Annotated in this window: 195 protein-coding genes and 1 tRNA gene (2 of these 196 cut by a window edge); 106 read left to right on the top strand and 90 right to left on the bottom strand. The window is 41.2% G+C overall.

What is annotated here, in order from left to right:
• The 12 genes from AC2CZC_RS19390 to AC2CZC_RS19335 all read left to right on the top strand — a co-directional run.
• A protein-coding gene (locus tag AC2CZC_RS19390; RefSeq protein ID WP_211035894.1) for a CRTAC1 family protein crosses the window boundary here: on the top strand, nt 1-1,290 show its 3' portion. It extends 426 nt beyond the left edge of the window; the window shows 1,290 of its 1,716 coding nt (coding positions 427-1,716); its start codon lies off the left edge, out of view; the stop codon is at nt 1,288-1,290.
• Nucleotides 1,291-1,959 carry a DUF6445 family protein gene (locus tag AC2CZC_RS19385; RefSeq protein WP_211035891.1) on the top strand — a complete coding sequence of 223 codons (669 nt, stop codon included), beginning with the start codon at nt 1,291-1,293 and terminating at the stop codon, nt 1,957-1,959.
• Between the two features lie 10 nt (nt 1,960-1,969).
• Nucleotides 1,970-3,490 (top strand): tryptophan halogenase family protein, encoded by a 1,521-nt coding sequence (locus AC2CZC_RS19380; protein WP_484583063.1) that lies wholly within the window; start codon nt 1,970-1,972, stop codon nt 3,488-3,490.
• A gap of 244 nt (nt 3,491-3,734) precedes the next feature.
• On the top strand, nt 3,735-4,445 hold the full coding sequence (locus tag AC2CZC_RS19375; protein ID WP_211035887.1) for a SapC family protein: 711 nt from the start codon (nt 3,735-3,737) through the stop codon (nt 4,443-4,445).
• A gap of 230 nt (nt 4,446-4,675) precedes the next feature.
• The gene (locus tag AC2CZC_RS19370) at nt 4,676-5,671 is read left to right on the top strand and encodes an isoaspartyl peptidase/L-asparaginase family protein (RefSeq protein WP_484584905.1); all 996 of its coding nucleotides are present in this window, start codon (nt 4,676-4,678) and stop codon (nt 5,669-5,671) included.
• Between the two features lie 87 nt (nt 5,672-5,758).
• A complete protein-coding gene (locus tag AC2CZC_RS19365) occupies nt 5,759-6,187 on the top strand; it encodes a CBS domain-containing protein (RefSeq protein WP_211035883.1) in 429 nt (142 codons plus the stop codon).
• Nucleotides 6,188-6,266: 79 nt separating this feature from the next.
• Complete coding sequence (gene hrpA, locus AC2CZC_RS19360; protein ID WP_484583062.1) at nt 6,267-10,148, top strand: ATP-dependent RNA helicase HrpA; 3,882 nt, start codon at nt 6,267-6,269, stop codon at nt 10,146-10,148.
• An 85-nt stretch (nt 10,149-10,233) separates the two neighbouring features.
• The gene (locus AC2CZC_RS19355) at nt 10,234-10,617 is read left to right on the top strand and encodes a response regulator (RefSeq protein ID WP_036977231.1); all 384 of its coding nucleotides are present in this window, start codon (nt 10,234-10,236) and stop codon (nt 10,615-10,617) included.
• Nucleotides 10,618-10,626: 9 nt separating this feature from the next.
• A complete protein-coding gene (locus AC2CZC_RS19350) occupies nt 10,627-10,923 on the top strand; it encodes a PilZ domain-containing protein (RefSeq protein WP_484583061.1) in 297 nt (98 codons plus the stop codon).
• A gap of 208 nt (nt 10,924-11,131) precedes the next feature.
• Nucleotides 11,132-12,634, top strand: a complete 1,503-nt coding sequence (locus AC2CZC_RS19345) for an ATP-binding protein (RefSeq protein WP_484583060.1) — start codon at nt 11,132-11,134, stop codon at nt 12,632-12,634.
• An 89-nt stretch (nt 12,635-12,723) separates the two neighbouring features.
• On the top strand, nt 12,724-13,395 hold the full coding sequence (locus tag AC2CZC_RS19340) for a response regulator (RefSeq protein ID WP_484583059.1): 672 nt from the start codon (nt 12,724-12,726) through the stop codon (nt 13,393-13,395).
• The gene (locus AC2CZC_RS19335) at nt 13,396-14,238 is read left to right on the top strand and encodes a kinase (RefSeq protein ID WP_484583058.1); all 843 of its coding nucleotides are present in this window, start codon (nt 13,396-13,398) and stop codon (nt 14,236-14,238) included.
• A 76-nt stretch (nt 14,239-14,314) separates the two neighbouring features.
• Here the strand turns inward: AC2CZC_RS19335 and AC2CZC_RS19330 are convergent, their stop codons facing one another.
• The 9 genes from AC2CZC_RS19330 to AC2CZC_RS19290 all read right to left on the bottom strand — a co-directional run bounded on the left by AC2CZC_RS19330 (nt 14,315) and on the right by AC2CZC_RS19290 (nt 23,430).
• A complete protein-coding gene (locus tag AC2CZC_RS19330; protein WP_484583057.1) occupies nt 14,315-15,181 on the bottom strand; it encodes a Tim44 domain-containing protein in 867 nt (288 codons plus the stop codon).
• A 110-nt stretch (nt 15,182-15,291) separates the two neighbouring features.
• On the bottom strand, nt 15,292-16,020 hold the full coding sequence (locus AC2CZC_RS19325; protein ID WP_484583056.1) for a DUF3379 family protein: 729 nt from the start codon (nt 16,018-16,020) through the stop codon (nt 15,292-15,294).
• Nucleotides 16,020-16,535, bottom strand: a complete 516-nt coding sequence (locus AC2CZC_RS19320; protein WP_039609088.1) for a sigma-70 family RNA polymerase sigma factor — start codon at nt 16,533-16,535, stop codon at nt 16,020-16,022. Before AC2CZC_RS19320 ends, AC2CZC_RS19325 begins: the two co-directional genes overlap by 1 nt.
• A gap of 51 nt (nt 16,536-16,586) precedes the next feature.
• Nucleotides 16,587-18,233: a BatD family protein gene (locus tag AC2CZC_RS19315; protein WP_484583055.1), complete on the bottom strand. Its 1,647-nt coding sequence runs from the start codon at nt 18,231-18,233 to the stop codon at nt 16,587-16,589.
• Nucleotides 18,227-20,095 (bottom strand): vWA domain-containing protein, encoded by a 1,869-nt coding sequence (locus AC2CZC_RS19310; protein ID WP_484583054.1) that lies wholly within the window; start codon nt 20,093-20,095, stop codon nt 18,227-18,229. The genes AC2CZC_RS19315 and AC2CZC_RS19310 overlap by 7 nt, the downstream gene beginning before the upstream one ends.
• 1 nt (nt 20,096) lies before the next feature.
• On the bottom strand, nt 20,097-21,083 hold the full coding sequence (locus tag AC2CZC_RS19305; RefSeq protein ID WP_484583053.1) for a vWA domain-containing protein: 987 nt from the start codon (nt 21,081-21,083) through the stop codon (nt 20,097-20,099).
• Nucleotides 21,076-21,510, bottom strand: coding sequence for a DUF4381 domain-containing protein (locus tag AC2CZC_RS19300; RefSeq protein WP_484583052.1), 435 nt, complete (start codon nt 21,508-21,510; stop codon nt 21,076-21,078). The genes AC2CZC_RS19305 and AC2CZC_RS19300 overlap by 8 nt, the downstream gene beginning before the upstream one ends.
• A gap of 5 nt (nt 21,511-21,515) precedes the next feature.
• The gene (locus tag AC2CZC_RS19295) at nt 21,516-22,457 is read right to left on the bottom strand and encodes a DUF58 domain-containing protein (RefSeq protein WP_484583051.1); all 942 of its coding nucleotides are present in this window, start codon (nt 22,455-22,457) and stop codon (nt 21,516-21,518) included.
• A gap of 16 nt (nt 22,458-22,473) precedes the next feature.
• The gene (locus AC2CZC_RS19290) at nt 22,474-23,430 is read right to left on the bottom strand and encodes an AAA family ATPase (protein WP_484583050.1); all 957 of its coding nucleotides are present in this window, start codon (nt 23,428-23,430) and stop codon (nt 22,474-22,476) included.
• Nucleotides 23,431-23,722: 292 nt separating this feature from the next.
• Between AC2CZC_RS19290 and fadI the strand changes: the two genes are divergently transcribed.
• The 5 genes from fadI (at nt 23,723) to AC2CZC_RS19265 (ending at nt 28,502) form a co-directional block, all read left to right on the top strand.
• A complete protein-coding gene (fadI, locus tag AC2CZC_RS19285; protein ID WP_484583049.1) occupies nt 23,723-25,033 on the top strand; it encodes an acetyl-CoA C-acyltransferase FadI in 1,311 nt (436 codons plus the stop codon).
• Nucleotides 25,034-27,136, top strand: coding sequence for a fatty acid oxidation complex subunit alpha FadJ (fadJ, locus tag AC2CZC_RS19280; protein ID WP_484583048.1), 2,103 nt, complete (start codon nt 25,034-25,036; stop codon nt 27,134-27,136). It abuts the gene before it with no gap.
• 301 nt (nt 27,137-27,437) lie between these two features.
• Nucleotides 27,438-27,836, top strand: a complete 399-nt coding sequence (locus tag AC2CZC_RS19275; RefSeq protein ID WP_484583047.1) for a hypothetical protein — start codon at nt 27,438-27,440, stop codon at nt 27,834-27,836.
• Nucleotides 27,837-27,981: 145 nt separating this feature from the next.
• A complete protein-coding gene (locus tag AC2CZC_RS19270; protein ID WP_484583046.1) occupies nt 27,982-28,197 on the top strand; it encodes a hypothetical protein in 216 nt (71 codons plus the stop codon).
• A 74-nt stretch (nt 28,198-28,271) separates the two neighbouring features.
• The gene (locus tag AC2CZC_RS19265; RefSeq protein WP_484583045.1) at nt 28,272-28,502 is read left to right on the top strand and encodes a hypothetical protein; all 231 of its coding nucleotides are present in this window, start codon (nt 28,272-28,274) and stop codon (nt 28,500-28,502) included.
• Nucleotides 28,503-28,563: 61 nt separating this feature from the next.
• Here AC2CZC_RS19265 and AC2CZC_RS19260 read toward each other — a convergent pair whose 3' ends face one another.
• The gene (locus tag AC2CZC_RS19260; protein WP_484583044.1) at nt 28,564-30,405 is read right to left on the bottom strand and encodes a S8 family serine peptidase; all 1,842 of its coding nucleotides are present in this window, start codon (nt 30,403-30,405) and stop codon (nt 28,564-28,566) included.
• A 334-nt stretch (nt 30,406-30,739) separates the two neighbouring features.
• Here AC2CZC_RS19260 and AC2CZC_RS19255 point away from each other — a divergent pair, with 334 nt between their 5' ends.
• From AC2CZC_RS19255 to AC2CZC_RS19230, 6 genes are all read left to right on the top strand, one after another.
• On the top strand, nt 30,740-32,131 hold the full coding sequence (locus AC2CZC_RS19255) for a TolC family protein (RefSeq protein WP_484583043.1): 1,392 nt from the start codon (nt 30,740-30,742) through the stop codon (nt 32,129-32,131).
• Nucleotides 32,118-33,440 (top strand): efflux RND transporter periplasmic adaptor subunit, encoded by a 1,323-nt coding sequence (locus AC2CZC_RS19250; RefSeq protein ID WP_484583042.1) that lies wholly within the window; start codon nt 32,118-32,120, stop codon nt 33,438-33,440. Before AC2CZC_RS19255 ends, AC2CZC_RS19250 begins: the two co-directional genes overlap by 14 nt.
• A complete protein-coding gene (locus AC2CZC_RS19245; RefSeq protein WP_484583041.1) occupies nt 33,437-36,547 on the top strand; it encodes an efflux RND transporter permease subunit in 3,111 nt (1,036 codons plus the stop codon). Before AC2CZC_RS19250 ends, AC2CZC_RS19245 begins: the two co-directional genes overlap by 4 nt.
• A gap of 158 nt (nt 36,548-36,705) precedes the next feature.
• Nucleotides 36,706-37,260 carry an elongation factor P hydroxylase gene (locus AC2CZC_RS19240; RefSeq protein ID WP_484583040.1) on the top strand — a complete coding sequence of 185 codons (555 nt, stop codon included), beginning with the start codon at nt 36,706-36,708 and terminating at the stop codon, nt 37,258-37,260.
• On the top strand, nt 37,250-38,371 hold the full coding sequence (locus AC2CZC_RS19235) for an ATP-NAD kinase family protein (protein WP_484583039.1): 1,122 nt from the start codon (nt 37,250-37,252) through the stop codon (nt 38,369-38,371). Before AC2CZC_RS19240 ends, AC2CZC_RS19235 begins: the two co-directional genes overlap by 11 nt.
• A 13-nt stretch (nt 38,372-38,384) precedes the next feature.
• Nucleotides 38,385-38,663, top strand: a complete 279-nt coding sequence (locus AC2CZC_RS19230; protein WP_063363102.1) for a YfcL family protein — start codon at nt 38,385-38,387, stop codon at nt 38,661-38,663.
• A 52-nt stretch (nt 38,664-38,715) separates the two neighbouring features.
• On the opposite strand, the gene AC2CZC_RS19225 is transcribed toward AC2CZC_RS19230, so the two are convergent.
• Together AC2CZC_RS19225 and AC2CZC_RS19220 are read right to left on the bottom strand one after the other, a co-directional pair.
• Entirely contained in the window at nt 38,716-39,891 is a 1,176-nt protein-coding gene (locus AC2CZC_RS19225; protein WP_484584904.1) for an NRAMP family divalent metal transporter, read from the bottom strand.
• Nucleotides 39,892-40,024: 133 nt separating this feature from the next.
• The gene (locus AC2CZC_RS19220) at nt 40,025-40,909 is read right to left on the bottom strand and encodes a LysR substrate-binding domain-containing protein (RefSeq protein ID WP_484583038.1); all 885 of its coding nucleotides are present in this window, start codon (nt 40,907-40,909) and stop codon (nt 40,025-40,027) included.
• Nucleotides 40,910-41,033: 124 nt separating this feature from the next.
• On the opposite strand from AC2CZC_RS19220, the gene AC2CZC_RS19215 reads away from it, so the two are divergent.
• From AC2CZC_RS19215 to AC2CZC_RS19200, 4 genes are all read left to right on the top strand, one after another.
• Nucleotides 41,034-42,002 (top strand): aldo/keto reductase, encoded by a 969-nt coding sequence (locus AC2CZC_RS19215; RefSeq protein ID WP_484583037.1) that lies wholly within the window; start codon nt 41,034-41,036, stop codon nt 42,000-42,002.
• Nucleotides 42,003-42,040: 38 nt separating this feature from the next.
• Nucleotides 42,041-42,529 (top strand): phosphatase domain-containing putative toxin, encoded by a 489-nt coding sequence (locus tag AC2CZC_RS19210; RefSeq protein WP_063363105.1) that lies wholly within the window; start codon nt 42,041-42,043, stop codon nt 42,527-42,529.
• A gap of 415 nt (nt 42,530-42,944) precedes the next feature.
• On the top strand, nt 42,945-43,997 hold the full coding sequence (locus tag AC2CZC_RS19205; protein ID WP_484583036.1) for a hypothetical protein: 1,053 nt from the start codon (nt 42,945-42,947) through the stop codon (nt 43,995-43,997).
• Nucleotides 43,998-44,249: 252 nt separating this feature from the next.
• Nucleotides 44,250-44,633 carry a nuclear transport factor 2 family protein gene (locus tag AC2CZC_RS19200; RefSeq protein ID WP_484583035.1) on the top strand — a complete coding sequence of 128 codons (384 nt, stop codon included), beginning with the start codon at nt 44,250-44,252 and terminating at the stop codon, nt 44,631-44,633.
• A gap of 78 nt (nt 44,634-44,711) precedes the next feature.
• On the opposite strand, the gene AC2CZC_RS19195 is transcribed toward AC2CZC_RS19200, so the two are convergent.
• Nucleotides 44,712-46,718 (bottom strand): spermidine synthase, encoded by a 2,007-nt coding sequence (locus tag AC2CZC_RS19195; protein ID WP_484583034.1) that lies wholly within the window; start codon nt 46,716-46,718, stop codon nt 44,712-44,714.
• A gap of 135 nt (nt 46,719-46,853) precedes the next feature.
• On the opposite strand from AC2CZC_RS19195, the gene AC2CZC_RS19190 reads away from it, so the two are divergent.
• Nucleotides 46,854-48,848: a winged helix-turn-helix domain-containing protein gene (locus AC2CZC_RS19190; protein WP_484583033.1), complete on the top strand. Its 1,995-nt coding sequence runs from the start codon at nt 46,854-46,856 to the stop codon at nt 48,846-48,848.
• Nucleotides 48,849-48,903: 55 nt separating this feature from the next.
• On the opposite strand, the gene AC2CZC_RS19185 is transcribed toward AC2CZC_RS19190, so the two are convergent.
• Complete coding sequence (locus AC2CZC_RS19185) at nt 48,904-49,782, bottom strand: TolB family protein (RefSeq protein WP_484583032.1); 879 nt, start codon at nt 49,780-49,782, stop codon at nt 48,904-48,906.
• Between the two features lie 563 nt (nt 49,783-50,345).
• On the opposite strand from AC2CZC_RS19185, the gene AC2CZC_RS19180 reads away from it, so the two are divergent.
• Entirely contained in the window at nt 50,346-51,656 is a 1,311-nt protein-coding gene (locus AC2CZC_RS19180; RefSeq protein ID WP_484583031.1) for a cysteine hydrolase family protein, read from the top strand.
• Nucleotides 51,657-51,798: 142 nt separating this feature from the next.
• On the opposite strand, the gene AC2CZC_RS19175 is transcribed toward AC2CZC_RS19180, so the two are convergent.
• Nucleotides 51,799-52,998: a helix-turn-helix domain-containing protein gene (locus tag AC2CZC_RS19175; RefSeq protein WP_484583030.1), complete on the bottom strand. Its 1,200-nt coding sequence runs from the start codon at nt 52,996-52,998 to the stop codon at nt 51,799-51,801.
• A gap of 154 nt (nt 52,999-53,152) precedes the next feature.
• On the opposite strand from AC2CZC_RS19175, the gene AC2CZC_RS19170 reads away from it, so the two are divergent.
• The 3 genes from AC2CZC_RS19170 to AC2CZC_RS19160 all read left to right on the top strand — a co-directional run bounded on the left by AC2CZC_RS19170 (nt 53,153) and on the right by AC2CZC_RS19160 (nt 55,711).
• Nucleotides 53,153-53,587 (top strand): DUF6326 family protein, encoded by a 435-nt coding sequence (locus tag AC2CZC_RS19170; protein WP_484583029.1) that lies wholly within the window; start codon nt 53,153-53,155, stop codon nt 53,585-53,587.
• A 71-nt stretch (nt 53,588-53,658) separates the two neighbouring features.
• Nucleotides 53,659-55,059 carry an FG-GAP repeat domain-containing protein gene (locus AC2CZC_RS19165; RefSeq protein ID WP_484583028.1) on the top strand — a complete coding sequence of 467 codons (1,401 nt, stop codon included), beginning with the start codon at nt 53,659-53,661 and terminating at the stop codon, nt 55,057-55,059.
• Between the two features lie 316 nt (nt 55,060-55,375).
• Entirely contained in the window at nt 55,376-55,711 is a 336-nt protein-coding gene (locus AC2CZC_RS19160) for a hypothetical protein (protein ID WP_063363113.1), read from the top strand.
• 371 nt (nt 55,712-56,082) lie between these two features.
• On the opposite strand, the gene AC2CZC_RS19155 is transcribed toward AC2CZC_RS19160, so the two are convergent.
• From AC2CZC_RS19155 to AC2CZC_RS19140, 4 genes are all read right to left on the bottom strand, one after another.
• Nucleotides 56,083-57,369 carry a Xaa-Pro dipeptidase gene (locus AC2CZC_RS19155; RefSeq protein ID WP_484583027.1) on the bottom strand — a complete coding sequence of 429 codons (1,287 nt, stop codon included), beginning with the start codon at nt 57,367-57,369 and terminating at the stop codon, nt 56,083-56,085.
• A gap of 169 nt (nt 57,370-57,538) precedes the next feature.
• Nucleotides 57,539-58,846 (bottom strand): hypothetical protein, encoded by a 1,308-nt coding sequence (locus AC2CZC_RS19150; protein ID WP_484583026.1) that lies wholly within the window; start codon nt 58,844-58,846, stop codon nt 57,539-57,541.
• Nucleotides 58,843-59,088 carry a response regulator gene (locus AC2CZC_RS19145; protein WP_484583025.1) on the bottom strand — a complete coding sequence of 82 codons (246 nt, stop codon included), beginning with the start codon at nt 59,086-59,088 and terminating at the stop codon, nt 58,843-58,845. Before AC2CZC_RS19145 ends, AC2CZC_RS19150 begins: the two co-directional genes overlap by 4 nt.
• 240 nt (nt 59,089-59,328) lie before the next feature.
• On the bottom strand, nt 59,329-60,171 hold the full coding sequence (locus tag AC2CZC_RS19140) for an HDOD domain-containing protein (protein ID WP_484583024.1): 843 nt from the start codon (nt 60,169-60,171) through the stop codon (nt 59,329-59,331).
• Nucleotides 60,172-60,383: 212 nt separating this feature from the next.
• On the opposite strand from AC2CZC_RS19140, the gene AC2CZC_RS19135 reads away from it, so the two are divergent.
• Nucleotides 60,384-61,937, top strand: a complete 1,554-nt coding sequence (locus AC2CZC_RS19135; RefSeq protein ID WP_063363117.1) for an AbgT family transporter — start codon at nt 60,384-60,386, stop codon at nt 61,935-61,937.
• 53 nt (nt 61,938-61,990) lie between these two features.
• Here the strand turns inward: AC2CZC_RS19135 and cmoB are convergent, their stop codons facing one another.
• Together cmoB and cmoA are read right to left on the bottom strand one after the other, a co-directional pair.
• Nucleotides 61,991-62,959: a tRNA 5-methoxyuridine(34)/uridine 5-oxyacetic acid(34) synthase CmoB gene (gene cmoB / locus AC2CZC_RS19130; RefSeq protein WP_484583023.1), complete on the bottom strand. Its 969-nt coding sequence runs from the start codon at nt 62,957-62,959 to the stop codon at nt 61,991-61,993.
• Between the two features lie 10 nt (nt 62,960-62,969).
• Nucleotides 62,970-63,695, bottom strand: a complete 726-nt coding sequence (gene cmoA, locus AC2CZC_RS19125; RefSeq protein ID WP_484584903.1) for a carboxy-S-adenosyl-L-methionine synthase CmoA — start codon at nt 63,693-63,695, stop codon at nt 62,970-62,972.
• 117 nt (nt 63,696-63,812) lie between these two features.
• On the opposite strand from cmoA, the gene AC2CZC_RS19120 reads away from it, so the two are divergent.
• Nucleotides 63,813-64,502, top strand: a complete 690-nt coding sequence (locus tag AC2CZC_RS19120; protein ID WP_484583022.1) for a DUF3334 family protein — start codon at nt 63,813-63,815, stop codon at nt 64,500-64,502.
• Between the two features lie 48 nt (nt 64,503-64,550).
• Here AC2CZC_RS19120 and AC2CZC_RS19115 read toward each other — a convergent pair whose 3' ends face one another.
• Complete coding sequence (locus tag AC2CZC_RS19115; RefSeq protein ID WP_484583021.1) at nt 64,551-68,321, bottom strand: response regulator; 3,771 nt, start codon at nt 68,319-68,321, stop codon at nt 64,551-64,553.
• A gap of 107 nt (nt 68,322-68,428) precedes the next feature.
• Here AC2CZC_RS19115 and AC2CZC_RS19110 point away from each other — a divergent pair, with 107 nt between their 5' ends.
• The 8 genes from AC2CZC_RS19110 to AC2CZC_RS19075 all read left to right on the top strand — a co-directional run bounded on the left by AC2CZC_RS19110 (nt 68,429) and on the right by AC2CZC_RS19075 (nt 77,466).
• Nucleotides 68,429-69,538, top strand: coding sequence for a response regulator (locus AC2CZC_RS19110; protein WP_484583020.1), 1,110 nt, complete (start codon nt 68,429-68,431; stop codon nt 69,536-69,538).
• 179 nt (nt 69,539-69,717) lie between these two features.
• A complete protein-coding gene (locus tag AC2CZC_RS19105) occupies nt 69,718-70,560 on the top strand; it encodes an isopenicillin N synthase family dioxygenase (protein ID WP_039609055.1) in 843 nt (280 codons plus the stop codon).
• A gap of 247 nt (nt 70,561-70,807) precedes the next feature.
• Nucleotides 70,808-71,719 carry an N-acetylglucosamine kinase gene (gene nagK, locus AC2CZC_RS19100; protein WP_237136337.1) on the top strand — a complete coding sequence of 304 codons (912 nt, stop codon included), beginning with the start codon at nt 70,808-70,810 and terminating at the stop codon, nt 71,717-71,719.
• Nucleotides 71,716-72,840: an N-acetylglucosamine-6-phosphate deacetylase gene (gene nagA / locus AC2CZC_RS19095; RefSeq protein WP_484583019.1), complete on the top strand. Its 1,125-nt coding sequence runs from the start codon at nt 71,716-71,718 to the stop codon at nt 72,838-72,840. Before nagK ends, nagA begins: the two co-directional genes overlap by 4 nt.
• 67 nt (nt 72,841-72,907) lie before the next feature.
• On the top strand, nt 72,908-74,035 hold the full coding sequence (gene nagX, locus AC2CZC_RS19090) for a transmembrane glucosamine N-acetyltransferase NagX (RefSeq protein WP_484583018.1): 1,128 nt from the start codon (nt 72,908-72,910) through the stop codon (nt 74,033-74,035).
• 253 nt (nt 74,036-74,288) lie between these two features.
• Nucleotides 74,289-75,083, top strand: coding sequence for a glucosamine-6-phosphate deaminase (gene nagB / locus AC2CZC_RS19085; RefSeq protein ID WP_484583017.1), 795 nt, complete (start codon nt 74,289-74,291; stop codon nt 75,081-75,083).
• A 256-nt stretch (nt 75,084-75,339) separates the two neighbouring features.
• Nucleotides 75,340-76,293, top strand: coding sequence for an NAD(+) diphosphatase (nudC, locus tag AC2CZC_RS19080; RefSeq protein ID WP_484583016.1), 954 nt, complete (start codon nt 75,340-75,342; stop codon nt 76,291-76,293).
• Between the two features lie 3 nt (nt 76,294-76,296).
• Nucleotides 76,297-77,466: a cystathionine beta-lyase gene (locus tag AC2CZC_RS19075; protein ID WP_063363128.1), complete on the top strand. Its 1,170-nt coding sequence runs from the start codon at nt 76,297-76,299 to the stop codon at nt 77,464-77,466.
• Nucleotides 77,467-77,507: 41 nt separating this feature from the next.
• Here AC2CZC_RS19075 and sbcB read toward each other — a convergent pair whose 3' ends face one another.
• Entirely contained in the window at nt 77,508-78,977 is a 1,470-nt protein-coding gene (gene sbcB, locus AC2CZC_RS19070) for an exodeoxyribonuclease I (RefSeq protein WP_484583015.1), read from the bottom strand.
• Between the two features lie 606 nt (nt 78,978-79,583).
• Between sbcB and AC2CZC_RS19065 the strand changes: the two genes are divergently transcribed.
• From AC2CZC_RS19065 to AC2CZC_RS19050, 4 genes are all read left to right on the top strand, one after another.
• Nucleotides 79,584-80,354: a hypothetical protein gene (locus AC2CZC_RS19065; protein WP_484583014.1), complete on the top strand. Its 771-nt coding sequence runs from the start codon at nt 79,584-79,586 to the stop codon at nt 80,352-80,354.
• Between the two features lie 40 nt (nt 80,355-80,394).
• The gene (locus tag AC2CZC_RS19060; RefSeq protein WP_484583013.1) at nt 80,395-80,865 is read left to right on the top strand and encodes a hypothetical protein; all 471 of its coding nucleotides are present in this window, start codon (nt 80,395-80,397) and stop codon (nt 80,863-80,865) included.
• 77 nt (nt 80,866-80,942) lie between these two features.
• The gene (locus tag AC2CZC_RS19055; RefSeq protein WP_484583012.1) at nt 80,943-81,527 is read left to right on the top strand and encodes a hypothetical protein; all 585 of its coding nucleotides are present in this window, start codon (nt 80,943-80,945) and stop codon (nt 81,525-81,527) included.
• A gap of 255 nt (nt 81,528-81,782) precedes the next feature.
• Entirely contained in the window at nt 81,783-82,391 is a 609-nt protein-coding gene (locus AC2CZC_RS19050; RefSeq protein ID WP_484583011.1) for an Nmad2 family putative nucleotide modification protein, read from the top strand.
• A gap of 292 nt (nt 82,392-82,683) precedes the next feature.
• Here the strand turns inward: AC2CZC_RS19050 and AC2CZC_RS19045 are convergent, their stop codons facing one another.
• The 11 genes from AC2CZC_RS19045 to AC2CZC_RS18995 form a co-directional block, all read right to left on the bottom strand.
• A complete protein-coding gene (locus tag AC2CZC_RS19045; RefSeq protein WP_484583010.1) occupies nt 82,684-83,136 on the bottom strand; it encodes a DUF2799 domain-containing protein in 453 nt (150 codons plus the stop codon).
• 11 nt (nt 83,137-83,147) lie between these two features.
• Nucleotides 83,148-84,506 (bottom strand): tetratricopeptide repeat protein, encoded by a 1,359-nt coding sequence (locus tag AC2CZC_RS19040; RefSeq protein ID WP_484583009.1) that lies wholly within the window; start codon nt 84,504-84,506, stop codon nt 83,148-83,150.
• Between the two features lie 4 nt (nt 84,507-84,510).
• On the bottom strand, nt 84,511-85,167 hold the full coding sequence (locus AC2CZC_RS19035; protein WP_484583008.1) for a hypothetical protein: 657 nt from the start codon (nt 85,165-85,167) through the stop codon (nt 84,511-84,513).
• Nucleotides 85,167-85,577 carry an ExbD/TolR family protein gene (locus AC2CZC_RS19030; protein WP_063363132.1) on the bottom strand — a complete coding sequence of 137 codons (411 nt, stop codon included), beginning with the start codon at nt 85,575-85,577 and terminating at the stop codon, nt 85,167-85,169. The genes AC2CZC_RS19035 and AC2CZC_RS19030 overlap by 1 nt, the downstream gene beginning before the upstream one ends.
• Nucleotides 85,574-85,957, bottom strand: coding sequence for a MotA/TolQ/ExbB proton channel family protein (locus tag AC2CZC_RS19025; RefSeq protein ID WP_063363133.1), 384 nt, complete (start codon nt 85,955-85,957; stop codon nt 85,574-85,576). Before AC2CZC_RS19025 ends, AC2CZC_RS19030 begins: the two co-directional genes overlap by 4 nt.
• A complete protein-coding gene (locus AC2CZC_RS19020; RefSeq protein WP_484583007.1) occupies nt 85,950-87,248 on the bottom strand; it encodes a MotA/TolQ/ExbB proton channel family protein in 1,299 nt (432 codons plus the stop codon). Before AC2CZC_RS19020 ends, AC2CZC_RS19025 begins: the two co-directional genes overlap by 8 nt.
• Entirely contained in the window at nt 87,245-88,048 is an 804-nt protein-coding gene (locus AC2CZC_RS19015; protein WP_484583006.1) for a DUF3450 family protein, read from the bottom strand. Before AC2CZC_RS19015 ends, AC2CZC_RS19020 begins: the two co-directional genes overlap by 4 nt.
• 1,050 nt (nt 88,049-89,098) lie before the next feature.
• On the bottom strand, nt 89,099-89,557 hold the full coding sequence (locus AC2CZC_RS19010) for a DUF2799 domain-containing protein (RefSeq protein ID WP_484583005.1): 459 nt from the start codon (nt 89,555-89,557) through the stop codon (nt 89,099-89,101).
• A gap of 178 nt (nt 89,558-89,735) precedes the next feature.
• Entirely contained in the window at nt 89,736-90,098 is a 363-nt protein-coding gene (locus tag AC2CZC_RS19005; RefSeq protein ID WP_484583004.1) for a hypothetical protein, read from the bottom strand.
• A 319-nt stretch (nt 90,099-90,417) separates the two neighbouring features.
• On the bottom strand, nt 90,418-92,952 hold the full coding sequence (locus AC2CZC_RS19000) for a TonB-dependent receptor plug domain-containing protein (protein WP_484583003.1): 2,535 nt from the start codon (nt 92,950-92,952) through the stop codon (nt 90,418-90,420).
• 122 nt (nt 92,953-93,074) lie between these two features.
• Entirely contained in the window at nt 93,075-93,995 is a 921-nt protein-coding gene (locus AC2CZC_RS18995; RefSeq protein WP_484583002.1) for a LysR family transcriptional regulator, read from the bottom strand.
• A gap of 96 nt (nt 93,996-94,091) precedes the next feature.
• On the opposite strand from AC2CZC_RS18995, the gene AC2CZC_RS18990 reads away from it, so the two are divergent.
• On the top strand, nt 94,092-94,460 hold the full coding sequence (locus AC2CZC_RS18990; protein WP_484583001.1) for a cupin domain-containing protein: 369 nt from the start codon (nt 94,092-94,094) through the stop codon (nt 94,458-94,460).
• Between the two features lie 184 nt (nt 94,461-94,644).
• Entirely contained in the window at nt 94,645-96,669 is a 2,025-nt protein-coding gene (locus AC2CZC_RS18985; protein ID WP_484583000.1) for a methyl-accepting chemotaxis protein, read from the top strand.
• 96 nt (nt 96,670-96,765) lie between these two features.
• Here AC2CZC_RS18985 and AC2CZC_RS18980 read toward each other — a convergent pair whose 3' ends face one another.
• The 7 genes from AC2CZC_RS18980 to AC2CZC_RS18950 form a co-directional block, all read right to left on the bottom strand.
• Entirely contained in the window at nt 96,766-98,835 is a 2,070-nt protein-coding gene (locus AC2CZC_RS18980; RefSeq protein ID WP_484582999.1) for a YcaO-like family protein, read from the bottom strand.
• Nucleotides 98,832-99,968 carry an amidohydrolase family protein gene (locus AC2CZC_RS18975; protein WP_484582998.1) on the bottom strand — a complete coding sequence of 379 codons (1,137 nt, stop codon included), beginning with the start codon at nt 99,966-99,968 and terminating at the stop codon, nt 98,832-98,834. The genes AC2CZC_RS18980 and AC2CZC_RS18975 overlap by 4 nt, the downstream gene beginning before the upstream one ends.
• Before the next feature lie 45 nt (nt 99,969-100,013).
• Entirely contained in the window at nt 100,014-100,877 is an 864-nt protein-coding gene (locus tag AC2CZC_RS18970) for a BMA_0021/BMA_0022 family TOMM bacteriocin (protein WP_484582997.1), read from the bottom strand.
• Between the two features lie 26 nt (nt 100,878-100,903).
• Nucleotides 100,904-104,809 (bottom strand): TOMM system kinase/cyclase fusion protein, encoded by a 3,906-nt coding sequence (locus tag AC2CZC_RS18965; RefSeq protein WP_484582996.1) that lies wholly within the window; start codon nt 104,807-104,809, stop codon nt 100,904-100,906.
• A gap of 595 nt (nt 104,810-105,404) precedes the next feature.
• Nucleotides 105,405-105,941 carry a hypothetical protein gene (locus AC2CZC_RS18960; protein ID WP_484582995.1) on the bottom strand — a complete coding sequence of 179 codons (537 nt, stop codon included), beginning with the start codon at nt 105,939-105,941 and terminating at the stop codon, nt 105,405-105,407.
• A 196-nt stretch (nt 105,942-106,137) separates the two neighbouring features.
• Nucleotides 106,138-106,923, bottom strand: coding sequence for a nucleoside-binding protein (locus tag AC2CZC_RS18955; protein WP_484582994.1), 786 nt, complete (start codon nt 106,921-106,923; stop codon nt 106,138-106,140).
• Between the two features lie 87 nt (nt 106,924-107,010).
• Nucleotides 107,011-108,324: a Na+/H+ antiporter NhaC family protein gene (locus AC2CZC_RS18950; RefSeq protein WP_484582993.1), complete on the bottom strand. Its 1,314-nt coding sequence runs from the start codon at nt 108,322-108,324 to the stop codon at nt 107,011-107,013.
• 348 nt (nt 108,325-108,672) lie between these two features.
• Here AC2CZC_RS18950 and dapB point away from each other — a divergent pair, with 348 nt between their 5' ends.
• From dapB to ccoG, 6 genes are all read left to right on the top strand, one after another.
• On the top strand, nt 108,673-109,473 hold the full coding sequence (dapB, locus tag AC2CZC_RS18945; protein ID WP_484582992.1) for a 4-hydroxy-tetrahydrodipicolinate reductase: 801 nt from the start codon (nt 108,673-108,675) through the stop codon (nt 109,471-109,473).
• Nucleotides 109,474-109,682: 209 nt separating this feature from the next.
• Entirely contained in the window at nt 109,683-110,819 is a 1,137-nt protein-coding gene (carA, locus tag AC2CZC_RS18940; RefSeq protein WP_039609524.1) for a glutamine-hydrolyzing carbamoyl-phosphate synthase small subunit, read from the top strand.
• Between the two features lie 18 nt (nt 110,820-110,837).
• Nucleotides 110,838-114,056, top strand: coding sequence for a carbamoyl-phosphate synthase large subunit (carB, locus tag AC2CZC_RS18935; protein WP_484582991.1), 3,219 nt, complete (start codon nt 110,838-110,840; stop codon nt 114,054-114,056).
• Between the two features lie 46 nt (nt 114,057-114,102).
• A complete protein-coding gene (greA, locus tag AC2CZC_RS18930) occupies nt 114,103-114,579 on the top strand; it encodes a transcription elongation factor GreA (RefSeq protein WP_039609029.1) in 477 nt (158 codons plus the stop codon).
• Nucleotides 114,580-114,745: 166 nt separating this feature from the next.
• Nucleotides 114,746-116,185, top strand: a complete 1,440-nt coding sequence (locus AC2CZC_RS18925; protein ID WP_484584902.1) for a sigma-54 interaction domain-containing protein — start codon at nt 114,746-114,748, stop codon at nt 116,183-116,185.
• Between the two features lie 138 nt (nt 116,186-116,323).
• Nucleotides 116,324-117,706: a cytochrome c oxidase accessory protein CcoG gene (gene ccoG, locus AC2CZC_RS18920; RefSeq protein ID WP_484582990.1), complete on the top strand. Its 1,383-nt coding sequence runs from the start codon at nt 116,324-116,326 to the stop codon at nt 117,704-117,706.
• 449 nt (nt 117,707-118,155) lie between these two features.
• Here the strand turns inward: ccoG and uspE are convergent, their stop codons facing one another.
• The 10 genes from uspE to ccoN form a co-directional block, all read right to left on the bottom strand.
• Nucleotides 118,156-119,079 carry a universal stress protein UspE gene (uspE, locus tag AC2CZC_RS18915; RefSeq protein WP_063359919.1) on the bottom strand — a complete coding sequence of 308 codons (924 nt, stop codon included), beginning with the start codon at nt 119,077-119,079 and terminating at the stop codon, nt 118,156-118,158.
• 95 nt (nt 119,080-119,174) lie between these two features.
• Nucleotides 119,175-119,903 carry an FNR family transcription factor gene (locus AC2CZC_RS18910; RefSeq protein ID WP_063359918.1) on the bottom strand — a complete coding sequence of 243 codons (729 nt, stop codon included), beginning with the start codon at nt 119,901-119,903 and terminating at the stop codon, nt 119,175-119,177.
• A gap of 186 nt (nt 119,904-120,089) precedes the next feature.
• Nucleotides 120,090-120,761 carry a sulfite exporter TauE/SafE family protein gene (locus AC2CZC_RS18905; RefSeq protein ID WP_484582989.1) on the bottom strand — a complete coding sequence of 224 codons (672 nt, stop codon included), beginning with the start codon at nt 120,759-120,761 and terminating at the stop codon, nt 120,090-120,092.
• The gene (ccoS, locus tag AC2CZC_RS18900) at nt 120,748-120,921 is read right to left on the bottom strand and encodes a cbb3-type cytochrome oxidase assembly protein CcoS (protein ID WP_063359916.1); all 174 of its coding nucleotides are present in this window, start codon (nt 120,919-120,921) and stop codon (nt 120,748-120,750) included. The genes AC2CZC_RS18905 and ccoS overlap by 14 nt, the downstream gene beginning before the upstream one ends.
• A complete protein-coding gene (locus AC2CZC_RS18895) occupies nt 120,918-123,290 on the bottom strand; it encodes a heavy metal translocating P-type ATPase (RefSeq protein WP_484582988.1) in 2,373 nt (790 codons plus the stop codon). Before AC2CZC_RS18895 ends, ccoS begins: the two co-directional genes overlap by 4 nt.
• Before the next feature lie 5 nt (nt 123,291-123,295).
• Complete coding sequence (locus AC2CZC_RS18890; protein WP_484582987.1) at nt 123,296-123,787, bottom strand: FixH family protein; 492 nt, start codon at nt 123,785-123,787, stop codon at nt 123,296-123,298.
• A gap of 126 nt (nt 123,788-123,913) precedes the next feature.
• The gene (gene ccoP / locus AC2CZC_RS18885) at nt 123,914-124,879 is read right to left on the bottom strand and encodes a cytochrome-c oxidase, cbb3-type subunit III (protein WP_484582986.1); all 966 of its coding nucleotides are present in this window, start codon (nt 124,877-124,879) and stop codon (nt 123,914-123,916) included.
• Nucleotides 124,876-125,061 (bottom strand): cbb3-type cytochrome oxidase subunit 3, encoded by a 186-nt coding sequence (locus tag AC2CZC_RS18880; RefSeq protein ID WP_046355371.1) that lies wholly within the window; start codon nt 125,059-125,061, stop codon nt 124,876-124,878. Before AC2CZC_RS18880 ends, ccoP begins: the two co-directional genes overlap by 4 nt.
• Before the next feature lie 6 nt (nt 125,062-125,067).
• Entirely contained in the window at nt 125,068-125,688 is a 621-nt protein-coding gene (ccoO, locus tag AC2CZC_RS18875) for a cytochrome-c oxidase, cbb3-type subunit II (RefSeq protein ID WP_237136372.1), read from the bottom strand.
• 12 nt (nt 125,689-125,700) lie between these two features.
• Nucleotides 125,701-127,134 (bottom strand): cytochrome-c oxidase, cbb3-type subunit I, encoded by a 1,434-nt coding sequence (ccoN, locus tag AC2CZC_RS18870; RefSeq protein WP_023401643.1) that lies wholly within the window; start codon nt 127,132-127,134, stop codon nt 125,701-125,703.
• Between the two features lie 613 nt (nt 127,135-127,747).
• Here ccoN and AC2CZC_RS18865 point away from each other — a divergent pair.
• The 7 genes from AC2CZC_RS18865 to AC2CZC_RS18835 all read left to right on the top strand — a co-directional run bounded on the left by AC2CZC_RS18865 (nt 127,748) and on the right by AC2CZC_RS18835 (nt 136,272).
• A complete protein-coding gene (locus AC2CZC_RS18865) occupies nt 127,748-127,918 on the top strand; it encodes a hypothetical protein (RefSeq protein ID WP_484582985.1) in 171 nt (56 codons plus the stop codon).
• Between the two features lie 380 nt (nt 127,919-128,298).
• On the top strand, nt 128,299-131,364 hold the full coding sequence (locus AC2CZC_RS18860; RefSeq protein ID WP_484582984.1) for a hypothetical protein: 3,066 nt from the start codon (nt 128,299-128,301) through the stop codon (nt 131,362-131,364).
• Between the two features lie 55 nt (nt 131,365-131,419).
• Nucleotides 131,420-132,496, top strand: coding sequence for a hypothetical protein (locus AC2CZC_RS18855; protein WP_484582983.1), 1,077 nt, complete (start codon nt 131,420-131,422; stop codon nt 132,494-132,496).
• A gap of 10 nt (nt 132,497-132,506) precedes the next feature.
• Nucleotides 132,507-134,396: a hypothetical protein gene (locus tag AC2CZC_RS18850; protein WP_484582982.1), complete on the top strand. Its 1,890-nt coding sequence runs from the start codon at nt 132,507-132,509 to the stop codon at nt 134,394-134,396.
• 59 nt (nt 134,397-134,455) lie between these two features.
• Nucleotides 134,456-134,932: a transcription elongation factor GreAB gene (locus AC2CZC_RS18845; RefSeq protein WP_484582981.1), complete on the top strand. Its 477-nt coding sequence runs from the start codon at nt 134,456-134,458 to the stop codon at nt 134,930-134,932.
• Nucleotides 134,933-135,068: 136 nt separating this feature from the next.
• Nucleotides 135,069-135,311, top strand: coding sequence for a hypothetical protein (locus AC2CZC_RS18840; RefSeq protein ID WP_063359906.1), 243 nt, complete (start codon nt 135,069-135,071; stop codon nt 135,309-135,311).
• Nucleotides 135,312-135,672: 361 nt separating this feature from the next.
• Nucleotides 135,673-136,272 carry a class I SAM-dependent methyltransferase gene (locus tag AC2CZC_RS18835; protein WP_484582980.1) on the top strand — a complete coding sequence of 200 codons (600 nt, stop codon included), beginning with the start codon at nt 135,673-135,675 and terminating at the stop codon, nt 136,270-136,272.
• Here AC2CZC_RS18835 and AC2CZC_RS18830 read toward each other — a convergent pair.
• The gene (locus AC2CZC_RS18830; RefSeq protein ID WP_484582979.1) at nt 136,261-137,250 is read right to left on the bottom strand and encodes a GlxA family transcriptional regulator; all 990 of its coding nucleotides are present in this window, start codon (nt 137,248-137,250) and stop codon (nt 136,261-136,263) included. The two genes, AC2CZC_RS18835 and AC2CZC_RS18830, sit on opposite strands and share 12 nt — an antisense overlap.
• Nucleotides 137,251-137,370: 120 nt before the next feature.
• Here AC2CZC_RS18830 and AC2CZC_RS18825 point away from each other — a divergent pair, with 120 nt between their 5' ends.
• Nucleotides 137,371-139,272, top strand: a complete 1,902-nt coding sequence (locus AC2CZC_RS18825) for a beta-ketoacyl synthase (protein ID WP_484582978.1) — start codon at nt 137,371-137,373, stop codon at nt 139,270-139,272.
• Nucleotides 139,273-139,322: 50 nt separating this feature from the next.
• Here the strand turns inward: AC2CZC_RS18825 and fghA are convergent, their stop codons facing one another.
• Both fghA and AC2CZC_RS18815 read right to left on the bottom strand, forming a co-directional pair.
• The gene (gene fghA, locus AC2CZC_RS18820) at nt 139,323-140,168 is read right to left on the bottom strand and encodes an S-formylglutathione hydrolase (RefSeq protein WP_484582977.1); all 846 of its coding nucleotides are present in this window, start codon (nt 140,166-140,168) and stop codon (nt 139,323-139,325) included.
• Nucleotides 140,169-140,246: 78 nt separating this feature from the next.
• Nucleotides 140,247-141,368 carry an S-(hydroxymethyl)glutathione dehydrogenase/class III alcohol dehydrogenase gene (locus AC2CZC_RS18815; protein WP_063359901.1) on the bottom strand — a complete coding sequence of 374 codons (1,122 nt, stop codon included), beginning with the start codon at nt 141,366-141,368 and terminating at the stop codon, nt 140,247-140,249.
• A 99-nt stretch (nt 141,369-141,467) separates the two neighbouring features.
• Here AC2CZC_RS18815 and AC2CZC_RS18810 point away from each other — a divergent pair, with 99 nt between their 5' ends.
• Nucleotides 141,468-142,343, top strand: a complete 876-nt coding sequence (locus AC2CZC_RS18810; RefSeq protein ID WP_484582976.1) for a LysR family transcriptional regulator — start codon at nt 141,468-141,470, stop codon at nt 142,341-142,343.
• Here AC2CZC_RS18810 and AC2CZC_RS18805 read toward each other — a convergent pair.
• Nucleotides 142,340-144,010, bottom strand: a complete 1,671-nt coding sequence (locus AC2CZC_RS18805; protein WP_484582975.1) for a SulP family inorganic anion transporter — start codon at nt 144,008-144,010, stop codon at nt 142,340-142,342. The two genes, AC2CZC_RS18810 and AC2CZC_RS18805, sit on opposite strands and share 4 nt — an antisense overlap.
• Before the next feature lie 157 nt (nt 144,011-144,167).
• Between AC2CZC_RS18805 and AC2CZC_RS18800 the strand changes: the two genes are divergently transcribed.
• From AC2CZC_RS18800 to AC2CZC_RS18790, 3 genes are read left to right on the top strand one after another with little or no spacing between them, the layout of a single operon-like run.
• Nucleotides 144,168-145,370: a lipoprotein-releasing ABC transporter permease subunit gene (locus tag AC2CZC_RS18800; RefSeq protein ID WP_063359898.1), complete on the top strand. Its 1,203-nt coding sequence runs from the start codon at nt 144,168-144,170 to the stop codon at nt 145,368-145,370.
• Nucleotides 145,363-146,070, top strand: a complete 708-nt coding sequence (gene lolD, locus AC2CZC_RS18795; RefSeq protein WP_484582974.1) for a lipoprotein-releasing ABC transporter ATP-binding protein LolD — start codon at nt 145,363-145,365, stop codon at nt 146,068-146,070. The genes AC2CZC_RS18800 and lolD overlap by 8 nt, the downstream gene beginning before the upstream one ends.
• Nucleotides 146,063-147,292 (top strand): lipoprotein-releasing ABC transporter permease subunit, encoded by a 1,230-nt coding sequence (locus AC2CZC_RS18790; RefSeq protein ID WP_484582973.1) that lies wholly within the window; start codon nt 146,063-146,065, stop codon nt 147,290-147,292. The genes lolD and AC2CZC_RS18790 overlap by 8 nt, the downstream gene beginning before the upstream one ends.
• 16 nt (nt 147,293-147,308) lie before the next feature.
• Here AC2CZC_RS18790 and AC2CZC_RS18785 read toward each other — a convergent pair whose 3' ends face one another.
• From AC2CZC_RS18785 to AC2CZC_RS18740, 10 genes are read right to left on the bottom strand one after another with little or no spacing between them, the layout of a single operon-like run.
• Nucleotides 147,309-148,934, bottom strand: a complete 1,626-nt coding sequence (locus AC2CZC_RS18785; RefSeq protein ID WP_484582972.1) for an EAL domain-containing protein — start codon at nt 148,932-148,934, stop codon at nt 147,309-147,311.
• A gap of 2 nt (nt 148,935-148,936) precedes the next feature.
• Nucleotides 148,937-150,010: a protein-glutamate methylesterase/protein-glutamine glutaminase gene (locus AC2CZC_RS18780; protein ID WP_484582971.1), complete on the bottom strand. Its 1,074-nt coding sequence runs from the start codon at nt 150,008-150,010 to the stop codon at nt 148,937-148,939.
• Nucleotides 150,007-150,810 (bottom strand): CheR family methyltransferase, encoded by an 804-nt coding sequence (locus AC2CZC_RS18775; protein ID WP_237136391.1) that lies wholly within the window; start codon nt 150,808-150,810, stop codon nt 150,007-150,009. Before AC2CZC_RS18775 ends, AC2CZC_RS18780 begins: the two co-directional genes overlap by 4 nt.
• A 9-nt stretch (nt 150,811-150,819) precedes the next feature.
• Nucleotides 150,820-151,365: a chemotaxis protein CheW gene (locus AC2CZC_RS18770; RefSeq protein ID WP_063359892.1), complete on the bottom strand. Its 546-nt coding sequence runs from the start codon at nt 151,363-151,365 to the stop codon at nt 150,820-150,822.
• Nucleotides 151,358-151,948 (bottom strand): chemotaxis protein CheW, encoded by a 591-nt coding sequence (locus tag AC2CZC_RS18765; RefSeq protein ID WP_484582970.1) that lies wholly within the window; start codon nt 151,946-151,948, stop codon nt 151,358-151,360. Before AC2CZC_RS18765 ends, AC2CZC_RS18770 begins: the two co-directional genes overlap by 8 nt.
• A gap of 5 nt (nt 151,949-151,953) precedes the next feature.
• Nucleotides 151,954-153,936: a methyl-accepting chemotaxis protein gene (locus tag AC2CZC_RS18760; protein ID WP_484582969.1), complete on the bottom strand. Its 1,983-nt coding sequence runs from the start codon at nt 153,934-153,936 to the stop codon at nt 151,954-151,956.
• A gap of 18 nt (nt 153,937-153,954) precedes the next feature.
• The gene (locus AC2CZC_RS18755) at nt 153,955-156,069 is read right to left on the bottom strand and encodes a chemotaxis protein CheA (RefSeq protein ID WP_484582968.1); all 2,115 of its coding nucleotides are present in this window, start codon (nt 156,067-156,069) and stop codon (nt 153,955-153,957) included.
• A gap of 9 nt (nt 156,070-156,078) precedes the next feature.
• Nucleotides 156,079-156,354 (bottom strand): STAS domain-containing protein, encoded by a 276-nt coding sequence (locus AC2CZC_RS18750; RefSeq protein ID WP_063359889.1) that lies wholly within the window; start codon nt 156,352-156,354, stop codon nt 156,079-156,081.
• A gap of 9 nt (nt 156,355-156,363) precedes the next feature.
• Entirely contained in the window at nt 156,364-156,732 is a 369-nt protein-coding gene (locus tag AC2CZC_RS18745) for a response regulator (RefSeq protein ID WP_039608997.1), read from the bottom strand.
• Nucleotides 156,733-156,739: 7 nt separating this feature from the next.
• Nucleotides 156,740-157,408 (bottom strand): methyl-accepting chemotaxis protein, encoded by a 669-nt coding sequence (locus AC2CZC_RS18740; protein ID WP_484584901.1) that lies wholly within the window; start codon nt 157,406-157,408, stop codon nt 156,740-156,742.
• A gap of 638 nt (nt 157,409-158,046) precedes the next feature.
• Here AC2CZC_RS18740 and AC2CZC_RS18735 point away from each other — a divergent pair.
• The gene (locus AC2CZC_RS18735; RefSeq protein WP_484582967.1) at nt 158,047-158,460 is read left to right on the top strand and encodes a DUF4826 family protein; all 414 of its coding nucleotides are present in this window, start codon (nt 158,047-158,049) and stop codon (nt 158,458-158,460) included.
• Here the strand turns inward: AC2CZC_RS18735 and AC2CZC_RS18730 are convergent.
• The 8 genes from AC2CZC_RS18730 to cspD form a co-directional block, all read right to left on the bottom strand.
• Nucleotides 158,444-158,902: a GNAT family N-acetyltransferase gene (locus AC2CZC_RS18730; RefSeq protein ID WP_484582966.1), complete on the bottom strand. Its 459-nt coding sequence runs from the start codon at nt 158,900-158,902 to the stop codon at nt 158,444-158,446. The genes AC2CZC_RS18735 and AC2CZC_RS18730 overlap by 17 nt on opposite strands.
• 129 nt (nt 158,903-159,031) lie before the next feature.
• A complete protein-coding gene (locus AC2CZC_RS18725; RefSeq protein WP_484582965.1) occupies nt 159,032-160,186 on the bottom strand; it encodes a JmjC domain-containing protein in 1,155 nt (384 codons plus the stop codon).
• Nucleotides 160,187-160,261: 75 nt separating this feature from the next.
• The gene (gene purB / locus AC2CZC_RS18720; RefSeq protein ID WP_039608992.1) at nt 160,262-161,632 is read right to left on the bottom strand and encodes an adenylosuccinate lyase; all 1,371 of its coding nucleotides are present in this window, start codon (nt 161,630-161,632) and stop codon (nt 160,262-160,264) included.
• Between the two features lie 37 nt (nt 161,633-161,669).
• Nucleotides 161,670-162,272 carry a high frequency lysogenization protein HflD gene (gene hflD / locus AC2CZC_RS18715; protein WP_484582964.1) on the bottom strand — a complete coding sequence of 201 codons (603 nt, stop codon included), beginning with the start codon at nt 162,270-162,272 and terminating at the stop codon, nt 161,670-161,672.
• Nucleotides 162,272-163,372: a tRNA 2-thiouridine(34) synthase MnmA gene (gene mnmA / locus AC2CZC_RS18710; protein ID WP_484582963.1), complete on the bottom strand. Its 1,101-nt coding sequence runs from the start codon at nt 163,370-163,372 to the stop codon at nt 162,272-162,274. Before mnmA ends, hflD begins: the two co-directional genes overlap by 1 nt.
• A 79-nt stretch (nt 163,373-163,451) precedes the next feature.
• Nucleotides 163,452-164,105: a pseudouridine synthase gene (locus AC2CZC_RS18705; RefSeq protein ID WP_484582962.1), complete on the bottom strand. Its 654-nt coding sequence runs from the start codon at nt 164,103-164,105 to the stop codon at nt 163,452-163,454.
• A 111-nt stretch (nt 164,106-164,216) separates the two neighbouring features.
• A complete protein-coding gene (locus AC2CZC_RS18700; protein ID WP_484582961.1) occupies nt 164,217-166,439 on the bottom strand; it encodes an NADP-dependent isocitrate dehydrogenase in 2,223 nt (740 codons plus the stop codon).
• 349 nt (nt 166,440-166,788) lie between these two features.
• A complete protein-coding gene (gene cspD / locus AC2CZC_RS18695; protein ID WP_023401678.1) occupies nt 166,789-167,007 on the bottom strand; it encodes a cold shock domain-containing protein CspD in 219 nt (72 codons plus the stop codon).
• Between the two features lie 201 nt (nt 167,008-167,208).
• On the opposite strand from cspD, the gene clpS reads away from it, so the two are divergent.
• Together clpS and clpA are read left to right on the top strand one after the other, a co-directional pair.
• Nucleotides 167,209-167,526 carry an ATP-dependent Clp protease adapter ClpS gene (gene clpS / locus AC2CZC_RS18690; protein WP_063359880.1) on the top strand — a complete coding sequence of 106 codons (318 nt, stop codon included), beginning with the start codon at nt 167,209-167,211 and terminating at the stop codon, nt 167,524-167,526.
• Between the two features lie 28 nt (nt 167,527-167,554).
• Nucleotides 167,555-169,819 (top strand): ATP-dependent Clp protease ATP-binding subunit ClpA, encoded by a 2,265-nt coding sequence (gene clpA / locus AC2CZC_RS18685; protein ID WP_063359879.1) that lies wholly within the window; start codon nt 167,555-167,557, stop codon nt 169,817-169,819.
• A 134-nt stretch (nt 169,820-169,953) separates the two neighbouring features.
• On the opposite strand, the gene infA is transcribed toward clpA, so the two are convergent.
• From infA to trxB, 4 genes are all read right to left on the bottom strand, one after another.
• Nucleotides 169,954-170,172: a translation initiation factor IF-1 gene (infA, locus tag AC2CZC_RS18680; RefSeq protein ID WP_010560183.1), complete on the bottom strand. Its 219-nt coding sequence runs from the start codon at nt 170,170-170,172 to the stop codon at nt 169,954-169,956.
• An 89-nt stretch (nt 170,173-170,261) separates the two neighbouring features.
• On the bottom strand, nt 170,262-170,966 hold the full coding sequence (locus AC2CZC_RS18675; protein ID WP_284019096.1) for an arginyltransferase: 705 nt from the start codon (nt 170,964-170,966) through the stop codon (nt 170,262-170,264).
• A complete protein-coding gene (gene aat, locus AC2CZC_RS18670; protein WP_484582960.1) occupies nt 170,959-171,675 on the bottom strand; it encodes a leucyl/phenylalanyl-tRNA--protein transferase in 717 nt (238 codons plus the stop codon). Before aat ends, AC2CZC_RS18675 begins: the two co-directional genes overlap by 8 nt.
• A gap of 92 nt (nt 171,676-171,767) precedes the next feature.
• Nucleotides 171,768-172,718, bottom strand: coding sequence for a thioredoxin-disulfide reductase (trxB, locus tag AC2CZC_RS18665; protein ID WP_039608983.1), 951 nt, complete (start codon nt 172,716-172,718; stop codon nt 171,768-171,770).
• Nucleotides 172,719-172,973: 255 nt separating this feature from the next.
• On the opposite strand from trxB, the gene pssA reads away from it, so the two are divergent.
• Complete coding sequence (gene pssA, locus AC2CZC_RS18660) at nt 172,974-174,299, top strand: CDP-diacylglycerol--serine O-phosphatidyltransferase (RefSeq protein WP_484582959.1); 1,326 nt, start codon at nt 172,974-172,976, stop codon at nt 174,297-174,299.
• A gap of 225 nt (nt 174,300-174,524) precedes the next feature.
• Here pssA and AC2CZC_RS18655 read toward each other — a convergent pair whose 3' ends face one another.
• Nucleotides 174,525-175,499, bottom strand: a complete 975-nt coding sequence (locus tag AC2CZC_RS18655) for an AraC family transcriptional regulator (protein WP_484582958.1) — start codon at nt 175,497-175,499, stop codon at nt 174,525-174,527.
• Between the two features lie 134 nt (nt 175,500-175,633).
• Here AC2CZC_RS18655 and AC2CZC_RS18650 point away from each other — a divergent pair, with 134 nt between their 5' ends.
• The 7 genes from AC2CZC_RS18650 (at nt 175,634) to AC2CZC_RS18620 (ending at nt 182,060) form a co-directional block, all read left to right on the top strand.
• Nucleotides 175,634-176,104 (top strand): hypothetical protein, encoded by a 471-nt coding sequence (locus AC2CZC_RS18650; RefSeq protein WP_484582957.1) that lies wholly within the window; start codon nt 175,634-175,636, stop codon nt 176,102-176,104.
• Nucleotides 176,105-176,608: 504 nt separating this feature from the next.
• On the top strand, nt 176,609-177,073 hold the full coding sequence (locus AC2CZC_RS18645; protein ID WP_484582956.1) for a DUF417 family protein: 465 nt from the start codon (nt 176,609-176,611) through the stop codon (nt 177,071-177,073).
• A 100-nt stretch (nt 177,074-177,173) separates the two neighbouring features.
• Nucleotides 177,174-178,241: a DUF4331 family protein gene (locus tag AC2CZC_RS18640; RefSeq protein ID WP_484582955.1), complete on the top strand. Its 1,068-nt coding sequence runs from the start codon at nt 177,174-177,176 to the stop codon at nt 178,239-178,241.
• 42 nt (nt 178,242-178,283) lie between these two features.
• A complete protein-coding gene (locus tag AC2CZC_RS18635; RefSeq protein WP_484582954.1) occupies nt 178,284-178,520 on the top strand; it encodes a hypothetical protein in 237 nt (78 codons plus the stop codon).
• Nucleotides 178,521-178,876: 356 nt separating this feature from the next.
• Nucleotides 178,877-180,151, top strand: a complete 1,275-nt coding sequence (gene egtB, locus AC2CZC_RS18630) for an ergothioneine biosynthesis protein EgtB (RefSeq protein WP_484582953.1) — start codon at nt 178,877-178,879, stop codon at nt 180,149-180,151.
• Nucleotides 180,148-181,146 carry an L-histidine N(alpha)-methyltransferase gene (locus AC2CZC_RS18625; protein ID WP_484582952.1) on the top strand — a complete coding sequence of 333 codons (999 nt, stop codon included), beginning with the start codon at nt 180,148-180,150 and terminating at the stop codon, nt 181,144-181,146. Before egtB ends, AC2CZC_RS18625 begins: the two co-directional genes overlap by 4 nt.
• A 122-nt stretch (nt 181,147-181,268) precedes the next feature.
• Entirely contained in the window at nt 181,269-182,060 is a 792-nt protein-coding gene (locus AC2CZC_RS18620; protein WP_484582951.1) for a PhzF family phenazine biosynthesis protein, read from the top strand.
• 85 nt (nt 182,061-182,145) lie between these two features.
• Here the strand turns inward: AC2CZC_RS18620 and nrdA are convergent, their stop codons facing one another.
• From nrdA to ubiG, 3 genes are all read right to left on the bottom strand, one after another.
• Nucleotides 182,146-184,431 (bottom strand): class 1a ribonucleoside-diphosphate reductase subunit alpha, encoded by a 2,286-nt coding sequence (gene nrdA, locus AC2CZC_RS18615; protein ID WP_284019107.1) that lies wholly within the window; start codon nt 184,429-184,431, stop codon nt 182,146-182,148.
• Between the two features lie 333 nt (nt 184,432-184,764).
• Entirely contained in the window at nt 184,765-185,412 is a 648-nt protein-coding gene (locus AC2CZC_RS18610; protein ID WP_484582950.1) for an HAD family hydrolase, read from the bottom strand.
• Nucleotides 185,409-186,119: a bifunctional 2-polyprenyl-6-hydroxyphenol methylase/3-demethylubiquinol 3-O-methyltransferase UbiG gene (gene ubiG / locus AC2CZC_RS18605; protein WP_063359867.1), complete on the bottom strand. Its 711-nt coding sequence runs from the start codon at nt 186,117-186,119 to the stop codon at nt 185,409-185,411. The genes AC2CZC_RS18610 and ubiG overlap by 4 nt, the downstream gene beginning before the upstream one ends.
• Before the next feature lie 181 nt (nt 186,120-186,300).
• On the opposite strand from ubiG, the gene gyrA reads away from it, so the two are divergent.
• The 13 genes from gyrA (at nt 186,301) to AC2CZC_RS18540 (ending at nt 201,331) form a co-directional block, all read left to right on the top strand.
• Nucleotides 186,301-188,976: a DNA topoisomerase (ATP-hydrolyzing) subunit A gene (gyrA, locus tag AC2CZC_RS18600; protein WP_284019109.1), complete on the top strand. Its 2,676-nt coding sequence runs from the start codon at nt 186,301-186,303 to the stop codon at nt 188,974-188,976.
• Between the two features lie 189 nt (nt 188,977-189,165).
• Nucleotides 189,166-190,248: a 3-phosphoserine/phosphohydroxythreonine transaminase gene (serC, locus tag AC2CZC_RS18595; protein ID WP_484582949.1), complete on the top strand. Its 1,083-nt coding sequence runs from the start codon at nt 189,166-189,168 to the stop codon at nt 190,246-190,248.
• Nucleotides 190,248-191,528, top strand: coding sequence for a 3-phosphoshikimate 1-carboxyvinyltransferase (gene aroA, locus AC2CZC_RS18590; protein WP_484582948.1), 1,281 nt, complete (start codon nt 190,248-190,250; stop codon nt 191,526-191,528). The genes serC and aroA overlap by 1 nt, the downstream gene beginning before the upstream one ends.
• A gap of 157 nt (nt 191,529-191,685) precedes the next feature.
• The gene (gene cmk, locus AC2CZC_RS18585; RefSeq protein ID WP_484582947.1) at nt 191,686-192,393 is read left to right on the top strand and encodes a (d)CMP kinase; all 708 of its coding nucleotides are present in this window, start codon (nt 191,686-191,688) and stop codon (nt 192,391-192,393) included.
• A gap of 95 nt (nt 192,394-192,488) precedes the next feature.
• A complete protein-coding gene (rpsA, locus tag AC2CZC_RS18580; RefSeq protein ID WP_484582946.1) occupies nt 192,489-194,156 on the top strand; it encodes a 30S ribosomal protein S1 in 1,668 nt (555 codons plus the stop codon).
• Nucleotides 194,157-194,216: 60 nt separating this feature from the next.
• Entirely contained in the window at nt 194,217-194,507 is a 291-nt protein-coding gene (gene ihfB / locus AC2CZC_RS18575) for an integration host factor subunit beta (protein WP_023401704.1), read from the top strand.
• A gap of 60 nt (nt 194,508-194,567) precedes the next feature.
• Nucleotides 194,568-194,792 carry a LapA family protein gene (locus tag AC2CZC_RS18570; protein WP_231098034.1) on the top strand — a complete coding sequence of 75 codons (225 nt, stop codon included), beginning with the start codon at nt 194,568-194,570 and terminating at the stop codon, nt 194,790-194,792.
• Entirely contained in the window at nt 194,789-195,925 is a 1,137-nt protein-coding gene (locus AC2CZC_RS18565; RefSeq protein ID WP_484582945.1) for a lipopolysaccharide assembly protein LapB, read from the top strand. The genes AC2CZC_RS18570 and AC2CZC_RS18565 overlap by 4 nt, the downstream gene beginning before the upstream one ends.
• Before the next feature lie 39 nt (nt 195,926-195,964).
• Nucleotides 195,965-196,669 (top strand): orotidine-5'-phosphate decarboxylase, encoded by a 705-nt coding sequence (pyrF, locus tag AC2CZC_RS18560; RefSeq protein ID WP_063359859.1) that lies wholly within the window; start codon nt 195,965-195,967, stop codon nt 196,667-196,669.
• A 159-nt stretch (nt 196,670-196,828) separates the two neighbouring features.
• The gene (locus AC2CZC_RS18555; protein ID WP_484582944.1) at nt 196,829-198,166 is read left to right on the top strand and encodes a DASH family cryptochrome; all 1,338 of its coding nucleotides are present in this window, start codon (nt 196,829-196,831) and stop codon (nt 198,164-198,166) included.
• Nucleotides 198,156-199,604, top strand: coding sequence for a cryptochrome/deoxyribodipyrimidine photo-lyase family protein (locus AC2CZC_RS18550; protein WP_484582943.1), 1,449 nt, complete (start codon nt 198,156-198,158; stop codon nt 199,602-199,604). Before AC2CZC_RS18555 ends, AC2CZC_RS18550 begins: the two co-directional genes overlap by 11 nt.
• 5 nt (nt 199,605-199,609) lie before the next feature.
• Nucleotides 199,610-199,756, top strand: a complete 147-nt coding sequence (locus AC2CZC_RS18545; protein ID WP_484582942.1) for a DUF2256 domain-containing protein — start codon at nt 199,610-199,612, stop codon at nt 199,754-199,756.
• A 3-nt stretch (nt 199,757-199,759) separates the two neighbouring features.
• Nucleotides 199,760-201,331 carry a cryptochrome/photolyase family protein gene (locus AC2CZC_RS18540; RefSeq protein ID WP_484582941.1) on the top strand — a complete coding sequence of 524 codons (1,572 nt, stop codon included), beginning with the start codon at nt 199,760-199,762 and terminating at the stop codon, nt 201,329-201,331.
• Here AC2CZC_RS18540 and AC2CZC_RS18535 read toward each other — a convergent pair whose 3' ends face one another.
• The 3 genes from AC2CZC_RS18535 to AC2CZC_RS18525 all read right to left on the bottom strand — a co-directional run bounded on the left by AC2CZC_RS18535 (nt 201,332) and on the right by AC2CZC_RS18525 (nt 206,766).
• Nucleotides 201,332-202,528: a hypothetical protein gene (locus AC2CZC_RS18535; protein WP_484582940.1), complete on the bottom strand. Its 1,197-nt coding sequence runs from the start codon at nt 202,526-202,528 to the stop codon at nt 201,332-201,334.
• Nucleotides 202,529-202,613: 85 nt separating this feature from the next.
• On the bottom strand, nt 202,614-204,224 hold the full coding sequence (locus AC2CZC_RS18530) for a trypsin-like serine protease (RefSeq protein WP_484582939.1): 1,611 nt from the start codon (nt 204,222-204,224) through the stop codon (nt 202,614-202,616).
• A gap of 247 nt (nt 204,225-204,471) precedes the next feature.
• Nucleotides 204,472-206,766, bottom strand: coding sequence for a TonB-dependent siderophore receptor (locus AC2CZC_RS18525; RefSeq protein WP_484582938.1), 2,295 nt, complete (start codon nt 206,764-206,766; stop codon nt 204,472-204,474).
• A gap of 449 nt (nt 206,767-207,215) precedes the next feature.
• Here AC2CZC_RS18525 and AC2CZC_RS18520 point away from each other — a divergent pair, with 449 nt between their 5' ends.
• From AC2CZC_RS18520 to bamJ, 4 genes are all read left to right on the top strand, one after another.
• A complete protein-coding gene (locus AC2CZC_RS18520; RefSeq protein ID WP_484582937.1) occupies nt 207,216-207,587 on the top strand; it encodes a hypothetical protein in 372 nt (123 codons plus the stop codon).
• 82 nt (nt 207,588-207,669) lie between these two features.
• Nucleotides 207,670-207,760: transfer RNA gene (locus AC2CZC_RS18515), tRNA-Ser, on the top strand.
• Nucleotides 207,761-207,810: 50 nt separating this feature from the next.
• Nucleotides 207,811-208,179, top strand: a complete 369-nt coding sequence (locus AC2CZC_RS18510) for a hypothetical protein (protein ID WP_063359851.1) — start codon at nt 207,811-207,813, stop codon at nt 208,177-208,179.
• 102 nt (nt 208,180-208,281) lie between these two features.
• Entirely contained in the window at nt 208,282-208,899 is a 618-nt protein-coding gene (gene bamJ, locus AC2CZC_RS18505) for a BamJ family beta-barrel-assembly machinery protein (RefSeq protein WP_063359850.1), read from the top strand.
• A gap of 52 nt (nt 208,900-208,951) precedes the next feature.
• Here the strand turns inward: bamJ and AC2CZC_RS18500 are convergent, their stop codons facing one another.
• The gene (locus tag AC2CZC_RS18500) at nt 208,952-211,369 is read right to left on the bottom strand and encodes a methyl-accepting chemotaxis protein (RefSeq protein ID WP_484582936.1); all 2,418 of its coding nucleotides are present in this window, start codon (nt 211,367-211,369) and stop codon (nt 208,952-208,954) included.
• Nucleotides 211,370-211,558: 189 nt separating this feature from the next.
• Between AC2CZC_RS18500 and AC2CZC_RS18495 the strand changes: the two genes are divergently transcribed.
• From AC2CZC_RS18495 to AC2CZC_RS18485, 3 genes are read left to right on the top strand one after another with little or no spacing between them, the layout of a single operon-like run.
• Nucleotides 211,559-212,551: a cytochrome-c peroxidase gene (locus tag AC2CZC_RS18495; protein WP_484582935.1), complete on the top strand. Its 993-nt coding sequence runs from the start codon at nt 211,559-211,561 to the stop codon at nt 212,549-212,551.
• Between the two features lie 9 nt (nt 212,552-212,560).
• Nucleotides 212,561-213,169 carry a cupredoxin domain-containing protein gene (locus AC2CZC_RS18490; RefSeq protein WP_484582934.1) on the top strand — a complete coding sequence of 203 codons (609 nt, stop codon included), beginning with the start codon at nt 212,561-212,563 and terminating at the stop codon, nt 213,167-213,169.
• 9 nt (nt 213,170-213,178) lie between these two features.
• The gene (locus AC2CZC_RS18485; RefSeq protein WP_484582933.1) at nt 213,179-213,766 is read left to right on the top strand and encodes a cytochrome P460 family protein; all 588 of its coding nucleotides are present in this window, start codon (nt 213,179-213,181) and stop codon (nt 213,764-213,766) included.
• Between the two features lie 41 nt (nt 213,767-213,807).
• On the opposite strand, the gene AC2CZC_RS18480 is transcribed toward AC2CZC_RS18485, so the two are convergent.
• Nucleotides 213,808-215,331: a flavin monoamine oxidase family protein gene (locus AC2CZC_RS18480; protein WP_484582932.1), complete on the bottom strand. Its 1,524-nt coding sequence runs from the start codon at nt 215,329-215,331 to the stop codon at nt 213,808-213,810.
• A 206-nt stretch (nt 215,332-215,537) separates the two neighbouring features.
• Here AC2CZC_RS18480 and AC2CZC_RS18475 point away from each other — a divergent pair, with 206 nt between their 5' ends.
• Both AC2CZC_RS18475 and AC2CZC_RS18470 read left to right on the top strand, forming a co-directional pair.
• Nucleotides 215,538-215,960 (top strand): globin family protein, encoded by a 423-nt coding sequence (locus AC2CZC_RS18475; protein ID WP_484582931.1) that lies wholly within the window; start codon nt 215,538-215,540, stop codon nt 215,958-215,960.
• Nucleotides 215,961-216,135: 175 nt separating this feature from the next.
• Nucleotides 216,136-217,353: a glycoside hydrolase family 18 protein gene (locus tag AC2CZC_RS18470; RefSeq protein ID WP_484582930.1), complete on the top strand. Its 1,218-nt coding sequence runs from the start codon at nt 216,136-216,138 to the stop codon at nt 217,351-217,353.
• 282 nt (nt 217,354-217,635) lie between these two features.
• On the opposite strand, the gene asnS is transcribed toward AC2CZC_RS18470, so the two are convergent.
• On the bottom strand, nt 217,636-219,033 hold the full coding sequence (gene asnS / locus AC2CZC_RS18465) for an asparagine--tRNA ligase (protein ID WP_484582929.1): 1,398 nt from the start codon (nt 219,031-219,033) through the stop codon (nt 217,636-217,638).
• A 344-nt stretch (nt 219,034-219,377) separates the two neighbouring features.
• Here asnS and AC2CZC_RS18460 point away from each other — a divergent pair, with 344 nt between their 5' ends.
• Nucleotides 219,378-219,812 (top strand): AAA family ATPase, encoded by a 435-nt coding sequence (locus AC2CZC_RS18460; RefSeq protein WP_046355305.1) that lies wholly within the window; start codon nt 219,378-219,380, stop codon nt 219,810-219,812.
• A 32-nt stretch (nt 219,813-219,844) separates the two neighbouring features.
• Here the strand turns inward: AC2CZC_RS18460 and AC2CZC_RS18455 are convergent, their stop codons facing one another.
• Nucleotides 219,845-221,182: a KamA family radical SAM protein gene (locus AC2CZC_RS18455; RefSeq protein WP_046355304.1), complete on the bottom strand. Its 1,338-nt coding sequence runs from the start codon at nt 221,180-221,182 to the stop codon at nt 219,845-219,847.
• 213 nt (nt 221,183-221,395) lie between these two features.
• Complete coding sequence (gene bioA / locus AC2CZC_RS18450) at nt 221,396-222,685, bottom strand: adenosylmethionine--8-amino-7-oxononanoate transaminase (protein WP_484582928.1); 1,290 nt, start codon at nt 222,683-222,685, stop codon at nt 221,396-221,398.
• A 113-nt stretch (nt 222,686-222,798) separates the two neighbouring features.
• Between bioA and bioB the strand changes: the two genes are divergently transcribed.
• From bioB to AC2CZC_RS18420, 6 genes are all read left to right on the top strand, one after another.
• A complete protein-coding gene (gene bioB, locus AC2CZC_RS18445) occupies nt 222,799-223,842 on the top strand; it encodes a biotin synthase BioB (RefSeq protein WP_039608952.1) in 1,044 nt (347 codons plus the stop codon).
• A complete protein-coding gene (locus AC2CZC_RS18440; protein ID WP_484582927.1) occupies nt 223,843-224,976 on the top strand; it encodes an aminotransferase class I/II-fold pyridoxal phosphate-dependent enzyme in 1,134 nt (377 codons plus the stop codon).
• Nucleotides 224,973-225,725 (top strand): methyltransferase domain-containing protein, encoded by a 753-nt coding sequence (locus AC2CZC_RS18435; protein ID WP_484582926.1) that lies wholly within the window; start codon nt 224,973-224,975, stop codon nt 225,723-225,725. The genes AC2CZC_RS18440 and AC2CZC_RS18435 overlap by 4 nt, the downstream gene beginning before the upstream one ends.
• Nucleotides 225,725-226,402 (top strand): dethiobiotin synthase, encoded by a 678-nt coding sequence (bioD, locus tag AC2CZC_RS18430; protein ID WP_023401731.1) that lies wholly within the window; start codon nt 225,725-225,727, stop codon nt 226,400-226,402. The genes AC2CZC_RS18435 and bioD overlap by 1 nt, the downstream gene beginning before the upstream one ends.
• 503 nt (nt 226,403-226,905) lie before the next feature.
• Complete coding sequence (locus tag AC2CZC_RS18425) at nt 226,906-228,768, top strand: S8 family serine peptidase (protein ID WP_484582925.1); 1,863 nt, start codon at nt 226,906-226,908, stop codon at nt 228,766-228,768.
• A gap of 98 nt (nt 228,769-228,866) precedes the next feature.
• The gene (locus AC2CZC_RS18420) at nt 228,867-229,754 is read left to right on the top strand and encodes an NAD-dependent epimerase/dehydratase family protein (RefSeq protein WP_484582924.1); all 888 of its coding nucleotides are present in this window, start codon (nt 228,867-228,869) and stop codon (nt 229,752-229,754) included.
• Between the two features lie 53 nt (nt 229,755-229,807).
• On the opposite strand, the gene AC2CZC_RS18415 is transcribed toward AC2CZC_RS18420, so the two are convergent.
• On the bottom strand, nt 229,808-230,686 hold the 3' portion of the coding sequence (locus AC2CZC_RS18415; protein ID WP_484582923.1) for a DUF2339 domain-containing protein. 1,770 nt of this gene lie beyond the right edge of the window; 879 of the gene's 2,649 nt are visible here — the last part of the coding sequence; its start codon lies off the right edge, out of view — the gene reads right to left on this strand; the stop codon is at nt 229,808-229,810.

The following is a 230,686-nucleotide window of genomic DNA, read 5'->3' as shown; positions in this document are numbered from 1 at the left end:
TTTATTGATCTGTTTGTGGGCGGCGTCAGTGGTCAAGCACCAAGGTTACTGAAAAATGTCAATGGACAAAAGTTTGAAGATATTACGCAGCAGGTAGGGTTCACAGTTTCAAAAGGTAACACCGTATCAGCTTCATTTGCTGATTTAGATGGTGACTCTGATTTGGATATTATCCTTAGCCATTGGGGAGAAGCAATTGTAGACGGTGTTAGTACAGAGCATATCTGGATCAATGGTATTGATGATGGCACTTTAACGTTTACTGACAAAAGCCTGGAATATGGTTTAAACAAAATTTATCAAGATCAAGTTAATGGTCTTGATAGCTCCTATAAAAATGTAGCTAAGCTATCTACTGATACCTCCTTTACACCACTTGTAGTGGATATTGATCAAGATAACGATCAAGATATTTTGATGGTTTCTGATTTTGGCGGCACTAAAGTGTTGATTCAAAACAATGGCAAGCTTACAAATATGTCCGATAGTAACATTAACGATCAAAGTGGAATGGGCTCTGCTTTATTTGACGTTGATTTTGATGGCGATTTAGATTGGTTTGTAACGAGTATCTTCCGTAAAAAAAGAGACGATCATCAACCTAACTTTAGCTTGGATTGGCACGGCAACAAGTTCTATGTTAACGATGGCAGCGGCCAATTTGTTGATAATGCCGCAGAGCTTGGTGTAGAAAATGGTGGTTGGGCATGGGCAACATGTTTTGCTGATTTTAATCATGACGGTAATATAGATATCTTCCAATCAAACGGTTGGGGTGTTGAAGATAAGACTTTTAATCAATATCTAACGGATAATTACAAGCTTTATTTAGGCTCAAGCTCTGGTAAGTATCAGGAGCATGCTTTTAAATCACGTATTACGAGTATTAAAGAGGAAGGTGAAAACTGGCAAGGACGTGGGGTAGTTTGTAACGACTTAGATGGTGATGGTGATATAGACATTCTAGTATCTAGAAACCAACAGTCTATGCAGTATTTTGAAAACCAGTTACAGTCTAACAATCAGTACCTGAAAGTACGTTTACGTCAAAGTGGCCTGAATCGCTTTGCACTTGGCTCAACAGTTTTGGTGGAGTTTGAATCAGGAAAAGTACAATCAAGATTTTTATCTGGTAATTCGCACTATGTTTCTCAATCCGCGCCAATTGCCCATATTACTGTCCCAACTGACGATAATATTAAATCAGTTACGGTTAAGTGGCCTGATAATTCGTTGGAAACTGTGACAGACTTTTCATTGAATAAGATTAACTATGTGGAGAAAGACTAGATGAAAGCGGAGGTTGAGTACATAGGTGACTCTCGGCAACCTGTTGTGATCATTGATGAATTTTTGAATGATTATGATGACGTGCTTACGCAGGGATACGGCGATGGTTTTGCACAAGAGCGGGGAGAGACCAATTTTTATCCCGGTAATCGGAAGCTTGTGTCTCAACCTTTGCTCGATAGTGTATGTGATAAATTAAAACCGATTATCGCGGAAACTTTCGGGTTAAATGTTAATTATCCTGAATGGCAGGAAGGGTATTTTGCTTATGTCAACAAACCTGCTGAGGCGCTGTTGCCATTGCAAAAAGTGCCTCATTTTGACAGTGTTTGTAAAAGGCAGATCGCTGCGATTTTGTATTTATGCGAACCTGATTTAGGTGGTACTGGTTTTTATAAACATGTTGAAACAGGGCTTGAACTTGTTGAAGAGGGAGAGGTAAAACGTTATCAACAGTCGGTGTTAAAACAATTGGAACAGTATCAATTTGATGGATATTGTGTCGGGAGCAATGAATGTTTTACACAGATCCATAAGGTTGATGCAAAGCCAAATAGACTTGTCCTTTATCGTTCTGCACTATTGCACAGTGGGATTATTACAGAAAAAAACTTTGATAAGGCATATGGCAAAAAACGACTAACTATGACGGTTTTCATGTATTTTTAGAGTGGTTGAAATGAATAACAAGATTAAAAAAGTGGTTATCGCAGGTGGTGGTACAAGTGGCTGGATAACCGCAAATTATCTAAGCCAATTAGTAGAGCAAGTTGAAATTGTACTCGTTGAATCTGAAGAAATTGGCATTATTGGTGTCGGTGAAGGGACATTTCCAACGATTAGAAGAACGATGCAGGCGTTTGGGGTTGATGAGCAAGATCTCGTTAATCACTGTGAGGCAACTTTTAAGCAGGCTATAAAGTTTGTAAATTGGATGCAGCCGCATTCAGAGAAAGAAGATAATTTTTATTACCACCTTTTTGATGTTCCTAGAAAAGCCCCAAACTTGGATTTGTCAATTGAATGGTTGAAGAGCCATGATGGTGGAAAGTTTGCGCCGTCGGTGAGTGCACAAGCCAGAAATTGTGACCTGCGCTTAAGTCCTCGTTATCCAACAGACCGTCAGTATGAAAGTGAGCATAATTATGCCTACCACCTAGATGCAAAGAAAATGGCGGTTTTTTTAGCGAAAAAGGCGCAAGAAAAAGGTATACAACGAATTGAAGGCAAAATTGTCTTCGTATCTCAGAATGCACAGGGAGATATTAGCGCGTTGCACCTTGAAAGTGGTCAGAAAATTGAGGGAGATTTGTTTGTTGACTGCACAGGCTTTAAAGCGCTACTCATTGGCGAAACACTTAATGTTCCTTTTGAAAGTAAGGCCGACAATTTATTTGTTGATCACGCACTCACTATTCAAATACCCTACGAAAATGAGCAGCAAGATATAGAGTCTGCAACGCTTACAACTGCACAAACGGCTGGTTGGATTTGGGATATTGGTTTGCAGTCTCGTAGAGGCGTTGGTTATGTCTACTCTTCAAAACATATTAGCCATGAGGCTGCCAAAAAAGAGTTATGTACTTACCTAGGAAAAGATACGTCAGCAGAGCTTGATTGTAGATTAGTGAAAATGAATGTTGGGTATCGCAGCGAGTTTTGGCATAAAAACTGTGTTTCAATCGGTTTAGCACAAGGTTTCTTAGAGCCCTTGGAGTCTACTGCGATAGTTATGATTGAGGCAGCAGCTCATTACTTGTTAGAGAAATTCCCTCATGATCAAAAGTCTATGGCTGTTTCTGCACAAAGGTTTAACGATAGTTTTAAACAACGATGGGACAGTATTGTTGATTTTGTAAAGCTACACTATGTACTATCAGATAGAGAAGAGCCTTTTTGGGTTGATAACCGTGAAGAGCAGGGGATCCCCACCTCGCTTCAAGAAAAGTTAGCAGTTTGGAAATATCATCCACCATCAGAATATGACTTTTCAATAAACGATGTATTTGCTGCAGACAGCTATTCGTATATTCTCTACGGCATGGGGTACGAAACAGAGACACCGATCAATCGTTTATCTGCTCGCCCGGAAAAAGACATTGAGTCGTTTAAATCCTTCCTTTATGGGCTATCTAAAGATCTACCATCTCATCGTTCATATATTAATAGTGTTAAGCAATATGGGATACAAAAACTATAGCAAGCAGTAATTCTGTTATTGCTTTGTATTTATGTAAATTAGTGTAGATTAATACCGCCAGCATTCTATGGTGGCGGTAAATAATTCTTTTAAATTATAAATAGGTTGAAATTCGCCCAACTCCCCTTATCTATGTGTTTAGAGGCTTTTACAATAGTAAATATTTAGCTTCCAATTTGTCTCGAAAACCGATAGCCTTAGGGCCACAAAAAGTAATAATTTCGAATTTGAATGGAGTAGTATTATGGCGGAGCAACAAGTGCAGCCTTTACACAACGAGAAGCATGCCAACCTTAAAGTACAAAACGGCATCAATGTTGAATTTCTTAAGTCTCAGCACCTAATCCCAGTTGTTGCACATGAGTTTGCTCGTGTTGCGACTGAATTCCCAATGGCGTTTGTTAAAAATACTGAATCAGGTCAGTTCCAAGCTGTTGCATTATTTGGTCTTGAGCCAGGTGAGAACCTATATGTTAAAGACGGTAAGTGGCAGGCAGGTTTTGCACCTTTAGCAGCTGCTCGTTACCCGTTTGGTCTTGTTAAGCACCCTGAAGAAGATCAATTTGGCATCGTTATCGACGAAGCAAGCCCGTTAGTAGGCGAAGAAACTGGTAACGCGCTATTTGCTGACGGTAAAGAAACAGAATACCTTCAAGCACGCAAAGAAGCGTTGGTAAACTACGTTGAATTTGCACGTGTAACTGAAGTGTTCACTCAGTTCCTTGCTGAAAAAGAGCTTTTAGTTCAACAGACACTTACAGTAGAAATCGCGGGTGAGAAAAAAGACATCAATGGTATCTACCTTGTTGATGAGCGTAAGCTTAATGAATTAAGCGACGAGGATTACTTAGAGCTTCGTAAGCGTGGCTACCTAGCACCAATCTTTGCTTTCCTTACGTCAACTCACCAAGTTGCGCGTCTAGCTCGTCTTAAAGCACAATCACAAGAAGCATAATTAATATTATCTTTAAGTGAAAAAAGCGCCCTTGGGCGCTTTTTTGTTTTTGAAATCCTAGTATTACAACTTCGCATTTTATATTTGCAATTCTGTTTTTGTACTTAGGCGCATATTGTTGCACAAATGCAGTCTTAAGTTTATCTTGCCAGGTTAAGTAACAAATAAATCATAAATAAAAACAGGAACTCAGGATGCGCAAGTTAATAATGCTTAGCTCTGCATTTGTAATGCTCACCACTTTGCAAGTGTCTGCTTCAGAAATCAACAAATCACCTATTGCTATCGCTATCCATGGTGGCGCTGGCACAATTGAAAAAAGTCGTTTTACACCAGAGCAAGAAAAAGCGTATCGCGCAAAGCTTCTAGAGGCGGTAGAAGCGGGCTACAAGGTACTTGATAAAGGTGGTGATAGTCTTGATGCAATTGCTATTGCGATTAATATTTTAGAGGACTCTCCTTTTTTTAATGCAGGTAAAGGCGCTGTCTATACCTATGAAGGCCATCATGAACTAGATGCCTCAATCATGGATGGGAGAGACCGTCAAGCTGGCGCCGTATCGGGGGTTAAACACGTAAAAAACCCGATTAATCTCGCCCGAGAGGTGATGGAAAACTCGGTACACGTTATGCTCAGCGGAGAAGGCGCAGAAAAGTTTGCAAAGCAGCAGGGTCTAGAACTTGTAAAGTCTGAATATTTTAATACTTCACATAGGTATGAGGCATTGTTGCGAGCAAAAGAAAAGCTCAAGCAAAAAGAAAGCGGTACCAAAGATTATCAAGCGTTGCACCAAACGCTTCCTGAACAATACAAAATGGGCACTGTGGGTGCAGTTGCGTTGGATAAGCATGGTAACCTAGCAGCAGGCACCTCGACTGGCGGTATGACTGCAAAACGTTATGGTAGGGTAGGTGACTCACCAATCATAGGTGCTGGTACTTTCGCGGACAATAGTTCATGTGCTATTTCTGCAACAGGGCATGGTGAGTATTTTATTCGATATAATGTTGCTGCCGATATTTGTGCACGCGTTGCTTATCAAAATAAATCCATAAACCAGGCAGGTAAAGAAGTGATTTTCGGCCCTATGTATAAAGCGGGTGGAACGGGTGGTGTGATCATCGTCGATACCAAAGGCAATATCAGCATGCCATTCAATACAAAGGGTATGTATAGAGCGAGCAAATCAAATTCAACGCAAACCTATGTAAAGATTTTTAAATAGCCTCTTCAATTGTTGATTCTTAGGCAAATTTTTCAGTGCCAGCTACTATTATAAAAGTAGCTGGCATTTTATTTGGGGGAATAAACAATGCAATCAGTTAAAGTAGCAGATTATTTTAATCACAGACCAGTAACGTTTAGTTCAAATATGCGTATTGAAATGGCGGTTGAAAAGCTTTTACAAAGTGGTCAATCAGGCGGTCCAGTTTTAGATGACAACCAAAAAGTCATTGGGTTTTTATCTGAGCAAGATTGTATTAAAAAGATGCTGGAAGCAACATATCAAAATGAGTCTCACAGTATTGTCTCTGATGTTATGAATAAGCAACCTGTATGCGTAAGTCCCGATGACAGTATTTTGCAAATTGCCGATAGGATGTCTAACGACAAACCTAAATTGTATCCGGTTTGTGACGAAGATGGCCGACTAGTCGGGGTAATTACCAGAGCACATGTTTTACTCGCTTTTGATAAACATTTGCACGATACCTACGAATCAGGCAACAGATTTGTTTAAAAACTTGTTTTTACTTGGGTAGATTACTCAGGTTTTGATAAACTACGCGACGATTTTGGAATTTTCAAGGTGTCGTGTAGTGGACTTAAAGTCGTTGTATTCAGATATCCCTTTTTGTTTAAAGAAGGATCAGTTTTTATTTAAAAAACGTCTGCAAGGCGTAAAAAAAATAGCCGACGAAAAGAAGCAACAAAAAGTGTTTGCTCAAATCGGCGAGTCCATTACCCGAAGCCAGCAGTTGAAAACGCAACGTCAAGAAGGTTTACCACAGGTAACCTACCCTGAAGCTTTACCTGTAAGCCAGAAAAAAGAAGATATCAAGCAAGCGATTGCCGAAAACCAAGTGGTTATCGTAGCAGGTGAAACAGGGTCAGGTAAAACCACTCAGCTACCAAAAATTTGTCTTGAGCTTGGCCGAGGTATTGATGGTTATATAGGCCACACCCAGCCTCGTCGATTAGCCGCAAGAAGTGTTGCGAATCGAATTGCTGAAGAAGTGGGTTGTGAGCTAGGTGAGGAAGTTGGTTTTAAAATTCGCTTTAGCGACCAAGTTTCTGATAAAAGCTATGTAAAGTTGATGACTGACGGTATTTTACTGGCTGAAATTCAACAAGATCGATTTTTAAATCAATACGACACCATCATCATTGATGAAGCCCATGAGCGTAGTCTTAATATTGACTTTATTTTAGGCTATTTGAAAAACTTACTACCCAAGCGCCCAGATCTTAAAGTTATTATCACCTCAGCAACCATTGATCCTGAGCGTTTCTCACAGCATTTCAATGATGCGCCAATCATTGAAGTGTCAGGTAGAACTTACCCTGTAGAAGTGCGTTATCGTCCTGTTATCGATGTATCAGGCGAAGAGAGCGAAGCCGAGAATGACCAGCTACAAGGTATATTTGACGCAGTTGATGAACTGTGTGATGCAGGCCCGGGCGATATTCTTATTTTCATGAATGGCGAGCGAGAAATTCGTGATACGGCTGATGCGCTGTCAAAACGCAACTTGAAGGGCGTTGAGATTTTACCGCTGTTTGCACGCCTCTCTAATGCTGAACAAAACCGAATTTTTTCGCCCCATAGTCATCGTCGCATTGTACTTGCCACGAATGTTGCTGAAACATCCCTAACAGTGCCAGGTATCCGATACGTCATAGACCCTGGTACGGCGCGTATAAGCCGTTATAGCTATCGAACAAAAGTTCAGCGCCTGCCAATTGAAGCGGTTTCTCAGGCAAGTGCAAATCAACGAATGGGCCGATGTGGCCGAGTTGCTGCGGGTATTTGTATTCGCCTTTATTCTGAAGATGACTTTTTAGGGCGACCAGAATTTACAGATCCTGAAATTCTTAGAACTAATCTCGCATCCGTTATTTTACAGATGCTTGCACTTGGCCTTGGTGATATTGCTAAGTTTCCATTTGTACAGGCGCCAGATAGTCGAAATATCAAAGATGGTATGGCGCTTCTGGAAGAGCTTGGCGCGGTAAAAGCAGCATCACGTCGAGAAAACGCCAAGTTGACTCAAGCTGGTAGAAAGCTAAGTCGTTTACCCATTGATCCTCGCTTAGCAAAAATGGTGATGGCATCAGCAGAGCAAGGTGCGTTAAATGAAGTCATCGTCATTGCTGCAGCGTTGTCTATCCAAGATCCAAGAGAACGACCTCAAGAGAAACGCGGCGCGGCAGATGAAAAGCATGGCCGATTCGACGACCCTAACTCTGATTTCATGGCATTTTTGAATTTATGGCAATATCTAGAAGAACAGCAAGAAGCGCTATCACGAAGTCAATTCAGAAAGCAGTGCCAAAAAGACTTCTTAGCTTATATGCGGATCCGTGAGTGGCAAGACATTGTATATCAGCTTAAGACTGTGTGCGATGAAATGGATTTTAAAGGCTCTGGCAACGAAGCGGGCTTTGATGCTATCCATCAATCTTTACTGAGCGGTATGCTTAGCCATATTGGTATGAAAGATGAAAAACAGCACTATAAAGGCGCGCGCAATAGTCTGTTCCACATTTTTCCAGGATCAGCATTATTTAAGAAAAGCCCTAAGTGGTTGATGTCAGCGGAGCTGGTAGAAACGAGTAAGTTGTATGCACGCATTAATGCCAAAATTGATTTAGCTTGGGTTGCGCCTCTCGCGCAGCACCTTGTGAAGCGCAGCTATAGCGAGCCTCATTGGGAGAAAAAGCAGGGTGCAATTATCGCCTTTGAACAACAAACGCTCTACGGGTTGACCATAGTTTCGAAAAAGCGCACCGTTTACAGCCAAATTGACCCTGTTATTAGTCGAGAGCTATTCATTAAAGAGGCGCTTATTGGTCAGCAGCTTGGTCAAAAAGCTCAGTTTTTAGAATATAACCAATCACTTGTTGAAGAGATCCAATCATTAGAAAACAAAGCTAGACGTCGAGATATCTTGGTAGACGAACAAACTATGTTTGAGTTTTACGATGAGCGGATCCCAAGTGATGTAAATAATCGAGCTGCATTTAATCAGTGGTTTAAAAAGCACAGTGATAAACGCGTTTTGCATATGAGCAGAGAGTCCTTAATGCAACATGATGCTGATAAGGTAACTGCTTTTGATTACCCAGATATTTGGCAACAGGGAAATTTAACACTGCCACTGAATTACCACTTTGAACCAGGAAAAGCCGTTGATGGTGTGACCGTTAATATTCCTTTGGCATTGCTTAATCAGGTTCAAAACGAAGGCTTTGATTGGCATATTCCAGCGCTTAGGCATGAGTTAATCTGTGCATTAATTAAGAGCTTGCCAAAGACTTTGCGAAGAAACTTTGTGCCTGCGCCTAATTATGCGGATGCGGTACTGGCTTCAATTGAGCCTTTACAAGGGTCTTTACTCGAGTCATTGGCGACAAGATTATTGCGCATGACCGGCGTCAAAGTGATTGACACTGATTGGGAGCTTAGCTCGCTGGAAAACCATTTGAAGATGCAATTTGAAGTGGTCGATGATTCGGGCAAAGTGATTGCACATGGCTTTGATTTAGAGGCGTTGAAAGAAAAGCTACAAGGCAAGGTGTCACAAACACTTTCTAAAGTTGCAGAAAAGGGCATTGAACAAGAGGGTTTGTCCGAGTGGGTATTTGGGGAGTTACCAAAAGAATATACCAAGACCCAAGGTGGCTATGAGATTAAGGCATTCCCTGCATTAGTGGATAAAAAAGATAGTACTTCAATCTCGTTATTCGACCACCCTGACAAAGCTGCTCAAGCGCACCAATTAGGCTTGCGTAGGCTTATTCTGCTTAACATTCCTTCACCAGTAAAATATTTGCAGCAGCATTTACCAAATAAGGCTAAATTGGGACTGTACTTTAATCCCTTTGGCAAAATTCATGACTTAATCTCAGACTGCACAGCAGCTGGCGTAGATAGCCTATTAAAGCAGTTTGATACGATTAGAGATGAATCTGAGTTTGAGCGTGCTAAAGAGCATATTCGCGGTGAGCTTGGCGATAAAGTAGTGGAAATTGCATCGCAAGTGGAACAAGTATTGAGTATCGCGCACAGCGTCAATAAACGCATGAAAGGCCGTGTTGATTTGACCATGATCACTGCACATGGCGATATTAAATCTCAGCTAGAGTCGCTTATCTTTAGAGGGTTTGTGAGTGATCATGGTGCTGACAAAATCGCTGATCTCTTGCGCTATTTGAAAGCCATTGAAAAGCGTTTAGAAAAGTTACCTGTTGACCCTAACCGAGATCGCTTATGCGTACTAGAGTTAGATAAAGTATCAGACTTGTACAGTCAAAAGTGCAATAAGGTACCAAAAGGAATGCCTGTACCAAAAGAGCTTGTGCATATTTTTTGGATGATACAGGAACTAAGAGTGTCTTTATTTGCTCAAACCTTAGGTACACCTTATCCAATTTCGGCTAAGCGCGTGATGAATGCATTAAATGAATTGGATTTATAGGAATTGACTTGCAATTTGCTTTGAGCCAATTACCTTAATAAGAGGATTTAAATTTTTGGATTGTGATAAGGAAGCGACATTGACTATGTCCACGCAGCAAAGACGGAGTAGAACACCGCATGTGTTAGTTGTTGATGATGAGTATTTTAACTACGAAATGTTGTCGATGGCTTTGTCAGATGCGTTTAAATTCAGTTATGCAGAATCTGGGATCAGCTGCTTATCAAATGCAATTGCGGATCCCCCAGACGTGATTTTGCTTGATGTTTGTATGCCTGGCTTAGATGGGTATGACACTTGCCGCATGCTGAAAAATACACCCGAAACCAAAGATATTCCGGTTATGATGGTCTCAGGTTTGGAATCTGAGCAAGAGAAACAAGCAGGGTATGAAGCGGGTTGTGATGAATATGTCGTAAAACCATTTGCCATGCAATCGCTTTTGGAAAAAATAAAAAATATGGTCTAGGAGCTCACTATGATCCATGAAGATAAACGTCGTTTTATGCGCATGATGGTCAATGCGCAAGCTGAGTTAACGGTAAGCCAATCTGGGGAAAAGCATCTTGGTACATGCCTAGATTTAAGCGCTACTGGTTTGTCCGTAGAGATTGAACATCCATTGGAAGTCGGTGAGTTGGTGACAGTGTTTATCAATAGTAAAAGCACAACGATCCCGCCTTTTAATGCCAGTGCTAAAGTCGTTCGGAGCAGCAGTAATGAAGATGCACCAGATAGTTACGTCGTTGGTTTAGAAATCGTTCAATTTAATTAGTTGCTAAAATCATATACGAAGGCGAGATTTCGCCTTCGTATCTCTAACTTCCACTGTTTTTGCACATTCATATCCGATACTACTTGTAGTAAATTAGAAACAAGCCTTTTTTATACATAAAACGTAGAGCCTGCATTGATATCGGTGCAATATGTTGGGCGGCGGATACAGAGTATTTGCTTGTATCTTTGGTTTTTATGGAGTTTAAATGAAGTTAACCCTAAGAAGAAAGTTACTTGTGATCTTGCTTTCGGTCAATGCAGTGCTTATTTCAGCAGTCTACTATGCGAACCAACTGGCGTTTGAAAAGAGCTTTAAAGAGTACTTACAAAATAGTAGCCGCGCAAAACTGGTCACCTTACTTCCTACCATTCGTGAAAACTTTGTTCAATATGGCGATCAGTGGATGACGAGAAAGTATCCGCATTGGACTCGATTAGTTGGTGAGTATCATGGTCGCTCTCAAACTGAAATTGATGACATGGTAAAGCGCCCAAGGCGCGGCCCTCCAAGACATCACCGTTCTGAAAGCGAAGCATCAGATGATAAAGCATTTTCCCCAGAGAAACGGATGGGAAGGGAAGAGCGCCCTCCAAGACATATGCGGGGGGCTCAATCTCGCCTTGTACTTAAATCGGCATCTGGTGAGCTGCTCAAAGGCCGAAAAGACAGTAAAAATACCACACTATGGGTTGAAGTGTATGAAAATGCAGATAACTCTGGAAAACTGCTAGGGTCTATTGGCTTGGAAAATGGCTTAGAGATAAGTAACTCTTTGGATTCTTTATTTGCTAGTCGGCAGCAACATTGGTTTTTAGGGATTGCGATCATAGCGATGATAGTGAGTAGCTTGCTTGCAATCCCATTTAGTCGTTTCCTTGTTGCACCTGTTTTATCTCTTAGAGCGGCGGCTAAAAAAATTGCGGCGGGCAATTATGAACCACCTTTTAACTCTTTCAGTAAGGATGAGCTTGGGTTGCTCGCTAATGACCTAAACACATTGGCTAAAACGTTGGATGAAAATCAACACTCACGGCAGCAATGGATAGCAGATATATCCCATGAATTACGTACACCTATTGCGGTATTTAAAGCTGAGCTTGAAGGCATGATTGATGGCATTATTGAGTCTGATGAAGCGCAGCTAAACTCGCTCTATGACGAAATCAATCGGTTAACCAAGCTCGTTGATGATCTGCATCAGCTCTCTATGTCTGACAGAGGATCATTGAGTTACAACATGGCAGAGTGTGATATTAATGAAGTGATAGGCCATACGTTCGATTCACATTTGGCTACACTTAAAAATAAGCATTTTGAATGGCAGATAGTTGGTGAGTCACAATGTATACTCAACTGTGATGAGGCGAGACTTTCACAGCTTTTCAGCAACTTTATGCAAAATACACTGCGTTATACTGATTCAAGTGAAGCGCAGCCAGGACAAATAAGGGTGGTAATCGAGCAGGCAAAAGATACGGTACTGATCCGTTGGCAAGATAGTAGCCCCGGTGTTGAACCTGAGTTGCTACCTATGTTGTTTGATAGGTTGTATCGAGTCGATAAAGCGAGAGACCGAGCATCCGGTGGCTCTGGTCTTGGCTTGGCAATTTGTGCCAGTATAGTACAAGCACATAATGGCTCCATTATTGCCACTCATAGTAAACTAGGTGGGGTAAGTGTTGATGTGACACTGCCGATAATTAAATAATCTATAAAAATTATAGATATAGACACACTTCTTAAAATAAGTAAGATCTTTAATACGAGAGCGCAAAGAAGAACAAATAGGGTATTTAAATGGTTAATAAGAAAGTTCTGATCATTGAAGATGAAGAAAAACTGGCGGTTATTCTAGGTAAATATCTAGCGCAAGCCGGTTATGAGTTTGACATCGTAATGGACGGTGCTGACGCACTTTCTAGAGTCCGTACCTTTACCCCTGATATTATTTTGTTGGATCTCATGTTACCGTCGGTGGATGGTATCGAAATTTGTACTCAAGTACGCAGAGATTCTGAAGTGCCAATAATTATGACAACCGCTAAGGTTGAGGAAATAGACCGTTTATTGGGATTAGAGGTGGGTGCCGATGATTATGTGTGCAAACCATACAGCCCAAAAGAAGTGGTTGCACGTGTAAAGGCAATTTTAAGACGCACTAACAATACTGCACCAATACAAACAGGTTTGGTGCTTGAAGAAGAAACCTTGTTTGTGAATTATAATGGTATGAGAACTGACTTGACGCATGTTGAGTTTATGCTGTTACAAACCATGTTTAAGCACCCAGGTCGCGTTTATAATCGTGCAAGGCTCATGGATTCAATCTACGATGACGATCGTGTAGTAAGTGATAGAACGATTGATAGCCACGTTAAAAAAATAAGGAAAAAACTGCAAGATATCGCGCCCGATTGTGAGTTTATTCATTCGATCTATGGCGTCGGTTATAAATTTGAAGTCATGTAAATGCAAGTTTTAACCGATTGGCAACGGCAGTTTTGTGAAGCACATAAGCTGCCAAAGCAGTATATTAACGGATGCGAAAAAGCGTTAGCTTGGCTTAAGCGCTCAATCGCAAATCAATCAAAACCAATATGTATAGCTGTGAGTGGCTGTCAGGGCAGTGGAAAGTCAACACTGTCTGCGTATTTTGTTGCTTATTTAAAAAGCCAAGGGAAGTTGGCTGAGTCCGTTTCTATTGATGATTTCTATCACAGTACAGCCAAACGCCAAGTGCTTGCGAGTCGGTATTCACCGTTGTTTCTAACACGGGGAGCACCTGGTACGCACGATATCCAACGTGCCATAGATGTCATCAACGATTTTAAGCAATCTAAACCTTTTGTTTTGCCGCGTTTTGATAAAGCAACTGATGAACCATACCCAGAATGTAGCTGGACGTCAGTTACTTCCGCGCTTGATGTTTTGGTATTTGAGGGGTGGTGTTTAGGTTTGTCACCTCAGCCTCTAAATTTATTGAAAAGTAGCTGTAACCAATTTGAGTCTCAACGTGATGCAGAACGCTTGTATCGCTCGCAAGTAAATGATTTTTTGTCTAAAGATTATCAAATACTTTTTTCGTTATTTGATAGCTTGGTATTTTTGAACGGACAAAGCTTTGAATACGTATATCAGTGGCGCTTGGAACAAGAGCAAAAAATGATTGCGACTAGAGGAAACGGCATGAATGAGCAGCAAGTCTATGAGTTTATTCAGTCATATCAGAGACTAACAGAGTGGGGTATTGAAACCTTGCCAACAACATGCGATTTAGAGCTGATATTAGACAAGGACAGGCGCTTTTCTTAAAGCCAGAACGTGTTATTCAAAACGGGTCACATGATACAAAAAAAGGCTCTTTCGAGCCTCTTTTCATCTGCTAAATTTAGCTTTCAATTAAGTCTTCTACACCAACGATCAACCAAGGTGCATCGCCCTGTGTTTTACGCTCTAAGTGCCAAACTTCATGAATTGGTTCTTCTTGCATGTCACCTTGGTCACGATACTTACCACGGAACATAACACTGATTTCCCACTTATCTGCACCTACGTCAGCACGAGCAAGCTCAGCGTCAACAAACATAACTTCAGTAGCGACGTCACCTTGTTGCTCACGCTCTTGACGGAACTCTTCTACAAGCTCTGGGCTTAGGTATTCAGCCATTGTCGTGTAGTCTCTGTTGTTCCACGCTGTCTGGATCGTTTGATAATGTGAACGTGCACCTTGTAGGAAGCCATTTACATCAAAATCACGAGGCAAGTTAAATGGAACTTCTTGCTGTGCACCAAATCCACCTGCTGTTTGATTCGCTTGAAACTGTTGAGGTTGAGAGAAAGGTTGATTTTGCTGTGGCTGCTGCTGAGCAAAGTTAGGCGCACCAGCCATTTGCGGCTGCTGCCTTTTGCGCATAAAGCCCATGATTACTTTGAACAGGACAAATGCTGCAATGGCGAAAAGGATCATTTCAAGGAATTGGAAGCCCTCAAAATCATCACCCATCATTGCTGCTATTAGACCGCCAGCTAAAAGGCCACCTAGTACGCCAGCCATAATGCCTTTTTTGCTCGACTTTTTCTTTGCGCCTTGCTGTGCAGCCAGTGATTTAGTATCCACTTGCTTTTTTTGTTGCACAGTAGAAGTTTGATGTGTTTTACCTTTTTTCTTGCCGCCAAACTTTTTACGCGCTTCAGCGTCAAAAGCAGTAGCAAACAACATTGAAACGATAGTCAATAAAACAAAAAATTGTTTCATGGTTTTCCTCTAAGTTTAAATACTGTGTGACATTCTAATGAAATTAAAAAAGAAATTGAACTGAAATAGGGTGGTTATAGGAACAAATAGGGCGCTTGTCGCGCCCCATTTTATAGCCATTGTAAGGAGTTGTTGACTTCGCCTTGATATTTATCAAGTGGAGTGCCTAATTTTGCAACCAAAATGGTGTCTGCATTGGCGCCTTTATTAATGGAGCCACTGAAGCGGCTGTCACTAAACTGGGTATCACCTTGACGATAGTCATTTTTGTCGCTTGGAACAATAAATACTGTCATAGGGCCGTGATCTGATTGAAAGATCAAGTGCAAACTGCGTTGGCCTTTAAAGTTGCAAAATGTTGCATAAGTCACTTTGCCAGGCAGTGATTCAAGCTTACCGCCAAGCATAGCAAGTTTCTCATTGACTACTTGTAGATTCACTTCTTTGCTGAGTGTTAACGCGCTCTCTTCGTAATATACGTGTTCAAGTGCATGTTCTCCAGCATATAAAGGCGCATGGACAGCGGTGCTAAAGTAAACCATCACAGCCAGTGCAAGAGATGCCGCTGACGCAATGGGTATGGTAAAGCGCTTGTACCACGCTAGACTCACGACATTGTCGGCGGAGTGCGTCTTAGGTTCTTGCTCATCCATATTAGCAAGTAATTTGGCTTGCAAGCCCTCAGGTACCGGAACCTTTAACGCATCACCTAACATATCATCAAAATCTTGCACTTCGTCAACCAAACGTTTTTTAGCTGGGTCTTGCTTAGCTTCGTTCATAAGTTGCTCATCGCTCGGATCGGCGAACAGGCGACGGCGAAATTCTAAATCATCCATCAGTTTGATGCCCCCTTTGCTGATTCATTCACGTTAGTTAGTGCCTCTTTTAGCTGATTTCTCGCTCTATACAGTCGGGTCATGACTGTATTTTTGTTTAACTCTAAAATCTCTGCGATTTCATCCCCAGAGCACCCCATGACAACTTGAAGCAAAAGGGGCTCTCTATATTCAGAAGCCAACTGATTAATTTGTCTTTGGACAACAGTTTGCTCCATTTCATCATCTAATGCTGTGCTTTTGGTATCAACTAAGGTGTCGTTTTCAACATCCGCATAGTCAAATTGCTTTCTCTCAAAGCGACGGGCGTTTTCTCGTCGCAATATGGTTAGTAACCAAGATTTGGCGGCTTTTTCATCCTGTAGTGCATCTAAAGAACGCCATGCACGTAAAAATGTTTCCTGAACCAAATCTTCTGCAATAGTTGGGTCTTGGCATAACCAGTAAGCAAAGCGATATAACTCTGTATGGTAAACCTGAACCAAAGATTCGTAACGTTTTTGTTTTTGGGTCATGCTAACTAGACCTTGCCTTCAGCAATATTATTTCGTTTTTCGCCATATTTTTTAGTAAAGCGACTCTAGGCTATTCTTAGCGCCTGATTTTGAACGCTTTTTAATTTTACATATTTGATTATATAGCGTTACGAGATCGACCTGTTGTTTATTTGCACTATAAAGGGATGCTTGCAATTTTGCAATTTCTTCCCCAATTTCGGGTGATTGCTGGCTTAACCACGATTTAAGCGTTTGCTGATGAGTAAGCTCTAGATAGTCACGCAATAGCGAGTAGAATTGGTTTGCGTCATTGCTCTTAGCAGCTTTTCCCAATTGCTTGAGTTTTGCTTGTGCATCAATATTTATGTTAGGTTGATTACCCACTTGCGGGCTTTGTGCTGATACAGTCGGTTTTCTAAGTAGTAACACAGCCAATGTAATCAACCATAGTAAATAACCTAAACCGATAATAAGCCAATCAATCCAAGACTTTTCAGCATCTTTGTAAATGATGGTCGGCTCAACGCTAGCTTGCGGCAGTGCTGATTGGGTTTGCGTATCAACTTGTGGCAAAGTCACAGGCTGTTGAGGTTGATTAGGATCTGCAATCACTTCAATTGTTCTCGCTGGTAGAGTGGCATATTGAATGCGATTTATCACCGTATTAAACCAAGGTAATTTAACTTCTGGTAGAGTATAAGTGCCCGGTTTTTGTGGCAGAAGCGCATATGATGCAACCATTTGTGAAATGACTCGACCATCACGGGCCATTTGGTTACGATCGGTTTCATCAGGGTAAATTCTAAACCCATCTACGCTCGGCACTTCAATATCAGGCATTTGCTCTTTAGTAATGCCCAAAGCGGTTAAGGTAAACGTACGTGTGATCGGCGCACCGACAACGACTTGCGCATCCGCTGGTTGCCATTCTTCAGCCAAGTTAACTAATTCGCTCGGTAACCATGCGCCACGGTAATTGTCAGGAATTGGTTTTACTTCAACATTAATGGAGTCACCAACCGCGCTGACAGCCATTCTTCGATAACCTTCTCTAACTTGACCATTGAAAATCGGCCCTTCAATTTTAAAGTTACCACTTTTTTGAGGCTGTACAAGGTAATTTCTTGTGATCACTCGATAGCGGCGGCCATCAAGAACTTCGTAATTTTCTTCTTGCTGTCCCATTGGCGTAATCGAGCCATCATTCATTGTTGGCGGTGTCATTTGCGCGTCGAGCAAATCTTTACCAATGAAAAGCTTAACGGTATATAGCGCAGCTTGTTGCACATACAAAGATTCTAGGTTGAGTTCAGTGGTAACAAACACATCTTTTTGTTGATTGTCATCCGCTTCTCTTGCAACAACACGCAGAGTAATGGGTTGACTCTTTACACCAGATACTTCAAATGCAGGAATGGTAAACTCTCCAGCGCTTCGAGACATCACCTGCATTTGCCAGCTTGTAGCACTGCTCATGCTGCCATTAACAATGTGTGTGCGAGAGCTGGTACTCACAGGGCCTGTAATGAAGCTTCGTGCCATGGCGCTTGTATCAGGCATCTGACCCGACACTTTACCATCTGCTTCTATAGTTAAAGTAAAATATTCTCCAACTAACACGGGGTTTTTATCGACACTGGCTGTCAGTCTGTCTATAGCCAAAGCAGGCAGCGCGACAGCGAATAAAATAAAATAAACAGCAAATCGCATTACCATGATTTTTCAGCTCCTACTGGTTGTCTTTGTTGTTGTCTTTGTCTTGATTCCAAAAGCATTTTGTTCTTCAGCAAAATAGCGGGGTCATCAGGTACTCGGCGCAGTAGCTGATTGAGTTGCTGCGCTTTTTCTTTCTCTTCTGGTGTTAATTCCTTCATTTCACTTGGTAGCATTTGTTCCGATTGCTCACCTTCTTTTGGCTCACTCTGTTGTGCTTGCTGCGGGCGTGCTTGGGGTTGCTCTTCTGTTTTTTCGCTTTCTTCACCTGTTTGTTTATCTGCTAATTCAGGCTTATTTTGACTGTCTGATTGCTCACTACTTTGAGATTGCTCTGACTGTTCGCTATTTTCTTGCTCAGATTCATTTCCTTGTCCGTCTTGCGATTGGTTCTGTTGATCGTTTTGTTCACCAGATTGTTGCTCTTGATTTTCGCTTTCACCTTGCTGCTGATCGTTTTGTTGCTCAGAAGACTGCTCTTGCTGCTGATTGTTTTGATCTTGGTTTTGTTGTGATTGCTGATCTTTCATTTGCTCAAGCAGTTCTTTGTTCTCTTGTGCTTGCGATAATGACGGATCTAGTTGCAACGCTTGATCATAAGCTTGCATAGCGTCATCAAGTTTACCTAAATGGGCGAGGGCGTTACCAAGGTTATATTGACCTATGGCCGTATTTGCATTTTCTAAAGTCTTTGCAGCTTGCTCATATTGACCTTGTTTATATTGAGCAGCCCCACGTAACGTCGCATCTTGTGCGGTACTTGCTTGATCAAAGTTTTCTTTTTGATAAGCAGAGAGCGCATTTTGGTCGGTATTTTTGAACCAAGATTGCCAATCTGCTGCATAACTGGGTTGGCTTGGTAAATAGGCAACAACGCAAATTACCAGCGCAACGGCATTATTACGAAATGCCAATAGCGCAAGAGGAATAATTGCAAATAACAAATATTTTCCCGCATCGACGCGCCAAAGGGTTTCATTTGGCTCATTGGGCGTTTCAATATCTTGCGTATGATTTATTGCAAAGGTTTCTATATCTGAGTTATCCGGTGAGTAAGTGGCATATCGTCCGCCTAAGCGCTGTGCAAGTGAACGTAATCTATCGACATAAAGCTTAGGAACGACGATTTGCCCGTATCTATCTTTTAAAAAGCCGCCTTCTGGAATACTAATCGGTGCACCTTGTGCTGTGCCAACACCGTAAACATGAAGGGTATAACCTGAGCCGCTGAGCATATCATGTATATCTTGTGCATCTTCCAACTCGACTTCATCAGTGATTAAAATGATTTCGCCTGATGGATAACCTGCTTGTGCTAGTAAGGTTTTTGCTTGGTCAATACCGGCTAGTACGTTAGCGCCTTTGCCCGGCATAATCGCTGGGCTAATACTTGGTACAAGGTTTTCTAGCGTATTTATATCGCTTGTGAGTGGGGAGATAATAAAGGCATCTTGTGCATAGGCAACCAATGCGGTGTCACCTTCACGAAACTGTTGCAACATGTCTAAGGTTTTAAATCTAGCCTGAGTCAATCTGTTAGGTGCAATATCCGTCGAATACATAGAGTAGGACATATCCATAACGATGACTCTAGCTTGTTTGGCCGAGAAAACCGGTACGCTTTGCTTTTCAATGCTTGGTCCCGCTGCAGCGAACACCCCTAGGAATAAAATTAGACTGGTTAGCCACGTTGAGTGACTGGTTTTACTTTGATTGCCTTCAGTTAAAACCACTTTCGCAAGATGCGGTGCAATTAATTGAGACTGTTTATGGCCTGCTTTTTTGTACCATTGCAATAAACTGATGATTGCCCAAGGTACCAGTAGCCAAAGTAGCTCTGGTCGGATAAATTGAAATTCGGTCATCTTAATTATCTCGCCTCCATTGTGTTGCAAAGCGAATAAGCAGTACTAAAGCCCACAGAGCAATTGCGGCCAATAGGGGAATATAAAACAATGCGATTTTAGGACGAAATGTTTCATCCTCTGCAGAAATAGGCTCTAGGTTATCAAGTTCAGAGTAAATTTGTTGTAAGCCTTGCACATCTTTTGCTCTAAAGTATCGACCACCTGTCTTTGTGGCAATATGTGTCAGTGTTTGCTCATCAATGCTTGCCCCTGACATACTGCCCATTGAGAAAAAGCCCATGTTTCTGCGACCGTCAGAGCCAACACCAATGGTATATACTTTTATTCCTTCTTCTCTGGCTAAGATCAACGCCTCTTCAGGTTGTAAATTACCAGCGGTATTTTGACCGTCGGTAAGTAAAATGAGGATACGATTACTTTCTTCTTTTTGATTGAAACGCTTAACAGCAAGACCCAACGCATCACCGATTGCCGTTGCTCTGCCTACCAAGCCAATTTGTGACTCTTGCAGCATTTGGCTTACGGTATTGATGTCTTTGGTCAAAGGCGTTTGTAAAAAAGCGGTGTCGGCAAATAATATCAAGCCAAGTCTGTCGCCTTGTCGTTGTTCTATAAAATCACCCAATACAGCTTTCACGACAGATAACCTATCGATATAACGGCCATTGTACTCCATATCTTCTTCAGCCATAGAGTGAGAAAGGTCGACGGCCAGCATGATATCTCTGCCTTCACTGGGTAATGTGATTGGGTCATCTAACCAAGTTGGGTTGCTCAACGCGGTGACTAAAAGCAGCCAGACCAGCATTTCAAGCCAATTTTTTTTACGAGAGTACGATTGCGCCTGTGTGCTGATACCGCCCAATGATGCATAACTAGGCATACGGATTTTCTGTTGGGACTGCACTGCAACAGGTTTTATTTTTGAGATTATCCAGGGTAATAGGAGCAGTAAGAAAGCCAGCGGCCACTCAAATTCAAACATCTAAGCGCTCCTTGATTTTAAAAGTTCTAATTGCCATCAGGAGCTTTTCGCTTTGTTCATTGTTGTTATCAGATTGATATAATGAGGCAATATCTTGTTCATTGAACTGCGCTTTTGATAGCGTATTTAAAGTATTACACCAATTTGTGCTGGTTTGTGATGCGACGGTTGTACCGTAATAATGTTTTGCTAATCTTTTGACAAGACCGTGCAAAGCAAGCGCGTCTTGTTTATGTGTTTCACTGAGCTGTATTGCTTCTCGTTTAGCTGCACCATAGCGCCAATTTTTATATAACCAAACAGTCAATGCGACCAGACAAAGCGTTGAAGCAATGATCAGCGCCCACATTGGCAAAGATAAAGGCCACCAACTCACTTGCTCTGGCGGTATTACATCATGAAGGGCATCTAAAGGGGATTGATTCATTATTGTCACCTAGAGAGCTGTGTTTCTAAGGGGGTATCAGCAGAAAAGTTGAGCATGGTCATGCCAGAACGCTGTAAGCGCTTTAATCGTCTGTTAAACACTTGCTGGGCGCGTTTGGCAAACTTGTCTCTAAATTGCTTGTCGCTCAGTGGCAGTGTCCAAGCACTGTGCGTACCTTGGATTTCGACTGTTTCGCTGTAAGCTGGTAAGGTATGCTCGAATGGATCACTGACTTGGCATCCAATTAACTCACAGTGTCTACTTATCCCTTCAAGTAAGGAAAAGCTTTCTTCATCTAGCTCAGAAAAGTCAGAAATAAGGTAAATTAAACTGCCCGGCTTTGCGAGATGTTTGAGGCGCTTTAAATTGTCGTTAAATCGACTGTCGCTTTGTTTGTCACGACTAATTAGGCTGGTGTTATGTACATCACATAATTGATGACAAAATGCCAAGACGCCTTTGTCCCTCGCCGTTGGTTTGAGCTCATGATGACTGTGCTCTGAAAATACCACGCCACCAAGCCTATCGCCACGCTGCGATGCTGACCATGCAACAAGTGCACTTAAATGCGCGGCTTGCACAGATTTGAGCAGCAATTGGCTGCCAAATAACATGCTATTGGACAAGTCTGTAAATAAAAAGACTGGGCGTTCTTTCTCTTCTTGATAAAGTTTTGTGTGCGCTTCACCCGTACGTGCCGTTACGCGCCAATCTATTGCGCGGATATCGTCACCATATTGGTATTGACGCACTTCGGCAAATTCCATGCCTCGCCCTTTGTGAGGTGCGAGGTATTGTCCAGCTTGTGCACTGCGAATTTGACCTTTTGGTTTTAAGTCGAGAAGGCGGGCCTTACTTCTGTAATAGAGCAACTCTTTCAGCCCGAGTTCGACGCCATTGCTGTGGCAATTTGCAAACCAGTTTTTAATATCAATATTTGCTTTCATAGCGGAAAACTACACTTTAAGGAACTGGTACTAACTCAAGGATGCGGCTAATTACCTGATCTTTTGTAATACCATCTGCTTGTGCTTCGTAGCTTAAAATAATGCGATGTCTGAGTACATCATGTAACACTGCTTGTATATCATCAGGCGTGACAAAATCACGTTCTTGCAGCCAAGCGTGGGCACGAGCACATTTATCAAGCGCAATGGTTGCACGTGGACTTGCACCCAGTTCAATCCAAGTACCAAGTTCAGCATCTAAGTTTGCCGCTTCACGGGTTGCAATAATAAGTTGTACTAAGTATTGCTCAAGCGGTTCAGCTAGATGTAACTCAAGTACCTTCTTTCTTGCTTCGAATAAAGTTTGCTGACTGATTGGGTTAAATTTAACGGTTTCAGTACTGAGTGCCTCACCACGAGTTAAACGTAAAATCTCTAACTCAGTTTGCGCTTTTGGGTAGTCAATATTGAGGTGCAGCAAAAAACGGTCTAATTGTGCTTCAGGGAGCGGATAAGTCCCTTCTTGCTCGAGCGGGTTTTGGGTCGCCATAACCATAAATAGTTCAGGTAATGGATAAGTCGTTTTACCTACGGTGACTTGTCTTTCTGCCATCGCCTCTAATAACGCTGACTGAACTTTAGCGGGCGCTCGGTTGATTTCATCTGCCAGTACTAGGTTATGGAATAATGGACCTTTTTCAAATACAAACTCGCTGGTTTGCTGTCTGTAAATATCGGTACCGGTAATGTCAGCAGGTAATAAGTCAGGGGTAAACTGAACACGTTGGAAACTGCCTTCAATGCCTTTAGCAAGTGCGTTTACAGCACGTGTTTTTGCCAGCCCCGGAGGGCCTTCTACCAGTAGGTGGCCATCAGCTAAAATCGCGATTAAAAGGGCTTCAGTTAGGTCTGGTTGACCAATAATTTGGGTATCTAAGTATTTTTTTAATTCAGTAAACTCATTAACTGCCATGCTTGTTTGTCCTTGTTATGACAAATTTGTTGCTTATTTATATGGATTGAAACAGAAAACTCAAGCTTTTGAGGTGTAATTTCACACTTTTCTTAGACTCTTTTTTTTCGTTTAGTTCCATATTTTTAATATATTTTTCAGATGCTTTTTGATTTGTTTAAAATTCACGCTAAGTTTAATTTGCGCTGTGATTTTTACAGACAATTTCCATTTTTCTATTGGCAGAATGGATTCGGTTGTTTAGAATCGAGTTAAAATAACAGGTCAGACCTGTCAGCGGGAGAGCAAATTCATGTCTGGACAAAACATTCTAAAAACAATAAACGGAGACCGTATTGCCATCGTCAGTGGCCTGCGTACTCCTTTCGCAAAACAAGCAACTGCTTATCATCATGTGCCTGCGCTTGATCTGGGTAAAGCCGTGGTCAATGAAATGCTGGAACGACTTAACATCGACAAAAAAGAAATTGACCAGCTCGTCTTTGGCCAAGTGGTGCAAATGCCTGAAGCGCCAAATATCGCCCGTGAAATTGTATTGGGTACAGGTATGCCGGTGTCGGTAGATGCTTATTCTGTATCTCGTGCCTGTGCGACGAGTTTTCAGGCTGTGGCGAATGTCGCGGAGTCCATTATCGCGGGCCACAGTGCAGTAGGTATTGCTGGAGGTGCCGACTCTTCATCTGTCCTTCCTATTGGTGTCAGTAAAAAGCTTGCGGGCAGTCTAGTTGACCTTAATAAAGCAAGAACCTTAGGCCAGCGCCTGAAAATCTTCTCTAAATTACGTTTAAAAGATTTACTACCAGTACCGCCAGCTGTTGCAGAGTATTCTACAGGCCTTTCAATGGGGGATACAGCAGAGCAAATGGCAAAAACACACGGTATCAGTCGTGAAGAACAAGATGCATTAGCACATCGTTCACATTCTTTAGCTGCTAAAGCTTGGGATGAAGGGCTTCTTTTGCCAGAAGTGATGACTGCGCATGTTGAACCATACAAACAATTCATTGATAGAGACAATAATATTCGTGCTAACTCAACCCTTGAAGGGTATGCAAAGCTGCGTCCAGTATTTGATAGAAAACATGGCTCAGTGACTGCTGCTAACGCAACACCACTGACAGATGGCGCGGCTGCGGTACTGATGATGAGCGAGAGTAAAGCAAAAGCACTTGGTTACGAAATTCTTGGCTATGTGCGCTCTTACGCTTTCTCTGCAATTAGTGTACATGAAGACATGCTAATGGGTCCTGCGCATTCAACGCCTTTAGCATTGGACAGAGCGGGTATTGAATTAAAAGATCTAGATTTAATTGAAATGCATGAAGCGTTTGCTGCACAAGCGCTGGCTAATGTGAAGATGTTTGCATCAGACAAGTTTGCGCAAGAGAAACTGGGCCGCAGTAAAGCCATTGGTGAAATTGATATGAATAAATTCAATGTTAATGGTGGATCACTTGCTTATGGGCATCCATTTGCAGCAACGGGTGCCAGACTAATCACACAAAGTTTAAATGAATTAAAACGCCGAGGTGGTGGGCTTGCATTAACAACAGCATGTGCGGCTGGTGGCTTAGGTGCGGCTTTTGTATTGGAGAGTGCATAAATGTCAGTATTTAATTATGAATTAAATAGTCACAAAGTTGCTTTGGTCACAATTGATGTACCTGGCGAGAAGATGAACACTTTGCGTGATTCTTTTGCGGACGAGTTGCTGGAAATTCTCGATCAAGGTAAAAAAGATGATGTCACAGGCATGGTCTTTGTGAGCGGTAAAGCGGACAACTTTATTGCCGGTGCAGATATCAAGATGCTTGATAATGCGAATACGCGAGAAGACGCACTTAGGCTTTCTGAAATGTGTCAGCAGGCATTTTTCAAAATGAAATCCTTACCATTCCCAACGGTAGCTGCGATTCATGGTGCGGCTCTGGGTGGCGGGCTAGAGTTTGCTCTGGCATGTGATTACCGAGTTTGTAGCAGCGATGATAAAACCAAACTTGGTTTACCTGAAGTACAGCTAGGTCTATTACCGGGCGGTGGCGGCACACAAAGGCTGCCTAAATTGGTTGGTATCCAAAAAGCGCTTGAATGGATGTTAACAGGCAAGCAGGTTAGGGCGAAGCAAGCGGCTAAAGCGGGCTTGGTTGATGAAAGTGTGCCGCAAAGTATTTTAATGGAAGTGGCAGTTAAACTGGCCCGTAAAGGCAAGCCTAAAGCGCGTAAGCCAAAACTAGATAAGCTAAGTCAGCTGTTGGAATCAAACCCGTTTGGTCGCAACATCATTTTCAAAAAAGCGCAAGAAAATGTAGAGAAGAAAACGGCGGGTCATTACCCGGCTCCACTTGCCATTATCAAGGCTGTTCGGGCGTCTGTAGAGCTTGATGAACTAAAAGCATACAAAACGGAAGCCGAAGGGTTTGCTGATTTGGTGATGACAGAGGTCTCGCGTTCATTGCGTGGTATTTTCTTCGCAACAACAGAGATGAAAAAAGAGTGGCAAAGTGATGATGCCGCCAAAATCGAGCGAGCGGCTGTGCTTGGTGGTGGTTTAATGGGCGCGGGGATCACGCATGTGAGTGCAGCCAAAGCAGGCGTGAGAGTGCGTATTAAAGACGTTGCGCATCAAGGCATCAGCAATGCACTTAACTATAGCTATAAGATCCTATCGAAAAAGCAAAAGCGCCGCATTTTATCCAAAGCGCAAATGCAATCTACGATGAACAGTATCACAGGCACAACGGATTACAGTGGTTTTGAACATATTGATATTGTGATTGAAGCGGTGTTTGAAGATCTTGCTTTAAAACAAGGTATGGTGGCTGATATCGAACGTGAATGTGCTGAGTCGACAATTTTTGCCAGTAATACTTCTTCATTACCGATTGCACAAATTGCTGAAAATGCAGCACGCCCTCAAAATGTTATTGGTTTACATTACTTCTCTCCGGTAGAGAAAATGCCGCTGGTGGAAATCATTCCTCACGAAGGTACATCGGAAGAGACCATTGCAAAAACAGTTAATTTTGCGCGCAAGCAAGGTAAAACCCCCATTGTTGTAAAAGACAAAGCCGGATTTTATGTAAACAGAATTTTGGCCCCGTATGTGAACGAAGCTGCAAACCTTCTACTCGCAGGTGAGCCGATTGAAAAAATAGATCAAGCATTGGTTGAGTTTGGCTTCCCTGTCGGTCCGCTTGCGTTGCTTGACGAAGTTGGGATTGATATAGGTTCTAAGATTGCGCCTATTCTTGAAAAAGAGCTAGGAGCGCGCTTTAAGGCGCCTAATGCATTCGAGCGCTTGATTGAAAATAAGCGTCTTGGCAGAAAAACCGGCCGTGGTTTTTATACCTATGAAGGTAAAAAAGGCAAAAAGGTGGATGAGTCTGTTTATGATTTACTTGGGATCACCCAAGCACCTCGTTTAAATAAGCAAGAAATTGCCAACCGCTGTGTCTCGCAAATGCTTAATGAAGCATCACGTTGTTTAGATGAAGGCATTATTGCTTCAGCAAGAGATGGTGATATTGGGGCTATCTTCGGGATCGGTTTCCCGCCTTTCTTGGGCGGTCCGTTTAGCTATATGGATAAACGCGGTATTAACAAGGTGTGTTCAGAGCTATCTACTTATGCAACCGAAAATGATGTTTTCACTCCTTCAGAACCGTTAAAAGCAAAAGCTGAAGCGGGTGAAGCTTACTATAGTTAATCTTTTATTAGGGGAAAACGCGAAAACATTCGTGTTTTCCTAATTTTTTAACCTACCTGAACCCTTTCTGAATATTAATATTTTATTAAATGTGAAAAAGTCTTCCCGTTAACTTGTTATTTACCGTTGTTTAACTTTTGTATTTCTGGCTTGAGTGTCATTAAAAAGTATTTTAAATCAATTTGTTACAAATTTAAGTGCCATTTTAATTCGCCTTTTAGGTTGAATATTAATCATTGGTGCGGTGTTTTTATTTGTATTATTTTTACACAGGTTTATTTGTGTTGATAAAGGAATAAAAATGAAAAAATTAAATTTGTTAATGGTGTTTGTTCTTTTGTTTAGTACGTTTTATGCGGCGGCTGCTGATAAATATTACACTGCATATGGTTCGAATAGAGCTCAAGCAGAAAGTTATATTTATAGTTACGCACAGAGAAATAACTATACAGTAACCAGTATGTATTGCGTACACCAGAGCATGCAACCACCTTGGAAGTGCACTGGTGCTTTGAGTAAAAAGCCTGTTGGTCAATTAGTAACTGCTTCAGCATATGGTGGCAGCGAAGCAAGTGCCACTACAAACGTTATCCGCGCTTGGAGAGAGGCGGCTAACTCCTCAAGCACACCAACGAGTGTCCAATGTCAAAGAGTTGGTCTGGGCTCTGTATGGCAATGCACGGCACGTGGTTATGCATGATCACCAATGTATATCTTCAGATTAAGAGTATTTAACATCTAAATATTACCTCTTTTACTGAACTCTTAAGTGTTTTTTCAAAAGTTAGTAGTGATTTACCTAACTTAAATAACTATCTAAAGCAATAATTTTATTAAGGAAAAATATGAATAATTTCAATAAAGTCTTGGCGATGGCTGCGCTATTAGGGTCTTCTTATGCTGTAGCTGATCAAACATATACTGCTTATGGTTACTCTAAAGGTCAGGCGCAGGCATATATTGGCTATTATGCTCAGTGGAAAAAGTTAACTGTTGTAAGCATGAGTTGTTATCAAAGAACAATGCAACCTACGTGGCGTTGTGACGCGGTACTTCGTTAAAAGAGGGCAGTGTATTTTTAAACTTTACGGGCTGTTTACAAAAAGTCTAAAATTAATATAAAAAGGAATTAATTGTGAAAGTGTTTTCTAAAATATTATGTGTAGCTATGTTATGCGGCACTTTCAGTGCAGCTGCGGCTGAGCTGGTAACAACGCAAGCATATGGCCCTTATAAATCATGGGCAACTGCGGATGCTGTTGCGCAGTGGAAAAAAATTACCAAATCTTCTAGGAACCCTGGAGTTCGTTGTATCCAAATGGACGTCGGCCCTGGGTGGTTATGTTATGCATCAGGGTATGCATAAGTTATATACTGTGTAATGGTAAATTTAAAAAAAGAGCTACTTATGTAGCTCTCTTTTTGGATTAATGACCGTAGAACGTGATGCTCCAGCCAGTCAGCTGACCTGGTTTAGTGTTGTTAGCCTGAACTTTGTCACTGCGCTGTGGCGTAACTGTCAGTGAGTTTTCAACAAACTTACCTGTGCCAAGGTCATATACTCGCTCAGACCATGCATCTTTGGCATTAGTATCGATAATACGAAGTTTCCAATCGCCTTTCGCTGATTCACCATAGAAATGGTTTGAAAGAATAACGTTACCGTTGAACTTATTACCTTCAATATCAGTACCCGCAGTTAAAATAACGCTGCGTGTATTGCTTGGAGAGATAAGCTCAATTGATAAATCGCCTAGGCGGTCATGTTCTAAGTCTAGGTGTACTCTTACACCTTCTACAGTTAGGTTTTCTGTTTGAGTATGAACAGACTCGGTACCAGAGAAATCACCATCGTAAATGAATGCATCAGCAGCAACTGGTACATCGTACGATTTGATTTGTAAGTCGCCAAGGATAGGACCTGTTAGCAATGCTTTTTCAACCGCAGCATCAACATTTACTAGACCAAAACCATAATCATAATGGAATGCGTGACCTGCGCCGTTAACCTGCCAGCTAGGAATAGCTTCGTAGTCACCAATCATACGTGGTTTTGCATCTGCATCTACTTTTGTAGCAGTTGTGATCATCAGGTGTCTAACATCACGCCATGAAAGCTGGTGGTTCGCTGACATAATAAGGGCAACTGCGCCAGAAAGTGCAGGGGCTGCAGCAGAAGTACCATTCATATTGAACGCATACATTGGGTTTTCACACTGTGCTTCTGTTGCATCAGTACACCATTTTGGTAGCGCTGTCGTTACAGTTGCAGGACTGTAACGACCCCACTCACCAGCTGGTGCGGTAAGTAATACTGCTGAGCCACCAGTAGAGTATGCAGCAAGGTTACCTTTAGCATTTAATGCTGAAACAGTTAGGTTCCAGAAATTTGCGTTAGTTGGATCTGCAATAGAAGCATCATATGCAGGAAGTGCATAACCATTAGGGTAGATAAGGGTAAGAAGGCCATTGTCTCTATCTAACCAGCGGCCGCCAATGAAATGACTATTACCTGCTGATTTAACCGCCATGGCACCACGACCACCGTGACTTTCAGTCACTGCTTTTTTCGTTACATTATCGATGTTATCGAAGAAACCACGATAATTGCCATAAATGCTAGCATCAGAGAATGAGTAACCAATACTTTGGTTGATAACGCGTGCATCTGTATGCTTGTTCATAGGTGCAACAGCACCATCCATATCCATCACGGCGCGGATAGCAACATCACGACCTACGTAATTGCTTTCATTACCAATTAAATTAGCACCAGTTAATGTTGCAGCAGGAGCAACACCACGACCACCTTGACCATTATATGCAGCAGCGGCAGCAATACCAGCTACTTTAGTACCGTGGTCGTCAATTGTTAAACGACCTCTAGAGAAGTACTGATAAATATACGGGTCAGGGTTAAGCACATCGCCTTGTGCCATATTTGGTGCAAGGTCAGGGTGGTAAGTAGCAAGGCCATCATCAATAACAGCAATGTTGATACCTTGGCCTAAAATACCACGGCGATGCGTGAAATCGAGGTTTAAGTCAATACCAGCTACGCCCGGAGTGATAGCACCAGCATGTTGACCATTGTTCTGTAAATGCCACTGATGTACAACAAGTGGGTCACCACCAGCTAATTGATATGTATATTCCCACACATGCTTTGATGGATCATACTCTTGAGCACTATTATCGAATGTTTGAGCGTTTGCTTGACCTAGTGCTAGTAATAAACCAGCAGTCACAATATTTAATTTATTATTCATTATTTTTTCCGCTTTATTTGGGTGTTCCCTTAATCAAACGGTAAACATCATAAAAAATAACAATCAAACCTAATTTTTTTACTTTTTTTATATTTTTTCATATCAATTACTCTATGGAATAAACCAAATAGGGTCGGTAAAACTTTATTTGGCCTGCTCAGTCTCTTCATTCTATAAGACATGTTGCGAAGAAAAGAAACTGATCTTTATGCGTTTTAAGCCTGTATTAATGACTAGTTTGGAATGTAAGTCTATGTAAAGTTTATTGTGGCGTTGCAAACCTGCACAGTAAACTAAAATAGTAATCTAGAGTAGAGCCGATAGGAATATAATAATGTGGCTAAAAACCTCGCTTGTAGCAGTCTTGCCAGCGCTGTTACTAGGCTGTCAATCGACAAATCAAATTGATAACGACTACCTCTCAAACGTTCAGTCCCCAGAGTCATGGCAATACACACATACTACAGGTGAAGTAAGTATGAATTGGTTGCAGCAGCTTACCGACTCGCAAGTACACGGCTTAGTTTCAATAGCATTAGAAAACAACTTAAATTTGCAACGCAAATCAATGGATGTCAAAGCTGCACAGCAGCAGCTTATCATCAGTGGCAGTGCGTTGTGGCCAACATTATCAGCTGAAATGGACAATAGCCGGCGCAGATCAACATCAGAACAGTATTCTACAAACCATTCTTTGGTGCTGAAGGTTAATTATGAATTGGACTTATGGGGCAAATTAAGCGATGAAGCGCGTCAAGCCAATCTGAATGTGATGGCGAGCATGGCAGAGTACAAGCAGCAAACTTATGAGTTAGTTGCAGACGTGGTTGTAAGCTGGTTTGCTGTAATTGAGGGTAAAACGCAAAAAATTTTATTGGAACGACGTTTGGAAGTAGTAGCGCAAAACCTCGATATTATTGAGTCAGGCTACAAGCAAGGCCTCAATAGTGCTTTAGATGTGTATCTTGCTCGGACTGAGTTGAGTAATGAGCAAGCTAAGTTGGCCCAACAAGAGACACTTGTAACGACCACAATACGTACGCTTGAGCGGTTAGTTGGAGAGTATCCCAGCGGCTTACTGGCGGTTAATGCGCAATTGCCATTACTTGAGTCAACAATTTCTCTCGGGGTGCCCTCGACGCTTCTTACAAGGAAACCTGCACTTATGGCTAGCTGGTATCAGTTATTGGCGCAAGACGCGGCATTGGCTTATGCCCATAAACAGCGCTTTCCAAGTATTAACATCAGTGCCAGTTATGGTCCTGGTGGTGAGCAATTTTCGGATGCGTTCTCATTTTCTGCCGCTGGTTGGTCTCTCATATCAGGCATATCAGCACCACTTTTCAACGCTGGAAATCTCGCTGCGAAAGAAGAGCTAGCAAGAATTGAGTTAAAGTCTAAAGAATTGATGTACTTAAACAGTCTTCAAGATGCTTTTGCAGCCGTAGAAAACGGTATAAGCAAAGAAGCATCTTTGAGGATACGATATGAAGAAACGCTGGTAGCTCAGAAAAATGCGCAATTAGCAGAGCAGTTGTCGTTTGAGCAGTATCAAAAAGGTTTAGTCAGTTACACCACAGTACTTGATGCTCAAAAACGGTCATTTGACGCACAAAGCAGCCTTATTTCAATAAAAAACGAGTTGATTAAAAATCGTGTAGAACTCCATCTTGCACTTGGTGGTGATTTTCAACAGACAGAGGAAGTAAGCAATGACATTAGCTAAGCGATTGATTTTACCTGCAGCGATATTTGCGGTGTCTGTTTTATTGGTGATATTGATTTCGTCCAATCCTCCTCAATCTGCAAGGGGGAAGGGAAAGCCGCAGGCGAAAATGGTGGTCGACTATGTAGAGCTTGAAGCTATGCCAATTACCATGGAAATAGAGAGCTATGGACTGGTTCAGCCTAGGACACAGAGCATGCTGGTGGCACAGGTTTCTGGGGAAATAAGCTTTGTCAGTGACAATTTTAGAGATGGTGGTTTTTTTGAAAAGGGTGAAGTACTACTGCAAATTGATGAAAGGGATTATGTAGCAGAAGTGCAGGTTGCTAAAGCGACACTCTTAAACGCCGAACAAGGTTTACTCGAAGAGCAGGCCAGAGGTAAGCAAGCCCTTGTTGATTGGAGGCGCTTGGGGGATGGTAGTGAAGCCAGTGATCTGGTACTTAGAAAGCCACAATTAGCGGCGCAACAAGCAAATGTATTGTCTGCAAAAGCAAAGTTGGCAAAAGCTGAACTAGCACTTGAACGAACTCGTTTGGTCGCGCCTTTTGACGGGCGTATATTGAGTAAAAAAGTCGACTTAGGACAAGTGGTATCGACTAACAGCCAGCTTGCACAAATATACGCAACAGACTATGTAGAAATTAGATTACCGATAAACAACCGAGATTTGGCATTTATACGTTTACCAGAGCACTTTAGGGACGGAGAAATCAATGCACCTACACCCGATGTTCATTTACGCTCTGATTTAGTGAAAGAGCAAAGTTGGCAGGGCAAAATTGTACGAACTGAAGGCGCTATTAGCGAACTATCTCAACAATTGTACGTGGTTGCACAAATAGATGACCCCTTCTCAGTGAAACAGAAAAGCGACTTTGCAATAAAAATAGGCCAGTACGTCACAGCGAAAATTTCAGGTAGAACTCTGACGAATGCGATAACAATCCCAAGTAGTGCAATCTACCAAGGCAGTTATGTGTATGTACTAGATGAGCAGGACCTACTCATGCGAAGGGATATTTCAATTGCTTGGCAAAATGATGATCTTGCTATTATCGAGTCGGGTGTCGCAGTAGGTATGCGCTTAGTTACAACACCATTAGGGCAAGTAAGCTCAGGAACACAGGTGGCGTTAAACAAAAAGCCGTCACAAGACACTGAGCTTTCTCACTCTGAGGAATCCCAGTGGCAGCAACTATCTGACAAACAAAAAAGTAAGTTAAAAAAAATAGCAGCAGAGCGGGGCGTGACGGTTGAGCAAGTGCTAGCAGAGCGAGCGCAAAAAACACAGGAGACAGGGATATGATCGCTTGGTTTACGCGCAATCCTGTTGCTGCAAACTTATTGATGCTATCAATTTTGTTTGGTGGCTTATTTTCTATGTCGACCAAGATCCCACTAGAGGTATTTCCTTCTTTTGAGCTTGATGTGGTCAGTATCAACATGTCATTACGTGGTGCAACGCCTGAAGATGTTGAACAGGGAATTGCTATCCGTATAGAAGAGGCTGTGCAAGACCTTGAAGGGGTAAAGCAAATCTCAAGTCGTTCATCGGAAGGATCTGCGAATGTGCGCGTTGAAGTCGATAGTGGGTATGACCCAAGAGAGATGTTGGCAGATATAAAAAGCCGAGTAGATGCGATAAATACATTCCCTTCGGATGCGGAAAAGCCTGTAATTTCTTTAGCTGAGCGAAGACGAGATGTGATCACAGTCACTGTTGCTGGAAGTTACTCAGAGAAAGAAACCCGTGAATTCGCAGAGCAAGTTAGAGATGACTTATTACGTATAAACGGCGTAACCCAAGTAGAACTAGATGGTGTTCGAGATTACGAGATTGCCATTGAGCTGAGCCAAGACAAACTCAGGCAATACGACCTGACAATTAAGCAGGTAGCGAATTTAATTGGACAGTCTAGTGCTGATATTTCAGCTGGCAATCTCAAATCATCTAGTGGGGACATCCTGCTGCGATCTAAAGGTCAAGCTTATCGTAAAGACGAGTTTGCAGGGATCCCGATAAAAACCAATTCGGATGGTTCAGTGGTGTACCTATCAGATATCGCGACGATTATTGATGGCTTTGAAGAAACGCCGGTGAGAACGCGTTTTAATGGCAAGCAAGCCGCTTTCATTGAGGTATATCGCATTGGCCAGCAAAGTGCAATTGACGTTGCTGATAAGGTTAAAGCGTATATTGAACAGCGTCAGGATGCTTTGCCCAAAGGCTATGAACTCAGTTATTGGGATGACGATTCTGTAATCGTAAAAAACCGTATCTCAACGCTGACTTCAAATGCCCTGCAAGGTGGTATTTTAGTATTGGCATTGCTGACCTTGTTTTTACGTCCGGCTATCGCATTTTGGGTGTTTATTGGCATTCCGGTCTCTTTTATGGGGGCGTTCTTGGCCATGCCACTATTTGGCGTAAGCCTTAACATCATGAGCTTGTTTGGCTTTATTTTGGTGTTAGGCATAGTGGTCGATGACGCCATTGTAACTGGCGAGAACATTTATACGCACTTAAATAGCGCTGAATCAGGAGAGGAAGCTGCCATTAAAGGCACGCAAGAGGTTGCTACCCCCGTAACCTTTGGGATTCTAACCACTGTGGCTGCTTTCTTGCCATTAGCCTTTATCGATGGGGTACGTGGTGCTATTTTTGCGCAAATCCCCGCCGTCGTGATACCTGTTTTATTGATGTCATTAATAGAGTCAAAGTTCGTATTACCTGCTCACTTAAAGCATCTAAAACCCAGAAAAGCAGCACAGCAGCCAGGTCGTTTTAGCCGTTTTCAGCAGCGTTTTGCCGATGGTTTTGAACGTGCGATTTTAAAATACTATCAGCCCGCATTAAAAGTCGCTATTTCTCATAAAGCGGCTACGTTGAGCGCGTTTGCAGGTGTTTTTATTATCATTTTGACTTTGATCACCAGTGGCTGGACTAAGTTTATTTTTTTCCCGCGCATTCCAAGTGAAACAGTAAGAGCTAACTTAACGCTGCCAACGGGGACACCTTTTGAGGTGACCGCCAAATATATTGATTTGATGTCTGATAAGGCACAGGTTTTAAAAGATAAGTATGTAGATCCAAGTACTGGTGAGAGCGTGATCACCCATATTTTAGCGACAACGGGTGGACGAGGCGGTGCGTCTAATTCTGGGCGCGTGCGATTTGAGATAACACCGCCTGAAACTCGCTCCTTAAGCGTCGACTCTCGTCAGCTAGTCAGAGAGTGGCGAGGCCTTATCGGTACGATTCCTGGAGCAGAAAGCTTAACATTTAGAGCTGAAATAGGTCGCTCTAGTGACCCAATTGACGTGCAATTAACAGGTACTTCTTTGGTGGTGCTAAAAGAAGCGGCTCAACAAGTGAAAGCGAACTTAGCCACATTTCCGACCGTATTTGATATCACGGACAGTTTAAGTGATGGCAAAGAAGAGCTACAAATTGAGTTAACTTCACAAGGCAAAGCGCTAGGCCTAACTCGCACAGACGTATCAAGTCAGATCCGCAGCGCATTTTTTGGTGCGCAAGTACAAAGGATCCAAAGAGGTCGTGATGATGTTCGAGTGATGGTGCGTTTGCCCTTGAATGAGCGCAGCAACTTAGCAACGTTAAATACCTTGCTGATCACGACTCAAAATCAAGGTGCGGTGCCGCTGAATCATGTCGCAACGTTAACTCCAGGGCAAAGCCCATCAAGCATTTACCGTATAGATAGATATAGAACGGTGAACATAACAGCCGACATTGATAAAGAAAATACCAATATGACTGTTCTACAAGAAGAGTTAAAGTTTTATCTAGACCAACTTGTGGCGCAATATCCGGGTGTCACGCATTCACTTGAAGGGGAGGCTAAAGAGCAACGGGAGTCTTTTGGCTCTCTGGCATGGGCGTTGCTGTTTGTGTTTTTCATTATTTATGCGTTGTTAGCTATTCCGTTTAAATCATATGTTCAACCCTTAATTGTGATGAGTGTGATCCCATTTGGTTTGATTGGCTCAGTGATTGGTCACTGGATCATGTCTATGGAGTTGACCATTATGAGCTTACTAGGCATGTTGGCGCTAATTGGTGTGGTTGTGAATGATTCGTTAGTACTTGTTGATTACATTAATAAGCAACGCGTCAAAGGCGCTGCGTTAATGCAAGCTGTGCTCAGTGCCGGAGCTGCCAGATTCAGACCTGTGATGCTCACCAGTATCACCACATTTTTTGGTTTGATGCCCTTATTGTTTGAGCAGCAAACTCAAGCACAGTTTTTGATCCCCATGGCGGTTTCATTGGGCTTTGGAATTATTTTTGCCACTTTGATCACGCTTATTCTGGTGCCGGTGAATTATTTATTGGTAGAAAAGCTTCAAACGTTTGCCCGCAGTTTTGGATTGAAAAGTGTGAACTCATAACCGTATAGACATGACACTTAAATCATTAAGTGTCATGTCTTTGTGTTTTATAGAGGGCTTAGCAGAATACTCGTGGGATTCGTTGTCATATTTTTTACTTTCATATCAAAAGTCCGTACAATCAGCGCCCATTGAATGACCGCGCTTTATTGGCGTTTATGCACCAAATATCTGACCTAAAAAATATATTCGATACACAATTTGCAGACTCTCATAATACCCGTTTAGTGAAAGGGGGTGATGAGCCTATTTATCTGCCTGCCAACGACACGTGTTCACATCATCAAGTGGTTTTTGCTCATGGCTTTTATGCCAGTGCTTTGCATGAAATAGCGCATTGGCTGGTTGCGGGTGAGGCACGTCGGTTATTAGAGGATTACGGCTACTGGTATTGCCCTGATGGTCGAGATACAGCTCAGCAGGCCGAGTTTGAAAAGGTTGAAGTCAAACCTCAAGCAATAGAATGGGCACTCAGTGTCGCTGCAGGTTTCGATTTTAATGTATCGGTAGATAATTTAAATGGTGAGCAAACATGCCGTTTTAGTTTTCAAAAACGGGTTTATCAGCAAGTGATGATGTTGTTAGAAGGTGGCTTTAATAAACGTACAGAGCAACTATTAAAGGCCATATCTGCTTTTTATCAGACAACATGGCCATTACAAAAAGAACAGTTTTCTTGGGATTGCCCACAGGAGTTAGAAGATGTCATTTAAACTTGGTTTAATTGTTAACCCTGTTGCAGGGTTAGGGGGTTCCGTTGCCCTCAAGGGGAGCGATGGTGCTGATACAGCGCAAAAAGCTTTGTCGCTCGGTGCTGAGCCTAAATCAAATAATCGCACAAAGTTGGCACTTGAACAGCTTTTACCATTTAAAGACGGTATTCAAATATATACAGTTTCTGGAGAAATGGGTGAGCGCATTTCCAATGAGCTTGGCTTCGACACTCATGTTGTATTTAATGTCAGTGAAAATACCGCTGCACAAGATACCGAAATCGCGGCGCAAAAACTCATAGAGCAGGGCGTTGACCTTATTTTGTTTGCCGGAGGCGATGGCACCGCGAGAAATATTTGCACTGTAGTTGATGATAAAGCGCCTGTGCTGGGTGTACCAGCTGGGTGTAAAATTCACAGTGGTGTGTATGCCATTACTCCAAAAGCCGCTGGTCGCGTTGTAGAAATGCTCATAAAAGGAGAGCTTGTCACGCTTTCTGAAGCGGATGTGATGGATATTGATGAAGTGGCATTCAGAGAGGGGACTGTTAAAGCAAAGCGCTACGGTGAAATGCAAGTTCCCAGTGAAGTTCGCTATGTGCAAAGCGTAAAAAACGGTGGTAAAGAAAGTGATGAGCTAGTGCTGGCTGATATTGCGGCGTTTGTGATCTCAGAAATGGATGAAGACGTGCGTTATATCATGGGCTCTGGATCAACTGTAGAGGCGGTGATGGAAGAGCTGGGTTTAGACAATACCCTACTTGGTGTAGACCTGATCCAAGATCATGAATTGCTAGGGCAGGATTTAACCGCAGCGCAATTACTTGAGCTCACCCAAGACCAGCCGACAAAGCTAGTTATTACGCTTATCGGTGGGCAAGGCCATATTTTTGGCCGAGGCAATCAGCAACTTAGCCCAGAGCTCATTAGAAGAATTGGAAAAGAAAATATTGTAGTCGTTGCGACAAAACGCAAACTTCAAGCATTAAATGGTCGTCCGTTAATTGCAGACACCGGCGACCAAGCACTTGATGATGAATTGAGTGGATATATTAAAGTCGTCACAGGGTATAATGACCATGTGATGTATGCCGTTGGGCATCAAGATTAAATGAGGAGACGGAATGTCATTTGAAACCTATGTAGAGGCTGCACAGCAGTTTTTTGATGAATTAGTCGATCGTGCAGATGATGATGAACTGTTTGCTGGTGGATATTTACGTGGTCATTTTGATTTAGCTGTGGGCTATGCACAAGTTGAAGAGCTTGAATTGCAGCCTGAAGAGCTGAACACGAAAATTGAAGAAAGTCTAGTAAAGGCTTACCGCAATGGTGAGTTAACAGATGAAGACAAAGAGCACGTTGTTAGCATTTGGGAGCAGGTAAAAGCACTTGCAGCCTAATGTGTGATCACTCATGACTCACTGTCATGAGTGACTTTCCCGCCATGGCTGGTTATAAAAACCAGCGCCATACGATAAATAATAAAGAAAACGACACAAGGTATATTAGACCTAGTACAGCAAAGACTTTGACAGCCTTTGGCTGTGAGTCGTATATATCACCCCGTATCAAAGACAAATTAAGCCAAGCGAAAAATGGGGTAGTTAAAAACGACATCGTCATGGCAAACATTAACATGTCTTTTAAATTTCCCTTGAAGAACAAAATGACTATCATGCCAAGTGCTGATTGTATAGCAATGACCACGGACAGACTGTATTTTTTGTTGTGTGGTTTGATGATTTTTAATGATTCATCTAACGTTCTTGCGTAGCCATCTAACACAGTGAGTGTTGTGCCAAACATACACAGAAAAGCGACGACAGCAATCAACCAACGGGACCATTCCCCTATGGTAAGGGCGTACATATCAATGAGTTGTTTTGAGAATGCGACACCTGCCAATTCAATTTTTTGTTCCTGGCCGTATTGCAGTAATACGCCGAGCGCAAAAAACATCAAAGCCAGTATTAATGTCATGGCATAACCTAAATTGAAATCAAATAAGCTTTGCTGCTTGGTCAGTTTACTGTTTCTTAGTTTGCTTTTAAGCCATAAAGAATTTATCGCTGAAATTTCAATAGGGGCTGGCATCCACCCCATTAAAGCAACCATAAAGCCGAGTAAGGCCAATTCGTATGGTGAAGGCGCAACCTGTGGAGCAGGGTGTGCAGGCCCATTGGCGAGCGTAACGACAAGGGCGGCAGTTGTTGCGACACAAAGCAAAGCCATAATGACTTTACTCGCGCTATCTAACACCTTGTAATGCCCAAAAATGAGGATCCCAAGGCATACAAACAGTAACCCAAAGCTCAGTGTCGTGAGGGCCAAGTCGCCCGGTAAAATATATTGGAGTAAAGCAGCTGTAAGGAGCAAGACTCCCGCCGTGTTAACCACAGCCGCGAGTAAATTGATGATAAAAAACAAATAGAATAGCGATGGGTTTTTATCTTTATAGCCTTGCACCAGACTTTGCTTACTGTGCAAAGTGTATTCAACACCAAAACGGAAAAATGGGTATTTTAGAACGTTGACTATCACAATAAGCCATAATAGCTGCCAGCCAAATAGGGCGCCAGCCTGTGTTGCAGCCACTAAATGCGACCCCCCAACGGCAGCGGTGGCCATTAATATGCCAGGCCCGAGCGCCTTAGATTTTGAAATTATGCCTGATAACACGTTGTTTCCTTGTTTTTGTTTGCTATGTTAGCGCGTGTAAAAAATTATCCAAGTGAAAACTTTGTAAGTACGGTTGTTTGTTTTACTGAGCAAATGACTCTGTCTTGAAATACAATTTCACAAATTGAATAAATGTTTTTAGCTTGTGTGATGGCAATGTACTTTGGGGGTAGAAAAGATACATGCCATTGCTTTTTCGCTCAGTATATTCATCGAGTACGGTGCTCAATAAACCAGCATTCAATTCTGTATTGATAAAGTAGTCGGCAATTCGAATTAAACCGGAGCCTTGCAATGCATATTGTTTGGCTAAGTTGTTGTCATTGCTAGATAGCCAGCCGGAGACAGTGACTTTTTCGCTATTAAAGGGCCAACAGGACTGTCCATTAACAACAATACATTCATGGTTAACTAAATCTCTCGGGGTATTGATATTCTGATGCGTTGTTATGTACTGCTGTGAAGCAACGATAATATGTTGGTAATCAAATAATTTCGCTGCCACCATATCGAGTGGTGGAGTGGTTGTTGCTCTAAATGCTAAGTCATAATCTTTGGTATTTAAATTGTGTGTTGTGTAGCTGGCATCAATATCAAACTCGACATTTGGGTGCTGTTTTTTAAATTCAGCACAAAGGGTTGGCAGATATACTTGAGCAAACATACGTGGCGCGGTTAGCCTTATAATGCCCTCAACCTTCTCATTGTTGATGTTACGCTCTAAATTAAATAGCTGGGTTCGAATGGCTTTTCCTTGCTCGAATACTTGCACACCGTACTGGGTTAACTTTACATTGCGAGTCGTTCTGATAAGTAAAGGGGTATTCAATACTTGCTCAAAGCGTTTAATTTTTTCAGATAACTGCCCCTTAGAAATCCCAAGCGCTTTAGCGGCCTTAGTGTAATTAAGTTCTTCAGCGAGCTTTACGAAAAGCATCAATAATTCAATTCGTTTGTGTTCATTCACAGAGTTGAGTCCAGAATTTATTGTTTGGTATTTTGAACGCAGAGTTCTAAATTAAACTGTTTTATTCAATATAAAGAACAATATCATATAGCCATCTATATATTTCGACTAGCTGGAATAAAGTATGAAAAAAATCTTACCAATTCAAAAGTATTTTCCAACCGTGGGCCCAATCGCGTATGGGTGTATGGGGCTTGGTGGTCAGGGGCCACACTTAACAAGTGCAGATGTCATGCAGGCACATAGCGTGATTGATTGTGCGTTAGAGTCTAATATCTGTTTTTTTGACCATGCCGATATTTATCGTGATGGTCGTGCGGAGCAAGTGTTTGGCAAAGTGCTCTCAGAAAGGCCTGAATTAAGAACGAATATGGTGATTCAATCAAAGTGTGGTATTCGTAAAAAAAATGATGAGCAAGTTGGTCGATATGACTTTTCGAGCGAGTGGGTGAAACACTCTGTAGATGGGATATTGTCGCGCTTGAACATCGAATACCTTGATGTACTTATGCTACATCGCCCAGATCCACTTATGCAGCTTGATGAATTGGCAGAGCAAATTTCTCATCTTAAAAGACAAGGAAAAATCAATCATATTGCTGTATCGAATATGAACTTGCATCAAATGTCTTTCTTACAAAGCGCTTTAGATATGCCCATAATTTCGAACCAGATTGAGATGAGTTTGGCAAAGCTTGATTGGCTGAATGATGGGGTAATGGTAGGTAGTCAGGGTAATCACTTAGTTGACTTTGTAAGTGGTACTTTAGAGTACTGTCAACAGCATGAAATCCAATTGCAAGCATGGGGTAGCATGGCAAAAGGGCAATTTTCTGAACAAGGGTTATACTCAGATGAGCTAAGAGTACGAAAAACCTCACAATTAGTTAAAAAACTAGCGCACAAATATCATGTGAGTGTTGAGGCCATCGTGCTGGCATTTGTATTACGCCATCCAGCTAAGGTTCAGCCAGTGATTGGTACAACCCAAGAGATACGGATTAAAAATGCGGTAGAGGCGATAGATGTTTGTCTTGAGAGAGAAGATTGGTACAACCTATATGTCTCCTCAAGAGGGAACCCTCTACCCTAAAGAAGATACAGTGAAATCATAGAGTAAGGGGTATAACTATGACAACGCACCCATTTGATAAGTTACAGACAGAGTCAGGATACACATTCTTTTTGACGCCCTGCCCAGGGACCAAAGGTGTCGCGTTATTTTCAAGTTTAAAGCAGCTTAAAGAAGCGAATGTCGCAGGCGTGATCACTTTAATGAGTGATGAAGAACTGATACAAAGCGGCGTTACTGGTTTGGAAGCTGGGTGCGCAAGTGTTGAGTTATTTTGGTGGCAATTCCCTATCTCGGACGATGGTATACCTACAGAAGTATTTAAGCGGCGTTGGCACAAGCACCTACAACACATATTGCATGTCATTACGCAGGGGAAAACGGTTGCTGTGCACAGCAAGGGAGGCTCGGGCCGAACGTGCTTGATGATAGGGTTGCTATTGTTGGCACTTGGCCATACCAAAGCACAATCAAGGCAATTAGTCTCGAGGGTGTGGCCAAACGCATTGAATAACCCTCATCAATCTCAGTTTTTTGAGTGCTTCTAATCCTCTTTTTGTATTAGATGGATTTTTCCATCTAATACTTCCTAATTCGCTAAAGAACGTAATTTCTTTCTTTAACTAAATATGTTTTTTAGTATCCTTCTGTTTTTAATAAAGATTCTTTATATTTCGACGGTTTTTCAATAACTTTTATAAGTGTAAATCTTTCACTCTGGTCGTATCAGTTGTTTATTTATATGAATTTTAAGAGTTTATTCCAACTTTAAAGGTTTTTTGTTCCTTTTATGAGCTAATACCAAAAGCTCATTTTTCGCACGTTTACTAGAGCTTTTGTTTAGATATTGGTAATAATAAGTGCAACTTTTGACATGGTCACTAGCTTTAAATAGGTACTTTAGTACTGGTTTTACAGGGATGCTTGCTTATGACAGCTCGATACACACCACTGGAGTGTTTTATGCAACTATTTGAAACTGATACAACTCGCTTTACTAACGGTGCTCGCCCATTGGCTGCCTATGTACTATTCACCTTGCTGCTTTTGTTGCTCACCCTGTTAAGTTTCCCAAGTAAAGCCATGGTTGTGATGTCAGGGGAGTTAGATAAGCATTTAAAGTCTTATAACTATGGAACAAAGGCGGACAACAAATGGGTTCAACCAAGCCATGAATATCAGCAAAATTTTCACGTTTTATTTGAGGCTTTTCATCAGCAAAATTGGTTATTAGCTAGCGACTTAGCTGATGAATTAGACTATCAAGTTATCCAATTTAATGATGTCGATACAGACAAAACCTACTTTTTATTGCAAGAGAAGTATCAATTACCAAGTGAAAGGTTCATCGGTGGCGGAACTTATGTGTTAAATACCTCTGGTACTAATGCCGTATTACAAGCGCCGCACCCAAAAAGAGATTCGTTTACAGGCACACAGGCAATAGACGCATTTTTATATACGCAGACAAAGTTACTTATGTTAGCAGGTACGCGACGTGACAGCAGCCATGAAGTGAGTGAGTGCACAGGCACGAATTATTCAGCCAGTGATGTTGCGCATCAAACAGAGTCATTATTTCAAGTAGTACATGAATATATGAGTGACTTTGACCAAGCAACCATATTTATTCAATATCATGGTTTTGGTAAAACAACGCGTGCAAAACTTCAAGCGCAATGCGACACTGACAATGATCTGATGCTCAATTTGAGCGAAACGGTGCGCTATTCAACGAACCCTCAAGAGCACAGCATCCTGCACTCAATACGACGCAGTGTAGAAAGCGAAGGTGTTATCAAGGCTTGTGTATATGGCAATGACACAAGAAGTTTGGGTGGTACTTGGAATGTACAAGGGCGTCATAGCAATGACTCAGTAGACAGTTGCCATAAAAGCGCAGATGCATCTTCTAAGCGTTTTATTCATCTTGAACAAAGCTATGGGGTTAGGAAATATCACAGGGCTGCAATGCAAAGGCACCTCAAAGACGCACTAGACGAATATTTTCAGTAATCAATCTCCCACCTCAGTAAACCAAGTTGCTAAAGAAAGTTGTCGCTCTTTAGCAACTTTTATGATCTAAAATGGTCTTTTACAGCCTTTAATATATCCAGTTTAAAGTGCGATTGAAATAGCCAAAAAACACACATCATGCATCTCTAATTAGTGAAGACAGTCTCTTGCTGTATCCATCCTTTGCTTTTTATATTCTTTGATGTAGCTTAGTATTTGTTCAATAAAATAAAAGTGTATAAGGAAGTAAAAATGCCAGAGAGCGAAAAATTAGCACTTATTAATCAATATATTGAAAGTTATAATGCGTTTAATATTGAGCGTATGTTGTCGTTATTTGATGAGAGCATTGTGTTTGAAAATGAGGCTAATGGCGAAGTGAATGTCAGAGCTGAAGGAAAGCAAGAGTTTGAAAATCTAGCTAAAGAGTCTGCAAAATTGTTTAGTCAAAGAAAGCAAACAGTAACAGATTTTATTGTGAACGACACGATTGCCCAAATAAATATTGACTATTTAGGTGTGCTTGCTGTTGAGTTACCTAATGGTATGAAGGTAGGAGATGAGCTTACGATACAAGGCAAATCTTACTTTGAATTTAAAAATGAAAAAATTAGCTATATTAAAGATATAAGCTAAGTACAAAGATACAAACACGACTTGTGTAGCCAAGTAAAATATCGACTACACAAGGCAATATTGAAATAAAATGTAAGCTTATAACTTGATATAGGGTAATAAGCTATGCTTTTCATCTGTCCATTGTGCGGTTGATTGGTTGGTAAATGCATATCTATCTACGAGCGTGGATACTGGCATTGAGCGCAGGAATTCTTCATTGCTTGTCATGATGACCCATTTTGATCCCAAATGAGAATTTTCATCTCCTTGGTAATCAAAAAGCAATAGTGACTTATCAAAACGTAAACTTTGGCTTGCCATGATGGGCATGAGATCAATATGGTTGTTGGAGATATGCATGACTAATACACCGTTATTGTGCATTCTTTGCCAATATAGCTCAAATGCTTCAACAGTGAGTAAATGTGTGGGAATAACATCACTGGTAAATGCATCAATAACAATCGCATCTTGTTGAAAGGTGCTTTGGGAAATCTCTTTAGCAACCAATTGTCTGCCATCACCTATTTTCACGTTGATACTGGCTAAACTATTATCTAGATAGCTGAAGTACTTTTTAGCAACGTCGAAAACAGCCGGATTTAATTCATAGAAAGTTATCGTATCATGCTTTTTGCCATACTGTGCAAGTACACCCGCACCTAAGCCAATAATCCCGATGTTTATTGGCCCATTTACTTGTAAAGCCTCAATTGCTTTAGCAACACCTGTACTTTGGTGGTAATAGCCTTTACCTGAACTTATATCATTCATAAGTTCGTAACCGTGAATTGTTGTTCCATCTATAAGGCGGCGTTCAACAGTATTATTAATTGTAATGTCTTTAACTGTTAGCATGCCATAGAAGTTCCTTTCGGTTATTACGTTAAGGTTTGTATATGCATTATTTAATAGTACGAAACCACAAACAATTGACATGAATATACTCATATATCCGAGCTTTATGTATTTAGATACAGAGCTTTGAGTGCATAGGTATATATGTGAAGAAAAAATTGCGATGAGGGTAAGAGGGTATTCTATAGGCAGGTTAAAGGTTGCAGGTGCTATAACTGAACTTGTTAAACTGCCAAGTACACTGCCAAAGGCAATACAAACATAGAATGATGTCATTGAATTCTGGTCAGGGGCAATTCGTCTTAGTTCTCTGTGGCAGCTAAATGTACAAACAAATAATATCAGTGAAAACATGCTGAACTGAGCAACAGCATTAAATTTACTTCCTAAAAAATACATTAAGATGCCCGCTAAAGTCGCAAATATTAAAGCTGAGTAGGAATAAAAACTACGATTTTTCACAGGAAGCGAAAAAGCAAAGATAAAGGTGATTAAGTAAATCGCTAAAGGCACAACCCAAGTTAAAGGCATTGGCGGAATGTTAACGTTAATCATAAAAGTGCTAGAGCTTAAAAGTAGCGAGCTCAGCGCAGCCAGAGTGATACATCTTAGGTGGCTATTGAAAGCAACCGAAGTAGGCTTTATTAAGTTTTCCCATTTTTTTTGCGACATTTTTTGTATGAGCAATATAACAAGCGAGAAGAATAAAGCGACTAATGCGAGTAAAGCTAAAAACCATAACTCTTTGAGTGTGGTGAGCTCAAAGTAAATTTCAAATATAAAGGGAAATGTAAGCAGGGCGACAAGGGAGCCAAAATTAGAGATTGCGTACCAGTGGTAAGGTACAGGGCTGTTGTTCATTAAACAATACCACTTTTGTAACAGCACAGATGTGGTGCTTAACATGATAAAAATAGGGCCGATTTGAGCGGCAAGAGATACTACTACTGACCAAGTAGGTGGCAGCATATCGAGAATGTTTTTTTCAACGTTTGTATATGTAGCAGCCGCAGCTAGAGTTAACAGGGTGAGATGTAATGCAATTTGCGATTGTAGCCGCAAATGACGGATCAAGTGAATGTATAAGTATCCCAATAGAACGCACGTCTGAAAGAAAAATAGGCTAGCTGACCAAATAGATGCCCCGCCGCCAAATTGAGATAATTGTTCTTTAGATAAAATAGGTTGGATTTGAAATAGTAAAAATGCACTAAGTAAAATTATGAAGGTAAAGAGTACTGCCATTATTCATTCTTATTTTTTATTGAGTGAGAGGGCAGCGTGCATTAAATCGTTTTATCGATGCTATATAATCTAGCTAGAGATTGTCTTAAGAAAAGCTTAGTATATGAATTATAAGCTTATTTAGGAGTTGTTAAGTTGAAGTTCGAAATAGGGAGTTATCACGTAGATGTTAAACGGTGTCAAATTACAGGTTTTGGCGCTGTAACCAACATTGAACCGAAAGTGATGGAAGTATTGGTTTACCTGTATTCCCATAAAGGGGAGGTGGTAAGTCAGGAAGAGATTTTTAATGCAGTATGGCCTAAAGCAATATTTAACCCAAGCTCCGTTCAACGTTGTATTGCCATACTTAGAAAGGCATTTGATGACGATGCCAAGCAGCAATCACTGTTAATTACTCACCCGAAAAGAGGCTACTGCTTGGAAGTTCCAAGCTCAAAGTCAAACGCGTATAAATTTGTGTTGGTGGCGGGAACCGCTTTTTTCATAATTGCAGCGATGTTTATTGCTCTCTTTTTAAATCATTTTTCTCATAAAAATGACTTTTCTAATTTGTTGCCTATCAGCAGTAGTTCAGGGAATGAGTTCGCTTTTATGACGTCACCGAATGACTTATATATTGCGTTTATCCGAAATGAGCAAAACACGAAACATATTTGGATCAAACAACTTGATACAGGAATGGAAAAGCGTATTTCACACCAGTCGGCAGATTACTTAAGTTTGGGTTGGAGCCCAAATGGTAATGGACTGGTTTTTGCTGTAAGAGAGCAGGCTGGCACGTCGTTGCAATTTGCCACATTGGATTTGATTTCAATGGTACCACTTGAGCAAGAGGAAGCGTATCGCACCACAGATTATGTGATCTCAAGCCATAGATTAGACTGGGCCACTGATAATACGGTTTACTTTACTGAAAAGCACCGGGAAAGTAGTGATACGCAGCTGGTTTCATATAACCTAATTACAAAGAAAAAGCATGTTTTACACCAATCAAAACAAACTGACTGGCTTTTAATGCAATCATTATCCCCTGATGAAGCCTTTATAGCATTAGGTTTTGAAGCGGGTCAAAATAGGTACCGAGTTGACTTACTCGACTTAAATAGTGGACAGCTGAAAACGCTTGTCACGATTGAAGATGGATTAAGTGGGCTAAGCTGGCATCCGGATAAAAAAAGCATACTGATGAGTAAGCGAAATGAAATACTCTCAGTTGATCTACAAGGCCGAGTTTCTAAATTACCGTTTAAAAACTATCAAATTGTGCGAGACGCAAGCTACTCGAATAGCGGTGAAGAGATTTTTATGGAGCTTGTGAAGGTAGATGTCGATATTTTAAGTGCAGAGCGAGAAAACATTAAGAACTTAAAACCCTTAGTTAATTCCTCCTCAGTGGACTTTCTGCCTGTATTCTCGCCAGACCCATCTGTGTTTGCATTTGAATCACATCGTTTTGGCCAAAAGCAACTTTTTATATATGAGCAGGGTCAAGAGCGGCTACTATTTAAAAACTCTGACAATGTTGAGCTGTTTGGTATTGCGTGGTCAACAGATGGCAAATCCGTCTTTACAGCTAGTAAAGATACAATATTCCGCATAGATGTTGCGTCAAATAAAATGGAAGCGATCCCACATACGCACAATTCTTTCTACCTTCGCGAAGCATATCACCATAGTGATGCTTTATTGGTATCTTACCGTTCACCTGATGGATCAGGGTTTCACGCTGCAAAATTCGATTTAAAAACGGGTGAGTTGCAAGAGTTCGAAGCAAAAGGTGAGAGGTTGTCCTGCTATTCAATGGGGTTGGATGAGTCGGATAATATTTACTTTTCAAATGCATCAGAAGTATTTAAGCGCAGCGACACTGGCGAAATTGAACGTATTTGGCACTCACAAACACAAGGGGTTATTGGTGTGACGACGGAGTCGAACACGCTTTTTGTCACTTTGGAGCAGGATAACCACTATAAACTGGTAGAACGTGATTTATTGTCTGGTAAGACAAATGCCACATGGATTGGCAATAAAGATGGCAAAATGCTTATCAATGCTGCACATGACTACTCACAGTTTTTATATCTCACTGAGCCAACGCGTCAAAAACAATTAGCTCGGTTGAGATAAAGACATATGGCTGCAGCTGGCTGCGGCCAAAGTGTGTTTTCAGGCTTTAATTATCTCAATGGTTATTAACCTTCGGCCTAAGTGTTTCAATAAATTCTGAATCTACCCAATAGATGTCACCATTTCCCGTGCTCGTCGTTCTATTGAAAAAGAAGTATTTACCATCTGGAGACATATAACCGCCAGCTTCACCAACGGCTGTATTCACCGTCGGTCCTAAATTAAGCGCTTTACCCCAATTTCCATCAGGCTTACGAAAACTGATATAAAGGTCAGTATCCCCAAAGCCTCCGTTTCTTTCTCCATCCCAAATAATATAGCTGTCATCAGGTGCTATAAATGGATGTGCATTCCATTTGCCGGTATTAATATGTGCAGGTAATGGTTTTGGCGCTTGCCTAACACCATTTTTTACCTCAGAGATCCTCAGTAAATCATCATTTTTATAATCATCGAGGATATAGGTACCTGAAGACGATGAAGATAAACGCATAATGCCCCAATCCTTGTTATCGAACATTGGACCTACGCTTCTGATTTGTGACCAGCCTGAGTCTGTTCTACCAATGTACTTATTACCAAGATGTAAGGTATTACCATCTGGCGAGAGAGTGGGGCGGCCAACTCTTGGCGCTAATGTGGAACCATACCAGTAATTGTCTTTTTGCTTGTACGTCATTGTCCACCACTTGTTAGTATTGGCATCCATTCGCGTAAAATAGAGCTCCTTCAAATCTGGCGTAAAGGAAATAGTGTACTCTCGGTCTTTTGGTGTGCTCAATAACCCAGGCGCAAAGACTTTGGCTGTTTTCCCAGGTGGTGTTTGTCCTAAGTAAGGGCCATACAATCCAGTGTCGACCTCCTTAGCTCCAACTGAGCTGCTGTTAATAACAGCGCTTGTGGCAATCAAAAAGCAGTACATTGGTTTTATCATGTGTTCTCCGGTATTTGGTCGTATTAATTTCGCTTCAATAAGGAGACTTTACCTGAGCTGGCTTTAATCTCTTGAAGTTAGCGTGACTTTTGATTGATGTTTGGATTAAATAAAAGTAAGTATAACTTTCAAAAAGTTGTACTTTTTATCGAGAAGCTTTAACTAGTCGTAGGTGGTTAAACCTTGCTAAGAAGAAATACAGCTTTTAATAAAGAAATGGTTTATCCCCAGTATTTGAAAATAGACTACTCAAATATCGGCTTTTTAACTGTTCATGGTATCTCTACTATTATCTTTTAAATTTATTACAGTGTGGTTGAAAGTATCCTTTAATCAGTACTATCACAAGGTTAAATGCAACATAGTGTGACATTACCCGCACTCATTTCAACACGATATCACTTAACCTTTAAAAATTTTGCAATGCCACAGTTATAAGTGCAGATGAAATAATCGCTTGATATATCCTCGCTTGACTTTGTTAACAAAACGTTTAAGTATCGATGTTTGTTTAAAATTTAACCGTTAACTTGCTTTAAAAAGGATAATTAAATAGGTGATTTATGAAAAAGTCTTTATTAATACTTTCATTGGCGCTTGGACTGTCCGCTTGTAACATTGATGACAGGCTGCAATTAGCTCATGAAACAAAAAAGAGTGAATATGTTCATTTGAACGCCCAAAATACGGGGTTGCTCATCATTGATGCTCAAAAAGGGTATGTGATGGATAGTGACGACTTTTGGGTCAAGGTCTTCTATCCAGAGTTGGAAATACCGGCGCAAAATGTCGACCCTCAATTACATTCTAGCATTGACCGTATTGCACAACTGGCGCAAAAAGCCAATGATTTAAATATGCCAACTGCGATTACGTATGAAGCATTCGAAACCGATACAGGTTTGGATTATACGCCCTACATAACGCGCATTGAGCAAGTGCTTGACGAAAATACTCAAAGCTATTTTAAGCAAACGTTTAACTCTACATTAGAAGCTGATATTCATGCAGCAATGCAAGCGTGGTCAGATGCCGGCATTTCCCGAGTGGTAGTTGCTGGTGCTGAAACTGATGTGTGTGTTATGCAAACCGTTTTAGGACTTAAGAAAATGGGTTTTGATGTCTACTTGGCGAGTGACGCGACGTTCTCGACAGAAATTTATGAGCGACCTACTTTTAAGCGTTTGCAGCAAGCAGGGGTTAAGTTGGCAAAGGCCAGCGAAATTATGGAGTCGATGGAGTCTAAAGACAAATTGATCTATAGCCCACGCTACGCAGTTGGTAAACGAGGTGAATTATATCAAGGTGATCGTCATAAAATGGCAATGATCAATTTTAATATGGATGACGCAAGCTTGAGTAAGGCAGAGCACGACAACAAGCCTGCAACAGAGCCTAGGTTCACATTTTTAGGACTAGAGCAGGAGTTTTTGTTTAGCTACATGCCGAGTTTTCACGTGAATAAAAAAGGGAAGCCCTACACATCCAAATATCGCAAAAATGCCAATGTTGTGAGCTATAAAAATATTGACCCTGTGATTGCTGACATTAAAGCGTCTGGCAAAACGCAGGCAGTGATTTCTGGCGTGGTCTCTCAGTTAGGCTTGTATGACGCGGTCTATAAATTAATTGCAGCAGATATTACCCCAATTATTCTCGAAGATGCGTTACTGGGATCTGATGTAGACCCAATTCACTATTTAGATTACATCTATCAATTAGGCGCGGTGCCAAGCACACAAAAGTCGCATGGATATGAGATGTATGTCGAGATACAACTCGGGGACTTTACTGAAGAAGAAATCGCTGCTTACTATGAAATGATAGCACTGAATGAAGCTGTGATCCCTGAGGTATACCCGCGTTTGCGTTAAGTTTTTTATGTTCTATTGAGCGTAAAAGTGCAGCTCGTAATTGAAATTAATTAGTGTCGTGTAACGCGATGCTAATTAATTTATATAGCGCATTAAAAGCCTGCGTACACTATAAACTAAAGTCTTTCCTCGACGTGGTTTTTTAACTATTCACTTGCTCCTTACGGTACTCGCTTGGGGTTTGCCCTGTTACTTGTTTAAATGCTTTATAAAAAGAGGATCGCGCGTTAAAGCCAACATCTAAAGCAATATCGAGCACAGTGCTGCGATTTGCCAATATTTGAGGTTTGGCTGCTTCAATACGCCATTGATTCACAAAATCAAAAAAGCTCATGGATAGCGTTTCATTCAATGTCTGTGATATGTAGTTTGGCGAAATATTGAGGTGCTTAGACAGCTGTTGTAGTGATAAATTTGAGTCTAAATAGAGCTTGTCTTGCTCCATTGCTGAATTGATCTTTGTTGCAATCCGCTCCGACTGTGTTTTATCTAACGCCGAGCGTTGATATTTTTTGGCTACAATGGGTTGGTCATCTGTGTTATTACTGTCTGAGCTGTTGCTATGAACAATGGAAACGCCTTTCGTATCACCACTATTCAACGCAGCTAACGCGGGCTTTTGTTGCAGGCCAAAGTGGCTCATGCACCATATTAGCAGCAAAGATAGAAGCATCTCTGTATTGCCATTAAATAAGGCTTGGTCGAACAAACTCGAAGAAAAAACGGTTACCAAGGAGCATAGCCACACACTTACTGAAATTAAAAGCAGCCAATTCATCCAGTTAAGCTCTTTTTTATCGTGATTTGAAAAAACGTCTTTGAGTTTTTTGCGGTATTGATTCAGTCGCCGCACAATTTTTATCAAGGTATAGACACATTGAGCTAACCAAAGCAGCATCATGATTAAAAGCCCTATGAATAAGGTACTGACAAAGGGGCTGTTTATTTCTTCGTCATGGATGAAAACGGCGGTATGAACATCGCTTGGCAAAAATAAGATCATGCCAGAAATCAGTAAAGCGGGGAGTGCCAAGATGTATCTATAAAGCTGTTTTTTATGAAACTGCCAAGGTATATCGGCTGTCAGCCCCTCGACATAACACCATAATGACGGACAAAGCAAAAAAAGGGCAGGGAACGCAATGGCTGTGTACACAGCATAGTATTCAGGTAGTAAAGAGGAGGTCACAGAGTTTAACGCCAAAATACCACTGGCGAATAAAAACAATGCCAGAGGCCAGTTTAGTGCACTTTTCACTGCACGTGATAAAAGAATCGGCACACTGATGCAAACTTGCCCAACAATCATCATCGTTAGAATAATTTCGATAGGGTTAGCCAAATTCTGTTCCTTTTATTGCATGTCCTTGGGTGACTTTAATTTAAAAAAGTGTCCGCTCTTATAGTCTCGGACGACCTAACTATTTATAAGTTATATCGTTTAGTTTCGTCAACCACCCAATAGCATGGGCTTAATTTAAAACAGCGGAGCTAATATGAATACGACAAAGGATATTTCCTTGCCTTTTGAGGATTACCAAATAAACGTTAAGTTGAAAATCTCAGCACTTTGGATTGCAGTGATGTTTTGCTATGTCTACGGTGATTATATTGAAGTGTTTGTACCAGGTGTTATGTCTGAGGCCTTGCTCGTCAGCGCAGATAGGAAGGGCATTCAATATGAGTTCTTTGCCGTCGCGCTGCTCATGTCCATACCAAGTGTCATGATTTTTCTAACATTGGCACTCAAACCTAATTTCAATCGAAAATTAAATATCATCATTCCTGGTTTGTTTATTGTGTTGCTAGTGTCACTTAATTTAGAAACCGGGTGGGGCTTTTATTTATACCTCACGGGGCTCGAAATTTTATTGTCTTTGATGACAATCCGATATGCATGGAAATGGCCAAAGGCAGAAGTCATGGGCTAAGTGTAACCGTGATACCAAATCTAATCTAACAATTACAGAATAATAGCACGTATTTTTAATGGACTTCTAATATGAAAAAATTACTCACTTTAGCTGTATTTAGCAGTTTAACTTACGCAGGCGACTCAATTGATTTACAACACAAAGCCGATGACAGACTTATTATATCAGATACTGATTCTGCCTTTGTCGCCGGTAATGGTGATTCTGCTTTTTTACAAAAAATAGACCTTAAGACTCAACAAGTCACTTTATTAGCGCTACCCGAAAAGCCGATTATCTATAGTATTGGCAAACTTAAAAGCCATCAAGGGACGCAAGCATTTGTGTTAACTGAGCAGGGCATTTTTCACGTTAATGACACTGAAGCACGTAAGCTGATAGATATTGACTCTGTATTTAAATCTGAGGCTTTTTCGCAATTTAAACATCAAGCATTTACGCTAGATGCGAATGGTGATGGCTTGACTGACTTTTATTTACCGGGCATTGAAAAACAGCATGTTTACATCCAACAGAAATCAGGCAAATTTTCCCAAACATCACTGCCTTTGCGTGCCAAAACAGTGACGCACACGACCGAGAAAAATTTGACCATCAGTCACACATTGCCTCAATTTCCAATATTGGCTGATGTGAATGGGGATGGTATCGATGACTTGATGTTCTATGAGCAAAAAAGGGTTCAGTATTTTACATCGACAGACCATGGTCCTAGCGCTAAAGGACAAATACTCGTTAAGTTCGATGAGAGCAACAAACAGCGTATCGAGAAACTAAGTGACTTTAATAATGATGGCTATCCTGACATCCATACGATAGAAAGCCTGTCAGAGGATACTGGAAAAGAAAAGGACTTGGATAGTGAAAGTGTTCATCGGATCTTTTTTTCACAGCAGACAAGCAGCGGGTTGGTTTTTAAAGATAACCCTGATATTGAGTTGACGTTAGAAGAAACGAGCGGGATCGCTAATATTAGTGATTTCGATGGGGACGGGCTAGATGATCTGGCAGTGATCTCTTTTGATATTGGTTTTATGGATATACTTTCAATCGCCAGTGCTGCGATGGACAATAAAGAAGTGGTGCTCGATAGCTCAATTAGCATCTTTAAAGGAAAAAACGACAACCAATTTGCAAAAAAAGCGGCGGCAAAGAAAAGCTTTGAAATCGCAATGTATATGAACGAATCAAGTAGCGATGCAGGTAAGGGCATTATTTTTAAAGACTTCAACGGTGATGGCTTAACTGATTTATTAATAAGAGCAGACACCAATGAACTTAAAGTTTATTTTGGTGATGCCAAAAGAGGGTTATCGCGCAGAGCAAAGCGTATAAAGCGTGCTTTGCCAGCATCTTCAACAGATATTTATAGTCATGATATCAATCTTGATGGTAGAGAAGAAATTGTATTGAAGGTAAACGACAAAAAAGCAGGTTTTAGGTTAGATACGATTTTACTTGCCAAGTAGGGGGGGCATAGTGATTAACTGCCTGCTATTGATTTTACAAAAAGGTTGTCGGGCAGTTTTTTATAGTAATGGCGGTTTGTTGAAATGATTTTTATCTTATTGATTATAATGGTTATATTTTTTAATCAATAGAGATTTATAAGCATGTAGTTGAATTTGTCTTAGATAAATTTACAGGAAAAATCAACTTGTTTTGATTTAACTGTTTACATACGTTGGATATGAAATAAAATTAGCACCCTTAGTGGGTAACTCAGCACTTGTGCTGTGAGAAACCTGTGATGTTGCGTTAATTTACGGTTGAACAAGCAGAAATATGATCAAATTTATTGAAACCACGCCTTGGTGGTTCTTAATACTTCTTTATGTCACAACATTGACCCTTGGAACCTTAATCGGGGCCCCTCTGGTGATCCAAGCTTATGATTTGCCTAATCCAGTTGAAGTAACTCGACTGTTTGTATTAGTACCGTTAATCAAAGTACACTATTTACTCCCTTTACTATTGGCGGTTACTTTTGGCTTGAAGTTTGTTAAGAGCAAAGGTCAGAAACCACTCACGCTATCATTTATTATCGCAAGTATTATTCTTGTGCCTGTTGTATTTTATGGCTTACAACTTTCTGATATTTATTTGTACGCAGAAGCTTAAGAAATCATTTTAGCTCTTCACGCAAGCATAAATGTTTGCTGTGCTTATGTTGTAGACACTGTGCCTTAAGCGTGCAGTGTCATATCTGATATGAGTGCTTGAATTTAATTAAATGGCTTTTCGGCAAAAAGAAATCAATCTTCACGGCAAAAAGAAATGTTATTCGTAAGTCTTCAAGCCACTATGTCACTATTTTGTAAGGAAAGGTTCTCACTGGATCTTCATTCATGGGATACAGCAAAGATTATCTTTACAGTGAATGAAAATTAGCGCTAGATCTGAGAATTAGAGGCCCCATCGGGGATTAATAAAGCGGTTAGGGCGGATAGATACTTGCTGATATCTATCCTAAGTGCCTAAAGGTTCAATACTTATTTTGATAAGCGCTTATCCACTTCAACTTTGCCATCTTTTATAACTAAAGTGACATTTTCCATTACTTGGATATCATCCAGTGGGTTACCTGGGACGGCCACAATGTCCGCAAGTTTACCAGGCTCTAAAGAACCAAGATGTTCCTGTAATTTAAGTAGGGTTGCCGAGTTGATAGTAGCTGCTTGTAACGCTTGCAGCTCGGTCATGCCAAATTGGACCATGCGACTAAATTGCTTAGCGTTATCTCCGTGTGGGTAAATACCGCCATCTGAACCAAAAACCATATTAACGCCTGCTTTGACTGCTTTAGTAAAACTATCACGCTGAATTGAACCAACTTTGCGCTCTTTTTGCAGGCTTTCTTCTGGTATACCTGCTTTTGCACCTTCTCCCAATATGTACTCAGTTGTGTATATATCCATAGAGAAGTAAGTACCATGTTTTAGTGCAAGCTGTATTGCCTCATCATCTAAAAAACTGACATGCTCTACAGAGTCAACGCCTGCTCGGATCGCCGATTTGATCCCATTCGTACCATGAGCATGTGCTGCGACTGTCAGCCCTCGCATATGCACTTCATTCACAAGCGCTTCCATTTCTTCAAACGAGTATTGCTGAGCGCCTACTTTGGTACCTGTTGACATAACACCGCCTGTTGCGCAGAACTTGATAACATCAACACCATATTTCACATTTTCACGTACTTTATGTCGAACTGCCCATGGCCCATCTGCGACTCCTTCGGAGACAACTTTGTGCTCATGAGTAAATGCATTAATATCACAATGCCCTCCTGTAATACCTATCGCGGGCCCTGATGCAAAGACTCGAGGCCCCGGGATGTCTCCATCATAAATGGCATCACGGATAGCAAGATCTGCATAGCCAGACGCGCCTAAGTTTCTAACAGATGTAAAACCTGCTTCTAGCGTACGCTTTGCGTTTATCGCCCCTGTAATCGCCGAGCGAGGAACAGTTCGTCGCAGCCTTTCATAACCGTGCACGGATGCATCACCTGTAAGGTGAACGTGCATATCAAATAATCCGGGCACCAATGTATGGCCTTTTAAATTAATGACTTTGGCATCTGAGCTGACGGTCTCTTTGGGAGTATGCTGGGTGACTGAAATAATGGCTTTATCTTCAACGACAATCGTTGCAGGGGTAATGAGTTGTCCCGATTTCACATCAAGTGCTGCGTCCGCTTTGAGTATCAGGGTGTTTGCGAACACGTTACTAGTGGAAAAAATGAAAGCTGAAGCTAGGAGTGTTTTATTGAACATGTTTTCTTCTTATGATTATTTTTTTCAAAAATAGTCTAGGCAGGCTAGCAGAACCCTCGCAAGTATTTTACGACTGAGTGCACAATTTACCTGATGAATTTATAGGCAAGTAAAATGTAAAAAGCTTTTTGTAACAGGGTGTTAATGAGAAAGCAGACTTTACTAGTTATTAGCTTACAACTGTTTGCCTTAGTTTAGTTTGCTGTAAATAATGAATGTAGTCTTGCTCTTTTAAACCCGCCTCACGACTTGAGCGCAATAATAAGTCATTCAGCGCTTGGTCATTAATACCACTTCTTAGCGCTTTACTGCACATTTTTATGGTGTCTTTATATTCACCCGAATCAAACAGCCGAGAGGCAAATTGCATATAAGCTTCCTGTTGCTCCGATTCCTCTTGGTAAATTTTAGCAAAGACTTCTCTGTGCATTAAGCCTGCTAACACATAGTGGCTATTTCTATGTTGCTTGCCAAGTGCTCTATGGGCGTTAAATAGCATTTCTCTAGCGTGATCCATATCCTTTACGAGGAAGAATAAGTAAGCAACGAGTGTCGCCGCACTTGGATCATCTAATACACTATGGCTAAGTTGCAAAAGCTTTGCGCTGGCATCAGCCTCTTTGCCCTCTAGTAACATCATCATGATCAACAGCAAATTAAATTCATCAGAGCAGTATTTTTGCATGTTTGATGCATGTCGTGTAATGGCCGTTTTCAAATCAGTTTGAATTGATTTCAGTATTTTAGGTTCAATTGCTTCTTTATTGTCTAATGTTTCTAAGCAACGAATTTTAATCGATAAGGCCGATAGTAAAGTAGACAGAGCAGGATCTTCACTGTAAGCACGCTCTTTGCGCCTAATTAAATTATCTATGGCGTCATGTTCTTTGCAAACATGCAAAACCATCAGGCTTAGCCGGAACATACTAAGTGACATATCTTCAATAGGAAATGCCAGCACTTGAGCTGTCGCAAGGTCTCGGTTATCTGTCTGAAATGCAATGTATATTTGCCAATAAAAAACACGAACAGGGTAATCTTGTCGTGTTTGCGGCTCTGATAAAAAGCCTTTACAGGCTTCAAAATCTTTTAGCTCATAGTTGACATGAAACAGTGACCATTTAGCCCATTGGATGTTACGCTCAGCCAAAGGTAAAAGCAGCTTTTTTGCTAATGAATAGTGCCCGAGTTTAAGTAGTAAGTTGACAAGTAATTGATTTCGCGCTTTTTTTAAATAATTTGGATACTCTTGATTACGTAATTCTTTGAGTTTTAATAATGCATTTTTGAATTTTTTTGCCCTGATGAATTGGTAAGCAAGTTTAAACTCTTTAACTTGAAGCGTATGTTCTTTCAAAATGTTCGCGAGATCTTGTGGAGTATAAGGTACTTCCAGCAGTTGGTTACTATGAAATGGATACTCACAAGCGTAGTCAAATGCACTTTGCCTTTTTGCCATATACACAAGTCTGGTCATGGGTGGCAATGTTTCGTTGTACACGAGCTCGCTGACAAATCATAAAGGTTTTTTATGGTATCAACTTGGTTATCTAAAAATACAATATCATAAATATTTTGCTTAGCTGAACGCTCAAAAGCACTACCAGAGCGGTAAGATCGAACATGAGACACACCTTGCTTGTTTAGCAAAGCTTCTAAAAATCTAATGTTGTCGCTGTTATCGTCGACTATTGCAATTTTTAGGTCTGAATACTGCACGCTTTTTCCTTTTATCAGCCGTCGGAGATATAACCGATGCTGAAAAAAACACCTATCTTGTAGTTAAATTTGGAACTCGCTATTCTAATCGTTTTAAACTCATAATCATAGCGTTAAATGCACTTTCATTTACATTTATTTAAAGTTTGGCTGTTGGGGGATAAAACAGGTGGTTTTTGGTTTGGGCTTTGGCATGTATGTGTCAAAAATTAGCACGCAACATGCCAAACGCATTGGCAATTAATTGAATATTTCTTCTACGTCATCTTTTATGTCTTGATACGCGTCTTCATCTAGCTCTAAAACATGAAGCACATCTGTTTTTATATATGCCCAGTCTGGTACTGAAACAAAACGTTTATTTACTTGCACCAAGTGCTCTGCCATTTTTAGCGTTGCCATGGTGCATACGTGCTCTATGTCGTGGTTTTCTTTAAAAAACTCCATATCATGGTGTCTGAGTATGAGCTTGCAGATGGGCTTGGGCAGGTTCCAGCTATTGGCAAGAAAATACCCAATGGTTGCGTGATTGGTACTATATATAGCTTCTTCTTGTTCTACCAGTAACATATCATAGTTGCTATTCGCGCAAGAAAGTACATTGGCATAGTCATCAAATTTTAATGCCATAGCAGGGATGCCTGCATCGTGAAATAGCCCGAGCATATGCAAACTTTCTAATGGAATTTTCACTGGAATTTTGCGGCCAATGATCATTGCAACTTCAGATATCTCGTTTGCGGTGTCCCAAAATCTCTCCAAGCTTATACAGCACCGAGATTGATCAAATGCTTGCTTTAGTAAAAAGCCTGTAACAAGGTGAGTTACACTGTTTAAACCGAGAAACATAACAGCTTGTCTAATATCAGTGATTGTCCGTGAAAAACCATATGATGAGGAGTTAATCACTTTTAATACGGCCGCAGAAGTCGCCACGTCTGTGGCAATGAGATCCGCAATTTGGCCAAGCTCTGGCTCGCTTGATTGTAGAAGTTCATGTAAGTGAGTAAGTAATTCTGGTTTCGGTGGAAGGGAAAAACCTTTTTCTACATCATTAAGAATAACATTATCTATTTCTATCATAGTTCTTCCATCTCGATGCTAAACATCAAATTTGGGTAATTGCACTGACGTTAGATGAGTATAGTAGTACCTGCTAAATTTTGTGCTGATAGGATTAAATTTGTATTTTTTGCCTGTAAAGTAATCAACTAGTTGGTAATTCAGGGACGTTTTATTGCTTTCATTCGCTTTGTTAAGTTAAGGTTAGATAATTTTACTGTTTGGGAATAATTATGAGTCAATCACCAGAAGCGGCAGCGCCGAGTGGGGCAGTTGCACGTTTTCTTAACGGGATCGAACGTGTGGGGAATAAACTCCCTGATCCTGCTATTATTTTCTTGTCAGCGATGCTGCTGATATGGTTCCTTTCTTGGATTTTTTCAAGCACGACTTTTGATGCGATAGACCCGCGTACTGGTGAAGCTATCGTTGTTCATAACTTACTAAGTGGTGATTCACTCGCCAGTTTCTTAGCCAATATGGTTAAGACGTTCACAGGATTTGCACCTTTAGGTGTTGTATTAGTCGCGATGTTAGGTGTTGGTGTTGCTGAGCACTCTGGTTACATTAACACGGGCTTGAAACTCATGCTAAAACGCACACCTCAAGCATTATTGACACCATCAATCATTTTAATTGCGATTGTGAGCCACACAGCAACTGATGCAGGTTATGTATTGGTTATTCCATTGGCTGGTGTTATTTTCTATGCCATGGGCCGTCACCCACTTGCGGGTATTGCAGCAGCGTTCGCAGGTGTAAGTGGTGGATTTAGCGCTAACTTCATCCCATCAGGTATTGACCCGTTACTGCAAAGCTTTACACAAAGCGCAGCACATATTATCGATCCTGAGATTGCAATTAACCCACTGAACAACTGGTTCTTCACCTCAGCTTCTAGCTTGTTCATTATCCTTCTTGGTTGGTACATCACGGACAAAATTATCGAGCCTCGTCTTAAAAATACAGAGATCGATGGTGATACAAACAGCTTACCTTCTTTTGATGAAGTGAATGCAAAAGAAAAACGTGCATTTTTAGCTGCATCTGGCGTGATGTTATCAGGTATTGCGTTATTGGTTTACGCTGCAAGTGGTGAAGATTCAGCGCTACGCAGTCCAAACGGCTCGCTGACTGAATTTACAGCGCCGCTTATGCAATCTATTGTACCGCTTATTTTCTTACTGTTTTGGGTACCTGGCGCAGTGTATGGCTTCTTGGTTGGTACCTTTAAATCATCTAAAGACATGATTGATGCCATGAGTAAGTCAATGGGCAGCATGGCTTACTACATTGTAATGGCGTTCTTCTGTGCGCTATTTATCAGTGCATTCAGCCAATCTAATTTAGGTGCATTACTTGCCATTGAAGGGGCTGAGGTACTTAAAGCGCTCGCATTACCAAGTTCAGTGACTGTAGTAGGGATTATTTTCTTGACTGCGTTTGTGAACTTATTTGTTGGTTCAAGCTCTGCTAAGTGGGCGTTGCTAGGTCCTATCTTTGTTCCAATGCTGATGCAACTTGGTCTATCACCTGATTTGACGCAAGCCGCTTATCGTGTAGGTGATTCAAGCTCGAATATTATCACACCGCTTATGCCATACTTCCCGCTTGTTGTGGTTTATTGTCAAAAGTATGTGAAGAACACAGGTATCGGTACTTTGATAGCACTGATGATCCCATACTCAATCGCCTTCCTAATCGGTTGGAGTATTTTCTTGTTGGCTTATTGGGGTTTGAGTATTCCATTAGGTCTACAATCAAGCTACATTTATCCTGCTGGATAAATAAAAAAGCCGCTCAATTGAGCGGCTTTTTTAATCTCGATAACTTAACAAGATTATGCTTCAGCTATGAATATAGCGCGCAGTGGAGCAGGGTAACCCTCAATCGTTTTGCTTGGGTCTAGTGGGTCTAAGAAATCTGCAAGTGACTCAGTTTCCATCCACTCAGTCTTGCGCTGTTCATCTAATGAAGTGGTGTCTTTGTTGACAACACGAACGTTCTTAAAGCCAACGCGCTCTAACCACAGCTTCAGTGCATCACAGCTTGGGATATACCAGACATTACGCATTTTGGCATAGCGATCAGTCGGTACTAGCACAGTATTTACATCGCCTTCTATTACTAAGGTTTCAAGTACAAGCTCGCCACCTTTACGAAGTTGTGCACGCAATTGACTTAAAAAGTCTATCGGTGAGCGTCTGTGATAAAGCACTCCCATAGAAAACACCGTGTCAAATGCTTTAAGTTCGGGTAACTGCTCTACGCCTAATGGCAGTAAATGTACATTTGGATCTGGATTAAAGTGTTTAACAGCTTGGAATTGACTTAAAAACAGATCTGATGGGTCAATACCGACTACAAAGTCTGCACCAGCGCCTTTCATACGCCATAAGTGATAACCAGAGCCACAGCCAATATCTAAAACGGTTCTACCGTGCAGGTCACTAATGTGTGGCAATAGTCTGTCCCACTTCCAATCACTTCGCCATTCAGTGTCAATGTGAATGCCATGGATATGGAAGGGGCCTTTTCGCCATGGCATCATGCGCTTTAATAAATGGGTAAGCTGTTTTGTATGGCCTTCTGAAAGCTCTTCGCTTAAGCCAAACTCGACACGATCAGTGATGTTGATGTGTGTGGTCGTTGACTCAGGTAAGTTTTTAAGGACCTTTTCCCATTTTGGCCAATCACCATGTTGTGCTTCTTTTTGCCAGTGTGTTAACTGGGCAGGCAAAGTATCTAACCAATGACTGAGCTGGTTTTTAGCAATGGCTGCGTAAAAGTCATTAAACCAAGTATTCATAATATCCTCGTTATTTTATTGCGACCATTGAGCAAAAGTTAAAGCACTGATACCACACTTGCGTGTTTGAGAAACCGACACTCTCCAGTCTTTCTCTATGGGTGCTAAGGGCATCAGTGCGCATGATGTTTTCAATTGCAGTTCTTTTTTGGCTTATCTCTAATTCTGAATAGCCATTTTGGCGTTTGAAATCATGGTGCAGGTCAATCAACAAGTTATCTTTGATATCGTTTTCGCCTTTGATCTTTTCTGATAAAAGCAAAACACCACCGGGCTTTAAGCCGGCATAGATTTTTTCAAGTACGGCTTGCCTTTGATCTTGCGGGATGAACTGCAGCGTGAAGTTCATTGCAACCACGCTGGCATTTTCAATTTGGATGTCATTAATGTCACCCAGTTGAACATTTACAGGCACTTCTGATTTAAAGCCTTTGAGGTGTAACTTACAGCGCTCAACCATAGGCGCAGAGTTATCAATGGCGATTATCTGGCAGTTTTCTTTGTCTATGTTACGACGCATACTGAGCGTCACAGCGCCCAAAGAGCACCCTAAGTCATACAAATTTGAATTACTTTGCGCAAACTGACCTGCAAGTTTACCCATCGTACTGACCATTGTGGCGTACCCGGGAACTGACCTTTGGATCATGTCTGGGAACACTTCGACGACATTTGCGTCAAATGTAAAGTCTTTTACTTCTTGCTCTGCGGCATAAATACTGTCTTTGCCAGTCACAATACTACTCTCATACAAAAATAATCTCGCTATTTTAGCATTTTATACTGGATAGTCAGTGATAAATTGAGTAGCTTGGCTACTATTAGTCATAAGAAGTAAAAAATGAGATAAAAAATGGCGAAAAATAAAGTTGTCAGTACAGAAGATATCCTATCAACCTTGTGTCACTCAGTGACTGAAGTGCTTTCATCAGCGAGTGGAAACCAAATTTCATATTCGGCGATGGTTCAAAAGATCACGCGTACCTGCATGCGACCGGATATCGGCTGTTTTGTGTTGTTCGATGGCGGGTTTACAGGGCTCGTTGTGACTAACTTCACAGCTCAGGCAGCGATGGAAATCTACCAAGATTACATGCGCAACATGGGCATGCCGGAGAGTGAAATTGCACAAAGCCACCTATCTGACGATGTATCAAACGTCATGGGTGAATTGATGAACCAAATTGTTGGTGATTTTACAGGTAAAGTAAGAGAGCAATTACATACCTCAATTACGCAAAACCAGCCGAAAATGATGGCAATTAATAAGCAGGTGCAAATCTCGGTTGATACAACCATGGACAGACCACAAGCAAGACGAGTGACATTCACGACGCAAGGGCAGAATATATTCTATCTTGAGCTAGCAATGGATAAGACTGAGTTTATTAAGCTCCATGATTTTGATATTGCAGAAGCGGTAGACCCGGACGATATTATTGCAAACCAGACTTCTTCATCTGCAAAAGTGAAGGCTGCAAAACCAGCTGAGCCACAAGAAGATGCTGCTGATGATGACTTTATGGCAGAGCTAGGCTTATAAGCTCTTTGGTGTAAGACATCATGTGGTCAAAATAAGCTGCATGATGTTTTATTCGCTCTCTAACTCACCCACCGTATTTTGCAGTAGGTTATATGCCTCTGAGAATTCAAACCTAGATATCATCACTTTGAGTTCTTTAACTGTTTTCTCATCCAGTGCGTCGTTGGTTTCAAGTTGTTCAACCATATCCGTCGCTTTTGAGTCATACTCTTTTAATGCCTGAGCAAATTCACCGATTGAAAATGATTGTGTTGGTGTATTTTGGATGTGACTTTGTTGAAGCAGTAAGGCGGCTTTATTTTTTGTATCACTGATATAGTCAGCCAGAGTTTCGAGTAGTGCTAAGTCGATATTATCGGATTTAACTTGCTCTTCTATATCTGCTGCTACTTCTGAGAAGTAATCCATGGACAGGTTTGCACCAGCCCCCTTCATGGCGTGGAGTATGTCCAATGCAAGCTCCTTATTTCCCATGCTAATTGACTGTTGTAAGTTGATGATTTCCTCGACTTGCTGAGAAATAAATTTGTTTAAAAGCTTAAAATAAATGGCTTCGTTATTTGCAGCTCGCTCTACGCCTTCTTCAATATTGATACCGGTTAAAACAATATCTATGTCTTTTTCAGAATGTTCTGGTATATCTTCAACCTCAATCTCTGGCGTGTTTGATGTTTGCAGGGTAAGTGCTTTAAGAATTGAGCTAATAAGGCCGTCCACATCAATCGGTTTAGCGACATGGCCATTCATACCTGCATCTAGGCACAATTGAATATCCGGGCCCATTGCATTTGCTGTCATTGCTAAAATAGGAAGGTGGGTATTAGGGATTGATTGGCGGATTGCTTTTGTTGCTTCTACGCCGTCCATAACTGGCATTTGCATATCCATAAGTACAATATCAAAGTGATTATCTTGTACTGCTTTGAATGCCATTTCGCCATTACACGCGACGCTGACTTGTGCGCCATGAAAGCTTAAAATCTCTACCGCAATTTCTTGATTCACAGGCTGATCTTCAGCAACCAGTATCTTTAAGTCTTTGAGGGCTTGTTGATTATCAACAGGGTTTTTCGTTGTTTGGCTTACTGTGCTTGCGCCAAAGCACTCCTGTAAACAGTCAAGCAGACTTGAAGGGTTAAAAGGCTTGAAGAGCATGCTATCTATCATGCTTTGATGCGCCTCTTTAAAGCCAACCTCATGGCCATGAGCGGTCACTAATACAAAGTAATTTTGTAAGCCGCTTTGTTTTAAGTACTCAATGGTATCTATGCCATTGATGTTTGGCATATGCCAGTCCACGAACATAATGTCGTAGCGACTGGTCGAAGGACTTAACTTGTCTATAAAATGTTTGCCGCTCTCATATAACGTCACTTCAAACCCTAGCGATTCGAGCATGGTTTCTAAAATATCTCGTGCATCTTCATTATCATCAATAACACAGGCTTTTTTACTACTGAAGGTATGCGACTTGTCAACAGATTTTGAGGCGTAATTGTTGATCTCCATTGGTAAGGTAAAATAAAACTGTGAGCCACAACCAAGTTCACTCTCGACGAAAATCTCTCCGCCCAGTAGCTTCACTAATTGTTGAGAGATCGTTAGTCCGAGTCCAGTACCACCGTATTTTCGCGTGGTGGATGTATCGGCCTGAGAAAAGGATTGAAAGAGCTTAGTCTGTTGCTCCGCACTCATACCTATCCCAGTATCTTTCACTGAGAAAGTTAATTTGACCTGATCTGATTGCATATCTAAAAGAGTAATCGCTAAGGTCACACCGCCTGTTTCGGTAAATTTAACTGCATTGCCAGCCAAATTAATGAGAATTTGTGAGAGTCTCAGCGGATCGCCAATAAAGTTGTTAGGCATGTCTGTTGGCATATTAAATACCAGGTCGAGCTGCTTTTCTTGTGCTTTGAGACCAACTATGGTGGTGACATTATCGAGAACTTTATCCAATTCATAAGGAATATGCTCGATTTCAACTTTGCCAGCTTCAATTTTAGAGAAATCTAAAATATCATTAATCAGCTTAAGTAGTTGTTTTGCTGCATAATCTATTTTTGTAACATAGCCGAGTTGCTTCGGATTTAGGTCTGAATTGATCGCTAAATGCGCCATACCGATAATGGCGTTCATTGGGGAGCGGATCTCATGGCTCATATTAGCTAAAAACTCGCCTTTAATTTGCGCGTTTTTGTCTGCTTCTTCTTTTGCTGTGAGCATTTGTCGCTCTAATTCGTTGCGCTCAGTAACATCTAAAAAAGTGCCTACGACACCGCCGACTGCACCTGCGCTGTCAAAAAATGGTGCCTCATACACCACCAACTCTCTGGGTTCATTAAGACTGTTTTCCATTGCAAGCGCAAAAGAGTGCGCGTCTTTTTCTTCAATGGTGCGTTGTGATTTGGTATCTAGATAAGTCGCAGTTTGCTGGTCAAAAACATCATTTAAATGAGAGTCAGTGACCTCGACTTCAAACTTATCAATAAAAGCTAGAAAAGCTCTGTTAACCCCCATAAAAATCCCTTTTTTATCTCGATAATAAGTGGGGTTAGGAATGGCATTAATAATGTGCAAGGTTAGTTCTAAATGGGCTGCCAGTGCATTTTCGGCCTCTACTTGCTTTTGGGTATTCTCACTGAGTCGTAACTGAATGCTTAAGTCTTCGCATAAAAGTTTTAAACAGTGGCTTTGCACCTCTTTTGGCGGGCTGGTAAATGTAATAACGACGGCGCCTGAAAGCTCTTCGTTGATAACCAAAGGGATATATAAAATAGTGTGCACTTCAAGTGTTAAACCGTCTTTATGCAATACTGCATTTTGTCCGTCACTGATAAAAGCTTGCGAACTTTGCTCTGAGATAAGTTTTTTTACTTGAATCGATTGCTCGTCAAAATATGCAGCAAAACCCACTAAAGACTGCTGAATAAAGTGGTCATCTTCATACCGGTATATGGCTACGCTGGGACTATGAAAATGCTCAGCAAGAAAGTTTGCCGCAACGGTTCTCATTTGATTGGGAGAACTACAATGGCGAATATCTTCACTGAATGCATGTCTTATTTTTGCCGTATCAGCACGTTCATCGAGCTTTTGGTAGGTTTTGGAAACCGCTTGCACAATATCTGCTACTTCACCGCTAAGTTCTGCCGGCAAGGAGATGCTGCGACCGTTGTAATTTTTGTCTATACAAAATGCGCGATGGAGCAATGTGAAGGGCGTTATCAAACGTTTGTTTAAGTAATAAAAAATGAAAAGTGCGAATAGCAATAAAGAGATTAAGCTCACCCAAAGATAAAATAATAGGTTGCTACTTCCGTCGTGTAGTTGTTGTTTGGCATTTTTTAGTTGATTTTTAGTCGACTTTAGAGCCGTATTAATGGCGCTTGTTGTTTGTTGGTGGACTTTAAGCAACGCGGTGTTTTGGGCGCTAGCTTTTGTTGAGTCGAGCGCTTCATATACAGACTGCATGACGACATAGGCATTGAATGCTGATGTTAAGTCACTTTGTTCCGGGTAATGCGCAATTTTTGACTGTAGCGCCTCTAATGACACTTTTGAGCTAATGAGCTGCTGTTTAATTGATATCGATGTTTGTTCGCTTAATTCGCTATTAAGGTAGCGATTGATGTTAAAAAATAAGGAAAGGTTCATCGTGTTGAGTTGATTTAACACTTCAAATTGCTCATTAAGCTGCTCAATATGCTGCTCATGAGATCCCATTTCGTTTTCCCAATTAGACATCACTATGAGGCTGATAATAAGAAGCGCGGGGAGTAGTACAAAAAACGAATGGAACATTGTTTTTATTGACATAACTTACTTTCCGAAACTTGACTAATATTAACCATAGTCGTGCTCTCGTAATTAACAAGCGCAGTGCTTTGGCTGAGGGAACAAGTTAAATTCAGAAGGTGGCGAAGATGGCAGATATTCTCATTGTTGATGACATTGCTGAGAACTTACAAATACTTCAATTGATATTACGTAATGAAGGCCACAAAGTGTATGCCGCCATTAGTGGTGAAGTAGCAATGACAATTGCTCAAGCACATTTACCAGAATTAATTATTTCTGACATTAATATGCCAAATATGGATGGATTGGAATTATGTAAATTGCTCAAGAAATCATCATGCACAACGCATATCCCAGTTATTTTTGTCAGCGCAGAGCGAGAAACAGATCAGATTGTTGAAGCGTTGGAAGTTGGGGGAGTTGACTACATTACTAAACCGTTCAAACCTGCAGAGGTACTTGCTAGAGTAAATACCCAGCTTAAGTTAATAGAAGCCAATAAGTTAGCTGTAAGGCAGCAGCTATCTCAAGTGATGAATCAAATGGTGGTGGGCATTGCCCACGAAATTAATACACCTTTAGGCGCCGCAATCACGGCATCGACGCATTTTGATGGCGTATTGACTCAGTTAATTGAGTCATTTGATAACCAAACGCTCAGTGCTGAGCAGCTCAAAGATGGGTTAGATGACTCAAAGCAAGGTGTTGCTTTGTGCGAGCGTAATCTTCAGCGCGTAGCTAAATTTGTAAAAGTACTGAAAGATATTGCGCAAATTGAAAGGCCGACTTCACCAGAACCGTTAAACACCATTTCCTTTTTAAACGATTTAAAAAGCGCTTGCTCAAAAAAAGGCGTTATGCTCGAGATAAGTGCAGTAGAGATGAACTTTGTAGCGGATAGAGACATCTTGTTGAGTGTATTTGATAGTCTATTGGATAACTCCTTGGCGCATGCAGAATTAGTTGAAGGCAAGGCACTTACCATCGAAGTATCAAAAAAGGGTCAGCACATTTGCTTTTTGTATTATGATCATGGCAATGGGCTGCAAGGTATCACAATTGATGAATTGCTCAAGCCTTTCATTACCACCAAGCGTGGTAATAGTGGCCATGTTGGGTTAAGTGCGTCCGTTACGGCCAATTTAATTGACAGTGCTCTGAATGGTACTTATCACCTCAGTGAGCAGGGGAGGGGTTTGGAGTGGCAGATTGAAATTCCAATAAATTCAGGTTGATCTGAATCAATCTTAGAGAATTATCACTATCAATGAGGACATAAGTCCTTATGTGAGAGGCTTTATTTCACTAAGCTCGCGGGCAAAGATATTATATCTTTGTTCGAGTATTAATTATAAATAATTCTTATGATTAATGTTTTGAATTGAAGTCACGCAAAAAAATTGGTGGAACCATTATGCAACAGCTACCTACAGTTGACTATAAGTCATCTACAGCAGCAAAAGAATTTGTTGAGTCTCTTCGTAACACAGGTTTTGGTGTACTTAAAAACCACCCAATCCCGAAAGAGCTTGTAGAGTCTATATATAAAAACTGGCAAGAGTTCTTCTACACAGAAGAAAAGCACGACTTCCTATTTGACAAGGACACTCAAGACGGCTATTTCCCACCGGAAGTTTCAGAAGTCGCTAAAGGCTTTACTGTAAAAGATATTAAGGAATATTTTCACGTTTATCCAAAAGGTCGCGTTCCTGCTCAGCTTGAAGCTGAGATCAGAGAATACTACCGCCTTGCAAATGAGTTTGCAGCTGAGCTATTAAGCTGGGTTCAAGCGGAAGCGCCTGAAGATGTACGTGCTAAGTTTTCGATCGATCTTAAAGATATGATCAAAGACTCAGACCAAACGCTATTACGCGTTTTACACTACCCACCAATGACTGGAGACGAAGAGCCTGGCGCAATTCGTGCAGCAGCACATGGTGACATTAACCTACTGACTGTATTACCAGCTTCAAATGAACCTGGATTACAAGTTCAAAGAGGTGACGGCAGCTGGTTAGATGTACCATGTGATTTTGGTTCATTGATCATCAACATTGGTGATATGTTGCAAGAAGCATCAGGTGGTTACTTCCCATCTACAATTCACCGAGTGATCAACCCAACGGGTAAAGCGAGTGATAAATCTCGAATTTCATTGCCGCTGTTTTTACACCCTAAACCAGAGGTTGTACTATCAGAGCGTTATACTGCAGACTCATATTTGCAAGAACGCCTAAGAGAGTTGGGTGTTAAATAACTATCTGATTTTAAAAATAAAAACGGTCTTTTTTAGGCCGTTTTTTTGTATCTGAATATGGCTGTTTTTTGAATTTTTCCTGACAATTAGTTCAAAGTGTGCAATATTAAAATTTCTCAAACTGAGAAAAAATAATAAAAAACTTAATGACAACGCTGTCATTTATTGTGTAACATCAAATCAACATGACTGAATACTGTGTCGCGGATAAATTCGCGTTCATATCTTATTTTTTAGGGGTCGCTTAATGATGGCTAAACAGGTTGAACAAGACCAGTTGTATATAGGTATTGATGGAGGCGGTACAAAATGCCGAGCCACCATCTACTCAATTAAAAACGGCGTTTTGGGAACTGGTCTCGGTGGGCCTGCTAATCCTCTTCATGGTTTTGAAAGAACCATTGAATCGATAATGGTATCGACTCAACTGGCACTGCAGGATGCAGGACTAAGAATTGAAGCAGTTCATAATCTCTATGCAGGCCTTGGCCTAGCAGGCGTTAATTTGCCCGCATTACATGAAAAAATAATGCGCTGGGATCACCCATTTAAGCAGATGTTTTTAACAACCGATCTTCATACTGCTTGTATTGGCGCTCATGAAGGTGGGGATGGGGCTGTAATTATTACAGGTACAGGCTCCTGTGGCTTTGCAATGGTTGATGGTGTTTCAGTAAATTATGGTGGTCATGGTTTTGCACAAGGTGACATGGGCAGTGGTGCGTGGATGGGGCTTGAAGCTGTTAAATCTGCATTGCTTTCTATCGATAAGCTTGGTCCAACAACCTCATTAAGTGACACACTTAAACAACACTTTAATACCACAACAGCTATGGGTATTGCTGAGCAAATGGCCGGTAAACCGTCGAGTAGTTACGCACAATTAGCAAGGTTTGTGCTTGCTGCTGCTGAAGATAACGATGAAGTTGCATTGAGTATTGTTCGAGATGGTGCTGACTACATTAGCAAATTGGCGCATAGATTGATGGAAAATAACCCACCACGACTATCTATGATCGGTGGATTATCTGAACCATTACGTAAGTGGCTAGACCCTGAAATTGCAAAGATTGTTGAATCTCCAAAACAGCCTCCTGAGATGGGCGCAATTTTCTTTGCAATCCAAAGTGTCGAGCAGCAGTCTGAAAAGGCGGTATGAGAATGAAAAAATATTTGGCGAGTCAATTTTTTGATGGGCACAAATTAAAAAATAATGTTGAGTTTTTGGTTGTTGATGGAAAAATTTCCTTTGCGACCGAACGCTGTGAAGAAAAAGCTGAAATTCTTGAAGGGCTAGTTGCTCCTGGCTTGATTGATGTTCAAGTAAACGGTGGCGGTGGTGGCTTTTTTAATGCAGAACAAACAGTTGAATGTTTGAGAACCATTGTCACAGCGCATGCTAAGTATGGTTCGACGGCGCTGATGCCTACACTTATCACAGATAAAGTAGAGGTGATGGCACGTGCAGCTGATGCAACAGCTCAAGCAATTGCACAAGGTGAACCCGGAGTAGTAGGAATTCACTTTGAAGGGCCGCACTTATCGCATCCTAAAAAAGGAACTCACAGCGAGCAATATATCAGGCCAATTTCTGAAGAAGAATTTGCAATTTACGCGAGACAAGATCTTGGTATAAAAATGGTTACTTTGGCACCGGAAACGGTACCGCTTGCAGACATAAAACGCCTAATTGACTTAGGTGTTAAAGTGAGTGTCGGCCATTCAAATGCAGATTATGAAACTACCATGGCTGCACTTGAAATTGGTGTTGATGGCTTTACGCATTTATTCAATGCAATGTCGGCTTACACATCAAGAGAGCCGGGCGTTGTTGGCGCTGCGCTTTGGGAAGATAATTCGTGGTGTGGTCTTATTGTTGACGGTCATCACGTACATCCCGCATCTGCAAAGCTTGCTATTCGCTCAAAGCAACGTGGTAAAATCATGTTGGTGACGGATGCAATGCCTCCTGTTGGCACTAATGATATGGAATTCGACTTTTTTGATGGTCGAAAGGTCATTAGAACGGGTGATAGATTGAATTCAACAACGGGTGAGTTGGCGGGCAGTGTACTTGATATGGCAAGCGCGGTTAGGAACACAGTTAACACACTTGATGTGACATTGACTGAGGCACTGAGAATGGCCTCACTATATCCTGCTCAATACTTAGGGTTATCTGACAAAGGCCACCTTTTAGAAGGGGCTGATGCAGACTTTGTAGTATTAAACAACAGTCAAGAAGTTCTGAGTAACTTCATTGGCGGAAAAGAAATTTAAAGTTCCCTGGGTAAAAAACCCCGCTGCAGTTTAGCGGGGATTTTTTGTTTTTACAGGAAAGGTATTGATGACGAATAAAAAACAACGATTGGCTTCATTGGATGCACTGCGTGGCATGGACATGTTTTGGATCCTAGGCGGCCAATCTATTTTCGCGGCACTGTTCGTGTTGACTGGGTGGCAAGGTTGGAAACTATTTGAAGCACATACTGTGCATAGTCCTTGGCATGGGTTTACATTTTACGACCTAATATTTCCTCTATTTATATTTCTATCTGGTGTTGCCATGGGCTTGAGCCCAAAGCGCATTGACCATTTACCTCTAAATGAGCGCAAGCCTTATTATCAAAAAGCAGTGAAGCGTCTGTTTCTACTGTGTGGCTTAGGCATTATGTACAACCACGGCTGGGGTACAGGCATTCCTTTAGCGCTTGATGAAATTAGATATTCTAGTGTACTCGGCCGGATTGCCATCGCGTGGTTCTTCTGTGCCATGTTGGTGTGGCATACCAGCCTCAGAACGACGGGTATTGTCGCTGGTGGTATTTTAGTTGGGTATTGGGTACTACTGAACTTTATCCCAGTCCCAGGTGGCAGTGCTGGTCAATTAGCCGCACCAGGTACGCATAGTTGGAATGCTTGGTTTGATCAAAACTTACTACCAGGTATTACTTATCAAAATAGACCGGTAGATCCTGAAGGGATACTGTCGAGTGTGCCAGCCATTGTGAATGCGATAGCCGGAGTGTTTGCAGGGCAGTTGATAGCACGTGCAGATAAGCTTGGGCAGTGGAAAACAGCAGGATGGTTATTTGGTGCAGGTGCATTGAGTGTTGCTCTTGGTTGGTTGTGGCATATACAATTCCCAGTGAACAAAGAGTTATGGACAAGCTCTTTCGTGCTTGTAACTGTTGGCTGGAGTGCGATTTTACTCGCAGTATTTTTCGCCTTGGTGGATATTTTGAATGGTCAAAGATTTGCGTATCCATTTGTGATCATCGGGGCTAACTCGATCATTATTTATTTAGCATCGAGCTTGGTGAATTGGGAATTTGTCAGTAAGAGTGTGTTTGGTGGCTTTATCAATGCGGTGGGGCCTGATTGGCAGCCTCTGTTTGCTGTTATCGCGCTGCTACTCGTGCAATTACTGGTTCTACACTGGATGTATAAACGCAAAATATTTGTCAGCGTTTAACACGTAAAATATTGAGAAAACGGCCATCTTTTGATGGCCGTTTTTTTATTGGCTCAAAAAAAATACAAATTTTTCTTCACTTTTACTTTACAAAGGCTTTTTTTCTGATAATAATGACAGCGTTGTCATAATGGTAATAACCTAATACAGTGTATCCCAATTAGGTTTAGATCTGACCTTGTTTTGATTGCACGCGAAGCAGGGTTCAGATCCCATTTTTCTTATTTCAAACTCAACAACGAGCTTTAATATCATGCAAATAGTAATTTTAAAAAATGCTGCTGAAGTCGCTGCTTATGGTGCAGATATATTTGAAAAACAATTAAATCGCAAAGCAGAGTCGGTGTTGGGTTTAGCAACAGGGTCGACACCTGTTGCTTTGTATCAAAACCTTATCGAGAAGAATAAACAGGGCGATATCAGCTTTAAAGATGCGATTACGTTTAACCTAGACGAATATTTAGGTTTAGAGGGCACACACCCACAAAGTTACCGCCATTTCATGAACGAGCAATTGTTCAATCATGTTGATATCAACAAAGACCATACACATGTACCACCGGGTAATGCTAAAAACCCAGTTGAAGCATGCCAAGAGTACGAAGCGCATATCGCTGCAGCCGGTGGCATCGATGTTCAATTGCTAGGTATTGGTCGTAACGGACACATTGGTTTTAATGAGCCGTCTTCAGGTTTAACTTCAAGAACACGTGTTAAAACTCTAACCAAAGAAACGATTGACGATAATGCACGTTTCTTTGGTCCAGATGAGTACCAACCGCACCTATCAATCACGATGGGTATAGGTACAATCTTAGATGCGAAAAAAGTTGTGTTATTAGCGACTGGCGAAAACAAAGCTGAAGCGATTAAAGCGACAGTAGAAGGCCCATTAACGGCGTCTTGCCCTGCATCAGCGCTGCAATTGCACCGTGATGCAGTTATTGTGATTGACGAAGCTGCGGCCAGCAAGTTGGACAATATTGAGTTTTACAAACACATCGAAGCTGAGAACCAAAAGCTTCAAGCACATCTTGCCTCTCTGTAGTGTGAATTCACACTGTAGTTTAAAGCCCGAAAGGGCTTTTTTTTTGCCTAAATACTTGGCAAACAACGTGACTATTGTTAGCGTGACAGCATAGAAACTAAAATTAGTTTTTGTACATTAATAGTCGTGTTTTCTTTGATTAAATAATGACTGCTTGGCTGCACTTAATATACTTTTTTGTAGTGCAGGACTCAGTCATTTAATCAAGAATGGGCTTCTGCTTTGATTAGGTAACCCACATTAAAGGACAAAGTGCTTGTTGTACTATACACAAATGACGCTAGATAGAGCGTCAGCTCAGCGTAAAGATAAAAACTGGCTTTTAACTCAATATGGAGAAAAAAGCCGTTGGTTGCTCATTCATCATGATCAAAATCTATTCTCAGCCGACCTAACCGAGTTGGCCTTTATTCAGCAGTCACAAATAGAACACCTTGATAGGCGGGATGCCATCTTTTTAGGTAAAGATGAGCAGTTTTCCTATTTTGCTTTAGATGTGTCCAGCATTGATTTAAGCGAGTTACAAAAACAACTAGATGTGTGTACAGAAGACCATAGCGATGGGCAGTATCGCTTTGCTGACATGAGAAAAGTAGGTCCTAAGCTTGAACGCGTGAGTGGCTCTGTTGGGGTGTTAGCTCGGGGGTTAAGTTATTGGCATAAAACCCATTGTTATTGCGGCCGGTGTGGTCACAAAAATATTCCTGTCGAAGCGGGTCACGCTAGGCTATGTACAAACAAAGCGTGCAAGCATATGACATTTCCAAGAACCGACCCTGCTGTGATCATGCTGGTCACGCATAGATTTAAAGATGGCGTAGAACGTTGCTTGTTAGGTCGTCAAGAGGCTTGGCCAGAAGGGGTATATTCAACGCTTGCAGGGTTTGTTGACCCAGGTGAGACATTAGAGCAAGCCGTCGCCAGAGAAGTAGAAGAAGAGGCGGGTGTTATTGTAGACGATGTACAATATTTGGCGTCTCAGCCATGGCCTTTCCCATCGTCATTGATGCTGGGTTTTATCGCAACCGCTAAGACCACAGATATTTTTGTTGAGCAGGATGAACTAGAGCAAGCACATTGGTTTTCAAGAGCTGACCTTGATACTTTTGGTCAATGGGGCGATGAAGCACCCGGTTTTAAATTGACTAGACCTGACTCAATATCACGTTTTTTAGTTGAACATTGGCGTCAACTTCCAGAAAAAGAGTAACGAATGAAAAAAAATACCAGATTAGCCAGTGCAGGCCGAAAATCTCAATATACTCAAGGAACCGTGAACCCGGTTGTGCAACGTGCATCGACTGTGGTTTTTGATTCTGTTGCGGATATGCATGAAGCGATTAAAGAGCGCGGCAATCGCACTTTGTTTTATGGGCGCCGAGGCACAAACACCCATTATGCTCTGCAAGATGCCATTACTGAATTAGAAAATGGTGCAGGCTGCGCTTTGTATCCAAGTGGTGCAGCGGCCATTAGCCAAAGCTTACTGTCATTTTTAAAAGCTGGTGATCACCTATTGATGGTAGACACTGCTTATGAACCAACTCGTGACTTATGTGACAAGATTTTAGCTGGCCTTGGGATCACCACAACCTATTACGATCCTATGATTGGTGCGGGTATTAAAGCGCTTATTCAAGATAATACCAAGGTGCTCTTTTTAGAATCACCGGGCTCAATTACCATGGAAGTGCAAGATGTCCCAGCACTGGTTAAAGAAGCCAAAGCACATGGTTTAATGACCATGTTAGATAATACATATGGTAATGGCTGGCATTATCGTCCACTTGACCATGGGGTTGATATCAGTATTCAAGCTGCGACTAAATACATTGTTGGTCACTCTGATGTGATGATGGGCGTGGCGGTCGCTAATGAAGAATATTGGCCTGTACTTAGAGAAAACTCTTACTTGTTAGGTCAGTGCACCTCAGCAGATGATGCATACCTTGCACTACGAGGCCTACGCACGATGCCAGTGCGTTTGCAGCAGCATGAAAAGAGCGCACTCGAGGTTGCAAAGTGGGTGGCGCAGCATCCACTTGTAGATCATGTTCGCCATCCAGCATTGCCTTCAAACCCAGGTCATGAACACTTTATGCGTGACTTTGATGGTAGTAATGGCTTGTTTTCATTTGTAATGAAAGATGGGAATCAAAAAGCCATTAATCGCTTCTTAGATAGTTTGCATCACTTCAAAATGGGCTTTTCCTGGGGCGGATTTGAGAGCTTGGTGACAGCGAATCGCTCAATGGCTGCGTTAAGAACAACCACAGGCTGGGAGCATGGACCAATTATTCGTTTGCATATTGGTCTGGAAGATGTTGAAGACTTAATTGCAGACTTAGAGCAGGCGCTCGCAGTGTATGAATCACACCTATAAATAAATGTAAAAGAGGCTGTTTTTTAACAGCCTCTTTTTCATTATAAGCTTTGTGCGTAGTGGTAAAGCGCTTTGAGTATGGTGACTTTTTTCTCATTGCCTTCATGCTCGTAAACAAGGTTTTCAAGTGTCAGCATAAAGTCTTGCGCATTGATTGATGGGTTGTCCTCACCATGCATCAACTTGCCTTGGCAATATTTTCTCCATGTGTCTAATTCAGACTGAGATAGGCTTTCAGGCCAGTTTCTCGCACGATATCTAAATAATAAAGTATGGAATTTCGGATCTTCAAATTCAAGCGCTAAGCTGCCTAACTCAACGGGGGAGGCATTGCGAACAATCGCCAGTTTGGCTTTGTCTGCTTTACTGATAAAGCCGTTGTAAAGCTGGTAGTCAGGGTTGGTTGTATCACTGAAGTCGCCTTGCTCAGCAAATACTTGAGAGACTTTGTCACGAAGCTCTGGGTGTGCTTTTAAAAACTTTAAATGCTCTAAACATTGCTCTCTATCAATACCTAGCCTTGCTGCATTTTCTGGCAGTAAGGTTTTTGCAGGGGCAATGATTGGACACTTGTTTAAATGCACAAGCTTAAGCCCAACAGGCAACATACCTTCTTCCAGCTCGGTGTGTTTGGTATAGAGTCGCTCGCGTAGCTCTTCAACAGATAAATCAACCAACACGCTGGGATCATGCGTAAGATTAAAGCACACCACGGCATTTTTATTAACCGGGTGAAAGCTCATTGGCGCAATCCAAGTCGTGCAGCCTTGTGTTGCAGGGATGCGTGATGAGGTATGCACTAAAGGCTGCATGTTAAACACATCAACAATGTCAGTGAGCGCCTTTTTGGTTCTCAAGTTAAAGAAAAACTGATAAAGCTTTGGCTGTTTTTCTTTGATTAATTTAGCAAGGGCAATGGTTGCGGTGACATCGCTCAGGGCATCGTGTGCAGCACTGTGTTCAATACCATTGGCAACGGTGAGCTCTTCGAGCCTAAAGCTGGGTGAGCCATCTTCTTTCAATGGCCATTCAATGCCTTCTGGACGCAATGCATAACAAGCTCTGACTAAGTCAATAATATCCCAACGGCTATTGCCATTTTGCCACTCGCGCTCATAAGGGTCATAAAAATTACGGTAAAGACTGTAACGGGTTACCTCATCATCAAAGCGAATGCTGTTGTAACCTGCAACACAAGTACTTGCTTTACTAAACTCGGCGTGAATTTTTGCCATAAACTCGCTTTCGGGCAAGCCGTGTTTCAGTGCATGTTGCGGTGTAATACCAGTGATCAAACAGGCTTCTGGGTGTGGCAAATAATCTGGTGCAGGTTGGCAATACTCAATAAGCGGTTCGCCAATAATGTTTAAGTCGTAATCGGTTCTGATACCTGCAAACTGACTGGGTCTGTCTTTTTGAGGGCTTGCCCCCCAAGTTTCATAATCGTGCCAATAGATTGTGGGGATGTTGTCGTTATTGTTTTGATTCTTCATTTCGTCATTATTTATCATAAAATCATTGGCTTATATAAGGTACGCTGCTTTACTCAATCTGTTCATCACGCTTACAACATCACATCAGTGTGTATAAATGTGTGTATTAAAAAAACTTGTAAGTGTGTATATGGCCGTAAAATGCTATTGGATGCAAAATGCGCAAATCTAGTAAATTAGAAAACGACCAAGTGGCATTATCTCATAGAGATGGTCTAAGGGTAAGGTGTAATAATGATAGTTGTAGGCCTTTGCTCAACATTGGTAGATACGTAAGTGAGGGTCTTGTTGATCCAATAGGCCTTTACTGATATTCAGGCATACCTAGCCTGTTCATTGTGTTGAGCACCTAGGTTCTAATCATCACTTCCGGTTTGCGCTTTGAAGAAGCGCCTTTTTAATGTGTCGTCCGCAAGTTATTTAAAAAGGTAAACGCGTATTTAAGCCTGTGAGGGCTAATGACTGTCTGACTTTTTCTTCTATTATTTTACCATCAAGCTGATACATTAAGGTTATAGTGCTGCTTCACGGATGAGCTATCTCAATATTTGGCATTTTCCTTGGGAGGCTCTCTGGGGCTTTGAATTACATATATAAAACATCGATTGTAAATAGGGGGAGTGAGTGATTTCCACTAAATTAAAGTTTATATTTTATGTATTATGCTTTTTAACAATATCCGGCCCTATAACAATAGCGCTTATTCAAGCCTATTTTGTTAACCATGAAATATCATATGACGTCACAATTTTAAGTAATTGGGTTTACGCTACAGATACTTTTGCATTACCAATCGAAGTTTTCAAAATGCTTGTTGCAATAACTACAGTTCTTGGTTTGTATTACAAAATTTCGCAAACAGAGCGCCAGATTAGTCAGCTTGAGTTGAGAGATACTTTTGCAATGCATATTGAGCATCGTAATTATATTTTAGAAGCTTTAGATGATAATCTTGGTGCTATTTCTAACGAAACTATTTTATGTGTGCAACGCTCAAAATTTTATATCAGTATGTTTCCAGAAAACGAGCCCACTAAGATGGAAAGTTATGATTTCATAGCCAAAGGGCCACCTATAGAATTTCCAAACTTTATTAGTGTATTAGATGAAGTTTGTCATCTCGTTGAGGTTAAAAGTGAATCCCCCTCCAATAAACATGTAGAATATTGGATTGGTAAGATAGGACAAGACTTTGATCCTTTCGGGTTTAGTTTTAAGCCAATAGAGTTCAGCCCTTTTGAATTAGTGAAAGTTATCGAAGTTTCAAGCTGTTTGATCGAAGTTCTTAATTTTTATTCTGTATTAAACTCGCGTGCAGTAGAAGTGAAAATTAAGTATTTCAATGCATTCATAAAAGATATGATTATTTCCCCTTATGATAAGCAAGGGTTTTAATATTGGAAAGCTAATTGGAATAACTAGGATGGAATACCGTATGGAATTGCGTTATATAGCTATCTTGATCGTGATGGTTTCGCTAAGTTTTGAATTGAAAGCCGATGTTTATAAGTGTGTTAGGGAAAATGGCACTGTTGAATACACAGATAGGCAATGTTCGGATAAATCAAAACCTGAATATGTGATCCCGAAGTATGTCAAATTCAAGTGGGGCAGCACAGCTTGCCGAGATATCAAATACTGGAAAGAGGTCATAGACAATATAACGGCACAAAATTTTCCGGCTTTCAAAAAAGCAGACGAACATTGCAAGTATCTAAGGGAGAATACGTATGTCTTAGGTATTTTGCAAAGAGAAACCTATAAGGGGACTGAGTTAGGAAAAGTAAAAGCCAGTGATGGAATTACATACTGGATAGAATTACCCGCAGTCTTACCGGTCACAGAGTCTACGCATGAACGTCCTCTCTTCTGGGTGACAGATATGAGAGATTTCACTGGCCAATGATGTCTCAAACAGGGGGCGGAGTTCGAGAATTCACCTATTTATCTAAGTTATATGATATAAAAAATTTAAGGAGAAACATGGAAGATATTACTCAAATTGGTGGTTTAATTTTAACATCACTCGGTGGTGGTGCAGTCTTGGTCTTTGCTTTATCAAGTTTTTTAGGCAAAGTATGGGCAAATCGACTTATGGAGAATGAGAAAGCAAAGCATGCCCAAGAGCTCGAAGAAATTCGGGCAAGGTTTCAAAATGAAAATCAGCAAATCCTTGCGCATCTTCAAAGTGAGATAGACGTTCTGAAAGAAGCAAAACTGAGAGATCATAATGATAAGTTGGCTATTTACAGGGTAGCGATGGAGTTGATAGCAATATCACTTGTAAAGCTTGAGATGGCAATGCTTGGAGAGAGACAGCTCACTCAGGAAGACAAAGATCAATTTCAGATTGATAGGCTAAAAGTTTATGCTCAGTTAGCTTTGACAGCACCACAAGAAATAATGGATGCAAATGATAAGCTTACAGACCACCTCATAGGAATAATTTTTAATGGCGAAGAAAGCCATTGGGAAGAACTTAGGTCTTTTTCGCTAGAGTTGGTCAATGCTATGCGAAAAGACATAGGTATTAATAAGTCTCCAATTTCTTACAATGGGAAAAGATAGCAGTATTAGCAATCGTGAGCTTTTTTCTAACTGGCAAATATGAAGAAAAAATTTCGTGAACATTGTTTTACCTGACATCGTTCATTGTCTACTTACAGATTAATGTAACTAGAATACTCATGTAATTACTCATCTTAAAAGTTTGGTGATTTCGTCCGTGGGTGTTAGGTAAAAAATTCAGTAACAATGTTATTGATTCAATTCACCTGAAAACCATACTTTAATATATTTAGACACTAACAAGGAATTAGATATTTGAACGTTTTTTCTTATGTTGTGGCCAATGATTATGGCTTTGCGCCAAATCCATATGGTGGTGTACTGACCCTAGCTACGTGTAAGCCTGTCATTAGAAGGACTGCGAGAGTAGGGGACATAATTATGGGGTTGGGCTCAGTGCGAACTGTAGGAAGTGACAGATTGGTTTATGCTGGGATCATCAGTGAAGTTGTGACCATGAGAGAGTATGGGCAAAGCGAACGATTTGCTAACAAAAGACCTGAAAATATGGAGTCTGGCGATTGTATTTATTATTGGGATGAAACTGGCGTTAAGCAAAGAGCTAATCAATTACATGGACAAGGTGATATTGAACGAGATACGAAAGGAAAAAATGTTCTTATATGCGATAGGTATTGGTATTTTGGAAATAAAGCAAGGTCAATTCCTCTTGAAGTATTGAGCGCGATTAAAATAGTGAGGGGACACAGGCGGTGTAGAGACGAAAAAGTTGTTTCTAATGTACTTCGGTTTATTGAATGTTTAGATGAAGAAACTGACGTTACACCATACCATGAAATACCCCGTTCAAGAGGTCGTTGCGCTAGCCGAAAACCTAAAATAAGTACCTGTGGTACTTGTTAATGAAAGTGGTAAGCGCATAACAAAATTACAAAGTATAATATTTTCAGTTTTTTTATTGTTTTGGGTTTAAGTGATTATTTTTACTAATGAAGTATAAGCATCAGGCGAAAATTAATCTGATTATTGTTCTGGGTTTTAATCTGATATTTTTTATAAACAATAAGTGTGAATAAAAAACACCCGCCTACTGGCCTTTATAATGTCTGTAGATTTTCAGAGCTAGTACAGCTAAGCATATCTATAGGTATTATAAAAGCCTAAACGTTATAAAATGTAAGTTCTGATACTGAGTCTAAAACGGTCCTTCTCTACTTTCACCTTGGCTAATATTATGATTATCAAGCTCTCTTTGTTCTCTGGATATAAATGATTCCATAGATTTTCTTTTTCGATTACCAGCAGTGTAGCCTTTCTTATAATCTACGCCTACATCTTGATGGCAGACATGAGAGGCGCCTAAACCATCAGTCCCATGTTTATAGCCCTGTTCAAAAGTGCAATAGGCTATAAGCCCATCGCTATATCCATCAACAAACAGGTCTTGTGCATTGCTATTTAGGTCTGCGCCACAGTCTTTTTTAACTGTGTCAAATGCTCTGACTTTGGTACCTGATTGAGCTGCTTTGTAGCCTAGCGCTTTCCAATCCTCATTGGTGCAGCTACTGTAAGTCAGCTCTTTTTTGATTGATGTGCATCCTGATAATATCATCATAAAAAGGGCAATGATGGTACCGGTTATTTTCATGTGAATTCTCCTTATAATGTGTTGGTACTTTGAGTGTTTACAATATTGGCGAGTACTTCTATCTTGTTTTGAATTCCCGGTGTTTCAGGAAACTTATTCTTAGCATCAAGCAACAAAGTATAAGCAGACTGCAGATCATCCGTATTTATGTATAGTTGAGTTCGGCCTAGCATTGCTTGTAAGCGATGGCTATCAAACGCTTCTGCACGAATGAACATTTGCTCTGCGCTAATAAATCGCTTTTGTTGTAAAAGTAATTGAGCGTAGCTGAGTAAAGCATTGGCATTATTAGCATTTAATTCGAGCGCGTTTTTGTACAGATCTGTAGCTTTTTTATGTTGTTTTTTTGCCTCTAATATCCTTGCCTGAGAGTAGAATAGAGTACTTTTTTCGGCGTTGCTTAAAGACTTTGAATCATCGAAGTGTTTGAGCAACCATTCGCTGTCCTGCCACCTGTTTGCGTCATTTAGCCAATATAAGTAATTATTGATATCTGCAAATTTTAGCTTACCTTGTTGAGCAACTCCTTTTAAGAGTTCAATTGCCCGATCATATTGGCTTTGTTCAAAATGTAGGTTTATCATCAAAAGCGTATTTTGATGGGAAATTGCCCCTAGCAAAGTTGCATACTCTAATGTCTTTAGCGCTTGTTCATTTTGCTTTTGGTCTAATTGAATAGCAGCCTTTGTTAGCCAGTAAGGTTGAGCTTTAGGGTCTTTGGCAATCAATTCCTCCAGCATCGCCAGTGCAGAAGGATACATTTTTGCTTTGACCAGCGAGGTAACTAAACCTTGCTGCCACTGAGCGTTATTGGGCTCTAAAGTATATGCTTTTTGATATGCGTAAAGTGCACTGAAAGCACCATGTTGATGCAAGTTCAAATACCCAAGTTGGCCGTGGACCATTGCATTATCTGACCCCAATGAGATAGCTTTTGCAAAGTGAGAGCGTGCGAGCTCAAAGTTTTCTTTGATAAGGTATAGCTGTCCTAAGTCCTCGTGCGCTCTGACTAACTGAGGTTTGGCTTTTAGGATGAATTGATATAGCTTTTGTGCTTTTTCGTATTCTTTTAGAGAGAAATAAACCTGAGCTTTGATCATCAAAAGTGCGGGGCTCAGTTCTACATTATAAAAAGTTTCAAGTTCTTCACTGACTTGGGCAAAGTCTTTTCTATCTAATAAAGCACTGAGTTTCTCTGCCAGTTCATACTCTTCAGGTCTAAGTGTAACTTCCCTTTCTGAGTATTGTTCACTGTATGCCGGCATGACAAACTTGACTGGCTCAAGTTCTAATTGATAACTTTTTGCTATTGTTGAATCACTGAATGAAAGGCAAGCAGTGAGCAAGAAAAATGTAAACGTCCGATTCATGTTGTTATCCATAATTGAAGTTAATACCATATAAATAAACGGCTTGGACAGCCTTTCCTTCCTTTTTGGGTACCTCAAACTTGGCGTGTTGGACCCAAGTTCTGATTGTTTCAACCATTTCTGGAAATACAGGGTCGATGATTTTTTTAACATAAGGTTTGCCGGTTTGATCGATAATGAGCTCGACCGATGTCTCTATTCTCTTTTGGCCATATTTACGTACTGACTTTGGTGGCCTTACATAACGTTGTGAAACTATTTTAGGTACTCTATCTAGATGCTCGACTTTTAACATTGGTACACTTGAAGAAAAATGGCTAACAATCTCAAGCTTGTCGAGTTCTAGTTTTGGTAATTTGATGTCTTCAAATTTTGGTACTTGCATCGTGTTCTTAATGCCATATTTCACCTTTACAGGACCACCTAACCCCATCACATTGAGTGCGGTAGAATCGCTAGCTGCCTGGCTCGTTTGTGTCAATGGCGGTGGTGGGGGGGGAGGCGTAAGCATGGCTACGTCAACCTGGTTCACGATTAATTTATCTGGTGTCTCTACATCTGCCTTGTCTAATACGACCATACCTATAAACAACGCAAATGCCAGCCCAATAGCGCTGATTGAAGTTATGACCCTCAAAATGGTTAGCTTAACTTTATTCATTACTGGCTCTTATCTGTCGCGAGGTTAATATTTGTTATGCCAGCAAGCTTTGCTTGATCGATAACCTGAACCAGTACCTCGGTTGTAACAGACTTATCAGCTTGAATAATCAAGGGGCGAGATTCTTTTCTGTTAAGGTGTTCAAGCGTACTTCTTATTCCATTGATGCCTATATTGGTGCCACCATAAACAACTTGGCCGTCACCGGTTACTGCTAATAAAAAAACATTTTTCTCAAGGTTTTCGCTTGAAACCGCAGTGGGTTTATTGATTTCCACACCAGTTTCCTTGACAAAAACAGTGGTTACAATGAAAAAAATTAACAAAATAAAAACCACATCTAACAGCGGAGCTAAATCAATTTCATTGCTTTTTTCTTGTTCAATGCGTTGCTCAAATGAAGACCTCATAAAATACCCTGCTGTTTTTTATATTTAAATAATAATAGTTGCCTTAATATTAAAGATGGGATGGCAAGTATTAGGCCCAGTTTGGTGGTGATCAGTGCGCTTGAGATCCCGCCCGACATTACGGCCTGTTGGCTGAGTGCGTCAAAAATAGAAATAAACTCAAATGTATCGAGTAACCCTTGTATTGTGCCAAGCAATCCCAATAACGGCTGAGACGCAATCAGTGCGAGTAAACCCATTTGCCAGTTATGTGCATCATTAAGCCAGTCATGGTTTACCGGTCTAAAGTACAACGTAAGAATGATGTAATACGTATAACTCGCTATCAGCAAAAGCGCTATGATGACCTTATTTGAGAGTAAAGATGTTAAGTCATTCATGCTGTTTTCTCGCGTTACTCACTTCTAATTTGCTCAGTTGTAATGCCAGTGATTCCAAAGAAGACTGGAAACTTTTCACTTTTCTTCCTAACAAGGCGCCCATGATCAAAGAGGGGATGGCAACGATTAACCCAAGCTCAGTCGTTATTAATGCTTGAGAGATACCGCCTGACACCACTGATGCGTCCCCTGAGCCAAATATATTCATCATCATAAATGTGTGGATCATGCCAGAAACAGTACCCAATAGACCGAGCAAGGGAGCCACTGCTGCGCAGGTTGTGATAACTCCGAGGTATTTTTCGTTATGTGCTTTATGCTTCGAAAGTTCAGCAATCAATAAGTCATCTCGCTTTTGGGAGATGACATTGTTTTCAATCACTAGCATTAGTGATTTTTGAATTGGCTCTAAACCTTTTAGCAAATTATCAAAGTCCTGTGTATCGAGTGGTTTATTAGTATATTGCTTGACTTTGACCTCTAGCTCTTTGAGGCTAGGTAACTTTAATAGCTGAAATGATTTGAACAAAGCAATAACCAGTGCTGCTAGTGCGAATGAAATGATAGGAATGGCCCAAGTGCCACCGCGTTCTATGTATTCAATGAAAGATGTATTTGTTTGAGAAAGCTTGTTAGCATTACCGAGTGTAGGGTCAAAATGTATATAAGATCTCCCTGTTTCTTTCAGTGCCAACATATTTTCATGAAAATCATGACTTGAGTTAATTGGGGCAACACGCGCTGTTTCATTGTTGATGCTCTTCGTAACGATACCTGCTTCCTCAGCGTTCATTGCGAACTGTAAAGGACCAAGCTTGATACTATCAAACGTTTTAAGTTTATTATCACTACCAATTAATTGTTTGGTTGAAAAAGTAGGAGTTAATAAAGCATTGAATTGACTTATGATAGTGGCGGTATTAATTCCCGAATGATCGTTTGAAATATGACTTTTCGTCTGCTGCTCAAATGATGAAATCAGCTGAAATTGATAGTTTTGCTGCGCGAACCATTGCTGATTGCGACTTTTTAAGTTATCGATACTTAAGAGTTGCTCATCCTCTAATCTGCGTATGTTTTTAGCTTGTTCGCGCAGAGATTTTACTTTTAACAGCTGCGCTTGAAGCTTTTTGGCTAATATTTTGTGTTCTTTATCTATTTTTTTTTGTGTTTGACTTAACTTCGCAGTGGAGTCTGAAATTCTCTTTAACAGTACCGAACTTTCAGCTGAAGAGCTGATAGAATTAAAGCTTGCTGCGAGCAGTAAGATGAAAATCGTTGTGCGCATCATAGTTTACCTCCTTGCTGATTGATGATTGCGAGTGGTAATTGTATAAATCTGGCATCTGTGGGTTGTTTGAGTATGTTAGTGACTGATAACACTTGCTCATTTGACAAAGGCAGATTGAGTGTTTGATTCGCTTGCTGATTATGCCACCACTTCCATTGCGCTTCGTCACTGCGCCCATACCCATAAAGTTCTTGATCAATAGATACATACCAGCCTTGGGATAGACCCAGATAAACTTGCTCTGCGAGAACTGTTTCATTTGAGTCTGCAAGTTCTATCAAGCCCGTATGGAAGACAACGCGTTCATCGAAATCATATGCCTGCTTAAAGATTTTTAGAAGCGACTCTAGCTTTTGAGAGTTTGGCTTATTTTCGATTGAGGGCAATGTTGTCTGCCATTGTTGCTGTAAGGGGGTTGGTAATCGAGCCTTAATAGTATGCACATAGCTTACAAGTGTATCCATTTCTTTGCTCAGTTTGGCATCAAACTGTTCAAATTCATTTTGCTGTGAAATTAACTCTTCTCGTTGCTCAGATACTTCATTTTTATTGCTATTGCTTCGTGCGATGAGTTCCTCTATGGCCTTTTGCTCTCTTTGTAATAAAGAAAGCTGTTGCTCTAACCGTTCTTTTCGTTCACTCCAAGCCGACTGAAGTGCGCTATTTTGTTTTTCTAAATCTAACCATTTCTCAACAAGCTGTATATCTTCACTTTCACCTGCTAACGTTGATGAAGTCAATAAAGTAACTGTTATGCACAAAGTGCCTGAAAAAGCGGTCAGAAAAAATTTCCCTATCATTTTAGTCACATTTTAGTTTGTTTTTTATCCTTATAATTATATTAGGAACACCCTTATTTAAATGTCAAACAGTGTATATTTCGTCCAATAATTGCATGAATTTTTCTAAAGTTCTGTTGTAGAGTTTGGTGGTTTATAGCTCTAAAAATGTGTGGTAAGTATTATAATTTGGTATGTATAGTCAAAAAATCGCTTGCTATAATTATATTAATGAAGCAGTGTGATTATTTTTCAATCAAATTGTGACAGTGATATTTCGAAAATATAAGCCCGTTAAGTATGCACAGATAAAGCTATCCGTGCACATGGTTAAATTTAAAAGCTATCGGTTTCTTTTTCGTAGTAGGCCATACCATCAAAAAATACCTATGTGGATTATGCACTGCGTCGTTGCAGATATAGTTAAGTTGGCAAAAGGTTCAATCTACAAGCCAGTAATATTTACAGTACTTGGGAATTGATAACCAGCTGTAGCGGTAGTCACAAGTGAACCGTCACCTTCCTGTAACTGGCTTGTTGTAAAGATGATGATCTAGAACCTGTTGATTGGGCAGCTCTAACTGTAATGCTTTTCTTGGTAGGTTATATTGTGGATCTGAATTACTTGATAGAGATTATGGGCATCCAATTTAAAGTTAAGGGAATAATGATTAATTTTAATCGACTTTCATGGTTGTTTGCCAATATTCATTGCTAAAACCAAAGTGATCACTAAGTGTTTTTACACTGTCTTGCTTAATAAGTGAGATAATTTGTGTTTTAGCTGCATGATTGCATCTTTATCACAGTAGATATGGGGTGCTTTTCCAATTGTGCATAAGCCTCAAAAATTCAAATTACGAAAACTAATGAGGCTTCACTAAATCAAAGCTGAGGTGGTAAAATTTAGAAATAACATAAATCTTGAATCTTGTATTTACTTGAAAAATATGTGGTTTAAGGATATGAAAATTTAGTTCACGCCTGACAATTACGTAAAGGGGCAGCTGACTTATCAAGTCTGAGCTAGTACCAATCAAAATTGATCATCAGCCATTGGAACCCACTTATTCACTTCATGTTTGGTTTTGGTGCTTTTTTGCTTATTTGGCTTTGTTTATGCCGGTATACCTCTCTTTTTTGTCTCGCCATATATTCTTCAATTTCTGTACGTTTACGCTGCCCATGTGCAAACCCTTTTTGATAAGCTTGGTGTAATTCAACGGGGCAAATGCTCGCTTTTGAGTTACCTTCGACCGCACTTTGATAGCCGGTTTCAAAAGTACAATACTCAAATAAACCTGAACTATAACCATTGACAAATTTATCTTGTGCATCGGGACTTAGAGTATCTCCACAAGTTTGCTTTACAGCATCAAAAAACCTAACATTCTCGCCTGACATAGCTGTTTTATGACCAAGAGCTTGCCAATCTTCTGAACTACAATTGGCGTAGTCAAATGTGTACTTTGTCGAGCTACATCCTGCGATTAATATAATACAAATAGGCCAGAGTGTGATACGAACCATCTTATTCTCCTTATACTTTTCTAGTACTTTTAAAATTAATAATATTTATAAGTAAGTCTCTTTTTTTGGCTATTCATTGGACATGGATATACGTATTTTTCATCAATGAATAATTCATAAAAGCGGTATTTAATTTATCGGTGTTGATATAAATTTGGGCACGACCTAAAAGCGCTTGTCAATTTATTGCTTCAATTTCTTTTGAGCGAATATATGTTTGCTCGGCTTTTATAATATGTTTTTGCTGTAGAAGCAGGTTGACATGGCTGAATGTGCCTTTGTCATTAATATGAAGACTTAACTGAAACAGGTAGTGATTTATCTCTGCAAATTGCGTAGGTTGACTTTTTACTTGTATTGCTGAAGGGGATGTTGTTGCCTGCACGAATGTAGTTAATGCACTTTTCTGCTTTTCAAGGTTCAACCACTGTTCGATCAGCTTTGTTTCATCTGTTGCTTTTACAGAGCATGTGCTGAATAGCAGTATTATTATACTTAAACACCTTTGTTTAACGCTCAAAGGAATAATCTTAAATGTCATACTAGGTACTTTTTGGTTAAGTTTTGTTCGTTTTGTATATTAAGAACAATGACGTTTTTTTGTCAAACAGGCAGATTTGCTTAGATTTTTTAGTTGAAAAATATTGAAGTGAAAAGCCGCAGAATTGAATTAAATTGGTAAAGATGTTGATAGTTGAGTATTAGACACTGTGTCATGGTTGTTTATTTAAAATAAAAACTTACTCATTATTTTTTGTGAATATGGCGTTTTTTCAATCAGAGAAATAGTATGAATGAAATATATAACAAAATGAAATGTCCATGTATTGATTAAACGGTCAATACATGGACTGTATTATTTAAAAGCTAAAATTAATTTTTGCGTAGTAGGTCATCCCATCAAAACCGTATGGTAAAGCCCTAAGTGGATAACGCATTGCGCCGTTGGTGATAAAGTTGAGTACCTCATCTTCGCCTAACTCGTTTGGTGTTTTATCAAAGATGTTGTCTATACCGACTGATAAATCCAAGTTGTCATTAATTTGATAGCCAAAGTTCACATCAACTAATACCGCTGACTCAACAACGCTATTTTCTTGCCAGTGATTGGTTGGCGATAAGAAGTCAGGTAGTACAATATGTTTACCCGCAAAGTAGGAGACTTCGGTTTTTCCGAAGTAATTTAAACGCAGTAGCGATGACCACTTATCCTTTTTATAGTCAAAAGTAAGCGTTGCACGTTCTTGTGGTTGTCCGTGGGTCAGGAAAGACTGAGTTTGCTCATCTAATGCGATGTCTTCGGATATGCCTTGTGGTGTATTGATTTTATCAATCGTGGTTTCATTTTTGTTTGCAGCAAACGTGACTTCCAGTTCACCAGCAGCAACCTCGGTTGAGTATGAAGCGATTAAATCAATCCCTTTGGTTGTTGAATCAAGTGAGTTAGAGAAGAAATTAGCTTGCACTGCGCCAGATGCTTTAAGCGCTGCATTGGCTTCTGGGAAGTTTGTCAGCGCTTCGCTATCAATACCAATGAAACTGCCTAAATTGATACGGTCATAAATCTTGATTTGATAGAAGTCTAACGTAATGGATAGATCATTACTGGCGTCCCACGCTAAGCCTAAGTTTAAGTTGTCAGAAGACTCAAGCTTTAAGCCATCTATACCTAAAGCACTTGGGAATGGAGAGCCAGCTGTTGCAGTGAAAGAAGTCGCAAGTGAACCGTCACCACCTAAACTTGTTGTAAATGCACTATAACCGGCTTGCTGTAAAGACGGTGCCCTAAACCCTGTTGATGCAGCCGCTCTAACAGCAAAGTCTTCAGTGACTTCATAGCGTGTAGCGAGCTTCCAAATGGTTTCGTCACCAGAATCTGAAACATCTTCGTATCTGAGTGCACCACTGACTAACCAATACTCGTTCAGTAGCGTTTCTGCTTCGACATAAATTGCGTGGCTAGAGCGGTCAGCTTTGTTAGCGGCATCTGGTCTCAAACCTTGATAAGCTTGGAATCCACAGTCAGCAAACACGCTTGAGTCCATGACTGATGGGAATGAGCTCGCAGCATTTGATGCGCCACATGCGTAAGATGCGACTTCACCGGGTACAATCTCGTAATTTTCTTTACGATATTCCGCACCAATTGAAATATAGATTGGCTCTGCATCACCGCGCTCAATGACGCCATTTACGTCAAAATTTGTTGTCCACTGGTCAAACCTAAAGCCACCGGAATACCCACCTTGTGGCCCTGAGTTCTCTCTGATCTGTTCGTCACTCGCGTTGGGGTTATTAGCCAAGTACTCAGCTGCATATGAGGCATTAATCGTGTTCGACGACGAGTAATCGTACTTGTTTTGACCATATACATTAGAGAAGTCGAAACTCCAATCTGGATTGATATCTCCTTTAAGGCCAACGGCAAATGATATGTCATCCGCTTCGTTATCTATACGAGGTAAAAAGCCGTCAGGGTATACTTGAGGAACGTTACGCTCTGCGCGATTAAAATCACGGTAAAAACCATTACCAAATGCTGTTCTGTTAGAGTATCCGCCAAATGAATAAAGCTCCTTGTCACCAACAGGCAGTGCGGCATTAAAGAAGATGGATGTGAATTCACTATCAGAGTTGCCTTGTCGCCACCTCACCGTATCGGATAATTCACCTGCAGGGATTGTTGATGAGCCACCAGTATCGCGCTCGGCGCGGTTAGTGCCTTCGGCATCTCTATATTCTAAAGAGAAGTTGACAAAGCCACCTTCATTACCGATATCAAAGCCTCTGTTTAACCCAAACGCATACGTGTCGCCATCACCTTCGCCGGTCGCACTGCCTTGGAAAAAACCCGTGGTCACGCCGGTTGTGTCATTTAAAGATAAATTAATTACCCCAGCGATAGCGTCAGAGCCATATCGAGCTGCGGCCCCATCTCGCAGTATCTCAACATTTTTAAGTGCCATCATTGGAATTGAGTTCATATCTGTGCCGGCAGCGCCCGCACCGACTGTTCCCGTTAGACCAAAAATGGCTTGAGTGTGCCTTCTCTTACCGTTGATAAGTACTAATGTTTGGTCTGGTTGTAATCCCCTAAGTGTTGCCGGGCGGAATAAATCAGAGCCATCTGATACTTGCGTTCTGCTAAAGTTAAATGAGGGCGCAATTGACTGTAAGCTTTGCCCAAGCTCAGTGTAGCCCCCTTTATTAAGCTGCTCAGTATCAAGAATATCAATGGGTGATGTTGATTCAGTTGCCGTGCGGTTTGAAACTTTTGACCCTAATACTGAGATGGTTTCGATTTTTGTGTCTGTTGATTCTGCTTGTGACGCGAAAGATGCTGTGCTTGCTAACAGGGCAAGCGCGATTGGTGATAGTTTGAGAGATCCTGTCATAACTTACTACTCTATATTTTTATTTGTTTTAAAGGCTTAGCCTAAGTTCAAGTTGTCATAAAAAAATCTCAAGCGCAACAGTTTTGTATCTATAATGTAAACTTTATGGTGTTTTTCATTGTTTAGTCTGACTGTGTTGCAATTGCTGCAATCTCATCAAGTGTGTTTTTTAGCCAATTCAGGCCAGTGTCTAAATTGAAAGCTCGGTGCCACGCCATATACAAGCGATAAGGTGGTAAAGAGATTGGTGGAGAATAAATATTAACTAGCGCCTTATCATTAGGCGAGATAGAGAGCGCTGGAACCGTTGCTATCAAGTCACTAGTTGCTACTAAGCTGACAGCCTGCATAAGATGGGGCGTGATGGCTGCAATGTGTCTTTTTGCATTAGTTTTATTCAATTCAATATCTAAACTGCCATATTCTTGTCCCCAAGGTGAGATCAAAATGTGGTGTGCTTGCAAATAACAAGCAAGTGAGAGTTCGTCGTTAATGAGTGAATGATTTTTACGTGCAATTACGCGGTAATCGCCGCTCAATAACATTTTATGTTCAATATCGGCGCCAAGGTCATCAGCGTGGTTGAAGGTTAAAACGAGATCGATTTCATTTTTTGCCAAAGCGCCGTGAGGCAGCTGTGATTCCAAATCAACCACTTTAATTTTTATGTTGGAGCGTGATGCGCAAAGCTTGGCAATCAGAGGGTATACAAAAAGCTTAGTTATGAAATCTGTGGTAGCTATAGTGAATTGTCGCTCTGAGGTTGCGACATCGAATTTATCTAAACTACAGGCTACTTGGTTAAGTAATGCGACACCTTGCTGAGCAAGCGGCTGGATCATGAGTGCTTTTTTTGTTGGTTTCATCTCACCTTGTTGGCGCACAAATAAGGGATCATCAAATGCAAGCCTAAGGCGTTTTAATGCATGGCTCATAGCTGACTGGCTTAAGTTGAGTAACTCAGAAGCGCCTGACACACTGCGAGTTTGGTATAAGGCGTCTAAAACAAGCCATAAGTTTTGGTCAAATTGTCTTAAGTTCATAATTATGCATGTTGTTCATATTAATCTGAAAAATGTACATTTGATTCATGGTTGTTGGCAACATATTCTTGGTGAAAAGCAATAAAGGGGTAAGTGATGAAGAATTCAAATGTAATTAATTTTGCGCAAAAGTTGTCATTATTTAATGAGTATTGGTCACCCAAAGTGGTGGCGCAAATGAACGACTATCAACTTAAACTTGTGAAAATCTCTGGTGAATTTACTTGGCATCAACATGACGATACGGATGAGGTGTTTATCGTCATAGAAGGGGAGCTAGATATTCATTTTAGAGATAGAGTTGAGCATTTAAGCCGTGGCGAAATGTACGTTGTCAAAAAAGGCGAGGAGCACAAGCCTGTGTCGATGAGGGAGTGCCATATCTTGATTATCGAACCAAAAGGAGTAATTAATACAGGAGATGCTGGAGGTGAATTAACCGCGTCCAATGATGTCTGGATATAACGTACAGGTTAAAATAGCACGTATAAACAGGCATTTTCACGACTGTTTTAAACTATTTAAAGCCTAAATTGGTGATTTTATCTCTACTAACTAAACTATCTAAATAGAATTTTGATAGTTTCCACCAAAGCATAAAACCAAGCTGGTGTAGGGATTTATGTGTTAGTAGAGGTTGGGTCTGGCTATGCTTAGACAGTTATCAATTAAACAAAAAATCATCATGGGCTTTGGTGCTATTGGTGGTTTACTGATCATCGCATGCACACTGGCCTATGTTGCGCTATCTCACATCAGCGATTCAAACAAGCAAGTGCGTGAAGTGACGTTGCCCAGCCAGCACGCGGTAGAAGCGCTCAAGTTGCAAGAATTAAGGTTGGCAATGCAAGTTGCACAAACCTTCAATATGCAGATGCACGATGAAGTGACCAACGCTTCTTCTCAAATTCAATCCACTTTACTGCAAAGGCATGAACTGACGAATCAATTAAACTCAAAATTGGCACATGCTCCTGAATTAAAAGCCTTGCTAGTCAAAACTGAAAAGAATATGTCAAAGCTCGAGCAAGCAGTAAATAATATGTTGTCGCTCAAATTATCGCTGATTGAAACCCAAAAAAGCCTTAACTTAACGCTTCAAAAGTTGATAGGTAACAGACAAAAAGCCAGTGACGCCATGTTAAGCATTGAGTTAGTTGAAAATGCGCCACAAGTGCAATTAGAAGAGATGATAGGGACGGGGTTTCGTATTGATGATGCACTGTTCACCCTAGACAATAACATACAGCAAATTATGAATTTGCCTGAAGAAAAAATAGAATCGCACAAAAGTGATGTGTCTTTCATCATCAAGGACATTGAAAATAATTTCGTTTTTTTGCAGCGTCAATCGCAAGGAGTAGATATTGGTGGGGTGTTTTCTGAGTTTAGTGCAGCGTTAGAGGAGCTAAATCAGTTGTTAATCAACCCAGGTGAAGCCTATGATTTGCTGAATGAGAGGGCGAGGCTTGAAGCAGAAGTGGTGATGAAGTACCGAGAAGCTGAAAATTACTCTCAAAGCGTGCTTAATTCACTCAGTAAAATGAGAGATAAAACCAAACTGTCTTTAACCATGTCGCAGCAATCCACTGAGGAGCTAATCAAGAATGCTAAAACGGGTAGTATTATAGTGGTTTTAACTCTGGTTGGGCTCGCAATTATCATTGCGACATCGACTAGCAGGGCAATGTTGATACCCTTGTTATCAGTTAATAAAGTATTGAATTATCTCGCTGTTGGTGACTTTTCCCTTGATATTAAAAAACGTAGTGACGATGAATTTGGCAACTTGGTCGATAACATCAAAAAAGTACAAACGAGCTTGAGTGACCTTCTTCACGACATCAACCTTAAAATCAGTGAGTTGAACGCATTTTCTGAGAAGTCATTGCAAGAAAATAATGGACTAGCAGGGCGCTCCTCATCTCAAATGGTACGCATGGATGATGCGACGAATTTGGCGCAAGCGGTTTCTAAATCCGCTGTGCAAGTCTCACTGAGTGCGAAGCAAAGTTTGGATAGCCTGACGCAGGCCAATGAGTTTGGCGCACAGGCCTCGAATGTGGTGGTAGACAATCAATCTCATATTCAATCTCTAGAAAATAAAATGAATCAGGCTGTCGAAGTCATGTCTAGCTTAAGTGAACACAGCGCTAACATAGGATCTATATTAGATACAATCGTCTCGATTGCAGAGCAGACTAATTTACTTGCCTTAAATGCTGCAATAGAAGCAGCAAGAGCTGGTGAACAGGGAAGGGGGTTTGCAGTGGTTGCAGACGAAGTTCGTACTTTGGCTTCAAGGACGCAGGATTCAACGGAAGAGATCAACAAGATGATTTCGTCATTACAGCGTGATACAAAACGCGCAGCCGAGGTCATTAATAGCGGGCAGGCAGATGTATCGGAGTGTGTAGCGCAAATAAAAGTGCTGGCGATGGATATTGATCAAATAAGCAATTCATTAGTCGAAGTTAATGGCTTGAGTAAGCAAGTGGCTGAATATGCGCACTTGCAAGAAGAAGATTGCCAGCGTATCGAAACCGTGATGTTAGAAGCCAAAGAGGTGGCGAGTTGTAATGTGTCATCGACAAAAGCGTTGGCGAAAGATGCTGAATCTTTGACTAACTTAGCAAGGTTTTTAGCTCAGCTGGTGGCACGATTTAGGTTGTAATACCGTTGAGGGGCTTGAGTGAGATTCAATTTCTAAGACAATGTGTTTATTAATAAGAATAGAAGGCACGTGCGCAAAACGAGTGCCTTAAAGCGTTTAGATGTATAGACCTTGTTGGTTAATTGTATTTTCATTTAATGGCTCGTCTCGCAAGCCAAGTTTAACCGGCGTACTATACAGCCTTTGATTGTCTAGCTGAGGCCATATATGGCAAAGACCAGGTACAAACACTTTCGCTGTTTTTATAGGTATAGGCTCTTGGGAGTAATCTAATACGAGTGTTTCCATACCTAGACCTTTAAGTTGCTCAACCACTGCTAGTACATCTAACTTTAGGTCTCCGCTTGGCTCCAATTTAGGGCAAACAGCACTAGAATTGCTATTAGGTATCAAAAAGTCTTCTTTCTCAATTGCATCAAAGTCGAAAGGTGCATCATTTTGATCTCTAATAGGGATAAGCTGACATAATTCCGTTAATGCTCTTTGTGCAGCCATCTCAGGCTTTATGTGGCAACCAAACCCAAATACCCAGCCTGATGTCGACTTATTTTTGCCTATCGCACCCATGACAGAAACGCCTGTGTCAATTGTAAGGTCTAGCACCCAATACTCGTGATTTGCAGAGATAGTCTGGTGGAGTGGCTCAAGATAGTTTGTATCCAAAGAGCTGAGGTCGAAGCTAGGGCGTGGTAGTTGATTGTACCACCATATAGCAACTGCATCCCGTTCAATAAGCTCAAACAACCCTTGCATAATAGCTTCTTCAATGTTGTTTCCTGCTGCACAGCCATTGGAGTGCCACTTACCGTATTTATCCTCTTCGTATGGTGTATTCGCAAAGCATAGTACATAAGGGAGGTATACAGGTTCGTTTTGACTAAGTGACCAAGTTTGTTGCCAATTGATATGCTCATCGTCAAATTTGATAACTGCTTGAGCTCTTTTAGAGTCAGTATCTGCTGAGTCAGCGAACTTTGCATACTGATGGTTGCTATAAGGTGTAAGTTGATGAAAGCTGTAACTTCGGTGAGGCAAGCTTGATTTGTGTGCAAAGAGCGAAGGAATTATATTCCTAAATTGTGCATTTTTTCGCTCAATACTCTCGCATAGAGCACTGGCCATAGACTGGGCTTGGCTAACCCCTTTGCCAAGGCTAACCTGCACAAAGCTGTTGTTGTTTACGTTGTTAATATCCTTGACAGGGAGGCTCTTAAAAAACGCGGTTTTAAAAATAGATATCGAGCTTTGATTAGCTGAAGGGAGGGCTTCAATATGGGTTATTTGCCCAACAATAGGGCTAATAAACGGCCTTAGGCGCTCGACTGTCTGTTCAGCAGAAATGCATCGGGATCCGCCATCATTGTCAAATGCTACTGGTCGAGATTGCAAATATACTTGTTCAATGATATCTGTTGCTGTTATGGGCTGGTATGAGTGTTTATTAGTGATATCTTCTTTGTATGTATGCTCTATGAGTACTTTTTGCTGCTCCTGACCAGTTAAATGGGGTAAGAGAATCTCTTTTATTCTGTTTATATGATTGTCTTTTAATGATGTACTCAGCTGGATATCAGTAGACATGGCCACACAAGAATCCGTGTATGCCTCTAATAATTTTAAAACAGGTTTATTGGATTTCAGTGTATTATCAAAAATTTTTAACTCTGAAAATGTAGATAAAACTGGGCTGATCATTAATTTTGTATCAGTAGTTGCGATTAAACACACTGGGTGATCTGGGTTGAGATGCCGTAGGTTTTTTGCGTAAAAGTTTGCTGCAATAAGGGTATCGGATATAACGAGTTGAATATTGCTTGATGGTAAGCCAATTCCATCGGCTGGAATATCTAAGTCACTATAAATATTTTCAGAAAGTTTATTTAGTGTTCTCGGCTTCTCAAGAATTTTATCACCAGTACAATCCGTAATGTAAAGCTGATTAGATAGAAAATACTCACATATTGAAAGAAAGCGATTTGCTTGTTCATCACACTTTGCGAGTTGAACAATTTCCCTGCAAGTTTTGTGTCCATCAATCAAATGCAAAAGAGGGAATGATTTCTCTTCAAATAGAAACTCTCCGTCTGCATTTAAAACTATCAAGTTATTGTTAGGCAGTTTCGTCACATGATAATTTTGTTGCCACCTTAAAATGGTGTCTCTCATAACTTGAACAGCCTTTTTGGATTTGTTTCTAAAATATCATTGATCTGAGCTTGCGATAGTTCAGGCAGTTCTTCAGCTATTTGCTTTAAATCAAAATGTAAATGATCTGGATGCGGAAAGTCACTACCAAAAATAAGCTTTTCATGCCCGATAGCTTTGAGTGTATCTGCAATTGGCTCTCCAATTTCAACGGCGACCCAACATTGCCTTTTGAAATATTCCGAAGGAAGCATTTTAATATTACTGTCAGTAAGGCTTGGGAATTCGTTGTAACAAATATTATCTAAACGCCAAAGCAAACCTGCAACCCATGAGCAACCTGCTTCTAAAAACACGAATTGCAGTTTAGGGTGACGCTCTAATACTCCGCCTTCTAACAAATCAATGAACGCCATTTGTGCTTCCATTACGTGAGAGCATGCATGTAATGAAAACCTAGATGTGAACCTATCTATACCAACTGTTTGCCCTTGTAAATGTGTACCTCCATGAAATGTGACCGCAATGTTGTTGTCCTCACAAGCTTGCCAAAATTCTTCATTGTCTGGGTGACTGAGGTTTTTTCCTAAAATAGGTTCTGGTCTTATTGTGATGGCTCGCCAACCTTTTTTACTGATCTCCTCAACTTGTTGCATTAATGAACTTGTATCGTGACGGCTGACTATACCAACAGGGATTAATCTACTTTGATCAAATGAGCAAAAATCTTGTAGCCAATGATTATAAGCCTGAGCATATTGAAGAGAAGTTTCAGGGTCAACTTTTTCATGATTAACAATATAACCCGTAAAAGTTGGAAAGATTAGAGCAACAGATATATTGGTCTCGTTCATAGATACAATTTGACCAGCTGGCGTTTTCGCTAAAGAGCGCTCCCTGCTGCTGGAACTTCCGACTAGGGCAGTAGCAATTTGCATCTCTAGCCCCCAATTACTGAGGATATCGTAGTCTCCAACTTTATAGATGGGTGGTAAACTTACATCAGCGAATCCATCACGGACTCTTTTTGCGCGTTTTTCATCCGAATCTGTTTCGAAACGAATTTCAAAGCCATTCAGAGTTTCAGGCTTTAAATATTGTTGCCACATACCAAGTTCTTCCATAATGTGGCGATCACAGTCAATAACAATCATAAAAGTTCTCCGGTAAGGGGCTATGATTAGCCCCTTTTCTTCGAGTTATGTACAGGTGAAGGGGTGGCCAGCGCCATTGCTGTTGTAGTCAGTTAGTGCGATAGGCAATAAAGAAAGTTCGTCTTGAACTAGATTCTTAATTTCGCCATGTTTCTGCGGTGAATTTGGATACCAAAGTGTAATTTCGTTACGGACAATAGATTTAAATGAAGCGAAATCATCACTATAAATAAAATTATCTGACTCAGAAAAGACAATGTCCATATTCCATGGATTAACAAATCCGAAATATTCTTCAATAATGCTCGTGGCATCATTTTGTTCTGAATACAACTTATCGCGAAACTCGGGATTTTGCCACGCCAGCGCAAGTACTCGAAGCACAACGCCGCCAAATTCGATAAACTTTTCTTCACTGATCCCTAAGTCAGTAGGCAGTGCTCCACCAAGCATGAAATTCTCAAGCTCCACTAACTCTCTAACTTCTTCTACAGGAACTGAATCGTCAACGATAACAAGTTTTTCGTTATACTCTGTAAGGCCCATCAATGTCGGGAAATATCTGTAATAAGTTGCAGCAGCAATAGCAGAAAATTCTTCTTTATCATGTTCTAATTGCTTAGGTAAAAAGATTTGAATTCTATCATTTCTACCGATCCAGCCAGCTGTTGTTACTGGTTTCCAGATACTATTGGACTCAACATTTTTGTGATTAATGTCGACTTTCTCTTGTACTTTGATCGTTAGAGCTTTCCACGTTTGGCTTTGTTCAAATCCAAAGCGATTTAATGGAGATTTTTCAGACAACAAATTTGTGTTTAGAAATTGTTCTTGAAAAGAAGAGTCACGCCACGACTCTGCGAGGGCACTTAGGTATGCTGTTCTGTAATTAAGTAATACTTTACTCATTGGTTCTTAGATCCTTAAATTAGTATTTATTGAAGAAAGAATAAAGCGGATTGGCTAATAGCCAACTGCTCCGCTTTTTGGCGATAGAAATGTTTACTTTCAAGATCACTTGATATTTTACTTTTTGCTAGATAAACATAAGGCAGGCCAGAAACTTCGGATTCACTCTCTGTCCTTTGAATACACTTATCGATTAAATCATTGGCTAATGTTTCGTCATTGAGGTGAAGCTTTTCAACCAAATACGGTATGTACCATGCCGTAGCAAACCCATAGTCAGAAGCTAAGAGCTCTTGTGCCGCCTCAATCGCTTTATCTGTGTTATTAGTTGCCGTGAAATATACGATGTCCATGTATTTTTTGAAGTAAATAGGGTGCTCTTCATTATGATAATTCTGATAGTAGCTGTGTCCGATCTCGATGACCTGTTCGTGTTCTCTGAGCATTGAATAAATTAAGCTACTAAAGACGTGTGTAACGGCTAAGCTAATAGGGTTCATCGACTCACACGCTTTCTCTATGGATTTTTGAGCAGTTGCTTTTGCTTGGTCTATTTGATTTAAATGCAGATGGCTCAAAGCGCAAAGGGTGAATGCGACGGGCGTGTTATCAATGCCAATATCGTTGAGCAGAATATCTCTTCCTATTTCTTCCTCAATATCTATCGCGCGTTGATATAGTTCGAGGGACTCCTCTAAGTCACCATCGACCATATAAACTTGGCCTAAGTGACAATATACGGCGGCTTCCATTGCAAGATTATTTTCTTTTTTAAAACCTTCTATTATTTCTATTCCGTACGTTCGAGCTTCTTTTCTTTTCCCAGATATATGTAATCCTTGAAATTTAACCCACTTGATCCATGACGCAATTTTAAGGTGATCAGCATCCAAAATTTCAGGGTAATCTTGTTGTATTTCAAAAACCCTTTTCATCAAAGCATCTATTTTGTCTGAGATGAATCCATTTATACAAAAGAGGGCTTTAAAAGCCACATTGTATATTTCGATCTCTAGGCGTTCGTTACCTTTTTCCTTGTTGTAAGATAAAAGAACATCTATGTAACTTTCGGCTTGGTGATAAGTTTTAAGTTGCAGCAACTCATTTAAGTGCTCGACGCCATATTTAATCGCAGGTTCAATATTGTTAGACTGGTAAAAATGATGACTGATGACAGGAAAAGTGTATTTTTCTTTCTCAAGTAGGCAAGAGTTAGCAATTTTTTCGTGGTATTGAATTTTTACATTGTGCGGCATACTCTCATAGGCTGCGTCTCTGACTAGTGCGTGTTTGAAAATATACGTATTGCTGTCGACTCTTCTTTGCTGAACTATTAATTCATTTCGAATCAACTCATTTAAGTCATTCTGAATTTGGTTTTCACTTAATGAAGAAATTTTAGTTAAAAGACCATATTCAAATTCTCTACCTATTGCAGCAGCGAGTTGTGCCGTGTCTTTAGAGTGCACAAGACTGTCGAGTTTTTGTTGTAGTGAATCTCTCAATGTAGTTGGAATTTGATCGAGGGCATCAGCACTTTCAAAGTTAACTTCATCAGATTTAACAGTAATTAACTGTTTTTGTTTTAACATCCCAACAAGCTCTTCTATGAACAGTGGTATACCATCAGTACGGTTAATTAAAACTTCAATAACGTTATTAGAAACAGGTACATCGTTAAACAATTTTTGAATAAAGACAGCTGTGTTTGCGCCGGAAAGCTTCTTAAGGTGAATATCGCTGTGATATGTTTCAATTAAGTCGACTGGAAGTATATTACGCGATGTACTGAAAATTACTTGTTGTGGAGTTAGGTGGTTTGAAAAGTGTCTTATAAATTCAATAGTTGTATTATCTGCCCAGTGGATATCCTCAATGATATAAAGCTTATTTTGACTTATACTGTTATGCTGGGACATGAATAGTGCAGTTAAAGATCTGAAAAGTAATTCTTTTTGCCTATCAGGGGACAATAGTGGCGCTTTAATGCTTTTGTCCAAGTCAATATTTAACCAGATAAATAAAACGGATAAAGCGTTTTCTATTTCTATATTGCGATCCTGTTCTGAAATTAACTTAGCAAAAATTTCCTTCGCTGTTCTTGCTTCTAGATGGTTTGTATCGTAAATGTACTTTACTAAGGTCAAAATAGGGTAGAGGGCGTTATTCTTGTGCTCAGGTAAGCACTGTGCAACTAAATGTTGATATTTGGCCGCATTTAACCTTATTTCTTGAAGTAACCTTGATTTACCAATCCCTGCTTCTCCGTATATATGAACTGCTTTTTTATTCGTATTGTTTTCATTCAATATCGACACTGCTGCTGATAATTCTTTGTCTCTACCCACCATTTCATGGTTGCTACGTGTTCCACGCATAAAGCCGAACGCTTCCACTTGTCGCTCGCCTTTTAATTCAAATACCGGCTCTGGTCTGTAGCTTTGACCAAGCTTCAACTCGACGTAACCTTCAAACTCACTATAAGGGTCTAATATTGAGCGGGTTTCACCACTACACAAGATTTGCTTTTCTCTTGCTGTTCTAGCGAGAGTCATTGCAGCGTTAGCGACATGGCCTTCTGGGGTAGAGTTTGCATAGGTGACAAACATGCCTGTGTGCAAACCAATGTGAACATTGAGTTGAGCACCATGAGCATCTTTCATCAGTGCATTTCGCTTGGATATTTCACTTGTGATTTCTAGTGCGCTTCTGGCACATAGCCTAGTATCATTGTCACTCGCTGTTGGGTGGCCATAATAGAAAAGTGAAATGTCAGCGACACTGCCAACATGAAATGCTCCGAATCGAGTCGCAATATCTAGGCAATAGTTACGTTGCGATTTGAAAAGTGTATCTATGACTTCTAAGTCATGTTCTCTAGGGTCTGTGAAAGAGGTGCTGAAACGCAAAGCAAGCACCGTAATTTGCTTGCGTTCGGTGAGTGCCGTGTAACCAAGCGGTGCTGCTGTATCATGATCGTTTCTCATCATGATTGTTTCATCATCAGCTGTGTCAACGGGAAAGATCTGGGCAATTTTTCCGACTAAGTTTGAAACATTAATCGCTTTAAGTTCACTAAACGCTTCCTCTCCTGTGATCACACGCTCAATGGCATTTTTATTTAAGACTCGGCGTAAGAGCCCGGAAAGTGGGTGACCCAGTAAAGCGCTAGGCATTGGAATATGGGCGTCACTCAATTGCTTATGATAGATAGAAGCGACGCTAGTACCATTCATTGCAGGCGTGCCGGTAAGGCATTCCAAATAGACTAAGCCCCAAACGTATAAATCAGTTTTGGTTGTAGCAGGTTCGCCTCGCAATTGCTCTGGTGCGCTATATGAGGGAGTACCCAGCGTTTCTTGCGTGAGGGTTAAAGTCCGAAAATCAGCTTGGCGACTATCGTGTGTGAGCGTCCCTATACCAAAATCAAGAATCTTTGCATGCAGCTTAGCACCGGTTTTGCTTAGCATGATGTTGGCTGGTTTTATATCCCTATGCACAATACCTTTACTGTGAGCGTGAATAAGTGCATCTAGCACTTGAGACATAATGTCAGTTGCCTCCGGTGCACTAAATGGTCCTTCTAATAATAGGTGCTCACGCAAAGAACGCCCTTCGACAAACTCGAATACCCCATAGAGTAAGTCGTCATTTACCTGTCCCTGGTCAAGCAACCTGACGATATTAGGGTGCTGTAACTGGCTACTTAGCGATGTCTCTCGTTTAAATCGCTCAATGTATCTTTGTTTTTTTTGTTCTTCACAGTGCGGTTCTATAGCGAGGAATTTGATAGCGACCATTTGACCGGTGCTTTTTTGTTTGGCTTTAAATACTTTACCGAAGCCGCCTTCACCAATTTTATCGAGTAACTCGTAATATGAAGACTCAAAGCTGTCGAGTATGTATGAATCAGAAAATTGCGTTAATGACATAATAGTAATGAGCTTCTCTAAATTAATATCCGTTTATGGCATATATATGTTACTAATTTATACATTAGCGAGAGATTAATAGCTAAGTTATAAATTTGACATCCACATTATAACTACTGTTAACACTAAAACCAGAATTATTCGATAATCGGTATAATTTGGCTTTATATGTTAATTTATTGGTTTTAAATTGCGTGTAAATAAATGTGTGAAATACCAACTATCCTGTTTTTTGCAATTTTCTTTCATGCATATAGCTTGACATAATAGTGCTTAGATTCAAGAGAGTAAATACAGATGTAATAAAGTGTAATATTTGGTTGAAAAATGAATCTGAAAGGCTTTCATATAATCTTTATTGGTGCTGAAAAGCCCATGAAATTTGGACTTTATTTCTTTGTTGAGACCTAAAATACATGCTTCTTAAGTATTACGAATGCTTATTGAGGTTGTGCTATTGTCAGCAGACGTAACTAAGTGATTATTTATATAATTGGCATTAATAAAAAAGGTTGGTTTTTTACATTGATGTATTAAATATGCAGCTTTCTATTGAGAAATTTTGCATAAACAAAGGCGGTTTTAGCTTAGTTAGTTAAGCAATGGCCTTTATCAATACACTCATGTTAGTGATGCCAGCTTTTTTCATTGCATCTTTTACATTTTCTATTGTCTCAAAGTACTGCAACTGCAATTGCATGAAGTATTGATTTCTTGAGTCATAATAGGCTTTATGCGTTTCGTCATCATGATCTGTTGTTGCTTTAAGTTCAGCGACTTCTTGCTTGACTACATCAAGTTCCTCTTTCATTTCCTCTAATCGTTCAAGCATTCTTCGAATATGATCTGGAATATCGCCATACTTGTCTTCTGCTTTTTCTTTGGCTTCTCGACCAGACAGCTTTTCTTTTTCTTCATCTGAGAGTTTATGAGTGCCTTCTAGCTCTGATGTTTTGTCAGTTTTGTCAGTTTTGTCAGTTTCTTCGACAGTGATGTCATCGTTATTATCTACTTCAGCGGTCTTTTTATTCTCTTCTTGGGTTTTTTGCTCTATGTACCTAGCCTTCTCACTAATCTCTTTGACAGCTTGATAACCAGACGCAGAGTTGGCTTCATGTATAACAATCATCATAAAATCCTTGATATTACATTACCTAAAAAAACAATTTGAATCAGAAGTACACGCATATATCGGCATATACATGAGAAACATTAATACATTTTTCTTATTTAATATAATTATTTGAGACGAGAGGCAATACTACTGATATGAGTTACTGATAGGGTTTGTAAAGGCGCTTATTTGCGCCTTGCAATAAGTTAAGCAATTAGAATGTCCAAGCAAGGTGTATTTGAGGAACTGATTCATTGGTATCAGTGCCGAGTTTATTACGCCAATATTGCCACTCTAAGCCCAAGTATAGCTGGCCTTCAGGCATTTCAAGCGCGTGACCTAGATCCCATCGAATGATAGGCTGTGCCAATAGCCAGCCTTTAACATCAAAGCCTAATTCATTTTCTCTTTGAGCAATGTATTCAACATGCCCCGTAACTTCAAACTTCTGGTTGCCGATATTAAATGGGTACCCCCATGCGATATCAATCATCCAGCTGTTTGATTCTGCTGGTGCACCACCTTTAGCAACCCCTTCATTGTCATCAATGTAGGCTGTGAATAAGGTAGATAAGAAGCTAAAACCTTCGGCGTTCCATGAGACTTTTACACCCGGTAAGTATTTCATCACTTTTGAGTCGCCAGCCATATTAAAGCCTGCAACTAATCCAATGTCTTTTATCACCCCATTTTGAAACTCAAGCCCAGCTGTTTTTGACAGGCTAAATGTTGAGTACCACTCGCCATAAAAATCTCTATCTTGATAGTTATCATCTAAGTCATCGACGAGATAGTCAACAAAGAAAAAATTATCCCCGTATTGATAACCAGAACTGTGCTGCAATGAATAAACCGTAGTATTGGCCTCATTTTGTGAGAAAGGGTTTTTGAAATCCCCGTGATTAATATGAAGCTGAGTATTGCTCCAATCTGCAGCATATGCTGAAGAAGCGATGCATGTGAGGGCTGTGGACAGTGCCAGAGAGAGTTTTTTGTTCATTAATATATCTTCAAAGTTGAGGAACTTTGTAATTATATATTAATTCAGGGGGTTATGTGCACCCGAAAAACAGGTGCACAGATCAAGTTAGGCTTTATTACGACGTAAAATAATCACGGCAACTGCAGTGAAAGCCAAAATAAAGCAATAGAATGAAGATGTAGACACATCCCAAGGGCTAATGCTGAAAGTCGCGCCTAGTAACAATGCTTGAGCGCCATATGGTAAAGAACCTTGCATAACACATGCGAAGATATCTAATAAACTTGCTGAACGCTTTGGTGATATATCGCTATCGTCTGCTAACTTTTTAGCGACAGGCCCTGCAACGATAATACTTACTGTGTTGTTAGCGATACACATATTGCTGGTCATAACCAAGGCTGCAATACCGAGTTGATCAGCCACTTTACTGTTCAACTTGCCAAGCTTTGATGTGATTTTATGGATTTTAGTGGCGATATACTCTAAGCCGCCATTAATTCGGATAAACTCGGACAGGCCACCAATAAACATCGACAGTAAAAATATTTCCTGCATATCAGTGAAGCCTTTATATACGTCTTTGACGAATGCGCCGCCTTCATAATCACCGGCAAAGCCAACCGCTGCCGCAAAAATAATACCGCTAAAGAGTACAGCGAATACATTCAAGCCCATCACAGCAAGAATAAGAATAAATGCATAAGGTAGTACCAATAGCCAATCGAAATCTTTAGTTTCAACAGCTTGAGGCTCAGGGGTCAAGAATACCAGTAGCAGCACAGTAAAGAAGGCTGCAGGTAAAGCAATTTTTAAATTCTCTTTAAACTTGTCTTTCATTTCACAGCCTTGCGTACGTGTCGCTGCGATTGTGGTGTCAGAAATAATAGATAAGTTGTCACCGAACATAGCACCAGAGACGATTGTGCCGGCCATCAGGGCTGGGTCAATACCTGTTTTTATAGATACAGCGTAGGCAATCGGGCCTATGGCACCAATAGTACCCATAGATGTACCCATGGCAGTCGATACAACTGCAGCAATTAAAAATAAGCCTGGCAGTAAAAATGCCGGTGGAATGAGCGATAGACCCGCGTTTACAACTGCATCAACACCACCTGTGGCTCCTGCGACTGCCGAGAAAGAACCAGCAAGCAAGTAGATAAGGCACATGGTGATGATGTTACTGTGTCCAGCGCCTTTAATAAAAGTTTCGACGCTTTGATTAATTGACGTTTTATTTAGCCAAAAAGCAAGCACGATCGCAGGCAAAATTGCTACCGGTGCAGGTAACTGGTAAAAGGCATAGTCAACACCTTGTGATTGTAGGTATAAACCTGCGCCTAAAAATAGGGCAACAAAGGTAAGTAAAGGTAACAAAGATAACTTTGCACGTGTGTTGTCAAAAGATGGCTGCATAGCACTCCCCAAAAAACAGTATCTACTTAGGTTGCAGTGTAAGTAGACATAACCACAGCCAACAGGGCTATTATTAGCTGTATTTAAACTTCTACGCCCGCAATAATTAAATCGGCGAAGGTGGAAGTTTAAATGTTTAGACGTCTAAAGTCTACGGTCTTTATTATAATTATTGAATAACTGACTATGGCATAGAGATACGCTAAACTCTAGGCCGGTACAAGCATGTGATAATTAGTTGTTTACTCGATTAAGTGCTAGAAGAAAATGCGCATATAGAATGAAGAGGGCGAATTGATAATCGCCTACCTATCTGAAGCGTTGATAAAAATTAGGAATGAGAAAGTAATGACAAAAATAGGTGTATTTGGTGCAAACGGCAGAATGGGACAGGCACTGATTGAAGCGGTAGAAATTGAAAAAGAGGTTGAACTAGCTGGCGCATTTGTGAGAGAAAGCTCGCAATATCTGAATACGCAAGTCAAGGCACTGCAACCTGTGCACACATCAGCGCTTCAATTTAGCGCTGAAAATAGTGAAGACCTGCAAGCTGGTGTCCTAATCGACTTTACGTTACCTGAAGGTATGTTGTCTCACCTAAGAACGGCAGTAAGTAAAAAAATCCCCATGGTGATTGGTACAACCGGTCTATCTGATCAAGAGATGGCACAGTTGCAAGAAGCCAGTAAGCACATCCCCATTGTATTTGCGCGCAACTTTAGCGTCGGCGTAAACCTGTTATTAAACTTGGTGCAAACGGCAGCGACCAAGCTAGCTGATGAAATGGATATTGAAATATTTGAAGCACACCATAGAAATAAGATTGATGCGCCTTCAGGCACTGCGTTGGCAATCGGGGAAGCGATTGCAGAAGCGAAAGGGTGGGATCATGATAGTGTTGCAAGGTATGACCGCAGTAATGTCCATGAAGCGAAAAGTCAAGATGAAATTGGCTATTCAGTCCTCCGAGCAGGTGACATAGTTGGTGAACATACAGCTTACTTTGCAACCATGGGTGAAAGGCTTGAATTAACCCACAAAGCGGCATCAAGGTTAACGTTTGCATCAGGTGCAGTAAGGGCTGCACAGTGGTTGAAAAACAAACCAGCAGGACTTTATGACATGCAAGATGTCCTAGGTTTGAAGTAGTTTGTTTATTTTTTTGGCGGTTTCACTTGAAAATGACTTTTAAGTGCTTATTTTCAAGTTTTTTACTCTAATCATTAGACGAATCCCAGAAAGTGCTGTAGACTATAACGAATTTGCCAAAATTTAATTACTGCGTGTTACCAAGCGCTTTGTAGACGGGAAAAAAGCGTGTTTGCTTATCCCGTTTTTTTATATCTATGGAGGTTAACTTGACTAAATCCGCTCTGTTAGTCCTTGAAGACGGTACGGTGTTTCGCGGTACTGCCATCGGCGCCGACGGTATTTCTGTTGGTGAGGTAGTATTCAATACGTCTATGACAGGATATCAAGAAATCTTGACAGATCCGTCTTACGCGGAACAAATTGTCACCTTAACTTACCCGCACATCGGAAACACTGGTACCAACAGTGAAGACGAAGAAGCGGACAAAATCTGGGCTAAAGGCCTTGTGATTCGTGACTTACCATTACTAGCAAGTAATTTCCGTAACGAACAATCGTTAAGTGATTATTTGAAAGAACGTAATATTCTAGGGATAGCGGATATCGATACGCGTAAACTGACGCGTATCCTACGTGATAAGGGAGCTCAAAACGGCTGTATCATCGCAGGTGATGACGTTGACGAGCAAAAGGCGCTTGAAGCGGCTAAGGCTTTCCCTGGCCTAAAAGGAATGGATTTAGCAAAAGTTGTAACAACAGAATCTTCTTTCCCTTGGAATGAAGGCAGCTGGACACTTGGCGAAGGCTTTAAAACGCTTGAGCAAGGTGAAGAGCAGTTCCATGTTGTTGCATACGATTTTGGTGTAAAGAAAAATATCTTACGTATGCTAGTTGACCGTGGCTGTAAGCTAACGGTTGTTCCTGCAGAAACCTCCGCTGCAGAAGTACTGGCATTAAACCCAGACGGCATCTTCCTTTCAAATGGACCTGGTGATCCAGAGCCATGTACTTATGCAATCGATGCTATCAAATCTTTCCTTGAAACAGACACTCCAATTTTTGGTATTTGTCTTGGTCACCAATTACTGGCATTAGCATCTGGTGCAAAAACAGTAAAAATGAAGTTTGGTCACCACGGTGGTAACCACCCGGTTAAAGATTTAGACCGTGACGTAGTGATGATCACAGCGCAAAACCATGGTTTCGCTGCTGATGAACAAAGCTTACCTGACAATCTTCGTGCAACGCACAAGTCATTATTCGACGGTACGTTACAGGGTATTCACCGCACTGATAAGCCAGCTTTCAGTTTCCAAGGTCACCCTGAAGCAAGCCCAGGTCCACACGACGCAGCGCCGTTGTTTGACCACTTCATTGAATTAATGCAAGCACGCAAAGCCTAATTTATTACTGGAGTAACAATGCCAAAACGTACCGACATAAAAAGCATTCTAATCTTGGGCGCAGGCCCAATTGTTATCGGCCAAGCATGTGAATTTGACTACTCTGGTGCTCAGGCCTGTAAAGCGCTTAGAGAAGAAGGTTATCGAGTCATTCTTGTAAACTCGAACCCTGCAACGATTATGACTGACCCGGAAATGGCTGATGCGACGTACATCGAGCCAATTCACTGGGAAGTTGTTGAAAAAATCATCGAAAAAGAAAAGCCAGATGCGGTCCTTCCTACCATGGGTGGTCAGACTGCACTGAACTGTGCGCTTGATTTAGACAAGCACGGTGTGCTGGCTAAGCACGATGTTGAGCTTATCGGTGCAACTGCGGATGCAATCGATAAAGCAGAAAACCGTGAGCGTTTCGACATCGCGATGAAAAACATTGGTCTTGAGTGTCCTCGTGCCGAGATCGCACACTCAATGGACGAAGCAAAAGACGTATTAACGCGTATTGGCTTCCCATGTATCATCCGTCCTTCTTTCACAATGGGTGGCACCGGTGGTGGTGTTGCTTACAACATGGAAGAATTCGAAGAAATCTGTACTCGTGGTTTAGATCTTTCACCAACTAATGAGCTTCTAATTGATGAGAGCTTACTTGGTTGGAAAGAGTACGAGATGGAAGTTGTTCGAGACAAAAACGACAACTGTATCATCGTATGTTCTATTGAAAACTTTGATCCAATGGGTGTTCACACAGGTGATTCAATCACAGTTGCACCGGCGCAAACATTAACTGATAAAGAATATCAGCTAATGCGTAACGCTTCGATGGCGGTTCTGCGTGAGATTGGTGTTGAAACAGGTGGTTCAAACGTTCAGTTTGGTGTAAATCCAAAAGATGGCCGTATGGTTATCATTGAGATGAACCCACGTGTATCTCGTTCATCTGCACTTGCATCGAAAGCGACGGGTTTCCCAATCGCGAAAATCGCAGCAAAATTGGCTGTAGGCTACACGCTTGATGAGCTTCAAAATGACATCACTGGTGGCGCAACACCAGCATCATTTGAGCCTTCAATTGACTACGTTGTGACTAAGATCCCTCGTTTCAATTTTGAAAAGTTTGCAGGTGCAAATGACCGTCTGACGACTCAGATGAAGTCTGTTGGTGAGGTTATGGCGATTGGTCGTAACCAACAAGAGTCTCTTCACAAAGCACTTCGTGGCCTAGAAGTGGGCGCAACAGGTTTCAACCCAATCGTTGCACTTGATGACCCTAAAGCAAAAGAAACCATCATCCGTGAACTACGTGAGCCAGGTGCAGAGCGTATTTGGTACATTGCAGATGCAATGCGTCACGGTATGAGTGTTGAAGATGTATTTGAGCTAACTAAGATTGACCGTTGGTACTTAGTTCAGATTGAAGACATCATCAAAGATGAAGCTAAAATTGCAGAAGCAGGTCTTGCCGGTCTTAACAAAGATTTCCTTCGTCGCCTTAAGCGTAAGGGCTTTGCTGATGCGCGCATCGCTGAAATTGCAGGTGTGTCTGAAAAAGAAATCCGTAAGAAGCGTCATCAGTTAGAAATCCTACCTGTATACAAGCGTGTTGATACTTGTGCTGCAGAGTTCAGCTCAGACACAGCTTACATGTACTCTACATATGACGAAGAGTGTGAAGCAGCACCGTCTGACAAAGACAAGATCATGGTTATCGGCGGTGGCCCTAACCGTATCGGTCAAGGTATTGAATTCGATTACTGTTGTGTTCATGCGGCGCTTGCAATGCGTGAAGATGGCTATGAAACTATCATGGTTAACTGTAACCCTGAGACAGTTTCTACAGATTATGATACGTCAGATCGTCTATTCTTCGAGCCGATTACACTTGAAGATGTGCTAGAAATCGTACGCGTTGAGAAGCCAACAGGCGTTATCGTTCAGTACGGTGGTCAAACACCACTTAAGCTAGCGCGTGACCTTGAAGCGAATGGCGTGCCAGTTATTGGTACTTCTCCTGACGCAATCGACCGTGCAGAAGACCGTGAGCGTTTCCAGCAACTTGTTGAACGTCTTGACCTTCTTCAGCCTGAGAACGCGACAGTCACTTCATTAGAAGAAGCGGTTGCTAAGTCTCAAGAAATCGGTTTCCCATTAGTTGTTCGTCCATCATACGTACTAGGTGGTCGTGCGATGGAAATCGTGTATGACGAAGATGACTTACGTCGTTACATGACTGAAGCGGTATCTGTATCTAACGAAGCACCAGTTCTTCTTGACCGCTTCTTAGATGATGCAATCGAAGTTGACGTTGATGCTATCTGTGATGGTGAAAACGTGATTATCGGCGGTATCATGGAGCACATCGAGCAGGCGGGTGTTCACTCAGGTGACTCAGCATGTTCATTACCAGCACACTCTCTATCGCAAGATATTCAAGACGTTATGCGCAAGCAAGTACGTGACATGGCGCTAGAGCTTGGTGTTGTGGGTCTAATGAATACTCAGTTTGCTGTGAAAGATGGCAAAGTATACCTAATTGAGGTTAACCCTCGTGCAGCGCGTACAGTACCATTTGTTTCTAAAGCAACAGGTGTTGCACTTGCGAAAGTCGCTGCTCGTTGTATGGTTGGCCAATCTCTAGAAAGCCAAGGCGTAACAAAAGAAGTAATTCCTCCTTATTACAGCGTGAAAGAAGTTGTACTTCCTTTTGCTAAGTTCTTAGGTGTTGACCCAATCCGTGGTCCAGAGATGCGTTCAACGGGTGAAGTCATGGGTGTTGGTGAAAACTTCGCCGAAGCATTCGCAAAAGCTCAATTAGGTGCATCAAACGCTTTACCACGTGGCGGTCGCGCGTTACTATCTGTCCGTAACAGCGACAAGTCACGCGTTGTTGAGCTTGCTAAAACGATGAAAGCTATCGGTTTTGAGCTTGACGCAACGAACGGTACAGCTAAAGCACTAGAAGAAGCTGGCATTGAAGTTCGCCGTGTGAACAAGGTATTTGAAGGTCGTCCTCATATTCTTGACCGTATCAAGAATGGTGAGTACAGCTACATCGTAAATACCACTGAAGGTCGCCAAGCGATTGAAGATTCGAAGGTGTTACGTCGTGGTGCACTTCAGCATAAGACTAACTACACCACCACGCTAAATGCAGCGTTTGCAAACTGTACTGCGCATGCCGCAGATGACAGAAGCTCTGTAAACTCTGTACAAGAATTACACCAGCGATTGAACTAATGGATATAAGCCAAGGCCTTTGGCCTTGGTGGTAAGTGAGAGACTTATGCAATCAATTCCGATGACTGTACGAGGCGAAGAGTTGCTTCGTGAAGAACTGAACCATCTGAAAAAAGTGGTTCGCCCCCAAATTGTTGCCGATATTGCCGAAGCGCGTGAACACGGTGACTTAAAAGAAAACGCTGAGTATCATGCTGCGCGTGAACAACAGGGTTTTTGTGAAGGGCGAATTCAAGAAATCGAAGCTAAATTATCGACTTCTCAAGTAATTGACGTCACAAAGATGGCTAATAATGGCAAGGTTATTTTTGGTAGCACAGTAACGATTGTTAATGTAGATACTGATGAAGAAGTAACGTATAAAATTGTTGGCGACGACGAAGCAGACATTAAAAACAATTTAATTTCTGTAAATTCACCAATTGCTCGTGGCTTAGTCGGCAAAGAGCTAGATGATTCAGTTAATATTCAAACTCCAAACGGTACTGTTGAATACGAAATCATCGAAGTTGAATACGTCTAATTAGTCTAACCTAAAGATCAAAAGCCCAGTTCGTTGTAACTGGGCTTTTTTATTTCTACACAAAATAAATCCCATTTTTGACTAAGATCATCCTTTCTATGGACACTTCTCGCTAGATAAAGCTGATTGGCGTACTATCAATCGTGAAATATCACGAGGAACGATGATGTCATCTGTTATTAAGCACTTCTTAAATGACCCAAAACTCTTACTCAATGCCGTCGGCGAAGGTATTTATGGCTTTGACTTGTCTGGCAATGCCGTTTTTATCAACCCGGCAGCAGAAAAAATGACAGGGTGGGGAGCTGATGAGTTACTCGGTAAGAAAATTCATCAGTATCACCATCATAGCCACCCAGATGGCAGCGAGTACCCCGCTGATGAGTGCCAAATTTATAAAACCATGTTTGATGGTGAAACACGTTATGTTAAAGGAGAGGTTTTTTGGCGTAAAGATGGGAGCTGCTTTCCGGTTGAATACACATCAACGCCTGTGTATAGAGATGGTCAAGTGATAGGGGCTGTGGCGATATTTCGCGATATTTCACAACAAGAGGAAACAGAGCAAGCACTTCGTGATGCGCTCAAACAAGTGCAGTCTTTATCAGAGCAATTAAAAGACGAAAATAGCTATCTGTTGTCTGAAATTAATCAAAATTGGCAAGGTTCTGGTTTGGTGGGCCAAAGCCATGTTTTCAATCGTATGCTTGAGCAAATCAAGTTAGTCAGTACAACCGACAGTACAGTGCTTGTTTTAGGTGAAAATGGTACAGGTAAAGAGCTAGTTGCGCGAAACCTTCATGCCTTAAGTGGTCGCTCAAAAATGCCGTTTGTTCGTGTGAATTGTGCTGCATTTTCGCCAAGCTTGTTAGAGTCCGAATTATTTGGTCATGAAAAAGGTGCGTTTACAGGTGCGCATGACAAGAGAAAAGGGCGTTTTGAGCTTGCACACAATGGTACCCTGTTTTTAGATGAAATTGGTGAGCTACCTCAAGAGGCGCAAAGCAAGCTGCTACGTGTGTTGCAAGAGCAAGAGTTTGAGCGTGTCGGGGGGACAAAAACCATATCCGTTAATATACGAGTAATTGCGGCGACAAACAGAGACTTGTGGAAAATGGTGGAAGAGGGAGCGTTTAGGATGGACTTATATTATCGATTAAATGTATTCCCTATTAAAGTGCCTCCGCTTCGTGAGAGAAAGGAAGATTTACCTATGTTGTGTGCAAACATGATTAATAAGCTTAATGTTAGATTAGGCAAACAAATCAAGGGGATAGCTAAGTCATCTTTAATTAAATTAGAATCCTATGATTGGCCTGGAAATATCAGAGAACTTCAGAATATTTTGGAGCGTGAAGCCATTTTAGCAAGCGGTTACACATTGCATTTGTCACAGCCTTTACACATAGATGAGAATGTTGTCATTAAAGGTGAGACTGCCGTTCGTTTGGATGAAGTTCAAAAGCACCATATTATTAAAGTGTTAGAGATGAGCTGTTGGAAAATTTCAGGTGCGCAAGGAGCCGCTGAAAAGCTTGGATTAAATGAAAGTACACTGCGCTCTAAGATGAAAAAATTGGGGATCTCGAAAAAACGCGATATTTAAAGATTTTTCGTGAAATATCACGTTTCCTTGGGAAGGGTTGGTAAAAAATTCTTTAAATATCATGTGTTTATTTATCTTTCAGTTTGGTCTGAAAGTTGCAAATAACTAATCGTGTTCCACTTACCGTAAGCAAGTAATATGAAGTTTGATATTAAAGAAGAGGATATGATTATTAAGCCCTACAAGCAAGAAGGGCCAATTTATATCCGAGAACAAAAAGGGTTCTTTCAGAAAATTCGTCGCAACCTTGGCTGGATATTGATGTTGGTATTTATCGCCATTCCTTGGATCCCCTACAAAGGCCAGCAAGCGGTACTTTTTGATGTTTCAAGCCAGCAATTTAGAATATTTAGCCAGACATTTTTACCGCATGACTTTATGATTTTAGCCTGGGTATTTATGGCAGGTGCTTTTGGTTTATTCTTTGTCACTAATTGGTTGGGCCGAGTTTGGTGCGGTTATACCTGCCCTCAAACCATTTGGATGTTAATGTTTACATGGGTAGAACATCGAGTTGAGGGAACTCGTAATCAACGTATTAAACTAGATAAATCGAATTGGAATTCACAAAAAGCGCTGAGAAAAACAGCTAAACACACGATTTGGTTATTGATTTCTTTATTTACCGCGACTTCTTTTATGGCTTATTTTGTGCCAGCGAAAACCTTGTATATCGATATGTTCACTTTAGAGTGGTCTGGTTTAGTGAGTTTCTGGGTGTTTTTATTTGCTTTTTGTACCTACGGCAATGCAGGTTTTTTAAGAGAAAAAATGTGTAATGTGGCATGTCCATATTCACGCTTCCAATCAGTTATGTTCGACAAAGACACCTTGTTAGTTACTTACGATGCAATACGAGGAGAGAATCGTGGGCCACGTAAGCGCAAGTCTGATCACAAAGCGCAAGGGCTTGGAGATTGCGTAGACTGCAACTTGTGTGTTGAGGTGTGTCCTGCGGGCATAGATATACGAAATGGCCTTCAATATGAGTGTATTAACTGCGGATTATGTATAGATGCATGTGATGACACCATGTCTAAATTTGGTTATCAAACTGGCTTAATACAGTACGTTAGTGAAAATCAAACAGCTGGAAAAACATCTAGCCCTTTCAGACTCAAGCTTGTCGGCTATGCAGGCTTGTTTGCAGTTATACTTGCGACCATGGCAATTTGGGCATTTAATCGCACGCCCATTGAAGCATCTGTAATTCGTGACCGTAATGCGCTTTACAGGGTTAATTACGAAGGGTTAGTCGAAAACCCATACACGTTAAGTATCATTAATAAAACGCAGCAAACATTGCAATACAAAGTAAGCTTCCATGGTTTGGATAACGCTAAACTGACAGCTCCGCAAAAGATTGAAATACAAGGCGGTAAGATGTTACTCGTCCCTGTGACGATTGCCGCTGATGGCTATGATATTCAAAGTAAACGAACGCCAATTCAATTTACTATTTCCGCGAATGAAGATAGCAGTATTTCTATCACGAAAGACAGCTATTTTTATAAAAACTAGTGTTTTAGTAGAGCACTGGGTTATTCCTCGAAGGGCCAATTGGCCCTTTTTTTACATTTTAGGTAAAGCTGAGATTGCAGCCTAAAAGTAAAGTAGACTGTGCGCTGATTTTGCTTATTAAACTTAATCAACGGGAGAAGTAGGTGTTTGGGTATCGAAATGCAAACTGTTCACCATGCGAGCGTTGTGGTGTGTCCTTGAGCGATGAACTTGATGAGTGCCCACATTGTAAGGGGTTATCAAATAGAGAAGCCTTGAATTTGAAAGCATTTAGACAATATGAAATACCTAAGTCTACCCGCTTTTTAAGGGTCGTCATGTTATGTCTGTTTGGGCTGTGCTTTGTTTGAGTGGTTTATCTTTTTATGCTGTAGGTCTTAATGCACAAATAAGCTAACACTTGATGTATTTAAGAAAAGTCCGATACTAAATATCGGACTTATGCGATGTTAGTTTTCTAGGGGGCTTTTGTAACCATCAGGCTTGAGTGCTAAGACGTCGCAATCTAAGCTATCAATAACATGTTCTGCCGTATTACCTATTAAAGCTGCACTTAATCCTGTTCTTCCAACCGTACCAATGACGACAAGCTCAGCTGACTTTTTGTCTGCAACAGAGGGGATAACATCTTCAGGTAGTCCCTCTTCGATAATGCAGGTCTCTTTTGCGATATTAAACTTACTCGCTAAAGACCATGTTTCATCTTCATGGTGCTTTTTAACCGCCTCACTGTATTGCGATGGGTTGAATTCAGGAATTTCTATGGCAATGTTAACTGGAGTTGCAGGATAGGTATTAACCAAGCTCAATGACGCATCAGCAAGGTCACAAATAAACAAGGCGTCTTTGACAATTCGTTTGTTGAGCTCCTGGTGTTGCTCATTGTCACTGACCGAGTTAACCGCTGCGATGATCTCTCCATGTTCTGGCCAGGCTTTGTCTTTTACTAAAAGTACTGGGGTAGGGCATTTGCGTATTAGATGCCAATCAGTTGGGGTAAATATAACGGATTTTAACGTATCGTGTTGATGTGTCGATTTAATAACAATATCGAATTGCTCGTCGAGCACTTCTTCAATAATTGCTTCATATGGCCGGTTGTGCCATACCACCTTTGCTTGGATGTCTAAGTCGGTATACTTTTCTATCTGTATATTGATCCACTCTTCTCTATCTTTAATAACAGCGAGGCGCATCGCTTCGCGCTCTTCTTTTGAAAGCATGGTTGTCATTTCGTATGAAAAGTCATAAATAGAGAGGAAGGCTGTTATTTTTGCCCCTGTCTTTTGGGCGAGACTAATAGAGCGTTCAAGGCTATTTTGTTGCTCTTTTGTGGGGTCAATAACAGTGAGAATTCTCTTTATCTTGTCCATAAAAGCCTCCTATGGCACTTGGCTAATCAATATACTTTGAGTGTAACTGATATAGCCAAGGTATAAAGCGAATTCGGCAGAAATATTGGTTTAGATCAAGTAGTAATACCAGCAGCAGCCGCTAAGCCTTCAGGTTCTAAAATGGTAATGAATTTACCTTCAACTTTGATTAAGCCAGCTTTTTGAAAGCGGCTTAACAGGCGACTGATGGTTTCAACTGTCAGGCCTAGATAGTTACCAATTTCGCCTCGTGTCATTGTAAAGCGGAACTCTTTACGAGAGAAACCACGTTCGCCAAATCGGTTAGATAAGTTAAAGATAAAGGTTGCGAGCCTTTCTTCAGCCGTTTTTTTGTTGAGTAACAATAGCATCTCTTGATCATAGTTGATCTCGTTACTCATCAGTCTCATGATCTGCTGTCTTAATTTTGGTAATTTGCCTGCAAGCTCATCAAGTGTTTCAAACGGGATTTCACATACCATTGAAGTTTCGAGTGCTTGTGCAAAGCTTTGATGTTGCATTTTATTGATGGCATCAAAACCAACTAAGTCACCGGCGAGGTGGAACCCAGTTATTTGCTCATCACCTTGCTCAGACAGGGTATAAGATTTAAATGAGCCAGATCTAACGGCGTAAATTGCTTGAAGTGCTGTGCCAGATTCGAATAAGAAGTCACCTTTATGCAAAGGTTTCTTTCGTTCGATGATTTCATCTAGCTTATCCATCTCATTACCATTGAGTGAATAAGGCAAGCAAAGCTGACTTATACTGCAATTTGTACAACTGATTGTACACTGACTTTTGGAGCGATTATTTAAATCCATAATTAATCCATTACTCTTAGACGCACATAAAAAATAAATTCAAAAATTGCCAAAAACAAAAACTTAAATATTATTATTAAGTTAAGTACTTCGAAATTTTCACCATAATAAGTCCGTAAAAACTCCTGCTTTTAAGGACTTAATCTATGCTCGCTATTATCTAATATTAGCAAGCATAAAACTAGATTAATCTACTAGTTTATTACTAGTGATGATAATCAAATAAAACCCATACCATACAAAGAGATTACCAAGTGCCACTCTCGTTACTGTATGGTTTAAAAATTTGTTGAGTATTTGCGCTGATTGTCCTGCAACAAGTAATGCAGGAAAGGTCCCCAGCGCGAAAGCCACCATAGTCAGTGCGCCATACAGGGCACTTTTTGCTTGAAGGCTCCAAATCAAAGCACTGTATACAAGGCCGCATGGTAGCCAGCCCCATAAAGCGCCATAAGCAAGCGCTTTTGCTTTGGTATCAATCGGTAAAATGTGTTTGTTCAGCTTGACTATACGTTGCCAAATTACAAAATTCCCGAGTTTTTCTAGCCAATTTAGTGTGCCAGCAAGCCGCATAATGTATAGGCCAACGAGCAGCATAAATACGCCACTTAAATAGGATAATGCAATAGCAAAGCCTGTGTGTTGCTTCGCTAAAGATGCGCCCAGTGCAGCAACCAGCAGGCCTGCGACAGCATAACTTACAAGCCGACCTAAGTTGTATAAAAAAGCGACGAGAAGGGGAGGTTGCTTTGATTGGGCAAGCTGTAAGCTTGATGCTATTCCACCACACATAGCTAAGCAGTGGCCACTGCCCATCAGTCCCATTAAAAATGCACTGGCAAAACTAATTTCCATCATTACTCTTGTTATGCTGCTCTTTGTCATCTTCAAACAAAATGCTGTGCGCTTGCTTGTTTAAATCAGAGAATTGCTCGCTTTTTACAGCCCAAAAAAACACCCCAATGGCGATAACCACAAATAAAATAGCGATAGGGATCAATACATAAATTATACTCATAGCTTCAATAACCTTAATGAGTTGGTAATGACCACAATAGAGCTTGCTGACATGCCAATCACAGCGAGCCAAGGTGGCACGAGCCCAAGTGCAGCTAATGGTAAGATAGAGCCGTTATACAGCAGCGAAATCGTCAAATTTTGTTTAATGATTTGCTTAGTTTTAATGGCCACACTTTGTAGCGTTTTCAGTGAATTTAGATCACTATTTAACAGTACTACATCTGCCGTGTTTTTTGAAATATCCGCGCCAGTTTCCATTGCGATAGAGAGGTGGGCACTGTTAAAGACTGGACTATCGTTTACGCCATCGCCAACCATTGCTACGATATGACCTTTATCAGACCATTGTTCAACTTCATGCTGCTTGTCTTTTGGTGTGCACGCCTGTTTATAAGAATCAAGTCCAAGCTCGTTAGATAAATTGCTAGCAGCTTTTGAGCTGTCACCGGTCAGCATATGGCATGTGAGCTGATGAGATTGTAAATATTCGATGACTTCGGGTGCACTGGTTCGTACTTTGTCTTGTAGGTAAAAGTCCGCGATAGGGCGCTTGTCAACAAATAGGGTTGCCTGCGCAAAAGAGGCATGGCTTCCAAACCAGCTAGGCTTGCCAATTGCGATGTGTTTACCTTCAAATTGGCCGCTTACACCAAGGCCTGTTGATACCTTCGCTTCATTTATCTCTAAAAAGCTGATTTTTTCGTCAACAAATGCTTTCGCGATTGGATGCTCGGAATAGCGCTCTAGTGCGCTTGCAAGCGCTAAAATAATCGACTCTGCATATTGCTCATCTAGAATAGTAACATTCGAAATGGTAAAACGCCCTTCTGTAAGAGTACCTGTTTTATCAAAGGCATACCTACTTACTTTGGGCGTTGTTTCTAATACATGCGCTTCTTTGATCAAGATCCCTTTTTTGGTTAGTGTTGCAACGGCGCAGGTTAAAGCTGTAGGGATAGCCAAGCTTAATGCGCATGGGCAGGTGGCAACCAAAACAGCGATTGTTACCCAAAATGCATGTTCGGGTTCGACATGGTACCAACCAATTGCTGTGATGGAGGCAAAGATCAGTAAACAGGCCACAAACCACTGGGCGACTTTATCGGTTACTTCAACAATTTTGGGCCTTTTCATTAAAGCGTTATGTTGAAGCTTAATGATCTGATTGAGTAGTGTGTTTTGCCCAACTTTGTTAATTTTTAAGGTGATAACGCCATCGTGATTCAATGTGCCAGCATAGACTTGATGATTGGTAAATTTTTTAATCGGGAGATGCTCACCTGTCATCATTGATTCGTCGACTGTACTCGTACCATCAACCACAATGCCATCGGCGGGGATTGTCTCGCCAGGTTTAACCAAGATTAAATCGTTTAATGTTAGGCTTTTCGCCGCAATGACTTCCTCTGTTGTACCAGATAATCGCCTAGCGGTAAGAGGCAAGAGTTTTTGCAAGTTAGCAGTAAACTCGCTTGCTTTCATTCGGGCTCTAAACTCGAGATACTTTCCAAGTAAGAGTAGAAAAGTAAACATGCAGATGGACTCAAAATAAACCTCGCCCACAGACATGACAGTCGCGTAGCAACTTGCACCATATGCGCCAAAAATAGCCAGTGAAACCGGCAGATCCATATTCAGTTGGCGGCTTTTAAGGCCTTTTACTGCGTTGGTCAAAAAAGGCAGGGCGGAATAGAGAATAACAGGCGACGCTAAAATTAAACTGATCCAACGGAAATATTGCTCAAACCCTTCTTCCATACCTGAGAACATGCCAAAGTACATGGCAAAAGCGAACATCATGACTTGCATAGTCATTAGCCCAGCAACACCTAAGCGACGCATATAAGCTTTCGCAGCAGCTTGTTTTTGCGCGGCTTCTTCATCTGCTTGGAATGGATACGCTTTGTATCCGATTTGCATCAGTGCGCCGATGATTTCACTGAGCTTGGTCGTTTCATCTTGCCACAAGATCATCGCTCGGTGGGTTGAGGTATTAACATCGACACGTTTAATGTCTGGGATTGCAAGTAACTGTTTTTCGATGAGCCAGGCACATGCTGCACAGCTGATCCCCTCAACACTGAGTAGTACTTCTTTTAAATTACCTTGTTCCGCCACAAAGTCTTTTTGAATATCTTTGTTATCGTAGCTGAGCAGTTCTTTTAATTGTTCTGGTACTAACTCTTCAACTTTACCGCTGGACTCTGTGCGGAATTTATAATAGTCACTCATTCCCTGCGCAAGGATTGTTTCTGCAACAGCTTGACAGCCTGTGCAACAGACTGGGTTGGCGATTCCTTCGAAAACAACTTCACCTTGAAATCCTGAAGGGACAGCTTCAAGGCAATGAAAACAACTTTTTGCCATAAGAATTACTTGTATTGAGGTGTAATAGAAACAGGCTTATCAGTTGGTAATTGCAAGTTCTCCTTCATTTTCCAACTGCCGTCCATAGGTTCAATGAACACGGTAAATGCGCCACTGTGTTCTTTATCTAGCAACGCGGTGTATGTCCCGCTAGCATTGGCAAGTAGGGTTGTGGAGAAGTCGTATTCTTTAATTGTTCGGTGATAAAACGATACTTTTAATGCGTTGACATTACTGCGATCGCCTTTGGTGAAATCAAAGCTGACTTTGTCATGTTCAACAATCAAATCGCCATGTAGATATAGCGCTTTTGCTTTATTGAATTTGCTCAACTCGAGGTTGATTGCTTTGCCTTTTTTGTAATAATCATCGACGACCATATCAGGACCGTTACCAACAGCATAAGTCACTAAAAATACGCACGCAATGATGGTGACGAGTGGGAAAAACATTAAAAACCAAGGCCAAAAATTCTTATACCACGGAGTTGGATTCATAATTATTCACTACTTTACATTGTTGTTTGTTTTGCTGCCTAACTAGGCGAGTTATAAATTAAATTTACGTTAGTTTGTTACTATAAGTAAGCCTCCATTATGGAGGCTTACATGTTTATGTCATGCTTATTTCTCTTGAGATAAGCTATATACATAGGCAGTTAAAAGATGAACTTTATCTTCACCTAAAATGTCTTTCCATGCCGGCATCACACCTGCGCGTCCATGACGTATTGACTCTTCAACAGCGCGTTTTGAGCCACCGTATAACCAAATATTATCGGTTAAATCAGGTGCACCGAATGGTAATCCAAGTGCGACAGAACCAGTACCGTCAGCACCGTGACAGGCTGCACACATAGCAAATTTAGCTTTACCAGCGTCAGCATCTTTTTGGTTTACTGTACGACCTGATAGGCTCAGTACATAAGCGGTCATTTCTTTTACACCTTGCTCACCTAATGCAGCTTCCCAACCTGGCATGGCTGCGACGCGACCATTCAATAAGGTTTCTTTGATTTGATCCGGTGTGCCGCCATATAACCAGTCTTTGTCAGTCAGGTTAGGGAAGCCAAGGCCACCACGCGCATCTGAGCCATGACACTGTGCACAGTTTTGAGCATACAGTCTTTGCCCGATTTCCAACGCGTCTGAATCTTTTGCAAGTGTTAATACATCTTGCTCTGCAAACGCTTTAAAGATAGGACCAAAACGTTCGTCCGCGGCTTCAAACTCTTTATCAAGCTGAACCCAGAGCCCTTTATCTTTTGCGTCTAACACAGCTTGTTTAGACTCTTCGAGCGATATGACACCTTGGTTAGAGCTAGTCCAACCGAGTAAACCAGCAAAATTACCTAAGCCAGGATACATTGCAAGGTAGTATACAGACCAAACGAATGTTGCGAAGAACATGTAAGTCCACCATTTTGGCAGTGGGTTGTTTAGTTCTTCGATGCCGTCAAACTCATGACCACAACTGGCACCTTCTTCGACACCTGTGTAGTTTTTCAGGTTCCAAATTAATAGGCCAAAAATGAGAGCCAGACATGCTAAGGTCAATACGATGACCCAAATACTCCAAAAGCTAGTCATTTTTCAGACTCCTTTTCCTCTTTTGAAATTGTGTTGTCGTGTTTTATTTCATCGTCGAATATGGCTTTTGCAGCGTCATCAAACCGACTTTTGGTTCGTTTGCTGTAAGCCCACACAACAATCACAATGAACAGTACTAAAATTACCAGAGTTAAAATGCCTCTGTATGTGCCGTAATCCATAATAAATTACTTCAAATGTGTGCCAAGTTGTTGCAAGTAAGCTATCAAGGCTTCCATTTCGGTTTTGCCTTGGACTGCTTGCTGTGCGTTCTTGATATCTTCGTCAGTGTAAGGAACACCAAAGTTCTTAAAGACTTCAAGCTTCTTAGCGGTTAATTTACCATCCAGTACGTTCTCTTCTAGCCAAGGATAACCAGGCATATTTGATTCAGGAACTACGGAGCGAGGGTCGATCAGGTGCGCATAATGCCAGTCGTCAGAATAACGACCACCAACACGCGCAAGATCAGGTCCAGTTCTTTTAGAACCCCATTGGAAAGGGTGATCCCAAACAGATTCGCCAGCGACGGAGTAGTGACCGTATCGTTCAACTTCATCCCTAAATGGGCGGATCATTTGTGAATGACAGTTGTAACAACCTTCACGGACATAAATGTCTCGGCCTTCCATCTCAAGTGCAGTTAATGGGCGCAGGCCCTCAACTGGCTTTGTCGTGTCATCTTGGAACATCAGTGGCGTTATTTCTACTAGTGCACCGAAGCTGATCGCAAACACTGTGAGAATCGCCATCAATCCAACGTTCTTTTCTACTATTTCGTGTTTATTTGTCGAGTTATTATTGCTCATAGTCGATACCTCTTAAGCCATTTGCGTGTTTGCATCAGTAGCAAGAGAGCCACTTTTTGCAGTAACAGTGCGGTATACGTTATAAGCCATTACTAGCATGCCGACTACGATGAACACACCGCCTAGGAAGCGCATGATATAGAATGGATATGAAGCTTCTAGAGATTGCACAAAGCTGTACATCAATGTACCGTCAGAATTGACTGCTCGCCACATCAAGCCTTGCATTACACCTGAAATCCACATAGCAACGATATATAAAACAACGCCTACAGTGTGTAACCAAAAGTGTGTATTAACCAGTTTCACGCTATACATGTTTGCATGGCCAAATAATGCAGGGATTAAGTGGTAGATAGCACCAATTGAAATCATTGCAACCCAACCAAGTGCACCAGAGTGAACGTGGCCTACAGTCCAGTCAGTGTAATGCGATAGGGCATTTACAGACTTGATTGCCATCATTGGACCTTCAAATGTTGACATACCGTAGAATGACAGAGAAACAACTAAGAAACGTAATACTGGGTCGGTACGAAGCTTATGCCATGCGCCAGATAGCGTCATAATGCCGTTGATCATACCGCCCCATGAAGGAACAAATAAAATCACTGACATAACCATACCTAGAGACTGAGTCCAGTCTGGTAGAGCTGTATAATGAAGATGGTGAGGACCAGCCCAAATATAAAGAGAAACAAGCGCCCAGAAGTGCACGACTGACAATCTATATGAATATACAGGACGTCCAGCTTGCTTAGGAACGAAGTAATACATCATACCTAAAAATCCAGCGGTTAGAAGGAAGCCTACCGCGTTGTGACCGTACCACCATTGCACCATTGCATCTACCGCACCTGCGTAGATGGAGTATGACTTAGTCAGTGATACCGGCACAGCCATGCTGTTAACGATGTGAAGAACGGCAACAGTGATGATAAATCCTGCATAGAACCAGTTCGCGACATAGATATGAGATACTTTACGGTTAATCAATGTGCCGAAAAAGACGACTGCGTAAGTTACCCAAACGACTGCAATTGCGATATCAATAGGCCACTCTAGCTCTGCATATTCTTTCGAGCTTGTAATACCTAAAGGTAGTGTAATCGCGGCGGCAACGATAATCGCTTGCCAGCCCCAAAATGTAAATGAAGCTAATTTGTCGGAGAAGAGACGCGTTTGACATGTGCGTTGCACGACGTAATATGACGTTGCAAATAATGCACTAGTACCAAAGGCGAAAATAACAGCGTTCGTATGTAACGGACGAAGTCGAGAGTAAGTTAACCATGGAATGTCGAAGTTTAAAGCAGGCCAAGCAAGTTGCGCTGCGATAAATACACCTACACCCATGCCAACGATGCCCCAAATCACTGTCATAATAGCGAATTGGCGTACAACTTTATAATTGTACTCAGTTTGTGATGCTACTGTTTGGCTCATTTTCTGGATTCCGCTGCAGTTAATGCGTTTAGAAATGATTAACCTGTAAAACAGGCCCTCTTTTATATTTCAACAGTCCCGCTTTGCGTACGCTAAATAAGCCAAAGCAAGCCTGAGAAACCCTTATTTTTGCAAGGAAATAATAATTTTTTTGCAAAACAAAAGATACCTAAAACACCCCAAAGCATGACATCAATCAAGTTTTCAGCAGGTAGTTTAAAACCGTCCAGTTTTCATGACCACGGTCAATTCAACCGAGATTTATTCTAACCTTGGCTGGCCCTCAAAGCTTGATAAGCGTAGTATCATAGGCACACAATTTTGACTCTAGTCAGCTTAGATTATGCGCTATTTTTCAACATTCGCTTCGATAATTTTAATTTATTTACTTACGTCTTGCTCAGAGCTATATATAAGTATACATGAAAGTTCAGAAAAAAGTGAAAGTTCAGTCAATACTAAAAATTGTACATCGTCTAAGCCATGTAAGTTGGGAAAAAATACAGAGTTTTGGGTTTCTAAAGAGAGTTTGAAAGCAGAGGAGCTGTTTAAAGTGTATTTAAAGAGCCCTTTTATACAATCGATTGACTTGGCACACATAGAAGGGGTTTCTATGTACATGGGCAAAATTCCAATTTCATTCGAATCGCATGACCAGGGCCTTTGGGTTGCTGAAGCTATGGTTGGCGCATGTAACCTTGAACAAATGAAGTGGAAAATTGTACTTTCTGGTTTGAAGGAGGGGCTTGATACTTCAGCGCCTGTTTTTTATACGACGCGTTAGACTTCAAATACTCACCAAGTCACATAGCCTCACAGACTGGCTTTACATGTATCTTTTCTCTACTACAATTTTGCATGTTGTCGCTTTTTAAATGTCGAAATTGTAATCTATTTGATGAATTTTACGTTAAAATTTTGATTTTTTTCGGTTCTTGTTAGCTAAGAATTTACCTTTATACTCAGTTCAAAAATTTCTCTACAGCAGCCTATATTTGGGCCTTTATTGCTAACCAACACATTCTACAGTCCTCGCTAAGTGTGCATTAACTAACAAGAAATATTGATAAAAATTTAATCAATTCACTAGAGTTTTGGCCTTTAGCAACTACGCTTAAAGCGAATAAAAGAAAAATTCTAAGGCATTTAAGGAGGCCTCCTGTGGTGAATAGCAAAATTTACCGTTCCTATCTTTCAGTCTCAATCGCATTAACACTTGGTTTAACCGGGTGTAGTCTTTTTGACAGCGAAGATTCTTCAAGTACGGTTCCTGTGGAGCCTTTGCCTTCAAACATTGAAGGTAGTGCTTCTGTAGACTTTAACGTTTTCATTTCCGGAAAAGCTGTTAAAGGGACACTTAGAGGTGCAGAGCTCACTGTAAAAGAACTAAAAAATGGTGAGTTTGTAGATGTTGCCTTTAGAAGCGAGTTAGAAACAATAGAGAAAACAGCAACAGCGACAAGCGAAGCGGCTGCAATTGAGCTGGCTAGATCACAAATATTAAGTGAAAGCCCTCAGTCATTGCTTACTGCTGATGATGGCACTTATGGGTTTTATATTGACCAGCAGTTTAGCGGCGCTTTGTATATAACAATTAAAACCACGAAAACCAGTGGATTTATAAAATGTGATGCCTTTTTGGGATGTGGTGATTTTGCCGAAAGCTCAGATAATGATGCAAATTCTAACTCCAAAATTGACTTTGATGAATGGTATCAAGATGACTTGACGCTCAATGTTGTGAAGGAAATAACAGCACAAGCCAATCGACAAGCAAGAGGGGCTGAGGGAACAACAAAGTTTTATGTTGCGAATGTTACTATTTTTACCACTTTAGCATCTGAGCTATTACAAAGAGTGTCGCAAGATGGAGGAGTTGTAAACGCCGAAAGTGTAGCTGATGCGAGTTTGAATACGCTACTTATTTTAATGGGCCCTGAAGCAGCAAAGGATGCGGTGTTGTTATCAGGTGATATATCGTTGGGAGGTGCAGTTGATTTCACAGATGTTACCTCAGAAGATACGATAGATGCGGGTACTTTAGCGCTTATTAATGTTGCATCAACTCTTCAAAATATCGCTTCTAATTCTGGCAGCGGTACTACATTGAATTCTGTGCTCGAAACTCTCAAGCAAGGTGTTAGTGATGGAAGCCTTAAAGGCAGTGAAGACGCTGCTGTTGCTCAATTGGCCGCGACGCTGCAAGAAGAAGTAAACAAAACCGCAATAGTGTTTGTAGCCATAGCGAGTGGTGATATTGAAGCAATTAAAGCAGCGCTAAAGGAAGTTGCTCCAGAGCTTGACGATGAAGCATTAAATGAGCTTGCAGAAAAGGCCAAAGATGCTCGAGACCAAGCGATTGAATCGGGTGCAACAGACGAAAATGCGCTTGAAGAAGCTGCTGAAGACTCAAAAAACGCGGTAAGTGACTTAGGGTGTGAAGGTGATGAGTGTAATACAGACGATGATACATTAATAAATGACAGTCTAAATGAGCTTTTGACCGCCATAGCAGAATCTCAAACACAACTCTCTTCTTTAAACGAAACATTCACTGGTTTAAATACGACTTTGCAAATAGTGATAGGGTTAGGTGAAGCTGCTCAGACTCAACAGGAGAAAGAGAATTATTTAAAAGCTGCAGATGACTTAATAGCTGAGCTTGCAAGCTCTAACTTACAACAAGAAACAAGCATTTTAGCATCAATTTCCGCTCAAGCTTTAGCAAGTGCTGAGGGGCTGCTGGCATTAACCGCAGCTGCCCAGCCTGCTGTTACAAGCTCTCAAGCTCTTGTAAATGATGTTGCATCCTTGAATACAAATATTGGTGTGTTTGTAGCGTCTGCAAACGCGGAAAGAGACAAAGCAATAGCTGCACTAGACGATGCATCGAGTGCCGCCAAGGTATTGGCTGAAGCCGCAATTGAGCGCGCAGTACAAAGTGAGCAGTCATTTAATACTTCTAATTCTGACTATCAAGCACAGGTCGCGGAAGCGACGAGCTTGTTCGCCTCTGCAGGTTCAGACCTGACTGCGTTAGAAGCTGCATTAGTCAGTGCTCAGAGTGCGATAGATAAGTTTAACGCATTAAATGCATTGACCGCTGATATTTTGAATGATGTAGATCTTGCTAAAACGCGCGCTGATGAATATTTAGTGATCGCGAGGACCGATGCACAAAAAGAAGAAGCGGAACAGTTTGTCGCTGCCTCTACCACAAGACAGCAAACAGTAACTGCAAATGTAACTGCCTTCAAAGCTTCTGAATCAGGCACTCGCTCTTTGAATAGTAATATATCGTTTAGCGTTGATAATGCGAGAGGTAAATCAGGTACAGACAAAATGACATCAGTTGCGTTTGTTACCAAAGAAGGTGCGGATGCGGTATTTAATGCTGGCGAAGTTGTATATGACGTGTTGAGGGATATTTGGGATCAAAACTTGGACTCAGGTGCTCATACCGGCACCGCGCCAAATTATCCAGAATGGACGTATAGATACAACACAGATACATACGCAATCGAGCTTACCAACACGCAAGGTGATGAGGAGATACTGGCTAACGCACAGGTCAATTCAGGCGCAACGAGTAAAATTATTTTAACTTGGACGGGTACATTAAAATCAACAGATGGGCAAACGGTATTGGTAAAATCGCCTGACTTGGCAGAATGTGAGAGATGGTCACTTGACTTAATCGCACAGCCAAATGCGTCATGCTCGGTTGTGTTTATTGATGGCAGTATAACAACGATTGAAGATGCTAGAAACTTTGATGCTTCTAGCGCTAAAACATTCAACATCGTTGAGTTCATTGATGGTCAATATGGTTTCAATGGAACGCTTTCATCTGAGCTAACCTCTACAGATAATGCTGGAAACACAGTCCCATTATTTGTTAGCGGCGCGATTGAACACTTGAATATAGTTATGTCAGGTACAACCGAAGACCTTGTATTTACAGCTGATTTTGAGCTTAAAAATGAAGATGAGAATGACGACCTTGGTTTAGCCAAAATAATGCTAAATGAGTTCAATGGTTATGTGTTTAATGTCAACTTGTTAGACACTGATAGACCTTTGGTTGGTGACGTAACGATATATAACGATACGACGCCAGTTAAGGTGGGTGATGTTATTGAAATCACAAATGGGTTTAGAGTCACTTACGTTGATGGCCAAGTAATTGATTACACTGATATTGACTTCTTGGGGCAAAACATCAACTAACTTTTCTAACAATAATAAAGGAAGGCGGTGTTTTACCGCCTTTGAATTCATAATTATGACAAATCCAAATGCACTTGTTCTTGCAGTATGTTTTACAGGCTCTACTTATGCCAATGATTTTGAAATAATTAATACATTTGATTCAGAAATATATACTGAAGCACAGCCCGTCAAATCTTTTCTCGATGAGTTTGATAAGCCCCTTAAATCGGGGGACAGTGCATTTACATTTAATGTCTTCGAACTCGGAGTGAAGTACAAAGGCATTGCTGTTGGTGCCCAGAGCCGATACAACTATGCACTTGAGTTTGATCCAGATACTGCACTGTTCACTTACCTAGAAAAAAACGACTTACCGTTTGAACAAAGAAATTATCGTTATTATCTAAAGGGGAAGCAATCTACATCTCACGGTATATTCTTTTCTTATGATTTTAATTTCTTTGATAAAACCTTGATCATAGTGCCGAAGGTTACCTACTATCAGAGTGCTCACTTTCAAGATGCTGTAGTGGATGGTACGGTTTTTAGTGATGAAATTAAGGGAGCATTACAAACACAATATTTCTTCTCGAAAGATATTTTGTTTAAGTCATTTACCCCTGACCAAAGCCCTGACGGTGAGGGCTACTCGGTTGATTTAACTATAAAATGGCAAGTAAACGATGACCTCACTTTATCTTTTAAAAGTCTAGATCTTATCAATGAAACCCAATATTCAGGCGTTGGCTTTGTAAACGGCATTACGACAGATGTGCCATTCACTGAACGAGGCGACAGTATTGAGACTTCCCCTTCTATTCGTTTGCGAACTTCGGCATTTGGTCGTGAAGTAGATTATTCCTTTGAACATGATGCTAGGTATTACTTTGATGTGCAATATCGGTTAAATGACAGAGTGTCATTCGATGTGAACACTCGACATTTTTATAAAGATACGTTTATACAAGGGAATATTAATTATCACTTTAATGATAGTTGGCGCGTATTTTCAGGGTATGAAACAAACTCTAAGGCCATTGTGGTAGGCGTTGCCAATGACTATTTTGGGTTTTCTGTCAAAACAGACCATTTGGATCTTGATGACGCATACTACGCAAACATTAATTGGTTTATCCGCTTAGTGCTGTAGGAGAATAATAATGAAAAAAGTAAGTGGTTTATATTTACTTATGGCATTGATGGCCGGTTGTGGTGGAAGTGGTGGAGATGTTCCCCAAGTTTCTGACATTCAACCCGGTTTTGGGAATGATACAGCTGAGAGGTTTGACGCTAATATACGTTTTTATTTACCAGACTTTGTAGATAAAAGCGGTAATTTAACAGTGACTAATCTCAGCGATAATTCACAGGAAATACATAACGTAGAGTCGTTGAATCAATTTGCACTTACAGTCACAGTTGGCGGGCAATACAACCTTATGTATACGCCAAATAGTAGCACTGTGACATGTCCAAAATTATCAGGTTGTGGTCGTTCATTGTTAAATGATCCTAATGATCTGGATGGCAATAATGAAATCGATCATGGTGAGCCAATTAATGCAGAAGTTGATTTTGAGTTGATAGTATTACCAACACCAGGCATTAACCAAGTATTATTCTCCAGTTTCAATAGCGCAATAGCCAATTCTAAATGGGATAGCTCAATTTGGTCACTCACATCGGCACCGAATTATCACCTGACGCAAAGTACCATTCATAGCAAGCAAAAGGCTGAATATGTGTCAGATGTAATGACATATATTGATGTGATTTATCAGCATAATCAAAACCAGAAAGACAGTGAGTTATTTGTCAATGCTATTGGGGAAGGGGTGAGTGGTAATAGTGCAGCACTAAACCCGTATAGAGAGCTTGCCAATGAGTACATAATCGAGACGTTAACGACAGAAGAAACTAATTCTCTCTATAGAGGAGTATCAGAAAAGGTATTAATTGAAGTAAATGAATTGCTTAGAGTAAATGCAAGTCGTGAGTTACATACAGAAATTGAGCCGTATAGTAATGATTTACTGAATGAAGTGCGAAATGCTATCGGTGTATTACGTTTGCAAGATGAGCAATATAGTGAAGATTTAAAAGTAAAGCTCGAAGAGGTGGAAGAGCTGGTTAATGATGATTCTCAAGATGCATTATTGATTGCGCTTGAGGTGATTGGTGATGTTGTAAAGCATGTTTCTCCTTTTGAAAATTCATTGCCGGGAAATTATACCCTGCCAGGTTTAGATATTGATTACCAAACAGAGGGCGGTTTTAGGTGGGTTGTGACCGGCGTAAGAAAAGGGTTTGAAGTAAATGTTGATATCACGGTTCCAGAGTGGAGGATAAGTCCGACATTGGGTGATAAAATTATCGGGTTTGGTATTGGTGAAGTATCGAAACCTAGTACGAAACTTGAATATAGTTTTGATGAGTTTGAAATTGTTAGTAAGGGTAGCTTTGACCCTAATAACATAGATGAAGTTATTGGCGTTGCAAACGCATTGGGAGATATAAAGCTCTCACAGGGTGACGCAGTTTTAACTGGTCGCGTCGATGTAGATTATTCAAGGCAAAACTTGAGCATTCGCAGTACCAAATCTATTATACCTTACCTATCTGTTGATGGTGTTCTGACAACTGACAATCAAGTCACACCACTACGTATATATGCTAATGAGCGTTCACCATTAGCACTAAGAACAGATATGGATCTGGTTTTTGGTGCTCAGCTGGAGTTGTCTCTCAACGGTGGTAAAGACCTTAGAATACAAGTAACTGGAGAGCCAGACGATTTATCTGACTTCACGACTGCGGATATTGCAATCATACTTGGCGGTCATGTGAGTGAAATTACGGTGACAAACCTTGTAGGCAATATCAATGTCATTGTTCGAGGTAGAGACGGTTATTGGTTAGATATCAAGAAAAAGAAAGATTTGTATACGGGTGGTTTTTATTTTGGTGATAAACTCGTTGCTGATGTACGAACAATTAGAGGTATTCCTGGCATTCTATTTCCTGATGGAAGCTTCGAGTCCTTGTTCTAGCAGTTGGGATTAAGTAGTTAAGGGGCCTATAGAGGTCCCTTTTTTGTTTTGGATAGAAAATGAAAAAAATCGTTGTGGTTGAAGCGCTAAAAATGGCATTAGAAAAAAAGTTATACGAGGCGCAGGAAGCGGCAAATAGTGCAAGGCAAGACGCGATTCATGAACAAAGTGCGGCTGAAACACAGTATGACTCTTTGAGTATTGAATCTGGCTATTTAGCTGAAGGCCAAAGTGAGCGAGTAGAGCAAGCGCACCGTGCCATTAATGCATTTGCATCGGTTTTTAAAGCTGAAGTTAACGACACGGTGGCTGAGGGCGCATTAATTAAGTTGAGTGATGAGGAAGGTGTTCATTTTTGGTATTTTATAGGCCCTGTAGAGGGCGGTCTTAAAATCATGATTTTAGAGACGCAAGTATTGGTGCTTACATTGCAGTCACCTCTTGGCTTGGCTTTAAAAGGGAAGATGTTGGGTGATGATGTTGAATTTGATTTTAATGGTTCAAAGCGTATTTTTTATATAGATAAAATTATTTAAGTACTTTTATAAATATGAAGATATTGAAATATCAAATTTGCATGTTTACAAAGTAAGCTGGCATTAGTGATTAAAAGTTGTTTATTCTAGCTGTGCTCGTTAGCACTGTATTTAACTCATAAATAAGGAATATTTAATGGGCTTTAAAGTTAATCATTATGCCGCTAAAACAATAAGTAGAACTCATACCGTCGATTGGGAATTGATTTCAATCGAGCTCATAATAGGTGTTATTTGTATCGTACTGGCTGTTGTTGGATTTAAAGCCAACATGTTGCTTATTTTTATTCCTGCTGCATTGATATCATTTCTTTGTCTGGTGGGGATTGTGTATAGCTTATATTTTTATATACAAGAAAAAAGAGCGAAAAAACCATGAAATCTGGTAGGTAAAGCTTACTGCCGAACATACTATACAGACACTCAACGACACATACATAATGAGCTATGAGTACAATATTTTATAAGCCTAATATTTGAATCATAGCTTGCCAATACTTCATGTAACTTAGGCCTCAGCTAGACCTTGTTAATTTATGACCTCTAGACTCTACTGACTTGATTTAGTTATATTTATTAATAACTCCCGGTTGCAATGCTTTTGTTGTCAACAAGAAAAAAGCTTTTTCTAGAGGCTACATACTGAGTAGGTATAGAGTGTAAATAGCGTTATTTTCTAAAAATATTCGTGCGGTTTATCGTCTTAACATCAATTACTATTTAACAGCTAAGCAGGATATATGGTTGCAGGTACACGTGGCTATGAAAGTGGCGTTCAATCTTTCGCGAAGGCGAGCTTTGGGTTGAAGTTTGAAGATATCAACCAAGATTTTTTATCTCTTTTACCCGCTCAGGGTTCAAAAGTGTTGGATGCAGGGTGTGGGGTAGGTCAAAACGCCGCAGCACTGTGTGAGTTAGGTTATGATGTGTGTGCGATAGAGCCTTTAACTGCTTTTTTAGATAAGGCTAAGGCTCGCTATTCAGATCTGCCTATTGAGTGGCTAGCGGATAGTTTACCTGATTTAAAACGACTTAATTCCGCCGAGAATGTCTTTGACTTTATATTGTTAGATGGTGTTTGGCATCATTTGAGTTATCAAGAACGCAAGCAATGCCTTAACCGACTTTATGAATTATTGGCGCCCAGCGGTATTTGTGCGGTTTCGCTTAGGAATGGCCCTGCTGGATTGGGTACTCATGTTTTCCCAACAAGCAATGAAGAGCTGTTGAGCATGGCACTAGAGTCTGGCTTGGAAGTGGTTTTTCAAGTGGCAAATCAACCAAGTAAAATGCCCAATAAACATGATGTCACTTGGTCTCGCATTGCACTACGAAAATAGTTTTTTTCGAACAATTTTGCGATACGAACTTGGTGTTTGGTTCATTTGCTCTTTGAATGCTCGGGATAGCTGACTTTGTGAATTAAACCCAACGGTGAGTGCGATCTCCTGAATACTCAAGTTGCTCGAAGCTAAGAGTTCACATGCTTGCTGAAGCCTGACCTCCTGCAGGTAAGCAATGGCTGTTTTACCTGTGGCTATTTTAAAACGCCTATTGAAGCTGCGGTAGCTCATATTAAACTGCTGAGCTACGGCGGCGAGTGATTCAACGGAGCTGGCGTTGTTTTTCAGCCAAAATTGAATTGCTGCAATTTGCTCATCGCTATATCTATCTACGGCCCCTTCCAAATAGCGTTGTTCTTCATAGGGCTTTCTGATTTCATGAGAAAAATTTTGCTGAACATGATTTGCAGCATCTTTACCATAAAATTGACCAATTAAATGCACAATGACATCAGCAAGCGCATTGAGGCTTGCCACTGTGTAAAGCCTATCCGACTGAGTAATAAAGTAATCTGGTTTCAAGTCCACGTTTGGGTAGCTTTTCATAAACTGATTAGCATAATGCCAGTGGGTCGTTGCAGAGTGGCCATTTAAAACTCCGGACTCAGCTAAAAAGCACACACCCGTACCAACTCCGATAATGGTTGCACCTTGTTTCCTAGCACTGTCAATATTTTTAGCCAATAGCGGGTTGTGTTTTACGACTGGCCGAGGGTTGCGCCAAATACTTGGAACAATGATGTAATCATAGCCCTCTAATGCACCAAAGTCAGATTGTACATCCATGGTCATGCCAATATTCGCTTTGACTGGGCGACCACTCTCACTTAGACAATGGATCTCCAGGGCTTGAAATCGCTCTTTGTTATGTCGCTTTGCATAAGCCTCTCCCGCTTTGAGCATTTCGATGGGCAGTGTGACGCTGGTGATCAATAATTGTTCGTATAACGTAAGGGCAATTCGTATTTTTTCCATAAAACTCATCGGATCTGCAAAAGTTGGCGAATATTGTCAATTCAGTGGCGAATTTTGTAAAGTTATATTATCTACTTCATTCTAGAATTATTGCAACAAATAAGTATTAAAGAGTTAAGTATGACAGCATTACCTATTATTGTCGGTATGGGTGGTATTAATGCCGCAGGTAGAACATCTTTTCACCAAGCATATCGCAGAATTGTGCTCGATAAATTAGATCAAAGCACCAGAGCAGATACCTTTTTAGGTCTCGCAACTTTAATGAATTTGGTCTCTGTTGAAGGTGATAACCTCGTTACTCAAGATGGAGAAGTTATCACTAAAGCGGATGTTGAGAGTAAAGTAGGTGAACAGGTCATTGCTGGTACTTTAATTCGTAAAATTGAAAAAAATCACTTTGATGTTGATGCAACACATTGGCAGCAAAAGCTGACAATTACGGCTAATACCGAGCAAGGTATTCGTTTTACTTGTCGCAAAAGAGACTTACCAACGCCTGTGCCAAGCAGTTGGTCAGTAGAAGAAGTGGATGCAAAAACTGTTAACGTTCATGTGTCAGAGCAGCTTGAAGTAAAACACGATAGTTATAGAGATAACCCGATAAAAGCGGCGGGTCAGCTACCAACTGGCTTTGAGCCAGCAAAAATGTATAACAGCCGCTACCAGCCTAGAGGTTTGCAGGCGACCATCTTCGCAGCGACAGATGCAATAAAATCAACTGGCCTAGATTGGGACAATGTAATGTGTAGCGTTAAACCTGATCAAATAGGCACTTATTCGGCATCAGTCGCAGGCCAAATGGACAATGAAGGTTTAGGCGGTTTGGTTAGAAGTCGATTAAGAGGCGATCGCGTAAGCACCAAGCAATTAGCACTTGGTTTAAATACCATGTCGACGGATTTTATAAATGCATATGTAACGGGTAGTGTAGGAACGACTTTTTCAACAGCCGGTGCATGTGCAACTTTCTTGTACAATTTACGTGCAGCAGTCAATGACATTCAAGCAGGTCGTACACGCGTGGCTGTTGTTGCCAGTGTTGAATGCGCGTTAACGCCAGAAGTCATTGAAGGCTTTGGTAATATGGGCGCTCTTGCAAACGAAGAAGGGTTGAAAAAGCTAGATAATGCAGACGAAGCTGATCATCGCAGAACGAGCCGCCCGTTTGGTGAAAACTGTGGTTTCACCATAGGTGAAGGTGCACAGGTTGCTATTCTAATGGATGACAAACTTGCGTTAGAACTAGGTGCAGAAGTGATGGGCTCTGTTGTTGATGTATTTGTAAATGCAGATGGCGTTAAAAAGTCAATTACAGCACCTGGCCCAGGTAACTACATTACCATGGCAAAATCTGTTGCGTTGGCACAAGAAATTGTTGGGCAAGAGTCTTTGCAAAAGCGCAGCTTCATCTTGGCGCATGGCTCTAGTACACCGCAAAACCGCGTAACTGAATCGGCTATCTATCACAAAGTCGCTGAAGCGTTTTCAATCAACGGTTGGAAGCTTGCAGCGCCAAAAGCCTATGTCGGTCATACAATTGCACCTGCATCTGGCGATCAGTTAGCAATAGCCCTAGGCGTATTTAGTCACAATATTATGCCGGGTATTACAACAATTGATAAAGTCGCTGATGATGTATTTGATGAACACTTGGATATCCGTAACTACCACTATGAGTGTGGAGATATGGATATTGCGTTTATCAACTCGAAAGGGTTTGGTGGTAACAACGCGACGGCGACTGTATTTTCACCAAAAGTGACTGCGCGTTTGTTGGCTAAACGTCACGGTGAAGCTATGGTAGCTGAATATCAGCAGAAGCTTGAAAAAACAACAGAGAATCAACAGGCGTATAAGCAAGCGGCTGATTTAGGTAATTATGAACTGATATATCGTTTTGGTAACGGTATGGTTGATGAGTCGCAGCTGACCATAGATCAAAATGAGTTACACATACCTGGCTTTGATGAAGCGATTAAGCTTACAGGAAATAATCAGTATTCTGATCTGAGCAAATAGTATTAATGTTAAGCAACAAAGGCGCTAAGGAGTAGCGCCTTTTTTTGTCTTTACGCATTTAAATATTGTGCGTGGAACTCAATGTGCTGCTCAATAAAGGAGCTAATAAAGAAGTAACTATGGTCGTACCCATCATGTAGCTGATAATCGACATCGTAGCCAATTGCCTTAGCTGCATTGAGTAAAGCTTCAGGCTTAAGCTGCTCTGTTAAAAAAGTGTCATCACCACCTTGGTCTATTTTGATGGGGAGCTTTCTCTCTATTTTGTGCTCTAACATTAGCTTGGCTGCATCGTATTGCGCCCATAGAGACTCATCCTCACCCAAGTAACCTGTAAATGCTTTCACACCCCAAGGGCAGTCCATTGGATTTGTGATTGGTGCAAACGCAGAGATACTTGCATATTGATGGCTATTTTTAAGGCCGATAGTCAGTGCGCCGTGACCACCCATTGAATGTCCACTGATGGCTTTTTTATCCGAAACAGGAAAATTTGACTCGATCAGTTTAGGTAGTTCAACTGTGATGTAGTCATACATTTTATAGTGAGCGGCATAGGGGGCTTGAGTGGCATTTAAATAAAAGCCTGCACCGAGACCGAAGTCGTAGCTGCCATTTTCATCATCAGCAACATCTTCACCACGAGGACTGGTGTCTGGCGCGACAATGGCAATACCATGTTCACTCGCATACTTAAACACGCCTGCTTTTTGCATGAAGTTTTCATCGGTACAGGTGAGTCCCGAAAGCCAATAGAGTACAGGCAACTTATTATTTTTAGAGTCTGTTTTTGGCAAAAAAATGGCGAATGTCATTTCGCAGTTATTTGCTGCACTTTGGTGTTTGAAACGCTGATGTAAACCGCCAAACACTTTATTTTCGCTGATTAATTCCATATATTTCGCAACTTAAAATTAAATCCAAATTGAAAATGGTCAAAACGGTGAGACTACGCTCACCGCTTAAGCTGATAGTTAGTAGTGGATAACTGAGCGAATGCTCTTACCCTTGTGCATTAAATCAAATGCGTCGTTGATGTCATCTAATGCCATTGTGTGGGTTATGAAGTCATTGAGTTTAAACTCTCCAGCCATGTATCTTTCAACGATTTCCGGCAGCTCAGAACGGCCCTTTACGCCACCAAAAGCAGTACCACGCCAGACGCGGCCAGTTACCAGCTGGAATGGGCGAGTAGATATCTCTTGACCAGCGCCGGCTACACCAATGATAACTGATTCACCCCAGCCTTTGTGACAACATTCTAGTGCACTGCGCATCACGTTAACGTTACCAATGCATTCGAATGAGAAGTCAACGCCACCATCGGTCATTTCAACAATCACTTCTTGAATCGGCTTATCATAATCGTTCGGGTTGATTAAATCCGTTGCGCCAAGTTTCGTTGCCAGTTCAAATTTGTCGGTGTTGATGTCCACACCAATAATGCGGCTGGCACCTGCCATCGTCGCACCAATGATTGCTGATAAGCCAATGCCACCAAGGCCAAAAATTGCCACAGTGTCACCTTTTTGTACTTTCGCTGTATTTAATACAGCACCCATACCGGTTGTAACACCGCAGCCGAGTAAGCAGATCTCTTCAAGAGGCGCTTCTTTGTTCACTTTAGCAAGAGAAATCTCTGGTAATACAGTGTACTCAGAGAAAGTTGAAGTCCCCATATAGTGGTAAATTGGCTCACCATCTTTATAGAAACGGGTTGTGCCATCAGGCATAAGCCCTTTGCCTTGTGTTTCTCTTATTTTTTGGCATAGATTGGTTTTACCTGATGTGCAGAACTTACACTCACCGCATTCAGGCGTGTAAAGAGGGATAACGTGATCACCGATTTCTAAACCTGTTACACCTTCACCTATGGCTTCAACGATGCCTGCACCTTCGTGCCCTAAAATTGCAGGAAAAACACCCTCTGGATCTTCACCTGATAGGGTAAATGCATCTGTGTGACAAACGCCTGTGGCCGTGATTTTAACCAACACTTCGCCAGCTTGGGGCATCATGACATCGACTTCTTCGATGCTAAGGGGTTTACCTGGGCCCCATGCGATGGCCGCTTTGGACTTGATAAATTGTGCCATGTTGTTGTTTTCCTATTTTTATAGAGAGACATAAGTATAACCTTTATTATAAATTTGATAATCTCGAAAATAATAAAAGACTTTTACGGATTTGTAATAATGGATAGGTGGGTTGGCATAGATGAATTTGTCGCAGTGGCTGTGTATGGCTCTTTTACCGGCGCTGCGGAGCAGTTAGATACCTCAGTAGCGCAAGTGAGTAGGCGGGTTAAAACGCTTGAAGGCACACTCGGCTATCAACTATTAAACCGAACAACAAGGAAGCTCTCTTTAACAACAGAAGGAAATGTTTTTCTATCTCATGCGAAGCACCTACAACATGCACTTGATGATGCGACATCGGCTTTGCGACAAAGAGATAGCCAACCGGCGGGTAAAATAAAAATGACAGCGCCGGTGATGTATGGCGAGCAATACATTATGCCACTGGTGAATGAATTTATGACCTTGTATCCGAATATACAGATCGACATGGAGCTTAATAACAACAAATTGGATTTGATAGAGCAGGGGTTTGATTTTGCGATTCGCTTAGGCAACTTAAAAGACTCGTCAATGAGGGCAAGGCTGTTGTCTCACCGCCAAACATTCGTGTGTGGCTCGCCCGCATATTTAGCTAAGTCGACCCCCATAAAGTGTATTAAAGATTTAGAACAACATGTTTGCTTAGTGGGTCAATCGAGTGTGTGGCGCTTTTTAGATAATGGGAAAGAGCATCAAATGAATGTTAAAGGCCGTTTACGTTGCAATAGTGGCTGGGCGCTAGTAGATGCTGCGAGACAAGGCTTGGGTTTGGCACAATTACCTCATTATTACTTGATGGAAGCAATAGAAAATGGAGAGCTTGTTGAAGTGTTAAATACGTATAGACCAGAGTCCGAAGGTATCTGGGCGGTTTATCCGCCCAGACGATATTTACCCACTTCGGTAAGAGAGTTACTAGAGTTTATTGCCAAAGGCTTAAAAACACCTTAGTCCTCAGCGCTTGTTGAAAGTGACATGGCCTCTAATGCTTTATTCAGTGCTGCTTCACGACTGTGACAAAATGCATCAGTACCGAGCTTTTCACGGATGTTGATTTTGTTCAGTTTCTCACTAGTCTCTTGGTTGGGTGAGTAGATGAAAACTTGAACGTTGGCATCGATTGCATCTGTGATGGCGTTCTCGATGGCTAAGCTCACTGTGACATCTAACATGGCAACATCACTTAAATCCAAGACCATGGTCTTATATTCGCTGATATACCTGTGTTGGCGTGCAATGGCTTTAGAGACACTGAAAATCATTGGTCCAGACAAGTAGAAGAATAGCAATTTACCTTGTGCTTGCTCTAATAATGCCTTTTCATGACTGCTCAATGGCACATCTTCGTCAGTGTCATTGTCACTAATGGCTTTTACATGCTGCTCTTGTACTCGGCTCAAGCGCTCAATCACCATGATGTTTGAAATAAACACACCTAGGCCGACTGCAACAATTAAATCAACAAATACAGTGAGTAACATCACGCCATACATAATAGCCATTTGGCTGATACTCAATTTGTGCGCGCGTTGAATAAAGCTCCAATCAAGTATGTTGTAGCCCACATAAACGGCAATACCGGCAAGCACTGCCATAGGAATAGGCTCTGTTAATCCCCCAGCAACAAACACAACCGCCATTAATATCAGTGCACGAATAATACCCGCAAGCGGTGAGCGTGCGCCAACTTGAATATTAACAACTGTCCCCATAGTCGCGCCTGCACCAGGTAGGGCACCACACAAACCTGAAATCATATTTGCAATGCCTTGTCCGCGAAGCTCTTTGTCAGAGTCGTGTTCAGTACGAGTTAAACTGTCACCAATCACTGCGGTAAGTAATGTATCAATACATCCCAAGGTGCCTAAAACAAGCGCATCAATCACCATGGAAGTAAACTGCTCTGCTGTAAACGTCGGCCAGACAATAGAAGGGAGCCCGCTGGGTATCTCACCAATACGGTTAATACTATCGGTATCGAATAAGACAATAGAGACCAAGGTAACCGCGACCAACGCGACCAACTGAGCGGGCACATATTGGCGGCACTTTTGCGGTAAATAAAATAAGATACCCAGTGTCAATATACCTAAAAACAGTTCAGCGACATGTAGGTCTAGAAGTAAGCTGGGTAGCGCTCCAAGCGTTCCTAACACGCCACCAGCTGGAGCTTGATGACCTAATAAAGGTGCCAGCTGCAGGATTATGAGTATGACGCCAATACCTGACATAAAGCCTGATATCACGCTATATGGCATTAGCGTTACATATTTACCGAGTTTTAATGTACCGAGGAGTATCTGAAAAGCCCCGGCCATCATCACAACGGTAAAGCCCATTGCTAATCCGTTTTCGGGGTACTGTGCCATCATAGTGGTCAGAACAGCGGTCATAATAACCGTCATCGGACCTGTTGGCTCAGAAATCAAAGAAGTAGAACCGCCAAATAAGGCAGCGAAAAGACCGACGAGAATAGCGCCCCACATTCCAGCTTCTGCACCGGCACCAGAAGCAACCCCGAAGGCGAGGGCTAGGGGAAGAGAAATAATAGCAGTGGTCACACCACCGAACAAATCCCCCTTAAAATTCATATGCTTAAATCTGTCTAGGGATAACATAGAACTTCCATACCGCAAGATTTCACGCATTTTACACCAAATTTAGACATTAAGTAGCGGATAATTAAAAAAATTTTACACAACAAGGTGTGACCAGTTGATCTCATCTGTGTTAGCATTATCCAAATACAAGAAAACAAATAAATAAAATTTCAATATGTTTCAATCGGTTAGCCTGTTTGTCGGGCTTAGGTACAGTCGCTCGTCCAAGGGAAATGCGTTTGTCTCATTCATCTCATTTTTCTCGATTGCGGGGATTGCACTTGGCTTAATGTCTTTGATAACAGTTAATTCTGTGATGAATGGCTTTGAGCAAAGTTTAAAAAATGCCATGCTCGATTTAATCCCGCATGTACAACTTTCTGAAAAAGATAATACTCAACCTGCTGAACATTTAGATATGCTTGCAGTATTGCCAGGTGTAAAACGTGCCTCGCCTTATGTCACCTCTGATGTTATTTTGCAGACGAATAAAGAGCTAGTTGGAGTCAGGCTGCAGGGCTCTTTCTCTGGTTACCCAACGGCAATACACCCCCATGTTGAGTCGGGTAGTGTCAAAGCAATGCATGATAGTCGTTATCAGTTAGCTATAAGCCGTTTTCTTGCTAATAAGCTAGATGTCCGGCTTGGAAGTCAAGTGCGCGTCATTTTTCCAGATATTACAAGCTACACCCCCCTAGGCAGAGTACCTAAGCAACGGCTGTTTACTGTCGCTGCTATCTATAACTCTCGAAGTGAGGCGGATACCAGCCTTGCATTTGCCGATGGCAAAAGTCTAATGAAACTGTTGAAAAGACAGCCTAATGAATTTGATGTGAGTCTCACTTTAGATGATGCGTTCTCTGTGGGGGCATTTAAATCCGATAATCAAAAGCTATTATCTGACTTTTCCTATCAAGATTGGCAAGTGCAGCAAGGCGCGTTATTTGCCGCAGTGGCAATGGAAAAACGTGTCATGTCTTTATTACTGGCTTTAATTGTAGTCGTAGCAGTGTTTAATATTGTTTCTGCACTTTCGATGATGGTGAGTGAGAAGCAAGGCGAAGTGGCGATATTACAAACGCTAGGGTTTACGCCGAACAAAATTGCGCAAGTTTTCATGATACAGGGTTTATATAACGGTGTTGTCGGTACTTTTATAGGTTCTATTTTAGGCTTGTTACTGGCTGCAAACATAAATGAAGTATTGAATTTCGTTGGCTTGTCACTGCTAGGTGGCATGGCACTGCCAGTGAAGTTTGATACCGTCAGCCTGTCTTTTATTATTTTTACCAGTTTATTATTAAGTTTTTTAGCCACACTCTATCCTGCACAAAAAGCAGCAAAAGTGATGCCTGCCGAGGTTTTAAGATATGAATGATCCTGTGATCCAATGCCAAGCACTTAACAAATCATACCAAGAAGCAGGTAATCAAGTGTCTGTGTTAAAAGGAGTAAACCTATCTCTTGCGCAAGGGGAAACGCTTTCAATCGTGGGAAGTTCTGGTTCAGGAAAAAGCACCTTATTACATATTTTAGGGACTTTAGATTCGGCAACAGACGGGACATTAAAAATTAAGGGGGTTGAAGTACAATCGCTATCACGCGCAAAGCAAGCTGATTTTCGTAATAAACACATGGGCTTCATCTATCAGTTTCATCACCTATTGATGGACTTTAGTGCACTTGAGAATGTCGCGATGCCACTTTTAATCGCTGGTAAGTCTAAGCAAGAAGCTAAAAGTGAAGCGGCTAAAATGCTTGAAAAAGTAGGTCTTGGTCACAGGGTAGATCATCGACCGTCTGAATTATCAGGTGGTGAAAGGCAGCGTGTTGCGATTGCTAGAGCGCTTGTGACTAAGCCTTCATTGGTATTGGCTGATGAACCAACAGGTAATCTAGATAAACATAACGCCTTGAAGATATATGAGCTGTTGAACGAGTTAAACAAGGAATTTGAAACGAGTTTTGTGATTGTGACACATGACCTTGAGCTTGCAGAGAAGTTAGGTCGAGTGGTACAGCTAGATGACGGTGTACTGGTTGATTATCAAAAAGAAGGTGGGCGTTTAAATGCTTAGTCTGTTTTTAAGCAAACGGCTTCGAGAAACCAAACATCAAAGCGGGTTTATAGGCTTTTTAAGTAAAGCGTCAACCATAGGTGTTTTTTTGGGTGTGACTGTTTTGATCGTTGCTCTGTCTGTTATCAACGGGTTCGAGCAACAATTAAAGGAAAGGCTGCTTTCGGTTGTTCCCCATGTAAGTTATCAAGCCCCATATGAACCGATCAGCGATTGGCCTACCAAGGTCAAGTTACTTGAGAGTCAGCAGGGCGTTTTGGCTGCGACACCGGAGATAAATTTAACCGGAATGGTTCAGTATAAAGGCAAATTAAAGGCGACGCAGTTAAAAGCGATAGAACCTAGCAAACACACTCAGGTTTCTAGTATTCATCGTTTCATTCAGCCTATTGATTTAGAAAACTTAGATGAAAACGAAATCATCCTAGGAAAAGGGATCGCGTCTCAACTTGGTGTAGACCTAGGTGATAAAGTGACGGTGTTAATTGCGAACCAGCATGCAAAAAATGCACTGGCAGCGCCAAAACGCGTGTCATTTAATGTCGCGGGGCTTATTTCCATGGGGGGGGAAGTCGACAAGAACCTCGCTTTGGTGAGCTTACCAAAAATCCAGCAAGCATTAATGTTAGAGAGCCAAACGGTTACTGGTCTTCGTCTTGCTGTTGATGATGTATTTAATGCGCATCAAATTGCGATGAGCGCTGGTCGTGCACTACCAGATCTCGTCTATGTTCAGAGCTGGTTTAGAACGCAAGGTAGCCTGTATCAAGATATTCAAATGGTCAGAACCATTGTCTATTTAGTGGTGTTCTTAATTATTGCTGTGGCCAGTTTTAATATTATTTCGTCAATGGTTATGGAAGTGAAAGAAAAGCAAGCTGATATTGCGATTCTGAAAACCATGGGTACGCGCGATCGCACTATTTTTATGACATTTGCTATTCAGGGCTTGAGCTACGCATTAGTTGGGGCGTTTTGTGGCTTAGTGGTTGGTACACTGTTAGCGCTCAATATTTCTGATTTATTTATGCTTTGGACGTCAATCGATGGAAGTAATCCATTGCAGGGCGTTTATTTTATTGAGTTTTTGCCAAGCAAGTTAGACTGGATAGATATCGTGATTGTTTTGGTGGCAACTGCGTTTATTTCTGTGCTCTCGAGTTTATATCCTGCATGGCAGGCAACTAAAATTGAGCCTGCACGAGTACTTGGTGGTGGATAGAGCTAATTGACTTTGATTAGCTCTCAAAGTGTAAATAGCTCGACTTGTCTTCTAAAACATACTCGACAAAGGCGTCAATGGGGAGAGGCTTACTATAGTAATAGCCTTGTACATATTGTACGCCTTTTGCTTTGGCATAAATCATTTGCTCCATATCTTCAACGCCTTCCGCAACAAGCGGCTTATCTAGGTTTTTGGCTAAAGATACAATTGAATTAAACACAGATTGAAGTTTGCCGTCTTTTACCACATTTGTAACAAAAGAGCGGTCGATTTTTATTTCATCAAAATGTAATTTACATAAATAGCTCAGACTCGAAAAGCCGGTACCAAAGTCATCAATAGAAATAAGAAACCCTTTGCCCTGAAGAGAAACAAGCACTTCATTTACATAGGAAAAATTGTCTATTAAGGCTGACTCAGTCAGCTCAAGCTTGATACAGCGAGGGTCAATTTTGTACTCTGCTAATGCATGCAGTAATTTGCTTTCAAAATTGACGTCTAAAATCTCTACCACACTGATATTAATAGCGAACATATAGTTTTTGGGCTCTATCCCTTCGCTTCTAAGCTTATCTTTGGTTTTTTTGATTTGCGACAGGGTAAACATAGTGAGTTTATTAATATCACCGGTACTCTCAACAATTGGAATAAACTCGACAGGAGAGACTGGTTGCCCATCCAAAGTCCACCTCATAAGGCATTCGGCGCCAATTAAACACTCTGTTTTTGTGTCATGTAGCGGTTGCAGTACAACACTAAAGGTATTGTCTGAGTTTTCATTATGAAGTGCATCTCTAAGCGCGGTCTCAATTTTGTTTTGTCGCTCAATTTGGCGCGCGAGTCCTTCTTGAAATTCAACCAATCTTAGTTTTTCAGATAACACATCAAAGGTGGCCATTTCAGCTTTGTTTAAGCTAAGTTCGTGGTCATCTTTACTTGTTTCTTTATAGTAACCCAGTGCAACGTTGCTATAAAAACTACTGTCGTTGAATTCGAATGGTTCGTTAAGGTGGTTGTAGAGGGCTTCAATATTTATCGGGGATGAGTTGGGGATGAATACGCAAAAACAGTCTGAGGAGTGTTTCGAGAAAATACCTTGCTCATATTCGCCTTGAAAGCGAGAAAGTACCTCCATAAAGACTAAATTTGCTACACCTATATTCCACACCTCGGATATTCGTTGGTAGTTACAGATCCTGATACAACACATTACACCTGTTGTATCGAGCTCCTGTACCTTTGCAACAAAGGCTTCTCTATATAATAAGCCCGTATGAGGGTCGCGAATGGCTAATTGCTTGTTAAGGCGTCTAATTGCTACGAGTTCTTCAATTAAGTCGACTTTAACGAAGGTGAGGTCATTTTTTCTTGTATAACTGAATCTAACCCAGTGCACATTGCTGTTATCTACACTGACACCTAGCTCCAATTGGTCAAAATCAGTTTCAAAAAGTATTTGTTTACTGTCCAAGTCATTGAAGTCTTGATCGAAGAACTTTAATGTTGCGCAGTCGACAATATTATCACCCACATTTAAAGTCATTAAATTGCTGGCTTTATCTGAGATCCCTGTGATCACCCCATCTTTCTCATATGCTACGTAGATGATATTGAGCAGTTCTAACAGGCTTTTTTGCATACCTAGCACCTTAACACTTTTAATATTTGATACGGGATATTGCTGAGCGAAAAGACTTTGTCTACTGCGCCTCTGGCGATGGCTTCTTTGGGCATGCCAAATACCACGCAGCTGGACTCACTCTCTGCAAAATTGATTGCGCCAGCCTGCTTCATATCTAACATACCGGATGCACCATCATCACCCATACCTGTGAGTATTACGCCAATTGCATTGCGTCCCACTGATTGTGCGACTGATCTAAATAACACATCTACAGATGGCTTGTGTCGACTCACTAAAGGACCATCTCGTACTTCTAAATAGTAGTCGCTACCTTGACGTTTTACCAACATGTGCCTACCACCGGGCGCTATATATACATGTCCCGTTTTCAATCTCATCGCGTTTTCACCCTCAACAACAGTGTGACGTGTAATTGTATTTAATCTCTGTGCAAATGCATGAGTAAACTTACTGGGCATGTGTTGGACGATAACGATGGGCGGTGTATCTGGCGGTAATAAAGACAAAAAACCAGTAAGGGCTTCTGTCCCGCCAGTGGATGCACCCACTGCAATGACCTTGTCATGGGTAATAGGCGGCTTTAATTCGTTTGGTGAAGCAGGGGGGAGGACTTCATCAACGGTATGGTTGTGCCTGAGTGATTCTTCAGCTAGGTAGCGTAATGGCTTTACTTTGGCTTTACCTGCTGCCTTTATGGCATCAATGATTTGTGTGATACCTTGATTATTAAGAAAGTCTGTTAACCCCTGCGTGGGCTTTGCAATGACATCGACGGCACCAGATGCGAGTGCTTCCATTGCAGTTTCGGTATGTTTTTGGGTGAGGGCAGAGCACATAATCACGGGAGTGGGCTTTTCTTGCATAATTTTTTTCAAGAAGGTAATGCCATCCATTTTGGGCATTTCAACATCGAGCAAGATAACGTCCGGCCAATTCAACTTCATTTTTCGCTCTGCTAATAAGGGATCTGGTGCTGAGCCGATAAGCTTTAAATCTCTATCATGTTTGATGATCTCGCCCACGAGTTGCCGCATTACCGCAGAATCGTCAACGATAAATACGCTAATCATAACCGGACCTTTTTATAGATACAGGGTTGGATCAACTCCAGCCCTTGGCGTTTTTTTCTAAGTGACTCAGAGTGACCTAAAAACAGCAATCCGCCATGGTTAAGTCTATGCACAATGTTATCGATAATGGCTTTTTGTTTGATTTCATCAAAGTAAATTAAAACATTGCGCAAAAAGATGATATCAAAAGAATAGTCTACCTTTTTTAAACGTAGCAAGTTATCAACATAGAAAGTACAGTGGCTTTTAATGGCTTTATTGACCGTAAATGTCCCTTCATTTTGGTCTATTCCTTTTAAGCAATACGCGCGTCGATACTTTTTGGGAATTTTTTGTGAGGTAGACATGGCAAAGCAGGCTTCTTTTGCCATTTCCACTGCCGTTGGTGATATATCTGTTCCAGTTACAGACCAATTTCTGCCGTAGAATAAGTCGTCTAACACCATGGCAATAGAGTAGGCTTCTTCCCCTGTGGAGGACGCTGCACTCCATGCTTTTATCGGCACTCTGCGGCTTTGCTTACCACGAAAGTAGTCATATAAAAATTCAAACTGTACTTGCTCACGGAAAAAATAAGTTTCATGCGTCGTCATCTTATCGATAAAAATATCCAGCTCCTTTTTACCTACTGGACTGATTATTAATTGATAGTATTGATTATGTGTCGCACATGCATTGGCCCGCAGTCTTGAGCTTAAACGGCTGGCCATGATATCCGCCTTAGAGGCATTCAACCGAATCCCAGTATGCTCATCGAGCACTCTGTTTAATTGATTGAATTCAAGCTGACTAATTGCCATAGGCTTAGCTTACCTTTGGCAATAGTCGATGAAAAACTGTTCTTGCTCATGCTTTAATGAGGTATTTATCTCGTTGACATTTAGCACTTTTTCAATATCAAGTAGGGTTGTGAGCTTGTTGTTGATTTTGGCCATTTTCCACTCAAAATGTCTTGGAATATTAGACCCAAAAGAGGGAGAAGACTCGAGCTTATTCAGGTCGATAAACTCAATAGACACTACGCTATTAACAAGCATGCCTAGTGTCATGGACTCTTCTAATGACTGGTCAAAAAAGTCATACAACACGATGCAGCTGTATTTATCATAGGGCGTGGTCGACTTTAGACCTAATCGGCTTTGCAAATCGAGTACGGGTATGACGCTGCCGCGAACATTTATCACGCCGCGTATCACGTCTGAGCACATGGGCACCATGGTTGTTTCTACAAGCTCTATAACTTCTTTAACAGAATCAATGGGAATACCAAAGTGATCATGTCCGACTTTGACAAATAGATAACGGAGTTCACCTTTTTGCTGAATATGGGCAATCTCCTGCGTATGTTCACTCATGGCTGACCTCACTTGCTGTATCTTCTTCGGAGTCTTGTTGAGGAGGGGTACTTTCGTCTTCGTTATCAAAGCCTTCAGTGAGCTCAGCGTTATTTAAGTCTTCGATGAGCTTGAGGTCATCTAAAGTTAAAATCTTTGAGATATCTAAAATGGTCATCAGTTTATCAGGTAACTTTGCAAGGCCAAGGACAAACCGGCTTTGAAATTGCCCTCCAATACTTGGCACGCCATCAATGTCAGCACTAGAGATATCCAATACTTTTGTCACCATATCGACCTTTAAGCCTATGGTAATTTCTTGGGCGTTAAATTGGCATTCGGCAATAATAATACAGGTTCTGTTAGTGATATCCTGAGGTTGTTTTCCAAGACGCAAAGAGAGGTCAAAAACGGGAATGACCTCTCCACGTAAGTTGATTGCGCCTATGATAAACTCAGGCGCCATGGGTATGGGGTCGACTTCAACGTACTCCATAATTTCTTTTACCAATGAAATATTGATGGAGTACGAAGCGTGGTTAAGTTCAAACGCCAGATACTTATCTTTGTCGACTAAACTATTTTGAGCTGTATGATTTGTCATAACATTTACTCATCAAAAGGGGTATAGCCTTCTTCTGGCATTGAGCCTGATGATTTTGATTCCTGTACAGAGCGTCTCAATTTCACCATTTGTCTATCGTTACTGAGTTTAAAGTAATTCACAGTGGAGCGAATATCACTGGTTTGGTCTTGAACCATTTTAGCGGTTGAAGCCAACTCTTCTGACGCAGACGCATTTTGCTGAGCAATTTCATCCAACTGCGAAACGGTTCGATTGATTTCAGCTACACTGGTGCTTTGCTCTGTGGAAGCTGCGGTAATTTCCTGAACTAAGTCAGCTGTTTTACCTATGTTAGGCACCATTCTATCTAGCATACCACCAGCGTGTTGGGCTATCTTCACGCTGTTATCCGCAAGTGTACTGATATCTTGTGCGGCTACTTGAGAGCGCTCTGCGAGTTTTCTTACTTCATCAGCAACCACGGCAAACCCTTTACCATGCTCGCCGGCTCTCGCCGCTTCGATGGCTGCGTTTAATGCAAGCAAGTTGGTTTTGTAGGCAATGTCTTCAATAATGCCGATTTTCTCAGCGATTTGGGTCATGGCTTTTACTGTATCTTTTACAGCACGACCACCGTCATTGGCTTCGCTGCTAGATTGCTTTGCAATGTCGTTCGTGACTTTTGAATTTTCAGTATTCATAGAGATAGAGGAACTCATTTGCTCCAATGACGCGGAGGTTTCTTCCACACTTGCGGCGAGTTGATTTGAAGTGGAGCTAAGCATCCGTGAAGTTGTGCCTACTTCATTGGTGCTGTGTGCAATAGACTCCACGGACTCTTGAATATCCAATAGGATATTTTGCAGTCGTTCGATAAATCCATTAAAACTTCGTGCTGTTTCTCCGATTTCATCATTGCCAAAATCAGGTATGCGTCTGGTTAGGTCACCTTCACCAGAGCGAAGGTCTTCAGCGGCCTCGGCAAGGGCATTAATGGGGATCACAATACCGCGGATCAAAAAGGCTGCGGTTGCAGTGGCCAGCACAATGGCAACGACAAGTAATGCCCACACTAAAGAAATGCTTTCTCTCGCTGCGGTAACTAAGGCATTGAGAGACTCGTCACCTTCTTGAATTGCCTCGTTTGATATTTCCTCTAACAGGTCTTCAATTTTATTAAATACTTCGTGCTCTAATCTATCAACATCGCTCGACGCTTTAATTTTGTCACGAGGGTCATACATGGCGAAGATTTCTTTACCCCCATTATATAACTCCATGTACATGCGTTCTACTTCACTGAGTGCTTTGATTTCAGCTGGTTTTCTTTCAAGAGGCTTGAGGTCAGCTAAAAAACCAGTAAAGGTTCTGGCATCTTTCTCAAAGGCGGCATCTGCACCTAGTGCACCACGCATGTATGCGTTCAAAGAACTCATCATATCGCCTTGCTCATCTATCAGCTCAAGGTAATAGCGTACACCGGGCAGGTCATCATTCACTACCTCGTTAAAATCACCGCTGCTTCCCGCATCGGCAACTTCTTCCTCTTTTAACGTGTCAAGCAGTTGTTCAAGTGGGATTGCAAACTCTTTATTTAAGTAGTCATATTTATCGATGGCTTTAGCTTCTAAAAGCGGATCAAAGCGGTCAAATATAAGCTCCTGATTTTCATTAGCATAGCGGGATACTAACTCTTCCAATTGACGTATCATCGAGTTATTTACTGTGCCAAGCTGTTTGAGATCTTCTAAATAGCGGATAAATTCGTTGTAGTTTGACCTAAAGTCTTCACTCTCATCAGATTCGCCGGCGATATATTCGAGTACGTTACTATTCATATCACCTAACTCATCGAGCATGTTTAAGGCATAAATCGTTTCGGGTATATCTACCTTACCGACGTCCACCGCAAACTCTTCAATTTCTCCGTTTTTAAGCTGTACGGACATTGCTATGACTAACAGCAATACCCCCATGGTAAACATCGCAAGAATGATCTTGTTGCGAATTGTAAAGTTCTTAAACATGTTCGCTCTCCGAATTACTTAATGCTTTTTCTCTAACGCCTCATAGACAGAAATTGCCGATTTTATCAGTGCAGAAACATCCAAAATGATTGCCACATTTCCGCTACCTAAAATTGTCGCACCGCTAATACATTTGAGTCCTTCGAACAACCTTCCAAGTGGTTTTACTACTGTTTGAAATTCACCTTTGAGTGAGTCCACCACAAGACCCGCTCGCAACGTGCCAAATTGCACGATAACTAAAGATTCTCTGGTATGGTCAATTTGTTCTTCAATACCAAATAAGGTTCTGAGGCGAATAAAGGGTAAAACCTCAGTTCTTAAATTGATGTAACTCTTGTCTTGAATATCTTGTTCAGACACCACTTCATGTAACTCCAAGCACTCGACTACAGTATCTAAAGGGATCACGTAGTTCTCTTTGTGCACTTCAAACATGAAGCCATCTATAATTGATAGGGTGAGTGGAAGTCTGATTAATATCGTTGAGCCTTGCCCTGGGTTGCTTTCAACTTCTACACTGCCCCTTAAGCTGTCTATGTTTCTCTTAACGACATCCATACCTACACCACGACCTGAAATATTGGTGATGGATTCGGCAGTTGAAAAACCAGGCTCAAAAATCAGTAAGTTAATGTCTTTTTCTTGTAGAGTCTGATTTGCACTCACCAAACCTCGGTCTACTGCTCGTTTGAGTATTCTTTCTTGATCTAGCCCTTTGCCATCATCACTGACTTCAATCACGATTGAGCCAGAATCATGGTACGCCTTGAGAGTGAGTTGACCTTGCTCTGATTTACCGTTTGCTTTTCTTGTTTCAGGGTCTTCTATGCCATGATCTATGGCATTTCTGACGATATGCATGAGGGGATCGCTGACTTTTTCTACAAAGGTTTTATCAAGCTCGGTTTCAGCGCCGACAATGGTGAGATCGACTTGTTTGCCGAGTTCATCTGCAATATCTCGTACTACGCGCTTAAACTTGTTAAATGTTTCTCCAATTTGCACCATTCTGAGTTTTAAGGAGCTATCTCGAATGTTTTCAACTAGGCGCTCTAATAGTGCCATCGCTTCGATTAAGGTCTCATTACCTGTTTCATGGGCGAGTAAGTTTGTTCTCGCGCCGGTAATAACCATTTCACCTACTTGGTCGATTAATCTATCCAGTTTGAGCGCCTCAACACGCAATGTTTTACTTTTATGGATTTTTGACGTGTTTGCTGGCGTCGGTGCGCCTGCTGCAGTTTCGACGAGCTCTGTGTTCTCTGGCTGTTCTTTTTTACTCAAAAGTTGAATGATATCTGAAAAAGCAGGATCTGCGTCTTTGAGTGCATGGGTTACAAAATCAATATCTTGATATTTTTGAATACTAGATTTGACGATTTCTGCATCGCCATGAGGGGGTAAAATTGCGATATAAGCTTCACTTTGGATAAACTCAAACACATCTTTTATGTCATTTTCAGATTTGTCTGTTTCAAAAGACAAAATAAACGACAAATAATTGGACTCAGGATCAAATTGTTGTGGCCCAAACATCGCATCAAACCAGGTGTTCACCTTGAGCTCATTCGTTTCTGAATCTAGGTAATGAATAAAGGAGTAGGGGTCTAGGCCATTTCTCAGTACATTTTCATTTGGTACAAAAAACAGCACCCAGCGCTCGTTATCTAATTTGTTGCCTGAAGTGACCTGAGTTGAATTGATGTTTTCTGGTTCATCATTTTGCTCTTTTATATATTTGGCAAAGCACGCAACCAAGTGATTCACTTTGTTTAACAAGTCAGCGTCAGGCTCGGTTTCCGAAGCGGCCAGTGTGATGAGGGTTTCAGTCGCATCTCGGGCTTCTAAATATAAAGAAATAAGTTCTTTATCAAGCTGTAACTCTCCATTTCTCGCATTCTCAAGCAGCGTTTCTGCAATGTGTGTTAAGGTGACAACATGCTCAAAATCGAATATGCCAGCACTGCCTTTGATTGTGTGAATTGCCCTAAATAGAGCATTGATAATCTCGCTAGCATGCTCTTGTGAGCTTTCAGATTCTAAATCTAGCAGCCCGTTTTCCATTTCTTGTAACAGCTCTTTAGACTCTGTAACAAAAGTGGCAATGGCAGACGACAAATCAATAGACATGACTACCCCTTAGTCATTTTGGGACGCGGACATACCTACACCCAATTTTTCACAACGCTTTTCAATGAGTTCGTTTGTAGAGATTGTATCGATTTTCAGGCCAATTTTTTGGCTATGGTAAACAACCCAAATGATGAGCTGTAAACCTGCTGAATCGACTTCTGTGGTCTCACTAAAATCAAAAGACACACATTCTTTATCTGTAATATAAGACTTTACTTCGTTAAAGGTTTCCTGAACTTCGTAAATGGTTAGTTCAGCAGGAAATTTAAAACATTCAGTCATATTAAATCTCTACATCATTAATAATTTAGATACTGCTTGCAGCATTTGTGCTGGTTTAAATGGCTTGACCATCCAGGCTTTGGCGCCTGCTTTTTTACCTTCTTCCATCATGCTTTGTTGATTTTCTGTAGTAAGCATAATGACGGGTGTGAACTTGTATTGAGGTAATTGCTTGGCTTGTTTTACAAACTCGATACCATTCATATTTGGCATGTTGACATCGCTAATTATCAAATGGATTTTATTGCCATTGAGTTTAGTTAAAGCGTCTTTACCATCTCTGGCTTCTACGACATTAAATCCGGCGCCTGTTAAGGCAATATTGACGACTTGTCTGAGTGAGTCTGAATCGTCTACAACTAAAATGGTTTTACTCATAATGGCCTCATAAAAAAGTTAAATCATCAACAGTATCGTCATCACCATCTTTGGACAAAATACTGCGTTGTTCATTGGTAGCAGCGGTTTTCTTCAATTCATTGCTGATCCTTTGGTGATTAAATTTTGCGGTTTGGCATTCTCTTCGATTAAGAATAAATTGATCAATTTCTTCGGTCATAATGTTTAAAGCGATGGTCACACTGTCTTGTATTTGGTCGACTCTGTCTTGAAATTGTAAATCGACGAGTATGTGTGAAATTTTTTCTCTGATCTCGATATTAGAAGCATGCAGTTCAGACGCTTGAGATTCAACGTGCTGAGAAAGCGCCAGCCATTCGTCAACAACTTCATTAATTTCATTTCGATATTTTTCAGTCAAAGCTTGTTTGTTTTCTAATTCACTGTTCATCATATCCATCGAAGTGCGCATTGCATTGGCTATACTTTCAATTAATTGACCAATTCTCACACCGGTTTCACCGCTGGAGCTTGCTAATGATCTGACTTCATCAGCAACCACAGCAAAGCCTCGACCATTGTCACCCGCGCGCGCCGCTTCTATTGATGCATTGAGCGCGAGTAAATTGGTTTGCTCTGCTATTTTTGAGACATCTACCGACATGGTCTGCAATTCATTGCTTTTATCAACAAGATCTTTAATTGTGGTTGTCATTTGCGCTTGTGAGTCATTGGTCTGCTCTATGTAAGCTAAAACATCATTTAGCTTTTCTCGGCTGGATTCGGAAACATCTTGAAGGCTTGTGGTACTGTCATTTGAGGTGCTTTCTAGAGTTTGCGATATATTGCCAACCAACTGTGAAAACTCTCCCGACATATGCACAACAGATTGTTTTGTCTGCTCTCTGGCACTTGAAACCTGGGCAATTAATTGAGGGATGATGACACTACTGAGTTGTTCTAAACAGGCGAGGTCTTCTTTGTGTTCTTGTATTAACTCGTCTTTAGGATGTTCAGTTAATGGTTGCTTTTTTTCTTGTTGTGCATCTTTGATAATTTTCTGCATAACCAAAGCCAGTGCAGAAAGCCCGCATAAAATGAGTGATATCACTAGTGAGTCTATAAAAAAAACGCCAATGGCTAAGATAACCATCGGTGTACAGTACACAACAAACAAAAGCATGCTAGTTAATCTTTGGTAGAGTTATTTTTTAGCCTAGTAAAGTATGATTATTGTGCAAATATTAATTTAATTGAGGCCTTTACCGTTTCTTGGTTGCAACAGGTTAATGAAATTAATACAGTGGGAAAAATTACAGAAAGAATAAAACAATGAAGTAAGTAGGTTTAACTATGTCAAATTCAAAACCGCAGCAGTCAATCCAAGATTGGCAACGACAACAATTGCAAGCAGCCCAACGTCACCTTGCAGAAAAAGGCATAATAACAAACAAAGTAGTCGAGAAAGAATGTCGTATATTGCCACCTGCACTTGCAGTTTGGCGGTTAGAAGACCAAAAAGGAAAAGGCTATTGGGCTATTTCGGGTCAAGTACCTACCGATGCAATAGAAGTGAAAGTGGCAAAGAGTGCCAGAGATGCGCTCAGACATTTATCTTTTCAATGGCAGATCAAGGCTGACGGCATCATTTCATCAGGCATAAAAGATAAAACTCAGCTTGATTTTGCGAACTTGCTTATCAATAAGGCGCATGATATCTATGCAATTTACGACAATGATAAATTATGGGCTAATGTAGCATCGTAAATGGCTCTGAGTTTATCATCGAAGCAGGGCATTTAAGGCGTTGTCTTGGAATACCTGCTTCCATAAACACGCTGCCTTGCTTGCTGAAGCCTGACTTTATAAATGTAGGAACCTCGTCCAAAATACACTGAACAAAAACTTCTTCGAGACCTTTTTGTTGAGCAAGATTTGCTAAATAACCGATTAATGATTGATAGGCTTGTCTGTTTCTATGGTCTTTGAAAATTGCAATACGACTAATTAAGCCATCACTACACAATCGACCAGTACCAACAGCTTGGTCGTTTTCATCACGTATTAATACATGATCAGCTGTTTTGTCATGTTGATCGAACTCTACTTGTTTTGGTAAGTGCAATTCACAAACGAATACTCTTTCACGAATTTGGCGCAGCTGTCCCTGAGTTTGTTTCCAACTCACTTTGTCGACGTGATAAATCATGATTACCTCTTTGCGAAAAATCATAGAACACGTCCTGACGAATAAGGGAAAAATCAACCCCTATTATTATTGTCGGTGCCATGAAAATGACACCGTGTATTTGTTCGGTTGGCCCTGTCAGTCAGGCATTTAAGACCAAGCTTCTATGTAAAAAAGCCCGTCGTTTATAAGCGTAGTTAACGTTTCTTTAAATTCCAAGCTGATCAATGCTGGTTTTACCTGTTCAAAGGAAAAATTTGTATTATCTGTTAACAACTTTACCTGTTCTAGTGTATTGCTTGGAAGAGAGTAATTTTCCCCATTAACACTGAGCAAAATATCTGTATCCGTGATTTGATAAATGGCCCTTACGCCACCTGAGCGAATAACGATATCATGAGGCTCAATCTCATCTTCTAAAAACTCTGCTACTAGTGCATCGTCGAGTGGGGCTAAGTCCATATCATGCTTTGGTTGGCTTAAATAAGTGCCTAACCAATGATTATATAGCGAGTCATTTTCAATTAATCCAGTTAACATAGCTTGGATTTTGAGTTTGTCACCGGAACTAATTTCACCAATGGACGCTCTCATGTTGAGATTGGCATCGCTATAGCGATGTTTTCCAGCTTCTTCGTCAATGACATGGTCAGCAAAACTACTTATCAGGTCTTTTTGGTCAGGCGCTCTAAACCCGACGGAGTAGTTGAGTGCATTTTCAACTGCATAACCTTCATGTGGGCAACCTGGTGGAATGTAGAGAATATCACCCGACTCAAGAATTTCATCAATTATGGCGTCAAATTGTTCAACTTGCAGAAGCGCTTTGTCTTTGGTGAACTGCTTTAAACTTGCATCAGGCATACCAACACGCCAGTGTCTTTTACCTTCACCTTGAATAATGAACACGTCATATTGATCTAAATGTGGACCAACTCCCCCTTTGGGTGTTGAATAACTAATCATTAAATCATCAATGCGCCAGTTTGGAATGAAACGAAATGGTTCGAGCAATTGGGCTGCTGGTGGATGCCAATGATCAACAGCTTGAACGAGTAGGGTGCTATTGGTTTCGGTTAATTTATCAAAATTTTCAAATGGCCCATGGTGTGCCAACCAATTTTCGTCATGATTTGTGACTAATCTAGACTCTATGCTGTCTTCCATTGCTAAGCCTGCAAGCTCCTCCGCGGACAAAGGATCTTGAAAATCTTTAAAACCTCCCTTGATGAGTAGAGGCTTTTTTTGCCAATATTCTTTCAAAAAGGTTTCAGGACTCATATCGTTAATAGACAGCTGGTACATATTTTCTCCATAAAAAAAGCGAAAGTAACAAGCTATTTGCTTATCCTTTCGCTTAATAAAATCTAATAGTTTAGATTAGTTTAATTCGTCGATAAATGCTTCTGCACGACCAATATAGTTAGCCGGAGTCATTAGCTTCATCTCAGCTTTAACTGCGTCAGGTAGATCTAGACCGTCAATGAATTCTGCCATGATCTCTTGATTAACACGCTTACCACGCGTTAATTCTTTCAGCTTTTCATATGGCTTTTCGATGCCATATTTACGCATAACTGTTTGAATTGGCTCTGCAAGCAGCTCCCAGTTGTCGTCAAGCTCTGCAAGTAGGCGATCTGCATTTACTTCTAGCTTGCTGATGCCTTTAAGTGTTGCTTGATATGCGATTAGAGTATAACCCATACCAACACCTAGGTTACGCAATACAGTTGAATCTGTAAGGTCACGCTGCCAGCGGGATACTGGTAGCTTTTGCGCAAGGTGAGCAAAAATGGCATTTGCTAGGCCTAAGTTACCTTCAGAGTTTTCAAAGTCAATTGGGTTTACTTTGTGCGGCATTGTTGATGAGCCGATTTCGCCTGCAATTGTTTTTTGCTTGAAGTGGTTTAGTGCAATGTAGCCCCAAACGTCACGGTCAAAGTCTAATAGAATTGTGTTGAAACGTGCAATCGCATCAAACAGCTCAGCAATATAGTCATGCGGCTCGATCTGAGTTGTGAAAGCATTCCAAGTTAGGCCAAGGCTTGTTACAAATGATTCAGCGTGTGCATGCCAGTCATATTCAGGGTAGGCACTTAGGTGTGCATTGTAGTTACCTACAGCACCGTTGATTTTGCCTAATAGTGATACATTTGCAATTTGTTCGCGTTGACGCTGTAGGCGAACATAAACGTTAGCAAACTCTTTACCCATAGTAGAAGGTGACGCAGGCTGACCGTGAGTACGTGTCATCATTGGTACTGACTTATACTCAATTGCCTTATCTTTGATAGCATTAAGCAGGTTATCACAGTAAGGAAGTAATACTTGATCACGTGCTTCGCTAAGCATTAAACCATGAGATAGGTTATTGATGTCTTCAGATGTACAAGCGAAGTGAATGAACTCATTTACAGCTTGTAGCTCTGCATTATCCGCAACTTTCTCTTTTAGCAAATATTCAACTGCTTTAACATCATGGTTAGTAGTACGCTCGATGTCTTTAACACGCTGTGCATCTTCTTCGCTGAAGTTTGCCACGATGTCGTCAAGTAGCGCATTCGCTTCGTCACTGAAAGCAGGGACTTCTTTGATTGCGTCAGCTTTTGCTAAAGCTTGTAACCAACGAACTTCTACAGTAACACGGTATTTGATCAGACCGAACTCACTGAAGATACTTCTAAGTTCTTTGGTTTTGCTACCATAGCGACCATCTACTGGAGAGATAGCGGTTAACGCTGAAAGCTCCATAATTTCTCCTAACTAATTGGTTTTTTGAACGATATTTTTAAATAAATTGTTGTGCTGTGTGGACAATCTTTTTCTTAGAGAAAAAGAAGTGACGGCGTTTTCCGCCTAATTGTCGCCACAACACGGCACTTCTAATACCTGCTAACAGCAAAGCACGGATTTTATGTTGAATATGCGTTTGCTGTAATAAATCTGGTTTACCAAAAACTTGGATCTTTGGTCCAGCAGGGCTGATAACTTGGGTATAGATATCAGCAAGTGCACCTAGAACTTGTTCGTCATAGACATTGAAATGCAATGTTTGTCTTTCGACTTGCTCTATACGTTTTGCGAGTTCGGAAAAAACAGTATCATTCGATGATAAGGCTCTTTCTAATTGCAATAGACTGCCAACGTATTTCACTATCTCAACGTCTTTTTCACCGTCACTTGAGAGTTGAGCGACCAGCGCTTGATAACCGCCTTTAAGTGCAAAGTGATCATCATAAACATCTTCCGGATTTTGAGGTGCGGTATTTAATATACTCTGTAAAAACGTATGCACTTCGTTTTCATTGAAGGTACCATAACGAGCACATTTTTGGACAAGCTTAGCTATTTGGCAAATAGCAGCAAGAGGAATAACGGCTTTAGGTTGCATTATTTAATCACCGACTCAATGATACCGCCACCTAAGCAAGCATCATCCAAATAGAAAACAGCAGATTGACCAGGTGTTACGGCTTTTTGTGGCTCATCAAATAAAACACGCGCCATGCCGTCTTGACCAACTAATAAAGTACAAGGGATATCTTCTTGTCTGTAACGTGTTTTCACTGTGCAACGAGTCGTGCCTTGTGGGCCTTCTCTGTCAACCCAATGAAGTTGGTTTGCATTCAGACCATTGCTGTATAGGCGAGGGTGATCTTTACCTTGTCCAACAACAAGTACATTGCGTTCTACATCTTTATCTACTACATACCAAGGTTCACCAGAGCCTTCTTTCATTCCGCCAATAAGTAGGCCTTTTCTTTGGCCAAGGGTGTGGTACATCAAGCCTTCATGTTCACCGACTTGGTTTCCTTCAGCATCTTCAATAATACCTGGTTGGGCTGGTAAGAACTTTTGTAAGAAATCTTTGAACTTACGCTCACCAATAAAGCAAATACCTGTACTGTCTTTCTTGTTATGGGTAATTAGGCCTTGCTCTTCTGCAATTCTGCGTACTTCAGGTTTTTCGATTTCACCTACTGGGAATAGGGTTTGTGCAACGTGCTCATGGCTCAGCGTATATAAGAAATAACTTTGGTCTTTGTTATTATCTAAACCTCTTAACATCGCAAACTTACCGTCGCGTTCTTCTCTGCGAACATAATGGCCGGTAGCGATGTAGTCTGCACCTAATGCCTCGGCGGCAAACTCTAAAAACGCTTTGAACTTAATTTCTTTGTTGCACATGATATCTGGGTTCGGCGTACGCCCAGCACGGTATTCTTCTAGGAAATACTCAAATACGTTATCCCAGTATTCCGCTGCAAAGTTAACTGTGTGCAACTCAATGCCAAGCTTTTCACAGACAGCTTGCGCATCTTTTAGATCTTCAGCTGCGGCACAGTATTCATCGTTATCGTCTTCTTCCCAGTTTTTCATAAACAAGCCTTCGACTTGATAACCTTGCTCTTTTAGAAGGTAAGCTGAAACTGAAGAATCTACGCCGCCAGACATGCCGACAATGACTTTAATGTTACTGTTATCGCTCATAATATCGCTGTACATCTATATGTAATATTTGAAAGGCCGTGAGTATAGCATGCATTTGGCTACCCTCAAAAGACACACACTAGACTTTATTTGGCTGCAAAACCTTATACTGACCGTTATTTAGACCATTGAGAGTATATTTGCCAATACTATATCGGATCAACCTAAGTGTAGGGTGACCGATGTGTGCAGTCATACGACGTACTTGTCGGTTGCGTCCCTCTGAAATGGTAATACTCAACCAAGTCGTAGGAATATTTTTACGCTCCCTAATAGGAGGCGTGCGCGGCCACACATTTGGCTCTTTTATTACCTCAACTTGTGCAGGCTTAGTTAAGCCGTCTTTGAGTTCTACGCCTTTTCTAAGCTGGTTTAATGACTGCTCATCCGGTGCACCTTCCACCTGAACCCAGTATGTTTTATTGGTGTTCTTTTTCGGTTCAGTCAGCTTGTGTTGCAGCTTTCCACAGTTTGTGAGTAGCAATAAGCCTTCACTATCGCGATCAAGGCGACCCGCAGCATATACAGATTTAACATCAACATAATCTGCAAGTGTTTTACGGTGTTGATCATCCGTAAATTGGCACAGTACATCGAATGGTTTATTGAACAATACTATTTTGACATCCTCAGGTTTGACTGGCGGCTTTTTAGTGCCTCGTGATGGTCGTCGTGAGATGTTGTTTGGCTTGTTCCGAGCTGCGTTAGGGCGCTGACTGTTTTTGTATGGCATAGCTTACAAAGAGGTAATATGAATGGGCGCATACTAACAAAAGTCTCGCCATACTTCAGCATGAAAACGAAAAAAGGCAGCCTGAGCTGCCTTTTAAAGCTTGAATTTAACTTATGCGATTAGGTTTAATGCATCGTTAAATAATTTACTTGGACGCATTGCAGCAAACGCTTTGTCGTCATTAGGCTGGAAGTAACCTTCTACATCCATAGCTTGACCTTGAACATCGTTTAGCTCTGCAACGATAGCAGCTTCGTTTTCAGTTAGTTGCTTAGCAACTGCTTCAAACTTAGCTTTAAGCTCAGCGTCAGTGTCTTGCGCAGCTAGCGCTTGTGCCCAGTATAGAGATAGGTAGAAATGGCTACCACGGTTATCTAGTTCATTCACTTTACGAGATGGTGATTTGTTCTCGTCTAGGAATTTACCCGTTGCCGCATCTAGCGTATCTGCAAGTACTTGTGCTTTAGGGTTGTTTGTTACTTGGCTTAGGTGCTCAAGAGACGCCGCAAGCGCTAAGAATTCACCTAAAGAATCCCAACGTAAGTGGTTTTCTTTTTCGAACTGTTGAACGTGCTTAGGCGCTGAACCACCTGCACCAGTTTCGAATAGACCACCACCGTTCATTAGTGGAACGATAGATAGCATTTTCGCACTTGTACCAAGCTCTAAAATTGGGAATAAGTCAGTTAGGTAGTCACGTAATACGTTACCTGTTACTGAAATAGTGTCTTGGCTGTCTTTCATGCGAGCTAGTGAGAACTTAGTCGCTTCAACAGGTGCAAGAATGCGGATATCAAGACCGTCTGTGTCGTGCTCTGGTAAATATGCATTTACTTTTTTGATAAGCTCAGCGTCGTGTGCACGCGCTTCGTTTAACCAGAATACTGCCGGTGTGTTAGATGCACGTGAACGGTTAACAGCTAGCTTAACCCAATCTTTGATTGGTGCGTCTTTAACCTGACACATACGCCAGATGTCGCCTTCTTCAACATCGTGTTGAAGTAGTACGTTACCTGCTTGGTCAACTACACGGATAACACCATTTGAAGGTGCTTCGAATGTTTTGTCGTGTGAACCGTATTCTTCTGCTTTTTGAGCCATAAGACCAACGTTAGGGATGGTACCCATAGTACGAGGATCAAATGCACCATTTTCTTTACAGAAGTCGATAGTTGCTTGGTAAACACCAGAGTAACAACGATCTGGAATAACAAAACTTGTGTCTTGTTGCTTGCCTTCAGCATTCCACATCTGACCGCTTGTACGGATAGCCGCTGGCATAGATGCGTCGATAATAACGTCACTTGGCACGTGTAGATTTGTGATACCACGGTCTGAATCAACCATTGCAATGCTTGGACGAACGTCATAAACCGCAGCAAGATCTGCTTCAATTTCAGCGCGTTTCGCGTCATCTAGTTTAGCAAGCTTGTTGTATACGTCACCAATACCGTTGTTAACGTCAACACCTAGTTGCTCAAAAGTCTCACCGTGCTTTTCGAATACTTCTTTATAGAATACTTTTACTGCATGACCAAAGATGATTGGATCTGAGACCTTCATCATGGTTGCTTTCATGTGCAGTGAGAAAAGAACACCTTTCTCTTTTGCAGCTTCAACTTCAGCGGCTAAGAAAGTGCGAAGTGCGTTAACATTCATGCGAGACGCATCAATGATTTCGCCAGCAAGTAGAGGTGTGCTTTGCTTAAGTACATTAACTGTGCCGTCAACAGCAACATGCTCGATACGAACGTCTGTTGCTTCAGCAACAGTTGTAGATTGCTCTGAACCGAAGAAATCGCCTTCGCTCATGCTCGCAACGTATGACTGAGAGTCTGCAGACCATGCACCCATTGAATGTGGGTTTTTCTGAGCATATGCTTTTACAGAACCTGGCGCACGACGGTCAGAGTTACCTTCACGTAATACTGGGTTTACTGCGCTGCCTTTGATTTTGTCGTAAGTTGCTTTGATAGCTGCTTCTTTTTCATCTTTAGGCTCTTCAGGGTAATCAGGAAGTGCATAGCCTTTTTCTTGTAGCTCTTTGATAGTTGCTTTAAGTTGAGGGATAGAAGCACTGATATTAGGTAATTTGATGATATTCGCTTCAGGTGTCTTAGCAAGCTCACCTAGCTCAGATAGTGCATCTGCAATTCTTTGCTCTTCAGTAAGAAACTCAGGGAAGTTAGCGATCACACGACCAGCTAAAGAAATGTCTCTTGTTTCTACTTCAACACCAGCTGCTTTAGTATAAGCTTGAATTACTGGCAACAAAGAGTATGTTGCTAAAGCTGGTGCTTCGTCGGTTTTTGTATAAATAATTTTTGATGTCATCATCATTCCTAGATAGTTTTGGGCCAATTTCGACCGTTCAACAATAAGCAAAATCTTGCTAACTTATGTTACCCATCGTTATTTGGACGATCGAGTAACAAAAAAATTAGCTTATAAAAAGCTTAAACTCTTTGTAATTAGCAAGTTTGTTAGTTATTCCTACTGAAGTTAGGGGGAATAGAAATAACTAACAGACCTGGACATCGGCAGGGATTGTACCAATCTAATCGTAATGCTGCTAATGCAATTTACTTAAGTTATAGAAAAATATGTTACAAGGAACGTTTTGGAGAGAAAAAGAGATGAAGCGAGCAACTTACGTAGCCCGCTTATAGAGCCTTAGAATTTGCTATGCCATTTCACCAACTTTCGGTGCAATATTAGTAGCATGTAAGCCCTTAGGCCCCTCCTGTAGCTCGAATGTTACATCTTGACCAGCTTTAAGCGTCTTGTATCCATCCATTACAATCGTCGAGTAATGTGCAAAGATATCTTCGTCACTGCCGTCTTCTACGATGAAACCAAACCCTTTGGCGTTGTTAAACCATTTGACTTTTCCGCAAGCCATACTTCTACATCCTTCTATAAGTTGACTAATTAAGTTAATCTAACCTTTGAAATTTGCTAAGCTGTCCATAACATGAACAACTAGGACTAGAATGTAGTTTAAATAACCATACAGTCAAGTTTTTTAGTGCAGTTTTTTAACATTTTATTTATTTTTTAATTCAAGTTTGCTTGAGTATATAAGACAAGACTATATTTAATTATGAGTGGGATAAAAGATTCAGGTGTGTTGGAAGAGGTCAAAGACCAAGAGAAGCAAAAACTTCAACCACCGAAGAAATACAAAGTGATTTTAAACAATGATGATTACACGCCGATGGATTTCGTCATCGAAGTGTTAATGACTTTTTTCAACATGGATAGCGAAAGAGCAACTGATGTGATGCTTAAAGTGCATCACGAGGGAAAAGCGGTATGTGGAATGTATCCTGCAGACATAGCCCATACAAAGGCTGAGCAGGTAAACAGATACGCTCGCGATCATGAGCATCCGCTCCTGTGTAGCTGTGAGCAAGAATGACCTTATTTATTCTCGTTGGGGGTTGCCAATGCTAAATAAAGATTTAGAAATTACACTTAACACCGCGTTTCGTGAAGCTCGTACTCGTCGTCATGAATTTATGACGGTGGAGCATTTATTACTTGCACTGATTGATAATCCATCTGCAAGTGAAGCGCTCAACGCCTGTAGCGTAGATACTGACAGCTTAAAAAGAGATTTGTCAGAGTTTATTGATGAAACAACGCCAATTATTCCTGAGTTAGAGGAAGATCGGGAGACTCAACCAACGTTAGGATTTCAACGTGTTTTGCAAAGGGCAGTGTTTCATGTTCAGTCTTCAGGCAGAAATGAAGTAACCGGCGTCAATGTTTTAGTCGCAATTTTTTCAGAGCAAGAAAGCCAAGCAGTTTATTTACTGAAAAAAGCAGATGTAAGCCGGTTAGATATCGTGAACTTCATCAGTCATGGTATTTCAAAGTCAGATGATGATCCTGAGCCGGAAGAGCAAGAGGACATCAATGAAGAAGGCGCGGAAGTTCAAGGCGAAGAAAAAACTAAGCTAGAGAACTTTACTGCAAATTTAAATGTTTTAGCGAAAGCAGGGCAGATAGACCCGCTTGTTGGTCGTGATCAAGAAGTAGAAAGAACCATTCAAGTACTCTGCCGTCGTAAAAAGAATAACCCATTGCTTGTAGGTGAGGCGGGTGTTGGTAAAACAGCAATTGCTGAAGGGCTAGCTTATCGTATTGTAAACGAACAAGTCCCTGAAGTGATCGAAGATGCGGTTGTTTACTCCCTTGATATGGGGGCTTTACTTGCTGGAACAAAGTATCGCGGTGACTTTGAAAAACGCTTCAAAGCGCTGTTGAAAGAGTTACAAGCAAAGCCAAATGCAATTTTGTTTATTGATGAGATTCATACCATTATCGGTGCAGGTGCTGCATCCGGCGGGGTTATGGATGCCTCAAATCTGATCAAGCCTTTACTTTCAAGCGGGAAACTCCGCTGTTTAGGGTCTACCACGTACTCTGAGTTTAAAAATATTTTTGAAAAAGATAGAGCTTTGGTTCGTCGTTTCCAAAAAATTGACGTTGTTGAGCCAAGTGTGGCTGATACTGCAAAAATTTTATATGGCTTGAAAGAGCGCTACGAAGAGCATCATGGCATTCGTTACACGCAAAAAGCCCTTAAAGCTGCAGCTGAGTTGAGTGCGAAATACATCAATGAACGTCATTTACCAGATAAAGCAATTGATGTAATTGACGAAGCGGGTGCAAATCAGCGCTTGTTACCTATGTCTAGACGTAAGAAGACCATTGGCGTGTCAGATATTGAGCAAATTGTATCTAAGATTGCTCGTATTCCTCAGCAAAATGTGTCCTCAAGCGATAAAGAGGTGCTTAAGAATTTAGATAGAAACCTTAAGATGCTAGTTTTTGGTCAAGATGAGTCAATTGATGCGCTTACTTCAGCGATTCGTTTATCACGCTCGGGACTTGCTAATGAAGAAAAGCCAATTGGTTCATTCTTGTTTGCAGGACCTACAGGTGTTGGTAAAACTGAAGTCACAAAGCAACTTGCGAAGTGCATGGGTATTGAGTTCATTCGCTTTGATATGTCTGAGTACTCAGAGCGTCATGCTGTAAGCCGCTTAATTGGTGCACCTCCTGGTTATGTTGGTTTCGAACAGGGTGGTCTATTAACTGATTCAGTCATTAAACATCCTCATGCTGTTGTATTGTTGGATGAGATTGAAAAAGCACATCCTGATATTTACAACATTCTATTGCAGGTTATGGACCATGGTACGTTAACAGATAATAACGGCCGTAAAGCTGACTTCCGTAATGTTATCTTTGTTATGACGACTAATGCCGGCGTACAAGAGACTGTGAGAAAGTCTATCGGGTTCCAGCAACAAGATCATTCTCATGATGCAATGATTGAGATAAATAAAGTATTTACGCCTGAATTTAGAAACAGGCTGGATAACATTATTTGGTTTAACCATCTAGAGAAAGAAGTTATCTTGCAAGTTGTAGATAAGTTTATTGTTGAGTTGCAAGCTCAGCTAGATAAGAAGTCGGTGAACTTAGAATTTACTAATGAAGCGAGAGATTGGATTGCCGATATTGGTTATGACAAAGCGATGGGGGCTAGACCTATGGCACGCGTCATTCAAGATAATCTTAAAAAGCCACTGGCGAATGAAATTTTATTTGGTTCGCTTATCGATGGCGGTAATGTAAAAGTGACTGTCAAAGGTAATGCCTTAGAGTTCGATTTTGAACAAGAGCTCGTATCTGCATAATTTAAAGCGGCTAAGTTGATAGCATTAGCCGCCTTAAAAATATTGACGTTACAAAAGCAAAAAACCTAGCCAAGGCTAGGTTTTTTGCTACATACGTCTTATAGCATCAAATTGACGCTGGCGAGACGGTAGAATTAACGTGCACGGAAAACGATGCGTCCCTTGCTTAAATCGTAAGGAGTTAATTCTACAGTGACTTTGTCACCTGTTAAAATACGGATGTAGTTTTTGCGCATTTTACCAGAAATATGAGCCACAACTACGTGACCATTTTCTAATTCAACACGGAACATTGTATTTGGTAAAGTATCAAGGACCGTGCCTTGCATTTCAATAACGTCTTCTTTCGCCATTTGGAGCGTATCACCTCTGTATAAGTTTATCGTTGGAGATTTTGCCCAAAAGCACACAATAAGTAAAGGTAAGAGCTTAAATTAGTAACTTAAATATTTGTCCAAGTATCTTCTTTAAGCTGTTGAGCTGGTGAAAACTGCTTTTTGTAGCGCATTTTTTTACATTCGTCTATTTGATAACCTAAATAAACAAACTCTTTGTTCTCTGCCGCTGCTAGGTTTATTTGTGCCATGATCATAATCGTACCTAAACTCAAGTGCTCAAAGTCGGGGTCGAAAAAGGTATAGATTGCAGATAGGGCGTTAGGCATTGTGTCTGTGACAGCAACGGCGACAAGTTGGCCTTCGTGCCACAATTCTATAAACGAAATAGGCATCCAGCGGCAAAATAAAAAGCTTTCATATTGTAGTCGGTTTGGCGGGAACATTGTGCCATCACTGTGCCTGAGGGTTATGTACTTCTCATAAAGTGGGAAATAGTTTTCCTTTTCTTCGAAACTCACTTTAACGCTAAAGCTGTTTTGTATTTTTTTATACTTCCGCTGCTGTGACTTTGAGGGCACATAATCCTTTGCCAATACTCGTATTGATTGGCATGCACTGCAAAGGGGGCAGTGCGGTCGATATATTTGATCTCCACTACGCCTAAACCCCAGCGAAAGGAGAGCTTCAAAACGCGCTGCTGTGTAGCATTCACTGTCTAAAATGACGAGTAGCTGTTCTTTTCTATCTGGTAGATAGCTGCAATCAAATTGCTGACTGAGGCCAATTTTAGATGGAAAGTGTTCAGTCATATATTACCCCTATGTCTTGTGGGCGCCACATGGTTTGTACAGGGTGATAGTCACTTGCTTCTTTAAGTTTAGTCAAAAATTCTTCTCTGGGAATGACTTTTGCGCCCATAGAGCTTAAGTAAGGGTTATCTAATTGGCAATCTATAAAATGCGCATTGTGTTTTTTAAGCCAATTAACCAAAGCCCACATTGCTAATTTGGAAGCGTTTGGCTGGTTATGAAACATAGATTCACCACAAAATACACCCGATATCATTATTCCATATAGACCGCCAGCCAGCTTTCCGTCAATCCATACCTCTATACTATGGGCAAACCCTTCCTCATGCGCTTGGCAATATGCCTTGAGCATACTTTTATTGATCCAAGTTCCTTCTTCGTGGAGACGCTGCTCTCTGCATTGAGAGATAACTTGCTCAAAGGCTTGATTTATAGTGATTTTTGGTTTGAGTCGATTTCGAGCTTTTTTTAGTGTGCGTCCAATATGAAAATCTGACAGCTCAATAATTCCTCGTTCACTGGGTGACCACCACATGATCGGCTCTCGTTCATTGAACCAAGGGAAGATACCAAGTTGATATGCTTTTTTTAATCTCTTTGTATTGAGACATCCGCCAACGGCTAACAGGCCATCTGGTTCTTTTAATGCAAAGTGGCACGGCGGAAATATGTAATCTGTCGATGATAAATGGAACAACTGTTGTGTCATGGGTGACTTTTGTTTCGAGTGGACTAGTTGCTAACTTTGAGTTTAGCAAATTTCGGTTGGAAGCACGCCATGAAATATGGCGTGCTTAGAGATTATTTTAGGTTATCTAAATAACGCTCTGCATCAAGGGCTGCCATACAGCCAGTACCAGCTGAAGTGATTGCTTGACGGTAAATGTGGTCAGATACGTCACCTGCAGCGAATACACCTTCTACGCTTGTCTGTGTTGCGTTGCCATTTAGGCCTGATTCAACAACTAGGTAGCCATCTTTCATCTCAAGTTGACCTTCAAACATGTCTGTATTTGGCTTATGACCAATAGCGATGAATACACCTGCTAGGTCTAAATCTTCAGTTGCATCAGAGTTTGTATCTTTAATACGAATACCTGTAACACCCATGTCATCGCCAAGTACTTCGTCTAAAGTGCGGTCAAAGTGAAGAACAACATTGCCATTTTTCGCTTTTTCTAGTAGACGGTCTGATAGAATTTTTTCACTACGGAAGCTATCTCTACGGTGAACAACATGTACTTCGTCAGCAATGTTCGAAAGGTATAACGCTTCTTCAACCGCTGTGTTACCACCACCAACTACAGCAACTTTTTGTCCTCTGTAGAAGAATCCATCACAAGTTGCACAAGCAGAAACACCGCGACCTTGGAAGTTTGTCTCAGACTCTAGACCTAGGTACTTTGCAGATGCACCTGTTGCAATGATTAAAGCATCACAAGTATAAGTGCCTTGGTCGCCTGTAAGGGTGAATGGACGCTTAGTCACATCGACTTTATTGATATGGTCAAAAATAATCTCTGTTTCAAAACGTTCTGCATGCTCTTTCATACGCTCCATAAGAGCAGGGCCAGTTAAACCATGTGCATCACCAGGCCAGTTTTCTACTTCTGTTGTTGTTGTCAGCTGACCACCTTGTTGCATACCTGTGATTAAAACAGGGTTTAAATTTGCTCGTGCTGCATAAACAGCGGCAGTGTAACCCGCTGGACCTGAGCCAAGGATCAATAGTTTACAGTGCTTATCACTCATGAATTTCTATCCTAAAATTTAGTATTAGCATTACAATGATGCCGATTCTAAGTAAATCAACCCAGAAGTAAAATAAAAATCAAATAAAGCAATTTTAGAAATCGTGAACTTGTCAAATTTAGTGTACTTGATGGAAAAGTAAGCCAATAGAGCTGAAATTGTCGGATATTCATGACCTTTCTATTTTTTTTTGTTATGTTTGAAGGAATTTTTTTTGCTACTAAATTATCAGTAGCCCAAGATTTAAAGGTAAATATGGCATTTTGGCAGGACAACGCTGGCTTTGCTTTAGAAGCGAACAGCTGTAAAGTCTTAACAGACGCTAAACATTATCACAGTGAACTTTTGTCTTTGATTGGCAAAGCAAAGAAGCGCATTTACATCGCTGCACTGTATTTACAAGATGACACGGCAGGCCAAGGTGTGTTGTCTGCGTTGCATAATGCGTCGCTGAGCAACCCAGATTTAGAGATCAAAATACTAGTTGACTTTCACAGAGCCCAGCGAGGGTTAATCGGTGAGGCAAAGTCTGAGGGTAATGCACGCTTGTATTGTGATTATTTGGAGCAATTCAACTCAAATGTTGAAGTATACGGTGTGCCTGTAAAAGCAAAAGAATTGTTTGGCGTATTGCATCTTAAAGGGTTTGTGATTGATGACACTGTTCTTTACAGCGGAGCAAGTATCAATGATGTCTACCTGCATCAAGAAGAACGATATCGTCTTGATCGTTACTTTCTATTAGATAATGCAAAATTAGCTGATAGCTTTACCGCTTTTATTGAGAAGCATCTGTTAAACTCTGAAGCTGTCCCCAGAATTGATAGAAGGCCTTTAAAGCCATTTAGTGAAATTAAGTTGGCGCAAAAGAAACTAATGCGTTCGCTAAAAAAAGCTAATTATGATATGTCTGGCGCAAGTGAGTCTAATTCACTGAATGTTCGCGCATTTTTAGGGTTTGGCCGTAGAACTAATAAGCTTAATAGATTGATTAAGACGTTATTTGATACCACTGAGCAGGAGTTGATTTTATATACGCCTTACTTCAACTTCCCTGCGCCCTTATTACGCTCATTACGTCGTCTGTTAAAGCAAGGTAAGTCAGTAACTATTGTTGTTGGCGATAAGACAGCAAATGACTTTTACATCTCGCCTGATAAGCCATTTAGTCGAATAGGCGCATTGCCTTATTTGTATGAGCGGATTTTACATAAATTTCTAAAGTCGCAAAAAAGGTATATCGAGCAGGGACTACTCAATGTGTATCTATGGAAGGACGGAGACAACTCATTCCATCTAAAAGGGATAAATCAAGACAATCAAGTCCACCTCATGACAGGACATAATTTAAACCCAAGAGCTTGGGGGTTGGACATCGAAAATGGCATTTTGATAGAAGACAGAGATCAGGAATTGAAATCATTTATCGATGCTGAAAAGCAATCAATTTTGTCTCAATGCCGAAAGCTGTCTGGGCCTGATGATATTGAAACTTTACAAGATTACCCTGCACCGGTGCAAAAGATACTAGGGCAGGCTAAACGTGTCAAAGTCGACTTTATCATTAAAAAGTTTATTTAAGTTTGCTGTCACAGTATGAATAAGGCGACTAACTTCCGTTAGTCGTTTTTAATATTTAATATTTTGTTTATGAGCTTGTTTTAAGTCCTATATTTAGGCATTTCTCTCTCATTTAATGCTCTTGATAGCCCCAAAATCTCTCCTGATTTTGACTGTGGCCCCATGATAAAAGCCCATACTTAAAAGTTGTATACTTCCTGCATGTTTAAAAAACTAAGTTAAATACTACTTTTGGCGTCTTAATTGACCTGGGCTTATGCCAATTATTTTTTTGAAGGCTTTGCTAAAAGAAGCTTCAGAGCTGTAACCAACTTGCTCTGCAACGCTTATCATCGACTCTTTTCCTTCCTTCAATAGGTCTTGAGCGATATGCATTCGCCATTGACTGAGATACGACAGTGGCGTCATTCCGATTATTTCATGGAATAAATTTGCAAACGCGGAACGAGACATACCTGCGGACTGTGCCATGCGCTCTACTGTCCACGCTTGAGCGGGTTGTTTGTGGATCAGGCTCAAAGTAAGACTGAGTCGTGTATCTGCAAGTGCCCGAAAATACCCCGTACCGGAATGCTGAGAATTGACATGCCAACGCAGCAATTGAATGACCAATACCTCGGTAAGGCGATCAACAATGACGGTACCGCCAGGTAGTGTCGAGCGGGATTCGTGAGCTAGCATATTGGCTAGGTTGTTTAACCACAATAGTGATGGTTCTTCATTTGTTTTTATATGCAAAAAGTTGGGCATATCTCTTAATATTGGCAGTTGGACGTGTTGCTGATATTTGAAGTAACCACACAATAATGTGGTAATGCTTTCATCTCCTGCAAACGGGTTCTCATCGTTCTGTATCTGCGTCAGTAATTCGTCTCCCGATATACAGACGCCATTTGGTTGATCGCCAATTTGGTGTGCCGCACCCGTTGGAAAGGCAACAATATCTCCGGTCGAGAGGTAGGTAGCGTGCTTTGAATCAGGCATGTTTAACCAAGCGCTGCCTCGCACGACGAAGTGAAAAGTACCATAGTCTGTTTCTTGTTCTTTTATGCCCCAAGGTGCTGAAAACTCGGTACAAAAATAGCTGCTAGCTTGAAGACGAAGCGCATTTAAAATATCAGATAAGGCATCTCCTCCAATTAAGCTGTTTCCAGCATTAGGAATTTGAGCGCTCGATGGCGATGGAGTGTGATTAAACACGAGTTTACTCCTCTTGGTAAATGTAACCAAAAAAGTACGATTAGACATATATGCTGCACTAAACATCATAGTTTGTACAAGGTGAAACTATAAAATTGTTGACTCAATCGTTTATTAAAATGAAGAGTATCACTATGAATAAAACAGAGAATGAAGTAATAGGCTGGAAGTGGACAATGTACGCAGGGTTAATACCTTTGATGGCGGGACTATTCATGTTATTGACTTCCAGTCTCTCTATTTCTAACGATATGTCGCAATGGACATTTGTTGTTCATAAGTTGGACTTTAGTTTTTCTCAGCTCACCGCTGTTGATCCGCAAGCGGCTCCGTTTGTCGCATTTTTAGCGATGCTGGCAGGTGTCAATATTGTATCGGCGGCAGTGCCAATCATTCTGATTTCTATATTTGCACTCAAAAAGGGGCAAAAGTGGGCCTGGTATTATCTTTTATTCATGCTCGTTTGGGAGGGGTTTAACGACGTTTATAGTGTGACTCAGTTTTACTTTGAAACTGGCGCGCCAATGTTTGTTATGCCATGGTTGTTTTGTATCTTGATGGCGACAGGCTTATATAAAACACGCGAACAGATTTTTAATCAGTAGTACAGAAACTGAATCGGTTCTTTTATATTTTGCGGGCTATATTAGCTCGCGCCTCATTTTTTATAGTCACAATTCAAAGTTGAATTCGAGTTTAATCAAACAATAAAAATATTGCGCCTGACAGCACTTCCACTTCAAAAACTCAAAACGCTTTGTTACCTAATGCAAAAATACATTTAGATAGGGATACCTCTAAGGTCGCAGAAATCTAAAACCATCTACCTTTCATAGCTTGTCGGCGATTGGAGAATACTCCAAAAAGCTACTCCCCCCATTTTTTGTACGAACTGACATAAAGTTGGTTTTTTTGGTCATGGTTCATCCAAGTAAGGTGATGAATAATTTATCCCAAGCCGTTGATAGATTGACTGCCTTCAGCACATAAATTTCCCTGAATATGAAAGTAGTTAAAGCACTAAACACGATAACAGTCGCTATTTTTGCTTGGTGTCAGGATTCGGTATTGAGATCACAGAGCTTATAAATTCACTAAGGAGACTGCTTTTGTTTACTAACTCTATTAATACTATGCATAAGGTTGGGCAAGGTACTGCGCTACTAGGGGTTGTGTTGCCATTACTATTAATTGGCGTACTTAAATTTACCCCTACGGAGGTTGAAGCATTAAAACCCGTGATTAATGGCACACCTTGGTTAACTTGGTTGTATGCGGTATTTGGCTTTGAAGGGGCCTCTTATTTCCTCGGGGTAGTTGAAATTATTACTGCCACCTTATTAATGATGTCTGTGTGGTCTGCGCGTGCTGGAATTATGGGTGGTGCAATGGGCGCCGTAACTTTTTTGGTGACTGTGAGCACTTTACTTGTGCTGCCAATTGGGGAAAACAAAGAGGGAGGTTTACCATTTCTAAATTTTCTAGGACAGTTTTTGATCAAGGATGTTGCTTTGTTAGGTATTTCAATATTGGTGTTGGCTAACTGTTTAGCGCGTTTACATGCTCGCAGCTGAGTTAAATAAATAGCTCAAAAATAAAAGTAAGGAGGGTAGATCAGTAATTTAAACCGTAATACCCACTTTTTAATAGCAACCCAGTTTATAGGAGACCGCTATGATTAAATTGCTAAAAAAATCATCCAGTAAATCTACAGTGGCAGCGCTCGCTTTTGCTATTGGTGCAGGCTTAAGCGCAGTGCCAGCAGTTGCAAGCCATCACTTTGAAAGTAAATTGGCTCAGGAGCATCCTCAGTTTGATTTGACTGATATGTTTGTATTTGACTCAGAGCGCCGTGGTTACACTGCATTTATGATGGATGTGAATCCCACCACAAAAGACCGCGCTGCTTTTGGTGAAAAAGGCGTTTACAGCTTTCATATTGCCAATGATAAATCGTTTGGTAGTGGCGGGGTAACTATCACAGCTTATTTAGAGGGGGAACGGTTGGTTTTTGGGCTCGTAGATGGGGCGAATCAAGCTGTTGGTACTAAAGGTAAGGCATTTGGTAAGGCTAAAGTTGGTAAAACTGTCAAATTTAACAATGGCGTGAAGGTATGGAGCGGCGCGGCACGAGATCCATTTGTTGGAAATTCCGAGGGCATTGTTGGGTTCTTAACAGCACTGATTGGCAAGGGTGAGCTTGAGCTGTCTCAATTCAATAATGGGGTTGATTTATTTAAAGGCTTTAATAGCAGTATCATTTTAGTTGAACTGCCCAACAGCATGCTGGCGAAGAATATTCACGTGTATGCAAGTAGTGCGATGTACAATGTTGACCAGTGGGTACAAGTGAATCGAGTGGCAAACCCGCTTGTAACTCATATGTTTTTGGCAAATAACAAAATGGAAGTGAGTGAACATATTCAGCATCGCCCAGATAGTGACATGTCACGAAGGTATGCGATATCGGGCATGGTATTAAGGGCAGTCGCGCTAGATGGGAAACTATCCAACCCTGTTGAATATGCGGACTCAGTTGCAGCGCAATTGTTACCTGATATGATTTCTTACAAGGTGGGTAGCAGTGCGGAATATGGCTATCCGAAAGTCAACGGACGCAAACCCAGTGACGATGGTATGGACGCAGTGCTGAGCTTACTAGTTGGGCGCAAGGTAACAGATCATGCAAATACCTTTAATCGACACCCAGTTAAGTTTCCATATGTCGTACCAGTGCGTTAATACCTGCTTTATCATTTTGCTCGACCATGGTGTTTCTTATCGTTGAGAAACACCACACTTCATCTATCTCTTTTTGGACAATATATTCAAGGCGCTGATTGTTATAGCTCACACGCAGGACTTAACTTTGATAAAAGCCAATGGCGGTTTGGTACTGTTTCTATCAGTTTTTACGTTGATGGCTGGACGATACAAGCCAATATTGTAAATATCACAGGTGATCACGACATTGCATATCATTCTAAATCACAATTGGCGCATGAAACAGTCTGGGTCTAGGATATTCACAGTCATTCATTTGAGCCCTAACAATTTTTATTATTCAGGATCAGTTTTTTAAGTCAAAAACCTGCATAAAAGACAGTTAGACATAATTAGAAGCGTTTAGAGCATACATACTTTAAGGGTGCAAAGAGATAATACTTTATAAGCCAGCCGATGCTGGTGAGATTAGATTTCAATGAATACTTCAAGTGAGGTCTTGAAGGCTGTGTTATATGAAATTGAAACAGCTTAAATACCATACAATATTGGTGTGATAACGTGCTACACTTTATTAACATTGTGGTCTGTTTGTTAGATAGGGTAATTAAGTAGGTTTCTGACACAGAATAGACTTTTCAATCAGGTAGCTTATGAACCGACAGCAACTAATCGAGAAAACAAAGATTACACATTTAATTGATGAGTATCTGAGGATCAGAGCGCACTCAACTGCCTTATGCGCAAGCTTACAAGTTGAAGATTATGCAGTTCAACCTATTGCTGAAGTCAGTCCGCCGAAGTGGCACTTAGGCCACACAACGTGGTTTTTTGAAGAAGTTATTTTGGTTAAATACATGACTGATTACTCAAGGTATCACCAAGGGTATCGCATGCTGTTTAATTCATACTATAAATCAGCTGGCGAACATTGGTTGCAAAGTCAGCGTGGGAGCCTATCAAGACCAACGGTTGATGAGGTTATTCATTATCGAAACTATGTAGATCAACAAGTTGTAGACTTTTTGTCCTTAGCTGATTTGGACGAAGCAGTACTTTCCTTACTAGAAATCGGATTACATCACGAGCAGCAACATCAGGAGCTGTTGCTTATGGATATTAAGTATATTTTGGGCTGTAACCCACTTTCTCCCTTTTATTGCGACCAATCGTTAGACATCATCAAGCCAGAAAAAGCACGTTGGCGAGCTTTTGACGAAGGCATTTACGAAGTGGGCGCTATAGATAGGGGGTTCGCCTATGATAATGAAAAACCAAGGCACAAGCGCTACAACTATGGATTTGCGATTAGTGAAAACACAATCACAAATGCTGAGTATTTGGCGTTTATTCAAGATAATGGGTATGACAGAGCAGAGTTTTGGCTGAGCTTAGGGTGGGAGTGGGTAAACGACAATAAAATTGCTCACCCTCTGTATTGGCAAAAGATAGAGAATGAATGGTTTGAGTTTACACTACATGGTTTGATGCCATTAGACCTCAATCTTCCTGTCACACATATAAGCTACTTTGAAGCAGACGCGTTTGCTAACTGGAAAGGCTTAAGGTTACCGACAGAGCATGAGCTGGAGGTTTATTTGTCAGCAAGCTCAGCTGTTGAGGTGATTCCAGATATCAATAAACGAAATGACAATCTGGCAAGCATTTTTCACCCTGTAGCGAGTGGCGTGCCTTTTGGGCAAGTTTGGTGTTGGACTAAAAGCCATTATTCTGGCTATCCTGGTTACAAGCCATATCAGGGCATGCTTAACGAATACAATGGCAAGTTTATGTGCAACCAGTTTGTTTTGAGGGGCGGGTGTGTGGCCACACCCAGAGATCATTATCGCCACAGTTATCGCAACTTTTATCAACCACATCAGCGCTGGATGTTTTCTGGCATCAGGCTAGCAAAGGATATTGAATGACACACTTTAGATTACTTACACAAGACACACACGGTGAAAATACACAAGATGACCAGCTAGCCATTGACGTATTGACTGGGTTAAGTGCGCCTTCGAAGCACTTGTCTGCAAAGTACTTTTATGATGATACGGGAAGTGAAATTTTCCAAAAAATTACTCAGCATCAAGATTATTATTTGACCGCGAAAGAAGTGGAAATCATCACTAATATAAATAAACAATTAGCTGATGTGATTGATGAGCAAGAAATTGACATTATTGAATTAGGCGTTGGGGATGGACATAAAAGTCAGTTAATTATTGATGGCTTTTTGAAAAGTGGCTGCAAAGTAAACTTTTACCCAATCGATATTTCAGAAAAAGCCATGTTCATGCTACAAGAAAATATTGTGCCCAATGATAACCTGGTAATTCATGGTGTTGTAGCCGAGTACTTTGATGGGTTAAAGCTCGTCAGGGGTCAGTCTACAAATAGACAGTTGGTTTTATTTTTAGGCTCTAACATTGGCAATTTTAATCGCGAGCAAAGCCTTGGATTTCTCAGAAAGATGTGGGCGAGTCTTAAAGCGGATGACTTTATATTCATTGGTTTTGATTTAAAGAAAGACGTCAAGAAACTCACTGCAGCGTATAACGACGAAGATGGCTTAACTGCAAAGTTTAATCTCAATTTGTTGAGTCGAATAAACAAAGAGTTAGGCGCGAATTTTGAACTAGATAAATTCCAGCATTTTGGCGTTTACAATCCAGTATTAGGCGCCATGGAAAGCTATGTACTTTCGACTGAAAAGCAAGAGGTGTATATCTCAGCGCTGCAAAGAGCGTTTAAATTTGATGCATATGAAGCAGTTCATTTCGAGTATTCTTATAAGTTTTCAACAAATGATATTGAGAGATTGTCTCAACAAAGTGGTTTTCATGTGGTTAAGCATTTCACTGATAGTAATAAATATTTTGTAGACTCCTTATGGCAAGTCGTCAAAGAAGAGCGTTAATAACCTTTCACTGTAGAGGTATTTGATTCCAAGGTAGTGTTTGTAACATTGTGCTTATGCGCCTTTGGTGCATCTATAGCTAAGCATGAAGATAAATACAATCATGAGTAAGATTTTTTGATATGAAGATGTACGGTGTTCGGCGAGTATTTTGCTCGGAGCATTACCTTGGCAACCTTGCCGACGTGAATTTATGTGATGAACTCAATGAGTTTCACGATACGCATGGCCTTCAAAAAATCGCCAGTCATAATAAAGTCGCTGCTACTGCTTTTTTGGTTAAGTATGCCGACAGCAGGTATGGTATCCGATGGTTTTCACCATACGGCGAAATTCAATTTTGTGGTCATGCAACCCTTGCTGCGGCTGATGTACTAACATCCATCTTCACCTTTGTTGGGAAAGAAATCACTTTTGAATCGTCGAATCAGACAATAAATGTTTCTCATCAAGGGGGTGAGCTTTTTGTTATGTGCTTGCCGCAAGCGAGTCTTGAAATAACAACGGACTTTGATCATATATTTCCGGTGTTTAACCAAGTGCTGAGTAATATTAAGCACACAGATCCTAATGACGGGTATTTCGTTGCACAAGCAGCAAATAAGCAAGATTTGATTGAGTTAGATTTCAATGCCAAGGGATACATCAACTGCACTCGTCGGGCGTTGCTAGTGACCACAAATCCTAGCTTAGGTAGTGATGGTTTTTATTTCAGATACTTTGCACCTCAATATGGTAGCAAAGAAGATCAAGCGACAGGATCGGCGGCTCCGTTGCTGGCTTCGTATTGGCAGATACCAGCCAACAGAATATTTAATTGCCATCAGTTGTCTGTAGGTGGTGGATATTATCAAATTTATAAAACCGCACAGCAAGTTTGCGTGATAGCAAAAGTGCTCAAGCTAGATGACTAAATTTTATAGTACATGATTGAATAATTGAATTGTGTGTACGAAAAAGCCCAGCATATGCTGGGCTTTTTGATTCTTGACTGGCTTGTTAAATCTTACAAGCGCCGCCTTCACAGCCGTCATCTTCAGGCTCTGGTTTTAATTCGTCCTGCGCATCAGCAGCACCATCACGTGTGTTATGGTAGTAAAGCGTCTTAACACCCAGCTTGTATGCTGTTAGTAAGTCTTTTAACAACAACTTCATTGGTACTTTACCGCCTTCAAACTTAGTTGGGTCGTAGTTTGTATTTGCAGAGATTGTTTGGTCGACAAACTTCTGCATGATACCAACTAGGCCTAAATAACCATCGTTAGAAGGGATGTCCCACAGTAGTTCGTACTGATCTTTAAGTTTCTCATACTCAGGCACAACTTGCTTTAGGATACCGTCTTTACTTGCCTTAACACTGATATGCCCGCGAGGCGGTTCAATACCATTTGTCGCGTTTGAGATCTGCGATGAAGTTTCAGAAGGCATTAGCGCTGATAATGTTGAGTTTCTCATGCCATGCTCTTGAACACTTGCTCTTAGCGCGTCCCAGTCAAGGTGAAGTGGCTCGTCACAGATTGCATCGATGTCTTTTTTATAAGTATCGATAGGCATAATACCTTGTGAGTATGTTGTCTCGTTAAACTTAGGACATGCACCGCGTTCTTTTGCAAGTTCGTTAGATGCTTTCATCAAGTAGTATTGAATTGCTTCAAACGTTTTATGCGTTAGGCCATTCGCGCTGCCGTCTGAGTACTTCTTACCATTCTTAGCTAGGTAGTAAGCAAAGTTAATGACACCTATACCCAGAGTACGACGTCCCATTGTCGCTGTGTGTGCTGCTGGTACTGGGTAATCTTGGAAATCTAGTAGATTATCAAGTGCACGCACTGCTAGCTCTGCTAGTTCTTCAAGCTCAGATAAATCTTCGATAGCACCTAAGTTGAATGCAGACAGTGTACATAGTGCAATTTCACCTTCAGCGTCATTGACGTTGTTCAACGGCTTAGTTGGCAGCGCAATTTCTAAACATAAGTTAGATTGACGGATAGGAGCTACTTTTGAGTCAAATGGACTGTGTGTATTACAGTGGTCAACGTTCTGTAAGTAAATACGACCTGTGCTAGCACGCTCTTGAGCAAACATTGAGAACAGCTCAATCGCTTTGATACGTTTCTTACGAATAGACTCGTCTTGCTCGTACTTTAAGTACAATTCTTCGAAAAGTTCCTGATCTTCAAAAAATGCATCGTATAGCCCTGGTGTGTCTGATGGGCTAAATAGGGTAATATAGTCATCTTTTAGTAAACGCGCATACATTGTTTTATTGAACTGTACGCCGTAGTCAAGGTGACGAACACGGTTTTCTTCTACACCACGGTTATTTTTTAGAACCAGTAAGTTTTCAACTTCTAAGTGCCAAAGTGGGTAGAATAAAGTTGCAGCACCGCCACGCACACCACCTTGTGAGCAGCTTTTCACAGCTGTTTGGAAGTGTTTGTAGAATGGAATACAACCAGTATGGAATGCTTCACCATTGCGGATTGGGCTACCAAGTGCACGAATACGTCCTGCGTTTACACCGATACCGGCACGTTGACTCACATATTTAACAATCGCTGAAGAAGAAGCATTGATTGAGTCTAGGCTATCATCACACTCAATAAGGACACATGAGCTGAACTGACGTGTCGGTGTACGAACACCGGCCATGATAGGCGTTGGTAGTGAGATTTTGAATTGTGACACAGCGTCATAGAAACGCTTGATGTAATCTAAACGTGTTTCTTTGTCATAATCAGCAAATAGGCTTGCCGCTACTAATATATATAAGAACTGCGCGCTCTCATAAATCTCACCAGTTACACGGTTTTGAACTAAATATTTACCTTCTAACTGCTTGACCGCCGCGTAGCTGAAAGTCATATCGCGACTGTGGTCAAGATAGTCATTTAATTCATTTAACTCTTCACGAGTGTAATCTTTCAATAGGTGCTCGTCGTAACGCTTGTCGTCTACGAGCTTTGCAACATGATCATATAAGTGCGGAGGCTCAAACTGGCCATATGCTTTTTTTCTTAAATGGAACACTGCAAGACGTGCTGCAAGATATTGATAATCAGGCGTGTCTTTAGAGATTAGATCTGCAGCTGCTTTGATGATTGTTTCATGTATATCTTCAGTACGGATCCCATCGTAAAACTGGATATGAGACTTTAATTCCACTTGAGAGACTGACACATTGTCTAAGCCTTCGGCTGCCCAAGTAATAACACGATGGATTTTATCTAAATCAAGCGGTTCTTTACGACCGTTTCTTTTACTGACAGATAATTGTTGGTTCATAAGCTATGCCCGTATTCCCAAATTCTTATATTGGTTAGGAAATCACCACTAGATATGGTGCCTATTTGAAAGTGCATCACAAGATAGTGTGGTTGATACTATTTTGCAAGAGAACAACTTCACTCAAATTGTGGATAACATTGGGATAAATAAATCGCGTTAGTAGTTACTAACCTTCTGCTATCCGCTCAGCCTGAGTGCGTAAAAAAATCAACTTCAGTTCATTAATTTTTGCCTTTTTTTAGCAAAAAAACTGAATGATTTTTTTCTGTTCAATTATTTACTCAATTAAGTGTAAGACACTATATGTAGTGTCTCAAATTATAATTTTCACTATATGTGCGAAATAAGCTCAATCGGATGGTTTGCATTTACCTCTGCTTGCCATGATAGCGCTTCATCTAATGAGGGAATAAAGCCCCACAGTGCAGCAACCGAGCGCATTTGTGCTGCTTTGGCTGCCTGTATATCTCGCTCTGCATCACCGACATATAAAGTTTGCAAAGCAGAAACACCCAACTTTTCGGCTGCGAGTAAAAGTGGTGCAGGGTGGGGTTTCGCTACATCAAGGGTATCTCCGCATACGACGACTTCAATACTTTTTAATGTATTGATTTGTTTTAAAAGCGGGAAAGTTAAAAACTCAGGTTTGTTGGTAACTATACCGACAGCGATCCCCTTATCATGCAAAGATTGCAACATGTTATCGATCCCATCAAAACAATGGCTGTGGATAGCAATATTACTTTCATAATAGTCTAAAACCTGCTGCCTCAAGGTCGCTAAGTCGTAGTTGATTAATTTGTCCTTAAAGCCAACTTCAAGCAGGGCTTTGACGCCATTGGAAATGGCGGGACTGTACTCACTTTTTGAAAGTGTGGGTAACCCATGCTCTATAAGAACATGGTTTAACGCGGCACCCAAATCGTCACTGGTATCAAGTAAAGTGCCGTCTAAATCAAATAAAACGGCTTGTATCATGCTAGTTTCTCGAAGTGAAGTAGGTAATTGACACTAACATCGTCTGTTAGAGTAAACGTTTTAGTGAACGGGTTGTAGCTAATTCCTGCTGATGCACGTACTTTTAAACCATGCTGTTCAGCCCAACCAATTAAAGTCGAAGGGCGGATGAACTTGTTATGATCGTGTGTGCCTTCAGGCACCATTTTTAAAAGTTTCTCTGCGGCAACAACAGCTAATAAATACGCTTTATGTGTTTTATTTAGAGTAGAAAAAAATACGCTGGCTCCGGGCTTAGCAGCTTTTGCAACGGCAGCAATGATTGCAGCAGGGTCGGGCACATGTTCTAACATTTCCATGCAAGTGACCACATCAAACTGCTCAGGGTGCTCGTCAGCGAAAACTTCAGCGGGTATTTTTTGATAATCTACGCTGATTCCGCTTTCAAGGCTGTGAAGTTTAGCGACATTTAAAGGCTCTTGGCCCATATCAATGCCTGTTGCTTCTGCGCCAAGCTTAGCCATACTTTCAGTTAAGATCCCGCCGCCACATCCAACATCAAGTACTTTCTTCGAGAATAAGCCTGCACTTTTATCGTTGATGAAGTCCAACCTTAATGGGTTGATATCATGTAGCGGTTTAAATTCTCCTTCTGTATCCCACCATCTTTCAGCGATTTCTTCGAATTTTGCGATTTCTTGGTGGTCTACATTTTGATGTTCGGTCATAAAAAGCTTCCTCGTTTATCTGGGCGCATTGTATTGGCTATTTATAAAAATACCAGACATTTTACGACTGCAAATTGAATTTACCTGTGTTACTATCGGCAGCCGAATAAATAATAACTTAACCCTTTGTTGCTATTAGTGTGACACAAAAGGGCAAGACTCTGAAGGAAAGTGGTATCAAATGACTGATCTCGCCAATGAAATCCTCCCGGTCAATATTGAAGATGAATTGAAAAATTCATACCTTGATTACGCTATGAGCGTAATCGTAGGGCGTGCATTGCCAGACGTACGTGACGGACTGAAGCCAGTTCACCGTCGTGTACTTTTCGCAATGAACGAGCTACGAAATGACTGGAATAAACCTTATAAAAAATCAGCTCGTGTAGTCGGTGACGTCATCGGTAAATACCACCCTCATGGTGATAGTGCAGTATACGATACAATCGTACGTATGGCTCAGCCATTCTCTTTACGTTACATGTTGGTTGATGGCCAAGGTAACTTCGGTTCTGTCGATGGTGACTCCGCAGCGGCAATGCGTTATACCGAAGTGCGTATGGCAAAGATGTCTCATGAACTTCTCGCTGACCTTGACAAAGAGACTGTCGACTACGTACCTAACTATGATGGCACAGAGCAGATCCCTGACGTGCTACCAACTAAAGTGCCAAATTTATTAGTGAATGGTTCTTCAGGTATCGCAGTTGGTATGGCGACAAACATCCCGCCACATAACCTAACTGAAGTGATCAATGGTTGCTTGGCAATTATTCAAAACCCTGACATCACCATTGAAGAGCTAATGGAATATATTCCAGGCCCTGATTTCCCAACTGCGGCAATCATCAGTGGTAAAAAAGGCATCGAACAAGCCTATAAAACTGGTCGTGGTAAAGTATATATCCGTGCTCGTGCAGAGATTGAAACTGACGAGAAAACGGGCAAAGAAACGATTATTGTTCATGAGATCCCTTACCAGGTTAACAAAGCGCGTCTTATCGAAAAAATTGCTGAATTAGTAAAAGATAAGAAAGTGGAAGGTATCAGTGCATTACGCGATGAGTCTGACAAAGACGGTATGCGTATTGTTATTGAAATTAAGCGTGGTGAAGTAGGCGAGGTTGTTCTTAATAACCTGTATGCTCAGACACAGCTACAAACCGTGTTTGGTATGAACATGGTTGCGCTTGATAACAATCAACCTAAGTGTTTCAACTTAAAAGAAATGCTAGAAGCGTTTGTTATTCACCGTCGCGAAGTGGTCACACGTCGTACAGTTTACGATTTACGCAAGGCTAGAGACAGAGCACATACGCTTGAAGGTCTTGCTATTGCACTGGCAAACATTGACCCAATTATTGAGCTAATTCGTAAGTCACCAACACCATCTGAAGCGAAAGCGGCATTAACCGCGCGTGCATGGGAGCTTGGTTCTGTTGCACCTATGCTTGAGCGTGCAGGTGAGCAAAATGTTGCAAGACCTGACTGGTTAGCAGATGAGCTTGGTATCAGAGATGGTCAATATTACCTTTCTGAACAACAAGCACAGGCAATTCTTGATTTACGTTTACACAAGCTTACAGGCTTAGAGCATGAGAAGATCTTAGGTGAATACCAAGAACTACTAGACTTAATTGCTGAGCTACTACACATTCTTTCATCACCTGAGCGTTTGATGGAAGTTATCCGTGATGAGTTGGTTGAAATCAAAGAAGTATATGGTGATGAGCGTCGCACGGAAATCACTGCCGCAGCACATGACATCAGCCTTGAAGACTTAATTAACGAAGAAGATGTTGTTGTAACACTCTCTCATGAAGGTTACGTGAAGTATCAGCCTCTATCTGACTATGAAGCACAGCGCCGTGGTGGTAAAGGTAAAGCGGCTACAAGAATGAAAGACGAAGATTTCATCGAGCGTCTACTTGTGGCTAATACACACGACACAATACTTTGTTTCTCGACAGCGGGTAGATTGTACTGGTTGAAAGTATATCAACTACCACTGGCATCAAGACAAGCGCGTGGTAAGCCAATTGTTAACTTACTGCCTCTTGAAGAAGATGAGCGTATTACAACGATTTTACCAGTTCGTGAATATGAAGAAGACAAGTATGTCTTAATGGCAACAGCCAATGGTACAGTGAAGAAGACACCACTGACAGCATACAGTCGTCAGCGTGCAAGCGGTATTATCGCAATCAACTTGAACGACGGTGATAACCTGATTGGTGCTGATATCACTGATGGCAGTAACGACATCATGTTATTTACTGACCACGGTAAAGTTGTTCGCTTTAATGAGAAATTACGTGACTCAGAAACAGGCGAAGTGAAACTTGACCCTGAAACAGGCGAAGAGATGTTGGCATTACGTCCGATGGGTCGTACTGCAACGGGTGTTCGTGGTATTAAGATGCCAGATGGCGTAAAAGTTGTTTCATTGATTGTGCCTAAAAACGACGGTGCTATCTTAACGGTAACAGAAAATGGCTATGGTAAGCGTACGCCGTTGGATGAATACCCAGCGAAGAGCCGAGCGACTCAAGGGGTTGTGTCAATTAAGGTAACTGAGCGTAACGGTAACGTAGTTGGCGCAGTTCAGGTTGAAGACAATAATGAAATTATGCTTATCTCTAATCGAGGTACTTTGGTTAGAACACGCGTAAATGAAGTCTCTACAGTAGGACGTAACACGCAAGGTGTTATATTGATCCGCACAATAGAAGATGAGCAAGTTGTTGGACTCCAGCGCATCGAAGAAATTGAAGTAGATGAGATTGAAGATGCTGTTGTGGATGATGCTCAAGGTGAAGAAACACCACCGAGTGAACCAGAACAAGATTCTGAATAAATAAAAAAGCGGCTTAGGCCGCTTTTTTATTAAAAAAATTCAACCAAATTAAATAATTTGACCCAGAATTTTGTTTCATCTGACCCTGTATTTGATGTAAATTCATAGACTGAAAGTTTATTTCCGTGTCGCGTTGTATAAACAGCATTTTGCTGTTTGGCGTCACGTTTTATTTGGAATGAGGAAAATATGACTGTTTATAACTTTTGTGCAGGCCCTGCGATGTTGCCCCCTGCTGTAATGGAGAAAGCGCAAGCAGAGTTTATCAACTGGCAAGGTTTAGGCGTATCTGTAATGGAAATAAGCCACCGCTCCAAGCCGTTTCTGAAGTTGGCTGAAGAATGTGAAGCAAGCTTGAGAAGGTTGATGAACATCTCTGATGAATTTGAAGTGCTATTTATGCACGGTGGCGGCAGAGGTCATTTCTCAGCAGTGCCTTTGAACTTACATTTGGACAATGCACCAGGTGTATATGTTGAGAATGGTATTTGGTCAATTGGCGCAACGAAAGAAGGCGCAAAGTTTACACAAGTTGAATCTGTTGATATTCGTACGGACAAAGAGGGTCAATTTGATATTTTACCGGTTTCAGATTGGTCACTACCTGAAAATGCATCTTTCGTTCATTACTGCCCGAATGAAACCATAGATGGCATTGAAATTTTTGACGTACCAAAGCATCCAACAGCGCCAATCGTTGCGGATATGTCTTCAATGATTTTGTCCCGTGAAATTAATGTCGATGACTTTGATCTGATTTATGCAGGCGCTCAAAAGAATATTGGTCCGTCAGGTTTGAGCATTGCAATTGTTCGTAAGTCTTTATTAGAGAGAGAAGGGTTACCGCGCCCTGCAATTTTAGATTACGCAATCGAAGCAAAGCAAAATAGCATGTACAACACACCTCCGACTTACGCTTGGTACTTAGCGGCTGAGGTATTTAAATACTTAGAGTCAATTGGTGGCGTGCCTGCAATGGAAAAGCACAATAAAGAAAAAGCGGCGTTGTTATACGACTATATTGATAGCTCGGATTTTTATTACAATAAAGTAGCGAGCACATGTCGCTCATTAATGAATGTACCGTTTTGGCTCAAAGATGATGCGCTTAATGACACCTTCCTTGAGCAAGCAGAACAAAATGGCTTAATGGCGCTTGAAGGCCATCGTTTTGTCGGTGGTATGCGCGCGAGTATTTATAACGCAATGCCAATTGAGGGCATCGAAGCATTAATTACATTCATGAAAAAATTTGCAGCGGAGCACAGCTGATGGAACAGTTACCTTTAAGGCCAATAAAAAAAGTATCTGGCTCTGTGACCTTGCCAGGTTCAAAGAGCTTATCAAATCGTATTCTTTTGCTTGCCGCTTTATGTGACGGAGTAACAGAAGTTCGCAATTTGTTAGATAGTGATGATATTCGCCATATGCTCGCCGCTTTAGATGTGATGGGTGTCAAGGTTGAACTGAATGATGACAAAACCATAGCGAAAGTACACGGTAACGGTGGACACTTTAATACGCCTGAAGAGCCATTGTTTTTAGGTAATGCAGGTACAGCCTTTCGACCACTGACGGCGGTTTTAGCTGCAACAGAGGGCAAGTTCACATTGACAGGTGAACCTAGAATGGAAGAGCGTCCAATTGGTCACCTTGTTGATGCACTTGATGTATTAGGTGCAGATGTTACCTATCTGAAAAATGACCACTATCCGCCACTTGATATTGTAGGGAAAAAGCTAAAAGGCGGCGCGGTTGAGATTGATGGCAGTATTTCAAGTCAGTTTTTGACAGCACTTCTGATGGCCGCTCCACTATTTGATGGTGACAGTGAAATTAAAATCGCTGGCGAGCTAGTTTCTAAGCCTTACATAGATATTACGTTAGGTGTGATGAAACAATTTGGTGTGGTAGTAGAGCATGACAATTATCAAGTGTTTTATGTGAAAGGCCGACAGGGTTACACCTCACCAAGCAGTATTATGGTGGAAGGTGACGCTTCTTCTGCATCGTACTTTGTGGCAGCAGCAGCAATCGCAGGGGGCGAAATTGAAATAAATGGTGTTGGCAAAGCGAGTGTGCAAGGTGATATTGGCTTTGCACAAGTAATGGAACAAGTTGGTGCCCAAATTGATTGGTTTGACGAAAAGCTGGTTGTGAGAAAGGGAGAGTTGCAAGGTGTTGATATCGATGCCAATGCTATTCCTGATGCGGCGATGACTTTGGCTACCGTAGCCTTGTTTGCTAATGGTAAAACGGCGATTCGTAATATTTATAATTGGCGAGTGAAAGAAACCGACCGTTTATATGCAATGGCGACAGAACTTCGCAAAGTCGGTGCTCAAGTAGTTGAAGGTGAAGACTTTATCGAGATAACACCGCCAACAGAGTTCAAACAGGCAGAGATAGATACTTATAACGATCATCGAATTGCAATGTGCTTCTCAATGGTCGCTGTTGGTGGTCAATCAGTTACGATTAATGATCCTGGCTGCACAGCGAAAACTTTCCCTACCTACTTCGATGTGCTCGCCTCAATCTCGCAGTACTAGTCAGATTTTAGAGCGTGTTGTTTTACACGCTCTCATACCCAATTAAGATACAAATTCAGCAATAGAACAAAAAGTTACATGTTGATAAGGATCTATTCATCAAACTTGCGTATAATAGGCGCCGATTTATATAAGGTGTGCATTTCAGGAGGTTTTAATGCAGGCTGCAATGCCCGTAATCACCGTAGACGGCCCAAGCGGATCTGGCAAAGGGACTGTTTGTCGTTTGTTGGCTGAGAAATTAAATTGGGATGTTCTAGACAGCGGTGCAATATACCGCGTGCTGTCTATTGCAGTGTTACATCATCAAATCGCACTGGACAATGAAGAGGCGCTGGTTCCTTTAGCCGCGAACCTTGATGTTCAATTTATGATTGATAGTACGTCTAAAAAATCTAGAATTGTGCTTGAAGGCGAAGATGTAACGAATACAATCCGAAACGAAGAAGTAGGAGCAACGGCTTCCAAAATAGCCATGCTTCCCCGCGTTAGAGAGGCACTTTTACGCAGACAGCGTGCATTTAGAACTGAGAATGGCCTTATTGCGGATGGTCGCGATATGGGCACAGTTGTTTTCCCATCAGCGGAATTAAAAATTTATCTTACTGCAAGTGCTGAAGAACGTGCTAAGAGACGCTTTAATGAGTTGAAGGGTAAGGGGCTTGATGTTACACTTGAGGGCCTTTTAGAAGATATCAAAGCACGTGATGACCGTGATATGAATAGAAAAGTAGCACCGCTAGTGCCTGCTGATGATGCTATTCACATAGATACCACGACTTTAGATGCCGACCAAGTATATCAGCAAGTACTTAAACTTGTGGATGAAGCAGTATTGTCAGGCAAACTTCCGAAAGTTAGCTAATTTATCATAGCACTGGCAAGGCCGCCGGTGTTTTTTTAACTACCCCATGCAGCATGGTCGCTTATTGGTACATTTATATATGAGACGTATTTAGTATGTCAGAAAATTTTGCGCAGTTATTTGAAGAAAGCCTAAAGGGTTTTGAAGCAGAGCAAGGCTCTATCGTTAAAGGTACAGTTATTTCAATCGAGAACAACATCGTTCTTGTTGACGCTGGCCTTAAGTCTGAAAGTGCAATCCCTGCAGAGCAATTCAAAAATGCTGCTGGTGAACTAGAAGTTGCTGTTGGCGACGAAGTAGACGTAGCACTAGACGCAATCGAAGACGGTTTCGGTGAAACTATCCTTTCTCGTGAGAAAGCGAAGCGTCACGAAGCTTGGATCCGTCTTGAGAAAGCATGTGAAGACCAAGATACTGTTATCGGTGTTATCAACGGTAAAGTTAAAGGTGGTTTCACTGTTGAAGTTGATTCAATCCGTGCTTTCCTACCTGGTTCACTTGTTGATGTTCGTCCTGTACGTGACACTGCTCACCTTGAAGGTAAAGAGCTTGAGTTCAAAGTAATCAAGCTTGACCAGAAGCGTAACAACGTTGTTGTTTCTCGTCGTGCAGTTATCGAATCTGAGAACTCACAAGAGCGTGAAGAGCTGCTTGCTAACCTTGTTGAAGGTCAAGAAGTTAAAGGTATCGTTAAAAACCTTACTGACTACGGTGCATTCGTAGATCTAGGTGGTGTTGACGGTCTACTTCACATCACTGACATGGCTTGGAAGCGCGTTAAGCACCCAAGTGAAATCGTAAATGTTGGTGACGAAATCGCTGTTAAAGTACTTAAGTTCGACAAAGAGAAGACTCGTGTTTCTCTAGGTCTTAAGCAACTTGGCGAAGATCCTTGGGCAGCAATCGCTGGTCGTTACCCAGAAGGCGCTAAGCTTACTGGTCGCGTAACTAACCTTACTGACTACGGTTGTTTCGTTGAGATCGAAGAAGGCGTTGAAGGTCTAGTACACGTTTCTGAAATGGACTGGACTAACAAGAACATCCACCCTTCAAAAGTTGTTTCACTAGGTGACACAGTTGAAGTTATGGTTCTTGAAATCGACGAAGAGCGTCGTCGTATTTCTCTAGGTCTTAAGCAGTGTAAAGCTAACCCTTGGCAGGAATTTGCTCGTCTACAGAACAAAGGCGACCAAGTTACTGGTAAGATCAAGTCAATCACTGACTTCGGTATCTTCATCGGTCTTGACGGCGGCATCGACGGTCTTGTACACCTTTCTGACATCTCTTGGAACACTCCAGGCGAAGAAGCTGTACGCGAGTACAAGAAAGGCGACGAGATCACTGCAATCGTTCTTCAGGTTGACCCAGAGCGTGAGCGTATCTCACTAGGCGTTAAGCAAATCGAAGCTGATCCTTTCAATAACTACCTAGACGCAAACAAAAAAGGTGCTATTGTTAAAGGTAAAGTGACTGAAGTTGACGCGAAAGGCGCAACTGTAGAGCTTGCTGAAGGTGTTGAAGGTTACATCCGTGTAGCTGACATCGCTCAAGAGCGCGTTGAAGATGCAACTTCTGTTGTTTCTGAAGGTGATGAAGTAGAAGCTAAATTTGTAGGTGTTGACCGTAAGAACCGTGCGATCAGCCTATCTGTTAAAGCTATCTTCGAAGCTGAAGAGAAAGAAGCTCTAGAGAAGCTTAAGAAAGAAGAGCCAGCGTTCGAAAACGCAATGGCAGCTGCTTTCAAAAATGCTCAAAAAGACTAATTCTTAAGTCTAATCAAGAAGGGCACTTTAGCCCTTCTTTTTTTATTTAAAGGAAACGTTATGACAAAGTCTGAATTAATAGAAAAACTTGCTGAACAGCATGCACATGTTCCTGTAAAAGACGTAGAAAATGCAGTAAAAGAAGTTTTAGAACAAATGGCGGGTTCTCTATCTGGCTCTGATAGAATCGAAATCCGTGGCTTTGGCAGTTTCTCTCTGCACTATCGCTCTCCTAGAACTGGTCGCAACCCTAAAACAGGCGAAACAGTAGAGCTAGATGGTAAATATGTACCACATTTCAAGCCTGGAAAAGAATTAAGAGATCGCGTTAACGCTAGTCTCGAAGGGTAATTGGAGATACCTAATTTGGTTCGAGTTGTTAAAAAGGGACTACTTTTGGTGTTGCTTTTAGTGGCGTTTGTAGTAGGCACACAGAATCCGAATGTTGTTGAAGTAAACTTTATCGTTGCAAGTGCCGAAATGCCGTTAGCGACACTACTGAGCTTATGTCTGTTTTCAGGTATAATTCTTGGTGTTTTGTTTAACTTAAGTTCACTCGTAAGGTTAAAACAAAAGAATCGTCAGTTACATAAAACGAATAATTTATTGTTGAATAAAGATCAAAGCCAGCCATGATCGAGCTTTTGTTCTTGCTGCTTCCTGTTGCCGCTGCTTATGGTTATGTAATGGGAAAGAACAGTGCTAAAAATTTGGCACATGAGCAAAATAGAAAAATCACATCCGAATATAGTAAAGGCCTGAAATTCTTACTTGATAGAGAAGAAGATCAGGGTCTTGAACATCTAATACAGCTGCTAGAAGTATCAGCTGATTCTGTAGAGCATTACTTAACTCTAGCTACCTTATTTAGAAAGCGCGGTGAGCTTGATAGGGCAATCAAAATTCATGAATTACTCATAGAGCAGCCTAATTTAGATATAGAATTGGTGAAATCCTGCCGGCTGGAATTAGCAAAAGATTATATAATGGCCGGGTTATTAGATGGGGCAGAATCTAACTTAGTCGTTTTAGTCAAAGCGGGTTTTGAAGATGCTTTGGAGCCCATGATCCAGCTTTATTCGCAAACGAGAGACTGGCAAAAAGGTGTCAATATGTATGAAGCATATTCGGACCTATTTTCTGATAAGGCCAGTTGTGCTGCAATTGCAAACTTTTATTGTGAAGTTGCAATTGAATCAAAGAATATCAAATTTTTTGAACAAGCGACCAAGCTCAATCATCAAGCTATCAGACCTTTATATGAGTTAGGCCTTGATGCACACGGTCGCCAAGATAATGTAAAAGCAATTTACTATTGGCGCAAACTGACTTCCGAATTCCCTCAAATCGCACCTCTTATCATTAACGATCTTCAAACCTGCTATGAGAGCTTAAATATCTCAGAAGAGTTTTATGACTTGATAGGTGAATTACTCCCGAACGCTGGTGTAACAATAAAAATAAAGCATTGCCAGGGATTAGTAGAGTCTGGGAAAGTAACAGAAGCGATAGTATTTTTAACTGACAGCTTAAAGCGAGAGCCGTCAATAAGAGGGTTCAGTTATTTACTGCAACTTTTGAGTGCCAAAAATGTAAAAATTCAAGATGTATTAGAAGAGATTGATAACCTCGTTACATCTTACATATCCACTAAGCCTGATTATCAGTGCAACAAATGTGGCTTTACCAGCCATAAACTATACTGGTTATGCCCATCGTGTAAAACGTGGGAGTCAGTTGTGCCAAGTCGAGGCTTAGATGGTTATTAATATTGTATGTGATTCTTTTAAAAGAAAATTAAGGTAATTATGTCAAATATTGAACAAAAAAAAGTGCTAATTGCATTAGATTATGACAACGAGAGTGCGGCTTTAGCATTTGTGTCTCAGCTTTCACCAGATGAGTGTCGTTTAAAAGTAGGTAAAGAGATGTTTACTTATTTTGGCCCTCAGTTTGTTAAAAAGCTAGTAGATCTAGGATTTGACGTATTCCTTGACCTGAAATTTCATGATATCCCAAATACGGTCGCAAAAGCAGTCACTGCTGCTGCGGAGTTAGGTGTATGGATGGTTAATGTGCACGCCAGTGGTGGCACAGAAATGATGTCAAAAGCCAAAGAAGCGTTAAGTAAATATGGTGATAAGGCCCCTTTGCTTATTGCTGTTACTGTTTTGACAAGTATGGATCAAGCTCAACTTAGCAAGTTGGGCATTGATAAGACACCACAAGAGCAAGTGCTTTACTTGGCAAAACTGGCTAAAGAGTCAGGTTTAGACGGGGTAGTGTGTTCAGCGCAAGAAGCAGAGACATTAAAAGCACAGCTTGGTAATGAATTTAAGCTTATTACTCCTGGGATCAGACCTGCTGGCAGTGATGCAGGCGACCAAAAGCGTATCATGACCCCTGCAAAAGCTATTGAAGCTGGCAGCGACTATCTGGTGATTGGCAGACCGATCACTAAAGCTGAAGACCCTGCAAAAGCATTGAGAGATATAAACGCCAGTATTTCTTAATTGAATACTCGTTAGGTCTGTCTTGGACCTGACGAGCCTCTCTTTCCCGTCATCAATGCTCACCGCTATATTCGTTATATACTTTATAAATCTAGATTGATGTTTGATGCGTACAAATGTGCTTAATAACCATTTGTAAGGCAGGGTTAAACAAGCATCATGAGTAAAGCTCTATACTGGTTTACCGACGATTTGAGGCTTCAAGATAATTTGGCGCTCAATTCCACTCTTTATGCATCTAGCAGCATCATGTTTATTTATGTTCTAGATGAATCTCTATTTTCGGCAACAAATTTTGATCATGTACATCTAGGTGAAAAACGGCTTAAATTTATTCAACAGTCGCTGAGCGATTTGTCTGAGCAACTGCAGCAATTAGGTTACGAGTTATATGTACTCAAGGGACACAGTAGAGAAGTCATAAATCATGTGATTACCCAAATGGGGATTGAAGTTGTCGGTAGTCATCTAGGCTGTGGCTATGATGAGCGAACAGCCTTCGAGCATATAAAATCAGATAATGGAAAGCTTCGATTTATACACCAGCACAATAATCTGTTGTTCGGTCCACAGCAGCTTGAAGACAAAGATTTAAGTGGCTCTTTTTCAAAATTCAGGAAAAAAGTGGATAAACTCATGGTCTCTTCGTGCGTTGAAGATACCTTTTCAGAGACTTTACCATTGCCATTAGTTATAGACCGTACTGTGATAGATAAGTATATGTTCAAAGTAGACGGGTCAATGGCTAATAATGAAGGTCTGATCCAAGGTGGTGAGAGAGCGGCGCTTGATCACTTAGAAGAATACTTTTCTACACAAAGCGCATCGTCATATAAAATGACTCGTAATGCATTGGATGGAAAGTATAACTCTACGCAATTTAGCCCGTATTTGTCCGTTGGTAACATCTCACCAAGACAGATCATTAATAGGCTCGATATGTATGAGCAGCAGCACGGTGCAAATGACTCTACTTATTGGATCCGCTTTGAATTGATGTGGCGGGACTTTTTTCATCATAAGGCGATTCAAAAAGGGGGTAGTTTATTTAAGTTTGCAGGAGATAAAGGAGCGCGCCCCTTAACAACTTATTACCCGCAGCGATTCAAACGTTGGTGCAATGGCACCACTCAGTTCCCACTTGTCAATGCATGTATGAAGGAGTTGAATGAAACTGGCTTTATGTCGAATCGTGGCAGACAGATTGTCGCAAGTTGCTTGGTTAATGAACTCCAAGTGGATTGGCGCTATGGCGCAGCTTATTTTCAGCAACAGTTGATAGATTATGACGTCGCCTCTAATTGGGGAAACTGGCAATATATTGCTGGCGTCGGTGATGACCCGAGGGGCGGAAGACATTTTAATATTGAAAAGCAGGCGCAGATGTATGACCCCGATGGCGCATTTCAGGAAAAGTGGTCTAGCTGTTCCAGCCTATTCAGTGAAGACGTTGATATGGTCGATTGGCCTGTAATGAGTGCAAAGCATGGCTATTAGTGTTGTCTGGTTAAAAAGGGACTTGCGTTTACAAGACCATGCAGCACTGTATAAGGCGGCAAAAACAAATAAACAAGTGCTTTTATTGTATTGCTTTGAACCGATTATGATAAAAGATGAACACACTTCTCGTCGCCACCTTAGGTTTATATCACAATCCCTCGAGGATATTTCAAAGCGAATTGACTGTGACAGTCTCTATTGTGCCTATGGGAATATCATTGATGTGCTTGAGCAGATCAACCAAGAGGTTGGCATAGATGCATTGTACTCCCATCAAGAAATAGGGCTTGGCTTCACTTTTGAAAGAGATAAGCTCGTCGCAGCTTGGTGTAAAAAGTTTGGTATAAACTGGGAGGAGTTTCCACAAGGCGCTGTGATCAGAGGACTTAAAGCAAGAACTTGTTGGGATAAAAATTGGCAAACCGTGATGCGTGAAGCCACGCTCGATATTGATTGCGCCGAGGTTAATTGGTTTCCAATTAGCGAACACTTTTCCATGCACGTAGATATTAAGCGGTTTCAGTATGAAGCTGAGGCTGTGCATTTTCAGCAAGGTGGTGAGTCGCTGGCTTGGCAGGTCATTGAGTCATTTTTTAATGAGAGGGGCAAAGAGTATGCATTTTCTTTATCAAGCCCTGAAAAATCTCAGCAACATTGCTCACGGTTATCTGCACATCTCGCTTGGGGAAACGTGAGTCTTCGGCAGGTATATCAAACAGTTTTGGCCAATTGGAAAAAACCACATTGGCGGCGTTCACTTGTTGCTTTTACGTCAAGGTTGCATTGGCATTGTCACTTTATGCAAAAGTTTGAAAGTGAATGTGATATGGAGTTCAGGTGCGTCAATCGTGCGTATGAAGGCATGCCAAGGGTAAAGGGAGATCAAGCCGCTGTTTGTCTAAAAGCATGGCAAGAAGGGTACACAGGTGTGCCCATGGTTGATGCGTGTATGCGCAGTTTGATAAAAACTGGGTATCTAAATTTTAGAATGCGCGCCATGTTGGTGAGTTTTTTATGCCACCACTTAGAGCTTGACTGGCGTGAAGGGGTTACACACCTTGCTAAATTGTTCTTAGATTTTGAACCTGGGATCCACTACAGTCAGTTTCAGATGCAAGCAGGGGTAACAGGGATAAATACGATCCGTATTTATAACCCGGTAAAGCAAGGTGAAGATAAAGATCCTGAAGGTGTATTTGTGAAAAAGTGGGTACCGGAATTAGAAAATATACCAGCCCCCCTTGTGCATGCACCATGGGATTTAACAGACATGGAGCAAATGATGTATGGCATTGAGCTTGGTGTTGATTATCCAAATCCAATCGTCGATTTAAAAGAAAGTTACACTCACGCTCAAGCTCTTATGTGGCATTGGAAAAAGCGAGAGGATGTTGCCATTGAAGCCAAGCGTGTTTTGGCAATACATGTAAGGTAAGCGCCGTGCATAAAAAAGTAAATCTACCCAGCAAAATATGTGTTACATGCAAGCGTCCATTCACTTGGCGAAAAAAGTGGGAAAGGGATTGGGCTAATGTCAAATATTGTTCTAAGCGCTGTGCTTCAAACCGTCACAAAGAGAGTCAATAAAATATGTCTCAAACTTATCAAACACTTCGCTTAATTTTAGGCGACCAACTTAATGCAGGCCATAGTTGGTACAATACCAAAGATGAAGGCACCTTGTATGTGATTGCTGAACTGAATCAAGAAACCAGTTATGTAAAGCACCATGTTCAAAAGGTATGTGCATTTTTTGCGGCGATGAAAGCATTTTCAATTGCACTGCAAAAAGCGGGGCATACTGTGATTCATTTAACGCTGGACGATACCCACCAATTTGCAACATTACCAGCGCTTCTCAATAGCGTGATAGAAAAATATTGCATAGCAAAATTTGAATATCAATTGCCAGATGAATATCGGCTTCGAGAGCAACTAAGTACTTTTTGTGCACAAATAGACATCGAGAGCGGTGCCTATGAATCTGAGCATTTTTATTTATCAGATAGTGAGCTTTCAAGCTATTTTAGTGCCGGTAAAAAGCATAGATTAGAAGCGTTTTATCGAAAGATGCGGGTGAGATTTAATATTTTGATGGATGGCTCAACTCCCTTTGGTGGAGAGTGGAACTTTGACAGCAATAACAGAAATAAACTCAAACAAAAAGACCTATCGGACATACCTGAACCGCTGGTTTTTGCCAATGATGTAAGTGATATATGGGAAAGGTTGCAAAGGCATCAGGTAAGTACTTTTGGCACATATGAAGCGAATAGCCTCTGGCCGATAACCAGAGCGCAAGCAAAAGAGTTATTGTGTTCGTTTTGCGAGACTCAGCTACCCAAGTTTGGCTTTTTTCAAGACGCGATGACTTGTAAAGCTGATGATATGTATACAAAAAAACAATGGAGTTTGTATCATTCAAGGCTTTCTTTTGCGCTCAATAGTAAAATTATTAGCCCTCAGTTTGTGGTTGATACGGTAGTCGCTTATTTTATGCAACATCAGCAGGAAATAGATATTGCGCAAGTAGAGGGCTTTGTCAGGCAAATCATTGGTTGGAGAGAGTTTGTTCGTGGGATCTATTGGGTAAACATGCCGCAATACGCTGAACTCAATGAGTTAGATGCAAAACGAGATTTACCTGACTGGTTTTGGAATGGCAAGACGCATATGAATTGTCAAAAGCATGCGGTGAAGCAATCTCTCGATTATGCATATGCTCATCATATTCAGCGTTTAATGGTAACGGGGAACTTTTGCCTGATTGCGGGTATTGACCCAAGGCAGGTGGATGATTGGTATTTAGGTGTCTACATCGATGCGATAGAGTGGGTTGAAATGCCAAACACTCGAGGTATGAGTCAATTTGCAGATGGTGGCATAGTTGGCTCAAAAGCCTATGCAGCCAGCGGGAACTACGTGAACAAAATGAGTGACTACTGCTCAGGCTGCCAATATGACATCAAGTCCATTGCTGGTGACAATGCATGCCCATTAAACTCTCTATACTGGCATTTTATGGACACGCATGAAGATAAATTTTCTTCTAACCCTCGTAATCGCATGGTATATGCTAATTGGCGTAAAAAAGCCCCTGAACAAAGGGCATTAATCATGGAGCAAGCAGCATACTATCTTGATAACCTTAATAAATTGTAATTATTGGTGTTCAAAGTAGATGCGATAAGTACTGGACCAAATAGGGTAATCGACATGAGTGGTGTAGCAAATGAAATCATCAGCAGCTATACCACTTACATTAAGTAGATACCTAAGCTTATTTTTTTGTTCTTCCAAAAGTTGACTGTGAGCAAAGTCATTTTCAAGTGGTGTTATTTTAAGTTCAGGAAATTCAGGAAAACGCTCTGTCCACAGGTCACTTGCCTTTAATTTGCCCTCTTCAACTTTTTGATTACTGTGATAGCAACCGATATTGACGGTACTACATTTGTCTATTTGCTTTTCAAGTAAAACAAGCATAGTGAGTTTTTTTACTGGGTTTTTAATCGATAGGCTGGTTGAGCTGCATGGACTGTTTCGATCCAAGGGGTTGACGACTTCGTCTGGGTTATTAAACACAAAAGTGACATCGCTATTTTGGTTTGGCAAAGGGTCGAACACCAATCCAGAATTACTGGGTGAATAGGTACTAAATGCATTTAAAAAGCCAGGAGTTGAAAGCTCTTTTGAAACACCCAGTGTGAACTCATTGGGCTTGAGGGCACTACTTGCTGTGATTTCGACTGGGCCACTGAAATGTTCAGGGTGCGGGTGAGTGTAAAACTGCACGAATGGCACTGCGCCCACAAGCCTATTTATACCTGACTTACTGATAAGTGCGACTTCTTGTAAATAGCTTGGATCGTTCTGATTTTCACGCAAAATATAGATGCAAAAAACCTCTTCAACACTGAATTTTAATAAAGCTGTAGCTGCGTGATAGAGCTGGGCTTTATGCTTTGATCCTTCTGTTAGCACTTCACTATTTTTGGGTTCTTGTAACAAGCGTTTTAGGTCTGCATGGCTCTTAGCGTTGCTTTCTATACATTGAGAAAATAGATCTACGACTTGATTAACTTGGCTCATCAATACTGAGGGAAGTAGGGGAGAGAGCTTTTCACAGAGCTGCTGCAAAGCTTGTGTGCCGGGTAGTTCAACCAAAACTTGTAAGCCATTATTGGCCTTGCAGGCCGCAAAAAAACGTTGGCTGTTCGAACGGTTATAATCTAAATGCTTTGTGAAACCGCCAATTGTGTGTGCATGCTCAGGCAAAGCATGACTGACAGCTAAAAATGTTTTTTGGATCCGCTCACCTAAGCGAGTTAATTCTGTTCGGTTATGTTGATTAAGTCCCATGCTCTCTTTTGAGGTAATTTTTGGTATCAGATTACATGGGACTTAGTCGCTTTAAAAGTAAAATTTACATTTTACTATCAGTTTGTTAATTGCAAGGTTGGATCCGCGTCCAAGGTCCCCAGTCATCAGAGTTTGCTGGGTTTTCGCCTTGTACCCACCAGTTTGCTTCATAAATGACATTGTCATGAGCCACTCGATCACCTTTGAAGTACACTTTCTCGGCCGACCAGTTAGGTAATCCATTACAGCCGCCAGAAACCTCTCCTACAGAAACAACTTTACTTGATGTTGCTGATTGTCCTTGGTTATTTTTTGCTGTAAGCGTAATAGTGTATTGTCCTTTTACTGCATAGGTGTGTGTTGGAGAGGCAGCTGAACTTGTTTTACCATCGCCAAAATTCCACGCGTAGGACACGGCACCTGTACTCTGATTTTGCAATGACACCGTTAAATTGTTTTTTGTAATAGTAAAGCTTGCAACTGGCACTGGATCAGATGAACCGTCGCAATCACTGCCTTTACGCCAAACATTGCTGTATAAATCTGGTTGCGCACCTTGAGACCACCAAATTGCTTCATATACAACACCATTGAATGTCACCTTGTCGCCAGGTGAATAACTTTTCGTTGCTAACCAGTTTTCTCCACAGCTAGGCGGGGTTCCGACACGGACTACCTGAGAAGTACTATTGGTTTGTCCTTTTGTGTCAGTGACAGTTAACGTGACATTATATTCCCCATTCGAGTTATAATTATGACTTGGGTTTTCAGCGCTTGAAGAGGCGTTACCTTGGCCAAAGCTCCAGTCAAATTGAGTAATACCTTTGTCATCAGTTGAAGTACTGGTGAAGTTAACCATTGTACCATTAACGCTATATCTAAAATCAGCGACGGGTGGTTTATCATTCGGAATATCAATAATGCCCGTTTTTTGCTTGATCCAATCTAAATAGCTGGTGGTACGCGTAAAGGCAGTTGCGCCCTGGCAGGCAATTCCCCAACTCACAGTGCCAATGCTGTAAAAATCACTTCCAACACGCACTGCATAGGGACCGCCACTATCACCATTACATGCTGAACGGCCACCTTCACCACCGCCGCAGATGACAGAGCCTGGAATAGAAAAATTGAGTAAAGAGCTACAACTATTGTTGCTAATGACTGGTAGATCAGCTTCGCGCAGAACATCGCTAGGTCTGCCTCTGTTTGAGGTTAAACCCCACCCAGATACTGTGACATAAGCACCAACATTAGCATATTGTGACTCAATTGCTGCGGTTGGCAGCTTAGCAGGTGTGTATTGGTTTGGAGCAGGTGAGGCGAGTTTTAACAATGCAATATCATAGCCTGAGCGTATCCCATTGGCACCACGCCATCTCTCATGGTTTATAATCTGAGATACTCTGATTGTTTGTCCATCGCCACGGCTAATGGAGTGGGCACCAACCCGCACTGTTAAACTTGATGTAGACGCGCTGTCTAAGCAGTGAGCGGCTGTTAATACCCAGTCGGGGCTGATCAGTGTGCCGCCACAGCCTTGGCGACCATTCATCAATAAAGCTACTTGATATGGTCTTGAATATGCAGGAGTTTCAATCCCTCCAACGACATTCGGTTGAACATCAGTCGGTGGTGTAGCATATGCATTTAGTGCGGCGACTGTGAGTGCAGATAGTAATAAATTAACCTTTTTCATGATGTATCTTTTCCTTCATATGCTCGAAATTGAGCTTTTATATGAATAATCTGAGATACACTTGGCTTTCAAGTGGTGGGCGAAAAATAAACAGAGGTAAGACCACGGATTTTTTAGCAATAAACTTTAACTTAAGTAACACTAACAGGTATTTGAGTGTAACAATAATTTTACAACGGGGCTGCTTGGAAAGGTCAAATAAAAAAGCGAGCTTGTATGCTCGCTTTAGACCCAGGGGAAGGAAGGGTTAGAAATTGTATCTCGCTGACAGCTTCCAGTTTCTTGGTTCGCCCCAAGTAACGCCGCCGTTCCATGATGAGATGCTATTGTAATAGCTCTTATCAAATAGGTTATCGACATTAAGAGATACACTTAAATGATCTGTCACATCATAGCGTGCCATTAGGTTAAATAAGGTGATTGAGCCATGATCACGACGTTCTGGAACTGTAATGTTGCCATATACTAGTTCGCCCCATGGTGTCATTATGTCATCGTATACACCAGTAGGCTTAACGCTATCTACCCAGTAACCATCTTTCCAGTTCATGCCAATACCAACGGTTAAGTTCTCTACTAGACTTGAAGGCTGGTATGTGGTGTACAAGTTAAATAGTTGTTTTGGCACTTCAGTTTTGAGCTGCTCACCATCTTGATCTTCAGATTTTGCGTAAGAATAGCCTGCATATATATTGAAGCCTGGGAAGACTTCTCCGCTAACTTCAGTTTCAAAGCCGCGTGTTTGCGCGTCGTCAACGAGGATAGTTGCCGTGTTGCCTTCAGGTGTTTTCTGGTTGACGGTCGGATCTTTGATAGCGACATTACTTTTATTACTTTCAAAAATAGCGAAAGAGAAGTTCAATAAGTCTAGTTCAGCTTTTAATCCAGCTTCAATGCTGTCGCCTACAATAGGTTTTTGCAAATTGTCATTTTTGTCGTATTTGTCTTGAGGCTCAAATGCATCTGAATAGCTTGCGTAAACACTGTAATCATCATTAATATCGTAAATCACACCCGCATAAGGAGTTATTTCGTTATCAACTGCGAAGCCAGATTTGTTTTCAAAATCTATGGTATTTGTTTCTCTATTGGTTCCAAAGTTAATGACTTCCCAATCTGTTCGCCTTGCACCAATGATTGTTTTCAAATTGTCGGTGATAGATAGTCGCGTTGCAATATAAATACCGCTACTGTCATGATTTGACAGCTTGTTAGGGTGCTTATCTTCGAAAGGATAATGAGGAATGTCACCTGTCCAAGAATAATAGTTAATCTTGGAAATATCACCGATGGCAACCTCTGATTGCTTGTGTGAATTACCAATGTTTGTTCTATCACGATCGAAGTTATTAAAACCTACAATGAGATCATGTTCACGACCTAAAAATTCAAACCCGCCTTGAAGGTTGATATCAAAGGTCTTTTGGACATCTTCTGAGCTACTGATGACAGCGCTGAAATTATGATCTAACCTCGTGGAACCGTCTTGGTTGTAATAGTCGAAATCTGCAGGGTATAAGAAAAATAATTCTCCGCCTTGCATATCAATGGTGTTATATGTAGCAATTGCATTTAGCTGCCAACCATTGTCGAAACCATGGCTAATCGAGGTGAAGTAAGTTTTTTCTTTCAGTGGCCATGAGCTGTTTTGTGCGGTTAAACCGGTGTCACTTCTTTTTGGATTGAATAAACTGCCATCTGCGAAGTAGTAAGGTGCTGCATGTGAGTTAATGACACCTCTAGAAGCGGTATCAGCATACTCATAGCCAACGCGAAGTAATGTACTATCAGCTAGATCGGCCTCTGCCGTCATATAAATAGACGTTTTTTCTTGACCGTATCGATCTACAAATGAGTCTCTATCATAATGTGCTGCAGCTATACGTCCTCGAATACTTCCGTCTTCGCTCAAAGGTGCTGATATATCAAGCTCAACGCGATTGTTATTCCACCTACCGGTTGTTGCGCCGACATAGCCGTCAAACTTTTTACTAATTGCACGTTTCCTAACAAGGTTGATGGTTGCAGTTGGTGAACCAACGCCAGTCATGAGACCATTTGCACCACGCAGTATTTCTACACGTTCATAAGCAATCGCATCACCGTTAACATCTGATCTTCTGCCACCAGGAAACTGTTGTACACCGTCAATTTGAATAAGGTTTACCGAATCACCACGTACAATAAAATGAGGACGGTCATGGCTTCGAGAAGTACTCGCATAAACACCTGTGGTGTGTTGCAAGATGTCTTTAATGTTAACTGACTTCCAATCTTCTAACTGTTGTTGTGTGATCACTGAAACCGACTGCGGTGTTTCTTTCAGTGATAAAATCATTTTAGTTGCCGATTTTGTCGCGGCATCAGAATAATTACCAGCGGTTGAAGCCGTTACGTAAATACGTTCAATTTCATTCGCTGTTTGAGCGCCGTCAGGTGCCGATTCTGCGAATACCTGCGTGCCTGTGAGAGCGGCTGTTAATGCAAGGGTGACAGGCGCTAAACGAAGTGTTTTTGAAGATTGAAAAGTAGAGTTGTCCATAAAATCCTATCCAAAGAACAAATATATGTCATGAACCAATTTGATATAAACGTGATAGAGACAAAGGAAATGGCGTTATTTCGTCTGTACCAAATATGGTGCTAAATGATAACGGTTTGCATTATCGTTACAATTCATTTGAAGTCAAGCTGAATCGGATGCTATGGCATGATTATTTGTCATATATTAAGTTTTTAATATAACGAGAGATTTTGATATAAATTTTTTCACTTTGTTTATGTCCTGAATGAATGCCGCTTTGATTATAAATCCGGGCGACAAAAAGTTTGGCTGTTAGAGCAAGGTAATATTGATAATAAAGTCTCATTAAAGTAGTAAAATAATTCATCATCCCTTGGTTGTTTTTTAATCTGCGTTTGTTAATCTAGTAAGTCTTAGTATGGATGTACCTAGTTTGTTACCTGTGAATAAATATAAGAAGATAGGTTATGGGAGATTTATTTCTAAAGAGACGAGAGAATTGGTTGGTATGGATAATTTGGGGGGCAGTGGGGTGTCTTATTTGCCACTATTTACTAAGTTATGTCAGCAATGCTTGGTTTTCACTTACTTCGCCAGCTTTTTTACTTATGGTTTTGACCGCTTGGATGAACTTTAATAAACGCTTTGACTTTTTTGCTGCCTTGAAAATATTCATGGTGGTGGCGTCTATTTCAGTTATTCCATTGTTGGCGAAAAAAGTGAGTAGCTGGGAAGAAGTGATCCACATTGCTGTCGATTCTGGCGCTTTATTTTTATGCATTGTATTTGTCAGTGTTATTTGCGCGCTGTTGGCAAGGCGGCCGAAACAATATTACTGATAAAAGATTTGAAAACTATTGCGCTAATTTCAAAAAACACTTTACATATTTATGAATAGCCTTTAATATGCGCGCCAACAACGGAGAGATGGCTGAGTGGTTGAAAGCACCGGTCTTGAAAACCGGCATACGTTAATAGCGTATCTAGGGTTCAAATCCCTATCTCTCCGCCACCTCATTCCCAAAACCGCCTAACGGCGGTTTTTTTCGTTAGGAGAGTTCAATGGCTCAAGATGTTGTTAAACATTGTTCATTATGGATTGTCTTTAGCTTCTTTTATTTAAGTGGCCTACAAATGGCTGTAATTATGTCAATTGATGGTCAACCTCAACCTACCATTTGGAAAACCTTATTTTATACCTTCTTGTATAATGCACTTATAGGGCACCTTATAACTAAATACGAAAAGCTATGGCCATTTTTAGCTTCAATCGTGATATCTATATTTGGTGTTGTTGGTTTTGGTGTCTATTTTGACGATAAATTAGCAGGCTATAGTAATGAGTTAATCATTGGTTTAGTTTTATCTCTGCCTTTTGCCACCTTCTTGGTCAAACAATTAAAATCAAAAAGTTTAGAGAATAACGCCTAAGGCATTATAAATAGGGCGTGTATTTGCTTAGCGCCCTATAAGTTACCTGTTGTCTGTGCTACACTGCGCGTCCTTTTAGAATGATAAATAAAGTGAATTTATATGTCAGATTTATTCAACACAGACGCTGGTAAAGCGAGCTACGGTATTGGTCTTCAAATGGGTGAGCAATTAAAAGCTAATCCTTTCGAAGGTCTTGACTTAAACGCAGTTTTCGAAGGTATGAAAGACGCTTACACTGGCGGCGAGTTCCGCGTTGAGATCCCTGAGATCCAAGCTGCTTTCGAAAAAATCAACAGCGAAATTCAAGCACGTCGTGAAGAAGAAGCGAAAGTTCTTGCTGCTGAAGGTACTGCTTTCTTAGAAGAAAACGCTAAGCGTGCAGAAGTAACAGTAACTGAGTCTGGTTTACAGTACGAAGTTGTTGCTACTGGCGAGGGTGACAAGCCTTCTGCTGATTCAACAGTACGTGTTCATTATCACGGCACACTAATCAACGGTACAGTATTCGATAGTTCATATGACCGTGGTCAGCCTGCTGAATTCCCAGTAAACGGCGTGATCAAAGGTTGGACAGAAGCACTTCAGCTTATGAATGCTGGTACTAAGTTGCGTCTATATATCCCACACGACCTAGCATACGGTGAGCGTGGTGCAGGCGCATCTATCGCACCTTACTCAACACTAATCTTTGATGTTGAGCTTTTAGAGATCCTATAATCTAGGTTTTCTTTAAAGTTGCATGCTCGGTACGCACTGAGCATGCATATTTCTATTGATCGAAAAACTCATAGAGCTCTGAAAGCGTCGTCTTTCTTTCGTTATTCTCAACCAAAAACTCCATACCATAATAGGTATATTCTTGGTTTTTCTCTTCTTTTCTAACAACTCGCGCTGACACTTTCATCGGAGCTTGATTCATATATTCTTTATAGTTTTTTCTTGGTAAGTACATGATCAGTGTTAAATTCGTATCAATATCGAGTTCTTGGTTTAATTGTTTGCTTAATGTCACACCACATCCAACGCAGCTCAGCTCACGGGTAATTGTTGAATAGTCTTTATCCTCACAAATAATCTTAATTTTAATTTTTGCTTCAAGTCTGTCAGAACGTCTTTTTTCATGGCGCTTTCTGATCGCATCTTTATCTTCATCAAAGTGAAAGCCATCCATCAAATTGTTTACTAGCTCTGAAGTTTGATAAAGATCCGCACCAATCATAGAGACCATTTGTGCCTTTTCGGCATTTTGTTGAAGGGAAGAAAACAGGTGCTGTAGCTTGAGTTGCATTTCATGCATTTGATGACTCTGTTGCTCAGAGCGGTGGGCTATTTGATCATTTGCCGAGATAATGCTGTCGATAGTATTGGTCATTGCTCTCAAGGCTTGACCACTTTCATCTGAGCGCTGTTTACTGACATCAACTTGATGGATGATATCTGTCATTAAACGTGTAACATCAACGACTTTATGGGTAAGCTGGGAAATTACGCCTCTAATTTCATCTGTTGAATTAGCAGTTCTCTGTGCCAAACTTCTTACTTCGTCTGCCACAACTGCAAACCCACGGCCTTGTTCACCAGCTCTAGCAGCTTCGATAGCGGCGTTTAGGGCAATTAAGGCTGTTTGATCCGCAACCGTTGAGATTGCATCTGTGACAGACTCAATTTGTTCGCTAGCTGATTTAAGTTCTTCAACACCCGCAGATGCGAGCGTAACGACTTCAACCGTCCTTACCATTTCGTTTAGGTTACTTTCAACGGCTTGTATGCCTGTATCTGCTTCAGTTTTGGCTTGCTCTAATACAACTTGGCTTTGCTCAATGGCTTGCCCAGACTCCACCAATAAATCCATAAATGACTCGATGACTCGCATCACTTCCGAATAACTCGCGTTTTCATTTTTAGCCACGGTGCTTATTTCAGTTGCAATGGCTGCAACTTGGTGTGCGGAGTGGCCAACCTGTCTTGACTGTCTACGCACGGTAGAGATAGTCGAGGATAAGGAAAGCGTCATATGGTTAAAGCTCTCAGAAAGTTGGTTCAATTCATCGTCGGAGCGGATCACAAAGTAATCTTGTTTGGTTTTAAAGTCGCCGACTGAAATGTTTTGTGCTCTCCCCAATAAGGATTTGACTCGATTACGTAATTTACTGCTAAACATGACACTTATCACGCCTGCAATGATAATGGTTAATATGGAACTTAAAGCAAGTACAACAAACATGTTTGAAAGTGCATTTTGCGTATCATCAATGCCTTGTTTGGTGACCTGCTCAACGTGTTGGTTCATTTCGCGAAGCTCGTCAAAAATTGTTTCGGTCAGTGGCTTAATGGTATTACTGAGGTGGTTTGTCGCAAAATTAGACTCGTTACTGGCTTGTTTTTCAAATGCTAAAATTGTAATTGGCGCAAGCTTTTCTCGCTCTTCACTATAAGCTTCCCAGTACTCAAGCTGCTGATCAGTGAAGAGCTCTTCATAATCATCAAGAATTGAAACAAAGGCGTCACTGTTTTTAAACCATGCTTGGTCGAACCCATCAATGTTTTTTTGTTCGCGCGTTAACAAAAATGCGCGCAGTTCAGAAATCGCTGTCGCAAAGCTTACTTCTGAGTCAACAAGAAGCTTAAATAACTCAATTCTGTCTTCATCTAACTCTTGTTCACTCTCTATTTCTATCATCTGCGCGAGGAGCTGCACCATTGACTCCGCAAGTGGGATCGCGTCTGTGACTAACAGTTTCACTGCTGGTTCATTATCCAGTGTATTCGCTATGTTAGAAATGATCTGTTGCTCTTGTTTAAGCTTTCTTAAATTTGCGTTGATTATGGAGAGCTTGCTGTCACTGAATCCGGTTTGCTTTGCAAATTCACTCAGGCTTGAAAAGTCTTGATCTATAGCCTTCCACGCTTCATCGCGTTTGGTAATTGCCGTGTTACGTGATTGCACATTGCTGCCAGTAATGATTTGTTCCTCAAGCGCAATAAGTGAATCTAAAATGTGCATTTTCAAATCTGAATTGACGTTTACAAGTGGAATGGAAACTGACGAGACTTGCGTAAAATTACTGGCGAGCGTGCCTGTACTTAAATAGACAAAGAAGTTACTGAATATACCTAAAGAAGTAATTATGCCAAACGCTAAAAGCATTTGCGCGGCAATGCCCGGAACGAAACGAGAAATTTTCATATTGTGTCGTGAGCTCTGATTGTTAGTAGCCTAGGCAGACGGTTTGTACCTAATTAATTGGTTTTAATAAACTTTTATTAAAAGCTACTAATTTTTTGATTTATTGAAAAATATAGACAATCCTTCGGTAAGGTCAAAGTTTATATCTAAATATTTACAATTGAAGAAGACTTACTGCGGGGGCAAGTAATGGATTGTAACAAGGGGATTTTGTTTTCATTTGCGTTGGCAATTAGCGCAAATGTGTTGGCGGTTGACTCGCCGGCGTTTGGTAATTTGTCTACGCCCGACGTAGATGACATAGAATATTTTGATGACGAAGAGCCAAGTGAGAGAGAAATTGAGCTTGGAAAAATGCTGTTTTTTGATCATAGATTATCAAAAAATCAAAACCAATCCTGTGCAACTTGCCACAATCCTGAACTTGGTTTTAGTGATGGTTTGGCAAAGGGAATTGGCAGTGGCGGCGATATATTAGGACGTAATGCGCCACATTTATACAACCTCGCATGGTCTGCCATTTTCTTTTGGGATGGACGAGCGAAAACTTTGGAAGAACAGGCATTAGGGCCTATCGTCTCTGAAGTTGAAATGCAAATGACGCCAAAAGAAGCTGTTGGTCGGCTTAAGAAAATTCCTTTTTATGACAAAGAGTTTAAAGAGGTGTATGGCAGCGTAACGTTTGAAAATATCGGCAGGGCAATTGCGGCATTTGAAAAAACCATCATTAGTGATAATTCAGCGTTTGACCAATACCTTGCTGGAGAAAAGCAAGCAATGTCACACTCTGCAATAAGAGGGTTACAATTATTTGTCGGTAAGGCGCGCTGTGTGAAGTGCCATGATGGCGCAAACTTCACAGATGATAGCTTTCATAATATCGGTATAGAAGACAATGATGAAGGCCGCTTTCTTATCGACCCCAACAGCAAATTAAAGGGCGCATTTAAAACCCCAGGCCTCAGAAATATCATTATGAGTGCGCCTTACATGCATGATGGCTCACTTGCCAGCTTAGAAGAAGTGGTTGAGCATTACGACAAAGGTGCTGTGAACGTAAAAGACGTAAGCCCATTGATAGTCCCTCTAAATCTAAACCCGCAAGAAAAAGCTGATTTAATCGCATTTATGGCTGCATTGACGGATCCTGTTGTGATTCAGCGACCTAAATTGCCTAACTAAGGAGTAAAGATGAAACAGTATTTATTAATTGGCATGAGCTTGTTTTCCATATTTTCGGTGCAGGGAGCAGTTTTAACCGGCGAGTTAGAGTTTGTGAAAAAGCCATCTTTTGTTGGTGTTGTATATGCTAAAGGAGGAAAGGGGCCTAGTACTGCTGAGCTTGATCAATCGAACAAAATATTTGATAAAAAAGCGGTTGTGATAGGTAAAAATGGCGAAATCACATTTAAAAACTCTGATGAATTTCAGCACAATATTTTTGCAAATGACCCAAATTCAGGTGTGAAGTTTGATGTCGGCTTAATGAATCAAGGTCAAACTACCAAGGTGGCAGCTAACTGGAGTGAAAACACATTGACCCGGATCGGGTGTAAAATCCATCCAAAAATGCGCAGTTATATAGCCAATGTCAATTCAGATGCATATCAAGTTTTACCCTTTACGAAAAAGCAAAAAGTTTACCCTATTGAATTAGATGTTGGGACGCACACTGAGTTTGTATTGCAAATCCCTAAATACGATCTTGTCGAGCTTAAATTAGCCAAAGGGCAGCAAACAAGTGTGGATGTTATGTATAAGGGGAAAAAGCGTGCGACGTTGAAGCTTGCTTTAAACTAGGGAAAAAACATGATTAATAAACTTAAAATCTTGTGTCTCTGCGTAGGTTTTATCGTAAATGCTGTGGCAGCAAACCCGTTTAATGTTTATCCATTTAAAGTACCTGATAAATATAAAGCTGCATTAAAAGATTACAGGACGCAATGGCAAAGAGTGACAGGATTTGAACATTCGGGTTTGCATTGGCAGCAGTTTATCGTGGTGTTTTTAAATAAAGATATCAAGGTATACGAAAATAACTACTTGGAATACCTTCGTTATTATCAGGACTATGATGAAGACGATGAGGATGAAGAAGAAGTTGCTGAGCCAAACTTTAAGTCGTATCAGCCAGGTACCATTGTTTTAAAAGAAAACTTTTCTTCACAATCTGGTGCTCCTCACGATGCACTCACTATTACCATGATGATAAAAAGAGAAAAAGACTATTCAAAAGGGTTTGGAGATTGGGAGTATGTTCAGTTTGATAAAGAGGGGACGCTGATACTTGCGGGGAAGGGGAGCGAGCCGGTGATAAAGCAAATGTGCTCTAATTGTCATGCAAGTATTGAAGAGCGAGATTTTATTTTCGCAAATTTCTATTCTAGGAAAAAGTAATACAGGCTGTTTTACAGCCTGTATTGGTACATCTGGACTGATTATAAATCGATTAACTCAAGCGCTCTGTGTGCAGATGCAATTGCACCTTCTTGCCAACCGCTTAAGTAAGTTGTGTGGTCACCAGCAAACACATATGGGCCATCGCAATGAGAAAACGCTTCAATAGGAAGACGCGAAGACCAGCCGCCTTTAGAATAAGGCGTGTTTTTCCAAGAACGCGATACGGGCGCATAGACATGATCTGAAGTGTCAGGGTGGACAAGTGACATTTGAGAGATAGTATCACTGATCCGTTGATATTCGGATAGCTCTGCAAATCTGTCGCCAGCTGGACCTCCAAAAATATAACCGCCAACTAAAATTCCATGATCACTACCAAACTTCGCCGATGGATACCAAATTTGTGCGTTGTCAGTATCTAACCAGCTTATCCCACCGAAAATCTGCTCTTTCGTTTCCCAAAAGCGTTTTGACTGAAACGCAATTTTACCGGCAGAAGAATATTGTGCTTGTTGTATTTCTTGTGAGATTTCATTAGAAAAGTCATGCTCAATATCTTGTAGTACTGTTAGTGGCAGAGTAACGATTACCTTTTCAGCTTTGATTGTTTTTATTCGCCCATGTTTATTTTCATAAGTGACCTCAGCCCCTTCTGCTGAACGTTTGATTGCCAGTACTTTGCTGTTATAGCGGATATTACCTGGTAACCGACTAGTGAACCCCTTCACAATTTTATCCATGCCGCCTTTTGGTTGTAGCATGACAGACTGCTGGTGGAGTGACTGTTCAAAGTGAATACGGTTTTTCCATTTATCGATATATTGGAGTAGTTCTTCAAAATGAGTCGGTTCAATGCCTTGCTCTGGTGTGAAGGTTCCACTATCTTGCGTTACCCCAGCACGAATAGACGAAGTGAAGTTGAAATTGTCATCCAGTTCACCAAAGCTTTTGAGCATTTCTAGCATATGTTGATTTTGGCTATGTGGAATGAGGTGAGAGGTGAGGTTTTGATCGATTGCTTTGGCCAAAGTTGATGCTATCAAACCTCGCTGACTTGCGTATACTTCTCGGGACTTTAAAGAGTGTGAAGGGCTGAAAGAAAAGTGAGTATTTCTATTGTCGTTAATTAAAGGCTCCAACGGGATAGAGAACTCGTGACAATAAGAGAGCACTCGCTTATGTTGGGCAGAGATACGAGCTGGGCCGACATTAAAGTATAAATTTCTATCGGCAGAAAAATCACAAATTGATGTACGGTCGAACTCTTCAACCACAGAGCCGTGGCGAATGGTTTCATTTCGACCTCCAGGCCTTGAGCGAGCTTCTAGTATTTTGTATTTAATTCCTTGCTTTGCTAATTCATACGCGGCGCAGAGCCCAGAAATACCAGCGCCAAGTATTAATATTTCCTCCTCCTTTTCCCCTTGGTTTTTCATGGAGTTACGCCATGCTTGAATATCAACAGGGGCGATTGATTGATCTGCCAATACACTGGGCGACACTGAACCTAATAGTGTGGCAGCCGTCATTTTTTGTATGAAATCTCGTCTATCTTTATGCATTTTTTCGTGTCCTTGAATTGATTGGTTTGTATCCAAAACATTAACAGATTAAGTTTTGTTGACAATTAGAATGATTTTTTTTCATTTCGGGGACGGTGTGGATAATTAGGGGAATACCTACTTTAGTTGCTTAAATAGGTATTATTCGCCAGATGATGATATTAGGTCTAGAGTTGTAAAAATACGAATTATCATTGAGTGTTAGCATGGGTATATCAACACGTCAAAAACAGTTAGTACAGCAGAGTTTTGCTCAGGTAGAACCGATAGCAGAGCAAGCTGCCGAAATATTCTATAAAACACTATTTGAATATGATCCGTCACTCAAAGCATTATTTAAAAATAGCATTAAAAGCCAGGGGCAAAAACTGATGGCGACGCTTAAAATTGCAGTAAACTCCTTGGATGACTTAGATGCATTAGTACCTGTGCTTCATAAGTTAGCAGAGCGTCATGTAGGCTATGGCGTAAGAGCGGAGCATTTTACATATGTGGGGAATGCGTTGTTATACACCCTAAAAAAAGGGCTGGGTAATGAGTGGAACCCCGAATTACGTCGAGCTTGGATTGACGTATTCAGACTGGTTGCTACCGTGATGAAAGACCACGCTTTTAGTGCTAAACATTAAAGTAAAAGGCGTATTTTTACTCACTTTATTAAGCAATTTCCTTTGTTTTAATTGCTTTAAATAAAACGAAATTATTTTTCATAAATTTTTTTATCAGTATAAATATTCAATGTTATATGGCCCGCATTCATGTTACTTAAATTAAGGATACATTTTTACAACATGGAGAAAGGTTATGTTTAAACGAACTTGTATAGCGGCAATAACCGCTGCTGTTTTTGGAACGATCACTATGAGTGCGGGCGCTGCAGAGTCTTGCCCAAGGGTTGAAGGATTTTATTCTACTTGGGATTACCCTGCTGGTGGTGATTTGGATGTTAAAGATTTAGCCACAGACCAGCTTACACATATTATTGTTGCTTTTGCTTACCCTCGTCCTGATGGCACGATGGATACAGAACAGGCTGATAGATATATCGATGATATTGTTGAACATGCGCATGCTAACAATACGGGTGTAATGCTATCTGTAGGTGGTGCTGGCGTTGACTTTTTATCTATGGATGCTGCTGCACGCAGTAATCTTGTGGATAACTTAGTTGCATATGCTGAGTTACACAAACTTGATGGTATCGATGTCGACTGGGAAGACTGGAGCACCTATAATCAGCCAAACCCGGTTGAGAGTGGGTATCTTCTGGAGCTTGTTAAGGAGCTGAGAGAAAAGCTGCCATCGCACCTAGAAGTATCTGTGGATGTGCAAGCGGGTGGATGGTCAGGTATTAACTTTCATAAAGATTTAGACGACCATGCAGACATCATTCGCTTTATGGCATATGACTATACGGGAGCGTGGGGCGGTTCACCTAAAAACCACCATGCAGCTTGGGAATATATCCATGGTGGATTAGTGCACCCGGCAGAATGGAGCCAAAGCATGATCACCAAATATGATGTGGCTAAAACCAGTTTGGGTGTGCCGTTTTACAATAAATCATTCCCCTTGGTTAGTGGCCCTGTCAAAACGTTAACTGCACGAGAAATCGTTGATACGATAGTCAAAGGCGAAGGCGTAGATTATAACCAAGGTTACTACGAACTAGATAACTATGTGCATTTTTGGGAAACGCCTGAGTTATTAAAAACAAAAACCGATTTTGTATCTGAGAATGGTTACCCTGGCATCTTTATTTGGGAGTTACACCAAGACTCAAGAGACGATGAATATAAGTTGTTAGATGTGATTGCTAAGGAGCTACCTAAGTGTCAGCCTTGTGCAGAGCAGTGGCAGCCGTATCCAAGTGTTTATAGCACAGGGGATGTAGTCAGCTTTGAAGGTAAAAATTGGCGTGTGAACGGTGGACCTTTACATGGCGTTTCGCCAGAAACCTTGGGTCATGCACATCGCTATACTGAACTAGGTGCATGTAAGAGCTATGTCCTGAATAAATAAAAACGAGTGGAATCGTTTTGTTCATTGAGCCTATTGGCTGTGTGTTAAATGATATATCGCAGGCCAAAAATAGGCTCTGAATCAGGTTCAAAGTGACGGTGTTAATTGCAGTACTGACACTTTGGGCTTGTCTAGGGCCTCATTAATCTTGATACCCAACTACGTCATTCTGAGCTTGCCTCAGAATCCATGTGTGCAAGTTAACACTCTAAAGTCAGATGGTAGCAAGACATAAAAAAAGCTCTGTGAAAACAGAGCTTTTTTTATTCAAACGAATTTGAATTAGTAAGTTGCACTGCCTTTAGTGCGTGGGAATGCGATAACGTCACGTACGTTACCCATACCTGTTACATAAGCAACTAGACGCTCGAAACCTAGACCGAAGCCTGAGTGTGGGACTGTACCGTATTTACGAAGGTCTCTGTACCAGCTGTAATCTTCTTTATCTAAGCCCATTTCTTCTAGGCGAGCATCAAGCACGTCTAAACGTTCTTCACGCTGTGAACCACCGATGATTTCACCAATGCCAGGTGCAACAACATCCATTGCTGCAACTGTTTTACCGTCTTCGTTTTGACGCATGTAGAATGCCTTGATATCACGCGGGTAGTTTTTAATAACGACTGGCGCGTTGAAGTGCTCTTCAGCAAGGTAACGTTCGTGCTCTGACTGAAGGTCTACACCCCACTCAACTGGGAACTCAAATTTCTTACCACAGTTTTCAAGGATTGTGATTGCATCAGTATAATCAACTTGTGCGAAATCTTTTTCAACAAACTCTTCTAAACGAGAGATCGCTGTTTTTTCGATACGTTGTGCGAAAAATTCCATATCGTCACGACGTTCATCAAGCACGGCTTTAAATACATACTTAAGCATATCTTCAGCAAGGTTCGCAATGTCTTCTAAGTCAGCAAATGCAACTTCAGGCTCAACCATCCAAAACTCTGCTAGGTGGCGAGAAGTGTTAGAGTTTTCTGCACGGAATGTCGGGCCGAAGGTGTAGATTTTAGACATTGCACTTGCGTATGTCTCACCGTTTAACTGGCCAGATACGGTTAGGAATGCTTCTTTGCCGAAGAAATCTTCGTTGTAATCAACATCGCCTTTGTCAGTGCGAGGTAGGTTGTTCATATCTAAAGTAGATACACGGAACATTTCACCTGCGCCTTCACAGTCACTCGCTGTGATAATTGGCGTGCTGATCCACATATAGCCTTGCTCATGGAAGAATCTGTGAATTGCTTGTGATAAGCAGTTACGAACACGTGTCACGGCACCAATAACGTTAGTGCGTGGACGTAAATGTGCGTGTTCACGTAGATATTCGATAGAGTGGCGTTTTGCTGCCATTGGATATGTATCTGGGTTTTCTACCCAACCTAATACCTCAACAGAGTTCGCTTGTAGTTCAAAGCTTTGACCTTTACCTTGAGACTCTACAAGTACACCTGTGACTGCAACAGAACAACCAGCAGTAAGACGAGTTACTTCTTCATAATTATTAAGCGAATTAGGTACTACTGCTTGAATAGGGTCGAAACAAGAACCGTCGTGGACGGCAAGGAATGAAATACCCGCTTTTGAATCGCGTCGTGTACGGATCCAGCCTTTGATTGTAACTTGGCTGTCTACCGCAACGGTGCCTGCTAGTAGCTCCGTTATCGCTATGTGGCTCATCTTTACTCCAAAATGATTTGTAATAAGGGCATATTTGCCCAGCTTGTTTTTGTCTATATATGCTCATCAGCGCAAATTTCAATGCACTGAGCGCAAATTCTGCGGTGACTCGTTTTTTTAACGCAATCTGCTTGTTATGTTTGAAGTCACATGATCGGTATCTTACCCCCGTTGGCTACATAAAAAAACTACCAAATGACCCAATTTTAAAAAAATTTGACTACAATGGCCAAAATTTGGCTGATCACTGTATTTGTGGTGGTATAGAGCACTGTGCGAAGGTCAATTTTTATGGCATTATAGCTCGGTTATTAATAAAAAAAGTCGGAATGAATTTTCATTAAATGAAACAAGCTTTTATTTTAAGAGGATTACCAGGATCTGGTAAAACACACTACGCGCAAACATTAGCCGACGAGCTGGTGGCTGGTGATCAATCACAATATACAATTTGCTCTACAGATGATTATTTTACAGACGAGCAGGGTAATTATGAGTTTAACAAGGCGAAGCTACCTCAATATCACAATTTGAATATTGCGCGTTTTGTCAATGCGCTCGCTGAAGGCATCCCTCTGGTCATTTTAGATAATACAAATATTAAAAAGTGGGAATTTATTGCGTATGTGAGCGCGGCACATGCGATGAACTATCAAGTAAAAGAAGTCATTGTTGGTGAGGTGAAAGATAAGTCACTACAACACTTGTATGCGAAACGCAATCAGCATGGTGTAGCACTTAAAACCATCAGTAAAATGGCACATATGTTTGAATGGTAAAAAGCCGACTTTTAAGTCGGCTTTTTTATGTTTTACATCGCTTCGTATTCTTCTTGCCAGAAGAACTTTTCTTCACCAAATGCTGGTTTCAAGTCGTCTAGCCAATGTGCGTTTTCGTTATACTCCGCAAAGAACGGGCGCTGTACCCACTCAGGGTTACGAGCTTGAATAAAGCGCAGAGCGAATACTTTTTCGCCATTGATTTCTGTCACGCCAGAGATCTCAACTTTACCTGGGCCTGCACTCATTGATGGACCACGCACAGTACGGCTCACACCTGATACTTGCTTGTAGGCATCTCGGAAGATTTCCCACGTTTTGTGCAGTGGTAATTCAAAGTAACGCTTTGCACCTGTATCACGCTCGATGAACATGTAATAAGGGATCATGCCCATTTGCGTTTGCTCTTTCCACATTTCAGCCCACATATTTGGATCTGTATTTAAGTGGTTAAGTAAAGGCGCTTGCGTTCTGATCTGTGCACCTGTTTTACGAATAAGCTTAATCGCTTCTTTCGCAACATCAGTACGAAGCTCTTGTTTGTGGTTGACGTGCGCCATAAATGAAACATGTTTACCAGCGTCAACAAGCTCTTTAATAAGAGCTAATAGATCTTCTGCATCTGGGTCAGTGACGTATCTAAATGGCCAGAAAGTTAAAGACTTAGTACCGATACGAATAGTACGGATGTGGTCAAATCTTGGCTCTTTTAGTGCCTCTAGGTATTTACGTAGCTTAACGGTACGCATTACCATAGGATCGCCACCCGTCATCAGAAGATCTGTCACTTCAGTGTGCTCTTCTAGGTATCTGTGTAGCAACTCTTCATCGTTATTGTTGAAACGCGTTGCTTTACCAACGAACTGTGCCCAACGGAAACAGAAAGTACAATAAGAGTGGCAGTACTGACCTTGTGCAGGGAAGAATAAAACTGTTTCTTTGTACTTGTGTTGAACACCTTCAACGTTTTCGCCTTCAAAAGACGGTACGTTTTTGTCCATTTGGCCCGCCGGATGCGGATTAAGTTTTTGTCTTAGCTTAGTTGCCAGCTCAAATACTTCTTCTGGCGTATGTTCACGCTTTAATAAAGCAGCCATTTCATCATATGACTCGTCATCAAGCATGCCGCGCTGTGGGAATGTTAGCTGGAATACTGGGTCATTAGGTACCTTGTCCCAATCAATCAATTCGTCGATAACGTAATTATTTACACGGAATGGGAATACGTTGGCAACGACTTTCATTTGAAAGCGCAGGTGCTCAGGCAGCTTATCAAGCTGTTCGATCTTATCAATTTGACGGTGTTGGTACACAGTAAAGCGAGGTGGCTGATAGGCCTCTGCCGGCTGCAATTGGACGGATTGTTGCATACTTACTACTTCTCAGCTTGCTAGATTTTAAAAAAGAGACGCATTATAGCAAAAAGCTGAAGTAAATTCAGGTACAAATCGTTAAAGGCCCTGAAAAAATGATAGTTTTCATCGTATGTGGTTGGATTCTATACAGACTTGTGTGAGAAATAAACACGGTGGCGATAGAAGGTGCCAGTTCTTATATGATGTATAGGCTGACACCTTATGATTTTAGTACGCTTTTTGTTCAATCGCTTGATATATGCCGTCGATTAACTGAGCGATGTCGCTATTAGAAGTAATGTAAGGAGGCATAATGTATATGAGTTTGCCAAATGGGCGGATCCATAATCCTTTTTCGATAAAGAATTTTTGAATTTTTGCTACGTCGACCACATCAAATAGCTCAACTACCCCAATTGCACCGAGTGTTCTGACTTCTTTGACTGCCTCGAGTGATTCACAGCGATGTAAGTGTTGCATTGCGTTATTAAGACGGGTGACATTGCCGTGCCAATCTGTTTCTTCAAGCAATTCAAGACTCGCAACTGCCGTTGCACAAGCTAACGGGTTGCCCATAAAGGTTGGGCCGTGCATAAGTACTTTTGCTTCACCTTGGCTTATTCCCAGCGCAACTTTGTCAGTGGTTAAAGTGGCTGACAATGTCATACATCCACCTGTTAATGCTTTGCCAATACATAAAATATCAGGAGCAATGTCAGCATGTTCGCAAGCAAACATTTTACCGGTACGACCAAAGCCTGTGGCAATTTCGTCGAGTATTAACAGCACGTCGTATTTGTCACAAAGTTGGCGGAGTTTTCTAAGGTATTTGGCATTGTAAAAGTTCATGCCGCCCGCGTTTTGCACAATTGGCTCAATGATGAAGGCTGCAAGATCATTGTGGTGCTGTTTAAATGTATTTTCTAAGGTGACTAGTTCAGCGTCGTTTTGCTCTTCGCCAAACTTGGATTGTGGTGCATCAACAAAAATATGCTCAGGTAAAAAACCCTGATACATGCTGTGCATCGAGTTGACGGGATCACAGACACTCATCGCAGCAAAGGTATCACCATGGTAGCCTTTTTTGGCTGTCATTAATTTATTTTTCGAGTGATGACCTTGACTAAGCCAATATTGCAAAGCCATTTTTATGGCCACTTCGACGCTCACAGAGCCGCTGTCAGCCAAAAATACCCGTTGTAGGGGCTCTGGTGTAATCTCGACGAGCTTTTTACATAAATTGACAGCAGGTGCATGAGTAATGCCGCCAAACATAACATGACTCATTTGACTGGCTTGCTCGGTCATTGCTTTAACAAGTTTTGGGTGATTGTAACCATGCAGTGCGCTCCACCAAGAGGCCATACCATCTATCAGAGACTCACCCGTTTCGAGAAATATGCGGTTTTTATCTGTGTGTGTCACTGGATAAACAGGCAGCGGATCGATCATTGACGTATAGGGATGCCAGATGTGGGCTTTGTCAAAATTCAGATCGATTGGTTGATTTTTATTCATTTGTAAACCTTGTTTGCTCATCACTCGTTGACAATACTAAAGCAAGAAGTAGACTAAGCCAATCACCGTCAAATTATCTGGCGAAAAAAACCAGAAAAAGAAGAGATTAAGTTATGGAATATGGCATCGTTCGTCACGATTGGAAACATGCAGAAGTAAAAGCATTATTTGAAATGCCTTTTAACGACTTACTATTTTATGCTGCGAGCGTTCATCGCAAAAACTTCAAACAAAATGAAGTCCAGATCTCTACTCTTCTGTCTATTAAAACAGGCGCATGTCCAGAAGATTGTAAATACTGTCCACAGTCAGGTCATTATAAAACAGACCTAGAAAGAGAACGACTGATGGAAGTTGAAAAGGTTGTAAACCAAGCAAAATTGGCAAAAGAAAAGGGCGCAACGCGTTTTTGTATGGGTGCTGCTTGGTCAGATCCAAAAGACAGAGACATGCCATACATTGAAAAAATGGTTAAAGAAGTCAGCGCACTTGGCCTAGAAACATGTATGACGCTAGGTAAGCTAGACAACCAAAAAGCACATGCTTTAAAAGACGCAGGTCTTGATTATTACAATCACAACTTAGATACCTCACCTGAGTATTACGAGCAGATCATCACAACACGTACGTATGCAGACCGACTAAACACCATTGATCACGTGCGCGACGCAGGCATGAAGGTTTGTTCTGGTGGTATCGTGGGTATGGGTGAGCAGGCTGCAGACCGTTATGGTTTATTAATGCAGTTAGCAAACTTACCAAAGCAACCAGAAAGTGTGCCAATTAACATGCTAGTTAAAGTAGCGGGTACGCCGCTTGAAGATGTGGATGATTTAGATCATTTTGAGTTCATCCGAACCATTGCTGTGGCACGTATCATGATGCCAGAGAGCTATGTGCGTTTATCAGCAGGCCGTACTGCGATGAATGAGCAAATGCAGTCAATGTGTTTCTTTGCTGGTGCAAACTCGATTTTCTATGGTGATAAGCTATTAACTACAGAAAACCCTGAAGCAGATGCGGATATGAACCTACTTAAAAAGCTAGGTATGAAGCCTGAGACTCGTGAAGACTACTCAGATGAAGCGTATGAAGCGTCTCTTAACTCTGCAATTGCAGACAAAGCAACGTCAGAGCTGTTCTACGAAGCAAAATAAATGGCGTTTGAATTTATAGATCAAGCGCTAGAAGACAAAGCACGTGACGCACTGCAGCGTCGCCGTACCTGCATAGATAAAGTGTCTGCTCGTCATATCCAAGTTGATGGGCAGCAATACTTAAACTTTGCCAGTAATGATTATTTAGCGCTTGGAGATCAAGCTATTTCTGGTGACTTTGTTGCTGGCAGTAAGAGCTCAGCTCTGGTCACTGGATATCAGCGCACCCACCGATTGCTAGAGGCTAAATTATGTGAGCTGCTCGGTTACGAGCGAGCCATGCTATTTGCCAGTGGCTTTGGCGCAAATTTTAGTGTGCTCAGCACTTTATTTCATGATAATAAAGCCGGCCAAGACAGCGCTATGTTTCAAGACAAGCTTAATCATGCCAGTCTCATCGATGGTGGGCTGAACAGCAGCGCTAAGTTAGTCAGGTTTAATCACAACGACATGGGTCATTTGCGTGCGCGTTTGGAAAAAACACGAGTCCAAAACAAACTTATTGTCAGTGAAGGTATTTTCTCAATGGATGGCGATGGTGCGCCGTTGCATGAGCTGAAGTCTTTGGCTGATACCCACAGCGCTTGGTTGATGATTGATGATGCCCACAGTTTCGGGGTGTGCGGTGAAAATGGTTTAGGCTCTGTCGAGTCCGGTGTGAAGCCGGATATTTTAGTGATCACATTCGGTAAGGCCATGGGGTGTCAAGGCGCTGCTGTGCTCTCAAGCAAAAGAGTGATTGATTACATGGTACAGTTTAACCGTGAATATACTTACTCAACGGCCATATCGCCAGCTTTAGCTGAAATTGCCTCGACGCAGTTATCAAGATTATGTGATAGTCATAATGCTCGTGATGTACTACATCGCCACATTACGCAATTTAAAGCGCTTTGTAGGGATGCGGGTATTCCAGTACAGGCATCAAATAGTGCGATTCAGCCGATTGTTTTGGGTGATGCGCAAAGCACCCTAAATGCGCAGCAAAGCCTTGCACAAAAAGGTATTTGGCTGACTGCAATTAGGCCGCCAACGGTGCCACACAATACGGCAAGGTTACGTGTAACACTGACCGCAGCGCACCAGCAAGCTGACATCGAATACTTGGTTGAATGCCTCAAGGAGGTAATATGAGTGCGATGTTAAAACTGAATATTGCAGATAAGTTTTCACGCGCGTCTGCTCAATATATCAAGCATGCCAATGTACAACAGCGTTCAGCCGAAATTTTGTTTGCAGGTTTAAACCGTCGCTACAATACGATGTTGGATTTGGGAGCAGGTCCGATGCAACATCATAGCGTGCTATCTAAAAAGTGCGATACGTTAGTGGCGTTAGACCTGAGCGAAGGCATGCTAAAACAAGGTCCAGCATCTGCCATGAAAGTGTGTGCGGATATGGATGCACTGCCTTTGCAAGCAGAGTCTGTTGAATGTGTATTTAGCAATTTTGCGATGCAGTGGAGCAGTGACTTACCAACGTTATTTAATCGTCTGAATACCGTGTTAAAGGCTGGTGGCAGTGCGCATTTATCCATTGTTATTGATGGCTCTTTACGTGAAATTGCTAAAGCTTGGCAGGGTGTAGATGGTCATTGTCATGTAAACCAATTTACGCGATTTGAAGACATACAGCAGATTGCAAGGCAAGCAGGGTTTTCGATCCGGTCGATGAGTAAACGTTGCTTGGTTGATATTTATAATACCCCACGCGAGGCACTTAAGTCGGTAAAAAGCATCGGTGCAAACCAGTTAAATAATACAGATACGCGTCGTGGTTTAGTGGGTAAAGAAAGTTATCAGGCCTTGTTAAAAGCCTATCCACTCGTTGATGGCTTCGCCCATGTTAGTTACGAGGTGGCATTTTTGGAGTTAACAAAATAATGAGTCAGTTTTTTATTACCGGTACGGATACTGAAGTTGGCAAAACCTATGTCACAAGTTTGCTGCTGAAGTATCTTGTCTCAAAAAAGAAAAAGGCCCTTGGCTTTAAACCCATTGCTGCCGGAGCAGAAGAAGCTTTTGGTGAGCTGGTCAACGAGGATGCTTTAACTTTAATGGAAGCGGCCAATGTGCACGGCACATATGAGCAAATTAACCCGTTTTGCTTTGCGCCGCCTATAGCACCACATATAGCCGCAAGTCGAGTTGATGTACATATTTCAAAGCAGGATTTGACCAACAAACTGGCTGATGTGTCTACGCTAGGTGCTGAGTTTACCATGGTTGAAGGCGCAGGTGGTTGGGCACTGCCAATCAATGATACAGACTTTTTATCCACTTGGGTTGCAGAGCAAAACCTACCCGTAATCCTTGTGGTTGGTATGAAGTTAGGTTGTCTAAACCATGCGTTTTTAACTGCCCAAGCCATTGAGGCGTCAGGGGCAAAATGTGTTGGCTGGATTGCCAATCAAATTGACCCAAATATGGCAGAGTATGACGCTAACCTAGAGACGTTAAAGCAACGTCTTGATTTTCCGCTTTTGGCTGTCACGCCTTACTCTGAAGAAAAGGCCAAGATGCAAGTGCACTCGGCACTGAATAGTTTACTTGGTGTTTAATAACTTGCCTTTATAAGTAGCCTTTATATCCGTGAAGGTTACTTATAGAAGAACACTTTTCCTACCAATTATTAGTTGTAACATTTAAATAAATTTACTTTTCTATATTCAATTTAAATACACCACGCTCAATGTTACTTCGTTCATATTGAAATTTTATTATAAGTAAATTCTTTCCATTAGAAGTTAGTTAATGCCTAAACTTTACTACCTGTTTGGTTTTTAATAAGTAAAACTACTGATCTATTACAGGAATAATATCTAAGTTATTAATTTTTATTCGAAAAATATAGTTTCGAGTTTTTTGGTTTTATTAACCATTTTCTATCAAAAATACAAAATATGTGATTTAAATTGTTTTTAATGATTATACCCCTCTCAATTTTTACATTTAATTATAAAAATATTTTGTTACTTATTACCAAGTACTTAAATTGGGTACGTGTGTTATATTTTTATTCCTAATTCGTTTCTAGCAGTATGAATACAAAAAGGAAAATGCTATGAAGTATAAATTTGCGCCAATTAGTTTAGCTATTTTGCTAGCATGCCAAGTCAATGCAAACCCAACAGACCGTCAATATGAAAATAGGTGGTTAGACCCAAATGGGGATCCATACCTATCTCTACAATGGAATTTACTCAATGATGGTAGTCTAGATAATACAGTTGCAGGGCATGATCTGAACTTGTGGCAATCTCACCTTTGGGGGCATAAGGGCCAAGGCGTGCAAATATCGCTCATTGACACAGGTGTAGATGAGCTTCATTCGGATTTGATCGACAACTTAATTTTTGATCCCAATATCGATTCAACGGAGCCTTGGGCGTCGGCACATGGGACTTATATGGCTGGCTTGATTGCAGCTGTGCAAAACGATATTGGGATCAGAGGCGTCGCCCCAGAAGCAGATGTGATTGTGCACAATAGACTGGGTTCATACATGAGTCGTCATGAGCAGTGGGCTTATCATCGTGGCATTGGACTGCAAAATGGCAAAACCTCGATTGCGCAAAATTCCCGTGTTTTCAATACGAGTTTTGGGGTAACCCCTGTGCATAGTACGCCGTATAACTATGCGTATACAACCGCGGATCCTGATACTGGTGAGGCCATTCAGATGGTTAACTTTAGACTCAGAGACGAGGTGATGGAGCGCATCACATTATCAACAGAGCAAGACAAACGCACCGCACTTTTTGTTCAGGCAGCGGGCAACGGCCACTACCAGACATTAATAAATGCGTATGGTCCTAATGGCATAGATACGCCGGGATATCACCATGCAATAAATAATGGCGGTCTCCCATTTCACAATGCAAATAGCGGCCATTTAACCAGTTTTTGGAAAATTAATGTCAGTGGCGTGAGTGCTGATGGCAGGTTAACCAATAGCTCTACTGTGGGCAGTAATATCTTTGTTACAGCGCCGGCGGGAGCAGATCGCAACACACCAGGTATGGTCACAACAACATTGAGCTGCGATTGGCGTGAGAAATATCAAGGTCGAGAGCAAGTGTGCACGGGTCCTCAGGACTATTACTTTAGCGTAAATGGCACATCGTCTGCGGCAGCAAATGTAACAGGCGCAGTCGCATTGCTAATGTCGGCTGCTGAGCAACAGGGGCATGACTTGTCGGCACGAGATATCAGGCACTTACTGGCCAATACGGCCACTAAAGTAAACCGAGATATGGAAGACATTACGGTGTCTAATGTGGTGGCATTGGAAGGCTGGTCTAGCAATGCCGCGGGTGTTGAGTTTTCACCTTATTATGGCTTTGGCCTAGTCGATGTTGATAAAGCAGCTGAGCTTATTCGCCGTTATGCCGTTGAAAATTTACCAGCAGATTTTGTAAAAACGCAATGGTTTGGCGAGCACGACATCTTTAGCAAGCCGATTTTAGAAGATATCACACACACAACCATTTCAGAAATTGAAGTGACTGAAGATATGTTTATTGAGGGCGTCCAAGTACGTTTAAGTGCTGAGCATGGCCGTATTACTGATTTAAAAGTAGAGCTAGAATCACCTAGTGGCACTCGTAGTATATTAATGTCGCCAAATAATAATCTGATTGGACAAAATACAGATTATATCGCGCCATCTGAAAAGAGTATACTTGGCTATGACGATCATAAACTACTCAGTTATAAATTCTGGGATGAAAGATCTGTTGGCACATGGAAGTTACATATTACTGATATGAATAATCAACAGCGCACGATAGTCACCGACCCGTTTGGTCAGCCACGCAGCCGCTATACAATTGAGAATAATGCCAAACCGGGCACATTCACCAATTGGTCAATTCGTGTACTTGGCCATACAGAAAAAGTCACTAAGAAAAAGAAATTAAACTAATCTTTAAAGCTATTTTGTTGAGTCACTCCCAAGGGCCGATTTAATGGCCCTTTTTCGTTTGTTACAATAAAAACAACTATATTCAGAACGAGTGGTTTATGAAGGTTTTAGTAACAGGATCTGCCGGACGGGTTGGTCGAGCCATTTATATTCACTTAGCGCGCAGTTATAACGTGAAGGGTTTAGACAACACTCCTTGTTCAACTACAGATTTTATCGGCGATATTCGAGATGAAGCGCTTTTATATCGGGCCCTTAAAGGCGTTGAGGTGGTTGTGCATACGGCGGCACTCCATGCGCCGCACATCGGTCATGTAAGTGATGAGCTGTTTCATGAAGTGAATGTTGCAGCAACAATAAAACTAGCAGAGCTTGCCAGCGCCAATGGCGTAAAGCAGTTTGTGTTTACAAGTACCACGGCGTTATATGGTCATGCTAGCACGCCGAATGGGCGAGCAGGGTGGGTGACAGAGCAGACAAAACCTTTACCTAAAACCATCTACCACTACACAAAATTTGCTGCTGAGCAACGACTCGAAGCGATAAGCACTTCGCTTGCTTTGCCCGTAACTGTTCTGCAAATGTCGAGATGCTTTCCTGAGCCAGTTGAGCAAATGGCACTGTATCGGCTGAATCGAGGAATAGACTACCGTGATGTGGCCAGCGCTCACCGCTGCGCCATTGAAAAGGGGTTACTAGGCTTTAACCGCTTTATTATTTCAGGCAAAACACCGTTTGATCCCAGTTGCTGTGAGCAATTGTTTAACGATTGTGAGGCCGTTTTACGTGCACGCTCCCCAAAACTGGTGGCCGTGTTTGAACAGCGTGGTTGGTCTTTACCGCAGAGTTTAGACAGAGTTTATGACTCATCTAAAGCGCAAAATGAATTGGGCTGGACTCCAAAGTATGGTTTTGAAGGTGTGATTGACTTGTATGATGACGAATTTGCAGAAGTCCTGCCCAGCAAAAATCAAAGTACAAGCTAATATTTTTGTGATTAATAAAGCGAGTGACTTGCACTCGCTTATGAAACTTGTGATTAAATCTTTTTGCCAGGAACGCTGGTGACGGACTTTGGCTGCATTTTTTGAAACAGCCAACCCACACCCACCAAGCACAAACCTAAGCCAATGAATGATAAGGCTCTGAGCAGCCCCTCAAGGTTAGACATATCAACCATAAAGGCTTTAAAAATAACCATGGCAAAGCCGATAAAACCAATATTGATTAACTGTTTATGGTTAAAGTGCTGCGCAACAAAAATGGTTGTAGTTGAGATCAGTAACCAGACAATCGAATAGGTGTAAAGCTCCGCTTCTTTCATCCCCAAATGCCAATTTATAAAGCCATTATTATACAAGGTGCGTATTTCACCGTTGACAAACATAAAGCCAAATATGGCCATTGCCACATAAATAAAACGGTTAAACTGCGCTTTGACAAGTTTAAAATGCATAAACCCATACAGGCATAATACAGGTGCAAGCCATTGGAGCCACAACCAGTTTATAACATAGCCACCTACGTTTTGGCTGAATACAAATGGGCTTTCAAACACGGAGAATTGCACATGTATTAGTGTACTTGCACCGAGTAAAATGCTGCCGCCAATCATATACAGTTTTTGCAGATTGCGCGTTAACTGGCTACGCCAATAATATACGCCCGCGAGAATTAACCAGTTTAGGGATAACACCACGCCTTCTTGATAGCTTAAATTATCAAAATTAGGATAATCTCCGACTAATAAATAACTGGTTTCGGTGGTAACAAGTAGAGCACATAAGTGAATAAATACACCCATAAACCACGTATTAAGCGTTCTTGATGGGTTATATTTTGCAGCAAACCAGACTAAAGCAATCGCAATTGGGTAGACGATGAGTGTCCAATGAATACCTAAAATGGCTTCATGTTT

It is taken from the genome of Pseudoalteromonas sp. MMG033, from assembly GCF_057197785.1.
The sequence above is the reverse complement of the archived record's forward strand: the minus strand, read 5'-3'. Positions and strand labels throughout refer to the sequence as shown.

Excerpts from the sequence above, each read along its gene's own strand:
- AC2CZC_RS19385 (WP_211035891.1), top strand. The coding sequence starts at position 1,291 with ATGAAAGCGGAGGTTGAGTACATAGGTGACTCTCGGCAACCTGTTGTG.
- AC2CZC_RS19380 (WP_484583063.1), top strand. The coding sequence starts at position 1,970 with ATGAATAACAAGATTAAAAAAGTGGTTATCGCAGGTGGTGGTACAAGT.
- AC2CZC_RS19375 (WP_211035887.1), top strand. The coding sequence starts at position 3,735 with ATGGCGGAGCAACAAGTGCAGCCTTTACACAACGAGAAGCATGCCAAC.
- AC2CZC_RS19370 (WP_484584905.1), top strand. The coding sequence starts at position 4,676 with ATGCTCACCACTTTGCAAGTGTCTGCTTCAGAAATCAACAAATCACCT.
- AC2CZC_RS19365 (WP_211035883.1), top strand. The coding sequence starts at position 5,759 with ATGCAATCAGTTAAAGTAGCAGATTATTTTAATCACAGACCAGTAACG.
- AC2CZC_RS19355 (WP_036977231.1), top strand. The coding sequence starts at position 10,234 with ATGTCCACGCAGCAAAGACGGAGTAGAACACCGCATGTGTTAGTTGTT.
- AC2CZC_RS19350 (WP_484583061.1), top strand. The coding sequence starts at position 10,627 with ATGATCCATGAAGATAAACGTCGTTTTATGCGCATGATGGTCAATGCG.
- AC2CZC_RS19345 (WP_484583060.1), top strand. The coding sequence starts at position 11,132 with ATGAAGTTAACCCTAAGAAGAAAGTTACTTGTGATCTTGCTTTCGGTC.
- AC2CZC_RS19340 (WP_484583059.1), top strand. The coding sequence starts at position 12,724 with ATGGTTAATAAGAAAGTTCTGATCATTGAAGATGAAGAAAAACTGGCG.
- AC2CZC_RS19335 (WP_484583058.1), top strand. The coding sequence starts at position 13,396 with ATGCAAGTTTTAACCGATTGGCAACGGCAGTTTTGTGAAGCACATAAG.
- AC2CZC_RS19330 (WP_484583057.1), bottom strand. The coding sequence starts at position 15,181 with ATGAAACAATTTTTTGTTTTATTGACTATCGTTTCAATGTTGTTTGCT.
- AC2CZC_RS19325 (WP_484583056.1), bottom strand. The coding sequence starts at position 16,020 with ATGGATGATTTAGAATTTCGCCGTCGCCTGTTCGCCGATCCGAGCGAT.
- AC2CZC_RS19320 (WP_039609088.1), bottom strand. The coding sequence starts at position 16,535 with ATGACCCAAAAACAAAAACGTTACGAATCTTTGGTTCAGGTTTACCAT.
- AC2CZC_RS19315 (WP_484583055.1), bottom strand. The coding sequence starts at position 18,233 with ATGGTAATGCGATTTGCTGTTTATTTTATTTTATTCGCTGTCGCGCTG.
- AC2CZC_RS19310 (WP_484583054.1), bottom strand. The coding sequence starts at position 20,095 with ATGACCGAATTTCAATTTATCCGACCAGAGCTACTTTGGCTACTGGTA.
- AC2CZC_RS19305 (WP_484583053.1), bottom strand. The coding sequence starts at position 21,083 with ATGTTTGAATTTGAGTGGCCGCTGGCTTTCTTACTGCTCCTATTACCC.
- AC2CZC_RS19300 (WP_484583052.1), bottom strand. The coding sequence starts at position 21,510 with ATGAATCAATCCCCTTTAGATGCCCTTCATGATGTAATACCGCCAGAG.
- AC2CZC_RS19295 (WP_484583051.1), bottom strand. The coding sequence starts at position 22,457 with ATGAAAGCAAATATTGATATTAAAAACTGGTTTGCAAATTGCCACAGC.
- AC2CZC_RS19290 (WP_484583050.1), bottom strand. The coding sequence starts at position 23,430 with ATGGCAGTTAATGAGTTTACTGAATTAAAAAAATACTTAGATACCCAA.
- fadI (WP_484583049.1), top strand. The coding sequence starts at position 23,723 with ATGTCTGGACAAAACATTCTAAAAACAATAAACGGAGACCGTATTGCC.
- fadJ (WP_484583048.1), top strand. The coding sequence starts at position 25,034 with ATGTCAGTATTTAATTATGAATTAAATAGTCACAAAGTTGCTTTGGTC.
- AC2CZC_RS19275 (WP_484583047.1), top strand. The coding sequence starts at position 27,438 with ATGAAAAAATTAAATTTGTTAATGGTGTTTGTTCTTTTGTTTAGTACG.
- AC2CZC_RS19270 (WP_484583046.1), top strand. The coding sequence starts at position 27,982 with ATGAATAATTTCAATAAAGTCTTGGCGATGGCTGCGCTATTAGGGTCT.
- AC2CZC_RS19260 (WP_484583044.1), bottom strand. The coding sequence starts at position 30,405 with ATGAATAATAAATTAAATATTGTGACTGCTGGTTTATTACTAGCACTA.
- AC2CZC_RS19255 (WP_484583043.1), top strand. The coding sequence starts at position 30,740 with ATGTGGCTAAAAACCTCGCTTGTAGCAGTCTTGCCAGCGCTGTTACTA.
- AC2CZC_RS19250 (WP_484583042.1), top strand. The coding sequence starts at position 32,118 with ATGACATTAGCTAAGCGATTGATTTTACCTGCAGCGATATTTGCGGTG.
- AC2CZC_RS19245 (WP_484583041.1), top strand. The coding sequence starts at position 33,437 with ATGATCGCTTGGTTTACGCGCAATCCTGTTGCTGCAAACTTATTGATG.
- AC2CZC_RS19240 (WP_484583040.1), top strand. The coding sequence starts at position 36,706 with ATGCACCAAATATCTGACCTAAAAAATATATTCGATACACAATTTGCA.
- AC2CZC_RS19235 (WP_484583039.1), top strand. The coding sequence starts at position 37,250 with ATGTCATTTAAACTTGGTTTAATTGTTAACCCTGTTGCAGGGTTAGGG.
- AC2CZC_RS19230 (WP_063363102.1), top strand. The coding sequence starts at position 38,385 with ATGTCATTTGAAACCTATGTAGAGGCTGCACAGCAGTTTTTTGATGAA.
- AC2CZC_RS19225 (WP_484584904.1), bottom strand. The coding sequence starts at position 39,891 with ATGGCCACCGCTGCCGTTGGGGGGTCGCATTTAGTGGCTGCAACACAG.
- AC2CZC_RS19215 (WP_484583037.1), top strand. The coding sequence starts at position 41,034 with ATGAAAAAAATCTTACCAATTCAAAAGTATTTTCCAACCGTGGGCCCA.
- AC2CZC_RS19210 (WP_063363105.1), top strand. The coding sequence starts at position 42,041 with ATGACAACGCACCCATTTGATAAGTTACAGACAGAGTCAGGATACACA.
- AC2CZC_RS19205 (WP_484583036.1), top strand. The coding sequence starts at position 42,945 with ATGCAACTATTTGAAACTGATACAACTCGCTTTACTAACGGTGCTCGC.
- AC2CZC_RS19200 (WP_484583035.1), top strand. The coding sequence starts at position 44,250 with ATGCCAGAGAGCGAAAAATTAGCACTTATTAATCAATATATTGAAAGT.
- AC2CZC_RS19195 (WP_484583034.1), bottom strand. The coding sequence starts at position 46,718 with ATGGCAGTACTCTTTACCTTCATAATTTTACTTAGTGCATTTTTACTA.
- AC2CZC_RS19185 (WP_484583032.1), bottom strand. The coding sequence starts at position 49,782 with ATGATAAAACCAATGTACTGCTTTTTGATTGCCACAAGCGCTGTTATT.
- AC2CZC_RS19180 (WP_484583031.1), top strand. The coding sequence starts at position 50,346 with ATGAAAAAGTCTTTATTAATACTTTCATTGGCGCTTGGACTGTCCGCT.
- AC2CZC_RS19170 (WP_484583029.1), top strand. The coding sequence starts at position 53,153 with ATGAATACGACAAAGGATATTTCCTTGCCTTTTGAGGATTACCAAATA.
- AC2CZC_RS19165 (WP_484583028.1), top strand. The coding sequence starts at position 53,659 with ATGAAAAAATTACTCACTTTAGCTGTATTTAGCAGTTTAACTTACGCA.
- AC2CZC_RS19160 (WP_063363113.1), top strand. The coding sequence starts at position 55,376 with ATGATCAAATTTATTGAAACCACGCCTTGGTGGTTCTTAATACTTCTT.
- AC2CZC_RS19155 (WP_484583027.1), bottom strand. The coding sequence starts at position 57,369 with ATGTTCAATAAAACACTCCTAGCTTCAGCTTTCATTTTTTCCACTAGT.
- AC2CZC_RS19150 (WP_484583026.1), bottom strand. The coding sequence starts at position 58,846 with ATGACCAGACTTGTGTATATGGCAAAAAGGCAAAGTGCATTTGACTAC.
- AC2CZC_RS19140 (WP_484583024.1), bottom strand. The coding sequence starts at position 60,171 with ATGATAGAAATAGATAATGTTATTCTTAATGATGTAGAAAAAGGTTTT.
- AC2CZC_RS19135 (WP_063363117.1), top strand. The coding sequence starts at position 60,384 with ATGAGTCAATCACCAGAAGCGGCAGCGCCGAGTGGGGCAGTTGCACGT.
- cmoB (WP_484583023.1), bottom strand. The coding sequence starts at position 62,959 with ATGAATACTTGGTTTAATGACTTTTACGCAGCCATTGCTAAAAACCAG.
- AC2CZC_RS19120 (WP_484583022.1), top strand. The coding sequence starts at position 63,813 with ATGGCGAAAAATAAAGTTGTCAGTACAGAAGATATCCTATCAACCTTG.
- AC2CZC_RS19115 (WP_484583021.1), bottom strand. The coding sequence starts at position 68,321 with ATGTCAATAAAAACAATGTTCCATTCGTTTTTTGTACTACTCCCCGCG.
- AC2CZC_RS19110 (WP_484583020.1), top strand. The coding sequence starts at position 68,429 with ATGGCAGATATTCTCATTGTTGATGACATTGCTGAGAACTTACAAATA.
- AC2CZC_RS19105 (WP_039609055.1), top strand. The coding sequence starts at position 69,718 with ATGCAACAGCTACCTACAGTTGACTATAAGTCATCTACAGCAGCAAAA.
- nagK (WP_237136337.1), top strand. The coding sequence starts at position 70,808 with ATGATGGCTAAACAGGTTGAACAAGACCAGTTGTATATAGGTATTGAT.
- nagA (WP_484583019.1), top strand. The coding sequence starts at position 71,716 with ATGAGAATGAAAAAATATTTGGCGAGTCAATTTTTTGATGGGCACAAA.
- nagX (WP_484583018.1), top strand. The coding sequence starts at position 72,908 with ATGACGAATAAAAAACAACGATTGGCTTCATTGGATGCACTGCGTGGC.
- nagB (WP_484583017.1), top strand. The coding sequence starts at position 74,289 with ATGCAAATAGTAATTTTAAAAAATGCTGCTGAAGTCGCTGCTTATGGT.
- AC2CZC_RS19075 (WP_063363128.1), top strand. The coding sequence starts at position 76,297 with ATGAAAAAAAATACCAGATTAGCCAGTGCAGGCCGAAAATCTCAATAT.
- sbcB (WP_484583015.1), bottom strand. The coding sequence starts at position 78,977 with ATGATAAATAATGACGAAATGAAGAATCAAAACAATAACGACAACATC.
- AC2CZC_RS19060 (WP_484583013.1), top strand. The coding sequence starts at position 80,395 with ATGGAATTGCGTTATATAGCTATCTTGATCGTGATGGTTTCGCTAAGT.
- AC2CZC_RS19055 (WP_484583012.1), top strand. The coding sequence starts at position 80,943 with ATGGAAGATATTACTCAAATTGGTGGTTTAATTTTAACATCACTCGGT.
- AC2CZC_RS19045 (WP_484583010.1), bottom strand. The coding sequence starts at position 83,136 with ATGAAAATAACCGGTACCATCATTGCCCTTTTTATGATGATATTATCA.
- AC2CZC_RS19040 (WP_484583009.1), bottom strand. The coding sequence starts at position 84,506 with ATGAATCGGACGTTTACATTTTTCTTGCTCACTGCTTGCCTTTCATTC.
- AC2CZC_RS19035 (WP_484583008.1), bottom strand. The coding sequence starts at position 85,167 with ATGAATAAAGTTAAGCTAACCATTTTGAGGGTCATAACTTCAATCAGC.
- AC2CZC_RS19030 (WP_063363132.1), bottom strand. The coding sequence starts at position 85,577 with ATGAGGTCTTCATTTGAGCAACGCATTGAACAAGAAAAAAGCAATGAA.
- AC2CZC_RS19025 (WP_063363133.1), bottom strand. The coding sequence starts at position 85,957 with ATGAATGACTTAACATCTTTACTCTCAAATAAGGTCATCATAGCGCTT.
- AC2CZC_RS19020 (WP_484583007.1), bottom strand. The coding sequence starts at position 87,248 with ATGATGCGCACAACGATTTTCATCTTACTGCTCGCAGCAAGCTTTAAT.
- AC2CZC_RS19015 (WP_484583006.1), bottom strand. The coding sequence starts at position 88,048 with ATGATAGGGAAATTTTTTCTGACCGCTTTTTCAGGCACTTTGTGCATA.
- AC2CZC_RS19010 (WP_484583005.1), bottom strand. The coding sequence starts at position 89,557 with ATGGTTCGTATCACACTCTGGCCTATTTGTATTATATTAATCGCAGGA.
- AC2CZC_RS19005 (WP_484583004.1), bottom strand. The coding sequence starts at position 90,098 with ATGACATTTAAGATTATTCCTTTGAGCGTTAAACAAAGGTGTTTAAGT.
- AC2CZC_RS19000 (WP_484583003.1), bottom strand. The coding sequence starts at position 92,952 with ATGACAGGATCTCTCAAACTATCACCAATCGCGCTTGCCCTGTTAGCA.
- AC2CZC_RS18995 (WP_484583002.1), bottom strand. The coding sequence starts at position 93,995 with ATGAACTTAAGACAATTTGACCAAAACTTATGGCTTGTTTTAGACGCC.
- AC2CZC_RS18990 (WP_484583001.1), top strand. The coding sequence starts at position 94,092 with ATGAAGAATTCAAATGTAATTAATTTTGCGCAAAAGTTGTCATTATTT.
- AC2CZC_RS18985 (WP_484583000.1), top strand. The coding sequence starts at position 94,645 with ATGCTTAGACAGTTATCAATTAAACAAAAAATCATCATGGGCTTTGGT.
- AC2CZC_RS18980 (WP_484582999.1), bottom strand. The coding sequence starts at position 98,835 with ATGAGAGACACCATTTTAAGGTGGCAACAAAATTATCATGTGACGAAA.
- AC2CZC_RS18975 (WP_484582998.1), bottom strand. The coding sequence starts at position 99,968 with ATGATTGTTATTGACTGTGATCGCCACATTATGGAAGAACTTGGTATG.
- AC2CZC_RS18970 (WP_484582997.1), bottom strand. The coding sequence starts at position 100,877 with ATGAGTAAAGTATTACTTAATTACAGAACAGCATACCTAAGTGCCCTC.
- AC2CZC_RS18965 (WP_484582996.1), bottom strand. The coding sequence starts at position 104,809 with ATGTCATTAACGCAATTTTCTGATTCATACATACTCGACAGCTTTGAG.
- AC2CZC_RS18960 (WP_484582995.1), bottom strand. The coding sequence starts at position 105,941 with ATGATGATTGTTATACATGAAGCCAACTCTGCGTCTGGTTATCAAGCT.
- AC2CZC_RS18955 (WP_484582994.1), bottom strand. The coding sequence starts at position 106,923 with ATGAACAAAAAACTCTCTCTGGCACTGTCCACAGCCCTCACATGCATC.
- AC2CZC_RS18950 (WP_484582993.1), bottom strand. The coding sequence starts at position 108,324 with ATGCAGCCATCTTTTGACAACACACGTGCAAAGTTATCTTTGTTACCT.
- dapB (WP_484582992.1), top strand. The coding sequence starts at position 108,673 with ATGACAAAAATAGGTGTATTTGGTGCAAACGGCAGAATGGGACAGGCA.
- carB (WP_484582991.1), top strand. The coding sequence starts at position 110,838 with ATGCCAAAACGTACCGACATAAAAAGCATTCTAATCTTGGGCGCAGGC.
- greA (WP_039609029.1), top strand. The coding sequence starts at position 114,103 with ATGCAATCAATTCCGATGACTGTACGAGGCGAAGAGTTGCTTCGTGAA.
- AC2CZC_RS18925 (WP_484584902.1), top strand. The coding sequence starts at position 114,746 with ATGTCATCTGTTATTAAGCACTTCTTAAATGACCCAAAACTCTTACTC.
- ccoG (WP_484582990.1), top strand. The coding sequence starts at position 116,324 with ATGAAGTTTGATATTAAAGAAGAGGATATGATTATTAAGCCCTACAAG.
- uspE (WP_063359919.1), bottom strand. The coding sequence starts at position 119,079 with ATGGACAAGATAAAGAGAATTCTCACTGTTATTGACCCCACAAAAGAG.
- AC2CZC_RS18910 (WP_063359918.1), bottom strand. The coding sequence starts at position 119,903 with ATGGATTTAAATAATCGCTCCAAAAGTCAGTGTACAATCAGTTGTACA.
- AC2CZC_RS18905 (WP_484582989.1), bottom strand. The coding sequence starts at position 120,761 with ATGATGGAAATTAGTTTTGCCAGTGCATTTTTAATGGGACTGATGGGC.
- ccoS (WP_063359916.1), bottom strand. The coding sequence starts at position 120,921 with ATGAGTATAATTTATGTATTGATCCCTATCGCTATTTTATTTGTGGTT.
- AC2CZC_RS18895 (WP_484582988.1), bottom strand. The coding sequence starts at position 123,290 with ATGGCAAAAAGTTGTTTTCATTGCCTTGAAGCTGTCCCTTCAGGATTT.
- AC2CZC_RS18890 (WP_484582987.1), bottom strand. The coding sequence starts at position 123,787 with ATGAATCCAACTCCGTGGTATAAGAATTTTTGGCCTTGGTTTTTAATG.
- ccoP (WP_484582986.1), bottom strand. The coding sequence starts at position 124,879 with ATGACTAGCTTTTGGAGTATTTGGGTCATCGTATTGACCTTAGCATGT.
- AC2CZC_RS18880 (WP_046355371.1), bottom strand. The coding sequence starts at position 125,061 with ATGGATTACGGCACATACAGAGGCATTTTAACTCTGGTAATTTTAGTA.
- ccoO (WP_237136372.1), bottom strand. The coding sequence starts at position 125,688 with ATGAGCAATAATAACTCGACAAATAAACACGAAATAGTAGAAAAGAAC.
- ccoN (WP_023401643.1), bottom strand. The coding sequence starts at position 127,134 with ATGAGCCAAACAGTAGCATCACAAACTGAGTACAATTATAAAGTTGTA.
- AC2CZC_RS18865 (WP_484582985.1), top strand. The coding sequence starts at position 127,748 with ATGTACATGGGCAAAATTCCAATTTCATTCGAATCGCATGACCAGGGC.
- AC2CZC_RS18855 (WP_484582983.1), top strand. The coding sequence starts at position 131,420 with ATGACAAATCCAAATGCACTTGTTCTTGCAGTATGTTTTACAGGCTCT.
- AC2CZC_RS18850 (WP_484582982.1), top strand. The coding sequence starts at position 132,507 with ATGAAAAAAGTAAGTGGTTTATATTTACTTATGGCATTGATGGCCGGT.
- AC2CZC_RS18845 (WP_484582981.1), top strand. The coding sequence starts at position 134,456 with ATGAAAAAAATCGTTGTGGTTGAAGCGCTAAAAATGGCATTAGAAAAA.
- AC2CZC_RS18840 (WP_063359906.1), top strand. The coding sequence starts at position 135,069 with ATGGGCTTTAAAGTTAATCATTATGCCGCTAAAACAATAAGTAGAACT.
- AC2CZC_RS18835 (WP_484582980.1), top strand. The coding sequence starts at position 135,673 with ATGGTTGCAGGTACACGTGGCTATGAAAGTGGCGTTCAATCTTTCGCG.
- AC2CZC_RS18830 (WP_484582979.1), bottom strand. The coding sequence starts at position 137,250 with ATGGAAAAAATACGAATTGCCCTTACGTTATACGAACAATTATTGATC.
- AC2CZC_RS18825 (WP_484582978.1), top strand. The coding sequence starts at position 137,371 with ATGACAGCATTACCTATTATTGTCGGTATGGGTGGTATTAATGCCGCA.
- fghA (WP_484582977.1), bottom strand. The coding sequence starts at position 140,168 with ATGGAATTAATCAGCGAAAATAAAGTGTTTGGCGGTTTACATCAGCGT.
- AC2CZC_RS18815 (WP_063359901.1), bottom strand. The coding sequence starts at position 141,368 with ATGGCACAATTTATCAAGTCCAAAGCGGCCATCGCATGGGGCCCAGGT.
- AC2CZC_RS18810 (WP_484582976.1), top strand. The coding sequence starts at position 141,468 with ATGGATAGGTGGGTTGGCATAGATGAATTTGTCGCAGTGGCTGTGTAT.
- AC2CZC_RS18805 (WP_484582975.1), bottom strand. The coding sequence starts at position 144,010 with ATGTTATCCCTAGACAGATTTAAGCATATGAATTTTAAGGGGGATTTG.
- AC2CZC_RS18800 (WP_063359898.1), top strand. The coding sequence starts at position 144,168 with ATGTTTCAATCGGTTAGCCTGTTTGTCGGGCTTAGGTACAGTCGCTCG.
- lolD (WP_484582974.1), top strand. The coding sequence starts at position 145,363 with ATGAATGATCCTGTGATCCAATGCCAAGCACTTAACAAATCATACCAA.
- AC2CZC_RS18790 (WP_484582973.1), top strand. The coding sequence starts at position 146,063 with ATGCTTAGTCTGTTTTTAAGCAAACGGCTTCGAGAAACCAAACATCAA.
- AC2CZC_RS18785 (WP_484582972.1), bottom strand. The coding sequence starts at position 148,934 with ATGCAAAAAAGCCTGTTAGAACTGCTCAATATCATCTACGTAGCATAT.
- AC2CZC_RS18780 (WP_484582971.1), bottom strand. The coding sequence starts at position 150,010 with ATGATTAGCGTATTTATCGTTGACGATTCTGCGGTAATGCGGCAACTC.
- AC2CZC_RS18775 (WP_237136391.1), bottom strand. The coding sequence starts at position 150,810 with ATGGCAATTAGTCAGCTTGAATTCAATCAATTAAACAGAGTGCTCGAT.
- AC2CZC_RS18770 (WP_063359892.1), bottom strand. The coding sequence starts at position 151,365 with ATGAGTGAACATACGCAGGAGATTGCCCATATTCAGCAAAAAGGTGAA.
- AC2CZC_RS18765 (WP_484582970.1), bottom strand. The coding sequence starts at position 151,948 with ATGACAAATCATACAGCTCAAAATAGTTTAGTCGACAAAGATAAGTAT.
- AC2CZC_RS18760 (WP_484582969.1), bottom strand. The coding sequence starts at position 153,936 with ATGTTTAAGAACTTTACAATTCGCAACAAGATCATTCTTGCGATGTTT.
- AC2CZC_RS18755 (WP_484582968.1), bottom strand. The coding sequence starts at position 156,069 with ATGTCTATTGATTTGTCGTCTGCCATTGCCACTTTTGTTACAGAGTCT.
- AC2CZC_RS18750 (WP_063359889.1), bottom strand. The coding sequence starts at position 156,354 with ATGACTGAATGTTTTAAATTTCCTGCTGAACTAACCATTTACGAAGTT.
- AC2CZC_RS18745 (WP_039608997.1), bottom strand. The coding sequence starts at position 156,732 with ATGAGTAAAACCATTTTAGTTGTAGACGATTCAGACTCACTCAGACAA.
- AC2CZC_RS18740 (WP_484584901.1), bottom strand. The coding sequence starts at position 157,408 with ATGACAACCACAATTAAAGATCTTGTTGATAAAAGCAATGAATTGCAG.
- AC2CZC_RS18735 (WP_484582967.1), top strand. The coding sequence starts at position 158,047 with ATGTCAAATTCAAAACCGCAGCAGTCAATCCAAGATTGGCAACGACAA.
- AC2CZC_RS18730 (WP_484582966.1), bottom strand. The coding sequence starts at position 158,902 with ATGATTTATCACGTCGACAAAGTGAGTTGGAAACAAACTCAGGGACAG.
- AC2CZC_RS18725 (WP_484582965.1), bottom strand. The coding sequence starts at position 160,186 with ATGTACCAGCTGTCTATTAACGATATGAGTCCTGAAACCTTTTTGAAA.
- purB (WP_039608992.1), bottom strand. The coding sequence starts at position 161,632 with ATGGAGCTTTCAGCGTTAACCGCTATCTCTCCAGTAGATGGTCGCTAT.
- hflD (WP_484582964.1), bottom strand. The coding sequence starts at position 162,272 with ATGCAACCTAAAGCCGTTATTCCTCTTGCTGCTATTTGCCAAATAGCT.
- mnmA (WP_484582963.1), bottom strand. The coding sequence starts at position 163,372 with ATGAGCGATAACAGTAACATTAAAGTCATTGTCGGCATGTCTGGCGGC.
- AC2CZC_RS18705 (WP_484582962.1), bottom strand. The coding sequence starts at position 164,105 with ATGCCATACAAAAACAGTCAGCGCCCTAACGCAGCTCGGAACAAGCCA.
- AC2CZC_RS18700 (WP_484582961.1), bottom strand. The coding sequence starts at position 166,439 with ATGACATCAAAAATTATTTATACAAAAACCGACGAAGCACCAGCTTTA.
- cspD (WP_023401678.1), bottom strand. The coding sequence starts at position 167,007 with ATGGCTTGCGGAAAAGTCAAATGGTTTAACAACGCCAAAGGGTTTGGT.
- clpS (WP_063359880.1), top strand. The coding sequence starts at position 167,209 with ATGAGTGGGATAAAAGATTCAGGTGTGTTGGAAGAGGTCAAAGACCAA.
- clpA (WP_063359879.1), top strand. The coding sequence starts at position 167,555 with ATGCTAAATAAAGATTTAGAAATTACACTTAACACCGCGTTTCGTGAA.
- infA (WP_010560183.1), bottom strand. The coding sequence starts at position 170,172 with ATGGCGAAAGAAGACGTTATTGAAATGCAAGGCACGGTCCTTGATACT.
- AC2CZC_RS18675 (WP_284019096.1), bottom strand. The coding sequence starts at position 170,966 with ATGACTGAACACTTTCCATCTAAAATTGGCCTCAGTCAGCAATTTGAT.
- aat (WP_484582960.1), bottom strand. The coding sequence starts at position 171,675 with ATGACACAACAGTTGTTCCATTTATCATCGACAGATTACATATTTCCG.
- trxB (WP_039608983.1), bottom strand. The coding sequence starts at position 172,718 with ATGAGTGATAAGCACTGTAAACTATTGATCCTTGGCTCAGGTCCAGCG.
- pssA (WP_484582959.1), top strand. The coding sequence starts at position 172,974 with ATGGCATTTTGGCAGGACAACGCTGGCTTTGCTTTAGAAGCGAACAGC.
- AC2CZC_RS18650 (WP_484582957.1), top strand. The coding sequence starts at position 175,634 with ATGAATAAAACAGAGAATGAAGTAATAGGCTGGAAGTGGACAATGTAC.
- AC2CZC_RS18640 (WP_484582955.1), top strand. The coding sequence starts at position 177,174 with ATGATTAAATTGCTAAAAAAATCATCCAGTAAATCTACAGTGGCAGCG.
- egtB (WP_484582953.1), top strand. The coding sequence starts at position 178,877 with ATGAACCGACAGCAACTAATCGAGAAAACAAAGATTACACATTTAATT.
- AC2CZC_RS18625 (WP_484582952.1), top strand. The coding sequence starts at position 180,148 with ATGACACACTTTAGATTACTTACACAAGACACACACGGTGAAAATACA.
- AC2CZC_RS18620 (WP_484582951.1), top strand. The coding sequence starts at position 181,269 with ATGAAGATGTACGGTGTTCGGCGAGTATTTTGCTCGGAGCATTACCTT.
- nrdA (WP_284019107.1), bottom strand. The coding sequence starts at position 184,431 with ATGAACCAACAATTATCTGTCAGTAAAAGAAACGGTCGTAAAGAACCG.
- AC2CZC_RS18610 (WP_484582950.1), bottom strand. The coding sequence starts at position 185,412 with ATGATACAAGCCGTTTTATTTGATTTAGACGGCACTTTACTTGATACC.
- ubiG (WP_063359867.1), bottom strand. The coding sequence starts at position 186,119 with ATGACCGAACATCAAAATGTAGACCACCAAGAAATCGCAAAATTCGAA.
- gyrA (WP_284019109.1), top strand. The coding sequence starts at position 186,301 with ATGACTGATCTCGCCAATGAAATCCTCCCGGTCAATATTGAAGATGAA.
- serC (WP_484582949.1), top strand. The coding sequence starts at position 189,166 with ATGACTGTTTATAACTTTTGTGCAGGCCCTGCGATGTTGCCCCCTGCT.
- aroA (WP_484582948.1), top strand. The coding sequence starts at position 190,248 with ATGGAACAGTTACCTTTAAGGCCAATAAAAAAAGTATCTGGCTCTGTG.
- cmk (WP_484582947.1), top strand. The coding sequence starts at position 191,686 with ATGCAGGCTGCAATGCCCGTAATCACCGTAGACGGCCCAAGCGGATCT.
- rpsA (WP_484582946.1), top strand. The coding sequence starts at position 192,489 with ATGTCAGAAAATTTTGCGCAGTTATTTGAAGAAAGCCTAAAGGGTTTT.
- ihfB (WP_023401704.1), top strand. The coding sequence starts at position 194,217 with ATGACAAAGTCTGAATTAATAGAAAAACTTGCTGAACAGCATGCACAT.
- AC2CZC_RS18565 (WP_484582945.1), top strand. The coding sequence starts at position 194,789 with ATGATCGAGCTTTTGTTCTTGCTGCTTCCTGTTGCCGCTGCTTATGGT.
- pyrF (WP_063359859.1), top strand. The coding sequence starts at position 195,965 with ATGTCAAATATTGAACAAAAAAAAGTGCTAATTGCATTAGATTATGAC.
- AC2CZC_RS18555 (WP_484582944.1), top strand. The coding sequence starts at position 196,829 with ATGAGTAAAGCTCTATACTGGTTTACCGACGATTTGAGGCTTCAAGAT.
- AC2CZC_RS18550 (WP_484582943.1), top strand. The coding sequence starts at position 198,156 with ATGGCTATTAGTGTTGTCTGGTTAAAAAGGGACTTGCGTTTACAAGAC.
- AC2CZC_RS18540 (WP_484582941.1), top strand. The coding sequence starts at position 199,760 with ATGTCTCAAACTTATCAAACACTTCGCTTAATTTTAGGCGACCAACTT.
- AC2CZC_RS18535 (WP_484582940.1), bottom strand. The coding sequence starts at position 202,528 with ATGGGACTTAATCAACATAACCGAACAGAATTAACTCGCTTAGGTGAG.
- AC2CZC_RS18530 (WP_484582939.1), bottom strand. The coding sequence starts at position 204,224 with ATGAAAAAGGTTAATTTATTACTATCTGCACTCACAGTCGCCGCACTA.
- AC2CZC_RS18525 (WP_484582938.1), bottom strand. The coding sequence starts at position 206,766 with ATGGACAACTCTACTTTTCAATCTTCAAAAACACTTCGTTTAGCGCCT.
- AC2CZC_RS18520 (WP_484582937.1), top strand. The coding sequence starts at position 207,216 with ATGGGAGATTTATTTCTAAAGAGACGAGAGAATTGGTTGGTATGGATA.
- AC2CZC_RS18510 (WP_063359851.1), top strand. The coding sequence starts at position 207,811 with ATGGCTCAAGATGTTGTTAAACATTGTTCATTATGGATTGTCTTTAGC.
- bamJ (WP_063359850.1), top strand. The coding sequence starts at position 208,282 with ATGTCAGATTTATTCAACACAGACGCTGGTAAAGCGAGCTACGGTATT.
- AC2CZC_RS18500 (WP_484582936.1), bottom strand. The coding sequence starts at position 211,369 with ATGAAAATTTCTCGTTTCGTTCCGGGCATTGCCGCGCAAATGCTTTTA.
- AC2CZC_RS18495 (WP_484582935.1), top strand. The coding sequence starts at position 211,559 with ATGGATTGTAACAAGGGGATTTTGTTTTCATTTGCGTTGGCAATTAGC.
- AC2CZC_RS18490 (WP_484582934.1), top strand. The coding sequence starts at position 212,561 with ATGAAACAGTATTTATTAATTGGCATGAGCTTGTTTTCCATATTTTCG.
- AC2CZC_RS18485 (WP_484582933.1), top strand. The coding sequence starts at position 213,179 with ATGATTAATAAACTTAAAATCTTGTGTCTCTGCGTAGGTTTTATCGTA.
- AC2CZC_RS18480 (WP_484582932.1), bottom strand. The coding sequence starts at position 215,331 with ATGCATAAAGATAGACGAGATTTCATACAAAAAATGACGGCTGCCACA.
- AC2CZC_RS18475 (WP_484582931.1), top strand. The coding sequence starts at position 215,538 with ATGGGTATATCAACACGTCAAAAACAGTTAGTACAGCAGAGTTTTGCT.
- AC2CZC_RS18470 (WP_484582930.1), top strand. The coding sequence starts at position 216,136 with ATGTTTAAACGAACTTGTATAGCGGCAATAACCGCTGCTGTTTTTGGA.
- asnS (WP_484582929.1), bottom strand. The coding sequence starts at position 219,033 with ATGAGCCACATAGCGATAACGGAGCTACTAGCAGGCACCGTTGCGGTA.
- AC2CZC_RS18460 (WP_046355305.1), top strand. The coding sequence starts at position 219,378 with ATGAAACAAGCTTTTATTTTAAGAGGATTACCAGGATCTGGTAAAACA.
- AC2CZC_RS18455 (WP_046355304.1), bottom strand. The coding sequence starts at position 221,182 with ATGCAACAATCCGTCCAATTGCAGCCGGCAGAGGCCTATCAGCCACCT.
- bioA (WP_484582928.1), bottom strand. The coding sequence starts at position 222,685 with ATGAATAAAAATCAACCAATCGATCTGAATTTTGACAAAGCCCACATC.
- bioB (WP_039608952.1), top strand. The coding sequence starts at position 222,799 with ATGGAATATGGCATCGTTCGTCACGATTGGAAACATGCAGAAGTAAAA.
- AC2CZC_RS18440 (WP_484582927.1), top strand. The coding sequence starts at position 223,843 with ATGGCGTTTGAATTTATAGATCAAGCGCTAGAAGACAAAGCACGTGAC.
- AC2CZC_RS18435 (WP_484582926.1), top strand. The coding sequence starts at position 224,973 with ATGAGTGCGATGTTAAAACTGAATATTGCAGATAAGTTTTCACGCGCG.
- bioD (WP_023401731.1), top strand. The coding sequence starts at position 225,725 with ATGAGTCAGTTTTTTATTACCGGTACGGATACTGAAGTTGGCAAAACC.
- AC2CZC_RS18425 (WP_484582925.1), top strand. The coding sequence starts at position 226,906 with ATGAAGTATAAATTTGCGCCAATTAGTTTAGCTATTTTGCTAGCATGC.
- AC2CZC_RS18420 (WP_484582924.1), top strand. The coding sequence starts at position 228,867 with ATGAAGGTTTTAGTAACAGGATCTGCCGGACGGGTTGGTCGAGCCATT.